Here is a 222,530-nt window from a genome sequence, read left to right on the forward strand (position 1 = left end):
GGTGGTCTTTGGCGAGGGCGTCAAAGGGGTGTGGCCACGGGTCAGGGGCTCAGGGCCGGGTCGGTTGTGCTGGGCTTGCCGTTCTCTATGTGGCCGGCGAAGTGTCGTAGGAAGGACTTGTCGGTCGCGCAGGTCACGGAGAGGTCGTACCAGGACTTGGTCCGGCCCAGGTCGGTGTTGTGGATGGCTCGGCCGCCGGGCGGGATCGTGTAGTTCGCCGAACGTCCGCCGTAGGCGTTGGAGACCGTGAGGCGGCAGGGGGACTTGCCGTTGTTGACCAGGAGGAGCTTCAACATGCCGCGGTTGTCGCGGACGGTCGCCTCCACTCCGGTACCGGCCGCTCCCTTGAACCGCCGCAGGAACCCGTTCGGGCCGTGCACCGAGAAGTCGTAGGCTCCGTCGGCCTTCCACGAGTCCGACAGCTTCTTGCCTTCATGGACCGTGTAGGTCCATGGGCCGTCGGTCCGGGTGCCGGAGGTCACGTGGAAACAGATGCCCGCTTGGGTCCCGGCAGAGAAGTCGATGACGAGCTTGCCGCCGCGGAGCCTGCCGTCCACCACGGGTGCGTAGGGCAGAGGCCGCGCGGGACGGACGCCCCGCTCCTGCTCGGGCAGGGCAGGAGTCTTCGGCGGGGTGGGGACGTAGTCGTTGTGCCGTTCGTGGTCCTTGGGCGCGTATCCGCTGGTGTCGGGAAGGGGCACCGGCCGCTCGTTCGGACGCGCGAAGTCGAACGCTGACGTGAGGTCCCCGCACACCGCGCGGCGCCAGGGCGAGATGTTGGGTTCGCGCACGCCGAAGCGCCGCTCCATGAACTGGATGATCGAGGTGTGGTCGAACACCTGCGAACAGGCCCAGCCGCCCTTGCTCCACGGTGAGACGGCGAACATCGGGACCCGCTGGCCCAGCCCGTACGGGCCGGCGACGTATTTGGCCGACCCCGGGTAGATCTCGTTGGTGGGCTCGGCGGTGGACAGGCCCTTCGCGCGCGAGGACGGGGGGACGGGCGGCACGACGTGGTCGAAGAACCCGTCGTTCTCGTCGTAGGTGACGAGCAGGACGGTCTTGCTCCACACCTCCGGCTTAGCGGTCAGCGCGTCCAGCACCTTCGCGATGTACCAGGCGCCGTAGTTGACGGGCCAGTTCGGGTGCTCGCTGAACGCCTCAGGGGAGGCGATCCACGAGATCTGCGGGAGTCTGCCGCCCAGCACGTCCGCCTTCAGAATGCGGAACAGGTCGTCCCCGGCCTTGGCGTTGGTTCCGGTTCGGGCCTTTTCGTAGAGAGCGTCGCCCGGCTTGGCGTTCCTGTACTTGTTGAAGTAGAGCAGCGAGTTGTCGCCGTAGTTTCCGATGTACGGGTCGTTCGTCCAGCCCCAGGATCCGGCCGCGTCCAGGCCCTCCCCCTCGTCCTGGTAGACCTTCCAGGAAACCCCGGCCTTCTCTAGCCGCTCTGGGTACGTGGTCCAGTCGTAGCCGAGCTCGTCGTTCGCCAGGACGGGCCCGCCGCCGGCACCGTCGTTACCGGTGTACCCCGTCCACATGTAGTAGCGGTTCGGGTCGGTGTTGCCGATGAAGGAGCAGTGGTACGCGTCGCACACGGTGAACGCGTCAGCGAGCGCGTAGTGGAACGGGATGTCCTCACGCGTCAGGTAGGCCATCGTCGTCGCCGTCTTGGCGGGGATCCACTGGTCGTACTTGCCGTCGTTCCAGGCCTTGTGCCCCCCGTTCCAGTCGTGGTTGAGGCCCTGGATGAACTCCATTCCGAGGTCGTCCACATCGGGACGGAACGGCAGGACGTCCTTGGTGCCGTCCGACTGGTGCCACACCGTCTTGCCATTCGGAAGCGTCACCGGGCGCGTGTCACCGAAGCCCCGCACCCCGCGCAAGGAGCCGAAGTAGTGGTCGAACGAACGGTTCTCCTGCATCAGCACGACGATGTGCTCGACGTCGCGGATGGTGCCGGTGCGGTTGTGGGCCGGGATGGCAGCCGCTCTTGCGATGCTGTTCGGCAACGCGGTGAACGCTGCGGTTCCACCTGCCAGCTGTAGAAAGCGCCGCCGGTTGAACTCCGTCATGGCTGGGGTGCCTCCCTAAGGGGCGGTGCAGTGAGGGGGGCACTAGATCAGCAGGCGTCTGCGAACTCCCAGCGACGCGTGCGGGAAGCGGCCAGTAACGCCGCACGAAGGCGGTCACCGCACCAGTCAGCGGCTGGTGGGGAGGGTCCTCCGGTGGAGGGTCCACACGGCCGCGAGGAACGCGGCGACGCCCAGCACCGCGAGGAGGAGCAGGTCGCGCCAGGCGCTCACGGTGAAGGCGGGCACGTAGGACGACAGGTCGGGAGAGCCGGCGAAGCGCTCATCGAGATCAAGGAGCGAGCCGAGGGCCTGGAACGCGTGACGGTTCGCCAGGACCTGGCCGAACGCGCGGCCCGGCGCCGCCATGTCCGTCACCGGGACCACCGCTCCGGCGAACAGCACCTGCGGGAAGCAGAGCATCGGCAGCGCCAGACACGCCTGGGCGGCGTTCCGCACGGCCGCCGAGACCAGCAGGCCGAGCGCGAGCGCCGAGGTGGCCTCCATGAGGATCACGCCGAACAGCGCCGCGTACACCCGCGCGTCGGCGGGCGGCAGCCGGTCGAGCATCCGCAGGACGCCGAGCAGCAGCACGTCGACGACCGCGAGCAGCGGCACCAGCATGGTGATCTTGGACGCGAGGTAGGCGGTGACGCTCAGTCCCGCGAACCGCTCGCGCCGGAAGACGCCGAACTCCCCGACGATCTGGAGCAGGCCGTAGGTGAGGCCGAAGAAGAAGCCGTCGAAGGCGAGCCAGAAGACGATCTGCACCGGCGCGGCCCCGTGACCGCGGGGGGCGAACCCGCCCGGTTCGAACAGGACCGCCATCATCGAGGTCACCAGCACCGGTGAGCCGAGCAGGACGGCGAGGGTGAGCCGGTTGCGGACCATGACCTCGGCGTTGCGCCGGGTCAGGTGCCACCACTGGCGGATCGGGCCCGGCCGGTGCCGCGAAGGCACGCCCGGCGCCGCGGAGCCCGTGGGTGCTGTGGACGCCTCCGGGGCCGTGGGCTCGCGGTGGCCCGCCGCGCCGTCGAGCAGCACATAGACGTCGGCCAGGTCTGTGACGCCGAACTGCCGTTTGGCCTCCTCCGGCGAGCCGCTGAACGCCAGGGTGCCGCCGGGGGCCATCAGCACCACCCGATCGCACAGATCCGCGTCCTCCGGCCGGTGCGTGGAGAGGACGACGGTGACGCCCCCGCCCGACAGGGCGCGGAGCAGCCTCAGGACCTCGACGGACGTCACCGGGTCCAATCCGGACGTGGGCTCGTCCAGGAAGCAGACCCGCGGCCGGGCCAGCATCTCCACCGCGATGCTGGCCCGCTTGCGCTGCCCTCCCGAGAGGGCGCTCACGGGCACGGAAGCGCGTTCCGCCAGGTCGAGGCCGTGCAGGATCTCGTCGACCCGGCGCGTGATCGCCGCCTCCGGCGTCCCGGCCGGGAGCCTGAGCCGGGCGGCGTACGCGAGCGTGCGCCGCAACGGCAGCTCGGTGTGGATGATGTCGTCCTGCGGCACGAAGCCGACCGCGCCGCCCGCCGCCGGGTCGGCGCCGTCGTGCCGGACCCCGCCCGCCGACGGCGCGGCCAGCCCGGCCAGCGTCTCGAGCAGCGTGGTCTTTCCGGCGCCGCTGCCGCCGAGCACCGCGACGAGCTCGCCCGGCTCGATCACCAGCGAGACCTCGTCCATGATGCGCCTGCCGCCCGCGTCCCGGCTCAGGCCCTCCGCCTCGATCCTGGCGCCGGCCTCGCTCCCGGCGCGCGCCTCGATCCCGTTGGTGTCCGTCGACGGCGGCCTCGTCGCCGTCCCTTCCGTCCGCATGGCCTTCTCCTCGCGACGTCGTGAACCATCGGCCGACCACAACGCTCGCGCGAGGACCTTCCGCGGCCCTTCCCCGCGACCTTCCCGGGCCGGAGCCATCGGGGAAGGTCCGGGGAAGGCGCCCTTCGTAGCTTCCTCACGTCGCCCCGAACGGCAGCACAGTCCGCGGCGCCGCCGCGGCACGGGCGGGACGACAGAAGGAGAAGCACAATGGCCACCACGCTCAGCCGCGCGCCGCGCAACGGCGTCGACGTTCCGGCCCTGTTCGCGACCCTGGACGCGGTCAAGGGCAAGCCCGAGCTGGCCCGGTTCCAGTTCCGCGCGACCAACCGCTGGATCACCGGCACGCACAACCGCAGCACCATCAAGGGCTTCTACGGCGCGGGCCAGGAGGACACCACCCGGACCGAGGAGTTCGCGTACGACGCGGACCACCCGGCGGTGCTCGTCGGCGGCGGCAAGGCCCCCACCCCGGTGGAGTTCCTGCTGCACGCGCTGGCCGCGTGCCTCACCGCGGGCCTGGCCAACATCGCCGCCGCGCGCGGCATCACCCTCACCGAGGTCGAGTCGACCGTCGAGGGCGACATCGACCTGCTCGGCATCCTGGGCCTGTCGCAGGACGTCCGCAACGGCTACCAGGGCATCCGGGTCGGCTTCAGGATCTCCGGGGACGCCTCCGACGAGGTCCTGCGCGGGCTCGTCGAGCAGTCGCGGGCCCGGTCGGCCGTGTACGACGTGATCAGCAACGGCGTCCCGGTCGAGATCGACGTCGCCACCGACTGAGCCGGCGTCCGCCCGCCGGCACCGCGCCCAGCGGGCCGGCACGGGTCACAGGGCCGGTGCCGCGCTCACCGAGCCGGTGCCGGCTCGCCCCCCGCCCCATCCACTCTTCGATCGGCAGCGCCGGACCGCCGGCGCACGGGGAGCCCATCGTGTACAGCCACGGCAAAGGCCGCACCGACACGGACCTCATCGACATCGGTCACATCGACACCGTCGTCATCGGCGCCGGGCACGCGGGCCTGGCGATGAGCCGCCACCTCGCCGATCGCGGCGTCGACCACGTGGTGGTCGAGCGCGGGAGGATCGCCGAACGCTGGCGGAGCGCGCGCTGGGACTCGTGCCGGCTCCTCACCCCGAACCGGCTGACGCGGCTGCCCGGCCGGGCGTACCAGGGCGCCGACCCGGACGGTTTCATGACCGCCGCGGGCCTGGCCTCCTACCTGGAGGACTACGCCCGCTCGTTCGCCGCGCCGGTCGTGGAGTCGACCGCGGTGACCGAGGTCCGGCAGCTCCCCGGTGGGGACGGCGGATACGTCGTCCGCACGGACCGCGGCAGTTGGACGGCGGCGAACCTGGTGATCGCCACGGGCTACCACGCCCACGCGCAGGTGCCCGGGTGCGCCGCCGGGCTGCCGCCGGACCTCGTGCAGGTCACCGCGGCCGGGTACCGGAGCCCCGCGCACCTGCCCGAGGGCGGCGTGCTGGTCGTCGGCGCCTCGGCGTCCGGCGTGCAGATCGCCGACGAACTGCGCCGGGCGGGGCGGCAGATCACGCTCGCGGTCGGCGCGCACAGCCGGCTGCCCCGCCGCTACCGCGGCCGGGACATCTTCTGGTGGCTGGAGCGCACGGGGTCGCTGGACCGGGTGATCGACGACCTGCCCGACCCGGCGCGCGCGCTGCGAGAGCCGTCCCTGCAGCTCAGCGGCTCCGACCGGGCCGTGGACCTCGGAGCACTGCGGGACCGCGGAGTCCGGGTGGCGGGGCGGCTGGCGGCGGTGGAGGGCGGGGTCGTCCGGTTCGCCGACGACCTGGGCGCCACCACCGCGGCGGCCGAGGCGCGCCTGCGCAGGGTCCTCGCCGGGATCGACGACCATGTGGCCGGCTCGCCGGTACCGGACGCCGAGCCCGTCCCGCCCGTGCTGCTGGAGTCCGGGCCGCGCACCCTCGACCTGCGGCGCGCCGCCGTCTCCACGGTCGTGTGGGCCACCGGCATGCGGCCCCGCTACCCGTGGCTGAAGGTCCCCGTGCTGGACGGGACCGGCCGGATCCGGCACCGGCGGGGCGTGACCGCCGCCCCCGGCCTGTACGCGATCGGGCTGCGGTTCCAGTACCGGCGCGATTCCACGTTCATCGGCGGCGCCCGGCACGACGCCGCCTACCTCGCCGACCACATCGCCGTCCGGCGTGCCGCACGGCCGCGACGGACGCCGCACTGACGAACGGAACACGATGATGCCTGCCTCGACCCCGCACCACCGGCCGGACCGGCGCGCCTCCCACGCCGTCGATCCGCATGGCGCTCCCCGCCCGCAAGCCCCTTCCGGCGAGTACGACGCCGTCGTGGTCGGCGCGCGCTGCGCCGGCGCGGCCACCGCGATGCTGCTGGCCCGCCGCGGACTGCGCGTCCTCGTGCTGGAACGGGCCCGGCGCGGCACCGACACGCTGTCCACCCACGCGCTGATGCGGGGCGGCGCCACGCTCCTGCACCGCTGGGGGCTGCTCGACCGGATCGCCGCCGCGGGCACGCCCCCCGTCCGCCGGACCCGGTTCCACTACCCCGGCGAGACGGTCACCGTGTCGATCAAGCCCGCCGCCGGGGTGGACGCGCTGTACGCGCCCCGGCGGACCCTGCTGGACTCGATGCTCGTGGACGCGGCCGTCGCGGCGGGCGCGGAGGTGCGGTTCGGAGTGGCCGTCACCGACCTGGTCCGCGACTCCGGCGGGCGGGTCACCGGGGTGGTGGGCCGGGCCCGCTCCGGCGATCCGGTGCGGGTCCGCGCGCGGCTGACCGTCGGCGCCGACGGAGCGCGTTCCCTGGTGGCCCGGCGGGCCGGCGCGCGGACGGAGCACGTCGGCACCGGGGCCGGCGCGATCGTCTACGGATACTGGACGGGGCTGCCGACCGACGGGTACGAGTGGTTCTACCGGCCGGGCGGCAGCGCCGGGCTCATCCCCACCGACGACGGACGCGTGTGCCTGTTCACCGGCGTCCCGGCCGACCGGTTCGCCCGGGAGGTCGCCGGGGATCTGCGCCGCGGCTACCGGCGGCTCGCCGCGGAGATCGCCGGTCAGGCCGGCGACCGGCTGGCCGCCGCCGAGGCGCCCCGCCGGCTGCACGCCTTCCCGGGCCGTGCCGGCTTCCTGCGCGGCGCGTGGGGCCCGGGCTGGGCGCTGGTCGGCGATGCCGGCGGCTTCCTCGATCCCCTGAGCACGCACGGCATGACCGACGCGCTGCGCGACGCGCACCTGCTGGAGCAGGCGGTGGCGGAGATGCTGCGCGGGGCCGCCGAGCACGAGGCGCTCGCCAGGTACCAGTTCCGCCGCGACCGGCTCTGCGGGCCGATCTTCAAGGTGGCGGACCGGCTGGCCGGATACCGCTGGGACGTCGCCGAGGTCCAGGGGCTGCTGCGGGAGATGAGCTCGGCGATCAGCAAGGAGACCGAGGCCCTGTCAGAGGCCCTGTCAGAGGCCCTGTCAGAGGCCCTGTCACCTGCGGGAACGATGTCCGAACAGCGGCAAATAATCACTAATGCGCATTATGGTGAGTGGAGGTCGGCGACATGAGCGGCCATGGATCGGCAGGTGGTCGATGGTGAAGCGGGCCGGGCGCGAGGCCGTCGAGGTCGCGCTGCTGGGCCGGTTCGAGGTCCGGGTCGCGGGAGACCCGGTCCCCGCCGCTGCCTGGAGCCGGCGCCACGCCGCGGCGCTGGTGAAGATGCTGTCGCTCGCGCCCCGCCGCCGGATGCACCGCGAGCAGGTCATGGACGCGCTCTGGCCGGACGTGCCCGTGCACGAGGCGGCGCCCCGCCTGCACAAGGCGGCGCACTTCGCCCGCCGCGTCCTCGGTACCGGCAGCCTGGTGCTGCGCGCCGAATCGGTCATGCTCTTCCCGGACGTCGAGATCGACATCGACGTGCTCCGCTTCCAGGAACTCGCCGCCAAGGCCCTCCAGGAGGGCGACCAGGCCGCGGCGTCCGAGGCGGCGGACGCGTACCGGGGCCCGCTCCTGCCCGAAGACCCCTACGAACCATGGGCGGACGAGCCGCGGGATCGCCTCCACTCCGAATACCTCCGGATGCTGCGCCAGGCCCGGCGGTGGGCCGAGCTAGCCGAGCAGGACCCGGCCGACACCGAGGCCCACCTGGAGCTGATGCGCCGGCACGCCGGCCTCGGGGACCGCCGCGCGGCACTGCGCCAGTTCGAGCGCATGGACCGGGCGCTCCACCGGGAACTGGGCGTGGGGCCGAGCGACGAGGCCATCGCACTGCGCAACTCGCTCGTGGAGACCGCCGGCCCGCCGGGCGGCCCCGCCCCGTCCGCGCGGACCGCCCTGGTCGGCCGCGCGGCGTCCACGGCGACCCTCGAAGGCCTGCTGGCGGAGGCCGGCCGGGACCGCGGCCTCGGCCGCACGGTGTTCATCTCGGGCGCGCCCGGCATGGGCAAGTCGACGCTCGCCGAGTGGATGCGCGGACGGGCCGCCGCCAGCGGCTGGCGGGTCGGGCACGGCGTCGCCGCCCCGATCGAGGGCGCCTGGGCGTACGCGCCGGTGCTGGAGGCCCTCGCCGACCTGTGCCGGCACCACCCCACCCTGCTGGACGGCCTGGACGACCGGTGCCGGGAGGACATCGACCGGGCGCTGTCGGGCCGCGTGCTCGACTGGGACGGCGACGGCAGCCACCAGCGGCTGTTCGTGGCCGTGGCCGAGCTGGTCCGGCTCGCCGCGGCGGGCACCGGCGTCCTGCTGACGGTCGACGACGTGCACGAGGCCGACGACGCCAGCCTGCGGCTGCTCCACTACCTGTCCCGCAGCTGCCTGTCCGAGCGCCTGATCCTGGTGCTGACGCATCGCCGGCAGCCGATCACCGAGGCCTTCGAGAACGTCCGGGCGAGCCTGCTGGGCCGGACGGCCGCCATCGAGGTGGCCCTGGCGCCACTCGACCGCGCCGAGACCGCCGAGCTGGTGGCCGCCTGCCGCCCGGACGCGCCCGGCGGGCTCGTCGAGCACATCTGGGACGTCTCCGGCGGGGTGCCGTTCCCGATCGTCGAGCTGGCGCGGACCGCCGGACTCTCCCGGGACGGCGGCGCGGAGGGCGAGCCCATGCCGGGCGACGCCGTGCTGGCGGTGCTGTCCCCCCGGCTGCGCACCGCCCTCGAACCCGTCGCGACGGCGGGATCGACGTTCGACACCGACGAGTTCATCGCGCTGTGCGGCCTGCCGGACGAGGACGAGGCGTTCGACTGCCTCGACGCCGCACTGGCGGCCCTGGTGGTCGAGCGGACCCTCGGCGGCTACCGGTTCCGGCACCGGCTGATCCGCGACGCGCTGCTCGCCGGGATCCCGCCGCACCGCGAGCGGGCGCTGCACCGGGCCTGCGCGCGGCGGCTCGCGGCGATGGGGTCCTCGCCGGCCCGCGTCGGCCACCATCTGCTGGCCGCGGGCGAGCACCGGGCCGCGGTGCCGTACGTCCTGCGGGCGGCCGAGACCCAGGCGGCCGTGGGGGCCTACCGCGACGCGCTGTCCCTGGTGGACTCGGTGCGCTCGGTGGCGGAGGGAGCGGACCTGGCCAGGGTCCTGGCGCTGCGGGCCGAGCTGCTGGGCGCGGTCGGCGACCCGGCCGCGATCTCCGCGTTCCGGCAGGCCGTCGCGGCGGCTCCCGAGGCCGCGCGGCGGCCGCTGCGCGCCCGGATGGCCCTGACGGCCGTCTACCTCCACGACCTCGACACCGCGGGCGCGGTGCTGGCCGGGCTGGAGGCCCCGGCCGCCGACGGCGAGCAGACGGGCGGGGACGGCCGCGACCAGCGCGACGCGAACGCCACGATCATGCTGATCAAGGGCTACCTGGCCTACTTCGGCGGCGACCTGGACGCCGCGTGGGAGGCGGTGTCGACGGCCGACCGGCTGAGCGCGGCCGACAGCGCCGGCTGGCGGCAGCTCGACATGATCGCCCTGAAGGGGCTCATCACGCACAACCGCGGCGAGTGGGACCAGCTGATGCGGCTGGAGCTGATGCGCACCCGCCAGGACCCCGGGCTGACCACGGCCGTCTTCGACTCGCACCTGTGCGTGGTCGAGTTCCTGCTCTACGGCCCGACCCCCTACTCGGAAGTGATCGAGTTCGCCCGGACCCTCCGCACGACCGCGGAGCGGGCCGGCGCGCTGCGCGCGGTGGCCTTCGCCGGCACGGTGATCGGCGAGGCCGCGCTGCTGCACGGCGACCTGGGCCTCGCGCTTTGCGAGCTGACCGACGCGGTGGACCTGCATCGCGAGCTCGGCGCCACGATGGGCGAGGCGCACTCGCTGCAGCGGCTGGCCGAGGTCCGCCTCGCCCTCGGCGACCGCGCCGAGGCCGGCCGCCTGCTCCGCCGGGCCCTGCCGCTCGCCCGCTGGGCACCGCTCGCGATGCACCTGCTCCAGCGCGTCTACGGCACGATGGTGGCGGCCGAGGAGGACCCCGAGGCGGCGCGCGCGGTCGTCGACGCCGCGGAGGCGTCCCTGGCCCACACCGACTTCTGCCCGTTCTGTGCCGTCATGTTCGAGGTCCCCTCCGCGATCGCGTGCACCCGCGCCGGCGACCTCGCCGAGGCGCGCCGCCACCTGGAGCGGGCCGAGCTGTCCGCGGCGATGTGGGAGGGCACGGCCTGGCAGGCGGCGATGCTGGAGGCGCGAGCCCACCTGGCCCGCGCCGAAGGGGCCGCGGACGAGGCGGCCGAACTGCTGTCGCGGGCCGCCGCGATGTTCGAGGAGGCGTCGCAGCCCCTGGACGCCGCCCGATGCCGCGCCGGCATCCCCGAAGCGGTCTGACCGCCTCGGCACCCCCGCCGTCGACGTCGATGAAGGTCGCGGCTGGCAGTGGCCGTCATGCCATATAAGGAATGGACCCGGCGCCGAGAGCGCGCGGAGCCGTTCGTCGCGGTGGTCGGAGGGTGGCGCGCTGGGGCGAGCGTCAGCGCCCGGTGGACTTTGCACATATCCGAGTAAGGGCGCATCGCAGCGGGTTGGTAACTCTGCGTCACGGGTACGCACGGCTGGTGACGATCGGGCTTGAACGCGGCCCGTGCGGAGGTTGCGGCGATGAGTCCGGGAGCCAGGTCACCGCCGCGGGACACTGGGGGGTTGGGATGGGACGGGATCCTGCACGCGTCTCTCGGCGCGGGGCGCTCAAGCTGGCGGGGGTGGGGGCACTTGGCGCGACGGCGGCCGCACGCGTCCCCGGAGGCGGGGATCAAGGGACCGCGGCGCAGCCGGAGCCCCCCACGATCTTTCTCGAGCCGACCAGGAAGCTCTCGGGCACGTTGTCGATCCTCCAGCGGAGGCATTACGTGCCCCGCTACGACAGGTGGTTCGACGCCTTCGCCAAGGAGTGGGGGAGGCGCGTGGGAGTGGACGTGCGAGTCGAGCACGTCGTCCCGGAGAGTCTCGTGTCGCGCACGCAGGCGTTGATCGAGGCGGGGACCGGCCAGGACCTCATCGAGTGGATCAGCCCTCCCGCGCAGCTCGAACCGTACCTCGTCGACATGGGCGACCTCCAGGCGGAAGCGGTCAGACGCTTCGGCCTCGAACAGCCCCTCTGCAGGAAGGCCGCCTACAACCCCTCCACGCGGAAGTACTACGGCTACACCCACGCCTGGGCCCCCTGCCAGGGCAACTACCGCAAGAGCCTGTGGCGGCAGGTGGGAATGGGCGACGGACCGTCGACCTGGGACGAACTGCGTGAGGGCGGCAGGGCGATCAAACGGAAGCTCAACGTCCCCGTGGGCATCGGCATGTCCAACGAGCTGGATTCCAACATCTCGGTCCGGGCGCTCATGTGGTCGTACGGCGCGTCGGTGCAGAACGAGCTCGAGCAGGTGGTGATCAACTCACCCGAGACGGTCGCCGCCGTCACCGCCATGGTGCGGCTCTACCGGGAGGCGATGACCCCGGAGGTGTTCTCCTGGAACCAGCTCTCCAATAACCAAGGGCTCATAGCCGGACGACTCTCCTACATCGCCAACCCCGTCTCGGCGTTCCGCACCGCGCAGGCCGAGGCCCCCAGGATCGCCGACGACATCTTCTTCAAGCGACCGCTCAGGGGCCCGACGGGTCTGGGCCTCAGCGGCCCGCAGCCGGTCTTCGTCTACTTCGTCCCCAGGTTCTCCAGGAATGTCGACGCCGCCAAGGAGTTCCTTCTCAACCTGTCGGCCAACGACGCGAGCAGCACCTACCAGTCCGAGCTGTACAACCTGCCGGCGTTTCCGGCCGTGGTGCCGCAACTGGACCGCTGGTTGTCAGACGACCCGTTCGGGGCACGGCCGTCCGACAAGCTCAAACTGCTGCAGGACGCGGCGACATGGACCGCGAACATCGGCTACCCGGGACCGTCCAACCCCGCCATCGGCGAGGTGTTCACCCGATCGATCCTGCCGCGGATGATGGCGCGCGCCGCCCAGGGAAGGCAGACGCCCAAGCAGTCGGTGGCCCTGGCCGAAGCCGAGATCAAGCCGATCTTCGAAAAATGGGGCTCCCGCGGCCTCCTCTGCAACTGCTGAGAACAACAGCGACCCCGACGTCACCAGGGCGCTCGGCCACAGTGCGGAGGCGGCGCGCGCGACTGACGCGTTGATTCCGGCGCGCGGGACGAGGTCGGCCCAGCGCTCGCGGCAGTTGGCGATAGTCCTGACGACATTGACGGCGACCTGCTCACTGTTTTCGGGGGGTCCGTTCGGCGAGGCGACGTCTCAGACCCGTTCGCATGCGCGCTGACGCACCAGGCAATGCGGCCAGGTGATGCAACTCGTCCGGTTGCAGTTCCTGCCGGGTGGCGAGTGCGAGCACAGCCGCGTATGGCCGAGTCGTGGATGACAGCAATCGGGCTTCGATCTCGGCCATCACTCTGAGCAGCACCTCGCGATCAGCGTTGGGGTGCTCGGCAAGGAGCCGCAAGAGCAGACCGTCGTTCCAAGCGCTGTCCCGCTTTGAGGACAGGTCGGCTAGGACGTCCACAGGTGTGCGGGGGTTGGACGCCATTGCCTGCCAGACGAATGGGTACGGACACCGGGCGAGATGGAGGAACGTCTGCATGTCGGTGTGCAGAGCGCTCGCCGCGTCGAGGTAGTCCGCAGGCGTGCGGAAGCGCGGGGGTACTTCGTCATGTTCGCCCATGCCCACCTCGGACAATCTACGCTCGAACGCCTCTTGCTCCACCTCGGGCTGTCCGGGGCGTCGGGGTTGGAGGGGTAACGCGGGTGGGTGCGGGGCGGATTAGCTGTTATGGCGCGATTTCATGGTTCGATCACGGTTTCGGCCCTGCCGCGTCAATGGTTTGAGACGTTCGTTGCCGACCTGTACGAAGTGCTCGAGACGGCTCGTGTGGTCGATGGCGCAGTCGTCACCGAAATCGGCGAGATCGAAGGGGTCCGACTCGTCAAAGGGCGGCATCTGGCGACCGGCGCGCGGTACCGGCTGGAGGGGGACGGCGAAGCAGACGACGACTCGACGAGCGAGCTGGTCGTTTCGCGGTGGAGCCGCCGCCGCGAGACCAGCGTTGAATTCACCAGTTCGGACGGCGACGGCACCGCCTCCGGTGTGCTGCGCTTTGACAGCGCCACGCGGCCGAGGAATTTCACCATGGCAGGGAGGTACCAGGGTTCGGGACGGCTGCGGCAGATGTCGTGGAAGGGCAGCGCCGATATCGAACGGTGGTGGGAGCAAGTGAGCGAGGCCGGCGCGAAGCGGGCCAAGCCGCAGTTGACCGCGAGGCTGTCGCATTCGCTTGTCTCGCTGAAACTCGCGATCGCTGCGGAGCCGGCGGATGACGGTCGCTGGTCGATCGATGTGACCCTGGTGGTCCGCGGACGCTCGTGGGCCCGGCCGGTGGGCGCGCTGGCCTCTCTGTTCGGAGGCTTCGCCCTGCGGCGGCTCTTCAAGCGCGGCCTCGATGACGTCCGGCGCGGGTGGGAGGACAACGTGCCCGCCCTGGTCAGGGAGGATCCGCTCTACGCGGTGGGGAAGGTGCTCATCCCACCCTGAGCGCCGAGCACGTGCTCGCTTCTCGTGCACCGCGGGTGAGCGGGACCCATATCGTTGGGATCATGGCTCTCCTCTCGTCCATGGAATCCGCCGTCTGGGACGCACCGCTCCGCGAGCAGTTCGAGGTGTTCCTCGATGAGCACCGGGCCGCGTTGCACGACTGCCTGGACGGGCTGACCGAGGAGCAGGCGCGACGCCCGCTGGTCGCCTCGAAGACCACGCTGCTGGGGCTGGTCAAGCACGCGACGTTCGTCGAGAAGGTCTGGTTCGACGAGGCGATCAAGTGCAGGTCCCGCAGCGAGATCGGCATCCCGGACACGCCCGACGAGTCGTTCGATCTCGACGACGGCGACACGATCGCGTCCGTCCAGCGGGCCCATCGGGAGGCCTGCGCGGCGTCTCGCCAGGCCGCGGCGGACCAGGCCCTGGACGATCTCGTGCTCGGCAACCGGCGCGGGCCGCTGCCGCTGCGCTGGGTCTACCTTCACATGCTGCGCGAACTGGCCCAGCACTGCGGCCACGCGGACATCCTTCGCGAACAACTGCTCCAGGCCTAGGTTCCGGACGGGAAGACCGCAAGCGGCGGGAAAGCCGCGCTCACTCAGCGCATTGCAGCAATTACCCGTTGAACATTGGTCGCCCCATCACATTTCCCGTGGCGCACTGACACCGGACCTTGCCCGGCGTTGCTCCGCATAGTTCCCAGGGACTAGCCGAACTGGTGCCCTGGCTTCTGTCGTCACCGCATGCCGAAGGGCTTAGCTCTTTGCTAAAGCCCCTATCGAATCCGCCCTGTCCGTGGGTTCGCGGAGATGATGGAAATGACAGCCAATCCCCCGCGCGGCGAATTCCCCGCGCGCCGGCCTCGCCGCCTGGCCGGTGCCCTCCGAATCCTCACGGTGACGGCCGTCGCCTCCGGTGCCCTGTTGGCCGTTCAGGCCCAGGCGCAGGCGACGCCGTTCCCCGAGACCCGGCTGGCCGACAACGCCACCCACACATACTGCATCCGCGGCGGCGGCTGGACGACCGCACGCAGGACGTCCGTGGTCTGGGGCATGAACCGCCTGGCCAACACCACCGACATGGGCGCCAAGTCCGAGAGCTGCACCCTCAGGACGGACGTCGTCTGGCTGACCAAGAATCTGGAGGCGGGCGTGCGCGGCCAGACGAAATGCACGCGGCTCATCGGTCCCAAGTGCGACAGCGCCACCATCTGGATGGACTTCCCCGAACTCGCCAAGGGGACCGACGACTGGTACGACTACCGCAAGACGGCCGTGCATGAGATCGGGCACACCATCGGCTTCGGCCACCACGCCAGCAGCTCGCACAAGTGCGCCATGATCAGCGGTGAGGTCCCGAGCCGCTCGATCGTCTGGCGCAGCTACACCGCCCATGACCGCAGCCACATCAACGCGAGCTACTGAGCCGAGGGGACACCAATATGAAGACGAACATCGTCGTCATGTCCGTCGCCGCGATCAGTCTCGCGCTCACGGCGACCGCGTGCTCCGGCGGCGAATCCGACGCCGGGTCCGCCGCCGCCGGTGGTGCGGGCGACTCGGGCTCGGTGCGCACGCTGACCGGTCTGGCCGCTCAGAACCGCGACGTCGACTACGACCCGCTGACGTCGCCGGCGGACGCCAGGAAGAAGGCCGACCTCATCGTCACGGGGACGCTGACGAAGGTGGAGGACGGCATCCGGCTCGCCGGCGATCCCACCCAGGCGAAGGACGACTACGTCACCTTCGTCCTCAACGTCCACAAGGTGCTGGACGGGAAGAAGGGCGGGGTGACGGGCGGCAAGGTCTACGTCTCGGTCTTCACCGGCGGCGCGGCCCCGGCCGCCAAGCTGGCCGCGCTCAATCCGCAGGCGAAGGTCGTGGCGGTTCTCGACGACATCACCAACTGGCAGCCCTCCCCCGATGAGACCGTCGTCCGTCCGGCGAACATCCCGGCGGGCGCACGTCTGTACGCGCCCTACACCGACGGTCTGTGGCTCCAGGGCCGCAGCGACACCAGGATGTTCGGCGTCGGCGTCGAGGCCGCCGACCTGCCCGCCGGCTGGCGGCATGCCAAGACCGTCGACCAGTTCTCGGCCGCCCTCGACGGCAGCTGATCGGGATACCCCGCCGCGGGCATTGGCCGCCAACAGCCAAGGCCCGGCGCAGCGGACCGCGGTAGCGCCGCCCTCCTGGCTTCCCGAGAGCAGGAGGGCGGACGTCCGCGCCGGCGACGGCTTCCTACCCGAGGCCGCCGTCCCCCGCGTCACCCTTCACTTGATCGCCATCGCGTTCGGCGGTGATCCGACGCCGCCGACCAGGTTGAGCGGTTTGGCGGTCAGCATGAACTCGTAGGTCCGGTCGGCGTGGCAGTCCTCGGCCAGCGCCTCCAGGTTCCACAGCTCACCGAGGAACAGGCCCAGCAGGGCGATCAGCGGACGGTGCATCATCCCGTTGTGGACGACGCCGCGTTCGGGGAGCGGCTCGTCCGGGTCGACCAGGCCCGAGTGCGGGTTGACCGGGTGCGCCTCGACGCCCAGGTCGTCGGAGGCGACCATCGCGAAGCGGTGGTCCCAGAGCCACCCGATCATCTCCTGCGACTGGATGAGGCCGGGGTGCCGGATCTTGGACCGGAAGGCGTGCCGGTCCTCCTCGCCGACCTCGTTGAGCCAGTACTGGGCCCAGCCGACCCTGAGCAGGAGCACGTCCCCGGGCCGGAACTCCACGCCCTGCGCCGCGGCCGCGGAGTCCAGGTCGGCCGGAGTGATCATGTAGTTGCCGGCCGGGTCGAGCGGGGTGCCGCGGTCGGCGAAGTGCCGGGCCACGTCGAGCAGCACGCCGCGGGCGACGATGCCGCGCTGCGCGACCGTCTGGATGCCCAGGGCCGGCGTCTCCTCGGCGATGTCCTCGTCGGGCACGCCTCCGTAGAACCCGTACCGCGGGTGGCGGATGTGCCGGAGCCCGTCGATCTGGGACGTCGACTGCAGGTAGAACGAGTCGAGCCAGTCGTCCCGGTGGTTCGGGTTGTTGGAGAAGATGTGGTGCACGGTCTTCGGTCTGGTCCCGGCCGGCGGCGGGACGAAGGTGTTCAGCGGGTAGTCGAGGTTGAACACGGTGCCGCGGCGGACGAGCCCGACCGCGTCCCGCACCTGGTCAGGGCCGATGAAGTTGAGCGTGCCGAGCTGGTCGTGCTCGCCGAAGACCTCCCAGGACGAGCCCGGTGGCGCGTCCTCGCGTTCGAGCAGCTCCCGGTACGCGGGGATGCCGTCCCGTGGACTCATCCGAGCGCTCTCCTCTCCGTGTCCGATCTCGCCGGCGGCGGGTCGCCCCCGGCCTTGTCCAGTTCGGGCAGCACGGCGCTCCCGACCAGCGTCAGCGTCCGCCGGGCCACCTCCGGCGGCGTCCCGTACGGGGCGACGCGGAGCTGGACGGACGTGACCCCGGACGCGGCGTACCGCCGGAGCGCCGCAACGATGTCGGCCGGTGACCCGACCAGCGGGAGCCGGGGGGCTTCCGGGCCGTCCAGGCCCATCCACGCGCGACGGCTCGTGTAGTAGTCGAGGACGGGCGCGAAGTACTCGGCCGCCGTCTCCCGGGCGCGGTCGGCATCCTCGTCCACCAGGCACAGCCGGGTGACCGCCACCTCGCCCGGCGCTGCGCCGCGCGCGTCCCGGTACTCGGCGGCCCGCGCGGCCAGGAGATCGTCGCCGTAGTTGGTGGCCGCGTAGTAGCCGTCGCCGATGGTCGCGGCCCTGACCGCCCCCGCGGACGTGCGCCCGCCGAGCAGGATCGGCGGGCCTCCCGGCCGCGCGGGCGGCGGCATGACCGGCGCCGGTCCTTCCGTTCCGGGTGCGGCCGACCAGGTCCCCCGCAGCGAGGCGACCAGGGCGGCGAGCCACTCCGCCGGGCGGCGGCCGTCCGTGCCGCCGCCGACCCGCTCCGCCAGATCGGCGTTGCCGAGGGCGAGGCCGAGGGTCAGCCGGCCGGAGCACAACTGGTCGAGCAGCGCCGCCTCGTAGGCGAGCCGCCGGGGCTCGTACGCGCGGGCCAGCAGCACCGCCGTGCCGAGCGGCAGGTCCGTGCGCCCGGCCAGGTGCGCGAGGACGACCAGCACGGCCGGGAGGTGGAACACCTCGGGCCGGACGTGGTAGCTCTCCCCCAGCCAGGCCGAGGTGAGCCCGTTCTCCTCGGCCGCCTCCAGCAGGCGCGCGGCGCGGTCGACCTGGGGGCGGGTCGCCTGTGCCGACCCCAGGTCGAGCGCCGCACCGAGCCTCATGCCGGTTCCATGTCAGGCCGCCTTCTTCGCGGCGGCGCGGATCTCGTCGTGGGGAAAGGCATTGATCTTCGCTATCAGGTCGTTGGTGTAGATGTCGGTGGCCGGGAACTCCTTGCCGATCAGGCCGGCGGCGGTCATGAACTTCACGGTGGCGGTGACCGAGGCGGGGTCCATCCGGCCCCAGCCGTCGCCGTCGCCGGGCCCGGCCTTCTGGCCGTCCAGCCGGACCTTGAGGACCTTGACCTGCCCGGCCAGCAGCCGGTCCTCCGGAACCGAGGCCGCTCCCTTGGCCTCGGGGTGCAGCTTCCACAGGTCGCCGACCGCGGCCTCGGGATCGGCCTGCGCGAAGACCACGCCCTTGGCGAACGCCCTGCCGAACCGGACGAGCAGGTCCTCCTTCTTCTTCAGGTCGGGCCGCTTCACCGCGAGCCCGCCGCCGAACAGGTTCTCCGTGCCGGGCACCGGCAGCGGCTTCAGCTTCACACCGGAGTTCTCGACGATCTGGTACTGGGTGTCCCAGAGCGCCAGCGCGTCGACCTTGCCGCTCTTGATCGCGGTGACCTGCTCGGCGCCGGCGCCGATCGGCAGCAGCTTGATCGACTCCGGGTCGAGGCCCTGCGTCTTCATCGCCGTCCGGGCGAACGTCCCTCCGGAGCTGGCCACGGCGGTGACGCCGATCCGCTTGCCCTTCAGGTCGGCCACGGAGGCGATCGGGGAGTTCTCCGGGACCTTCAGGCTGTAGATCCAGCGCGTCCAGTACTGCGCGAAGTACGTCAGCCCGGTGTCCTTCGCGTGCCCGATCGAGACGGGTTCCGGTGTCATCAGCCCGACGTCGATCTGGCCGGAGATCACCTGCTGGGCGACCTGGGTCCCGGACGGGAACAGCTGCACGTCGACGTCCAGGCCCTCCTTGGCGAAGTAGCCTCTGGCCTCGGAGACGGCGAGGGTGGCGTATCCGGCGTTCCAGCTCGGTGAGCCGATGCCCAGCCTGATCCGGTCACGCCCGTCGGACGACTTGCCGCCGGACGAGCCGCCGCACCCGGCCAGCGCGAGCGCCGCGACGGCCAGCGCCACCACCGGCGCGAGCCGGCCGTGTCGGTTGAGTTTCACTAGGTCCCCCTAGCTGTGGGGTGGGGTGGAGGGAGGCGGGGGACTGCACACCGTTCACTAGGCGGCCTTCGCCGCGCCGTTCACTTCGCGGCCTTCGCCGCACGGTTCACTTCGCGGCCTTCGCCGCACGGTTCACTTCGCGGCCTTCGCCGCACGGTTCACTTCGCGGCCTTCGCCGCACCGCGGACCTCGGCGAAGGAGAACTTGTTGATCTCGGGGATCAGGTCGTTGGTGAAGATCTCGGTCGCCGGGAACGTCTTCTTGATCAGCCCGGCCTGCTGCATGTAGGACACCGTGGCGGTGACGGCCTTCTCGTCCATCTCGCCCCACCGGTCCTTGCCGGGCTCCACGCCCTGGCCGTCCAGGCGGACCTTCAGGACCTTGACCTGGTCGGACAGCACGGTGTCCTCGGGCGCGGACGCCGGGCCCTTGCTCTCGGGATGCAGCGTCCACAGGTCGCGGACGGCGGCGCCCGGGTTCGCCTGCGCGAAGACCATCGCCTTCGCCATGGCCCTGCCGAAGCGGGTCAGGACGTCCCGCCTCTTCTGGACGACGTCGGCCTTGACCGCGAAGCCGCCGCCGAACAGCCCGTCGGTCGAGGCGATCGGGATCGGGGTGAGGTCGATCCCGGCGTTCTTCACGAGCTGGTACTGGGTGTCCCAGAGGCCGAGCGCGTCGACCTTGCCGCTCTTGATCGCGTTGATCTGCTCGGCTCCCGAGCCGATCGGGATGAACTTCACCGTGCCGGCGTCCAGCCCCTCCATCTTCATGGCGGTGCGCACGAACGTCGTGCCGGAGCTGGCCACGGCGGTGACGCCGACGCGCTTGCCGGGCAGGTCCCGGACGCTCCGCACGCTCGAACCGGCGGGGACCTGGATGTTGGAGATCCACTTGGGGTAGTACCCGGCGAAGTAGACCAGCTTGGTGCCCTTCTCCAGCCCGATGCCCACCGGCTCCGCGGTCATCAGCCCGATGTCGGACTGCCCGGCGATGACCTGCTGCGCGACCTGGGTCCCGGAGGCGAACGTGGAGACCTTCACGTCCACCTTCTCCGTGGCGAAGTACTTGCGCGCCTCGGCGACCGCCAGCGTCGCGAACCCGGCGTTCCAGCTCGGGGTCGCGATCGCCACCTTGAGCACGGTCCGGCCGTCGGCCGTGACCTCCGGGTCGGACGACCCGCAGGAGACGGCGGTGAAGGCGGCCAGGACGACCGCGGTGAGGCTCCAGAGGGACTTCGGTTTCATGTCCCGTCCTTCCCGATCACGCAGGGGTGGGGTAGTCGTCGGAGTTCAGGACCAGGCCCGGCCGGGCGGAGAAGTCGGCTCGCGGCGGGCAGAAGATGTCGATCAGCTGGTTGCGGCCGGACCCGACGGACTGGGTGGTGTGCACCGCCGTCGGCGGGATCACCGCGACCGACGGGCTGCCGCAGGCTTGGTGCTCGTCGGGCAGCCACTCGCTCATCCGGCGCGTCCAGGGCGTGCGGATGTGGTGGACGAAGTCGCCCTCGACCGCGAGGGAGCACTGCTCGAAGTCGTCGTGCTGGTGCGGGGACAGGGACTCGGGGTCGCGGACGCCGGTCCGCGGGTTCAGGAAGTTCACCATGAACGTGCTGCACCGGAAGATGCGTCCGAACCGCTCGGGGTCGACGGGCACCTCCGACAGGGGGTACGCGCGGATGCGGTGGCCGCCGGGAGGGTCGGGCCAGGGCTCGAAGGACGCGACCTTGGGGTCGGGCTGCTCGTATGAATCCTGGTTGACGGCGGTCCGCGCGAGGGACTCGGCGGACGCCACGGTGAACAGCCGCACGAGGTCGCAGTCGGCGTCCGCCACGACCGAGGACCGGCCGGGCGGCATGACGATCACGGCCTGGCCCGTCACCGACCGCTCGTCGCCGGGGGTCCGCACGGTCGCCGCGCACCCTTCGTGGGGCAGGACGACGACGTACTCGTCGCTCTGGTCCTCGCGGGTGAGCTCGTCGCCCGCGACGGCGCTGGAGTAGGCGACGACGAAGTTCTGCCCGCGGGCCGTCCACGTCCGCGTACCGGCATCGGACCGCGCGCTCGGCTCGAGGTCGGGGAACTCGACGTACTCCGCGGCGGCCCTGCTCTTGCTCGCTTGCTGCGCTTGCACTGGAGACTCCTGTCTCTGGTCGTCCGCCTGTTCAGTCGTCCAGACCGAGCAGGCGGGCCGGGTTGACGCAGGTGATCTGCCGCAGGTCCGACTCGCTCAGCCCGAGGTCCAGCAGCGCCGACCCGACCCGGATGAAGGCGTCGACGGGGAGGGGGCGGTTGGCCTGGCCGAGGTCGGAGGCGAGGACGGTGTGCTCGGGCCCGATCTTCTCGATCCAGGTGAGCAGGTCCTTGGGGTCCCACTTGCGGTACCCCTCGGGGTCGTACATCCCGACCTCGTGCTCGACGTAGGCGCCGCCGCGCACCAGTTCGAGGCACTGCTCCGGCTCGGCGCCGATGACGAAGTTCGGATGGTTGATGACCATGCGGGTGACGCCGCGGCGCCGGCCCTCGTCGAACAGCTGGGCGATCGTCTCCGGCGGGAGGTGGCCGCCGCTGAGGATCGCGCCGCTCTCGGCGATGAGGTCGAGGACCTCGTGCACCTCGGGGAGGAGGCCGCCGGCGTCGTCGTGGACGTCCACCCGGTCGGACGGGACGTCCACGGTCGCCGTGGGGAACCCGCCGCCCTCGGGATGGCATTCGATGTGCCGGCCGGAGGAGAAGGTCGGGAACCAGACGGCCTTCCCGCCCATGCGCAGGCACATCGCCACGGCATAAGGGTTGATGCCTCCGACCTGGCTGTTGAGCGCGATGCCGCCGAACATCCGGGTGCTGCTCCTGGCCAGGCGGTCCCCCATCGCCAGCAGGTCCATCACCGTGTTGTGGTGGTGCGACTTGACGACGATCGCGCGCATCTCGATTCGCTCGCCGTCGACCGCGGCGTCCGCGTGGTCGAAGCGCCGGGGGAACGGGTTCGGCCCCGAATGGCAGTGCAGGTCGATCGTTCCGCGCAGCACGGTGGTGATCGCGCTAGGTCCGGGCATCGGCAACCTCCTAGTTGTTCGCGATGCAGACTAGATGCCCACTTCGTGAACGTCAATGCTCGACCTGCGAATCCGTGGCGCGGCGGCGGCGGTGAGCACTCTCTTCTCATGTCGATCGCACAGAATCCCGCCTTCAGCGGGCCGATCTGATCAAGTTGCGAGCGATACAGCGACGGGCCGGCCGACCTGCGATCACTCTTGCGTGGCCCAGGTCACTTTGCTATCCTCGACGCTCACACGGATGGTGAACAACGAGTTCACATGACGACCAAAGCGCCGGAGCGCCAAGCCGAGGGAGACGTGCATGACGGAGCAGGGCCAGTCCGATATCCAGGCAGTGAGCCGGATGGCCCAGATACTCGCCCTGTTCGGCCCGGACTCACCGGAGCTGTCGGTGTCGGAGGCGACGGAGCGGCTGCGCCTCAACCGGACCACGGTGCACCGGTATCTCACGTCGATGACCGCGGCCGGGCTCCTCGAGCGCGGCAGCCGCCCGGCGAGCTACATACCCGGCCGGCTGATGATCCAGCTCGGCGCCTTCGCCATCGGGCAGCGCCGCATCATCCAGCTCGCCCCCGCCCACCTCCGCGAGCTGACCGGGCGGACGGGCGTCACGTCCGTGCTGTCGCTGTGGGGGCCGTCCGGCCCGGTGGTGTCGCTGGTCGAAGAGGACTCCGCCCACGGCACGCTCGTCACGGTGCGCGTCGGTTCGCAGCTCGCGCTCGACACCGCCCAGGCCATCGCCTTCCTGGCCCACCTTCCCGACCAGCTCCAGGTCGACCGGCTGCTGGCCTCCCTGCCGCTGGCCCAGCGCACCGGCCTGGTCGAGCGCATCACCGCCGCCCGGGAGATCGGGCTGAGCATCTACCCGGCCAACCAGCGCGGCATCAGCGTCATCGCGGCGCCCGTGTTCGCCGACTCGGGCGTGTGCGCCACCATCGCGGCGATCGGCACCGACCGGATGCTGCCCACGGCCCCCGACTCGCCGACGGCCGTCGCCGTCCGGGAGACCGCCATGGCCCTGACCAAGGAGATGGGCGGAACGCGGCCGCCCGCCCCGAGCGACCCGAGCGACCAGCCGAACGATTAGGACGGAACATGCCCACCCCCTCGCACCCGCCGACCGTCACCGACGTCGCGGTCGAACTCCGCCACATCACCATGCGCTACCAGGCCAAGCGCGGCAGGACCGTGCTCGCGCTGGACGATGTCAGCCTGACCGTCCCCGAAGGGCAGTTCGTCTCGATCGTCGGCCCGAGCGGATGCGGCAAGAGCACCCTGCTCAAGATCATCCTGGGGCTCACCCGGCAGAGCGAGGGGGAGGTGGCCTTCGGCCCGGCGCGCAGCCACGAGAACCTGCTGGGCATGGTCTTCCAGCAGCCCCTGCTGCTGCCGTGGCGCACCGTCGCGAAGAACATGACGATCTCCCACGACGTGGGGCCCCGCCGCCCGCGCGCCGACCTCGACAAGCGCGTGGCCGAGCACCTGGACATGCTCGGGCTCCGCGACTTCGCCGACCAGTACCCCCGCGAGCTGTCCGGAGGCATGCAGCAGCGGGTCGGCATCGGCCGGGCGCTCCTCCACGATCCGCGGATCCTGCTGATGGACGAGCCGTTCGGCGCCCTGGACGCGATGACCCGCGACCAGATGGGGCTCGACCTGCTCGACATCTGGGAGCGGGACCGCAAGACCGTCCTCTTCGTCACCCACAGCATCCCCGAGGCCGTCCTCCTGTCCGACCGGGTCGTCGTCATGACGCCGCGGCCGGGCCGCATCGCCGAGGTCATCGACGTCGACCTGGCCCGTCCCCGGCGGCTGGAGGACATCAACACTCCGGAGTTCGGCGAGATCGCCTCCCGCATCCGCGTCCTCCTCAACTCCGAGCACAGCGCGCACTAGGAGCGATCATGAAGCTTGGCAACACGCGGGCGGCCGAACAGGCGCCGGACACGGCGGACGCCGGCGGGGGCGGCGCACCCGCGCTCCGACCGGCGGGAAGGTCGGCGCCCCGGCGCCAGGTCCCCGGGTTCGTGCTCAGCTGGGGGCTGTTCTTCATCATCGTCGCCCTCTGGCAGCTGGTCGTCCGCGCCTTCGACGTGTCGATCGTGCTCGTGCCGGCGCCGTCCGACGTCGTGCGCTCGCTGGTGGACGGCCTGGGAAGCGGGTTCCTGCTGGAGCACATGTGGGTCACGCTCAAGGAGATCCTCATCGGCTTCGGCCTGGCGATCGTCCTGGCGCTGGCGTCGGCGGGGCTGATCACCCAGTTCCGCGTCGTCGACAAGGCCTTCCTGCCCATCCTCGTGCTGATCCAGACCATCCCCAAGGTCGCCATGGCGCCGCTGCTGCTGATGTGGTTCGGCATCGGGATGACGTCCAAGGTCCTGACGATCGCGCTGATCGCCTACTTCCCGCTGCTCGTCAACTCCATCCTCGGACTGCGCTCGGCCGAGCCCGAGCAGATCGAGATGCTGAGGTCGTTCGGCGCGAGCGAGTTCCAGATCATGCGCCGGCTGCGGCTTCCCTCGGCGCTGCCGCACATCTTCGCGGGGCTCGACGTGGCGGTGATCCTCTCCGTCACGGGCGCCGTCGTCGCCGAGTTCGTCGGCGCCACCGCGGGCCTCGGCTACACGATCCAGGCCACCAACTTCAACATGGACGTGGCCCGGACGTTCGCCGTGGTGGTGATGCTGTCGGTCATCGGCATGAGCCTGCACGCGGTCGTCGTCACGGCCAACCGGTGGCTGGTGTTCTGGGCGCCGTCCAGGAAGGACCACGCACGTGATCTCTGACCCCCCGGAGCTGTTCGCGGCGGACCGCGGCGTCCCGCTCGGAAGCTGGATCAAGATGACCGGTTCGGAGAGCGTCGAGATCGCCGCCTACGCCGGCTTCGACTTCGTCGTGATCGACCTTGAGCACTCCATGCTGAGCATGTCCGACGCGTACCGGCACATCGTCGTCGCGGCGGGCCACGGGCTGGTCCCGCTCGTCCGCATCCCCTCGCACGACCACGGCATCGTGCAGCGGGTGCTGGACGCCGGCGCAGGCGGCGTCCTCGTCCCCCATGTCGACACGGTCGAGCAGGCCGAGGCGGTCGTGCGCATGGTCAGGTTCCCGGGCGACGGCACGCGCGGCTCCGGCGGGACGAGCCGCGCCGGGGGCTGGGGGCTCCGCCCCCGTCAGGACTACCTGCGCTTCGGCAACGAAAAGGCCCTGTGCGTGCCGCAACTGGAGAGCGAGGAGGCCCTGCGCAACGCGCCCGGCATCCTCGCCGTCGAGGGCGTGGACGCCGTCCTCATCGGCGCGGCCGACCTCGCCCTGTCGATGGGGGTAGGGGCCGGCGACCCCCGGCACACCGACCTGGTGCGATCCGGCCTGAACGCGGCCCGTGCCGCGGGCCGACCGTGCGGGACGGCAGTGGGAAGCGCGACCGCGGCCGCCGAGGCGATCACGCAGGGCTTCGGCTTCGTGGTGGCCGGAAACGACACCACCCTCCTGGCCAGGGCGGCCACGACCCTCGTCCAAGAGGTCCGAGGACTACCCGCCTGAGCAAGACGGCGGAATTCGAGTTCCCCGCCCTGACCCGCTTCGTACGACCCGGAAGGCCGGAACCGATCACGGTTCCGGCCTTCTGACGGCAACCACCTCAGCGGGGCACTTCTCCCATCCGATTCCGGTGCGCCGCGCGTCCGGCCCTTACGGTCGGGACGTGACTCGTGAAAGCGGGCAGCCCCTCGTTCTGCTTGACGCTTCTTCGCCTATGGCCGAGGGTTGCCGTCCTGGGGTTAAATAGCCGTAGTATCCAATAGGCTTGATCAAGTTGCGCCAAGCGAAGGGTTTCCTTTGAAGGGGTCATGGCCTTGGGGCGTTGGTATTGGTCCCCTCGTCGTTGTGCTCTTTCTCGGCCTGGCCTTCCTGTTCGTGCTCACGACGCAGCGACGCTTCCGACGAGCGCGTCGGCAGATGGAGCAAGGGCCCTCGGCGCAGCGGACCGAGGTCTTCACGGCGACCGCTCCGCCGCAGCAGTCGCCGGCGCCGACCGTGGCCATGGGGGAGTCCGGTGCCGCCACCTTGTCGGCGGGGCGGTTCACGCCGCTGGAAGAACTCGGCCGCGGCGGCATGGGCGTGGTCTGGCGGGCCAGGGACGGCGTGCTGGGACGGCAGGTGGCGATCAAGCAGCTGCTCCCGCCGTCCGGAGGCTCTCCCACCGCCCAGGAGACCATGCGGGCCCGCATGCTGCGCGAGGCCAGGGCCGCCGCGCAGCTCGCGCACCGGAACGCGGTGACCGTCCATGACGTCCTTCTGGACCAGGGTTCGGTTCTCATCGTGATGGAGCTGGTCAAGGCCGTGTCGCTCGACAAGAAGGTGGAGTCCGAGGGGCCGCTGCCTCCCGGACGGGTCGCCGCGATGGGTCTTGAAATGCTCGATGTGCTGGCGGAAGCACATGAACTCGGAATCATCCATCGCGACATCAAGCCCGCGAACGTCCTTGTCCAGAAGGACGGATCGATAAAGCTCGCCGATTTCGGGATCGCGCGGTTCGAAGGTGATCCGACGCTTACCGAGGCGGGCGCCGTCATCGGCACCCCGTCCTACATGGCCCCGGAGCAGATCCGGGGGCTCGAGAGTTCACCTGCCACCGATTTGTGGGGGCTCGGTGTCACGCTCTTCTACGCCGTCGAAGGACGGCCCGCTTTTGGTAGGCCGAGCCCGACAGCGGCAATGGCCGCCGTCCTGACCGAGCCGCCGCTCACTCCGCAGCGTGCGGGGTCTCCGCTGGGCCCGCTGCTGATGAGTCTGCTCGCGAAGGATCCCGCCGACAGGCCCGCAGCAACGCAACTACGGTCCGAGTTGTCGCAGCTCACGCGCATCTGACGCGTCGTTGCTCCAGCAACGGTGGCGATGAGCCGTCGGCCCGCAGGTCACGAGCAGGTTTATGGGAGTGGGGCGTAGAGGGAGTTGACGGCGGGTTGGCCGGTGTAGTTGGGGCCGGCTTGGTCGTCGGCTCCCAGGTACCGGTACGGGAGGCGTACCTGTCCGTTTCCTCGGCGGGAGATCCGGTGGCGGGCTGAGTCGTAGGCGAAGCCCTGTGCGCGCAGTTCGGCGGTGAGCCGGCGGCCGGCGGGTGCTCCGTCCGCACGGCGGACCGAGCGGGCGTCGAAGTTGGCGGCGAAGAGTCCGTCGCCGGTGAGCCAGGACGCGACGCGGCTCAGGGCGTCGAGCTTGTCGCCCACGTAGTGCAGGCCGTGCACGCACGTGATCAGGTCGAAGCGGCCGCCCGGGACCCACTCGGTCACCGACCCGCTGATCAGGCGCACCATCGCGGGCAGGGGGCCCGCGACGAAGTGGTCCACGAGGTCGAGCCCGATGATCTCCACCTGTCCGGCCGGGCCGCGGTCGGTCAGGAGCCTGGCGGCCTCGACCGGTGCCCGTCCGCTGCCGCAGCAGAGGTCCAGCCACCGGACGGGCGCCGATGCCCTTGTGCGGGCGCCTATCTCGGCCATGACGTCGATGCCTAGTTCTCTGCCATAGCCGTTGGAACCGCTGAGCGACCGTTCGCGGTTCATCGTGCAGTTCGCCACGACCGACGATCTCGCCAGCGCGGAGTCATCGAGCAGCCGCGTCACACCGGCATTGTGGCCCATTTCCGCACGAAGAGCGGCATGACGCCGGTCGTGGTCGGGCGCGCGCGTTCCGGCTGGGCCGTTCAGGCTCATGGCCATGCTCGTTCGGCGCGGCGCCATCGCTGCGGGGTGACGCCGTAGCGGTTTCGGAAGCGGCGGACGAGGTAGGTGGCGTCCCGCAGGCCGGTCCGGGCGGCCACGGCGTCGAGCGGCAGGTCGGTCTCGCGCAGCATGCGCCTGACTTCGATCATGCGCCGTTCGGTGATCCATTCCAGGAGCGGGCGGCCCGTGCGCCTGCGGAGCACGGTCGTGAGGTGGCCGGGCGTGTAGCCGAGCGCGCGGGCGACGTCCGCGGCGGAGACCGGTTCGCGGAACGTCGCCTCGATCTCGGCGAAGACCTGCTCGACGAGCGGTTCCGGCGGGGCCGGGGCGGCGGGAGCAAGTCGCGCGGCCGCGACCAGGAGCCGGGTGAGCGTGGCGGCGATGGCCTCGCGGGCACCGAGACGGCCCGGGTCGGCGAGTTCCCCGGCCAGGTCCGCCAGCAGCGCCGACCAGGTCGCCCGGTCGGTTTCGGGGACCCGGCCCTGGCCCGCGCCGGGGGCGAACAGGGCGAGCAGGGGGTGGTGCGTCCACGCCAGCGGGGAGACCGAGGCCAGGGCGGGGACGGCGTCCGGGGTGAACGCGACCGCCCACGCGCGGCTGCCGGCGAGTTCGGTGATGCTCGTGACGCCGATGACCTGCCCCGGCGACAGGGCGTGGACCTCGCCGGCGCGAAGCGGCCTTTCGGCGCCGTCGATGACGACCGAGCCCACGCCGTCCTCGATGTAGACCAGGACGAGGAAGTCGTGGGCGTGCCGGTGGTCCGGCGGCAGGTCGGCGTGGGCGGTCCCGGTGTCGAAGCGGGTCACCGAGACGGGAGGCAGGCCGGGACGCTGCTGGTAGCGGTAGACGGGCGTGCCGTCGAGCCGCACCGTGCGCAGCCGCGACGGGAAGCCCAGCGAGGCACCGTCCGAAGAATGTCCCACGATGCCCAACGTATGTCCTGCTCGGCGACCGCGGAATGTCCAAGACTCGAAGGTGACGGCACCGGGTCTGGCGCGGGCTCGCCGCGGGCAGACCTCTACCGAACGCACAAGGGGCACCCATGGACGTACGCATCCTCGACAAGCGGACCCCCGAGGAGCGGGACCGCCCGTTCCTGCCGGGCGCGGGCAAGACCTGGCTCCTACCGTTCTATGACGTCTTCTCCAGGGTGGCGGGCGTCCGCGCGCTGCACGAGCGCGCGGCCGGCCTCGCCGGCGTCGCGCCCGGCCAGGCGGTGGCCGACGTCGGCTGCGGCACCGGCAACCTGTCGTTCGCCGTGCTCGCGGCCCAGCCGGCCGCGCGGGTGACCGGCCTCGACCCCGACGGAGACGCCCTGCGCAGGGCCGCGCGGAAGGCGCGCCGCCGCGGCGTCGATCTCACCCTCGTGCAGGGATACGCCGACCGGATCCCCGCGGAGGACGCGTCGCTCGATCATGTGGTCTCGGCACTGGCCCTGCACCACCTCGATGACGACGGCCGGACGGCGTTCGCGCGTGAGGCGCTGCGTGCCCTTCGTCCGGGAGCAAGGGTCACCATCGCCGACTTCGGCGGCCCCTCGTCCGAGGGTGAGCACGCCGGCCACTCCGCGCACGGCCACGGTCCCCGCCTGGGCCACGTCCTTCGGCACCTGCCCGGCCTCAAGCGTTCCCGGACGGCGCACAGCCCGGTCGTGTCCCGCGACCGTGGCAACGGCGTCGTCGCGCTGCTCGCCGAGGCCGGGTTCGACGACGCCCGGGAGGTCGCGCACGCCGACCTGAGGTTCGGCCGGGTCACCTTCGTGCAGGCGACCCGCCCCTTGGACTGAGAACCTGACGGCAGGGCGGGTTCCGGAACGGTCAGGAATCGAGAAGCGCCGGCCGTGGAGCCGCGCCTAGCGTGACCGGCATGACTTCCATCGACTACGTCACCCTTGAGGTGGCCGACCCCACCGCCGCCAAGTCCTTCTACACCGAAGCCCTCGGACTGGACTCGCAGGTCCGCCTGCAAGCATCGGAGCCGCCGTCCACCGGGTTCCGCGGGTTCACGCTGTCGCTCACCGTGTCCCAGCCGGGCAACGTCGACCTGCTCATCCAGGCCGCCCTGGACGCCGGCGGCTCGGTGCTGAAGCCGGTCGCGAAGTCGCTCTGGGGCTACGGCGGAACCGTCCAGGCCCCGGACGGTTCGATCTGGAAGGTCGCGACGTCCAAGAAGAAGGACAAGGCCCCGGCCACCCGGGAGTTCGACGCCACGGTGCTGCTGCTGGGAGTCGAGGACGTGGCCGCGAGCAAGCGGTTCTACCTCGACCGCGGCCTCACCGTGGGGAAGAGCTTCGGCAGCAAGTACGTCGAGTTCGACTCCGGGTCGAGCCCCATCAAGCTGGCGCTCTACAAGCGCCGTGCCCTCGCCAAGGACGCCGGCGTCCCCGAAGAGGGCACGGGCTCGCACCGCATCGTGATCGGCGGTGACGCCGGCTCCTTCACCGACCCGGACGGGTTCGTGTGGGAGACCCCGTCGCCCTGAGCCGAAGAAGGCCGCGCCCGTCGCGGCCCAGGTACGCGCCGACATCGACGGAAGGAATCCCCCATGTGCTACCCAGGATGGGCGAGCGCGCAGATCGAGGCGCAGCGCCTCAGCGACCTGGCGCGGCTCCGCCGCGTTCGGGACCGGATCGACCGGGAGTACGCGCAACCGCTGGACGTCGAGGCGCTCGCGCGCGGCGTCCACATGTCTGCCGGGCACCTCAGCCGCCAGTTCCGCCGCGCGTACGGCGAGTCGCCGTACTCCTACCTGATGACGCGGCGCATCGAGCGCGCGATGGCGCTGCTGCGTCGCGGCGACCTCAGCGTGACCGACGTGTGCTTCGCGGTCGGCTGCTCGTCCCTGGGCACCTTCAGCACCCGCTTCACCGAGCTGGTCGGTGTGCCGCCCAGCGTCTACCGGCGGCAGGCGGCGAACGGGGCGGAGGGGATGCCGGCGTGCGTCGCGAAAGGGGTGACGCGACCGGTCAGGAATCGAGAAGCGCGGGTCGCGGAGCCGCAACTAGCGTGATCGGCATGGACATCACCGTTCACGCGAGCTTCCTTCCGCACGACGACCCGGAGGCCTCGCTGGCCTTCTACCGCGACGATCTGGACTTCGAGGTCCGCAACGACGTCGGCAAGGGCAAGATGCGCTGGATCACCGTCGGGCCGAAGGGCCAGCCCGACACGTCCATCCTGCTGGCGCCGCCGGCCGTCGGCCCCGAGTTCACCGACGAGGAGCGGCGCCTCATCGCCGAGATGATGGCCAAGGGCACCTACGGCTTTATCCTGCTGGCCACCGGGAATCTCGACGCCGCCTTCGAGAAGGTACAAGCCGGCGGAGCCGAGGTCGTCCAGGAGCCGACCGATCAGCCGTACGGGATCCGCGACTGCGCCTTCCGCGACCCCGCGGGCAACCTGGTCCGCATCCAGCAGCGGCCCTGAGCCGTCCGGCGCACCACGTCCGTCTGCGGCGAGCAGGCCGTCCCGGTCGAGCGGCCGACGGGCCTCCGCGCGGCGGCGCGGGCGCCCGTCAAAACACCCCGGGGCCTCATGGCCCGGGGCGTTTCGACGACGCCGGAACCCCGCTGGTCCCGCGGGCTCCACGCCTGGCGCTCTGTCGGCCGGGCTAGGCTCCCACGGCCGTGAGCCCGCGCTCGTAGTCGCCGAGCCACCGCTTGATGCTGTCGCCGACGGCGAGCATGTCGAGGCGGTAGTGCTCGACCAGCACGCTGCCCTGGGCCATCAGGTCGCGGTGCGCCTGATCGTCGAGCAGCTCGAACACCTGGGTCACCTCTCCCTTGATGATGACGAAGCCGCTTTCGATCTCGGAGTCGCCGCTGCCGAGCATGAAGGGCTCGAAGTAGGTGAGCTTCCCGTCCTTGACGAGGCCGCTGTAGTGCTCGACGGACTTCTGGAAGAGGGCCATCGCGTCCTTCTCGCGTCCCTGCCGCGGCGCGCCCCACCTGATCAGAATCCCGGTTTCCATGAACGTCTCCCCCCGGTTCGCTCGCTTTGGCCGCGTGGAGCCGGTTGCCCCGCGACCACGTCTCCTTCCACCAGAACACACCCCCGGGCCCGGCGGGCTAGGGCCGAAGGTCCCCCGTCCGCGCCCCCCTCACGGAGCCCGCTCACCGCCCGCGGGCGGACGGCTTCGGGTTCGGGCTCAGGGCGCTTCGGCGCTGAGGGTGCGTGCCACGGAGCGGCGGGCCGCCATGCGCGCGGGCAGGGCGGTGAGCGCCGCCGTGGCCAGGAGCGACACGAGCGCCGCGGCGCACAGCCACCAGGCGGGCGGCGCGCTCAGCTCACCGGCCGCGAGGACGCCCAAGGGGATGCCGATGACGGTGCCGGGCAGGGTCGGCAGGAGTTGCGCGGTGGACAGTCCGGCCGTGACCTGCCCGGGGGTGGCGCCGAGGGCGCGCGCGACGGCCATGGTGCGGCGGGTCTCCAGCGCGGTGGTCCAGGCGATCGTGATGATGTTCACCGCGGCGAGCACGGCCAGCGCGACGGTGACGGCGAGCAGTGCGTGGCGTCCTTGCTCGACCTTCACGTTGCCCAGCTTGGAGGATCCCAGGCCGTAGTCGTAGACGGGCTGGGCGTAGAGCATCAGCATGCCCGTCGCACCGATCATCGTGATCGCGATGCTCCAGGCGTGCAGGACGGCGCGGCCGGGACGGCGGGCGATCAGGCGCAGTCCCAGCAGCAGCGGGGTCGGCAGCAGCGCCGACACCCTGTTCAGCCGGGCCCGGCGCTCGGGCCGGCGGGCGGTGCCGGCGAGCGCGGTGACGGTCTCCGTGCGCAGAGCCCGCACGGTCGGGGCGAGAGTGGTCAGGACCGCCACGGCCAGGGCGACGACGGTCGTGAGCAGGACGGTGTCGGCGCTCGGGCCGGCGGCGGCGGTGAGCAGGCTCCCCGAGGGGTTGACGACGGCGGGCGCGGCCAGCCGGGCGATCACCAGGCCCAGCGCGTCCGCGAGCAGGGCCAGCGTCAGGTACTCGGCGAACAGGACGGCGGCGACCAGGCCGGGAGTGGCGCCGACGGCCTTGAGCAGCCCGACGCGGCGGGTCTGCTCGGCGGCACGTCCTGCAGCCAGCGTGGCCACGCCGGCGATCGCCAGGAGGCTGAGCAGCCAGCTGCCGACGACCAGGACCGGCTGGCTGTCCTTGAGCAGGACCCCGTCCTGCTCGGCCATGAACTGCCAGGTGAAGAAGTTGGTCGGGTACTCGTCGCTGTAGGGGCGGCGGGAGACCACGAACTCCCGGGCGGCGGCGGGGTCCCGCAGCTTCAGGTAGAGCAGGGAGGTCACCGGGAGGTCGGCGGCCGCCAGCACCCGGGCGTCGGTCCGGCTCACCCAGACCAGGCCGTTGGCGTCGCTCGGCCCGCCGCCCGGCCCGTTCATCGCCGCCCACGGGTAGACGGTGTGCGCCGAGGTCACGGCGATCCCGGCGACGGGAAGCGAGCGGCCGGCGACCGTGACGCGGTCGCCGACCCGGACGCCCAGTGCGGCCGCGAAGCCGCGCTCGACCACGACGCCTCCCGGGCGGACCCAGCCGCCCGAGGTCACCAGCGGGCGATCGATCGGGCCCGGGGCCGCGTCGGCGCCCTGCGCCACCGCGCGCGACGTCAGGCCGTGCGCCGTCAGCGCCGTGTAGTACTGGCGGTACGGCCCGCTGTGGCCGGCGACCCCGGGAGCACGCTCCAGCGCCGCCATGGCCGAAGCCGCGGTCCGCCCGGTGCCAGGGGTGAGCGCTACGACGTCCGGTCCGGCCGTGGCCGCGCGGGTCTGGCGGAAGAGCGTGTCGGTCGCCTGTCCCAGTGACAGCCCCAGGGCCAGCGTGGCGGTGGCAGCGGTGATCGAGACGAGGAGCATCGCGGCCTGGACGGGATGCCGGCGTACGTCGGCCGTCACGAGGCGGAACACCAGCACCATCCGGCCCATCGCGCTCAGCCCCCAGCCCGGTTCAGGTCGTCGAGTCCCCCGCCGCCGCGCCCTGCCGACTCGGGAGGCGCCACCGCTAACGGTTAGCCATAGATTGTCGCGATCTTCCGAGATCGTCAATCGGGACCGTCGCACTCGCCCGCGACCGCGCGGACGGAAGCCCTCATGGCACCGGCGCCGATTCCAATTAGTTCGTTGACGAATAATTCGTCAGTGAATTACCTTGATGCCATGCCAGAACCCCTGACCCCCCGCGAGGTCTTTCTGAAGCTCGTGCACGGCGTGTGCGAGGAGCGCTGGGAAGAGGTGCTCGACCTCTACGCCGAGCAGACGCACGTGGAGCACCCGTTCCACCCACTCGAGGCGCCCCCGCTGCGGTCCCGCGAGGAGCTGCGCGAGCACTTCGGCTTCAACGCCCCGCCCGGTGCCCACACGGGGCACACACTGCGCCGCCGGCCGACCGGCATCACCGTCCACGAGACCGCGGATCCCGAGGTCATCGTGGCCGAGTTCCAGTACGAGGGGACCGTGGTGGAGACCGGCGAGCCGTTCGCGTTCCCGGGGGTCTTCGTCCTGCGGGTCCGCGACGGGAAGATCGTCGAGTCCCGCGACTACCTCGACCACCTGCGCTCCGCCCGGGCCCGCGGCCAGCTCGGCGAGGTCCTCGACGCCGTCCGGCAGCACCACACGCCTGACAGCTGAGGCCCTGCCCGGCACCGTCCTGGACGCGCGCGGTCACCGCCCACGCCCCGGCGGTGGAGCGGTGCGCGCTCGCCAACTGGCCTGACGGGCGCGACCTCCTGCGGCCCCTGCTCAGGCGCGGCTATGAGGAGAGGGCGCCGTGCACGATCGAGTGCGCGATGCTCCGTACGAATTCCGCGCTCACGTACTCGGGGGGCGCGGTGACGAGGGTGAACAGCGCGCCGCCGTACAGCGCGATCAGAGTGGGGATCTTCTCGGTCGGGATGGCGAGGTCGAGCTCGGCATGATGGCCGGCGGTGAAGCGCACCGACGCGTCCTGCAACCCCGCGAGGGCCGCGGCCAGGGCCGGCCGCCGTGTCGCCTCCAGCTGGAGTTCGAAGATCGCGAGATAGCGGGTGCGGTGCGCGGTGGCCGCCGCGAGCAGTGACTCCGTCAGCAGCTCGGTGATTCCGGCGCCGCTCGCCCTTTCGGGGCGGGCGGCGTCGTCCATGTCGGCGTGGTGCAGCTCGACGACGCGTTCCGCGGTGGCCACGAGGAGCGCTTCGCGGCTGGGGAAGTAGTTCGAGGCCGTTCCCTGGGGCACCCCGGCGGCCTTCTCGACCGCGCGATGGGTCACGCCATGCGCACCGGACGCCGCGAGCAGGTCGATGGCGGCATCGGTGAGGTCTCGGCGCCGTCCGGGGTTGGTCCGCGGCACCCCGTCATCGTATGGCAGTCTTCGTACTAGTACGATCGTAGTGGTAAGGAGCGAGTCCGTGCGCGTAGTCGTGGGGGGAGCCGGTCTGGGCGGCGTCTCGGCCGCCGTCGGCCTGTGTCGGGCCGGGCACGAGGTGGTGCTGTACGAGCGCGGCGCCGAACTCCGGGAGGCGGGCACCGGCGTCGTGATCATGCCGAACGGCGTCCGCGCGCTCGACGCGCTGGGGCTGGGCGACGCCGTCCGCTCCGGCCGCGGCGAGGAGACGCCCGCCGCCACCGGCGGGCTGCGGGACTGGCGGGGGCGGCCGCTGCTGGTCACGGACGCGGGAGAGGCCCGGCGGACGGTCGGAGCCCCGGCCGTCGTGGGCCGCACGGAACTGCACCAGGCGCTGCGGGCCCCGCTGCCACCCGAGTCCGTGCGCACGGGGACCGCGATCGAGCGGCTGGACCCCGCCGAGAGCGGCGTCGCGGTGATCAGCGACGGCGAGCGGGTGGACGCGGCGGACGCGGTGATCGTGGCCGACGGCATCGGCAGCACGCTGCGCGTCCGGCTCTTCCCCGGCCACCCCGGCCTGCGGCGGGTCGGCCGCCTGGACCTGCGCGGAACGCTGCCCGCACCCGCCGGCCTCGACGTCACCGACCTCCTGGCCGGCGTCCTCGTCGACCGGCGCACCGGGTCGATGTTCGGCCTGTTCCCGCTGAGGGACGGCGGCCTGTACTGGTTCACCGACTCCGCATTGCACGGAACCCCGCCCGCCCCAGACGAGGCACGCCGGCAGATGCTGTCCCTGATGGCCGACTGGCATCCGGCGGTCCCGGCCCTGATCGAGGCCACCCCGCCCGCCGACGTCTACGTCGACGCGATCGCCTGCCTCGCCAGACCGCTCCCCACCTACGCCCTCGGCCGGATCGCCCTCCTCGGCGACGCCGCGCACGCCATGACCCCCGACCTCGGTCAGGGCGCCAGCCAGGCCTTCGAGGACGCCGCCGCGATCACCCGCCATCTGGAGGACGCCGGACCGTCGCAGGTCGCCGAGCGCCTGCGCCGCTACGACGCCGAACGCCGCCCCCGCGCCAACCGCCTCATGGCGCAAGCGTCCCGGCAGTCGTGGCTGACCTCGAGGACCGGCGCCACCGCCTGGCTCCGGGACGCCGCCCTCCGCGCGATCCCCGACCGCCTCGCCACCCGCCAACTGGCCGCCCTCTGGCAGGCCTGACGCGAACGCCGTCTCCGCGTCATGCCGCCGGGTCCCGTCTTGCGAGGACGAGGGCGGCAACGGCGGCGGCCAAGCCGATCGTGACGAGTTGGGCGATGGTTCCGGTGGCGAGGTGGGTGGTGCCGGACGGGTCGAACAGGTGCGTCCAGGCCTGCCAGTAGTGCACGGGGAGGACGACCGTCACGGCGTGGAGCGCGGATTGGCCGTCGAGGATGGTCGCCATGACGACGAAGGCGATGGCGGTACCGAGGGCTTCGGCGCCGCGGGGCAGGAGCAGGCCGAGCGCGAGGGCGATCGCGGCGATGCTCAGCATGCAGAGGACGGTGTAGCCGCCGGCGGCCAGGACGCGGGCGATGGCGTCGCAGGTGGTGAGGGCAGGCGCGTCGATGATGTGGAAGGGATGCCAGCCGAAGAGCGCGAGGCCGCTCAGCAGGCCGGCCACCAGCACGCACGCGGTGGCGGCCACGGTGACGATCGCGACGGCGGCGAGCTTTCCGGCGAGCAGCCGTGAGCGGGTGACCGGGGCGACGTAGAGGTAGCGCAGTGTCCCCCAGTCTCGGTCGGCGGATCCGATGGCCGTGGCCAGAAGCGCGACCACGATGGGAAGCAGCAGGGGGGCGATGAACTGGAGGCTCGCCATGGCGTGGTTGAGGGCGGAGTAAGGGGCCGCGCCGAACAGGCCGCCCTGGGTGCCGTTGCGGTGCCCGGCATGGGACGCGGTCGCGAGCGCGGCCATGACGGGGACGGCGGCCAGGCAGGCGAGCGCCACGAGGGTGCGGACGCGGAGCAGTTGGCTGGTCAGTTCAACGCGCAGCATGCCCGTCGCCTCCTTGGGTGATGGTGAGGAACGCCTCTTCCAGGGACCGGCTCGCCCGGTGCACGCCGGCGACGCCGATACCGGCCGTGACCAGGGCGTGGACGAGATCGCGTGAGGGGACCCCGGGGGCGGCGACGGTGACTTCGCCGCCCTGGGCCGTGACGGTGGCGACGCCCGCCATCTCGCCGAGGACGGCGGCCGCCCGCTCGCCGTCGTCGACCTGGACGAGATAGGCGCCGGTATCGTCCAGCAGGTCGGCGAGGGGCCCGGCGGTGACCAGGCGGCCGCGGTTCATGACGACGACGTGGGTCGCCAGTTGCTGCACCTCGGCAAGCTGGTGGCTGGAGAGCAGCACCGCCGCTCCCCGTCCGGCCAGTGCCCGCAGGTGTTCGCGCAGAGCCCGCACCTCGGCGGGGTCCAGCCCGTTGGCGGGCTCGTCGAGGATCAGCACGTCGGGCGCCCGCATGAGCGCCTGCGCCAGCATCAGCCGCTGCTTCATCCCCATCGAGTAGCCCTTGGCCCTGCGGTCGATCGCCGGGCCGAGTCCGGCGAGGTCGAGCGCGGCGTCCAGCGCGGGCGGCGGCCAGGCGCGCCGGGTCGCCGACCACAGCAGCTTCAGGTTGGCGAGGCCGGACAGGTGGGGCACGAACGCCGGGCCGTCGATGAGCACGCCGGTGCGGCGGAGCACCGCGGCGCCGAGGCCGACCGGCCGCCCGAGGATCGTCGCGCCGCCGGCGTCCGGGGCGGACAGGCCGACCAGCATCCGCATCACGGAGGTCTTCCCCGCGCCGTTCGGGCCGAGCAGGCCGCAGATCTGGCCGGCCTCCACGGTGAGGCCGAGGCCGCTGACGGCCTGCGTGCGCCCGTACCGTTTGGACAGTCCACGGGCGCAGATCATCGGTGTCGCGGGGGTGGCGGAGGTTCTCATCACGGGCCTTCCAGGTCGGGGACGCGCCGGTCGCCTAGTACGCGGCGCGTAGTACGCCACGAGTAGTACGCGGAACATAATACGTAATGCGTAGCATCGTGGCGCGTACTACGATCGGAGCCATGCACGGCAACGACGCGCAGATGCTGGTGCTCACCGTCCTCGCGAACGGTCCGCTGCACGGTTACGCGATCAACACGGCGATCGAGCGGCTCACCGGCCGTCGGCTCGGCCCGGGCAGCCTCTACGGCGCGCTGACCCGGCTGGAGGCGAAGAACCTCATCGAGCCGCTGCCCGAGGAAGGCCGGCAGCGCACGCTCCGCCTGACCCCCGAAGGCCGGACCACGCTGGAGCAGGAGTTGCGGGCGATGGCGCACATCGCCGCGGTCGGCCTGCGCGACCTCGGGGTGGGGACGGCATGAGGCTCGCGCCGCTGCTGCTCAGCCTGTATCCCCATCCCGTCCGCGCGCGCTGGGGCCCCGATCTGGAGGCCGAGATCCGGGAGGCCCGCTGGCGGAGCCTGCCCGACACCCTGGCCGGCATCGCCGGCCTGTGGCTGCACCCGGTCGTCTGGCCGGGCGCGTCGCCGCGCCGGCGCAGGCTGCGGATGACGACCATGGCCGTGGCGGTCGCCCTCGCCTGCTGGTTCGCCTCGCTGGCCACCGCCGAACTGGGTGGACGGTCCGCGCAGGCCGCGGGGCACTCCCCGCTGATGTCGGCCGGGATGGCCCTGCTCCTCGCGGGCCTGGCACTCCTCGCCCCGTTCCCCGTCTTCCGCGCGCTCACGGCCACGTGCCGGATCGCCGTGTCCCGCCTCGCGGTACCGGCAGCGCTCGGGGCGGGCGCCGTCATCGCCGTCCGCGCCGGGGCCGCGAGCGAGCCGCACATCGTGCAGGCCGTCGTGCTCTCCTGCTGGTGGACGGCCCTGGCCCTGGGCGCCGTCCAGTCCTGCCGGACGATCGCCGCCGCCGGGCCGCACGTCGTCCCGCCGAGTGCCGGTCGTCTTCGCCTGGGCACGGCGTTCCTGACCGCGGGCGCGACGGCCAACGCCACCGCCCTTCTGGGCTTCTCACTGAACGACGGTCCCGACCCGGCGGCGACCGCGACCGGCCTCGGACTGCTCGGCCTGCTGACCACCCTCGTCCTGGTCCTCCGCGACACCCACCACCTGCCCACCCCCAAGTGACCACTCTTGGCCGTATGCACCAAGCGGGCCCGTTTTCCCCACACGCCGCAGCAGAGGCTGGAGTTCGGGGCGATCGGCGGGGCGGGTGGTACGGTGACGCCGTGACCAGTTGATCTTGCCCGGCCTGCTGCTGTCGGGCGGTGGCGGGAGTAGGCCATGCGGACCAAGGGCCGGGGAGCGCCTGACGCGGAGTCGCCCTGGGACGAGATCGTCCCGATGCTCTGGATGGGCGGGCACTACTACCGGGATCCGGCCGGTGTCCGGACGCCGGCCGTGGTCGGTCGCGAGTTCGATCTCGTGATCAGTCTGTACGTGCGCGAAGGGCACGGTCCGGACGCCGGGGTCGAGCACCGCCGTGTCGAGGTTCCGGACGGGCCGCTGACCGCCGAGCAGATCGAGGCGGTCTGCCGTGCGGCGGAGTCGGTCGCGGAGTCGGTCCGGCAAGGAAGGCGCGTGCTGGTCCGCTGCCATTCCGGCTACAACCGTTCCGGCCTTGTCATCGCCCATGCCCTCACGCTTCTGGGCCACAGCACCGACGATGCCGTCTTCCTGCTTCGGTATCGGCGGTCGAAATGGGCGCTGAACAACTCCCTGTTCGTGGACTACCTGAACACCGGACTCGACGTGGCGCGGCTGCTCACAGGCCTCGGCTCGACGTGAGGGCGGGCTGAGGCGCCGCATCGCTCGCAAGCGGGTTTCCTTCGACGGCGGGCGATGATTTCGGGCGGTGGCGGAGGTCCGCACTCGGGCAGGACACGCAGACCAGACCTCACACCAGGATGGCCGACATGACCGAGGTAACGCCGGAGACGGGCAAGCCGACACGCGCGGAGCTGTGGGGGCTCGTTCATGAGGAGCGGGCGGCGCTGGCGGCCGACCTCGCCGTTCTGCCCGAGGCACGGTGGGCGACACCGTCGCTGTGCGACGGGTTGTCGGTCCGCGAGGTCCTCGCGCACCTCACCGCGGGGGCGAGCCTGGGGCCGGTGCGATGGATGGCGGGGGTGATCCGCTGCCGCTTCGACTTCGACAAGCAGGTGGCGATGCGGCTGAACGAGCAGTTGGGGGCGTCCCCCGCCGAGACCCTGGAGAGGTTCGGACGCGCCGTCACCAGCACCACCAAGCCGCCGCTGCCGGTCATGGCGATGCTCGGGGAGACGATCGTGCACGGCGAGGACATCCGGCGGCCGCTCGGCATCCGCCGGGAGCACCCGATCACGATGCTCACCCCGCTGGCCGAGTACTACGCCGACTCCGACCAGGTCGTCCTGGCCAAGGGCCGGATCGAGGGGCTGCGGCTCGCCGCGACCGACGGGCCCTTCACCGCCGGCTCCGGGTCCCCGGTGTCCGGCTCCACGCTGGCGCTGATCATGGCGATGACCGGACGCGCGGACTACTGCGACGAGCTCAGCGGGGACGGGGTGGCGACCCTGCGCGAACGCGGCGCCAAGGCGTGAGGGCCTCGGACGGTGCGGGGACGTAGGGTTGGGGGGTGTTTTCGGAGCGAGGGCCGTCCTTGTGGGAGCTCGCGGTCCAGGCGTTGTCGTCGGTGGAGCGCGGATATGACCTGCTCGCTCCCAAGTTCGACCACACGCCCTTCCGCACGCCCGACCACGTCCTGGACGCCACCGCCGGCGCCCTGCGGCCGTTCGGTCCGTTCGGTCAGGGGCTGGACGTGTGCTGCGGAACCGGCGCGGGCATGCGGGTCCTCGGGCCCCTGTGCGATGGGCGGGTCACCGGGGTCGACTTCAGCTCGGGGATGCTCGAGCAGGCGCGGCGAGCACATCCGGATGCCGGGTGGGTGCGGGCCGACGTCCGCGACCTGCCCTTCCGGGAGGCCTTCGACCTCGCGGTCACCTTCGGGGCGCTCGGGCACGTGCTCCCGAGCGAGCGGCCGGCGCTCTTCGGCGGGGTGTACCGCGCCCTGCGGCCCGGTGGGCTGTTCGCCTTCCCTGTCGGTGCGCCGCCGCCCATCGCGTCCCTCCAGTATTGGGCGCTGCTCGGGTTCGACGTGGTCATGCGTGTCCGGAACGCCGTCTGGCGTCCCCCGTTCGTCATGTACTACCGGACGTGTCCGTTGCACGCGCTCCGCAGCGACCTGGCGGCCGCCGGGTTCACCGTGACGACCGTCCCCCTGACGGCCTTGGGCACGCGCGAGGACGGCACTCCGCGGGGGCGGCTCGTCCTGGCACGCAAACCCGGCGGCTGAAACCCCACTCAGACGGGGTGGGACGGCAGATCCCTGTGGTGGCGGAGAGGGCCCGTCAGGAGGATCAGGCCCGTGAGGGCCAGGCCGCCCGTGCTGATCCACATGGCGGGGCGGACGCCCAAGGCGGTGCCCAGGGCGCCGCCCAGGAGGGCGCCGAGCGGGATGGTGCCGTAGCTGACCAGTTGCATGGTCACCGTGATCCGGCCGAGCAGGGCGCGCGGGCTGTAGGTCTGGCGGAAGCTGCCCTTGATGACGTTGCCCGCCGCGACTCCAGCCGCGATGACGAACCCGCCGGCGACGGTCAGCAGCAGTCCGGCTCCCGGTGCGGTGAGGGGGATCAGCAGGCCGAACGGCGCCGCGCCGATCTCGGCGGCGAGCAGGGTGCGCGCCGAACCGAAGCGCCGGGACGGGACGGGGGCCGCGGCGGCGCCGGCGACGGCGCCCAGGCTCGCCGCGGCGGCGAGGGCCCCCACCATGCCCGGGGTGACGCCCACCTCGCGGACCAGGAACACGACCAGGATCGACTGGTATCCGAACAGGCAGACGTTGCTGGCGGCCGAGAACAGCGTCAGCACCCGGAGGTAGGGATCGCCGGCCACGAACCGGAGGCCCTCGGCGATCTCCTCGCGCAGCGACCCGCGCCGCACGCGGGCGGGGCGGGACTCGCGGGTCCGGACGGCCAGGAGGCACAGGGTCGAGACGAGGTAGCTCGCCGCGTCGATGAGCAGCGCGTTCACCGCGCCCGCGAGCTGGGTGACCAGGCCTGCCACGCCAGGGCCGCCCACCTGGGCGGCGGCCTCGGTCGCCTGCACCTTGGCGTTGCCCTCGGCCAGTTCGTCACGCTCCAGCAGGGACGGCAGGTAGACCTGGTAGGCCGTCTGGAAGAACACGCCCGTGCACCCGGCGCCCAGTGCGACGGCCGACAGCTGGGCGATCGTCAGCCGGTCGAGCCAGGCGGCCACCGGGACGCTGAGGAAGAGCAGCAGGGCCGTCACGTCGCACGCCAGCATCACCGGCCGGCGGGGAAGGCGGTCCACCCAGGCGCCCGCCGGGAGGCCGATGAGCAGCCAGGGCAGCCAGGCCGCGGCCGAGAGCAGCGCCACCTGGAAGGTGCCCGCGTCGAGGACGGCGACCGCGACCAGCGGAAGCGCCACGCCGGTGACGCTGCTGCCCAGCTTGCCGGTGGCCTGGCCGGTCCAGAGCAGCCGGAAGTCGCGGCGCCGGCGCAGGCCGCGGGGCGCCGGGGCGAGGACGGTCACGGCTCCGCCGGGACCCCGTGGGCGAACAGGAAGACCGGCTCGCGGTCCTGCCCGTCGTCGGGGACGTCCCGCCGCTCCCACCGGTCGAGCACGGCGAGGATCTCCTGCTCGAGCTCGCCCAGCTCGGCGGGGGTCAGGTGCAGCCACTTGTCGACGGAGAAGGCCGCGCCGTTCCACGCCGCCCGCTGCTCCCGGACGGCGTGCCAGGCGCGGACCAGGCCGATCTGGCGGTCGAGGCCGAGCGAGACCGCCGCGTCGGCCACCGCCTGACGGGACGGGTCGTCGTCGAAGTCGCCCGTCACCCAGCGGAGCTCGGGCGCGGCGAGCCGCCACCAGCGTTCGCGGCGGTCCCGGGCGAGTTCCGGCGCCTCCGCGATCAGGCCCGCGGCGGCGAGCACCTTCACGTGGTGGCTGATGTTGGCCACGGCCTGGTCGGTCCGGTCGGCGAGGACGCTCGCTGTGGACGGCCCGTAGACCTTGAGCACGTCCATGAGGCGCCGGCGGAGCGGATGCGACATCGCGGCCAGCACCCGGGAGTCGGTCACCTTGGGCACGTCGTCCGAATCGATCACGCGCTCATCCTCACATGCGCAAAGCCTCTTGCACAACAACTCTTGCACAATGACCACTGCACGAATTGGGCCGGTGGTGGCCTCGCCGATGGTGAGCGGAGGAGGCGGACAGGGGAAAACTGTCAGCAGATGGTCGGATTTGGGGGATGTTATGCCGGTTCGCGTGGGCGGAATCGAGTTGTTCGCGGGTCCGACGTCGCTGGGCGGGCCCGACGATCTCGACGCGGTGGTCCGGGAGTTCATCGGCGGGGCGCGGCACACGCTGCGCATAGCGGTCCAGGAGCTGGACTCCCGGGGGATCGCGGAGGCGGTCCTGACGGCTCGGGCGGCCGGGGTGCGGGTGCAGATCATCCTGGAGGGGGACTACCTGCGGGAGGAGCGGCCCCTCGCGGACCCGTGGGCGGCGGCGGGGCCCAACGAGGAGAACCGGCTCATCTACGCGGCGCTGCTGCGGGCGGGGGTCGACCTCGTCACCGACCTGAACCCGGCGATCTTCCACCAGAAGTTCATCGTGCGGGACGAGGGGGAGTCGACGGCGGCGGTGCTGACCGGGTCGGCGAACTTCACGCTCACCGATACCGGCACCAACCCTGCGGGGGCCGGCAGCGGAGGCAAGGCGGGCAACAACCTCAACCACGTGGTGGTGCTGCGGGGGCAGCGGGCCTCCTCCCTCTACCTGGAGGAGTTCCTGCGGATGCGGTCGGGGACGTTCGGGGCCCTGCACGAGCGGGCCGAGGCGCGTCCGGCGGAGTTCCGGCTGGGCGGGGTCCGCGTGAAGCCGCTGTTCGCACCCCGGCACGGGCCCGAGATGGAGATCATGAAGCAGATGCTCAAGGCGTCGGCGAGCGTGGACTTCGCGATGTTCACCTTCGCCCGCTCGTCCGGCATCGACGACACCATGATCCGGCTCGCCCCGTCGCTGCGGATCCGCGGGGTTCTGGACCACGGGCAGGGCGTCCAGGCGTGGGCCGCGACCGAGCCGCTGAAGGCCGCCGGGGTGAAGCTGTTCGCGAACAGGCCGGGCACCGGGGTGCGGAAGGTGCACCACAAGCTGATGGTCGTGGACGAGCGGCTGGTGATCGCCGGAAGCTTCAACTACACCGCGCCCGCGACGACGCTGAACGACGAGAACATCGTCGTCCTGGGCGACCTGGAGGAGACCCGCGAGGACGCCGAGGCGGGTCAGCGGGCCATCGCCGGCTACGCGCTCAGGGAGATCGAGCGCATCGTCGCCGAGCTCGCGCAGCCCGCGTAGGCGGCTTGGTCATCCACGGGCACGCCCATCCCACGTTTGCCTCAAGGGGCGTTCAAATGCCTCGGCGACCCGGTTCCCCATGATCCGACAAAGGGGACTTCACAGCATGAACTCGCAGCTCGATCAGGAGGTCCCATGACGACGAGAATGACCCACGGGGGTCGGGCGACCCCGAGCCGCCAGGACTACCAGATCTCCGGATGGCTCGCCTTCGCGGGGATCCTCTCCCTCGTGGTGGGCGCCTTCAACGTCATCGACGGGGTGGTGGCCCTGTTCAAGGACGACTACTACGTCGCGAACTCCGGCCAGATCCTGGTGTTCGACTTCACCGCGTGGGGGGTGTTCTGGCTCACTCTCGGCGCCCTGCAGATCATCATCGGTTTCGGGGTCCTGGCCGGGCAGATGTGGGCGCGGGTGATCGGCATCGTCTTCGCCTTCCTCGCCGCCCTCGGGCACCTGGCGTTCCTGGCCGCGTTCCCGATCTGGTCGGTGCTGACCATCGCGCTGTGCGTCCTGATGATGTACGCGCTCATCGCCCCCGCCCCCGGCGCGAGAGCGGACTGACGCCCCGGCGGGGCGCCGGGGGCGGAATACGAGGTCATCGAGTCCGCGGCCCGGCCGCACATACCCGGGTCGCGCACGGGCGGTGACGCCGGGTGGCACCGGCGCCGACCCCGCGGCCGTGGAGGCAGATGAGAACCGCGCTGGCGGACCGGCTGGGGGGCCGCGGCAAGGCTCACGTCGTCGTGCTGATGGCCTGCGTCATGGCGCTGAACGCGGCGGACGCCGGGGTGATCGGGGCGATCGTCCACGAACTGCGGCAGTCCCTGCACGTCACCAACACGCAGGTCGGGGTGCTGACGGCCGCGCCGGCGGCGGTCGGCGCGGTCGCGACGGTGCCGGTGGGGCAGCTCACCGACCGGGTGCGGCGGGTGCCGCTGCTGGCGGGAAGCGTGGTGCTGTGGAGCCTCGCGATGGTCGTCGGCGGGCTGGCGGACTCGTTCGAGTCGCTGCTGGCGTCGCGGGTGGCGCTGGGCGCCGTGACGGCGACGGCGGGGCCCACGGTGGCGTCGCTGATCGGGGACCTGTTCCCGCCGGAGGAACGGGCCGCGACGTACGGGCGCGTCCTCGCCGGCGAGCTGGTCGGGGTCGGGTTCGGGCTCCTCGCCGGCGGCAACATCGCCGCGTTCCTGAGCTGGCGGGTGGCGTTCTGGTTCGTCGCGGCGCTGGGGTTCGTCCTCGCCGCGCTGCTGTGGTGGATGCTGGCCGAGCCGGAGCGCGGCGCGCAGGCGCCCTCCGGCGGACGCGGCGGAGAGGAGCTCGCGCAGCGGCAGGTGCAGGCGGCCGGCGTGGAGCCGGACCCGAGGAACGTCCTCACCACCGACCCCGAGCGCCTGACGCTGCTCCAGGCGGCCCGGCACGTGCTCACCATCCGGACGAACGTGATCATCATCCTGGCGTCCGCGGCCGGCTACTTCTTCTTCTCCGGGCTGCGCACGTTCGGGATGGTGTTCGTGCTGGACCGGTACGCGGTCGGGCGGGGCGGCCTGTCGGCGTTCCTGCTGGCCCTCGGCGTGGCCGCGTTCGCCGGGGTGCTCGTCGGCGGACGGCTGTCCGACCGGCTCCTGCGCGGCGGCGCGCTGAACGCACGGGTCGACGTGCCGACCGTGGCGTTCGCCGTGGCGGCGCTGCTCTTCCTGCCCGGCCTGCTCACCGAGCAGGCACTGATCGCGCTGCCGCTGTTCGCGCTCGGCGCCGCCGCGCTGGCCGCGGCCAACCCCCCGCTGGACGCGGTGCGGCTGGACGTCGTCCACTTCCGGCTGTGGGGGCGCGCGGAGGCCATCCGGACGATCGTGCGCATGTCCGGGGAGGCGGCGGCACCGGTGCTGTTCGGCTGGCTGTCGGGTGTGCTCGGGGACGGCGGGGAGGCGGCGGTCGGCCTGGACCGGGTGTTCCTGCTGGCGCTGCTGCCGCTGGCGGCCAACGGCCTGCTGCTGCTCTGGGCGCGGAGCGCCTATCCGCGGGACGTGGCGTCTGCGCTGGAGTCCGAACGCCGCTTCGGAGCGGGCCCCTGACCCGGCCTGCCCTGATTCGCCCGCCTCGCCGCTACTCGTCCTCCGGCGGGTTGTTCAGGATGCGGTAGCGGTCGAGGATGCGTTCGAGCTCGCGGCGGTCGCGCTTGGTGGGGCGGCCCGCGCCGCGATCCCGGCGGCCGACCGGGATGAGCGCCTCGCGCGGCGGCGGGGGCGGGCTCTTGTCGATCAGGCACTCCTGGGCGGCGGGCGCGCCGACCCGCTTGCGGACGATCTTCTGCACGACGACGATCCGCTCCCGCCCGTCATGGCGGAGCCGGACGACGTCGCCGGGCTTGACCGCGGTGGACGGCTTGGCGCGCTCGTCGTTCACGCGGACATGCCCCGCCCGGCACGCGGTCGTCGCCATCGAGCGGGTCTTCAGCAGCCGAACGGACCAGATCCACAGATCGACCCGCACGGACCCCTCATCGCCCATGCGTCCATGATGTCACTGTGTCCATGATGTCACTTGGGCGCCGGGGCTCGCTGCGTGCTGATCCACGCGTCGGCGCGCTCCCAGTTCTCGTAGAGCCAGCGGACGCGGGCGTCGCGGTCGCCGGGGATGTCCTCGGCGGGGACGCGCCACCAGCGGGCGCGGACGGGGCCGGTCAGCGGGACGCGCCGCCAGATGTCCCCGGCGGTGGCCATGTGGTCGAGCCCGCAGTGCGCGACGAACACCACGTCGGCGGTGGGGGCGGATTCGAGCGCGGCCAGCACGCCGCCGGGGCGCGGCGGCATGACGTTGCGCATCGCGGCGGCGCGGGTCGCCTCCTCGGCGCGCTTCATCCGGCTCAGCCGGCGGATCGCGCGGCGGCGGCGCTCCGGCGAGAAGTTGCCGCCCTCGGGGAAGATCAGCAGCGCCTCGCGTCCGCCGAGGCCCTCGGCGAGTCGGCCGACGGCGTCGGCGGCGCCGCCCGGGGTGACGAACACGTTCGGCACCCGGTTGGCGACGATGTCGATGCAGGGGTCCAGCTGGAGCATCGCCTTCATGACCACGCGGGGGCGGCGCCGGTACTCGCTCAGCAGGTGGTGGACGATCAGGAGCGCGTCGCCCGGTCCCGCGTGCCGGCTGAGCACGATCAGGGGGCGGTCGCCGCCGGAGCCGTCCCACGTGCCGTCCACCTCGACGTCCAGGCCGAGCCGCCGCTGCGCCGACGCGTAGAGGGCGCCGACATAGCGGCCGATGATGTCGTAGTTCCGGTCGTCGCGGGCGCGGCCGCGGACCCACAGCCATCCGCACTCCAGGACGGCCGACGTCTCCCGGGTCCCCCACGTGAGGGTGAAGAACAGCAGGCGCAGGGCCCGCTTCCGCTCGCGTCCGGCCAGATACGCCACCGCATAGGCGACCGGGAACAGCACCACGACCAGGAGGGTCAGGAGGAACAGCAGCGGCGTGCACACCAGGCGGCGCACGATTCGGGGTGGCAGCATCTCACGCTCGTTCTTTCAGATACTCCAACGATGCCTGATAGGCGCGTTCGATGTGACCCCGGATTCCGGACGCGTTCCTGTAGCGGACCTGGGTGAGGTCGACTCCGGCCTTCTGCGACCTGGCCCCGGCGGGCATGACGTGGACGGTCAGGCCCTCCGGGAGGGTCGCCATCTCCTCGAAGAACCGGTGCCGGCGCGCGATCTCGAACGCGACGAGGCCGACCTCCCAGGGCCAGCGCGGGGGCGCGAGGTCGCGTTCGATCCGCCCGACGTGCAGGACGTAGATCTCGGTGGCGCCGAGCATGACGGCCCGGCTCACCGGGATGCTGTGGACGAGCCCGCCGTCGTAGTAGTGCCGCTCCCCGATCCGGACGGGCGGCAGCAGCCCCGGCGCGGCCGACGACGCGAGCACCGCCGGGACCAGCGGGCCCTCGGTGAACCAGTGCGCCATCGCGGTCTCGATCCCCGCGGCGACGCACTGGAACGGGATCTCCAGCTCCTCGAACGACGGGACGGGGAGCAGCTCGTCCAGCATGCGGCGCAGCGGCTCGTTCGAGTGCAGGTGGGTACCGGACCGGGCCAGCCGCCACAGCCGGGAGATGAAGGGTGAGCCGAACACCTCGCGGACGGACTCGTCCGACCACAGGCTGGTGAGCCGCTCGACCGCCGCGTCCGGTCCGGCCGCGACGAGCACGCCGTTGAGCGCGCCGATGGACGTCCCGACGACGAGGTCGGGGCGCACGCCGGTCTCCCGCAGCGCCCGGAGCATGCCGACCTCGTGCGCGCCGAGCACGCCTCCGCCCCCGAGGACGAACGCCACCCGCGGCTCCCGTTCCACCCGCTCTCCCTTCGCGCTCCGCCAGTCGGGCGCTGGAAGCAGCCTCACCCGTGGGAAACGGGATAAACGGGCCGGGGAGCACGGTGGCCGTGACCTGCGGGTCCGTGACCCGCACGGCTGCCCGAGGGGGCCGGCCGCCCTGGGGGTGGGGCGGGCGACCGGCCCCCGGCGGGACGTCCGTCAGCCGCGGACGCGGGTCTTCAGGCCGTAGCCGTAGGGGAACAGCGGCCGGTAGTCCCGGTCGCCGACGTTGATCGGCTCCTGGCCCTCGCCGGTGGGCCAGGTCACCGACAGCCTGCCGGTGAACGGGCGCTTGCCGAACAGGACGTCCGCGACGCCGGCGCCCTCGCTGCCCGGCAGCCAGGACATGACGAACGCGTCCGTCTTCGGCAGCTGGTCGGTGACGATCTGCGGGCGTCCGGCGACGTCCAGGACGACGCAGGTCCTGATCGCCGAGCAGACCTTGTCGATCGCGGCCTTGTCCGCGTCGGACAGGTTCAGCGTGTGGCCGTTGCCGACGTCGCCGACGCCCTCCGCGTAGGGCGTCTCGCCGACCACCACGATGCCGACGTCACTGCCGGCGGTGGGCGCCGAGGCGTCCTCGCTGTAGGTGACGTGGGACGAGTTCTGCTTGATGCCGTCCAGGATCGTCGTGCCCGGGATGATGTCGCCGGACGAGCCCTGCCACGTGACCGTCCAGCCGCCGGCCTGGTTGCCGATGTCGTCGGCGTTGGTCCCGGCCACGTAGATCCGCTGGTTCTTCCTCAGCGGCAGCGCGTTCCCGGAGTTCTTCAGCAGGACCTGCGACTTGGCGACGGCCTCGCGAGCGACCGCGCGGTGCTCGGGCGACCCGATCGTCTTGGCGTTGCTCCGGTCGGTGTAGGGGCGCTCGAACAGGCCGAGCTCGAACTTCGCCTTCAGGATCCGGCCGACCGCGTCGTCGATCCGCGCCATCGGCACGCGGCCCGCCTGCACCTCCGCGAGCAGCGTCTGGACGAACTGCGGCGCGCTGTAGGGCTCCATGAACATGTCCATGCCGGCGTTCACGGACGTGCGGACCTGCGTGGCGTAGTCGCCCGGGATCTGGTGGATGGCCTCCCAGTCGCTGATGAGGAAGCCGTCGAACCCGATCTTCTGCTTGAGGACGTCGGTCAGCAGCTCCTTGCTCGCGCTCATCTTGACCGGGTTGCCGACGCCGTCCTCCTTCCAGTCCACGCTGGAGAACGACGGCATGATGCTGCCGACGCCGTACTTCTTGACCGCCACGACGTAGGGGGCGAGGTCGACCGCGGCGAAGTGCTTGCGGTCGGTGACGGTGACGCCCTGGTCGATCGTGTACGTCCCGCTGGTGGACGACCCGAACTTCGTGTCGCCGTCGCCCGCGTAGTGCTTGGCGGACGCCAGGACGTGCCGGTTCGTGGCCAGGTCGCTCTTGCGCCGTCCCTGGAAGCCCTCCAGGCCGGTCTCCATCTGGATGACGAGCCGCGGGTCCTCGCCGAAGCTCTCGTACGCGCGTCCCCACCGCAGGTCGCGGGTGACGCAGACGCAGGGGGCGAATGCCCACTGGGGTCCGGTCGCCCTCGTCTCCATGGCCGTGATCTGCTCCTCCCGGCGGACGAGGCCGGGGTCGCGGGTCGCGCCCATCGCGATGTTGTGCGGGAAGACGGTGGCGCCGACGAGGTTGTTGTGGCCGTGCACCGAGTCGATCCCGTACAGCAGCGGGATCTTCAGGCGGGTGGCGAGCGCCTTGGACTGGTAGGCGTCGACCATGTCCGCCCAGCCCGCGGGGGTGTTGTCGGCGGGCACCGATCCGCCGCCGGACAGCACCGACCCGAGGGCCAGCTTCGTGATCTGGTCGCGGTCGCCGTCGACGGCGCCGCGCTCGGCCTGCGTCATCTGGCCGACCTTCTCCTGCAGCGTCATGCGGCCGAGCAGGTCCTGCACCCGCTGCGCGACGGGGAGCCGCGGGTTCAGGTAGGGGGCCCGCTGGGGCGCCTCGGCCAGCGCGGGCTGCGCCGCCACGGCCGACGGCAGGGCGGCGACGGTCGCGAGCGCGACCAGTGATCGCCCGATCCGGGTGGCGATGACACGTCTGTGGGAGTGTGGCAACTCGTCCCTCCTGGGTCGCTCCGAAGGACGCCGCGCGGCCCGGCGGACCGCGCGCGGCCGGACGCCGGGGTCATGGCTCGCCCGGACGGCCATGACCCCTGCGCCGGCGACGTCATCTGGAACCTCCCCCGGCGCCCGGCCGGCTGTCAATGGATCTTCACAGCACCGGCCGCCGCCTTGTGGAAATCATGGAAGAGGGCTTGACGGGTACTAAATTCACAAGTTGAATCATGGGCCGAACTAAGCCGCTCGCACGGGTGGGCCCGCACATCCCCCGCCCACCCGGCCACCGCGTCCCGAGAAGTGGACGCAGGCATCGAGAAGCGGGCGGACGCCCCTGAAGGCTCCGCCACACCACCCCCGCTGACCACACCCGGCCACCGGCGGCCTCGCGGCACGCGCCGGGACGGGCGCCCCGTCGGCCGGCGGGTGAGAATCGGCCGACGGGGCGCGCCGTCATCCGGGGTGGCTCAGGATCGGGTCACGCGGACGGGCTGCCGCCCTCACCTCGCTCCTCCAGGTGGGGGCCGCGCGCGCCGTCGTCACGCGTGACCTCGATGCGCTCCTTGCGGAGCTCGCCGCGCACCGTCTGCTCGTCCTGCACCTGCTCGGTGCGGAGCCGGACGCGCTCGACCGGCACGGTCTCCTTGGTGATGACCGCGCGCTCCTCGTAAAGGATGATCTCCTGGTCGGCCTCGGAGATGGTCACCTTCGGGTCCGGGCCGCCGCCCGTGATGGGCTCCCGGTCGATCCGGATCTCCTCGTGCGAGACCGGGATCGTCTGCTCGACCATCTCGGTCTCGATCCACTTGCGCACCCGGACGCGGCCGGCCTCGTGCCGCTCGGTGCCGATGCGCATCTGCTCCTCGGAGCGGGTGATCTCGGTCATCGGCGCTTCCGCGCCCTCGCGCGCCGACTGGGGCGGCATGGTCCGCCCGGGGGCCCGCTCGCCGGCCGCACCGCGCTTGCCGCGCTCGGGGTGGACGGCCATACCCGCAGGACCCGTCGGCCCTGGGGGGTTCGCACTGCCGGCGGCCTCGGCACGGCCTCCGGTCTCCGCAGCGCCGGTTCCGGCCGTGCCCGCGGTCTCGGCGGCGCCCTTCGGCGGGGCGGTGCCCGCGGGGCGGGTGGTCTCACTCGTCTCGGTGGTGCCGGCCGTGCGCGCGCTCTCGGTCGTCTCGGACGTGCCCGTCTCCCCGCCGGTGCGGCGGCCGGCCGGGGGACGCACGCCGTAGTGCCTGTACAGGTCCACGATCTGCGCATGCGAAAGGTGCTCGTCGGCATCGACGTTCGGCGCGCCCTTGATGGTCTCCTTGTCGTAGGGGACCTGCAGAGTGTCCTGGCCCTTGCGGCCCCCGGACAGCGGGACGAAGCTCTCACGCATTCCGAACCAGCCAGTGTGCACGGTCACCCACTCCGGGGCCCCGGAGTCGTCGTTGAGGTAGACCTGCTTGACCGTGCCGACCTTCGTCCCATGGGTGTCGGTCACGCTCATGCCCATGAGCTCCCGCACCTGTGTCTGCGTCTGCACGTTGAGCACCTCCGCTTCCGTGAACGCTCCCGGACGGCGGGGGGCAGGGGGGAGGCGGTGCCCGCCACTCGGTAGCAGTGTTCTATTTGATCCCGAGTTGCCGCATTACCTGCTGCTTTTCCGGATAGGGTCGCTATAAACGTGTTTGCAGAGTTATGGGGAACGATTTACCAAGTTCTTGCCGCGCACGCCAGCGTCCCTCGCAGCCCGCTTTCTCCGCATATATCCGGAAGCGCCCAATTCCCGAATGACGCCTTTGTCGATATGGTGATCATTTTATCCGATTGCGGTTTTTATCACCCCGCTCCGCGCGAAGACTCCGAGCAACGCTTCCACACATTCGGAGAACCGATATGCGCGACATTTCACGAGCGGTGCGGCGGCCATGGACGGGGCCCGTCGCGGTTGCGGCCGCGGCGTCCGCCGTCCTGGCGTGCACGTCGTTCACGGAGGCCGGGGCCGCGCCGGTCCGGCGCCCGCCCACCTGGTGCAGGCCCGGCGGGATGCTCACGGCCCGCACGATGCCGCAGAAGATCAAGATCGCCGACTGCGACCTGCGCGGCCGGACGGTGCGCGGCGCGAACGGGCTCGCGGCGGTCGTCCCGTCCGACGGGACGTCCCTGGTGGCGCACACGCTGCGCACCGACGGCGGCGCCGAGCTGCGCATCGAGGTGGACGACCGGGCGGGTGAGATCAGCATCGGCACGCACGCCGGGCGGGAGCCGGCGGGCAGGCCCCGCCGATTCCGGGCGCCGTCGGACGGATGCAAGGACGACGCGTACCGTCCCGAACCCAGCAAGTGGCCGAAGGGCACCGCCGTCCGGTGGAACTACTACGCGGGCGCGGCCAGGCTGCCGAGGAAGCCCATCGCCGACGGCGTCGCCAACATGGCCGGCGCCCGGACCGACTGCACGGGCGCGGGCCGCTTCACGCCGCCGCCCGCCGTGACCGAACGTTACGCGGGGGAGACCAACCGGCGGCCGAACGTGACGGGCGGCGCCACCTGCGGGACCCGGGACGGGGTCAACACGTTCGGCTGGCTGGCCATGCCGAACGCGGACACCCCCGTCCTCGCGGCGACCTGCGCGTGGTTCAACGGCCCGACGACGGTCGAGACGGACATGGCGGTCCAGGCGCAGGGCAAGCGGTGGTGGACGGGCGGGAGCTGCCCGGCGGGGAACTACTCCGCCGAGGGGGTCGCGACCCATGAGGCGGGCCACGTCTTCGGCCTCGCCCACGTCGAGGGCACCGAGCACGCCGGGCTCGCGATGACGCCGTTCCTCAGGTCCTGCGACGACGGGCCCACCACCCTCGGCAAGGGCGACTACGAGGGGCTGATCGCGCTCTACGGCAGGCGCTGAGCCGAGCGGCGGCGCGCCGGCCCGGCCTCCGGCCGCGGACGAGCGCGCCGCGGAGGTCAGCGCCCGGAGTCGATCTTGCCGACGACGACGAGGCGGTGCCGGTCGGAGCCCTTCGGCGTGCAGGTGATGAGCGTGACGTACTTGCCGTGGGGCTCGCTGGCCCGCTTGAACGGCACCGCTTCCAGGGCGCGCCGGTCCCTCGGGTCGATGACGCGCTTGGCCCGCACCCTGTACACGTAGGACGCGCGGCCCACGCGCAGGACGATCCGGTCACCGCGCCGCATCCTGTCGAGCCGGTTGAACGGGTGCAGCCAGGTCGTGCGGTGGCCGAGCAGGACGGTGTTGCCCTCCTTCCCGGGCAGCGCCGTCCCCGGATAGTGGCCGACGCCGCGCCGCAGCACCGCCGCGCCGACGCCCTGCCTGACGCTCGTCTTCAGCCGCATCCGCCTGATCCGGATCTGCGCGATCACCGCCCCGGCCCGCGGCCGCGCCGCGGCGACCACCGCCGAACCGGCGACCGCCGCACGGCCGGAGCCCGCCACCGGAGCGGCATGCGCCCCGGGAACGCCGAGGACGGGCACAGCGCAGCCCGCGACGAGAGCCGCCGCGCACAAGGCCCTTCGGTCGAGCATGATTCCCTCTCCATCAATCGAGACCGCCCCCGGCATCAGGCCTGTCCCGCCAGCAGGGCCGCGCCGCCATCGCGGTCACGCCGGCACCGCGTCGGGTCGCACCGGGGCATGTCGGCTGCCGGGGTCGTGTCGGCTGTCGGGTCGTGTCGGCGTGGGAAGGGGCGACACGTCTGCCGCCCCTTCTCCGCCGTTCATCGGCCGCGGGTCGTCACCCAGGCCGACGCGTGCTCAGTGCGTGAGTTGAGAGCCGAGGGTGGCGGGCGCGTCCTGGCCCACGGGCGCCGTCGATCCGGTCTGGCCGGGCTGCGCCTCCCCGCCGGGCAGCTTCACGGCACCCGTGATCTTGTTCAGGAGCCTCTTCAGTGCGGGCAGAGGGGCCGCGCTGCGCTGGTTCGGCGCAGTGCCGGCACCGCGGTGGTTCGGAGCGGCGTCGGCGATGCGCTGGTTCGGGGCGGCGTTCGCCGTGCGGGAGCCATCCGCGCGCAGTGTCGAGGGCAGCTTCTTGTGCTTGCCCGCCGGACGGTGCTTGTGCTTGCACGGCTTCTTCTTCGGAGCGTGGCAGCAGTGCGGGTGCCCCTTGTGCCCGTGCTCCTCGTGTCCGTGCTCCCTCACGATGCCCGCCCCGCCCTTGCACTCCGCCTCCGCGAAGCCGAACAGCGAGAGGGCGTTGCCGCACGCGTTGATCGGCATGCTGATCGGCGCGAACACCTGGTTTCCGTTGAGCAGCCCGAAGTTGCCGGCGGTGGTCATGTTCACGCTGCGGACGTCGCCGTGCCCATGGCCGTGCCCGTGACCGTGCTTGTCGCAGTGCTTGTGCCCGTGCTCGTGGCAGTGCTTGTGCTCGTGGCAGTGCTTGTGCTCGTGGCAGTGCTTGTACCCGTGCTCGTGACCGTGCTTGTCGCAGTGCTTGTGCCCGTGGCCGTGCTTCTTGCAGTGCTCGTGGCATTCCTTGTGCCCGTGCTCGTGGCCGTGCTCGTGCCCGTGCTTGTGGCCGTGCTTGTGGTCGCCCTCCTTGATGAACGCGCCGCCCTTGCACTTGGCGCGGGCGATCCCGCCGATCGCGAGGGCGTTGCCGCACACGTTGATCGGCATGCTGATCGGCGCGAACACCTGGTTGCCGTTCAGCAGCCCGAAGTTGCCGGTGCTCGTCATGTTGACGCTGCGGACGTCGTGCGAGCCGCCGTGTGCGCCGCCGTACGCGCCCTCGACGGCGATGGCCGGGACCGAGGTGGTGAAGGCGGCTCCGACGGCGAGGGCGCTCGCGGCCACCAGGGCGGCGCGGCCGGTGTTCCTGGACCAGATGCGCATGATGTATTGCTCCTGTCGGTTCGTTGCGAATCGTTGATCGGTGGTGATCGCTGCGCGGCACCGTGCGGGTGGGCGCAGCCCTGGCAGCGGCCATGCGCGGCCGTGCCGTCCGGGAAAGATCTGCGTTGCGGGAAAGATCTGCGTTCCGGGAAAGATCCCGTTCCGGGAGAGATCTGCGTTCTGGAAAGATCCAGGTGAGGGCGGGCGGCGTGCGTCGCGCACGCGGCCGCCGGGAGCCGGCCGTTCACGGCCGGGCGGGGTCCCTAGTCGGGGACGATGGACGGGCCGCCGGGCGCGGCCACGTCGCTCAGCGCCGTGCGGCGGAAGGTCCCCGTGTCCGCGGCGGACGGCGCCGCCGGGTACCGGTTGTTCAGCAGGTCGGCGACCGGGGCGAACTGGTGCCCGCCCGGCGAGCCGCCGCCGCGCGAACCGTCCGGACCGGACGGCAGCGCCGGGTCGGGCGACGGGGAGCGGTGGTCGCCCCCGCAGTCGGGGCAGAGGTCGGCGCGCTCTTGCGCCGGCACGCCCGCGGTCGCCGTGAGCGGGACGCGGGCGTACCGGGCGTGCGCCTTCGCGGCGTGCGCCGCCTTGTCCCGCGCCTGCTCGGCATCGGGCTGGGCAGCCTCGGGCCCCGGCTGCGCTTCGGGCGCCTGCTGGGCGTCGGACGGGAGACCGCCGTGCAGAAGGGGCTGCCGCTCCGTCGCCGGGTCGACGATGCCCGCGAGGACGGGATGGCCCTGAAGAAGACCGCCCACCTGCGGTGCACCCGCCTCGTCGACCACGTTCACCACATGGCGTACGGCCCGGTCCTTACCGTCGAGCACGTCCTGCTGCCGCGCCCGGAGGTACCGGACGGGGTGGCCGCCGATCTCCCCCACACCGCCGGAGACGGCGCCGGGAACGGCACCACGGACGGCGCCGGAGACGGCACCGATCGGACTCTCGACGTTCCGGACCCGCCCGGGAGTGACGTCCGGGGCGCCGTGACCCGGGGCGCCATGACCCGGAGCGTCGGGGGCGGCGGCGGGTCGATCGGTCTGCTCGGCACGCTCGGCGGCGAACGCGGAATGGGTCAGCGCGGAGAGCACGAGCCAGCCGGCGAACGCGAAGCCCGCGATGGCCGCCAGCCGCGCCAGAAAGGGAAGGAGGGCGTGCCGCGGCCGACCCTGCGGGCGATTGACCCCGCGGTGGATCGGCACTGAATGCACAGCCGTTTCCCCTCGTCGCCGCGACCTGTCAAGGCCTGTTTTCTGGGCCCGGTCGTCCCGGACGGCATGAACGTAGCACCGCGATGGAGGCGATCAAGGAGCCATTGCTTCGGCTTCCGCCGTGTCTCCCCATCATTTACCCTGACATTGATCCGCCTTTTGTCGCGGCCGGTTTCCGGGGCCCTGTCGTTCGTTTTGCCAGGCTCTTTCTTTTTGTGGGGACGCAGGCGCTCACCTCGGGGATCCGGTGCCCTGGCGGCACCGCCAGGCCCCGCCCGCTCGCCGGACGTCCGGGAGAAGCATGGTGGACGGTATCCGTGCGCTACATTCAGTGAACGGACGGTCACTCCCGCACCATCCCCACCGAGGAGCCTGCGATGATCGATCCCTCGTCCGCGATGGCGCGCCTGCTGCCCGCGCGGTCCCACCGCCCCCGCCGCGAGACCCGCCGGTTCGTCACCCGCGCCGACGCCGACCTCATCCTGCTCTCCGGCGTTTCCACCGGTCAGAGCGCGCCGCCGAGGCGCGGCCGGTCGGGCGCGTGGACGCTGTACTCGCGCCTGGAGTGGTCCGTGGCCGTCGCCAAGGCCGAGCGCGCCCGCCGCCGGGCGCGCCCGCCGTGGACGTAGGGCGCCCGGCCGTTTCCGGAAGACCGAAAGCCGGCGGGCGCCCTGGGCGCGCCCGCCGGCCGGAGGAGGATTCTTCTACCGCTGGGAGGCGCCCGGCTCCAGCAGCCCGGTCGGCCGGCCCACCGGGACGCGCACGCGCGGCGTCCGCCGGACGATGTGGTGCGCGATCCGCCGCGCGGCGAAGTCGGAGCCGTGCACGAACCGCATGACCGGCCCGAAGGTGTACGCGGCGGCGAGGCCGGCGAAGTAGAGCCCGGGCGTCGAGGCCTCGAAGTCCCGGCTGAGCACCGGCGCGCCGAGCCGGGTCGCGATGCGGCCGCGCAGCTCCGGCGAGAGCAGGGCGAGCCGCTCCAGGTCGGGGACGAACCCGGTGGCGGCGATGACGTGCTCCACCTCCGTGACGAGGCGGCGCCCGTCGTGGTCGGTCGTGGTGAGGGCGATGCCGTCGTCCTGCTCTACGGCCTTGGCGAGGCGGCGGCCGGTCGAGACGCGGATCCGCTCGTCCAGCCGGTCGCGCAGCCACCAGGCGCCCGCCGGCGGGAGCGTCTCGCGGACGATCCGCTGCCGGGTCCGCTCCGGCAGGTACCGGACGAGCCCCGGCCGCTCGGCCCACACCCACGTCCGGTAGCCGGTGCCGAGCCCGGACCTCGGGCCCTCCAGCAGCCTGGAGCGCAGCGGCCGGTTCTCCTCGGGGACGGTGTTCCAGTCCAGGACGCGCCGCCGGGCGATCAGGTGCGGCCGCGCTCCCGCGTCGGCCAGCAGCACCGCCGTCTCCAGCGCGGACTGACCGGCGCCGACGACCGCGACCTCCTTGCCCGCGAACAGGCCGAGGTCGCTGTGGGCGCTGCTGTGCGAGACGAGCCAGGACGGCATCCCCGCCAGCTGGTCGGGGAGGTGCGCGAACGGCCCGACGCCGACGGCCACGACCACCGCGCGCGCCGCGATCGTCTCGCCCGACGAGAGCGTGACGCGGTAGCCGCCCGCCCCCCGCTGCTCGACGTTCACGACCTGCGCGTCCTCGGTGCCCGAGACGGCCTCGGCGGCGAACCAGCGCCCGTACTCCACGAACGTCTCCAGCGGGATCGGGTGCCCGACCCGCCAGCCCGGATGGCGGTCGGTGAACCGCATGCCCGCCTGCGGCGCCCCGAGGCTGGATGCGGCCGGCTCGGACTTGAGGTACATGCCGAGCGGCATGTTCTCGTCCCAGAACCGCATCGGCTCACCGATGACCCGGACGTCCAGCCCGATGTTCTGCAGGTAGGCGGCGGTCGACAGGCCGTAGGGCCCGGCGCCCGCGATGACGACGTCGCTGGCCGAGTCGCTCATGTTCCATTCCCCCCGTGTGTTCGTGTGTTACCTGGTGCGGAGCCGCTCGACCGCGCGGAGCGCGCTGCGCCGTCCCATGGCGAGGAAGGGCGGCAGGTCGTCACCGGCGAACCAGGCGAACTCGTCGGCCTCCCGCAGCGGCCGGAGGGCCTCCCGCAACGACCAGAGCCGCCCCCGCGCCCTGCTCCCGAAAGACGCCTCCGCCCCGGCATGCGACTGCGCTCCAAAACCAGGCGGCGCTTCAAAGCTCACCGCTGTCCCAGAATTCGCCGCAGCTCCAGGACTCTCCGACGCTCCGGGACTCGGTGGTATTCGAAGACTCGTTGGCGCCTCTGTGCTTGCCGGTGTTTCAAAGCTCGCCGGTGTTACGTGACCCGCTGGTTCTCCGGGGCTCGGCGGCGTGCCGGGGCTTGCCAGAGATACACGGCCCGCCTGTCCTCCGGGGCTCGACGAGACTCCGGGGCTCGACGGCGTTCCAAGGCTCGCCGGTGCTGCAGCGCTTGCCGGCGTTACGTGACCCGCTGGTTCTCCGGGGCTCGGCGGCGTGCCAGGGCTTGCCAGAGATACACGGCCCGCCTGTCCTCCGGGGCTCGACGAGACTCCGGGGCTCGACGGCGTTCCAAGGCTCGCCGGTGCTGCAGCGCTTGCCGGCGTTACGTGACCCGCTGGTTCTCCGGGGCTCGGCGGCGTGCCAGGGCTTGCCAGAGATACACGGCCCGCCTGTCCTCCGGGGCTCGACGAGACTCCAAGGCTCGCCGGTGTTCCAAGGCTCGCCGGTGTTCCAAGGCTCGCCGGTGTTGCAGGGCTTGCCGGTGTTGCAGCGCTTGCCGGTGTTGCAAGGCCCGCTGGCGCTTCAGGGCTCGGCGGCACCCCAAGGCTCGGCGGGGGTTCCGGGCGTGGGCGGCGGGTCGAGTGGGCGAGGTAGTGGTTTTCGACTAGCAGGTTGCGGCCGTGGGCGGGGCGCGGAGGCGGGATGGGGCGGCCTGACTTGTGCAGGTGCATGGCGCGGGCGAGATCGAGGCCGTCCAGGTCGGTGAAGAGACGGAACTGCGCCCCGATCCGGGGGTTGAAGTCCAGCAGGTGGTACTCGCCGGTGCGCGCGTCGAGACGGAAGTCGAGGTCGACGAGGCCGCGGCAGCCGAGCAGCCGGACGATCCGGACCGCGAGGCGTTCGAGGTCGGGGCTCTCCACCCACTCCCCCGCGACCGTGTGGCCGGCCTGCGGAGGGTGTGCGAGGTGCTTGCGCCCGGCCCCGCCGAACAGGCAGTCGCCGTTCTCGTCGAAGTAGCCCTGGAAGAACCAGTCTCCGCCGGCGGGCGGGATGCGCCGCTGCAGGATCAGCGGGCCCGCTCCGCCGCTCGCGCCACCGTTCGGGCCCCCGGCCGCGGCGCCGTCCGCATACCTGTTCGGGGTGCGGTCGCGGGTGGCGGCGAAAAGGCGGTGCAGTTCGCCGAGGGTGGGCACCAGCGTGGTGCTGCGCATGCCGGGGCGCAGCCGCCACGGGCGCGCCCACTTGGCGATCAGCGGCAGCCCGAACGCGGCGGCGGCCTCGTCGACGTCGGCGGCCGACTCCGGCATCAGGCTCGGCGGGCACGGGACGCCGTGCCGCCGGCACGCCTCCAGCAGCCGCGCCTTGTCGGCGACGCCGCGGGGCGCGGCGGGATCCTGGCGGGGGAAGACGAAGTGGGCGTCCAGCCCGTCCGCGTGCTCGGCGGTGAAGATCGCCCCCGCGTCGTCCATGGGGACGAGCAGCGCGGGGCGGCCGATCCGCTCGCCGATGGCCCGCAGGTGGGCCAGCAGATCGTCCGGCCGCTCTACGGGCGGCCCCCAGGGGTGCCCCCGGAACAGGTAGCGGGAGCGGGACGACGGGTTGGCGCGCCCCTCCAGGACGGCGTGCACGGGGACGCCGCCCCGGCCGAGGCTGCGGATCACCGCGAGCGTCCCGTGGTGGAAGAGGTTGCGGTCGGTGCGCAGCAGCAGAACGGGAAGGCCAGGGTCGAGGCGCACGGTGGCGAGGCGCGCGGTGTCGGGGCGGCCGGTGCGGGGCCGGGCCGTCCGCAGCGCGGTGCCGAAGAACATTAGCTCAGCCCCATTCCCTCTTATCGCAGCGCACGGCATCCTTTCCGTAAATTTTCGCGCGTTCCGCCCGACCGGCTTTTTCGCGGCGGGCTTCCGAGGGAATACGATACGCATGCGAGCAGCGGATATCCATTCAGCGGGACGGCCGTTCGAGCCCCGGCGGAAAAGGTCGCCGTTCTGGTGTCCACTCCCTCCTATTCTGGCAGCATCCGTGGTTTTGTTCGCGCTCATGGTGTCGGCGCTGTCGACATGGCAGCAGCCGCGGGCGGTTCACCGATGGGCGGCCCATGTGCCGCTCGGCGCGTTTCTCGGTTCGGGCCCGGAGGGGGTCGACAGGGTTGCCCGCTTCGAGCGCTGGCTCGGCTCGACCGTGACGGTCGGGCGCACGTACCTGCCGGGCCACCAGTGGGAGGACATCGAGGGACCGCAGCGGATCCTGGAGCCGTGGGCGCACTGGAAGGCCGCCGACCAGCGCCGCATGCTGGTCGTCAACGTCCCGATGATGGCGCCGAACGAAGGCTGGCTCCCGGCGGAGGCGCTGGCCGGCCTGCTGCGCGGCGGCGCGGCGGGCACGTTCGACCACCACTACCGGACGCTCGCCGAGCGGCTCGTCTCCCTGCACGCGGGAGACTCGGTCATCGTCCTCGGCTGGGAGATGAACGGCGATTCGTACTCCGGGCGGTGCGCCCCGGATCCGTCCGCGTGGAAGGAGTACTGGAGGAGGATCGTCGGCGCCATGCGCGCGGTTCCCGGCGCGCGCTTCCGCTTCGATTTCGCGCCGGCGCGGGGGCGGGACGCGATCCCGTGGACGGACTGCTATCCGGGGGACGACGTCGTCGACATCATCGGATCGGACAGTTACGACCAACCCCAAGGAAAGTCGTTCCAGGATTACGTGAACGAGCCGTACGGGCTGCGCCGGCAGGCGGAGTTCGCGGCCGCGCACGGGAAGCGGATCTCATTCCCGGAATGGGGCCTCTTTCGCAATTCTGACAACCCCGCCTTCATTCGGGGAATGCACGACTGGATCATGTCGCACGACGTCGTCTACCAGACGATCACGGACTACTGCCCGCACGGGGTCTGGTCGTGCGGCGGCAACCCGCGCTCCTCCGCCGCCTACCGGGAGCTGTTCGGCGGCGTGACCGCCCCGCCGCCCTCGGGCAACGGGCCGTTCACCCCCACTCCGGCCACCTCCGCCCCAGCCGCCTCGGCCGCTCCGAGTTCGGCACCGTCCGCGCCTCCGGTGCCCTCGCCCGAAGCGCCCCCCATCAAGCCGGCCGTCGAACCCTCCGCCAAACCGTCCGCCAAACCGCCGGCCAAGCCGTCCGCCAAGCCGCCGTCCAAGCCCTCGGTCAAGCCGCCCTCCAGGCCGTCCGCCAAGCCGGCGAAGCCGCGCAGACCGCCGTGGAAGGGGCCGCCCGCCACCGCGCGCGCGTCCACCAGGGCCGCGTCCACCAGGGCCTCCGCCGGGGTCTCCCCGAGCCCGGCCACGTCGCGGGTGACGGCCGCGAGGAGGGCCACCGTCCGGCCGATGTCATAGGCGGCGGACGCGGCGGCCGCCGCGCGCCCCTCCCGCTCGGCGATCCCGGGTGACAGCAGCCGCCCGGCCATCTCTTCGGCGAGCGCGGCGGGGTCGTCCGCGGGCACCAGCGCGCCCAGCCCCGGACGGACGACCTCGGTGATGCCCGGGATGTCCGACCCGACGAGGGGGCGCCCGGTGGCGATCGCCTCCAGCGCGGTCAGCGGCAGGCCCTCCCACCGGGACGGCAGGACGACGAGGTCGGACGCCGAGAGCCAGTCGCGCGGGTCCTCCACGGCCGGGACGAACCGGACCCCGGCCACGCGCTCGCGGCGCAGCCGCTCCAGGTCCTCGCCGTCCCCGACGATGGCGAGCCGGGCGGCCGGGCAGCGCGCGGTGACGCCGGGCCACGCCGCGACCAGGACGTCCTGCCCCTTCTGCCGGGTCAGCCGCCCGATGCAGACCGCGAGCGGCGCGGCGGGCGGCAGGCCGAGCCGGATGCGGGCGGCGAGGCGGGCGGCGCCGTCGGCGGGCCTGAACCGGCGCCGGTCGACGCCGTTGCGGACGAGCCGGTACGGGCCGCGCACGCCCGCCCGCATCCCCTCGCGCAACTCGCCGATCCCGACGCAGACCAGGGCGTCGCTCCACCGCGCGCCGAGGCGCTCCCACAGGCGGCTGAGTGCGTCCTGCCGCCCGGTGGCGGCGAGCCACGACCAGCCGTGCGGCTGGAAGATCGTCGGCGTGCCGAGGGGGCGCCGCAGCAGCCGGCCGGCGAGGCCCGCCTTCGAGGAGTGCAGGTGGACGACGTCCGGCGCGAAGCCCTTCACCAGGCGGCGCAGGCTGAGCGCCTCCAGGATCGTGCGGGGTCCCGGGGCGCGCCCGGCGTTCCAGCTGAGCCAGGGCACCCCCGCCGCCATGCACCGCTCGGGTAGGTCGCCGCCCGGCGGGCAGGCGACCGCCACCTCCCAGCCGCGCCGGCGCTGGTCGCCCGCCGCCTGCCCGACGTAGACGGCGACCCCGCCCGCGTTCGGCTGGCTGACGTGCAGGATCCGCAGCGGGTCAGTATCCCGCGGGTCAGTGTCCCGCGGGTCAGTGTCCCGCGAGTCAGTCATGGAGGAGCCAGGGCGAGCCCTCGGCCCGGCCGCGGGTCCCGGCGCGGCCGGAGGCACCGGCGAGGCCGCGCGCTCCCAGCCCCCCGCGCCGCCGCTCCGCCAGGTGCGCGCGCGTCCGGGCGAGGCCGGCGTAGGCGGCGGCCGGGGCGGACCGCCCGAGGATGATCCGCTCGTTCCGGACGGGCGTCGGCCGCCATTTCAGCTTGTACGGTTCGTCCCCGCGCAGGAGGCTGACGCCCTGCCGCCGCCGGTCGCGGGCGAGGGCGAGGTTCTCGCGCAGCATCATCAGGGAGACGTCCACGCAGGACCGCAGGTCCGGGAGCGCCCCGTACAGGTAGGCGCCGACATGGCGATGGCCGATCAGGACGAGGTCGCTGGCGACCAGCCGGCCGTCCCACCGGTACTGCACGACGGCGGCGCGCCCGTCGCGGACCATCCCGGCGGCGGCCTCGGCGAGGTGGCGGCGGAACCGCTCGCGGGTGTGCTCGGGGTTGATCGGGCGGCCCCGCCACTGCCGGGCGTGCAGGTCGAGCAGCGCGTGGACGGCGTCCGGGACCTGGTCCGCGGGGACGTGCTCGGCCGTGATGCCGCGAACGTCGATCTTGCGGAGCTTCGCGCGCATCTTCCCGGCGGTGCGGCCCGGGAGCCCGTCCAGGACGGCGTCGATGCCCCCGCCGACGCCCCCGCCGGCGCTCCCGCCGCCGCCACCGCCGGTGCCGGCCGTCGACAGTTCGAGGCAGACCGAGGACGGCGTTCGCCACGCCCGGCGCGGCCACTGCGCCGCGACCAGGTGCGCCGCCGAGCCGGGGCGGACCTCCCGCAGGTCGAGCGCGCACCATCCGCGCTCGTCCAGCAGGGCCCGGACGAGGTGCCGGACGGCGCCGTCCGCGTGGACGGGGTCGAGGAGGAAGTCGGTGAAGTCGCTCTGGTCCGCGGCGATCGGGACGAGCACCGGGAACCCGTGCCGGGCACCCGCCGCCAGCGGCGCCGCCGCGACGAGCCGGCCGCGGTGCCGGACCGTGACGAGGCGGAGCCGCCCGCGCGTCCCGTACCAGCCCCACCACGCCTTGATCCACTCGTGGGTCTGGAAGGGCGTCGCGGACGGGCTCCGGTCGTAGAGGTCGCGCAGGTCGTCCGCCAGCGCGACGAGGGCCTGCTCGTGGCGGTGAACCTCGGCCGACCACTCGGTGGAGGCGCTCCAGGACGAGGCGGCGAGCCGGGAGGGTGCGGTCACGGTCACGGTCCCACCTCCACACGGCCGGCGGGGACGGGGTCGGGGAGGGCGGCGGTGGTGGTGGCGCGGCCCTTCTCCCTGCGGCCGGGGCGTCCGCGCCGCCCGCTCATGACGGCGGCGGTGAGCCCGGCGAGCAGGACCCCCGACGCGGTGCCGACGGCGACGCCGAGCGGCAGGTTCGGCGACGACGGTTCGACGGGCGGCTCGGCGAGCGTCATCAGCGCGACGCGGACGCCGGTGTCGGTGCGGTGGGACGTCCCGTACCGGACGAGCGCGTCGGCCGCGGCGTTGGCGAACGCGGCGGCCTCGCGGGCCGTCCCGCCGACGCCCGCGAGCTTGATCAGCGGCGTGTCCGGCGAGGTGGACGCCTGGATGTGCGCGCGGGTGGACCCGCCCGCGTCCGGCAGCGGGAGCGAGGAGTAGGCGAGGGTCTCCGGGAGCGGCGCGAGCCGCCCGAACGCCTGCGCGAAGCTGACCGCGGCCGGGCCGGACTGGCCCTCCCCGTCGTCCACGACCATGACGAACGCCGTCGCGGTGTAGGTCGTGGGCGCGAACACGGCGTAGCCCAGCCCGCCGAGCAACCCGGCGAGCACGAAGGCGACGGGCAGGCCGAAGCGCCGCGCCGCCGCGGCGATCCGCCCGCGCAGCCGCCGCGTGGCCGGGGTGGACCGGCCCGCCCGCCTGGTCGGCCTCGGCGGCCTCCTCCTGGCGTCACGTCGCTGCATCTTGAGCCCTTTCTCGTGTCGGTGCGGCCCCGCGGTCCAACCGCTCGGGGCGGTAGAGCCGGGCGAGCTCGGCGGCCTGCTCGGCGATGGCGTAGCGGGCGACGGCCGGCGGCACCCGCGTACGGTCGCGGGGTGCCCGCAGGACGCGCCCGAGTTCGGCGCTCCAGATCCCGGGGTCGGAGGGGAGGCGGCGGGCGTCGGGGGCGTCGGCGGGCGGGAGGGCGTCGATGGCCGGGCACGCGGTGTAGCGGACGGGCAGCCCGGCGGCCAGCCCCTCCAGGACGCCGAGCCCGAACGTTTCCTGGACGGACGGCGCGGCGAGCACGTCCATGGCGGCGAGGGCGCCCGCGACGTCCGCGGTCGCCCCGGCGAAGACGACGCGCTCGGCGATGCCGAGGTCGCGCGCCGACCGGGCGAGCTCCTCCCGCAGCGGGCCCGCGCCGACCAGCAGCAGCCGGACGCCGTCCGATCCCGCGCCGTCCATCCGAGCGCCGTCCATCCGAGCGCCGTCCATCCGAGCGCCGTCCATCCGAGCGCCGTCCATCCGAGCGCCGTTCAACCTCGCGACGGCCTCGATCAGCAGGTCGAACCGCTTGCCCGGGACGAGCCGCCCGACGCCGCCGACGACGGGCTCGTCCGGGCCGATCCCGAAGCGGCGGCGCACCGCGGCGCGCCGGGCGGGGTCGAACGCGAACGCGGCGGCGTCGACGCCGTTCGGGATCACGACGATCCGGCCGGGCCGCACGCCCCAGGCGCACAGCCGGGCGGCCACGGCGGGCGACACCGCGACGGTCGCGGAGCCCAGCCGCTCGGTCGCCCGGTACAGGGCCCGGACGCCGCGCGTGGCGGCCCGCCCTTCGATGCGGCCGTCGCCGAGCGAGTGCTCGGTGGCGATGATGCGGGGCGTCCCGGCCATGCTCATCCCGGCCAGGCGCGCGGCGATCCTGCCGTAGACGCACGCCCGGTAGAGATGGGTGTGGACGACGTCGTACCGTCCCCGGCGGATCAGCCGGACCAGCCGCGGCAGCGCCCCGAGGTCCCGGTTGCCGCGCATCCCGATCTCGTGGACGGGCACGCCCGAGCGGCGGATCTCCGCTCCGACGGCGCCGGCCCGGGTGAGGGTAGCGACCTCGCAGGACACCGGCAGGTGGCGCAGCAGCATCGCGAGCTGGCGTTCCGCACCGCCGTACTCCAGCCCGGTGATGACGTGCAGGACCCGGGTCACACGCGGCCCCTCCGCCGCAGCTCGTGGAGGACGAGCTTGGCGCGCAGCCGCAGCGGGCCGTCCCGGTCGCCGACGTAGGTGCGCGGCAGCGCATGCCGTGCCGGCTCCTCGGGCCGGATGTCGCACGCGTAGTCGTACCCGGCGGCGCGCACGGCCTCGACCTCGCGGGCGGTGGCGTGCCCGTACGGGTAGGCGAAGCCGGTGACCGGGGCCTCGACGAGGTCCTCCAGGACGGCGCGGCTCTCCTCCAGCTCCTCGCGCAGCTCGGTGCCGTCCGCTTCGGGAAGCGAGACGTGGTGGCGGCCGTGCGAGGCGATCTCCATGCCGACGCCCGCCACGGCACGGATCTGCTCGGCCGTCATGAGCGGCTTGCGCGGACCGTCGTCCCACGCGTTGTAGGTGCCGATCCGCCCGGTCACGACGAACACCGTCGCGCCGAACCCGTACCGCACCAGCGCCGGGACGGCACGGGTCGCGAAGTCGGCGTACCCGTCGTCGAAGGTGAGCCCGACCAGGCCGCGCGACCGGCCGGCGGCGTGCGCCTCCAGCAGCTCGCGCATGGAGACACCGCGCAGGCCGTGCGCCCGCAGCCACGCCATCTGCCGCCCGAACCGCGCCGGCGACACCGTCACCAGGTGCGGGTCCTCATCGAAGTGGTCGACCGAGTGGTACATCAGCACCGGCGGAGCGTGCCGGACGGTCTGTCCCGTCCGCGCCGGCCTCGGCGGACGCCCCGGCCCGGCCGGACTCGGCGGCTCCGTCGGGCTCGCCGGCCCGGGCAGAACCCCCGGCTCGGGCATGCTCCCCGATTCCGTCAGGCTTCCCGTTTCCGGCAGGCTCTCCGGCTCCGTCAGGCTTCCCGGACCCGTCAAGCTTCCCGGCCCCGTGAGAGAAGTCGGTTCTGTCGGCTTGCTCACTGCTCTCCCCCGATTCGATGCGACCGCGCCGAAGGCGCGCCCCGAGCGCGCCAAGCGGCCCTGAAGCGATCCACGCCCCTGAAGCGATCCGCGCCCGTGAACCGATCCGCAGCCCCGAACCGGCCCGCGCCCTCCAACCGGCCCGCGCCCTTGAGGCGGTCCGCGCCCCCGAAGCGATCCGCAGCCCCGAACCGGCCCGCGCCCTCCAACCGATCCGCGCTCTTGAGGCGATGCGTGCCCTTGAGGCGATGCGTGCCCTTGAGGCGATGCGTGCCCTTGAGGCGATCCGCGACTGTGAAGCGATCCATGGGGCGACGAGGCCGGGGACCGCCAGGACGGCGAAGGCGGCGAAGGCGGCGGCCACCGCGAGTCCGCCTGCCGCCAGGTCGGCGATCGGCGGCGCGTCCACGGTCGCGGCGGCGAGCAGGCCCGCCGCGCAGGCCGCCGCGGCGGCGAGCGCGAGCCCGGCCACGTCGGCGGCGATCCGGCGCAGCGGGATCGGCGCGACCCCGCGCCGCAGCCCGGCGAGGAGCAGGACGGCGGCGAGGGTGATCCCGGTGGCGTTCGCGGCGGCCAGCGCGAGGGTGCCGGCGGACGCGGCGAACGCGGCGCCGATCGCCGCCGTGACGGCCAGCCCCGCGCCGAGCACGGCCGCCGGGCTCCAGGTCGGCCGCCTGCGCGCGAAGAACGCGCGGGCGGCGAGGCCGACCGCCGTCTGCCCCCACAGGCCGAGCGCGTACACGCGCAGGATGGCCGCGGTGCTCGCGGTGTCCGCGGACGTGAACTCACCGCGCTCGAACAGCACCCGGATGACGGCCGGCGCGAGCGCCACGAGGAACGCGGTCGCGGCCAGCACCATCGCGCTCGCGACGGCCAGGTCCTGGCGGATGCGGCGGGCGACCTGCGCGGTGTCCCCGTCCGCCGACGCGCGGGCGAGCCTCGGGAACGTCACCGTCACGATCAGCAGCGACAGCACCATCGGCACCTGCGCGACCTTCTGCGCGTAGTTGAGGTGCGAGATCGACCCGGCGGCGAGCCCGGCCCCGAGGAAGCGCTCCACGAACACCTGCGACTGCCGCGTCACCGTGTAGACGACGATCGGGGCGATGGCCGCGAGTCCGAGCCGCACGTCCACGCTCCCGGACGGCACCGCGGCCTGTCCCCCGGGCGCCTCCCGCAAACAGCGGACGAACGCCGGGGCCTGCACCGCGACCATCAGGACGCTGCCGCAGGCGACGCCGATCGCCGCGCTGGTGATGCCGACGGCGCCGGACAGGCCCGCGATCAGCGCGAGGATGCCGGTGTTGTAGGCGAGGTAGATGGCGGCGGGCGGCCCGAACCTGTGGTGGGCGCGCAGCGTCGCGCTCATGAAGCCCGCGAGGCCGAACGTCACGACGGTGACCGCGGTCAGCCGGACGCACCGGACGGCGGGCCCCTGCTCGGCCAGCCCGGGCGCGAGGACGTCCACCACGGCGGGCGCCGCGACGGCGAGCGCGCCGGTGACCACCGACAGGCCGAGCACCATGCGGGGCAGCGTCGTGCCGACGAGGGGGCGCAGGCCGTCCCCTCGGGCGAGCAGCCGCGTGACGACCGGGACCATGAGCAGCGCCATGGCGTCCTCGATCAGCAGCGGCGAGACGGTCTCGGGGATCGTCCAGGCGACGAGGAACGCGTCGGTGCTGCCGCTGGCGCCGAACAGATCCGCCATCACGAGGTCGCGCAGGAACCCGAGGCCCGTCCCGGCCGCGATGAGCACCCCCGACACCGCCGCGGCCCGCCCCACGGAACCCGCAGCGGACTGCCCGCCGGCACCAGCGGGCCGCTCGGATCCAGGGCCGCCCTCACCGCGTCCGGTCATGGAGCCTCCCGCCGGAGAGGTCGACCGTTCCGAGCGCGTAGGCCGCGGTGAAGCCGAGGATGACGCCGACGAGGGCGCATGTCGGTCCGCCGAGGTCCGCGTAGAGGAAGTTGACCAGCAGGAAGGCCATGAGCGCGACGCTCGCGAGCCAGAACGGGTCGCGGACGTCGCGGCGCGTCCACAGCCCGGCGACGATCATGGCGAGCAGCACGGCGAACCCGGCGAGCCCCACCACGCCCTGCTCGGACAGGAACAGCAGGTACTCATTGTGCGGCGACAGGAGCGGCTGCCGGACGTACCCGTTGACGGGGTCGTCGGTCTCGCTGCCGGACGACAGCTCGATCGTGGCGTAGGTGTCGCGGTAGGCCGGGAAGTTCTTCACGCCGACGCCGGTGACCGGGTGGTCCTCCCAGATCCGGACGGCCGCCGCCCACAGGTTGTAGCGGTCGTCCACGGACTGGTCCGGGTCGCTGACCGAGCCGACCGTCGACTTGGCGCGCTCGACGACGGCCTGCGAACCGCCGCCCCCCGCCCCGAGCAGGACGAGCATCAGGGCCCCGCAGCAGGTCAGCACCTTGACGGCCGTCCACCGGTCGAAGAGCACCAGGACCAGGACGGCGGCGGTGCCGAGCGCGATCCACGTCCCGCGGCTGAGCGCGAACGCCAGCGCGGCGGCCAGCACCGCGATCCCGGCGAGCGCGGACGGCACGGCCGCGGGACCGTGCCGGGGCGCCGTCAGCGCGAACGCGGTGAGCACCAGGAACGCGAACCCGACGACGATCGACATGGCCATCACGTCGAGCGCGCCGAACGTGCCGACCGCGCGGATGTTCTGGCCGCCCATCGACGCGCCGTTCCCCGTGAGCGTCTGCCAGATCCCGTACACCGCCTCCACGAGGCCGAGGCCGAGCACCGACCAGCAGACGACGCCGAGGTCGCGCCGGTCGCGGACCAGCACGACCACGGCGAGCGGCACCAGCACGAAGACCTGGAGGTCGCGGACGAACCCGACGAGGCTCGTGCCGATGTCGGCCGAGTGCACGGTGCTGATCCCGAGCGCCGCGATCAGCGGCCCGACCGCCAGCGCCGCCCGGCCGGGCAGGCGCGCCCGGCCCGTGGCCAGCATCCCGGCAGCGACGAGCACGAGCACGGCGCCGGCGACGTCCCCGAGCGTGACCTGCGCGCCGGCGCCGAACGGCTGCGCGCCGGGCGGGATCCCGACGCAGGCCACGGTCGCCGCGATCAGCAGGCTCGGGCGCCTCGGCAGCCGCCTCGCGAGGAGCAGCGCGGCGGCGGGCGGAGCACCGGCGGTCCACACCGCGCCGGCGGTTCGCGGACCGCCTGCCGTCTGCGCACCAACCGCACCCTGTGCAGCCTCCGCGGCCTGTCCGGCACCCGCGCCCCGGCCGGCACCCGCAGCCTGCTCGGCATCCGCGCCCTGCTCGGCACCCGCGGCCTGCTCGACACCCGCCGTCCGCTCGCTACCTACCGTCTGCTCGGCACCCGCGGCCTGCTCGACACCCGCCGTCCGCTCGCCACCTACCGCCTGCTCGGCACCCGCGGCCTCCTCGGCACCCGCCGTCCGCTCGCCACCTACCGCCTGCTCGGCACCCGCGGCCTGCTCGGCACCTGCCGTCCGCTCGCCACCTGCGGTCTGCGCGGCGCCCTCGGTTCGGGCCGTCATGCGGGGTCCCGGAAGAGGACCGTCCGGGCCGTCAGCAGCAGGATCCGCAGATCGCCGGTGAACGACCAGTGGTCGATGTAGTGGTTGTCGAGCCTCGCCCGCAGCTCGATGGACGTGTCGCCCCGGAACCCGTGGATCTGGGCCCAGCCCGTCATCCCGGCCGGGACGCGGTGCCGCAGCATGTAGCCGGGGCAGGTGCGGGAGAACTGCTCCACGAAGTGCGGCCGCTCCGGGCGCGGCCCCACGAGGCTCATCTCGCCGCGGAGGACGTTCCACAGCTGCGGCAGCTCGTCCAGCGACGTGTCGCGCAGGAACCGGCCGACGCGTCCCACCCGCTCGTCGTCCTTGACGGTCCAGCGGGTGTCGGCCTCCTTCTCGTCCGCGGGCTTCAGCGTCCGGAACTTCAGCAGGACGAACTCCTCGCCGCCGAGCCCGATCCGCCGCTGCCGGAACAGCACCCCGGGGCCGCCCTCGATCCGGACGGCGACCGCGCACGCCACGAGCACCGGCAGCGCGAGCACCAGGGCGAGGGACGCCACGACGACGTCCAGCATCCGCTTGGCGCAGCGGGCGAACGGGGTGCGCAGGCCCCACTCGACCCGCGCGCACGGCAGCCCGGCGAGGTACTCGCGCCGCGCCGGCACCACCGGGACGACGTCCGACGGCGGCTGGACGAGCAGCGTCTCGCACGGCAGGGCGAACGACATGCGCAGAACCGCGTCCAGCCGGTCGGGCGGCACGTCCTCGGCGACGACGACCAGCGTCTCGACGCCGTGCTCCTCGACGAGCGACGGGAGGTCGGTGTCCGCCCCGAGGACGGGCACCGCGCCCGGGGGGCCGCCCGGAGTGTCGTCCGGCTCTCCCGCGGACACCTGCCCCGCCACCGCGAGCCCGAGGTCACCGCGTTCGCGCAGGACGTCGAGCACGTGGGCGGCGGTTCCGCCCGTCCCGACGACCAGGGCCGGACGGGCCCTGGAGCGGCGGCCCCGGTAGCCGCGGACCGCCGAGTTGACGAATCCCCGCGCGCCGAGTTGGACCGTTCCGCACAGGGCCGCCGTCCACAGCCAGGCCGGGCCGTCCGAGCGCAGCAGCGCGGCGATCCCGCAGACGAGCAGCGTGCGGAACAGGAGCGCGGGCGCGTCGGTGAGCAGGGACGGCGCGCGGCGCGCCCGGTACAGCCCGCCCGCGCCGTTGAGCACGACGACCGCAGCGGCGGCCAGGCCCGGCAGGGGGCCGCCCCCGGTGAGGAACACGGCGGCGGCCATCGTCCAGCCGTCCAGCACGGCGAGGCACACCGGGCACAGCCAGGCCGGCAGCCGCGTCCCGCGCGCGGCGACCGGGCGGGCGCCCGCCGAAACGGGTTCCGGAGGGGCCGCGCCGGAGTCGACGGAGAAACTCAGCCCCTGGGCTCTCATCGCGGTCCCCTTCATGGACAAGACACCTTGCGGGGCCGTCGCAGGCGGCCAGTGATCAGCATCGCACCTGGTCAGAGCACAAATCGCCGCTTTTAACCGGGGCCGCCGCAGTCTTGGAGAGAAGATCAACGGGCTGGACGGAGAAGATCGACTCGACCTCCGCTCGGCCCCCGCGGCGGCGATGGCCCGAGAAAGATCATGCGAAGTGGCCACCGGATGCGAACCTTCGCGGGACCATGGACGTCTACAAGTGAGTCGGACGCCGAAACCGGCCGTCCGCGCCCTTCTAGGGGCGGGACGGGAATAAACGGCCGTTCCGGGATCTTGTTGCCGTCCCGCATCGCGCGGGATCCGGCGGGCTGTTGAGGGAGAACGGTGCGAGGTAAGGCGTTGGTGGTGGCGCTCGTCCTGGGCCTGGCGACCGCGTGCGGCGGGAGCAGCGGCGGTGGCGGCGAGGGCGGCGGCGGAACGACCACGAAGGGCGACGACGGCGCGCCCCAGGTGACGATCACTCCGGCGGACGGCAGCGGCAAGGCCCGCCCCGACCAGGGCGTGACGGTGACCGCGGCGGGCGGCAAGCTCGGCGACGTCTCCGTGAAGCTGAAGGGGGCCGACGTCCCCGGCGCCCTCTCCGCCGACAAGACCAAGTGGCGCTCCACGTGGACCTTGCAGCCGGGCGCCAGCTACCAGGTCTCGGCGACGGCGACGTCCGACAAGGGCAAGTCCACCACCGCGAAGAGCGTGTTCCGCACGACCCGCGCGACCGCCCTGACCCGCGTCAACAACGTCGTGCCGAGCCAGAACGAGACGGTCGGCACCGGGATGCCGGTCTTCGTCCAGTTCAACAAGGCCGTCCCGGAGAAGGCAAAGCCCGCCATCGAGCGCGCCATCGAGATCTCCTCGACCACTCCCACCGAGGGCGCGTGGCGCTGGCTGAGCGCGGGCGAGTCCTTCAACGGCCTGCCCTCCGTCGTCTTCCGCCCGAAGCACCCGTGGAAGCCGCACCAGACCGTCACGGTCAAGGTCCACTACGCGGGCCTGAAGATCGGCGCCAACGTCTTCGGCGACCGCGACGTCACCCAGACCTTCAAGGTCGGCGACTCCCACGTCATCAACATCAACGCCAAGACGCACCGCCTCGTCGTGAAGAAGAACGGCCGCGTCGTCCGCAACTGGGGCGTCAGCCTCGGCAGCGGCGGCGACGTCCAGCGCGACGGCGTCGACCACCTGCTCACCACCAGCGGCGTCCACCTGACCATGGACCACGTCCGCCTGGAGCGCATGCGCCCGCCCGGCAAGAAGAAGGGCGACCCCGGCTGGTACGACGAGAAGGTTCCGTGGGCGACCCGCATCTCCAACAGCGGCGAGTACATTCACCAGAACATGGACGACCCGTCCTGCCTCGGTAACCGCAACTGCAGCCACGGCTGCGTCCGCTCCCCCGCGAACGACGCGCAGTGGTTCTTCCACTGGTCCTACCGGGGCGACCTCGTCACCATCACCGGCACCAAGCGCAGCCTCCAGTGGACGAACGGCTGGGGCTACTGGCAGCTCCCCTTCTCCCAGTGGGCCAGCGGCAGCGCCCTCGGCAAGCCCATCACCACGACCCAGGCCTGACCACGTCCCGAGCCTGACCACGTCCCGAACCTGACCACGTCCCACGCCCCACCTCCCGCGGCCACTACTCTTCGTGACCAACAGGTCGCGGGGGGTGCCCGGGTGGCAGCGAAGATCATCCTTCATATCGGCGTGCAGAAGTCGGGCACGACGTTCCTGCAGCATGTGCTGCAAGCCAACGCCGAGGCGCTCGCCAGCGAGGGCGTCCGCTACCCCGTCAGCCTTGACTGGGCCCGGGGGCGGCGGACGGTCGCCAACCACGAATGGGCGAGCTACGGACTGCTGGGCACGGAGTTCCCCTGGGTGTCGCGGGACCGCGCGTCCGAGGAGACCCTCTCCTGGCAGACCCTGCTGGACGGCGTGCGGTCGACGTCCGGCACGGTGCTGCTGTCGGCCGAGGCGCTCTCCGTCATCCGCAAGCCCGCGATCCACCGCCTCTTGGACGCGCTCGCCGTCGAAGACGTCGAGGTGGTGGTCACGGCCCGAGGCCTGGGCCGGTCGCTGCCCTCCCTCTGGCAACAGCACATCCGCAACGGCCGGACGGTGAGTTTCGGCACCTACCTGGCCGGTCTGGCAGCCCAACGTGAGAAGAGCCGGGACCAAATCGAGACGGACCCGTCCGCGCACCTATGGCGGGCGTTCGGCCTTGGCGGCCTCGCCCGACGCTGGTCGGACGCGGGAGCCGCCCGCGTCCGCGTCGTCACCACCCCCGGCACACCCCCGCGCCTTCTGTGGCAGCGTTTCGCGGAGGCGATCGGCCTCCCCGCCTTCGCCGAGTCCGCCGGCCTGCCCGCCGAGCGGGCCCACACCGGCCTGACCGCACCGGAGACGCAGGTGCTCTCGGCACTCAACGCGGCCATCCGGCAGACCACCTGGAGCGGCCAGAACGCCGACTGGGTCCGGAAGATCATCATCGGCCGCTTCCAGGCCCGCGCCGAACGCGGCGGCAAGGTCGTCACCCCACCCGAATGGCGGACCCGCCTCGCGCAGTGGAGCGAGGAAGACCTCGCCGCCCTCCGGGACTCTCCCGCGCACATCGTCGGTGACCTGGACGAGCTGCGCTACGACCCGTCCTCGGAAACAACACGCTCGCCGACCCCAGAGGAAACCGCCCGGGCCGGCGCGGAAGCAGCGATCGCCCTGGCGGAGGCCGCCCTCCAGGAAACCCTGGTCCAACGCAACATCCGCCGCCTACGCCACCGCCTCACCACGTAGCCGCCTCACCACGTAGCCGCCTCACCACGTAGCCGCCTCACCACGTAGCCGCCTCACCACGTAGCCGCCTCACCACGTGGCCGCCTCACCACGTAGCCGCCTCACCACGTGGCCGGAAACAACCGCCCCTTCAGCACCGAGTCGACCCGCTCCCCGGCGGCCTTGGCGTCCCCGCACGGAAAGAGAACCCGCCCCCGCCGGACGTCCTGGTAGACCCACGTTCCACCAACGACCCGCGCCCGCACGACCACGCCCACGTCTTCGGCGACCCCACTGGCGTACACCCAGAGCAGCGGCGTAGGGAACTCGCGCCCGTACAACTTCACGCACCGCCACCCCCGCACCCCGACCGCGAGCGCAAGCAGATCCAGATACCGGACGGCTTTCCGCCGCCCCCGCCACCGCCTCAGCACGGGACCCTCGCCCACACCCACTTGCCGGTCTCGCCCTCGGCCACCCCGCACGCCGCCGCCAGCGCCTGGACGAGCGGCAAACCCCACCCGCCCGTCCCGTCGTCGTACCCGTCCTCCAGCGCCCGAGCGTCCGCCCCGAAATCCTCAGGCCCCATCACCGGCCGCGTCACTGGCCGCTCCGCAGACGAGTCCCAGACGGCCACCAGAACGCCCCCCGCCTCACGCGAGCACCTGACCCGGATCTCCCGCTCCCCCGCAGCCCGCACGGCGTTGGTGACAAGCTCCGCGACGATCAACAGAACGCTGTCAGCGACCCCCTCCAAGCCCCATTCCACAAGCCGCATCCCGACCACCGTCCGCACCATCCCCGGCACCGTCCGATCAGCCAGACAAGAAATGTCCACCTCGCCCGCATCCACGGCTTCTACCGCCATTTTCGCCACCCTCCTTCCACGATATTCCGAGGACAACGGTGCGATCGCCAAGTTATTTTGGCCACACTTTCAATTACACCGAATACAAAAGATCTTCAGGAGCGCCCGAGATGGAGAGCCACGACGCGCTCGACCCACGGTCGTCCCTTTGGGACCTCGTAGCCGTTCAGCTGCGACTTCTTCGCCTGAACCACGGCTGGACATGCCAGCAGGTGGGAGACGTGGCGAACGCCTCCCGGTCACATGTTTCAAATTGGGAGGCCGGCCGCAGACGTCCCAACCAAGCCAACCTCGCGCCGCTGGACGAGGCATGGGACACGGCAGGCCTCCTCACCTCCCTCGCCGAACATGCCAAGGACGGCCACGACCGCCCACGCGTAGGCGCCTTCTTGGAGTACGAGCGCGCCGCTACGTCCATCAAGGCCTACACGTCCGACGTCGTATTCGGTCTGCTCCAGAGCGAGGGCTATGCTCGCGCACTGTTCCAGAGGGGCGGCGTGGTGGAGGACGTCGAAAGAGCCGTCACTGATCGCTTGGAGCGACAACAACGCCTTTACAAGGCGAACCCGCCTCATCTGTGGGTGGTACTCGCCCAGCCTGTCCTGTGGTGGCAGGTCGGCAGCCCGGACGTGATGGCCGAACAACTCGCCCACCTGCTCCGTATGGCGGAACTCGACCACGTCAGCCTGCGAGTTCTCCCCGTCTCAGCAGGATGGCCAGGTGTGAGCGGTTCGCTCAGCCTCATGGCCACACGAGACGCAGAAGTCGCGTACTTAGAGTCTGGACGCATGGGACGTCTGGTCGATCGCCAGCCGGAAATAAGGGAGTTCGGCGTAAGCTATGACAAGATCGGAGCGCTTGCGCTCCCCGAGGATCAGTCAGCAACGCTGATCAAGCACATGTTGGGGTTGATTCAGTGATCACATGGCGCAAATCCACTCACAGCGATGAGACCGGTGGCCAGTGCGTAGAACTCGCCGCGCTCCCCCACGCGATCGCCATCCGCGACAGCAAAGCCCCAAAGAGCGGCTACCTCGCCCTCACCCCTCACGCGTTCGCCGACCTCCTCGCCCGCGCCAAACAAGACGAACTGCCGCACTGACCCGCGCGCCCGCGGCTCGTGTCAGAGTGAAGCAACTCGCCGCTCGGAGCGTTGCCGCTGTCCGTCGAGGATCCCGTGCCATCAACGCCAAGACACTGGACTCACTGATGAACGTTACGTGGCGCAGATCCACTCGGTCGGAAGATCACGGCAACTGCGTCGAGGTGGCCTCGCTCCCCCACGCGATCGGCATCAGAGACAGCAAAGCCCCGGACACAGGCCCTGTCACACTCACCCCCACGCCTCTGCCGACCTACTCGCCCGCATCGGCGCTGCGGCGGCACCTGTGGAGCTGTCCCGGGCGCTGCTCAGGTGACGATGGAGAACATCTGATGGCGAATCCTCCCGTATGACGCAAGAGCAGTCGGAGCACTCAGGGCACTTCCGAGCAGTGCGTGGAACTTGCTCGTCTTCCTGACGCCATAGGCATCAGAAACAGCAAGGCCCCCGAGAGCGGCCACATAGCCCTCACGGCGCGCGCCTTCGCCGACCTACTCGCCCGCGCCATGCAGCACGGGCTGCCGCGCTGACCGACCACCTTCGGGCAGGACGGCTTGAAAGTCGCTCCCTCGAAGTGATCGACATCGGAGGCCCGGATCGGTCTGTGCGCCCATCCACGGCATCGCCAAGATCAAACGGCCCCTCCAGACCTTCGGGCGCCGCTCCACGCGAGCCGTCCTCCTGACCACGTGACGTCAGGGATCCGGGTCGGCAGCCGACTTCGGATCGTCCTGGGACGGAAGCGCGAAGACCTCGTCGCCGCGGAGACAGTCGCTTCTGGGGTCGGGCGCCAGGGGAGCCGGTTCGTTGATCACGATCTGCGCGCGCCATCCACCGACCGCCAGGCCGTCTGCGGCGTGGCCGAGAAGCCGGGTGTCGGCCAGGTCGCCGAGCAGGCCGGCATTCTCGAGGATGACGAACAGCGCGTCTGCCGCCCCGGTCACCATGCCGGCGGCTTCGGCGGCACTCGCGTCCGGATTGAGTTGGCGGTAGATGCGGCGCGCGGCCGTCAGGAGACCGTCGGCATCCGTCACGGTGAAGTCGCGCCGCAGCCGCAGGGACAGAGCCATCCCGTCGGCAAGCGGATCGTCTCCCACCACGCTGTCATCGCCAGGCATGCGCACACGGTAGGGGATTGCCAAGCTCGACGAGCCCGTCCGACCGTTCGACCACCGTGCTGGCGGAAGGCGGGATGGTGTCGATGTTCGGGTAGCGGGTGAGCCCTTGCCCATCGGGGAGAACGCCGAGGCCCACGCACATCTCGCCGTCCGCGAACGCGTCGAAATCCCGGGCCCGCCTCGTACGGCCTGCCGTTCCTCGGCGAGCTTGGCCGCCGGTAACGCGGTCTTCTCCACCGGCGCGTCCAACTTCTCGCACGCGTGCCGCACCCGAGCCGTCTAACCCGAGAGTGACAGTAATCAGTCCTCCATCGACGAGCTCGTCGATAGTCAGTTCGATATACTCTGCGCATGCGTTCGATCACGGAGAGACATCTCAGTGAGGCGTCCACCCAGGAACTGGTGGACGCCGCCGCCGCGATCGCCGCCGAACTGGCCCAACGCCCCGCACCCGAATCACCTGCGGCGTGCATGCGGCTCGCCGAGACGCTAGCGGCCGCCTCCGACGCCCACGAAAGCGCGCTGGCCGGGTTCATCGCCCGCGTCGACATAGCAGGCGAGACACGCCGCTGGGGGCTGCCGTCGACCCAGGCGTGGCTGCGGTCCCGGCTGGGCATGCGCGACTCGCGCGCCAAAGAGCGTCTCACCCTGGCCCGCCAACTCCACCGCCTCCCCACCGTGACCGCGCTGCTTGCCGCGGGCGAGTTGTCCTACGGGTACGCCTCCACGGTGGCCGACGCCGTCGTCCGCCTGGACGATGAGGACAGCGCCAGGGCCGAGACGCTGCTGCTGGACATGGTCGGGCAGGGGTTCTCTGCCGGGAAGGTCGCGGCGTTCGGGCGGCGGATCCGTGATGTGATCGCCGAACGCGACGGACACGAGACGGCCCCCGAGGATGCGCAACGCGGGTATGAGCGGTCCTGGGTCACCAGCACCCGTTCCCTGGACGGCGGCCGCTACATCAGAGGCTGGCTCAACCCTGAGGACGCCGCGATCTGGGACGGCACCCTGGGCCCCCTGGCCAAGCCGGGCGGACCCGACGATCACCGCGACCTGGCCGAACGCACCGCAGCCGCGCTGAGCAGCGTGCTGTCGGGTGGACACAGAGCCACCAAGGTCACCGTCATCTGCGATCTCGAAACCCTCACCGGCGGCCATGCTCCTGCCCGCCTCACGGATGGAACCCCCATCCCTGCGCCGCAGGCCCGCCGCATCGCTATGTCAGCCGGGGTCTCACCCCTGCTGCTGGGGAACGGCCACGCGCCGCTGTACCTGGGGCACCGGGTGCGGTTCGCCACCGCCGCCCAGCGCCAAGTCCTGGAAACGCTGTACCCCACCTGCGCGGTACAAGGGTGCGAGGTGCCCGGGACACTGTGCGAAGTCGACCACGTCAACGGATGGGCACTCGGAAACAGCCCCACCGACATCGACAAACTCGCCCTGTGCTGCGGATGGCACAACCGCTACAAACACACCCACCCCCAACAAATCCACACCACCCAAGACCCCGCCACCGGCCACTACACCTACCAACTCCTCCCACCACCCGACACACCGGCAGCCAGCCCACGAACAACCGACCCACCCGCCATCCTCAACTGGGCCGCTTAAGCCCGCGAGTCGGCGGACGCGAAGTCATGCGCGAGCAGGTCGCCCACTAATCCGGCTTTCGGAACACCCAAGCGTGATCTTGCGGATCGTCCCGAACGTCGCGGGAGCGAACGAGGGCTTGGATGGTCCGTTCAAGGCCTCAAGGTCGAGGAAGGGGAGATCGGTTTCCTTGAGGCGCCGAACGGGGGCCGACTGGAGTTGGACGCCGAGGAGGTCATGGGCCTCCGCAACAGGTTCGGCCACATCGGTGCCGCAGCGCTACCCGTGGAGATGTCCCGGGCGCTACTCAAGGACACAATGAGAACATCTGATGGCGAATCCCCCGTATGGCGCAAGAGCAGTCGGAGCACTCAGGGCACTTCCGAGCAGTGCGTGGAACTCGCCCACCTCCACCAAGTGATCGCCATCCGAGACGGCAAGGACGCTGGCCACATCACGCTCGCCTCCGATGCCTTCGCCGACATCCTCGCCCGCGCCAAGCCCGACGAACTGGCTCTCTGAACCGGTGCCGCAGCCTGCCTTACTAGCAGCCGAAATGAGCTTCCCCCGGTTCCACGGACACCCGATCTGAGTTGACCTTGATTAACTTGGGAAGGAAGTGTCGCGTGCCACCACCTCATCCGCCCGAGTTCCGGCGTCGCGCCGTCGAGCTGGCCCGGACCGGCGACAAGTCGGTCACCGCGCTGGCCAAGAGTCTGGGCATCAGCCAGTCGTGCCTGAGCAACTGGATCCGTCAGGCAGCCATCGACGAAGGCGATCTCGACGGCCTGAGCGCCGGCGAGCACAAAGAGCTGGTCGAGCTGCGCCGAAAGGCCCGGCAACTGGAGTTGGAGAACGAGATCCTCAAGCGGGCGGCGGCGTACTTCGCCCGCGAGAACATGCTCCCAAAATAAGGTACTCGCTGGTCCGTGGGCTCGCCTAGAACGAAATCCCCGTCGCGGTGGCATGCCGAGTGTCAGGAGTTTCCCGGTCCGGTTACACCGACTGGCTCGGCAGGCCCGCCTCGATTCGCGAGCAACGCAACACCGAGCTGGTGAAAATCATCAAAGAGATCCATGAAGAATCACGCCGAAGCTACGGCTCGCCGCGGGTGCACGCCGAAATGACGCTCGAACGAGGCGAACAGGTGAACCGCAAACGAGTGGAACGACTCATGCGGGAGGCCGGGATCCAGGGGGTCTACCGGCGGAAGGGCCGCCGGAACCGGGTCAACGAGCCCACCGAGGAGGACCTGGTGAAGCGGGCCTTCGACGTCCAGGCGCCCGACGTGCTGTGGGCCACCGACATCACCGAGCATCCGACCCGCGGGGGGGAAGTTGTACTGCGCGGCCGTACTGGATTGCTTCTCCCGCCGCATCATCGGCCATTCCATCGACATCCGCCAGACCACCGAACTCGTGGTCGATGCGATGGCCGCCGCAGTCGCCCGCAGAAAGCCCGCAAAAGACGCCACGATCCTGCACTCAGACCACGGCACGCAGTTCACGTCCTGGACCTTCGGGGAGCGACTCCGGGCCGCAGGTCTCCTCGGCTCGATGGGCACGGTCGGCGACTGCTACGACAACGCCATGATCGAGTCGTTCTGGGGCTCGATGCAACTCGAACTCCTCGACACCAGAAAATGGCAAACAAGAGCCGAACTCGCAGCCGCGGTGTTTGAATGGATCGAGTGCTGGTATAACCCATTCAGAAGACATTCCGCCTCGGAATGCTAAGTCCGGTGGACTACGAGGAGCGACACCGAGCCTCGATCACGACCACCTGACCCATCTCACCCGAGCTGTCCGTGCTGCGGGGGGAACCTCAAAACACGTCACTGCCATCGGCGCCGATGAAATGATCACATGGCGTAAGTCAACTCACGGCGACGAGGCCGGCGGCCAGTGCGTCGAGCTGGCCGCGCTTACTCGTGCGGTCGCCATTCGCGACAGCAAGGCTCCCGACGCAGGCCACCTCGCGCTCGCCCCCGATGCCTTCGCCGACTTCCTCGCCCACGCCAAGCAGGACTCTCTGCCACGCTGACCTGGGCACCCTTGCAGCAGCGGTATCGGCGGCAATTCGCACTGGGCAGCCGAACGCGGTGCGCCTTCAGCGGATGCGTGGAGCGTCCTGGGCGCCTTCGCTGTCCGTCGACCACGGTGACGTGGACATCGGCCCCGCCGGTCTTCCACACCAGACGCCCGCGATCAAGCCAGAGGTACTGAGCTATAGGCTGACCTCCGCAAACTTCGCCTATCAGGATCGATCGGGGTGGCAGTACCGCAATGCCGACTCACGAGTGGACCATGGCCGATGAGGGATACGGCTCCCGTCCGCGCCCGAGGCGGAAGACCTTCCTGGTCCTGGCCGCGGGTCTGTCAGGGGTCCTGGGGCTCCTCGCCGTGCTCTACCTGGTCGGTGGGCTGGACGGCAGCACCCCGTCCCTTGGCCCGAAGAACTACAGCGCCCACGTCGAATGCCAGGTGGACACGGCCGGATCGCAGGGCACGGTAACGATCAGCGGCACGATCACAGGCGACGCGACGCGCTACTCGGTCACCGTCGAGGTCATAGACGCAGCCTCTCACCAGCAGATCGGCCTCCAGACCTTCGAGGTTCGCGGCACGAACGCCTTCGAAGGGACCACCGCGGCGCAAGCTCCGATCGGACCCGCCGGCATCGAATGCAAGATCACCAAGGTCGCGTAGGACGCCATCTCACTCAGCCCGGCCACCGCACGTCCCACAGCCGGTTTCGCGGCCGAGGCACCGCCACCGATGCGGCGGGCTCTTGGGAAGATCCCGAGAGGAGGCGACGCCGGCGTGAGCGACGCACAAGATGATCTCGTGATCCGGCCGGACTTCCGGACAGGCCTGATCGTTCTGGTCGTCGTCGCGGTGGCCGGCGCGGGCATCGTCGCCGCAATCCTGATCGGCGACGCCCCGGCCGTGTTCGCCCTGGTCATGGGCGGCCTGTTCGCCGTGCTGATCCCCCTGGCGATCGGGGCCCTCCTCAGCGCTCGGATCACCCTGACGGCTCACGAGCTCGTCGTCCAAGGGCTGTTCGGCCGGAAACGCGAGCCACGCTCGCGCGTCGCGGAGGTGGTGCGCGCGAGCATCATCGCGCCTCGCGGAGGGGTCGGTGAGAGCCTGTTCGTGCTCGACGCGCAACGCGCCCTGCTCTCCAGAGTGCAGGGCAGCCTCTACTCGCGCGGGGGCCTCACCCGGTTGGCGGACGCGCTGGGCGTGCCATGCAGCGGGCCCGACCGTCCCGTCAGCGCCGACGAGTTCGCCAAGACGTACCCGGGCCTTGTGTCGTGGGTCGAGCAGCATCCCTACCGGCTCGCATTCGCGGTCGCCGGCGTCATGTGCGTCACAGGCATGGCAGTGGCGCTCGTTTCGCTCGCGACGGCGTCCTGACCGCCCGGAGCCTGCCGCCCGGCCCGAGGCGAAGCGGGGCCGGTCGCGATCACCGGCCCCTGCGCCGGGGGTTCAGGTCACCGCCGGGGGGCGGTCGGCGATGGAGACCTTCAGCTGCGCCGAGTTGGTCAGGATGCTCCCGACCGGAGCTTCGGCCTGTTCGGCGTTGGTGACGACGCTGCGCCGGCCGAGGTACTCGTAGGTCTTGTCATCGAAGATGTACTCCTCGCGGATACCCCCACCGAGCGGGTTCAGCGTGACGGCGATGCCGGTCCTGCCTGCCGCGTCCACCGCGCGGCCGACGGTGGTGACGCCGTGGATGGACGCCGCCGCCCGGAACAGCGCGGCACGCTGCGCGCGGGGCATGTAGGCCTCGGTGAGCATGCCGCCGACGTTCTGCCACGCGTCGGCGTCGGCGCGAGGGCCGGTGCCCAGGCCCATGTACAGGTGCTGGTACATCTTGGCCGGATCGGCCGGCAGGCGGCTCAGGTGGACGTAGTCGTTGCGCAGATTCTCGGCGCGGTCGTCGAAGTCGGCGGCCTTGGACATCGAGCTGCGTCCCACGGCCTGGCGGGCCTCGCCCGGGATGGGCCAACCCGGCCACGGCCTGGGCTCCAGCTGCCTTTCCCATAGGACGCCGTGTGTGGCGTCGCCGTCCACGGGCAGCCAGATCTTTCGTCTCTCCCGCCTCAGGTACCGGACCTGCCGACCGTCGGACTCACTCTCTACCGTGTCCATGGTCTGCGACTCGAAGACCAGGAACTGGCCGGGTCGGGGGTGCAGCTCCGGGGACTTGGCCGCGTGGTCGGCGGCCCGCTCGAGCACCTGCACCGACGCCACCGGCATCGTGTGGACGACCGGCGGGGTGACCGGCTCCTCGCCTGTGCCGACCGCGATGACCCCGGCAGCGGCGGCGGCGACGCCCAGCCCCGCCGCCAGACCGATCCGCAGCCGCACGGCCCGGCGAGGGCGGTCGAAAACACGCTGTCCGGTGGAACGCCCCGGGTTCGGGGCCGCGTCCCGCATGACGCTCAGCAGCCTGTGCTCCTCGGCCCGCACGTCGGTCAGGTCGAGCTCGGGGACATCCGAGCGGAACCGCTCAAGCTCGGTCATCTCATTCATGGACGGGTTCCTCACTGACGTAGATCACGGGATCGGTCGCACCGAGGTGCCTGCGCAGCCTGTGCCTGGCCCGGTTGATGCGGGACCGCACCGTCCCGACGCGAACGTTCAGCGCCTGCGCGGCCTCCGCGTAGCTGAGATCGCCCCAGGCGACCAGCAGCAGCGCGTCGCGGTGCCCTCTCGGCAGCGCGGCCAGCGCACTCGCCAGCGCCCTGCCGGAAGCCCCCGCACTGAGCCGCTCGTCACTGCGCTCCGTGAACGGCTCCATCACCGGGTCGGTGCCCATCCGCTCCAGGACGCGCAGCTGCCGGACCTCCGCCCGCACGTGCCGGCCCATCAGATTGGTGGCGATCCCGTACAACCAGGGCCGCGCGTTAGGGCGGGACAGGTCGTACCGTTCGCGCTGCCGGAACGCCGCCAGGAACGTCTCGGCCACCACGTCTTCGGCGGCGTCGGCGCCCAGCCGGCGGATCACGTACCGCTTGATGTCCGGGGCGTACCGGCGGAACACCTCGGCGAACGCCTCAGGCTCCCGGCGGGACCGCTCGATGACGGAGGCATCGTCGGCGCCCTCTTCACTCGCAGTGCTCATACACGGCCTCTCGGCTCCGGATCGGGACACCCGTTGTTGCCGAGCCGCCCGCGTCCGGTTCCCGTCCTTCATGGGGAGCCCCGCATCAGGGCGGGGGCCGCAGGATGATCAGCGCGTGGAGAGGCTCAATCCGCTGGTGAACGCACCTGGCGCGGCGAACGGCGAACCCGCTCGCACCGCACCGCACCGTCCCGGGCTACCCCGCGCCCGGGCTACCCCGCGGCCTCGGGAGCCCGCTGAAGCCTGACCTGGCGTCCGGTCTCGGTGAAGCCGAGCGAACGGTAGATCCGGATCGCCTCGGCTTCGGGATCGGCGACGATCACCAGCGTTTCGGCCCCTCTGCTCATGGCGTCCGCTCCGGCGAAGTGGACGAGTGCGGAGGCCAGGCCGCGTCGGCGGAAGGCAGGATGGGTCTCGACGTGCTGGTAGCGGGCGAGCCCTTGACCGTCGAGGAAGACGCCGAGGCCCGCGCGCATCTCGCCGTCCACGAACGCGCCGAACCAGGTGGCGTCGCCTGCCTCGCACAGCCGCCGCTCCTCGGCGAGTTTCGCCGCCAGGAACGCCTTGTTCTCCGCCGACGCCTCCGACTCGTCGCACGCGTGCCGCAGCCGCGCCGCCTGATCCCAGTCGTCCGCGGTCAGCGTCCGCAACTCGGCTCGCACCGGACGTGCGGGGCGCAGGAGTGAGGAGGCGGTGAGGACCGTGTCGGTCTCGACAGTGATTCCGAGCCGCTCCCATCCTGCGCGCGGGACCGTCTCTCCCTCGGTCCCGTCCACACCGATCGCCAGATGGGCCGCCTCAGGGAACTCCGCGGCGAACAGGCCAGGAGCATCCGGGAGCATGCGGGGGGAGACGAGCACGAAGTTGCCCCACCAGAAGTTCGGGTTGGCGGGCGTCCGGACCACCAGGTGGGACGGGTGATCGATGATGACGGAGCCGGCCAGCCGACGAAGCAGTAGATCCGTGCGATAAGCGAGAGAGCGAACTTGCACCAGGCGAGCCTAAACCGACACCAGGGCACGCGCGTCTTTGCCAGTAGGCCCGGTGGTGGACCCTCTCGTGCAGGGGCCCGACTCGGGCAAGGGGCCGGGGCCGTTGCGATAGGGGGCCATGGTGAAGCAAGCCCGGGTGGACGGTGCCGGGGCGTCGACGGCGAGGGCGGCGGGCGCCCTGTGGGCACGGCGCGGGAGGGGGCGGGCTCCGGACGGGGACACGAGCGGGAAGGCGAAGCGCGGAACGGCATGGACGAGGGGCTGGATGCTCGCCGCGCTCGCGGCAGGGACCGCCGGGCTGCTGGCGTTCCATCGGGCGGTGCCCAACTCGATCGGCCGACTGGGCAGCCTTCTGGAGACATTCCTGCCCTGGCTGGGGCTGGTGGCCGTGGTGCTGTTCGGCTTGGCGCTGCTGCGTCGTTCGGCCACCGCGCTGGTGGCCCTGCTCTTGCCGACGGCGGCGTGGGCGTACCTCTTCGGCGGACTGCTGCTGCCGGGGGCCGATCCTGGCTCTCGTGCCCTGGTCGTCGTCCAGCACAACGTCAGCGACGAGAACACTGACCCGGCGGCCACGGGCCGCGCGCTGGTCGCCGCGGCGCCCGATCTCGTCGCAGTGGAGGAACTGACGCCCTCAGCGCTGCCCGTCTATGAGAAGACCTTCGCCTCAGCCCTCCCGTACCACTCGGTCCAGGGCACCGTCGGACTCTGGTCGAAGCATCCGCTGGCCGACAGCCGGTCGCTGGACATCAAACCGGAGGGGATCACGGAGCCCTGGAACCGGGGGTTGCGGGCCACGGTGCGCACGCCGCACGGCGAGATCGCCGTGTACGTCGCACACCTCCCCTCGGTTCGCATCCGGCCGAGCGGCCTGGCCTCCTCCTGGCGCGACGAGAGCGCCACCCGGCTGGGCAAGGCCGTCGCCTCCGAGGAACTGGAAACCGTGGTCCTCCTGGGAGATCTCAACGGCACCGTCGACGATCGTGGGCTGGCTCCGCTCACCACGCGGATGAACGTGGCGGAGCGGGGCCTGGCCTTCAGCTTCCCCGCGGCCTTTCCGCTGGCCAGGATCGACCAGGTGATGGCGCGATCGGCGACCGTGACCCACGTCCGCACCCTGCCCGCCACCGGCAGTGACCACCTGCCGGTCGCCGCCCAGGTCGCACTGACGCCTTCCCCCGCGCCGTGAAGCCGAGCGGGGGTGGGCGGTTTAGGACGCAGGACGGCCCGGACGATGCGGTCGAGCGGCGTGGCGAGCGGCGTGGCGAGCGGCGTGGCGAGCGGCGTGGCGAGCGGCGTGGCGAGCGGCGTGGCGAGCGGCGTGGCGAGCGGCGGCTCAGCGGGGGACGGTGACGACGATCTTGCCGATCTGGGTGTTCGACTCCAGGTGGCGGTGTGCCTCGGCCACCTCGGACAGGGGGAAGGTGCGGTCGATGACGGGACGGAACGCGCCCGAGCGCAGGCCGGAGGTCACGAACGCGGCGGCGCGGCGGAGGCGCTCGGGGTCCTTGGCCGTCTCCAGCATCGTGTAGGTGCGCATGTTCAGCGCCGGCATGCCGAGGTCGATGCCCGGATAGGGGGTCGGCTCGCCGCTCAGCGCCCCGTAGACCAGGAGCGTCCCGCCGGGTGCGACCAGGCGGGCCAGGTCCGTCACGCCGGGGCCCGCGACCGCGTCGAGGACGAACTCGGCGCCCCGGCCGCCGGTCGCCGCGAGCACCCGTCCGGCCACGTCGTCCGACTCGGTGACGATCACCTCGGCCGCGCCCTCCTTGAGCAGCGCCTCCTTCTTGGCGGCCGTGCGGGTCAGGGCGATCGGGGTCGCCCCGACGCGGTCGGCGACATGGATGGCGGCCAGCCCGACGCTGCTGGACGCCGCGTTCAGCACGACCGTGTCGCCGGGCCGCATGCCGCCGACCTCGACAAGCGCCCCATAAGCCGTCAGGTACGGCATCCACACCGCGGCGCCTTCGACCGCGCCGAGGCCCTCGGGACGGTGCAGCACGGCCGCGGCCGGCACGATCGCCTGCTCGGCGTAGACGCCGTACTCGTTCTGCGAGAACCCAGGCACCGTGCTGACCAGGTCTCCCGGCCGGAACCCGGTGACGTCCTCGCCGACCGCCTCCACCACGCCCGCGGCCTCGGTGCCGAGCCTGGCCGGGAACGCCTTCACCGGCTCGATGTAGTGGCCGGTCCGGAACAGCACCTCGGCCCTGTTGAGGCCGATCGCCTCAACGCGGATCCGCAGCTCGCCCGGGCCGGGCTCGCCGACCTCGACGTCCTCAAGCCTCATCACCTCGGGTCCGCCGAGCTCGTGGAACATCACCGTCATGGCCATCGTGTGGGCCCTTCCTCGTAGCAGGTGGGCCTACTCAAACCCGTAAGTACGATGTTTGTCAAACTTTGATGGCTGTCGAAGTTCGATGCCTGCCAAATTCGATGCCTGCCAAATTCAATGTTCGTCGTACTATGGACTCCATGGAGGCCGACCGCATCCCGACGCACCCCGACGTCCGGACGATCCCGTTGCAGCAGGTTCTCGAAGCCCTGGTCGATCCGGTCAGGCGGAGCATCGTCACGAAGCTCTGCGAGGCGTCCACCGACATCCGCTGCGGCGCGTTCGACCTGACCGTGAGCAACTCCACGGCCACGCACCACTTCCGGATCCTGCGCGAGGCGGGGCTCATCCGGCAGTACTACGTCGGCACCTCGCGCATGAACGCCCTCCGGCGCGACGAGATGAACGAGGTCTTCCCCGGTCTGCTGGACGCCATCGTCACCGCCGACCGCATGTCCCCCCAGCCTGCCTAGCCCCCGCCGCGCGGAAAAAAGGAGGCGGTGAGGAAGTCAGGCGGCGAGGAAGTCAGGCCGCAAGACGGGTGCCTCGGCGCCAGACGGCTCGGGTGTTGAGGGTGTCGGAGATCGTGGTGGTGGGATCGCCGTCGACGAGGAGGAGGTCGGCGCGTAGGCCCTCGGCGATGCGTCCGCGGTCATCGAGGCCGAAGCGGCGGGCGGGGACAGAGGTTGCCGCGCGCAGAGCCTGGACAGGGCTGAGCCCGGCACGGACCAGGTGCTGCAACTCGTGGTGGAGGCTCGCGCCGTGTGCGAGCCCGCCCAGGAAGGGCAGCGGAACGGCGGCGTCGGTACCGGCCAGCAGGTCCACGCCCGCGTCGCTGAGGGCCCTGACGGCGGCGAGGACGTCTTCGATCTTGCCCTGGGGGTAGTGGCCGTAGCTGGAGCGCAGCGTCTTGTCCCAGTCGGCGTCCAGGCGCGAGGCGACACGGGGGTCGTCGGCGAGGTCGCCGCCGGTGATCCCCATCATGGAGGCGTTCAGGACGACGCAGGGGACGACGAAGACCCCCGCGTCCTTGACCAGGTCGATGACTTCCTCGGTGTGAGGCTGGTCCATGAACAGGTGGGCCAGACCGTCGATACCCGCCTCGACGGCCATGCGGGTGGCGTCCACGGTCAGGGTGTGGGCGATCGTGAGCATGCCGCGCCTCTTGGCCTCGGCCACGCCGGCGTCCAAGGTGGCCTGGTCGAGCATCGGCAGGCCGGGGTGCCCTTCCACGCTGCCGTCGTCGACCATGAACTTGATGTAGTCCGAGCCGCGTTCGATCAGCTGCGGGATGAACGCGACGGCTTCCTCGGGGGTCGTGGAGAAGGGCATGAGCGGAGGCCGTCCGGTCGGTTTCGCCCCTGGGGGCGGCCCGGGGCGGAAGCCCTCCGGGAACAGCTCGCTGGGGTGGCCGCCCGGCGGCGTGATGCCGAACCCGGAGGAACGCACATCGGCGACGGTGTCGTCCTCGCTGATTTGCGCTCGGTTGTCGCGCGTGTGGAGGCCCTGCATCTCCAGCTCGGTCGTCACGCCGAACCGCAGCGCCAGGGCCAGCGCCTCCCGGTTGGTGTGGACGTGGGCGTCGATCAGGCCCGGCAGGAGCGTCGCCCCGCCGCCGTCGACGATCTCGGCCCCCTCGGGAGGGTCGCCTCCGAGGCGGGTGATGCGCCCGTCCTCGACGAGCACGGTGGTCACGCCCAGCGCCTTCTCGCCATCGAAGACCTGGGCACCGGTGATAGCGGTCGGGGCTGCGGTCACGGTCACGGCTTACCTCACTCCAGAGTACGATCGCCTCAATGCATAGCACTTGCTATGCAAATGCATAGCATCATGCATATGCATGCTGACTGCAACTCGCTAGGATGGGCGCATGACCCACTCCCCTCCGGCTCCAGGAACTGACGACGGCGACCTTCTCGATCAGGTCGGGCCGGCACTGTCGCAGCTGCGGCGGCGCACCTCCGGCGGGCGGGCCGACCTCACGCGCAACCTCGTCCTGAACGTGGTCGCGAACGCGGCCGGGGAGATGACGGTCGGCGGACTCGCCGCCGAGATGGGGGTCACCCAGCCCGTCGCCAGCCGCACCGTCGCCGGCTGCATCGCCGACGGGGTCCTGCGGAGGACCGCGTCCCAGGCCGACAGCCGGCGCACCGTCCTGGAACTCACGGACGCCGGAGAAGCCGAACGCCGACGCTTCGCCTCCGAACAGCGCGAGACCTTCGAAGCCATCACCGCGCACTGGGAACCGGCCGAGCGCGTCCAGTTCGCCCGGTCTCTGGTCCGCTACAGCCAGGACGCCAACACCTGGTCCGCCCGCCAGCGCCACCGAAGCCAGAACAGCACGAGCACCGGCTCCGACGACTGACCGTCCCGCAACAGCGCAGGCCGGGACGCAACTCCGCCATCGCGCCGAAGGCCGTGCTCCTAACGCGGTCCGCCTCGCTCGCACGTTCGTCGCCCGGCTCGGACGGGCTGGACAGGACGAACTCCCCGTAAGTCCGGTCATGGACACCGACCATGCGCATGTCACGGTCTGATCAAACGGAACGGGAGGGCAACGGCATTCACTCGCCGGCAGAAGTGCCGGTAGAGCCCGCCTTAGGTCCAGGGGCCCTGTCGGCCGGTCATTGACGCTGTTAGTTTCGCTGACTGCACAGGTCATCGCCGCCCGCGCTTCACCCGACCGAGTGAGAGGCGTTTCCCTCACGCGATCACCACGTAGGCGGCCAGGAGTTCCCGATCCCGGAGGACTTCACGACCGGATCGGCTCAGAGCGATTTCTGCGTTCTGGAGAGGAAGCATGGGTCATCGCATGTCCGCGAAAGGGCGCGCCGTTCGTTATGTCGCGGTTCCGGCCGCCCTGGCTCTCGTGCTCTCGGGATGTGCTGGAGACGACAAGCCGGAATCCCGGAAACCGGCATCGCCGACGAGCAGGGAAACGTCCAGCGGGGCGGGGGCCTCGGTGCCGCTGGCGCACAAGGACGGACCCGGGCACGTCGATCTGCTGGCGCTGAGCCGGACGGCGGCCCGCACCGTCACCGCCCGATTCAAGATCGTCAACGACGGCCGGAACCCGATCGATCTGACGACCAGCCTCGGTGAGACCGGGCACGCGCTGGACCCGGGCCTGGGGGATCCCCTGGCCGCCAGCGGGATCGCGCTGGTGGACGCCCGGAACGACAAGGTCTACTACCCCGCGCAGGCGCCCGAGCAGGAGCACAAGTGCCTCTGCACCTGGCTGTTTCGCAACTCCGTGAAGGTGGGCGGGTCCATCGACGTCTATGCGACGTTCCCGGCCCCGCCCGCCGGCGTGGACCGGGTGACGATCGTGTTCCCGCTCGCCGTCCCGTTCCAGGACGTCCCCATCACCGACGACCCGGTGGCGCCGCTCCAGGGCCAGGTCGACCCGGCCAAGGTCAAGTTGGGCAAGCCCAGGGTCTTCGGGCTGCGCACTCTGACCGAAGGCACCGAGCAGTCGGTCGCCGACGATCCGAACGCCCGGTCGGTACGGCTCTCCGCCGACGTCCTGTTCGCCGTCGACAAGGCCGATCTGACGCCGCGGGCCGACCAACTCCTGCGGCAGGTGGCCCAGCAGATCGACGCGTCGAAGGGCAGCACGGTCAAGGTCGACGGCTATGCGGACTCGACCGGGAACGACGCGATCAACCAGCCGCTCTCGGAGCGGCGCGCCAAGGCCGTCGCCGACCGGCTGAAGGGCCTCGTCACCCGGCAGGGAGTGACCTACCAGTCCGCCGGGCACGGATCGCAGGATCCCGTGGCGTCCAATGACACCGAGGATGGGCGGCGCAAGAACCGCCGGGTCACGGCGACGTTCGCCCGCCCCTCGGCGCCGGCGCCTTCCGCCGCGGGCGGCAGCCCTTACCGGCGGGGTTCCTCCGCCGTGCTGGGCTCGGCGAACTTCCAGGCGGCCGAGGCCCAGGGGCTCAAGGTCGAGGTCGACAGCCTGCACCGGGACGCGTCCGGGCTGACCATCCTGGTGTGGACGCTCCGGAACACCGGCCACGGCAACCCGAACTTCGGGATGAAGCTGGAGAAGTCGGCCCTTCGCCACGGAGCGGACCCCCGGCCGCTGCGGCTCGCTTCCACCGGCGGAGTGATGCTCTTCGACCCCGCCACCCAAGCCCGTTACGAGCCCCTGACCGTCGAGCCCTTCCCCTGCGTGTGCAGCAATCTGCTCGGCGATGACGCGATACACGTCCTCGGCCCTGGCCAGAGTCTCGTCCTCTGGGACGCCTACAAGCCGCCCGCCAACGCCGCGAACCTCGAAATGCAGGTGCCGTGGGAGCAGGCCGCCGACGCCGCCGTGAAGGGCCTGACGATCAGGTAGCCGCGGCCGCCCGGTCGGGAGGATCCGAGCGGGCCCAGGTGGTGAAGGCTTCGATTCCGTTGATGACCGCTTCGAACCGGAGGGAGTGGAACAGGTCGAACGAGTGCTGAGCGCCGGGAAGCTCGGCGTACACGACCGGGTTCACCGAGACGCTGCGCAGCCGGTCGACGAAGAGCCGAGTGTCCTCGACGGGGACCAGGCTGTCGGCGGTGCCGTGGGCGACGAAGAACGGCGGCGCGTCCGGGCGGAGGTACGACACGGGCGACGAAGGCGAGTCCACTTCGCCGTCGAGGCCGCCGTGGTACCCGTACAGGGAGATCGCCCCGGAGACCGAGGTGTCGGCGGTCTCGAAGCCGGGCTGGAACGCGGGGTCGCACGGCGTCAGGGCGGCCATGGACGCCAGGTGGCCGCCGGCGGAGCTGCCCGCCACGAACAGCGTCGACGGATCGGCGCCGTACTCGTCGCCGTGCTCCCTCATCCAGGCGATGACCTTCTTGGCGTCGACCAGGTGGTCGGGGAAGTCCGCGTCCGGACGGAGCCGGTAGTTCGCGCTCACGCACACCCAGCCCTGGCCTGCCAGGCGGTAGAGCAGGGGGCGCGCCTCCTTGTCCTTGCGTCCGCCGACGAACCCTCCGCCGTGGAAGTAGACGAGCACCGGGCCGCCGTGGGGACGCGAGCGGTGCCGGTAGACGTCCAGGCGGTTCCGCTCGCCCGCGGGGCCGTAGGCGATGTCCGCCACCCGTTCGACGTCGCGCCGCCGGACGAAGAACGGCCGGAACACGATACGGGCGAGAGGGAGACCGCACGGCGGGCCGGGGACCTCGCCCAACGCCTCGACCAGCGCGTTCTCCACGGCCTTGCCCGCCAGCAGCCCGCGCCGGGCGACGATCGCGAGCCCGGCCGAGGTGAGGACGGCTGCCCCGCACACCGTCCACGCGGCGGGGGACGCGAGATCACCCTGGGCGGCCGCGAGCAGGGTCGACGCAAGGAGCCAGGCGAGGCCGACGAACGGGAGCTCGTTGATCGCCAGGCTGAGCCGGAAGCTCAGCCTGCCGAGGACCCAGGGACCGCGCAGCGGCGCCACCGCGGACCATGTGGGGATCGCCGCGACACCGACCGCGAGAACGTACCCGACAGGGGCGTTCATGACGCTGAACGAGAGGCGACCGCGCGGGCGGCGCCCCTTCCCGCGCGGGCGGACAGGATTCCGGTGACCACGGCGGCTCCTTCGTGAGGACGACGCGACCAGCGTCCCGCCGCGTCCCCACCCCCGCATCGGCCGCGCGACGGCAACACCCCCGACCCCGGTCGGCGCCCCCACCGACCTAGGTAGGAGACCTGCAAGCAGGCGTCCGCCTAACTCGATGTGGGGCCCGGCCGGGCGGGTTGGTTGCAGCGGACGGGCTCGGCGGTCGGGCGTCGGGTGGTCAGCCGCCGGCGGCGATGCAGAACGGGTGGCCTGCCGGGTCGGTGAGGACGGTCCAATCGCCTCCGCCGGGCTGGGTGTCCGGGCGGGTCGCGCCGAGGGCGAGGAGCTCCTTCACCGCGGTCTCGACGTCCGAGACGGAGAAGTCCAGGTGCGTCTGCTTGGCGGGGCCGGGCCACACGGGAGGCTGGTAGCCCTCGATCCGCTGGAGCGCGAGTTGCGGCGCGGACCCGTTGCCGAGGTAGACGACGTCGTCGTCGCCGTAGGTCACCTCCCACCCGGTGGCCTTCCGGTAGAACTCGGCCAGCGCGGTGGGGTCGGCGCAGTCGAGGATGACCGCACCGAGCTTGTTGAGGACGGACATGGGGACCCCCTGTTGTCGAACATGGCTGGAACACGACGGCCGAGTGCTTCCTCAGCACCCCGCCTGCGACCAGCCTGCTGGCACCGGCGGGCCCAGGGCTTGAAGATCTTTGCGCCCCTGGACGCCCGTCAGGCGCGGGTCCCAGGTCGGCGACGACGGCTGCGGGCGGAAAGCCCGTTCAAGCGCGGCCGAGCTCGATGACCAGGCCGTCGTGCGCCGTTTCGAAGGGGACGTCGCGGCCCAGCATGTCGTCCGACATATGGGTCAGGATCACGCGCCTGGCGGTCAGCCGGTCGCGGTGGGCCGCGAGGTCGGCCAGGCGCAGGTGGTACGGGACGGCCTTGTCGCGGTAGTAGGCCTCCGCGATGAGCAGGTCGGCGCCCGCCGAAGCCTCGATGAGCGCGTCCGTCCACGCGGTGTCGCCCGTGCAGGCGATGGCGCGTCCGGCGGCGTCCAGCCGCAGGGCCAGCGGCGGGGCGCCGCTCGGGTGGTCGACCTCCCACGCGGTGACGCCGAAGCCGGCGACGGTCGCGGTCTCCCCCGGCGCCAGTTCGACGACCTCGACGGCGAAGCGGCGGCGCGCGGTCGACGAGCCCGGGAACATCACCTCCATCGCCGCGGCCAGGCGGCGTCCGGTCCCCGGCGGTCCGGCCACGGTCAGCGCGCCGGTGCGCCCGGAGAACTGGCCGTCGAGGACGAGGAACGGCAGCCCTCCGAAGTGGTCGCCGTGCAGGTGGGTGACGAAGACGGCGGCCACCTCGCCGGGGTCGAGCCCCTGCCGTTTGAGCGCGGTCAGCGACGTGGCGCCGCAGTCCAGCAGGACGGGCGGCAGGCCCGGGGCACGGACGTGCACGCAGGCCTGGCACCGTCCGCCGCTGCCGAACGCGTCGCCGGACCCGGCGAACGTCACGGTGATCGGGTCGTCCACGTCCCCAGTGAAGCAAGCGCCCGGGAGGGACGCGAGCCCCCTCCGCCGGGGCTGGGCTTTTCCTACCGATACGTAGCTATTCGCGGGGGGAGGTGCGGAAGAGGGCGGTTCACTAGGATGCTCGGGTGCGCGAAGATCAAGAGGTCCAGGACGACGTCGTGCTGACGGCGCCGATCCGGTTGCCGGGCGGCGCGCCGGCGGCCGCGGACGAGCCCGTGGAGCGCGCCACGAGCACCGATCCCGCGCCGGTCCGGGCGTTCCGGCAGGACGTGGAGCGGCTGTCCGGGCTGGTCGCGCAGCTCGTCGAGGCCGCGGGCGCGCTCGGCGTCCGGCTGGACGGCGAGGTCGGCGAGGTGCTCGGCAGCGCGGAGAAGGCGTTCGCCGAGGCGCGGGAGGCGCGGCGGGAGGCCGCCCAGGCGGACATCCTCGCGAGCGAGGCCGAGGCCCGCGCCGAGGCGGCCCGCCAGGAGGCCGTCGAGGCGCAGGAGGAACTCCGCAAGGGGCTCGCCGCCGCCAAGGCCAGCGTCACGGCGGCGCAGGAGAGCGAGGCCAACGCGTGGAAGGAGGCCGGCGCCCACCAGCAGGCCCGTGCCACCTCCGCCAACGAGGCCGCGAGCGCCGAGGGGCTGCGCAAGCGCGCCGAGGCGGCGTGGAGCACCGAGCACCAGGCGCGCATCGATGCCGAGCGCGAGCGCGACGACCTGGCCACGCGGCTGAGCACCGACCAGGCGGCGCTGGCCACGGCCAGGAGCGAGCTGGTCGACTCGCGCGCCGAGCTGGTGGAGCTGCGCGCCAAGCTGGAGGCCGCGGCCGAGGCCGAGCGGCGGCTGCGCGCGGAGCTGAGCGTCGTGCAGGGCGAGGTCGCGGGGCTCACCGTGGAGCGCGACGCCGCGACCGCGCGGGCCGACGAGTTGGCCGCGCGGGTCGAGCGCGCCGAGAAGCTCGCCGACACGGCCGACGCCCGGATCGAAGCCGAGCGGGTGCGCGCCGACCGGGCCGAGGAGCGCGCGGACGCCGCCGAGATCCGCATCGACCGCGACGCCGCGACCGTGCGGGCGTTGCAGGACACGCTGCGCGCGGCGCTGGACCTCCCGTCCATGGAGGACCTCGACGACGGCCGCGGCGTGCAGGTCGGCGACGTCGGGGCGGTCACCGTCCAGCCCGGCGGCCTCGTCGGCGTCGACCAGGTCCCGGAGCTGATGGACGGGGAGCTGGCCGGACGGTTCGCCCGCGCGATCCTGGCCGTGCGCGTCCACCAGGCGACCCGGCGGGCCGTGGCAGAGCCGCAGAACGAGCCGGACGAGGCGTCCGCCGAGGAGTAGCCCCTTACTCGGCAGGTCGCTGGGCCGGGGCCCGGCGGCGCAGGATGAGCCACCGTCCCGCCAGGCCGACGGCGAACATGATCACTCCGGCCGCCACCGACGGCCAGGGCAGCGCGGCCACCAGGACGAGGCATCCGGCGGCGCCGAGCAGGTTGAGCGGGCGCGGCCGGCGGCGGTCGGCCGCGGGCTGGGTGAACGCGGACGCGTTGGCGATGGCGTAGTAGACCAGGACGCCGAACGAGGAGAAGCCGATCACTCCGCGCAGGTCGGCGGTGGCGACCAGCGCGCTCACCACGACCGCCACGGCGATCTCGGCGTGGTGCGGGACCTGGTAGCGGGGGTGGACGGCGGCGAGCCGCTCCGGCAGGTCGCGGTGGCGGGCCATGGCCAGGGCGGTGCGTCCGATACCGGCGATCAGCGCCAGCAGCGCGCCGAGGGCCGCCAGTGCCGCACCGATCCGCACAACGGGTGCCAGGCCGCCGGCGCCGGCGGCGTCGACGGCGGTGGCCAGCGGGGCGGTCGAGGCGGCGAGCCGGTCAGGACCGGCGGCCAGCAGCGCCGCGACCCCGACGACCAGGTAGACCGCCACGGCGATGAACAGGGCGAGGGGGATCGCGCGGGGAATGGTGCGGCGCGGGTCGCGGACCTCCTCCCCCATGGTGGCGATGCGGGCGTAGCCGGCGAAGGCGAAGAACAGCAGCCCGGCGGCCTGCAGGATGCCGTAGGCGCCGCCGCTGCCGAGGGACGACCAGCCGCCCAGCCGCCCGGTGCCGGCGTGCCCGCCCGCCGCGATCCCCGCGACCACGACCACCAGTGCGGTCAGGCTCGTGGCGACGAGCACGCGGGTGAGCAGGGCGGTCCTGGTCACCCCGCGGTAGTTGAGCGCGGCCAGGCAGACCACGGCCGCGACGGCGACCGCGCGCTGCGCCCACCAGGGCCCGGGGACCGCGTAGGACGCGAAGGTCAGCGCCATGGCCGCGCACGAGGCCGTCTTGCCGACCACGAACCCCCACCCGGCGGCGAACCCCCACCAGTGGCCCAGCCGCTCGCGGCCGTAGATGTAGGTGCCGCCGGAGGCCGGGTAGGCCGCCGCCAGTTGCGCGGAGGCGACCGCGTTGCAGTACGCGATGACCGCGGCGATCACCAGGCCGACGAGCAGCCCCGTCCCGGCGGCGCGCGCGGCCGGGCCGAACGCGGCGAACACGCCCGCCCCGATCATGGAGCCGAGCCCGATCAGCACCGCGTCCCCGGTGCCGAGGCGGCGCGCCAGGCCACCGCCGCCGGGCGACGGCGCCGCCCCGGACGGCCCCTGGGCTCCTCCGGGACGTGGTTCAGACGCCATCGCCGGGCCTCCCGCCACTATTGCATCAAACTAGTTTGATGTATCGTCCCGAGTGTGGTGTCACCGAGTCAAGCCGCCCGCGGGCGGGGCGAGCCGGATCACGGTCCGCCGGCCCCGGGGCAGGCCGTGCCGGAGTTCCTGCGCCTGGCCGCGCACCCGCTGCGCTGGGGGCTGCTGACCGCACTCGCCGGCGGCGACCTGCGGGTCCGTGAACTCATGGCGCGGGTCGACGCGCCGCAGAACCTGGTGTCCTACCACCTGCGGCTGCTGCGCGAGGGCGGCCTGGTCACCGCCGTCCGCAGCACCTTCGACGGACGCGACAGCTACTACCGCCTCGATCTGGACAGGTGCGCGCAGTCCCTCGCCAGAACCGGCGCCGCCCTCCATCCGGCCCTGAACCCCGCCGTGCTCCCCGTCCTGCATCCGGGCCTGGATCCCGCCCTGCTCCCCGGCCTGCATCCGGGCCTGCGTCCGGCATTGGATCCCGCCTTACATCCGGCCCCGGATCCGGAGCAGGGCCAGATCGGGGCACGGCCCGCGGACCCGGACGACCGGCCCCGCCACGGTGTGCTGTTCGTCTGCACGGGCAACAGCACCCGCTCACCGATCGCCGAAGCGCTACTGCGCCACCACACCGCCGGACGGGTGACCACGATCAGCGCGGGCACCCGTCCCAAGCCCGCCCTGCATCCCCGCGCGGTGGAGGTAATGCGCGAGCGGTACGGCATCGACATCGCCGGCCGGCTGCCCCGCCATCTGGACACCCTGCGCGGCCACCGGTTCGACTACGTGGTCACCCTGTGCGACAAGGCCCGGGAAGCCTGCCCCGAGTTCGGCGATCGCACGCGCCGCATCCACTGGAGCACCCCCGACCCCGCCACGGCCGCCCCGGCCGGTCCGAACGACCCGGCCGGCGCGGAGCGTCAGGCCGAGGAGGCGGCGTTCGTCCGAGCGGCCGCCGAAATCGACACGCGCGTCCGCTACCTGCTGCCCGTCCTCTTCCTAGCATCGGAGGCTCAACCATGACGGAGCCCGCCCAGTACGCCAGCGTCCGCTACCTCGTCGACGACGTCCAGGCGGCCGTCGACTTCTACACCGCCCACCTCGGGTTCACCCTCAACTTCAGCGCCGCCCCGGCCTTCGCCGACGTGGTGCGCGGACCGCTGCGGCTGCTGCTCTCCGGCCCCGCCAGCTCCGGCGCCCGCGCCACCCCGGCCGACGCCGCCGGCGCGGGCCGCAACCGCATCCACCTGGTCGTCGACGACCTGGACGCCGAGACCGCCCGCCTGCGCTCGGAAGGCGTCGAGTTCCTCGGCGACGTCGTCAGCGGCCCGGGCGGAAGCCAGATCCTGCTCACCGACCCCGCCGGCAACCTCATCGAGCTGTTCCAGCCCGCTGCCGCCGCCCGCTAGAGAGACCGCTCGCTGGGCAAGCCGCTGGACGAGCCCGCGGAAGCGGCCGCCATGGAGATCTGCGGCGCAACCGGCTCGCGGACGGCCGTCCGCCGCTTTCCAAGAACCGCTTCCCGGCGGACCCGGGCGGCTTCGGTGCGATGCGGAGAACCGGCGCCGTCGTCGCACCGTGACCCGGCGGCGACCGATCGCAACCCCCCGGCCGGGAACGGCCGCCCGACGGCCGAATGCGGCCGGAAAAGAAGGGGCGAAGATGTGTTCCTTCGGGAAAATCCTCCTACGAACGGGGAGGGATTTCCTTGGACGCATTCTGGTCGATGATTCGCGCCGAGGAGCGGCGGGAGTTGTGGCGGGCGGGCCGAGTCCGTGTTTTCCCGGATGGGGCGCCGATGTATGTCGAGGGGCGACGGTCGGAAAAGGTGATGGTCCTTTTCGAGGCGCACGTCCGGATCACTCGCAGGGCGGGGAACGGCGAGAAGTGGCTCGCCTGCCGGGGCCCCGGCGACATCGTCGGGGAGATGGCACTGGTGCTGAACACACCGCATTCGGCGAACGTCGTCACCGTGCGCGGCGGGCGGGTCCTGGAGCTGTCGTACCAGGCGTTCGACATGGCGACGCGGCGGAGCGACGCCGTGCAGCGGGCCCTGCTGCGGGTGATGGCCGAGCGGCTGCGCAGCTCCGACGAGGAGCGCAGCGCCGCCGAGCAGCACGTGCTTCCACGGGTCGCGCGGCTGCTGAGCGGGCCCGGAACGGACGAGCGGCCGGCCGCGCCGCTCCGGTTCCAGCATGAGATCGCCGACCTGCTCGGCGTCTCCCGCGCCTCGGTGGTGCGGGCGCTGTCGACGCTCAGGGCGAGCGGCGTCGTCTCGACGCGGCACGGCTCCATCACCGTCCTCGACCCGGCGGGGCTGACCCGGTTCCTGCCGGACTGATGGCGCACATGCGCCTTACTCGCAGGTACCTTTCGGCCTGCTTTTCCGCTCATTGGGCGATCGGCGCCCCCCGGCAGGTCCACTCGCCGTCCCGGCTGAGCTGGGACGACGAGGAAAAGAAGATCGTCTATTTCCTCCGGTTCCGATCCGCGCGGTCGCGTTCCCCATTCCGGCGCGTTGACCCGCGGCACTCGCTTCCCCGAAATTGGCCCGAACAGATGGCCGATGACCGCCGCCGCGGTCCCGTCACCGAGGGGATTTCCAATGAACTGGTCCGTGTGGGAGGTCTTCTCCGTCATCTCCGGCCTCATCATGGCGGTCGCGGGGGTCGTGATGCCCGACACCTCCTTCCGCGAGCGGCTGTCCATCAGCGGAGTCGGCATCGGATTCGTGGTCTACGGGTTCTACGTCGCCAACCAGACGTCCGGCACCTTCGAGTTCCCGATCGTCATCTTCTTCGTCCCGGTCGTCGCGCTCGTCTACGTGGGGATCCAGGCCTACGAGTGGTGGACGAAGAGCGACGCGGAAGAGACCACCCGCGACTGACCATCCGTCACGGCTCAGGAGGTGCTTTCCGTGCACGCGAACGAACTGGCGACGACGGCGGTCGAGGTCCTCGCCGATGAACTGCCCGGCATCGCCGACGGCGCCGCCCGCGCGCGGGGCGACGCCGCGCTCGCCGACCTGTACGACCTGGTCCGGCAGCGACTCGTCCGGGACGGGCGGCACTCCGCCTTCGCGGCCTACACCATGAACCCGCGCAACAACGCGCTCGTCCAGGACGTGCTGCGGCAGGCGGCCGAGACCGACGCCGCCTTCGCCGCGGCCCTGCTGGACGCCGTCCGGCGCGCGCACGGCTCCGCTCCGGCCCCGTCCCGGTCGAGCGGCGTCAGCACGGGCGACATCGGGAGCGTCACCGGATCGATCACCGCGGCGGGCCGCGACATCAACGACAACAGCGAGAAGAAGACGACCGTCAACACGGGCGGGGTGGTGCTGCTGGTCGCGGGAGCCGTCGCGGCGCTGTTCGTGTTCGTGTTCGTCATCAAGGCGGCCACGGCGGACGCCATCACCGCCGACTCGACCTGTGCGGAGTTCCTCGACGCGGACGCCGAGACCCAGCAGCACGCGATCATCAAGATCGCGCGGGAGAAGGGTGTCAGCGGCGCGGGCAGCCCGCTGGCGCCACTCTCGATCCGCTACGACTGCAGCAGCGCCCCGGACGCGAAGGTCGGCGACATCATCGCCCGGTCCAAGGGCTTCTGATCCGGTCCCGGGGGGGAATGGGCCCCGCGGCCTGGGGAGGTCGCGGGGCCCGAAGGGTCAGGCTTTGCCGGCGCGGCCGGGGGTCCTGTTCTTGAGCGGGAGTTCCACGAGGCGGACGCAGAGCATCGTCAGGGCGAAACCGGCCGCGCACTCCGCCAGGAGGAAGGAGAGCTCCTGGACATCGCTGAACTCTCCCTCCACACGGAGCTGGCTCACGCGGTCGAGGAGCGGCAGGCCCGCCATCGCCAGGAGCGCGCAGGCCCGGCGGCCCTGGCCGGACCTCGACAGGATGGCGCAGACGAGTACGGCGATGACCAGAGCGGCACCGAGTTGGAGGTCGCTCCAGACCCCCGAGAAGTCGTAGAGCCGGTCGTAGTTCAAGTGCAGGACGTCGAAGTCTCCTTGGAGGAGGAGGGTGAACAGCGGCTGCGACGAGACCGCGACCAGGACGCCCGCCATGACCGCGATCCCGGCGACGCGGGCGCGCCCGAGCAGGCGGGCACCGTGCCGAGGACCGGGGGACGCGACGAGCGACGCGGTGGCCAGCAGCGCGAGCGGCAGCGGGACGCCCGCCACGGAGGACGCCACGAAGGCGTATGGGGCTTCCGGGAAGTTCGCGGCCCAGACGGCCAGGACGACCTGGGCCGCGGTCACCGTACAGGCGGTGGTGGCGGCGTGGCGGCGGGCTCCGCGCCAGGCCATGACCGCGATACCTGCCCAGGCCAGCCAGAACGGCGCGGTGCCGAAGAGGACGGGGAGCAGGCCCCACAGGGTGGCGCCATCGTACATCTGCAGGCCGACCTGCATCGCCGTCTGCGGGATGTTGACGGCGAACCGCACCCCGTCGGCCAGCAGCATGATCATCGAGACGAGACCGGCGACGGCGAGCGCTCCCGGCCACGGCGACCCGTTGGCGTCGCCTGCGGCGCGGCGGAGCCGGATCCGGACCGCGCCCCGGACCAGGTCGGCGGCGTCGGCGAGGGACGGCCGTGTCTGGTCCGGCTTGGCCGCGGACAGCAGCACGTCCAGCATCTCCTCCCCGTGCTCGGCGCGGTGTCCGGCCGGGTACCAGGCGAGGAGGCGGCGGTAGCGGAGTTCGAGTGCGCTCACCGGAGCCCCCCGAAGGCCGGGGTCGTGCCGCCGCGGAGGCTCGGGAAGGCGGCCAGCCGGCGGGCGGCGATCCGCGTCCGCTGCTGGAGGGCCTCGACCTCCGCGGCGAGCGCGGCGGCGCCGTCCTCGGTGAGCCGGTAGTAGCGGCGCAGCCGGCCGTCCACGACCTCCTCCCGGTCGGGCGCGATGAGCTCCTCGGCCTGCAGCCGGTCCAGTGCCGCGTAGAGCGTGCCGGCGCGCAGCCGGGTCCGCCCGTCGGAGATCTGCTCGACGTCGGACATGATCCCGTAGCCGTGCTGCGGGCCGTCCGCGAGCGCGGTCAGGATCAGGAACGTCGGCTCCTGCATCGATTTGGGCATGCCATCGTTATATATCGATCATCTGACCATGTGCAAGCGCACCGCATCAGCACCGGTCACCTGAGCGCGGCGGGGGCGGTGGGCGGGACGGCAGGGCTCTCGGGCAGGACGCGGTCGACGCGCTCGTAGGGGCGGCCCGGCTCGGGGCGGGGGTCCTTCTGCCCCCGGTTCGGCCAGAACGCCATGGCGCGTTCGGCCTGGGCGGTGATGGTGAGGGACGGGTTGACGCCGAGGTTCGCGGTGACCGCCGAACCGTCCACGATGTGCAGGCCCGGGTGGCCGTGGACGCGGTGGTAGGGGTCGACGACGCCGGTCTCGGGCGTCTCACCGATGACGCAGCCGCCGATGAAGTGCGCGGTCGTCGGGATGTTGAACAGGTCGAACCACGTCCCGCCGGGGGTGGCGTCGAGTTCCTCCGCGAGCATCCGGACGGCCTTGTGGGCGACGGGTATCCAGGTGGGGTTGGGCTCGCCGTCGCCCTGGCGCGCGACGAGCCTGCGGCGCCCGAGGCGGCCGCGCTTCTCGCCGATGGTGATGGAGTTGTCGGCGGTCTGCATGACCAGGGCGATGACGGTCCGCTTGGCCCAGTCCTTGAGGGACAGCCCGCGCAGGATGACGGTCGGGTGCCGGGCGGCCTGGCTGAGGAACTTCAGCCAGCGGGGCGCGCCGCCGCCGTCGACCAGCAGGGTCCGGATGACGCCCATGGCGTTGTTGCCCGCGCCGTAGCGGGTGGGCTCGATGTGAGTCCTGTCGTCCGGATGGAACGACGAGGTGATGGCGAGGCCGGTGCTGTGGTCGACGTCCTTCTTGCGGTGCCAGACGGTCATGCGCTCGACGCCGAGGAGCGCCTCGGAGTTGGTGCGGGTGAGCTCGCCGAGGCGGGGCGACAGGTGCGGGAGGCGGCCGGCGGCGCGCATCCGGTGCAGGAGGCGCTGCGTCCCGTACGTCCCGGCGGCGAGGACGACGTGCTCGGCGGTCAGCGTCCGGCGGCGCTTGCGGACCGGCCCGGTGCGTTCGGTGGTCACCTCGTAGCCGCCGGCCTCCAGGGGCGCCAGGGCGGTGACGGTCGTGTCGGGTATCACCCGCACGCCCGCCTTCTCCGCGAGGTAGAGATAGTTCTTGGTCAGCATGTTCTTCGCGCCGACCTTGCAGCCGATCATGCAGGAGCCGCAGCCGGTGCAGGTGGTCCGGCGGGGCCCGGCGCCGCCGAAGTAGGGGTCGTCGGCGTCCTCTCCCGGCCGCTCGCCGAAGAACACGCCGACCGGCGTCGGATGGTAGGTGTCGCCGACGCCCATCCGGTCCGCGACGCGCTTCATCGCCTCGTCCGCGGGCGTGACGAGCGGGTTCACGGTCACGCCGAGCATGCGGCGGGCCTGGTCGTAGAACGGCGCGAGCTCGTCCTGCCAGTCGGTGATGTGGCCCCACTGGCGGTCCTTGAAGAACGGCTCGGGCGGGACGTAGAGGGTGTTGGCGTAGACGAGGGACCCGCCGCCGATGCCCGCCCCGGCCAGGACGAGCACGCCGGCCTTGCCGCCCACCAGGTGGACGCGCTGGATCCCGCGCATCCCGAGGCGCGGCGCCCACACGTACTTGCGCAGCCGCCAGGAGGTCTTGGGCAGCGTGTCCTCGTCGAAGCGGCGCCCGGCCTCGATCACCGCGACCCGGTAGCCCTTCTCGGCCAGCCGCAGGGCCGACACGCTGCCGCCGAACCCCGAGCCCACCACGATCACGTCGAAGTCGTAGCCGTCACCGGACATCCCGCTCTCACGGGACACAGCGCCATTACGGGACACAGCGCCATCAGGGGACACGGCGCACACCACCTTCGTCGGGGGGAACGAAGGGGCCGAGTGTGCCCCTCCGAAGCGTCGCGCACCATGCACGCATCGCAACGATTCACGGCGGTATTTGTCACCGGGGTGACAAAGCGCGGCACGGCGGACGGCGGCCCGCCCCGCGCTCGCCGCCGACCGCCCGCGCGGCTCCCTCCCAACGTGGCCCGGCCTTCGCGCGGCCCGATATCGTCGAGGCCCCATTCCGCTGGAGGGACCCCTGTGAACCGACTTCATCTGGCGGCTCTGCTGCTCGTCCCGGCGCTGGCCCTCACCGCGTGCGGAGGCGACGGCGGCAAACCGAAGCCGACGGCTCCGGCGCAGGCCGATGCCACGGCCTCGGCCCCCGACGACTCCTCCGGCGCGGGCGACTCGGCCAAGGGCGGCTCGGCGAAGGCCCCGGCGGGGGCTCCGACGTCCGCGCCGCCGAAGGCCGTGAACGCGTTCGTCGCCTGCATGCGCAAGCAGGGCGTGAAGGTGCCGAAGGACACGACCGGTTGGCGGCCCGACCCTCAGGACGGCCGGACGCAGAAGGCGCTCATGGCCTGCATGAAGTCCGCCGGTGCGCCGACGCCGTCATCCTGACGCGACGCGATGTTCTAATTTGCACTGCCTCGTTCTAATTTGCACTACCTCGCCAGGTGGCGTTTCCCCGGGCCGTCCGGCGCGGACGCCACCTCGACCTCCTAGGCTCGACTCCCGTGACCGAGGACCCGTCAGCGAGCTTCGCCCGTGCCAGGGCGGCTGCGGGTGTCCTGTTCTTCGACGACCATGACCGCGTCCTCCTGGTCGACCCGTCCTACAAGGACTACCGCGACATCCCCGGCGGCTACGTCGAGCACGGCGAAACGCCCCGCCAGGCGGCGGAACGCGAGGTCGCCGAGGAACTCGGGATCCACCCGGAGATCGGCCGGCTGCTGGTCGCCGACTGGGCGCCCGGCGAGGCCGAAGGCGAAAAGATCCTCTTCGTGTTCGACGGCGGCTCCCTCACCGCGGGCCGGCTCGACGCCATCCGCCTCGACCCGAGCGAACTGGCCGGCTACCGCTTCCACGACATCGCCCGGATCCACGACCTGACCATCCCGCGCCTCGCCCGCCGCCTCGTCCACGCCCACGCCGCCCACCGGGACGCCACCACCCGCTACCTGGAACACGGCGAGCCGATCTAGAGCGTTCGGTCACCCCATCCCTGGGCGGGCACCCGGACCGTCCCGCATCGCCCGCCGGTCTACGAGCTCTTGCGCGCCTCCCAAGTCGGCGAACCTATTAGAAATTTCTTGTATTTTTAGAACTTGTGTCCAAAGATGCAGGTGACCGGGGCGCGCGCCCTGGCCCACGTGGCTCGACCGCTCGCATTCCGATTGCCTCGAAGAAGGAGCCACCCGCCAAAGGGGTCCCAAGCTCATGAACGACACCACCAGCACTGCGATGGACGGCCTCTTCCTCTACGACAGGTCTGGGCGGCGCTACCCGGTCAGCGACCGGCGATGGCGCGGTGAGGACGGCTCGCCCCTCATGCTCAGCCCGGTGCCCGGGCCCGCACCCGACCGGATCGACACGAGCGAGCGCTCCCTTTGGCGCTACCAGGCCGCGATCCCGGTCTCCCCCCGGCACCGGGTGAGCCTCGGAGAAGGCTTCACCCCCATGCCGCCGCTGGACTGGGACGGGATGCGCGTCCACTTCAAGCTCGAATGGTTCAACCCCACCTCCAGCTTCAAGGACCGCGGGGTCGCGGTGATGGTCTCCCACCTGCGCGGGCAGGGAGAGACGCACATCCTCGAGGACAGCTCCGGCAACGGCGGCTCCTCGGTCGCCGCCTATGCGGCCGCCGCAGGGATGAAAGCGAAGATCATCGTTCCCGCGGCGACGTCGGCCGCCAAGATCTTGCAGGCACGCGCGTACGGCGCCCGGATCGAACTCGTCGCCGGCACCCGCGAACAGGTGTCCGACGAGGCGATCTGGCAGTCCGAGCAGATCCCCTATGCCAGCCACAACTGGCACCCGTTCTTTCTGCAGGGCACTAAGACGGTCGCCTACGAGATGTGGGAGTCGCTCGGGTTCAGGGCACCGGACAACGTCGTGCTCGTGGCCGGTGCGGGCAGCAACGTCCTCGGCTGCGACATCGCGTTCAGGGAACTGCTCGAAGGTGGCCGCATCGACCGGCTCCCCAGGCTTCTGGTCGGCCAGCCGGAGCATTGGGCCACCATCGCGGACACGGTGAACGGGATCGATCCACGGAGCCGAGGACCGCGGGTTCCGACGATCGCGGAAGGAGCCTCCATCGCCGCGCCCGTCCGGCTCCCGGAGGCCGTCGAGGCGATCCACCGCTCGGGCGGGGCGGCGGTGGCGGTCACCGAGGACCAGATCCGCACGGCCGTGCGCAAGCTCGCCTCGCGCGGGCTGTACGCCGAGCCGACCAGCGGCGTCGCCGCGGCGGCCCTCGACCGCTTCTCGGCAGACGGCGCCATCGGCCCCGGCGAGACCACCGTCGTCGTCCTCACCGGCTCCGGACTCAAGTCCGCGGAGAAAATGGCCGCTGTCTTCGACATCGACCGCGCCCCGGACGGAGAGAGCCACCCGTGACCCCCGACGACCCCGACGAGCACCTTCTCGCCGAAGCCGAGAAGATCGCGATCGCGATCGGACGCATGTTCCCCGGCCTGTGCGAGGTGGTCCTCCACGACCTGCGCCGGCCGGAGCACGCGATCCGCGCCATCGAGAACAACCTGTCGGGCCGCCAGGTGGGAGACTCCGCCACCGAGCTGGGACTCCGCCGGATCGCGGACCCGGACTACCCGAGCGTGATCCAGAACTACCCCAACCAGTTCCCGGACGGCCGTCCGGTCAAGAGCACGTCCATCGGGATCAAGAACGCCCAGGGCCGCTACGTCGCGGCGCTCTGCCTGAACCTCGACGTGTCGAACCTCTCCCCCCTGACGCTCGTCCTGGCCAACCTGGTGGCGACCGAGGTCGAGCATCGGGAAGAGGCATTGGAGACCCTGCAGAACCGCACGGCGCGGGAGTTGCGCGAGTTCATCGAGAAGTTCGCCGCCGAACGTGCCGCCACCCCGCGCTCACTCGGCCGTACCGCCAAGAAGGATCTCGTCCGGCAACTGCACCGCGACGGCTACTTCGCCACCAGGGGCTCCACCGAGGCCATCGCCGACCTGCTGGGGATCTCCCGGAGCACCGTCTACAACTACGCCAAGCAGCCCTGACCCCGCCCGACCGCCGCATGGAAAGAGCGTCCCCCGTCCGAAGGCCGCGTGACCAGATCCGGTGAACGTTCGTGGTCACCGCGACAGGGGGCGGGAAACGCGCCAGGACCGTCGGACGCGATGGTCCGACGGTCCTGTTCGGCCGGTTCACTGTTCGGCCGGTTCACTTGTGCGGCCGGTTCACTGTCAGGCCTTGTTGAAGGTGTGCTTGGCCCAGAGGTAGGAGACGACGCCGATCCCGGCGCACCAGGCGGTGGCGATGGCGGCGCTGTCGCCGATCGGGGTGCCGAGGAGGAGGCCGCGGACGGTCTCCATGATCGGCGTGAAGGGCTGGTACTCGGCGAACCAGCGCAGGACGGTCGGCATGGAGTCGGTCGGGACGAACCCGCTGCCGAGGAAGGGCAGGAACACCAGGGGCATCGGGGCGTTGCTGGCGGCCTCCGGGGTCGGGGACTTCATGCCCAGGGCGACCGCGAGCCAGGTGATCGCCACGATGAACAGGGTGAGCAGACCGGTGGCGGCCAGCCATTCGAGGGGTGTCGCGTTGGGGCGGAACCCGATGGCGAGGGCGACGCCGACGACGACGGCCAGGCCGATGAGCTGCTGGATGACGCTGCCGACGACGTGCCCGGTGAGGACGGAGGCGCGGGAGATCCGCATGGTCCGGAAGCGGGCGATGATGCCCTCGGTCATGTCGGTGGCGACCATGACGGCGGTTCCGGTCGCGGCCGTGGCCGCCGCCATCAGCAGGATGCCGGGCACGACGTAGTTGACGTATTCGTCGCGGCCGCCTCCGAGCCCGTCGCCGAGCGTGCCGCCGAAGACGTACACGAACAGGAACAGGATGATGACGGGCGTGACGACCAGCTGCACGGTCATGGCCGGGTAGCGGAGCAGTCGCTTGAGCTGGCGCCGGACCATGGTGGACGAGTCGCGCGCGGCGAGGGCGAGGGCGCTCATCGGAGGGCCTCCTTGTTCTGGTCGGCCGGGTTCTGGTCGGCCTGCCGGCCGGTGAGGGTGAGGAAGACGTCGTCGAGGTCGGGGGTGTGCACCGACATCTCGTCGACCTCGATCGAGTGCTCGTCCAGGACGGCGAGCACGTCCCGGATCACCCGGACGCTGCCGTCGCCCGGCACCTGCAAGGTGAGCGCCTCAGGGTCGGGGGTGCCGACGCCGAGGGCGAGCAGGGCGGCGTCGAGACGGCCCGGGTCGGCGAATCTCAGCAGGATGTGGCCGCCGGGGATGCGCCGCTTGAGCTCATCGGCCGTTCCCTCGGCGATCAGCTGCCCGTGGTCGAGGAGGGCGATGCGGTCGGCGAGTTCGTCGGCCTCCTCCAGGTACTGGGTGGTGAGGAAGATGGTGACGCCGTCCCGGACGAGGTCGCGGACGATGCCCCACATGGCGCGGCGGCTGCGCGGGTCGAGGCCGGTGGTGGGCTCGTCCAGGAAGATCAGGCGCGGGTCCCCGACCAGGGTCATCGCCAGGTCGAGCCGCCGCTGCATGCCGCCGGAGTAGGTGGACGCCGGCTTGCGCGCCGCGTCCACCAGGTCGAACTTCTCCAGCAGTTCCGCGGCCTTCCGCTTGCCCTCGCGCTTCGGCAGGTGCCTGAGGTCGGCCATGAGGAGCAGGTTCTCCTCGCCGGTCAGCAGCTTGTCGACCGCCGAGTACTGCCCGGTGACCCCGATCGCGCCGCGCACGTCGTCGGCCTGGCGGACCAGGTCGAACCCCGCGACCCGGACCTCCCCGGCGTCGGCACGGATCAGGGTGGAGAGGATCTGGACGGCGGTGGTCTTGCCCGCGCCGTTCGGGCCGAGCAGGGAGAAGATCGTTCCTTCGGGGACGGCCAGGTCGATGCCGTCCAGGACGACCTTCTCGCCCTTCTTGTCGCGGTAGGACTTGCGGAGCCCTTCCGCCGCGATGGCCAGGGTGGTCATGGTGCTTGCTCCTCGGGGGGCCGGAGGGTCAGAACCGCAGGTCAGAGGCTGCGGGCGGCGATGTCGCCGTGCATGGTGGTGGCGTGGAGGTCGAGTTCGGCGGTGCCGTCGTTCTTGAGGGCGTTGGTGATGCGGCCGTGGCCGGTGCCGGCGTCCAGGGAGGCCGAGACCCCTGCGGCGGCGGCGACCGAGATGTCGCCGGACTGGGTGCGGAGGACGACCTTGCCGCTCACGGCCTCGGCGATCCGGATGTCGCCCCGCTGGGTGCTGATCTCCGCGGGCCCGCCCAGCCGTCCGACCTCCACGTCGCCGTCGGTGGCGGTGAGGCGGACGCTCGCGGCCTCGTCCAGCTTGATCGACCGGTAGGCGCCCTCGAAGGCGACGTCGCCCAACCGTCCGACGGCCCGGAACTCGGCGGCGGCCGCCTTACCCTCGACCTGGGAACCGGCGGGCAGCTGGACCGTCACCTCGATGGATCCGGAGGAGCCGAGGTACTGGTTCTTCGCCGGGACCTCGATCCGCAGGACGCCGTCGCCGTACTCGACCCTGGTCTGCTCCGCCGCCTTCACGTCGCGGCCCTTGGCGGCGTCCGCGGGCAGGACCTCGACCACGGTGTCGGCCCGGTCGGCGGCGATGAACTGGACGCGCCCGGCGGGGACGTCGAGGACGGCGGAGATCGGGGCGGGGGTGTCGAACTTCTGCATCGTGCTCTCCTTGCGGCTCGTCATTTCCAACGATGGAAAAGCTACGTTGCTTTCCAGAACTAGGCAACAAGGGCTTTGCATTGGAACAGCATCTATGCAGATCAGAGCCATAGAATCATTGCAACGAGCTTGAATCTAACGCAACGGCCCGCCTGGCTCGCGTTGCAATGTCGTGAGTGTGAACGCTATGGTCGAGGCGTCAGGGAACACCGGCAGCGCCATCGCCCCGCGCGGGCATCGAAGGGGGTCGTGATGCCCGGAGGCAGGCTCACCCAGCAGGAGCGCCAGCAGATCGCGGCGGGGCTGGCCGACGGCCTCGCCTACGCCGAGATCGCCCGCCGCCTCGACCGCCCGACCTCCACGGTCACCCGCGAGGTGATGCGCAACGGCGGACCCGCCGGCTACCGGGCCGACCTGGCCCACCACGCCACCCAGCGCCGCACCCGGCGGCGCCCCCAGGCCTCGTCCCGGGGGACGCGGGCGGTGCCGCAGCCCTATGGACGCGACAACGCGGCCGTGCAGGAATTCCAGGAGGCCCTCACGACCGTCATCCTGACGTCGGGCCTGCCCTCGATGGCGGCCCGGGTGCTGGGCTGCCTCTACACCGCCGACGACAGCCTCACCGCCTCCGAACTCGCCGAGCGCCTCCAGGTCAGCCCGGCGTCCATCTCCAAGGCGGTCACGCTCCTCACCGGCCTGGACCTCGTCCGCCGGGAGAGCGAAGGCCGCCGCGAGCGCTACGTCGTCGACAACGACCTCTGGTACCAGTCGATGATCCGCAGCGTCCGGGACAACGACCGCTTCAGCGAGACCGCACGGCAGGGCGTCGCCGTCCTCGGCCGCGACACCCCGGCCGGCAACCGCCTGGAGAACGCCGCCCGCTTCCTCGACTTCGTCAGCGAGAGCCTGACCCGCGCGATGGAGCAGGCCCGCGACGTCCTCTACACCAAGCCCGAAACGCCCCCGTCCGCCACCGCCCCGAGTCCAGACCACGAGTAGAAGCCGTCCCGAAGGCCCGGCGAACACGACTTCCCGCCGGATGAACGGGGGCTCGCACCCGAGGCGGCTCCCGATGGGCTGAATCCGGCGACGCATCGGCGCGCCCCCGGGGCAGGATCGGTCGCATGAAGAACGCCGCGGACAGGCAGATACCCGGCTACCTCGACCAAGTCGGACCCGGGTTCCGGGAGTGGATCAGGACGCTCTGCCCCGACCACGCCCCGCCGCGCTAGAGCGGCCGGGCTCAAGCGTCCGGTCCCAGGGGCACCGCACGACCGGAGGCTTCACCCGGACGTGAGGGAGAGCGACCTCGGCCGGTGTCGCAGATCACACGAGCGGCCTGTCAGACGGACGGGGCCGCCGGTGTCTTGTGTGCGTCAGGAAGCCCGCGGACGATCCGCGCGGCACTCCCCTCCACGAGTGAGGACGAAGTCATGGCGACCACCAAGGCGCCCCCGCCGACCGCATCGCGCCGCTGGGCCGCGCTGCTGTTCATCGGCCTGGCCCAGCTAATGATCATTCTGGACGGCACCGTGGTGAACATCGCGCTGCCCTCGATCCAGCGCGACCTGCAGATCTCCGACGGCGACCGGCAGTGGATCATCACCGCGTACACGCTGGCGTTCGGCAGCCTGCTGCTGCTCGGCGGCCGGATCGCCGACTACACCGGCCGCAAGCGGGTCTTCCTGATCGCCCTGCTCGGTTTCGCCGGCGCGTCGGCGCTCGGCGGCGCGGCGTCCGACTTCGAACTGCTGCTGGCCGCCCGCGCCCTCCAGGGCGGGTTCGGCGCACTGCTCGGTCCGTCCGCGCTGTCGCTGCTCACCGTGACGTTCAGCGAGCCGAAGGAGCGCGCCAAGGCGTTCGGCATCTGGGGCGCCATCGCCGCCGCGGGCGGCGCGATCGGGCTGCTGGCCGGCGGAGCGCTGACCGACTACCTGGACTGGCGCTGGTGCCTGTACATCAACATCCCGATCGCGGCGGTCGCGGCGGTCGGCGGATTCGCCATCCTCACCGAGTCGCGGCGCCCGGGCCGGGCCCGCTTCGACGTCCCCGGCGTGCTGGCGGTCACCGGCGGCCTGGTCGCGATCGTCTACGGCACCAGCCGCGCCGAGTCCGACGGCTGGGACTCGGCGAAGGTCATCGGCCTGCTGGCGGCCGGCGCGGCGCTGCTCGCCGTGTTCGCCCTCATCGAGAGCCGCGTGGCGCAGCCGCTGCTGCCGCTGCGCGTCGTCGCCCACCGCACCCGCGGCGGCGCCTACCTCGCCGTCGGCATGGCCGTCATCGGCATGTTCGGGGCGTTCCTCTTCCTGACCTACTTCATGCAGGTCGTCAAGGGGTACTCCCCGATCAGGACGGGCGTGGGCTTCCTGCCGATGACCACGGCGGTGCTGGTGTCGGCCGGCGGGCTCACCACCCGGATGCTGCCCCGCGTCCCGCCGCGTGCGCTGATCGTCCCCGGCATGCTCATCAGCGCCTGCGGCATGCTCTGGACGCTCACCCTGGACCCCGGCACCTCCTACACGTCCGGCGTGCTGGTCGCGCAGCTCCTGCTCGGCTTCGGAGCGGGCATGATCATGCCCGTGGCCCTCAACTACGCCACCCACGGCGTCGAGCAGGGCGACTCCGGCATCGCCTCGGCGAGCGTCAACACCGCGCAGCAGATCGGCGGCTCGATCGGCATCGCGCTGCTCAACACCATCGCCACCAGCGCCACCGCGGACTACCTGGCCACGCACGCCCGGCACGGCATCAGCCCGGACGTCGCCAAGCGGGCACTGGTGGAGGGCTTCGGGGCGGCCGGCGCCTGGTCCGCGGGGATCATGATCGTCGGTGCGCTGATCGTCGGCATCCTGATGAACACCCCGCGCCCCGAGCACCAGCCCGTCGCCGAGGACGGGACTGTCGCCGACGACCAGCCCGTTCCCGAGGACGCGGGAGCGCCGGACCTGTCGGCAGGAACCCCCGCTCACAGCGTCTGACCAGCCGGAACCACGACCGCCGACCGGCCGCCTCAGACCACGGGCAGAAGCCCGAGGACCATGAGCCCGGCCGTCGGCGGCCCGGCCGCGGCGATGGTGGGGGGCTGCGGTGAGGCCGTCGATGGAAGCGAGGCCGGGGGTGGGCGCACCACCGGGGCGGCGCACCTCGTCCCGCCGGACGCACCCGGAGTTTCGGCGGCACTGCCGAGACGTCCCCGGGCGCAGGGGCTCATCCGGGGTCTGCGGTGGGGGGACGGCCGCGGAGGTAGGTCAGGACGGCGAGGACCCTGCGGTGCGTGTCGTCGGTCTGGGGCAGGTCGAGCTTGGCCAGGATGCTGCGGACGTGCTTGCCCACGGTCGCGTCGGTGACGACCAGCCGCCGGGCGATGGCGGCGTTGGAGTGCCCTTCGGCGATCAGGGCGAGCACCTCGTGCTCGCGCGGGGACAGCGCCGCGAGCGGGTCCCGGCGGCGGCCGAGGAGCTGCCGGATGACCTTGGGGTCCACGACCGTCCCGCCGTCGAGCACCTGGCGCAGCGCGGCGACGAAGTCGGCGACGTCCACCACCCGGTCCTTGAGCAGATAGCCGACCCGGCGGCCGTCGCCGGAGTCCAGCAGGTCGGCGGCGTAGCTCAGCTCGACGTACTGGCTGAGCGCCACCACCGCGAGACCCGGGTCGGCGCGGCGCAGCCGCACGGCGGCGCGCAGGCCCTCGTCGGAGAAGTCCGGCGGCATCCGGATGTCGGTGACGACGAGGTCGGGCCGGTGCTCGGCGACGGCCGCGAGCAGGGCCTCGGCGTCGTCGACGGCGGCGACGACGCCGAAGCCGAACCTGGCCAGCAGCCCGGCCAGCCCCTCCCGGAGCAGGACGCCGTCCTCGGCGAGGACTACCCGGACGGCGGTCGGATCGGTTCGCAAGGGAGCTCCACACGGACGAGGGTCGGGCCCCCGGCGGGGCTCGACACGAGAAGTCTGCCGTCGATGACCGCCACCCGGTCGGCGAGGCCGGTCAGCCCGGTGCCCCGGGCCGGGTCGGCGCCGCCCGCGCCGTCGTCGGTGACCTCCACGGTGAGGACGCCGCCGGTTACGCGCGCGACCACCGCGGCCCGGTCGGCGCCGCTGTGCTTGGCGGCGTTGGTGAGCGCCTCGGCGGCGGCGAAGTAGGCCGTGCTCTCGACCTGGCGGGGCGGCCGCCCGGGCAGGTCGGCCTCGACGGTGACCGCGAGCGGGGACCGGTCGGCCAGCTCGCCCAGCGCCGCCGCCAGGCCCCGGTCGGTGAGGACGCGGGGATGGATGCCGTGGACGAGTTCCCGCAGCTCGGTCATGAGCCGTTTGGCCTCGTCATGGGCGTCCGCGACGCTGTCGGCCGCCGGGGACCCGGGCGGCAGGTCCACGCGGGCGATCCCGAGCTTCAGGGTGAGTGAGAGCAGCCGCTGCTGGGCGCCGTCATGCAGGTCGCGCTCGATGCGGCGGCGCTCCGCCTCGAACGCGTCGACCAGCCGGGCCCGGGAGCGCGCCACCTCGACCAGCTCGGCCTGGAGCCGTTCCCCGGAGCCGTGGCGCAGCAGCGCCCGCGCGAGCGCGCCCTGCGCGGCGGCGGCCAGGGACAGCAGGTACGGGACGGCGGGCAGGAGCACCAGCCCCGCGACCGCATAGGGCAGCGCGTCCGCCGGAGTGGCGAGCCGCACCGGACCGAGCACCATCGGGCCGTCGCCGCCGAGCAGGATCAGCGGGGCGGCCACGGCGCCGAACTGGAAGGCCAGCACGGACATCAGCGCCGCGTACAGGACGGGAACGGCGGCGGACAGCAGCAGGAAGTAGCCGAGCGCGCGCCAGGTGACCGGCTCTGTGTAGCGAGTGCGGAACCACGGCAGAACGCCATGCTCGGGCGGCCGCCGATGCCCGGGGCCCGCCGGACGGACGTCCACCAGCCGGAGCCGTCGCCGTTCCAGCCCGGTCAGCGGGATGGTCGCCGCCGGACCGAGCCCGGCGATCAGCAGGAGGCCGATGGCGGCCGGCAGCGCCCGCTCGCCGAGGGCGGCGTCCGAGGTGGCGGCCAGGAGCAGCGGCATGCCGAGCAGTACCAGCGGCAGGCCTGCCGCGACCACGACCGGCACGGTCGAGAGCAGGTAGCCGGCGGCGCGCCAGGGCCAGGCCGTCAGGAGGAACCCGCGGCGTCCCATCGCGGCCAGCAGAGTGGGCGGCGGGGCGGGCGGAGGAGTGGCCGACCGGGTGGCCGACGGGGTGGCCGACGGGGTGGGCGGCGGGTCGTTCGGCACAGGCGTACGGTAACCGACCCCGCCGCCTGCCCGGCCCGGACGAACGCCGAGGTAGTGCCAGCCATACCTCCAAGTTGGTGGACCACCGTGATGCGCTCGGCGGGGCCCCGGCGGTGGGATCGAAGCATGATACGAAAGCTTCCCGCCCGGGTCGCCGCGCCCCTTGCCGGCCTCACCGCCGCTGCCCTGGTCGGCGGGCTCGGATACGTCTGGCCCCGTCCCGCTCCCGCCGCGGCACAGCCTGTGTCATACGGGCCTGCGTCCCAGCGGGCGGCGTCCTTCAAGACCACGGGCTGGTCGCAGAGCTGGGGCGCGGCGATGCAGCGTCCGATCGCCGGCGGCGAGGACGAGGGGCCGAACTGGTCGGTGGAAGGCTTCGGCGACCATTCGCTGCGCCAGGTCGTCCGGCTGAGTGCGGGCGGGACGAAGGTGCGGATCCGGCTGTCCAACCGGTACGGGACCCGGCCGCTGCGGGTCGCCGGTGCGGCCGTCGCCCGGTCGGCGGGCGGCGCCCAGGCGTGGCCGGGAACCACGGTGCCGCTGAGCTTCGCCGGGGCACGGTCCGCCACCGTGACACCGGGCGGCGAGATCGCCAGCGATCCGGTGCCGCTGGCCACCGCGCCGCTGGAGAAGCTCGCGGTCACGCTGCGGTTCCCCGGCTCGACGGGACCCGCGACGTTCCACCGCTTCACCACCCAGCCCGCCTACCGCGCCTCCGGCGACCACCTGTCCGACGTGGGCGCCGACGCCTACACCACCTCGACCGACGCGCTGTACTACCTGACCGGCGTAGAGATCACCAACGGCAACAACAGAACCGGCGGGGGCACGGTGGTCGCCTTCGGGGACTCGCTCATCGACGGGGTCGGAGCCGCGCCCGGTGCCGACGCGCGGCTGCCGGACGCGCTGGCCGAGCGCCTCGCCGCCGCCCGCAGCCCGCTCGCCGTCGTGAACGCGGGCATCGGCGGGAACCGGCTGCGCTACGACTCGGCATGCGCCGGGGAGAAGGCCACCGCCCGGTTCGCCCGCGACGTCCTGGACCGTCCCGGCGTGCGAGCGGTGATCGTCCACCTGGGTGCCAACGACATCCGCGTCACCCCCGGCGACCCGTGCCTGCGACCGGGCGGGCCGGCGACCGCCGCGCAGGTCATCGACGCCCAGCGGCGACTGGTCCGCGCCGCCCGCGCCCGCGGCCTGACCGTCATCGGGACGACCATCCTGCCGATGAAGGGCGCCCTGTTCCCGGTGTGGACGCCGCAGGTGGAGAAGGAGCGCGACGCAGTCAACCACTGGATCCGGACCAGCGGCGCATACGACGCCGTCCTGGACGCCGACCGCATCATGTCCGACCCCGCCGACCCGGACCGTCCCCGCCTCTCGTACGTGTACCAGGACGGACTGCACCCCAACGACGCGGGCTACCAGGCTCTGGCGCGCGGCATCGACCTGCGGGTCCTGCGATGACGGCTCCCGCCCTCGCGCATCCCGCCGTCCCGGTCGCGCCGGTGCAGCTGCACCAGGTGAGCAGGCATTACGGGACGGGCGAGGCGCGGGTGCAGGCGCTGGCCGACGTCAGCGTGACCTTCCCCGCCGGTTCGTGGACCGCCGTGATGGGCCCCTCGGGCTCAGGAAAGTCGACCTTGCTGCACTGCGCCGCGGGCCTGGACCGGGTGACGTCCGGGCGCGTCCTGCTCGCCGGGCAGGACGTCACCCATGCCACCGACGCGACGCTGACCGGGCTGCGGCGCCGCGCCGTGGGGTTCGTCTTCCAGAACTTCAACCTGATCGGCGCGCTCACCGCCGAGCAGAACGTCGCACTTCCGCTGAAGCTCGCGGGTGCCCGGCCGTCGCGCCAGGTCGTGCGGGCCGCCCTCGCCGAAGTGGGCCTGGCCGACCGCGCGCGGCACCGTCCGCGCGAGCTGTCGGGCGGGCAGCAGCAGCGGGTGGCGATCGCGCGCGCGATGGCGACGCGGCCTTCGGTGCTGTTCGCGGACGAGCCCACCGGGGCCCTGGACACCGGCTCGGCCCGCACCGTCCTGCGGCTGCTGCGCCGCATGGTCGACACCGCCGGGCAGACCGTCGTGATGGTCACCCACGACCCGGTCGCGGCGGCGAGCGCCGACGCGGTCGTGTTCCTGTCGGACGGGCGGATCGCCGACCGGCTGGCGCGTCCGTCCGCCGCGCAGGTCGCCGAACGGCTCACACGGTTGGAGGGCTGACGCGTGCTGCGCATCTCCTCCGGCACCGTCCGGGACCGCTGGCCGCTGTTCGCCGGGGCCCTGCTGACCGTCTCGCTGGGCGTGGCGCTGGTGCAGTCGTCGGTGCTCGTGCTGGTCTCGACGGGCGAGCCGAAGATCCCGCCGGGCGCGTCCGGACGGACGGCCGAGCAGATCCGGGAGGGGTACGTCGGGGCCGCCACACTGCTCGGCATGGCCACGCCGCTGGCGATGTTCCTGGCGGTGTTCATCGTGGGCTCGACGTTCGCCTTCGCCGTGGAGCAGCGGCGCAAGGACCTGGCCCTGCTGCGCATGCTCGGCGGAAGCCGTCCCCAACTGGTGAGGCTGCTTCTGGGCGAAGCGTTCCTGCTGGGGCTGGTCGGGAGCTTCTTCGGCATTCTGCTGGGCGTGCCGGGCACGTGGGCGCAGGCCCGGTTGCTGATCTGGATCGGGCTGCTTCCGCGTGACTTCTCCGCGCACTGGTCCCCCGGGGTCCTGCTGCTGTCGCCGAGCGTGGGGATCGGCGTCGCGGTCTTCGGGGTCCTGTCGGCGTCCTACCGGGCGGCCCGGGTCCGTCCGCTGGACGCGTTGCGGGACGCCCCGCGCGCGGCCCGGGTGATGACCGTCGGCCGCTGGCTGTCCGGGGTGTCGTCGCTCGCGCTGACGGTCGCGCTGGTCACGGCCGGGCACGGCGCGGACCTGCTCGGTGCCCTGCTGATCGCCATGGCCGTGTCGGTCTTCGGGTCGATCGCGCTCAGCGCGCTGAGCCCCCTCGCCGTCCCGCTGGTCGGCCGGATGCTCGGGACGGTGCTGCGCGCCGGCGTGCTCGGGGAACTGGCGCAGGCGAACCTGCGCGACGCGGTACGGCGCAGCGCCTCGACGGCCGCGCCGCTCATCGTCCTGGTCGGCCTGCTGGTCGGCCTGACCGGCGCGCTGAACTCGCTGGCCCGGGCCACCGGCGCGGACCTCGAACGGACCACCGCCGCCGACCTGGTGGTCACCTCGAACGGGGCGGCCGCCGCCCGGATCCCGCAGGTCCCGGGCGTCGCACTGGCGTCCCCGCAGAGCCAGGTGGAGATGTCGGTGACGTCCCGGCACCGCGTGGAAGGCCGTTCCTACCGGCAGACCCATCACTCGGGGATCACCGCCGTGGACGCCGCCGCGTACCGTCGCACCCACCGCCTCACCCTCCGCTCCGGTTCCCTGGACGCGCTGCACGGCCGCACCATCGCGATCGGCCCCCGGCTGGCCGCCGAAGGCGTCCGCAGCGGCACCGTCACGGCACGGATCGGCTCGCGCAAGGTCAAGCTCCGCACGGTCGCGCGCCTGCCGGAAGTCCTGGAGAACGGCAGCGACAACTTCCTGGTGCCGCGCGACCTCGTCCCCGCCGAGATGCTCGCGGAAGCGCCCACCGAGACCTTGGTGCAGGTCACCCCCGGCATGTCACCGGCTGAGGTCGCCGCACGCATCCTCGCCGCCGAGGGCGGCGAGGTGCGCACCCTTCACCAGTGGGCCGACGCCAGGGTGGCGGACCAGCAGCGCGGCACCATGGGGATCATGGCCGTCCTGATGGGCATGTCCGGCCTGTACGCGGCCATCGCGGTCATCAACGCCGTCGTGATCGCCGCCGCCGAACGCCGCACCGAGTTCGCCGTCGCCCGCGCCACCGGCCTGACCCGCGCCCAGGTCGTCCGGATGGCCGCCATCGAGTCGGCCGCCGTCACGTTCATCGGCTTGTCCTTGGGGGCTTTGGTCGCGGCAGGGGCTTTGGCGGGCTTCTTCCCAGAGACCCAAGGCGTCCGCATCCTCTCCGTCCCCTGGACCCTCCTAGCCCTGCTGACCACGGCTTCCCTTCTCGTCACCCCCGCGACCGCCGCCCTGACCGCCCTCGCCGCTACAAGACCGTCCCCCACGGCTCTGGTCGCCGCCCGCGAATAGAGCCTCGTTGAGCCCCGACGCAGGTGAAAAAGGGTTTGAGCGAGACGACGCTCCGTTGCTACCTTCGCGGTCGACCGTGAAGAAGTCGCAAGGAGGTGAGGACCCGTGAACACAGTCACCCATGGGTGCTCCCTCAGCCTGTCACGGTCCGGCGACTGACGTCCGGAGTCGCCAGGAGCGCCTGAGATCGAGGCTCTCCTGGAAGGAGACTCCGATGGACGCAAAGCCTTCTACATCCGGCCTGAGCGATAACGCCGTGCTGACCACGCGCGTCGCGGACAGGCACTGGCATGCACTGGACGACGACCTGGTGGTCGGTCGCGGATATGCCGAACACCGGCCCGACGGACGCCTGTTCGTCAGCATCGACGCCTGGCAAGACGCCATCTTCGACCAACTCGCCGAGGCGATGCTGGCGGAACTGCCGGCGCCGCTCTACACGGTGGTCGATGAAGCCGACGTCGAACTGACGGCTCGCTGGCAGCGGGCCGGTTTCACCACCCTGCGCCGCGAGTGGGAGTACGTCGTGCCGACCGACCCGCAGGTCACCGGGCTCGACAAAGTCCTGCCGCCTCCGGGCGTCACGATCGTGCCCGCCGGTCAGGCGGACGAGAACCTGCTGCGGGAGGTGGACCGCGCCATCCGCGACGAAGTCGAGTCGACCGTCGGATGGTCGCAGTCGATGCCCGCGGAGGTGCTCCCCCACCCGGGCGACGACACCATCGTCGACCCGTCGAAGTACGCGGCGGCCGCGGCGCCCGGCCGCTACCTGGGCCTGATCCGGGTGGTGACCGTGCGCCGCCCGCGCATCGGGCTGATCGCGGTCCGTGCCGACGAGCAGCGCCGCGGCATCGCGCGGGCACTGCTGGCCCACGCGCTGGGCAAACTGCACGACTCCGGGTTCACCACCGCCTGGGCCGAGGCCCACGAGTCCAACCGAGCAGCCGTAGCGCTCTTGGAGGACATCGGGGCCCGGCAGGTGGGCAGCAACCTGGAGCTGGTGCGATGAGGAACAAACACGGCATAGAAGTCGAGGGCAAGGTCGTCGAGTGCCTCCGCAGCGCCATGTTCACCGTGGAGCTGCAAAACGGCCACCGGGTGCTCGCGCACATCAGCGGCAAGATGCGCAAGAACTTCATCAAGATCTACCTGGAAGACCGGGTCCTGGTGGAGCTCACGCCATACGACGTAACCCGCGCCCGCATCGTCTTCCGCTACCGCAACTAGCGGTCGGCACCGTCCCTTGTAGCTGATCCCGGAGGTGTGTATTGCTGTGGAGGGCAGGGCATGCGCTCTGCCCTCCACGCCATGTCAAGCGGACTCGGTCGGGAGGCCCGCCTCCACCCAGTCCTGGATGCCCTCGCGGTACTTGCGGACGTTGGTGTAGCCGAGAGCGGTGAGTCGATCGGCGACCTGTCCGCTGTTGGCGCACGCCGGGTTGGAGCAGTAGGTGACGATCGCGGCGCCGCGGTCGGGCAGCAGGGTCGGCGCCTGGGCGTCGACATCGGCCAGGACCAGTTCGAGCGCACCGGGCAGGTGCTGCTTGGCGTAGTACTCGCCGCCCAGGGTGTCGAGGACGGTCACGGAGCCCGCGTCGATCGCTGCCTTCAGCTCGTCGCGGGTGATGAGTGCGGTCATGCCAGTACCCCTCACAAATTAGGACTACGGTCCGGTTAGCCATGGGACGTTACCGGACTGTGGTCCGCTTGCAAAGTCCAGTGGAAACCCGGCGTTGAGCCCGCCCGTCCGGCGAGGCGGGGGAAGCGCGGTCGCACCCCAGGGGGTCGGGTGCGGCCACTCGCCGGACGGGCGGGGGTTCTAGAGGACGAGCCGCGCCCAGACGACCTTGCCGCGACCGCCGTTGACGTGCCGGTATCCGCAGCCGCCGGTCGCCAGGAGCCGCACCACCATCAGGCCCCGGCCGCCCTCGGCCTCGGGATCGGCCGTCGGCACGACCGGCGGAGCGTGCGACGGATCCCACACCCGGAACTCGATGGCACCGTCCAAGAGCGTGACCCACGCCTGGATCTCGTGCCCCTCGACGGCGTGCACCACGGCGTTGGTCGCCAACTCGGACATGATCGTGCGCCCCACGTAGTCATGCCGCGCCAGCCCCCACGCCTCACACGCCTGCGTCACAAGCGAACGCGTCAGATACACGCTCTCGGGATACGCGCGCCAGCGGAGAGCGAATTCGTTTGGCGCCTTTGACGGAAGCTTGTCCCAATTGCCCTGAATGACATTCACACCGGGCCACCTTTCGCCGACTGGGCTCTGGCGAAAGACTGCCGCCTCCCGATACGGTAAATACCATTCAATCAACCAACCTGTACTTTAAGGATCTTGAATGACCTCGGCGAACGAGCTTGATCCGGATAACAACCACTGGCACTGGCTCGCCTCTGACCTGCGAATATGGCGCACGGAGCGGAACATGACACAGGAAGCCCTGGGCGACCTTCTCGGCGTGACGAAATCCCATGTTTCGAACTGGGAATCGGGTCGCGAAAATATGCCCATGAAGCACGCCGAAACTTTGGACCTGCTTTGGCGCGCTCGCGGGCATTTCGCCCGACTTCGACGCTTAGCTGAGCGAACACACGACCCCGGCTGGTGGTCCCAGTACACCCCGCTGGAGGAAAAAGCATCCCGCGTGAGCTACTGGGCGCTCGCGATCATTCCCGGACTACTCCAGACGGAGGATTACGCCCGAGCCCTGCTCGAAGACGGCCAGATCATCGAGGACGTCGAGGCAGCCGTCGCCGCACGCATGGCCAGGCAAGTGATCCTCGAACGCGAAAAGCCCCCTGAACTGCGCGTCCTGCTCAACGAGGCGGCACTGGAACAACCGGTTGGCGGGGCGGAGGTTATGCGTCAACAACTCGCCCATCTGGTGACCCTCAGCCACAGGCGAAACGTCATCCTTCGCACTGTGCCACGCGAGGTCGGCGGGCATATCGGCCTGGACGGCTCGTTCACCCTCCTGAACGGAGCAAACTGGTCCGCGGCCTACATGGAAGCCAACACAGGTGGCAGACTGACGCACGACCCCACGATGCTTGACGACTTCGTAAGGCGCTACGACCTCATAGGCTCGGAAGCCTTGTCCGCATCTGCCTCACGGAGTCATGTCGCACGGATTATGGAGGCCATGAAGTGATCGAATGGCGGAAGGCCAGCCGGAGCAACGCGTCCGGGAACGAATGCGTGGAGGTGGCCGCCCTCCCGCAGGGACGCGGCATCAGGGACAGCAAGGCACCCGACACCGGACACCTCACCCTCTCCCCCGCGAGCTTCGCCCAACTCGTCACCCGCGTGAAGCGCGGAGACCTGGACCTCTAACCCGCCGGACAACACGGACGGCCCCGCCTTCGATCTATGGCGAAACCCGAATCGACGCGAGGGCGGGGCCGGTCCTGGGCCCTGACGCTGGGCACCAGGACACCCGCTCTCGCAGGCGTGCCGCTCCTGGCAGTCTGTGTCGTTCCGGCCACCTGTGTCTGCGCGTAGGGCACTCCGACTCGCCTGCCTGGCGCGGCCGTTTCTCCTTCTCTCTGTCCGCCCCTCACTCATGGACTCGACGGGTAGCCTCATCGAGGTGCCCGTAGCGACGGGATGTGGCGGCGCTGGTGGCCGGTGGCCAAGGCGTGGCGAGCCGTTGGCTTATGGATGTGACGCATGGACTTGCTGCCTGAGGACGACTTCACCATCAGGCTTACGCGTGATCAGGCTTTGGTGCTCTCCGACTGGCTCGACCGCATGGAGGGCAGCAAGGAGTTCGCCAAGCTGGTGAACGAAGACCGAGCCGTGTGGTCACCGATCCACCGGATCTCCGGAACGCTGGACAAGTCGCTGGTGGAAATCTTCATGCCCGACTACACGGCCCGTCTCGAGGCCGCCCGAGAGCGGCTCAAGGACACCCTCGGCGACCTTGGCCATCCACCGGCGGAACCCTAGAGCCCATGTCGCGCCTGCTGGAGTTGTCCGCGATCTCAGGTGCGGGTGCCGGGGCGGTCGACGATCTTCTGGGTCACTTCCGCGTACCACGACAGGACGGTGCCCGGCTTCGTCGTGTACGGCTTGCCGTCATCGCCCTTATAGGTGTGCGGGTACACGACGTCCTCGCGAGAGCCCAGGTAGGCGTAGGTGGTGGGGTCGAGGATGATGCTGGTCTGTTCGCCCACGTCGTTGGTGCGGGCGAAGGCGACGCCTGGGCGGCCGGCGGCGTCCCGTACGTTCTTCCGCAGCGTCACGCCCTCGACCTTGGGCAGTGCACGGTAGACGGCCGCTCGCAGCTTGGGCGGCGACGGGTCGCGGAGGATGTCGTCCATGGTTTCGAAGACGTCCTCGGCGGACGTCTCGCCGACCTGGGTCGGATACCGGGCCGTGGACAGGCGATGCAGGAGTGCGCCGGGCGCCGTGGGCAGCGTGTCGTAGTTGCCGAGGTTGAACAGCGGTCCATTCGTGTGGTTCTTCAGGTCGTACGGGGCGGCGGGGAATACGCGCAGTTTGCCGCCGAAATAGTGGGCCCGGCCGCCACCGTCGACACGGTGCCAGTCCTCGAACGTTATCCGGGAATTGACGTCGACGCCCTTCCACCAAGTGCTCATGTCGAAGCCGCCCGCGCTTACCGCACGCGTGTAGACCCACTGCTTGGGACCGGGTTTGCGGTACGGCTGCCGCTCGGCGGCATGGGCGGCGCGTGAGCCCAGTTCGACCGCGCTGGCCAGCCGGACGTCAGGGAACGGCTTGACGTCCGGGGTGGGAAGCGCCGTTGAGGCATGTGTCGGACGTGGCGGCCCGTCGGAATCGTGCAGGATGACCACGCCCGCCACGGCGCTCGCTGCCAGGATCGCCCCGGTCGACAGGACCCATGGTGTGAACCGTCCAAAGGCAGGGCGTCTGATCCGGCCCCGGATGGTCCCGCCTGCGGGCCGGGGGGCGGGGCCGTCGGCGGCGGCCAGCGCGCGCAGGCCGCGCCGCACCGACTCCTCGGCTTCGGCGGACATCGGCGGAACGGTCTTGCGGAACTCCCGCACCTTCGTGAGTTCGTCCATCAGTGCTCCTCTCCGATCGAATCCACGTCGCCGAGCGCCCCGCGGATCTTGCGGCGGGCCCGGTTGAGGCGGGAGCGGACGGTGCCGACGGGAACGTCCAGCGCCGCCGCGACCTCCTCGTAGCTGAGTTCGGCCCAGGCGACCAGCAGCAGCACGTCGCGGTCGCGGCGGTGGAGCGCCGCGATCACCCCGGCCAGGCGGCGGTCCTCGACCTGCGCGTCCACCCGCCGGACGACGGTCTCCGCGAGCGGCTCGGGGAGCGGGTCGAGTCCCGTGCGCCGGAGTGCCCGGTACATGCGTTCCTCGGTGCGCCGGTGCCGCGCGATGAGGTTGGTCTCGATCCCGTACAGCCAAGGCCGCGCCACCGGCTGCGCCAGGTCGTAGGAGGCGCGCTGCCGGAACGCGACGAAAAATGTCTCGGCGACGATGTCCTCAGCCGTCTGCCAGCCGAGCCGTCGCGCCGCGTACTGCTGGATCTGGCTGCCGTACCGTTCGAACAGCACCGAAAAGGTCTCCGGTTCGGTCAGCGAGTGCCGGATCACCTCCGCGTCGCTCAGGACCCGCGCCGTTCGCTGATCGGCGGCGGCGCCGGTCACGGGGTGGGCCCATCTCGATGCGTCATGGCGTCCCTTCGTGTGGTTGCGATGGGTTGTTGCCCGAATTCGCCAAACGAGTTCACGCGCTTATTCGCCCTGCTCCGGTACATGCGAGTCCTTCTGCGTCTATCTGCGTCCATCCGCCGTCGCGGCCGAGCCGACATCGGGGCGGCGCGGCGGGTCCGGTTGGCGTGTTCGGTGCTGGACGTCGCCCCACATCGCTGGTTGGTCGGCAGGCGCTGTTCGGGCTGGTTCCAGAAAGTTCTGGGATTTCGTGGCCGGGGATGTCGAGAGGGGAGGGGTGGCTCCGTCCCAGGGGCACGGGCGGCCGCGAACGGGGCGCTCGACGACGCGAGCCAAGGAGCGATGACCATGGAGCAGCACGAGATCGACGAGATCCTCAGCCGGCCGTTCAGCCAGGAGCTGCTGGCCCGCGATCTGACCCGCCTGGCCTATGTCGCCGAGGACGGCACGCCCCGCAACGTGCCGATCGCGTTTACCTGGAACGGCTCGCAGATCGTCCTGTGCACCAGCAAGAACGCCCCGAAACTGCGCCACCTGCGGCAGCGTCCCGAGGTCGCGCTGACGATCGACACCGAGGTGCACCCGCCGAAGATCCTGCTCATCCGGGGACGCGCCGAGCTCGACGTCGTCGACGGCATCCCGGACGAGTACCTCCAGATGAACGGCAGCTACGAGATGACGCCCGAGCAGCGCGTCGAGTGGGAGGCCGAGGTCCGCTCGCTCTACGACGGCATGGTCCGGATCGTCGTCACCCCGATCTGGGTGAAGCTCATCGACTTCGAGACCACGCTCCCCAGCGCGGTCGAGGAGCTGGTCCGGGAGCGGGCCGAACGCCAGAACGCCTGATTCGCCCGCATGGACTCAGGGTCGACTCATCCCCTTGGTTCAGACAGAGCTGGCCGCCAGCAGCAGCCCGGCCGAACTGGTCAGCAGGACTGGGCAGATCTTGAACCAGACGACCGGCGTGCGGGCGCCGGTGAGAGTCGTCAGTGCCGCGAGGACGAGGAGCGCCCCCGCGATGACACGGTAGGTCCAGTCGGCGGCGGACGTCCCGCCGCCGACCGCCGTGACCACGATGACCAGCACGGCGAACGACCACATGGACACGGCCTCGGCCAGCCACTCCTGGGTCAGCACCCTTCGGTTGTCCTCACTGATCTCACCGAACCCGGCGACGACCGCCCTGGTGGGAATCGCATGCGAGATCCCCCACAGACCGACCAGGCCTGCGGCGAGGTAGGCGAGAGCCTCCTCCATGCCACCACCGTCCATAGCCACCCGTCCCGGCCTGGTCGAGAGCCCTTCGCACCGGACACCTGACAGAGGAAGGCGGTCGGTATCGAGTCTTGTCGGCTGACAGGTCCCGTGCTTCCGATCCGGTCAGCCCATGCGGTCGGACCAGCAGGCCGCGACCGCATAAGGACCGGTGGATGTGTTACTGGAGACCACCTTGCCGTTCACGCTGATGCGACAGGTGACCGAGCCTCGCTCACCTGTGTTCTGAACGTCGAGCGAAACCACGTCAAAGCCGCTGATCTTCCGGGACGCCGTCTGGCGCCACGGCAGTGACCGGCCGTTGGCCTGCCCGGAGTCCTGGCCGAACGAATAGGCGATGTCTGCGCGGGCCGCACCGCCGGAGCCTTCGGCCTCCAGCACGACGCGGGTCTGCTTCTCCGCCGTCTCGTTGGCGAATACGACCAGGAAGATGACGACGACCGCCCCGATCACGATGCCGAGATAGCCGAGGACCAGGCCCGCGATCGCCATGCCCCTGCCGCTCTGGCCGGACCTCTTGATCTGGGAGAGCGACACGTGCCCGAAGATGACCGCCAGGATGCTGCCGAGCCAGCCCAGCCAAGTGATGCCGAGGATCAACGAGACGATGGCCAGGGCGTTGGTGCTTCCCGGCTGCGGCTGCCCACGAGGCGCCCCAGGCGGTGGCCCTCCGGGCGGCGGCGGACCTCCCGGAGGCGGCGCCCCAGGAGGCGGCCCCTCAGAGGGCGGCCCTCCGGGTGGAGGAGCTCCGCGGTCTCCGTACCCACCGCCCGGCACGGACATGACGACCTCCCAGGAACGACCTTCCCCGGTCAGCTACCCAAGGTGATCATCCATTACACTCCGCGCAATCGGCGCCTCCGCCGTCGGCGTCCGCGCGCCGGGTTCGGGTGGGACGTCCATCAGCCTGCGAGCCCTGAGCGTCCGGGCGAGAACGAACACGGCGACGGCCGCCGCCGCGACGCAGACGATGGCCTCCGCGGTGGTGTGAGCGCCGGTCCGCCCCGGCTCCGAGACGCGCAGCAGCAGCGTCTGCGCCACCGCGCCGGCCGGCACCGCCAGACCCGCGAACATCCCGATCAGGCCTTTCCGGACGACCTGCGACCCGATGGCGCCGAGTAGCGGTCCGAGGACGAGGCTCGCGATCGACCACACGACCATCTCGACCAGATGGCTCGACAGTGGCTCGCGGCGCAGCGGGGCGTCCGCGCAGAAGTACCCCACCGATGCGCCCAGGAGGGCCAGCGCGCCGCAGGCCGCCCCGATCGGTGCCGCGCGCTCGGCGCCGCGTCTGGCCACACCGCGTACCAGCCCGTCAGGACGGCCGGCGCGGCCCATGACCACCCGGCGTCGAAGAGGATGCTCGACACCTTCAGCGCCGGGACGAAAGGGGAGTCGGCGAGCCCGCGGCCGAACGTCCCGTACTCCGACGAGAGATCGTTGACGAGGGAGGTCCCAGCCCCGAAGAGCGCCCCGGACGCTGTGGCGACGATGGCGACATACAAGGCTGGCTTTTCCGGCATGCCGCGCATTCTGCCAATCGACGATGAGGGCGGCCGACGGGAAAGCCGCGACGGCCGGGCGCCTTAGACGGGTGCCTGTCGGTACGTCCGGTCACCCAGGTGTGCTTTGGTCTGCTGCCGTTTGTAGGCGGAGGTCGTTGGCGACTGCGAGGGCCAGTGCGATGCCGTCTGCGGCGCGGGCGCCGTGTTGCCAGGCTTCGGTGTAGGCCGCCGGGTCCAGGCTCTCGCGCACCCGGGTCTCGGTGCGGGTGTGGTGAAGGTGGAAGGGGCGGAGTCCGGTGAGCGCGGCGCCGGTCACCTGGCGCTGGCGGCGCGCGGCCCCCAGCAGGCGGGCGGCGTGATGGTGGTTCCCTAGGACGCTCGCCGTCCAGGCGAGCGTCTCGACGCCCCAAGCAGGGCCCCAGCGGTCGTTCATGGCCCGTTGCCGCAGGAGGGCGTCGCAGAGTGGTGTGAGCGCAGTCGCCGGGTCGCCGTGCAGGAGGGCGGTGAGGCCCGTGGCCCATTGGGCCCAGGTGCGCGCCCACTCGGCTCCGGAGGCGTCGGCCTCGGCTACATAGGTTTCGCATGCGGACACGGCGGTGCTCTGGTGCCCGAGGAACGCGGCCGCCATCGCCCAGAACATGGTGGCCATGTGGGCGTCGCCGATGTGGCCCGCGTCCCGCAGGCCCTCGCGGGCGCGGGCCAACCGCTCGATGCAGGCGGGGTCACCGTGCGCCAGCAGCATCTGGACGCCCTCGACATAGGCCACGGGGGGAGCCTGCGCGCCCAGGTCGCGGCACTCGTTCATGAACGTCTCGGCGGCCGCCTGGTCCCCCTGGATGGACGCGATGAAGGCCTTCATGACCGTCACCATGATCGTCTCTTCGCGGACGCCGGGGCCGAGACCGGCCGCGAGGCTTTCGAGCCAGTGGCGCGCCTCGCCCAGCGTTCCGCTGAAGAACCAGGACCGGGTGCGCGTGAGGTCGGCGGCGATGTCCGCGCCGGTCCGGACCCGGTCCGGGCGGTTGACGCAGAACCCCAGGGCGGCGCGGAAGTTGGGCACCTCCGTGCGCAGCCGGTCCAGCCATTCGACTTCTCGCGGGCTGCACCAGTCGGCGGCGGCGCCCGCCGCGAGGGAGTGGTAGTGGTCGCTGTGGCGTATGCGGTACCCGGCGGCGTCGCCGTCCCTCCGGAGCCGGTCGAGCCCGTACTGGCGGATGGTCTCCAGCAGCCGGTAGCGCGCGGAGCGGCCGTCGCCGTCGACCACCACGACGGACTTGTGGATGAGGCCGGTGATCAGGTCGAGCACGTCGGCCCGGGCGATGCCGTCGCCCGCGCACACGGCCTCGGCCGCCCGGAGGTCGAAACTGCCGGCGAAGACCGACAGCCGGGGCCACAGCCGGCGCTCCCCTGGCGTGCACAGGTTGTAGCTCAGGTCCATGACACCGCGCAGCGTGCGGCGGTAGCGGTCCGTCGCGGGCGACTGGGGGACGGACAGCAGCCGGAAGCGGTCCTCCAGGCGTTCGAGGATCTCCTCGACGGTGAGGGACGTCAGGCGGACCGCCGCCAGTTCGATGGCCAGCGGGATGCCGTCCAGGCGCCGGCAGAGTTCGGCGGCGGAACCGCCGTCCCGCAAGGGAGCGGCACACGCCGCCGCCCGGTCGCTCAGCAGGCGGACGGCCTCGCACGCGCCTCCGTCACCGCCGGGCCGGAGCGTCAGGCCGGAGACGAGCAGGACGTGCTCGCCCGGTACGCCCAGCCGCTCACGGCTGGTGGCGAGCACCCGGAGGCTCGGCGCCGCGCACAGCAACCGCTGGACGAGCCGCGCCACGGCGTCGACCAGATGCTCGCAGTTGTCGAGCACGAGCAGCAGGTGCCGATCGCGCACGTGGTCGGCCAGGGCGTCCATCGCGGACCGCACGGACTGGTCGCGGAGCCCCAGCGCCTCGGCGACGGCGCGCGCCACCAGCGTCGAGTCCGTCAGCGCGGCCAGGTCGGCCAGCCATACCCCGTCGGGGAAGTGCGGCCTCATCTGCCCGGCGGCGCGCAGGGCCATCCTCGTCTTGCCGACTCCGCCGACTCCGGTCAGGGTGACCAGGCGCGACGCGCGCAGCAGGCGGCGCGTCTCGGCCAACTCCATCTCCCGGCCGACGAAGGACGTCGTCTCGGCGGGCAGATGCCCCTCTCCGGCCGGCGAGCCGCGGCGGGTCGCGGTGAGCTCGGGGGCGGAGGCGAGGATCCGCCGGTGCAGCGTCCGGAGTTCGTCCCCGGGATCGATCCCCAGTTCGTCGGCGAGGAGGCGGGCGACCTCGCGATAGCGCTCCAGCGCCTCTCCCTGCCGACCGCACTGGTAGAGGGCCAGCATCTGCTGCGCCCAGAAGCGCTCCCGGAAGGGGTGGCGGCCGGTCAGCCTCCGCAGCTCCGGCAGTACGTCGGCGGGACGTCCGCACCGCATGACCGCGTCGATCCACAGCTCCTGCGCGGCGAGATGCCGCTCGCACAGCGCCGGGACGACGTCCTGGAACCGTTCCGCGGGCAGGTCGGCCAAGGGTTCGCCCCTCCAGAGCGCCAGCGCCTCGCCGAGCAGCTCCGCGGCGCTGTCGGGGTCGCCTGCGGACGACGCGGCGGCCCCCTGCCGGACGAGGGCGTCGAACCGGCGCGCGTCCACGCCCTCGGGCGGCACCTTGAGCACGTAACCGCGACGATCGGTGACCACGATGCCCGGGCCGAGCGTCCGGCGGAGCCGCAGGACGTAGTTCTGGACGGCGTTCCGCGCACCCTGGGGCGGGTCGTCGCCCCACAGCCGGAACGCGAGGGCGTCCACCGAGACGATCCGGCCCGCGTCGACGAGCAGCGCCGCAAGAAGGACGCGGTGCTGACCGGCGCGGATCGGCACGCGCACGCCGTCGCGCACGGCCTCGAGAGGCCCCAAGATCCCGAACTCGTACCGGGGGTTCACCATGCCAAGATATAACAATGCGTTAGTAAACGCATACTCTCCGCATCGACCCGCAGATCAGGGGCCAGAGTGACCACGACGTGACCGGGACGACAGCGCAGGTCGGGATGGTGGAGCGCAAGACGCCGGAGGCGAACCGCCGACGGCGCGACGCTCCCCTCGCTGCGGCGGCGCAACCGCCCGCAGCCGACGAACCCTCGAAGGGATCCTTACTCATGACCCGCATACCCACCGCCCTGCCCGCACGTACGGCTCGCGTGCTGGCCATGGGGTCGGCGCTCCTCGCCCTCACCGCGGCAAGCGTCGCCGTGGCGGGCGCGGCGGACGCGGCGCCCCGAGACGCCGCGGCCCCGTCCGGCACCACCGCGGCCCTCAAGGTGCGCCAGACCTACCAGAACGACGCGACCAAGCGTTGCCTGGACGACCACGGAGGCATGGGGAACCTGCGCACGTTCCCCTGCAACAACTCCAACTTCCAGAAGTGGGAGGTCTTCGTCGTGGGCGACGCCCGCGTCCTGAAGAACGTCGCCACCGCGCGTTGCCTCGACGACCACGGGGACATGGGGAACCTGCGCACCTTCCCCTGCAACAACTCCAACTTCCAGAAGTGGCGCATCGCCCCGTACGAGGGAGGCGCCATCCAGATCAAGAGCGTGGCGACCGACCGGTGCCTGGACGACCACGGGGACGAGAGCCACCTGCGCACCTGGCCCTGCAACTGGCAGCACTACCAAGCCTGGCGCTGATCGGGGGCCGTCAGGCTGACGTGGCGGTGCGGCCCGACCTGGCCGCACCGCCTCGGCCGAGGTCGCCCGCCGCCGGATTGCCGGTGCTGGGGACTAGGAGCGCCGGGCCGTCGAGGGTCCGGCGCTCCTGGTCGTTCTGGATGGCAGAGACGGGTCCGAGGGGTCTCAGAGGCGGGTCATGGTGGACTGGTATCCGCCGCCGCCCGGGTAGACCCATTCGCCGGTGACGGTTGCGCCGTCGGCGCTGAAGGTGCCTTCGAAGTAGGCGGGGCCGCCCCGGACGCCGCCCCAGATGGTCAGCTTGCCGCCGGTCAGCTCGTCGCCGGTCAGCTCGTAGACGTAGTCGAAGGTGTTGCCGAGCGAGTCGTAGTACCGCGACACCACCTCCTCGCCGGTGGGCTCGCCGAACGGGCGGAGCTTGCCGATCACTTCCATGCCGGTGACGGGCTCGCCGGACTGGATGAGGTCGACGTGCTGGAGCAGGAAGTGGCGGCCCGGCATCCACTCGTAGCGCACCGTCCCTTCGGCTCCCCCGGTGACCTTCCAGGTGCCGACCAGGCGATCAAGGGCCTGCACCTCGGCGCTCGGCTGCGCGGCCTCGTTCGTGGCGGGCTCGCTCGTGGTGGGCTCGGACATCGCGTCCTCCTCTGTGTAGGTGGTCGCGGGTACCTCGGAGCGACTCGGTCGGTTCTGACAGCGCTCATCTGTGACCTAGGTCACTTTCTGATGGTGTCGAGATCCTGGACGCGGGTCCGAGGTAGCGGCGAGACCCGTCGACAGAGGAGGAATCCATGGCCGCCGCCATCGCCCCGTCGTCCCGCGCTGTTCCCGATGGATCCGGAGAACGGCTTTCCGGCCGGCACCCCGGAGGGGCCCGTCGCCCGGATGTCCTGGCACGGTGTCGCGCATTCGGTCGCGGCTGCCGTCGCCTTCACCGCGCTGGCCATCGCGGCCGTCATGATGACCGTCTGCTGCGTGCGCCGGCGGGCCGTGTGGCCGGCCGTGCTGAACGGCGCCGTGGCGCTCGTCCTGCTGGTGCCGATGTCACCGGACCACATGAGCCTGCAGATCGCGCTCAACGGCCTGGTCGCCTTCAGTTGGACGACCGCCGTCGCGGTGTCCGTGCACCGCCCGTCATACCCGGCTTGACCTGGTTAGACGGCTGGAACCCGGTCCCGCACACTGGTGAGGCAAGGAGAGGATCGCCATGAAATACCTGCTGCTCAGCTACACCCCGGCCGCCGCCTGGGACGCCGCGACCGCCGACACCCCGTCGGAGGAGGCGCTCGCCGCGTTCGCCGCGTACCAGGAGTTCCAGCGGGAACTGACCGAGACCGGCGAGTTCGTCGCCGGCGAGGGCCTCGGCCATCCGGTGGTGAGCACCACGGTCCGCAGGGGACCGGGCGGCGTGGTCGCGACCGACGGGCCGTTCGCCGAGCTCAAGGAGGTCCTGGCCAGCTTCGCCGTGGTCGACGTGACCGGCCGGGAGCGCGCCGTGGAGATCGCCTCGCGGATCGTCGAGGTGCTCGGCGAGCCGATCGAGATCCGGCCGATCATGGGGGAGGAGTTCACGGCGTGAACGGCGAGGTCGAGCATCTGCTGCGCACGGAGGCGCCGCAGGTGCTCGGCGCCCTGGTGCGGCGCTTCGGCCGCTTCGACATCGCCGAGGACGCCGTCCAGGAGGCGCTGCTGGCCGCGGGCCGGGACTGGTCCGCCCACGGCGTGCCGAGCGATCCGCGGAGCCGGCTGATCAGGATCGGCTACCGGCGGATGGTCGACCTGCTCCGCTCCGACCAGGCCCGGCGCCGGCGCGAGACCGAAGCCGGGATGGCGGAGCTGGCCATGCGGGAACCGTCCCGCCAGGCCGGTCCCCCGCAGGAGATGGACGACAGCCTCACCCTGCTGATGCTGTGCTGCCACCCCGCGCTGAGCACCACGTCCCAGGTCGCGCTGACCCTGCGTGCGGTCGGCGGCCTGACGACCGCCGAGGTCGCGCACGCCCTCGGCACGTCCGAGGCCACCATGGGCACGCGGATCAGCCGCGCCAAACAGCAGCTCGCCCGTGCCGGCGCCCGCTTCACCCCGCCGACCGACGCCGACCGGGACGCTCGGACGGCCGCCGTGATGCAGGTGCTCTACCTCGTCTTCAACGAGGGCTACACGGCCACGGCGGGTCGCGAGCTCGCCCGCGTCGACCTGACCCGGGAGGCGATCCGGCTGGCCCGCATGCTCCGCGCCTCGCTCCCGGACGACGCCGAGGCGACCGGCCTGCTGGCGTTGATGCTGCTCACCGACTCACGGCGGGACGCGCGCACCGGCGCCGACCACGAACTCGTGCCGCTGGACGAGCAGGACCGCGCGCGGTGGGACCCCGAGCTGATCCGCGAGGGCACCGAGCTGATCGACAGCGTCTGGAACCGCGGTGCGGCGGGCCCGTACCGGCTTCAGGCGGCCATCGCGTCCGTGCACGCGGCGGCGGCGTCGCCGCAGGAGACCGACTGGCCGCAGATCGCGATGCTGTACCTCTGGCTCGAACGGCTCGTCCCCACCGCGCCCGTCCGGCTCAGCCGCGTGGTGGCGGTCGCCCAAGCGTACGGACCGGCCCGAGGGCTGGCCCTTCTGGACGATCTCAACAGCCGGCACCACCTGGACCGGGAGCCCCTGACCCGGCAACGTGAACGTGCGGTACGCGCCCACCTCCTCCAGATGACCGGCGACACCGCCACCGCAGCCGACCTGTACCGCCAGGCGGCCGCCCTGACCGGCAACCAGGTCGAACAGCGCTACCTGCTCGCCAAAGCCGACCGCCTCGCCTGACCCCGGATGATGAACGGAAGCGGGCCACTGCCGTCGCGCTCGGTCGGTGTCCCGTATGAGGCAGGACGTCCGCCGTCGCAGGACCGTGGCCAGTGCGCTGCGGCCAGTCGTCCAGGTAGTGCGACGCGGCAGACGCTGCGCGGCAAGGTCGCGGTGGTGAGCGGATGACCACCCAGGACGTGGAGGCGATCACGCCACAGACGCTCATCCGGTCGGTGGTTCGCTGAACGCCCGGCCCTCGTTGAAGGCGGCTGTGGGCTCCCCGCCGCCCCTCTGCATCGAGATATCGTGGTCCGTCGGTTTGATTGACGAGGGGATGGGCGCATGGCGGCGGTGGCGGAGTTGGGTGCCGAGGAGCTGATCGAGGCGTTCAAGGCCCTCGGGAATCCCGCGCGATTGCAGATCATGCAGTGGCTCAAGGACCCCGAGAGGCACTTCGGCGATTGGGAGCCGATCGCGGACCGCCAGGCGGTCGGCGTGTGCGTCACGCACATCCAGGCGAAGGCGGGGCTCGCCCAGTCGACCGTGTCCAGCTACATGAGCACGCTCGAACGGGCCGGGCTGGTGCGTTCCACCCGGGTGGGCAAGTGGACCCACTACCGGCGCGACGAGGAGCGGGTGGCGCGACTGGCGGAGGCGCTCGCCATCACCGTTTGATTGACGAATCGCGATATGTCGATATGATTTCCTCATGTCGACTCCTGATGCCGCGCCCAGTGCCCTGATCGTCCACGCGCACCCCGAACCCGCCTCGTTCACCTCCGCCCAGATGGCGACCGCGGCGCAGGCCCTGTGCGACGCCGGATACCGGGTCGACGTCCTCGACCTCTACGCCGACGCATGGGCCCCGACGCTCGTCCGCGATGAGTTCGCAGGGGTGGAAGGCCACTTCAAGCCGCAGGCCGAGCAGATGCGCGCGGTCAGGGACGGGACGCTCGACGCGGCCGTCCAGGCGCACCTTGACCGGTTGCTCGCCGCCGACCTGCTGGTGTTGTCGTTCCCGATGTGGTGGTTCTCGCTGCCCGCCATCCTCAAGGGATGGGTGGACCGGGTCTTCGTGATGGGCGCGGTCTTCGGCGGGGACCACGGGCTCTTCGAGGACGCGGCGCTCGTCGGAAAGCGGGCGATGCTGCTGTTCACGACCGGCGGGTCCAGGGAGTCGTTCCGGCCTGGCGGCGCCTTCGGCCCGATGGACGACTTCCTGTTCCACATCCACCGCGGAATGCTGGAGTTCGTCGGCTACCAGGTGCTCGACCCGGTGGTCACCTACGGCGCGGCCCACATGAACGACCAGGAACGGGCGGCGGCGTTGGACGTGGTCAGAGAGTCCGTCAAGCGTGTCGCGACGGATTCCCGGTCACGCGACGTCTCATTGGTGTGAGTCGACCTCAGCGGTGAACTGCAGGACGCGTTCGTTGACGCGGTCGGCGCATTGGCCGGAGATGGCGTGCGTCGCTTCGGGCCACAGTTCCGCCTGGACGTGCGGGATCAATCGGCGGGCTCGTTCCTGGGCGGTCGCGGGATCGTGGATGACGCTGCGGCCGGCGACGACGGCGAGGACCGGCATGGGCAGCGAACGGAGTGAGTCGTCCTTGAACAGGGCGGGTTGCGGTGTCGCCTTGCGGTACCCGCGCATCGCCGCGTCGATGACCCGGCCGACCGGCTCCGCGAGCGGGTCGGTGCCCTGGCCGTCGATGTAACGCAGGAAGCGTGGCGTCGCCCACCGGGACAAACCCGGGATCAGGGTGGGCACCGTGCGCAGGATCAGGCCGAGCGGCATGCGGGCGAGCGTGTTGATGGGATCGAGCAGCGTCGCCGAAGCCACCCGCTGAGGACGCCGGACGGCCAGGTTGCAGGCCGTCCAGCCGCCCATGGAGACACCGACCAGATGGGCGCGGGCCAGGCCGAGGCCCTCCAGCGTCTGGTCAAGCCAAGCGGCCTGGTCGTCGGCGTTCCGTATGGGAGCCGTCTGGACGCCGGCCCCGGCTTCGCCCAGGAGGTCGACGGAGAAGACGGTGCGGCGCTGGGCGAGCGGCTCGATGTTGGGCTCCCAGGAGACCGTCGTCCCGTTGGTGCCGTGCAGGAGGACGAGCGGCACGCCGGGCGCGGACCCGAACCGGTACACGCGGACCTCACCGAACGCCGTACCGACGTCGTGGACCCCGGCCGGTTCCGGCAGGAGCCGCATTCCTTCCGAGTAGGCCTCGCGGAAGCGCCGCTCCGCGTCCGGAGACAGGAACCGGCCGACCCGCTCGGACATGGCACCCCTCCGCGACCACCGAAATGAGATCGCCCAGCGTATCCGTCCCGTGACGGACGGCGTTCCGGCCCGCTCCCGGTCCCGCGATCGTCGCGCCGTGACCGGATGCGTGTGGACACCGCGATCACTTCAGCACGCGGAACCGGAGGTCGGTGAGCCCGCCCGTCTCGCCGAGTTCGGTGCGTTCAAGGTCTACTCGGAGCGTTGGGTCGGAGACCAGGCGCACGCCGTCGCCGAGCAGGACGGGGGCCAAGTGCACGAGGATCTCGTCGAGCAGTCCGGCCTTCAGGCATTGGCGGGCGACGTCCGCGCCGAAGACCACGACGTCGCGTCCGTCGGCCGCCTCGCGCGCCGCGGCGAGGCCCGTTTCGATCGCACCGGCCAGGAACGTGATCGACGGATCGGCGGCCTCCGGCGCGGACCGGTGCGTCATGACGAACACCGGCCCGCGCCAGGCCCCGCCGTAGACGCCGTCGAGCCCGTTGTAGCGCTCCATCGCCACGTCGTACCAGTTGCGTCCGGCCAGCAGGGCTCCGGTCGTGCGGACCACCTCCCGCGCCGAGGCGGGCATCCGATCCGCGTGCCCGGAGACGAAGTCCATCGACTCACCCGGTCCGGTGATGAATCCGTCGAGCGACATCGTGATGTGCCAGCGCACGAGACCTGTCATCGCTGCTCCTGGGCTCGCATGGATGGTCTGGATGTGTCCGTCCGGAACGATCCCACATGCCCCGGACACTCTCGTGCGGATGGAGCCGGACGCATGGTGCTGAGGGGAGGTGGTCTGTGCGATGTGTGGCGCGCGATGGCCACGGCCGCTGTCCGCGGCGTCATGTGCGAGCGCCGACAACAGGAGGCGCGCGCCCGGGCGGCCTCCGACCGGTGCGCACGCCTCCGCGCCTCCGCATGCCTCAGCGGGTGCCGAAGTTCTGCGTCCAGTAGGGGGTTCCGGCCTTGAGCGTGACGCCCACGCCGATGTTCTTGAACTTGCAGTTCAGGATGTTGGCCCGATGGCCGGAGCTGTTCATCCACGCCGACATCACGGCGGCGGGGGTCCGCTGGCCGTAGGCGATGTTCTCGCCGTAGGTGGACCAGCGGTAGCCGGCGGCGGTGATCCGGTCGCCGGGGTTCTTGCCGCTGGGGTTGGTGTGGTCGAAGAAGTTGCGGGCGACCATGTCGTTCGAGTGGCCCTGCGCGGCGGCCTGGAGCCGGGAGTCGACCGTCAGTGCGCCGCATCCGTTCTTGGCGCGCTCGGCGTTGGTCAGGGAGACGACCTGCTGGGCGAGCGTGCCGCCGCCGCTGCCGCCGCCGGGTGCCGTGGAACGGGGCACCTGCGTGGTCGGCCGCTTCTTCTTCGGCGGACGCTTCGTGGTGTGCTTCGCGGGCTTCTTCGCCACGGTCGAGCGCTTGGCCGTCTTGGCGGCCTTGGGCTTGGCGGCCGTCACGTTCGTCTTGGCGGGGGACGGCGAGGCGGGCGCGGGTGCCGCGTGGTCGGCGACCGGGCGGGAGTCGGCCGGGCCCTCGGAAGAGCCGGTGAGGCCGTAGGCGATCCCGCCGGTCAGGGCGAGCACGCTCGCGCTCGCTCCGATGGCGGCCCACCACCGCCCGCTCGGACGCGACGCCCGTCCGCTCGGACGCGGCGCCTGTTCGCTCGGACGCGGCGCCCGTCCGTAGCTCCCGCGGCGCGTCCGGGGGCTCCGTCTCGACCCCGTGTTGTTCCTCTCGCTCACGTAAGCCTGCCTTCATGGGTTCCAGGTGAATTGCCGGACACCTGGGAGACCCTCGGGCCCTGTACGGATAACAGAAACCGCGTCCGGAATCTGAAGATCAGGCTTCACCTGGGAGGACGTGCGAGCGGCTCGGGTCGGTCGTCAGGAGATGCGAGCGTCGTAGTTCTCGCGGTTCGCCTGGACCTCGTCCATGTGCGTCTGCGCCCAGCTTCGGAGCCCGCGCGTCATGTTGTGCAGCGAGAGTCCGAGGTCGGTCAGCTCGTAGGAGACGGTGACGGGGACCGTCGGCGTCACGGTACGGGTCAGCAGACCATCGCGCTCAAGCGACCGCAGCGTCTGGGTCAGCATCTTCTGGCTGACCCCGGCCAGAAGACGAGAGATCTCGGAGTAGCGCATCGCCTTCGGAGCGTCCGCGTGTGCTGCACCGGCCTGGCCGGCGCCGTCGTCGCCGCCCAGCGCACACAGGATCAGGACCACCCATTTGTTCGAGATCCGGTCGAGCAGCTTCCGGCTGGGGCATGCCGCCAGGAACGCGTTGTACTCGACCTTGGCCTGATCCCTCTTCTGTGCCGCCTTCATCGTCGTCACTGATGGCACCTCTCACCGACGGGTGGGTTACGCACTCCAGAGTGCCTACTTCCTGATGGGAAGTAGCTCTCCAATACTGATGCAGGTGGCGCCGCCGACGCCACCCCCTTCAAGTGCGCGACGAAAGGCAACAGGATGAGCACCCCTTCCCTCTCTCTTCCCGGCGGTACCTGGACTCTGGGCGACCTGACCGTCACCCGGTTCGGCTACGGCGCCATGCAACTGGCCGGTCCATGGGTCATGGGGCCGCCCGCCGATCGCGATGCCGCCCTGGCCGTTCTGCGCGAAGCGGTCGACCTCGGCATCACTCACATCGACACCAGCGCCGCTTACGGACCGCGGGTCACCAACCAGTTGATCCACCAGGCGCTGCACCCGTATCCCGAGTCGCTGCACATCGCGACCAAGGTGGGCGCGACCCGCGACGAACAGGGCGGCTGGCCTCCGGCCCGGCGCCCCGAGGACCTGCGGCGCCAGGTCCACGACAACCTGGAGTCCCTCGGGCTCGACGTGCTCGACCTGGTCAACCTCCGGCTCGGCAACGCCGAAGGCCCCCGGCCCGGCTCGCTCGCCGAGGCGTTCGGAACGCTGGTCGAACTCCAGCAGGAGGGCCTGATCCGCCATCTCGGGGTCAGCAACGCCACCGAGGAGCAGGTCACCGAGGCGCAGAGCATCGCGCCGATCGTGTGCGTGCAGAACATGTACAACCTCGCCCACCGCCACGACGACGAGCTCATCGACCGGCTCGCCACTGACGGCGTCGCGTACGTGCCCTTCTTCCCCCTCGGGGGCTTCACCCCGCTCCAGTCCTCGGCGCTCTCGGCGGTCGCCGCCCGGTCGGAGGCGACGCCGATGTCCGTCGCACTGGCCTGGCTGCTGCGGCGATCAGCGAACATCCTGCTCATCCCCGGCACCTCGTCGACGGCGCACCTGCGCGAGAACGTCGCGGGCGCGGGACTCTCCCTCTCCCATGACGACCTGACCGAGCTGGACGGCATCGGGCTCGGGTCGACTCCCACGGACTGAGCCGGACCGCCGCCCCGTAGGGCACCAGGACAGCGCTGGGAGGGCCCATTGCTGGAGGCGTAGGTGCCGGACGCCGGCGCGCGTTCCGGAACGCATCTGGTTTTCGTCCGCTGGAGCGCACAATGCGAGTAGGAGAGGGGCGGTGCGACGGATGGAGCGTGAGCACTACGGCCGCCTTTTGCGGCTCGCTTACCTAGTTCTGGACGACGGGAACGATCCGCTCGGGCAGGCTCGCCGGGCCGTCGCCAGGGCCGTCCGTGGACGGCGTGGCGAGTACCCGACCATGCGGGCCCGGCTCGTGACGATTCTGCTCGACGACCCGCCCACCGGACGGCTCCCTGGGCATCGGCCCCTCTTCGAGCCCGCGCGGACGCCGCGAGGGCCGGTCCGGGAGGCCTTACTGGAACTGGCGCCGCGCGAGCGGCTCCTCTATCTGCTGCGTCGGGACGGCCTCACCGCTCCCGAAGTCGTCGCGGAGCTGGGCGACCAGCACCCGGTCGACTTCCAGGACGTCGACCGGGCCACCGCCCTCGTCGGCGAGCTGACCGGGCTGGACGAGGAGGCGCAGCGCGACGAGATCGAGGCGTTCGAGCCCGACCTCGTGCGGCTTCGGCCGCCGCTCGCCGGCCCGGCCGTCCGGCATGCCGCCGTGGCGGGCGTGCTCGCGGCGGCGTTGCTGCTGGTCACCGGGGCCGTCATCGCACGGCCGGGCGGTTCCGTCGAGCCCGGCAGGGTCGACCCGGGGGCGTGGCGGGTGTCCGGTACGCCGACCATCTACGAGTGGCCCGCTCACGGCGGGCTGCTCCATGACGAGGGGCTGCTGCGCCGGGCAGCCGACGCGTGGCAGGACGACCGCCGTGATCCCCCGGTCGGCCGCGTCGTCGTCCTGTACGCCGGGACGGTGGACGGCGCGGCCCTGGTGGTGCTGCGCGACTCGCCCGGCCCTCGGGACACCCCCAGCGTGGCGCAGTACTTCGAGCGGCGGTTGTCGCGCGGTGTGGAGTCCGTCCGCAAGCTGGAGACGGACGCGGGGCAGCTCATCATGCTGGGCATGACGTGGCGTTACCTCGTCCCGCCATGGCTGCGGGACGTGCGCGCGGCGGTGCCGTCTGGGCGGGCTCCGGACTGGCGGCCGGTGGCGGTCCGGGACGGGCTGAGCGATCGGCTGCCGTGGCACTGGTTCATGCCGCGCTGCCAGAACTACGTGGTGTTCCAGATGGCGTTCGGGTCGCGGACGGTCACGCAGTTCGCCTCGAACGACCCGCGGTCCTCGGCGCCTCGGGTGCGGTTCCGGGATCCGGCGGAGGAGGCGAGACGGTCCGGGTGGGCGGCGCTGCACGCGGTCGCGTGCGGAGGTGCCGCGACGCTGAGCGAATCCGGCGACCTGCGGCTCGGCCGGTTGTGGAGCGGCGGGCTGCCCGACGGGGGCGGCCGGGCGACGCTGCTGACGGTGGACGCGTCCTCGCCGTGGGGCGCCCCGGGCGGCTCGGTGCTGATGTCCGACAGCGGGCGCGCGATGTCCGGGAGGGGCGGGACGAACAGCGACTACTCCTCGCCCGCCGGGACGACGGCCGCCGCCGTGTGGTGGCGGTCGCCGCGTCGCTGGTACCTGGTGGCCGCGGCGGGCTCCGGCGTCACGCGGCTGAAGGCGGTCGGCGAGCTGGGCTCCCACGAGGACACGGCGGACGGGACGCCCCTGCTCGTGGTGCCGGGCCCGCGCGGCGGAGCTTCGGCCCGGCTGCCGGTGGTGCAGGTCGTGGCGTACGAGTCGGACGGAGACCGCACGGTCATCAACCCCTCGTGACAAGACGTCATGCGCACCGCATTAGGAGCGGTCACCCTGGCCTTCGGCACGGTGGCGGCCCTCGCCGTCCCCGCGAACGCCGCCGCGGTCACCCAGCTCACCGTGAGCATCGCCCCCGACATCAGCACGGGCCCCGCCGCCAAGTCCGTGACGCTGGAGTGCGAGCCGACCGGCGGCACCCACCCGGACGCCGAGGCGGCCTGCGCCGACCTCATCAAGGCCGGCGGCGACTTCCGGAAGATCCCCCGGGTGCCGGGGGCCACCTGCCCGCAGTACTACGACCCGGTCACCGCCAGCGTGGTGGGCCGGTGGCGCGGAATGTTCATCTCCACCAGCGCGCGCTACATCAACGCCGCCTGCGCGAACGTCGAGACCGGCGGCCACGTCTTCCACTTCTGACCCGCGTCCGCTCCCCTGCTCCCCGCTCTCGTCTTGGCGAACCCGCCGTCCGGGACTTGGGCCTGCTCCCCGCGTCCCGGACCTCGGTGTTTCGAGGTCGGCGGTGTCATTTGAGGTTGGCGGTGAGGGTGCCATCGGCGCCGAACAGCTCCTCGCGCCAGCGTTCCAGCAGGTCCGTGCTGTCGAAGTCGTCCGGGTGGAAGCCGGGCTTGTTGTAGGCGCGCAGCCGCCGGATGACCTCGCGCTTCAGGAACGGCGAGTGCCGCAGCGCGGCGAGGCTGCGGAGCAGACGGCCGGGACGGTAGGTCGCGGGGTCGCCCAGCAGCGAGATGAACGTGCCGGTGACCACGAGGAACAGGAACCCCGCGCTGATGACCCGCATCGTCCGGATCCGGGTGCGCTCGGTGCCGCCGACCTGCCGGAAGACGTCGAACGCGACGGCCTTGTGCTCCGACTCCTCCAGCGCGTGCCACAGCAGGATCGACCGGACGCTGGTGTCGCCGAGCAGCCTCTGCGCGCGGGGGTCGGAGAGCAGGCACTCGGCCATGGTCGCGGTGTAGTGCTCCAGCCCGGCGGTGAAGCCGAGGCGGACGATCGGCGGCAGGAACCGGTCGGCCAGGCGGAGGTCCCGCTTGACGACGGCGGAGATCCGGTGGGTGGGGTAGCCCATCTCGCGGAGCGTCCGGTTGAGGTGGTCGTGTTCGCGCCCGTGGACGACCTCCTGCCCGATGAAGCCGCGCACCTGCGCGGCGAGTTCGGGGTCGGTGACGCGGTCGCGGTAGTGCCGCACCGAGCGGACGAAGAAGTCCTCGCCCGGCGGGAACGTCGCCGACAGCAGGGCCACGAGGTGGCTCATGACCAGGTCGCCGTCGACGTAGTGGTGGCGCAGGGACCCCTTCGGGTGGTCGAAGGCGACGCGGCGGGTCTGGATGGCGCGCTCTGTCATGCGGACCTCTCCTCGGACGCGGGGGATGTGTCGGGTGCCGAGTAGGCGTAGTCGTCCAGCGGGAACGTGCGTGCGGCGTGCGCGGCCTGCGCGGCGCTCGTCGGCCGCAGGTAGGGCGTGTCGCCGTGGTGGTCGAAGTAGTAGCTGTTGGCGGTGGCGCAGCCGTTGGTCGCCCACAGCGAGCCGGCGAGCCGGTCGCGCATGCGGTTCGTCCAGCGCTCGGTCGGTTCGGGACGGACCTCCACCGAGACCGCGCCCCGGCGGCGGGCCTCCTGGATCACGCGGACGACGTGGGCCGAGGTCGTCTCGACGAGCTGGTGCCAGGTGCCGCCGACCCAGCCGTACGGGCCGAACATCATGAAGTGGTTGGGGAGGCCTGGGATGCTGATGCCCTCGTAGGACGCGAGCCGGTTCTCCGCGTAGAAGGTCGCGAGGTCGAAGCCGCCGCGGCCGCGGACCGGCGTCCGGCGGTAGACCTCGGGGTCGCTGGCCAGGCGGAACCCCGTCGCGAGGACGATCGCGTCCACGTCGCGCTCACGGCCGTCCACGGTGCGGACGCCCGTGGCGGTGACCCGGTCGATGGCGTCGGTGACCAGCGCGACGTCGGGCCGGTTGAAGGTCCTGAGGTAGGTGTTGGAGACGGAGGGGCGCTTGCAGCCGAGTCCGTAGCCGGGCGTGAGCCTCCGGCGCGTCTCGGGGTCTTTGACCTGCGTCCGGTACCAGAGCGAACGGGCGAGCCGCGCGCCGCCGTGCGCGAGGTAGGGCTTCCTGCCGTGCCCGACGACCAGGTCGACGAGGACCATCTCGACGCCCCGCGTGGCCGCCCGGCGCACGGCGTCCTGGACGCGCGGGGCGCGCCGGAACAGCCGGCGGACCGGGCGCGGGACGGGCCCGTCCAGCTTCGGACCCACCCAGATGGGGGTGCGCTGGTAGACGTCGAGGCGCGCGGTCCGCGGCGCGATCTCCGGGATGATCTGGACGGCGCTCGCGCCCGTCCCGATGACCGCGACCCGCTTGCCGGCCAGGTCGTAGCCGTGGTCCCAGGCGGACGAGCGCAGCACCGTGCCCGTGAAGTCGTCGAGGCCCGCGATGCCGGGCGGCTTGGGATCGACGAACGCGCCGATCGCGCTGACCACGAAGCGCGCCGTCACCTCCCCGCCGGGCGTGCGCAGCCGCCAGAGCGCGGCGTCCTCGTCCCAAACGCGCTCGGTGACCTCGGTGCGCAGGCGGACGTGGCGGCGCATGCCGTACCGGTCGGCGAGCCCGTCGATGTACTCCCTGACCTCGGAGCCGGGCGCGAACACCCGGCTCCAGCGCGGGTTGAGGGCGAAGCTGAACTGGTAGGCCTGCGCGGGCACGTCCACACCGATGCCGGGGTAGACGTTGTCGCGCCACGTTCCGCCTATGTCCCCGGCGCGCTCCAGGATGACGAAGTCATCGATGCCGGCGCGCCGGAGCGCGATCCCCATCCCGATCCCGCTCAGCCCGGCCCCGATGATCGCGACCTCGGCGTCCGGCGCGGGGGCGGCGTTAGGCGCGGACGCGGGCAGAGCGTCAGGCACGGGGTCCGGCATGGGGGGCACCTCCCGCTATTGGAGCACGCGTCGAATATACCTCCGCAAGTCCACCGCGCCAGGTGTCGTCAGGTACACCCCCGGCCCGGGTTCTGGGCCCAGTGCCGCCGGGCGGGGCGGACGGAAGTCTTGATCACGTCAAGCGGACGACCTTCCAGGAGGAATCCATGCCACGCGCTTTCGCTCCCCGCCGGGCCATCACCGCCTCGCTCGTCTCGGCCACGGCCCTGGCGGCCGGAACCGCCCTGGTCGCCGGGACGGCCCTCGTCGCCGCGCCGGCCGCCGACGCCGCCCCGTCCCGCGGCCCGCACGGGCTCGACCGGAAGGTGCAGGACGCCGCCGACCGGCTCGTGGCCGACGGCGCGCCCGGCGTTATCGTGATGACGCGGCGCGGCGGGCGGGTCTCGCACGTGACCGCCGGGGTGTCGGACAAGGCGACCGGCGCCCCGATGGACCACCGGCTGCTCTTCCGGGCCGGGAGCGTGACCAAGTCGTTCACCTCGACGGTCGTCCTCCAGCTCGCCGCCGAGCACCGGTTGTCCCTGGACGACAGCGTGGACGAGTGGCTGCCGGGCCTCGTGACCGGCAACGGCAACGACGGCACGAAGATCACCATTCGGCAGCTGCTCGCGCAGACCAGCGGACTCAACGACTACACGCACGATCCGCGGGTGATGACCGACCCCACGCGGGCCTGGCGGCCCGAGGAGCTCATCGCGATCGCGATGGAGAAGCCGCCGCAGTACGCGCCCGGGACGAGCTGGAACTACGCCAACACCAACTACATGCTGGCCGGAATGATCATCGAGAGGGCGACCGGGCGGACGGTGGGCACCGAGTTCGAGCGTCGCCTCTTCGGGCCGCTGCGGCTGCGGCACACGTACTACCCGACGACCGAGACCTCCTTCCCCGGCCGCTACGTGCACGGGTACTACTACGACTTCGGGGACGTGAGCACGCAGGTCAGCCCGTCCAGCGCGCGGACGTCCGGGGGGCTCGTCAGCACGGTCGACGACGTGGCCCGGTTCAACCGCGCCCTGTTCACCGGCAGGCTGCTGCCCGCGGAGCAGATGCGCGAGATGCGGACCGTCCGGCCGGTCAACGACGACGGCGTCGTGGAGGACTACGGACTCGGCGTCGCCCGCATCAAGTTCTCCTGCGGTTACGCGTGGGGCCACGACGGCGGCTTCCCCGGGTACCGGACGTGGACCTACACCAGCGCGGACGGGCGCAGCCAGGCGGTCATCACCTACAACGAGTCCAAGCTGGAGTACGACAAGACCTTCCGGGCCGACCTCGCCAAGGCCGCCGACACCGCCTTCTGCGCCTGACTCGCCTTCTGCACCTCACCCCGCCTTCTGCACCTCAGCCCGCCTTCTGCCCCTGAGCCCGCTTCCTGTGCCTGATTCCGGTTCCTTGGGCGGCCGCTCCTCGGCAGGCCGCCCAAGGAACCGTCTTCGGTGCGGGTGTCCGGTTATAGGCAGGTGAGCAGCGGCGGCCGGGTTTTGTGCCCCCGCCCTACAGCCGAAGGGGGTGTGACGTGCGTACGGTCAGGACGTCCCGCTGCACAGCCGGGCAGACGGAGGTGTGCGATGAACTCGAGGGTGTACCGATGAACGCAAGGGCGCGCCGATGAAGAGAGCCCTCGCATCCGGCGTTCCCGCCGACCGCCCCGTGCGCATCCCGCCGCGGCTCGCCGAACGGGCCGAGTCCGCCCAGCGGGCCGAGCTGGACGAACGTCGGAGGCGGCTGCTGCGTCTCCTCCTCACCGCCCCTCAGCCAGGCCTCGGTGCTCTCGCGGTGGCGGCCGAGCGGGCCCGGTGGCCGCTGCCGGACGAGGTCACGCTGGTCGCCGTCGAGCCGGGCGCCCACCGCGTCTGGACGGCGCTGGACGAGGACGTCCTCGCCGAGGCGGAGGGGCCGGAACCGCACCTGCTCCTGCCGGGGCCGTTCACGTCCGAGCGCCGCGCCATGCTGGACGAGGCGCTCCCGGGCCGTCGGGTCGCGGTCGGCCTCGCCATGCCGCTAGCCCAGGCCCCGGACTCGCTGCGCTGGGCGCGGCGGGCTCTCGGACTCGCGCTCGACGGCGTCCTCGACGGGCCGGTGACGCTGTGCGAGGAGAACCTCGTGGCGCTGTGGCTGCTGTCCGATCCGGCGCTGGTCGAGCAGCTGACCCGGCGGCGCCTCGGCGTCCTGGACGGCATGCCCCCGGGCCGGCGGAACCGCCTGACCGAGACGCTGCGGACGTGGCTCGTCACCCGCGGCACCGCGGCCGAGATCGCCGAGCAGTTGGACATCCACCCCCAGACCGTCCGGTACCGGATGCGCAGGATCGAGCAGACCCTCGGGGACGCGCTGGCCGATCCGGAGGCCCGGTTCGGCATCGAGATCGCGCTCCGCGCCGCCCACCTCGAGTCGCGCCGTCCCGCCCCGGCCGCGTTCCGTCCCGCGGCGGGGCATCGCGCGCATCCCGACCCGCGCGGCCTGCGACCTTTGAAATGATCTGTGGGTGACCGTCACGAAGCGGACCCCCGTCCGCCTGCTCGGCGCCGCGGGCGCCGCCCTCGGGTCGCTCGCCCTCGGCGCGTGCGGCTCCGCCGCCGTCCCCGGCGCGAGGTCCGCCGGAGCGCCCGCCACGGAACCCGCCGCCGCGACGACGGCGCCTCCCGGCATGCCCTCGGCGCTGCCGCCGCGCCCGTCGCCGCCCCCGCCGGTCTGCACGGCCGAGGGGATCGCCGTCTCGATGAACGAGCCGGACGCCGCGATGGGCCTGCGCGCGGCGCGGATCGAGCTGCGCAACTGCGGCAGCCGCCCGTACCGGCTGAACGGCTACCCGTCCCTGCGCGTCCTCGACGAGCACCGGCAGCCGTTCGACGTGGCCGTCGTGCGCGGCACGCGGCAGGTCAAGGACGCCGGACCGAAGCCGCTGACGATCCGTCCGGGCCGCAAGGCCGCGTTCGTGGTCGTCTGGCGCAACACGGTCACCGAGACGACCACGGTGGCGGTGGCCGGGAAGTACCTCGAAGTCCGACCGGCGCCGGGGCGGCCCGTCGTGATCGTCCCGGCCTACGGGCCGATCGACCTCGGCAGCACGGGACGCCTGGAGGAGACCGCCTGGCGCCTCTCGACCGCCTGACTCAGCGGGGCGGCGCCCCGACCTTGCCGATGCCGAGCGTGTTCTGCGCGGGCATCAGCCCTGTCTCCAGCACCTTCACCAGGACCGGCATCGTGAGCTGCCCCAGCCGGTCGGCCTTGGCCGCGCCGAGCGTCCGCCACGGCTCGTAGGCGAGGTCGTCGGTCGTCCGCTCGACGTCGTCGCGCAGCTCGCGTCCCCGGGCGGTCGCGGCGCCGTCCGCGTCGACGAGGCCGCGGGACGCGAGGCGGTCGCGGGCGGCGGCCCACTCATCGCCGGTCCAGCCGCGGCTCGCGAACGTCTCCACGGACGCGGCCCCGACGGCGGCGAAGGACACCAGCGCCTCGACCGGGTCGAGCCCGTGGGCGAGCAGCGCGGCCACGTGCCCGTCCCCACGCTGCTCGCGCAGGACGCCGATGGCGTGCCACAGCACGAGATGCGGCTCGTCCGGCCAGGGAAGGTCGGCGTTGGCGGCGGCGATCGGGCGTCCGGCGGTGCTCGCGGCCTCGGCGGCGGCGCGGGCCAGCTCGGCGGCCTCGGCGAGGTCCGCGCCGCCGATGCCGTCGATGCCGTCGCCGAGCAGCGCCCGGTACATGCGGTCGACGGCGCGCATGCGGGCCTCCAGAACGCGGCCGGGCGGGGCAACCGCCCAGGCGGCGGGGACGTGCTCGGCCACCATGCGCGGGCTGAAGCTGTAGAAGGCGGCCGACACCGCGTGCGCACCCGCGGCACCGAGCGGTGCGGCGCGCCATGCGAAGTAGCTCGGCCAGCGGGTCCGCACGTCGTAGCCGAGCGCCTCCGCCTCGGTGAAGACCTCCGGCGAGTACCAGAACAGGGCGTGCAGGGGTTCGAGCTGGTGCCACATCCGCCGTGCGAGGCCGGGGTCGTCCGCCATCACGCGGTCCTCTCTCTCGGAGTCGTCACCCCCACTGTATCTTGACATTGACTAGATTGACATTGCCCGGCTCGGCATCGCCCCCATGGACGCCGGTCGGACGGACACCGCTCGCGTAGGCACCGCTTGGACAGGCGCCGCCCGGATTGGTACTGGTACTGGTCGGATTGACGCTGTCCTGCTCGGTGCCGCCTGGATCGACATCGCTCGGTCGGGCGCCGCCCGGCTCGCTCTCCCGGTTCCGCGCGGGGTCCGGTGTGACCGGCCATCCCCTGGGTGGCGCGCTGAGCCGGGACGGGGGCGTCCCGCCCGGCCGGGACCCGGGTACCGGCGACACGGGAAGCGACGGGGGGTGTGACCTGGTCGGCAGGACCGGCGGCACTTCGCGCGGCTCGCCGGAATCGCGGGAGGCCCACCCCCAGGACGTCCGGTCCCGAGACGCCTGGTCGCGGGAGTCCCGGGCCCGGAACGACCGGTCGCGGGGCGTCTGGTCCCGGGACGCCTGAGCGCGGGACGCCTGGCCGCGGGACGCCTGAGCGCTGGAGGCCCACTCCCGGGACGTTTGGCCGCGGGGCGTCCGGTCGCGGGGCGTCCGGTCGCCGGCCGTCTCGTGGTGGGAGGTCTGGTCCGGGGAGGTGGACGCGGTCCGGCGCTCGTGGCGGGGGAACGCCAGCAGCGCCAGCACGGCCAGCCCGACGCCCGCGGCCCGGAGCCAGAACGGTCCGGACTCGCGCGGCCACGGCTCCGCGTACAGCAGCGTGGCCGACAGCAGCAGGTGCGTCTTCGCGGTGACCGTGACGACGGTGACGATGACGGTGAGGCGGCAGCGCTGGAGGCCGATCGACAGCAGTCCGACGCCGAGCACGCCCGCGAGCAGGAACAGGTAGGGGTGCGGTGAGAGCGGCACGTCCGCCCCCCGGCCCGCGGCGAGCATCATCGCCATGCCCTCGCCGAAGACCTCCGTGGCGCCGAGCAGGACGCCCGCGCCGAGCCCGTAGGCGATGCCCGTCAGCGGCCGCGCGTGCCGGCCGCCGACCGGGCGGTCGCGGACGCTGAACATCCACAGCGGGACGGCCAGCGACGGCACGAACACCAGCGCGGCCTTCCAGAGCGGCAGCGCGGCGGCGGCCTCGCCGGCGCGGTCCGGCGCCTCCCCGCCGTGGCCCGGCAGCACCGACAGCGCCGCGGTGACCATCGCGGCGACGGTGATGAGGACGGCGAGCCACTCGCGCGTGGTGGGCCGCTCGCCGAACCCGCTCATCCCGACGGCCAGCAGCAGGACGAGCCCGAGCCCGTAGGCGGGCAGCGTCGCCGCGACGGGCAGGCTGACCAGCGCGGTGGCCGAGAGCCCGAAGCCCGCCATGAGCACCAGGAGCCCGGCGAGCCAGCGCGGGCTGCGCGCCAACCGTCCGGCGGTGTGCAGGGGGTGCCGGCCCGAGACCGGGCTCACCCGCCCCATGGCCGTCTTGAAAAGGACGTACGCGACGATGTAGACGGCCTGCGCTGCGCAGGCGAGGAAGACCGCGTGCATGGCGCACCTCCCAGGGGTGGAGCCCCAGGGTGACATGGGGAAGGTCTGCGGTGATCCTCCCTGGACGACGGAGAAGTAGCGGGTTTTGTACGCCCGGGTGAGTAGTGCCCAACGCGATGGAGATGTTTTTCATGATGTGGGGCTGGAGCGGCGACTCCTGCCGTAGGCTCCGCCACCTAAGGTCGCCCTGTCCCGGAAAGGCCAAGATCAATGCGTCCATTGCGTTGCCCGGTCACTAAGCGCAGGTGAATGATTGCTGTGCGCTTCCTAAACCGAGTTGGTGATGCAGTGACCGAGGGGATGGAACGGCTCGGTGAACCGATCGGCTTCACCGGGGAGGGCGACGGCGGCCGGCGGGCCCGCTGCGCCGTCCGCGAGCGCGCCGCGAAGGTCCTCGCGGACGAGGCGCTCCTCGACGACGTCGAGCTGATGACCGCCGAGGGCGTGGCCAACGCCATCCTGCACGGATCCGGGCTCATCAGCGTGACGATCGCGACCGACGGCAGGCGGCTCCGCGTCGAGGTGTCCGACGACGGCCCCGCCGCGGCCGACCCGAGCGAGCCGCCCCGCCTCGACCACGGCCGCGGCCTCACCGTCATCGACGCGCTCGCCGACGAGTGGGCCCTGGAGCAGTCCCCCCGCCGCACCCGCCTCTGGTTCGTAGTCGACACCCACCGCCCCGCCGCCGACATATGACCCGCCCCCGCACCTGACACCCGCCCCGCCCGCTGACGTGCCCTCCGCCCACCGGCGTGTGACTCCGCCACCGGCGTGCGATCACCCGCTGATGTGCGGCCCCGCACAACAGCGCATCGCCCGCCGCTGACGTGTGGCCCACCCACCGGCGGTTGACCCCGCCTGACGTGCGACCGCGCCCGTCGGCGTGTGCCCCCGCACTGACGTGTGCCCCGCCCCCGGGCTGGCGCCGCTGCCCTTCGGCGTGTGGCCCGCCACCGACGTGCGGACTTGCCAGTCGGCATGCGACTCCGCCCGCTGGCGTGCGACCCCGCCACTGACGTGCGTCCCCGCGCGAGACGCCGCCACTGACGTGTGAACCTGCCCGTCGGCGGGTGACTGCGACCGCCGCGGGTTGTGGCCTGTTAGGTGGGGAGGGCGCGGCGTAGGACCTTGCCGGTGGGGTTGCGGGGTAGGGCTTCCAGGAAGTGGACGTCGCGTGGGACCGCGAAGCGGGCCAGGTGGTCGCGGACGTGGGTGCGGACGGTGTCGGCGTCCAGGGTCTCGCCCTCGCGCAGGACGACGAAGGCGGCGGCGCGCTGGCCGAACTCCTCGTCCGGGACGCCGACCACCGCGACCTCCCGCACCTGCGGCAGCTTCTCCAGCACCTCCTCGATCGCGCCGGGGAAGACGTTCTCGCCGCCCGAGACGATCATGTCGTCGTCGCGGCCGTGCACGAACAGCCGGCCGCGGTCGTCGAGGTGGCCGACGTCGCCGAGGCTCATGAGGCCGTCCCGCATCTCCTTGGCGTCGCCGCTGGTGTAGCCGGCGAACAGCAGCTCGTTCGCGGCGAAGATCCGGCCCGTGGTGCCGGGCGGGACGGGGTCGCCCGCCTCGTCCAGGACCGCGACCCGCGTCCCCGGCGGCGGCGTGCCCGCAGTGTCGGGGCAGGCGCGCAGGTCGGCGGGCGTGGCGATGGTCACCCAGGACGCCTCCGTCGACCCGTACAGGTTGTAGAGGACGTCGCCGAACTCGTCCATGAAGGCCGTGGCGAGCGTCGCGGGCAGCGCGGAGCCGCTGACGGCCGCGATCCGCATCGAGGACGTGTCGTACTTGCGGCGGACGGCCTCCGGCACGTCCAGGACGCGCTGAAGCATGACCGGGACGGCGACCAGGGCGCTCGTGCGGGTGAGGTCGATCGTGCGGAGCGTCTGCTCCGGGTCGAACCGGGTCCGCAGGATGATCGTGGCGCGGAGCGAGATGGCGACCTGGAGCATCGCGTAGCCCCAGGTGTGGAACAGCGGTGCCTCGATGAACATCCGCTCGTGCACCCGGTAGGGGATGCGGGACAGGATCGACGTCAGCGGCGACAGGCCGGGACGCGAGTGCCGGTCGGCGCCCTTGGGGCGGCCGGTCGTGCCGGAGCTGAGCACGATCGTCCGGCCCGCCCTGGCCGGGGGCTCGATCGGCGCGGCGGGCGAGGTGACGATGAGGTTCTCCAGCTCCGAGGCCGTCCCGCCCGCGGTGATGACGCGCACGGTCTTCGGCACCGCCGCGATGAAGCCGGTGAACTCCGCGTCGGCGATCACGACTTCGACCTCCTGCTGCCGCAGCACGGTCACGAGCTGCTCGGTGCTCATGCCCGTGTTCAGCAGGACGAGGTCGGAGCCGCGCTTGCTGCACGCGACCAGCGCCTCCACCATGCCGCGGTGGTTGCGGCACAGGACGGCGACGCGGGGGGCGGCCGCGGCGCCGGAGTCCCCGAGGGCGGCGGCGAGCCGGTCGGTGCGGGCGTCGACCTCGCCGTAGGTCAGCTCCCCGGCGTCGTCGACGATCGCGACGGCGCCGGGGTCGCGGGCGGCGGCGGAGGCGAGCGTCCCGCCGAGCAGGGTTCCCCAGCGGTGCAGGGCGCCGAGCTGGCGGGCGACCTTCAGCGGCGGGCCGGGGCGCCACAGCCCGCTGCGGGCGAACATGCCGCCCGCCCGCGCGACCGACACCACCCGCCCGACCGGCGTCACCCGCGAGACCGGATCCTTCCGGTCGGCCGGCTCATTCTGGTCGGCCGGCGCCGTGCGGCGTCCGGACTCCGATCGTCCGCTCATCTGCCGCCTCCGGGGTACGGGGTTCGGTTACACCGACCGTACGGATGGCGGCTTTCGTCCTCTGCTGACTTGACCCAGCTCTTCGGCCGGGCTTTTGTCAGGAACCTGACAAGGCGCGGCCCTCGGCGGCGACCACGGGGACGTCCTGCTCAGCGGGTTCGGCCGGGGCCGAGAGGTCGAGGCTGTCGCGCAGGGTCACCGGCTTGAGGAACGCCGCCGCGACGATGCCGACGACCGCGATGGCCGCCGAGATCAGGAAGATGTGGCCGGTCGCGTCGCCGTAGGCGGCCCGGACGACCTCCTGGACGGGCGCGGGCAGCGCACGGACGTCGAGGGTGCCCGCGTCGCCGCCGCCCGAGCCCGGGTTCACCCCGAGCCTGCGCAGCCCGTCGGCGATCCGGTCCGCGACCTGGTTGGCGAGGACCGCGCCGAGCACCGAGACGCCGACCGTCCCGCCGAGGGAGCGGAAGAACGTGACCGTCCCGCTCGCGGCGCCGATCTCGTGCAGGTGCACCGAGTTCTGCACGACGAGGACGAGGTTCTGCATCGTCATGCCGACCCCGGCGCCGACCAGGAACATCGCGGCGCCGATGAAGACGAGCGAGGTCTGGTGGTCGATTGTGGCCAGCAGGCCGAACCCGGCGGTCAGCACGAGCGTCCCGACGAGGATGTAGGGCTTGACCTTGCCGGTCCTGCTGGCGAGGCGCCCGGCCACGGTGGACGCGCCGAACACGCCGAGCATCATCGGGAACGTCAGCAGGCCCGCCTTGGTCGGGCTGTAGCCGCGCCCGATCTGGAAGTACTGGCCGAGGAAGACGGCGCCGCCGAACATCGCCATGCCGACGGCGAGGCTGGCGGTGATCGCGAGCGCGGTGTTGCGGCGCGCCACGATGTCCAGCGGGACGATCGGCTCCGCCGCGCGGGACTCGACCCGCATCGCGACCGCGAGCAGCACGACGCCGGAGCCCGCCATCGCGCCCGTCTGCCACGACAGCCAGGCGAAGTTCTCGCCGACGAAGGTGACCCAGATCAGCAGCACGCTGACCCCGGCGGCGACGAGCGTCGCGCCCAGGTAGTCGATCTTCACGTCCGGGCGCCGGACGACCGGGAGCCGCAGGGTCTTCTGCAGCAGCCCGAACGCCACGACCGCGAACGGCACGCCGATGAAGAAGCACCAGCGCCAGCCGAGCGCGGAGTCGACGATGAGCCCGCCGAGCAGCGGCCCGCCGACCGTGGCGACGGCCATCACGCCGCCGAGGTAGCCGTAGTAGCGGCCGCGGTCCCGGGGGCTGATCATCGCCGCCATGATGATCTGGACGAGGATCTGCAGCGCGCCGACGCCGAGGCCCTGCACCGCGCGGAACGCGATGAGCTGCCCGGTGCTCTGCGCGAACCCGGAGGCGACCGACGCGAGGATGAAGATGGTGACGCCCGCCTGGAGCAGCACCTTCTTGTCGTAGAGGTCGGCCAGCTTGCCCCAGATCGGGGTGCTGGCGGTCGAGACCAGCAGCGTCGCGGTGACGACCCAGGTGTACTGCGACTGGCTGCCCTTGAGCGCGCCGATGATCTGCGGCAGCGCGGTGGACACGACGGTGCTGCTCAGCATCGCCACGAACAGCACCAGCAGCAGGCCGCTGAGCGCTTCGAGGATCTGGCGGTGCGACATCGGGGCCGATCTCGCTGGGACCTGCTCGGTCAAGGAACGCCTCCGGGTGAAGTGGGAACGAGGGGGTCAACCCTCGGCCCGGGCACTTTATTCCCACTGGGCAAATTTACGCGCTGGGCATCTTTTTGCCCGATAGGCTGGGGCGACCATGGAGACCACCGGCGGGCTGCGCGAGCGCAAGAAGGAGGCGACGCGCCGCGCCCTGCACGAGGCCGCGGTGCGCCTCGCCGTCGAGCACGGCCTCGACGAGGTCACCGTCGAGGCCATCGCCGACGCGGCGGGCGTCTCCCGGCGCACCTTCTCCAACTACTTCGCCGGCAAGGAGGACGCCCTCCTCTACGGCGACGAGCAGCGGATGCGCGCCATCCTGGAGACCTTCGCGTCCCGCCCTCCGGACGAGTCGTCCTGGACGGCGCTGCGGACCTCGATGAACGCCCTGTACGCGGACGCCGGCGAGCTCGACCCCCGCTGGGCCGCGCAGACGCGCCTCGCCCGCAAGCACCCGTCCGTCCTCGGCCGGCAGCTCGCCCACTACGCCGAGTTCGAACGCTCCCTGGCCGACCTGATCGCGTCCCGCGACGGCCTGCCCCCGCTGCGCGCCCGCGTCATGGCCGGCGCGTTCATGACCACGCTGCGCATCGCGGCCCAGACCTGGATCGAGGAGCAGTCCGTCCGCTCCCTCGCCGAGGTCGCGGGCGAGACCCTCACCGAGATGGGCCGCGAGTTCCGCTGAGCCCCGCCCGTCAGGGGCGGGGGATGTTGCGCAGGTTGCTGCGCGCCAGGTCGAGCATCCTGCCGACGCCGCCGGTGAGGACGGTCTTGCCGGCCGACAGCGCGAAGCCCTTCACCTGCTGCGGCGTGATGTGCGGCGGGATGGACAGGGCGTTCGGGTCGGTGACGACGTCCACCAGGTAGGGGCCGGGCGCGGCGAGCGCGTGCTCCATCACGGTGCGGACGTCGGACGGGCGCTCCACCCGCGCCGACTCGATGCCGGCCGCCTCGGCGATAGCGGCGTAGTCGACGGGCTCGTGGTCGGTCTCGTAGGACGGCAGGCCGTCCACCATCATCTCCAGCTTCACCATGCCGAGCGACGCGTTGTCGAACAGGATGATCTTCACAGGGACGCGGTGCAGCTTCACCGTGAGCAGCTCGCCGAGCAGCATGCCGAGGCCGCCGTCGCCGGAGATGGAGACGACCTGGCGTCCGGGCGCGCCGAACTGGGCGCCGATGGCGTGCGGGAGCGCGTTGGCCATGGAGCCGTGCACGAACGAGCCCATCACGCGCCGCCGCCCGTTGGGGGTGATGTAGCGGGCGGCCCAGACATTGCACATCCCGGTGTCCACGGTGAAGATCGCGTCGTCGTCGGCGAGGTCGTCCAGGACACCGGCCACGTATTCGGGATGGATCGGGATGTGCCGGTCGATGTCGCGCGTGTAGGCGGAGACGACGTTCTCCAGCGCCCGTGCGTGCCGGTGCAGCATCTCGTCCAGGTAGGACTGGTCGCGCTTCTGCTCGACCTTGTCCAGGACGAGCCGGATCGTCTCCCCGACGTCCCCGTGGACCGCGAGGTCGAGCGGGGTGCGGCGCCCCGGCTTGGACGGGTCGTCGTCCACCTGGATCGTGTTCTTTCCCGGCAGGAACGGGTCGTACGGGAAGTCGGTGCCGAGCAGGAGGACGAGGTCGGCCTCCTGCATCGCCTCGTAGCAGGCGCCGTAGCCGAGCAGGCCGCTCATGCCCACGTCGAACGGGTTGTCGTACTGGATCCACTCCTTGCCGCGCAGCGCGTGGCCGACCGGGGAGAGCAGCCGGTGCGCCAGCTCGATCACCTCGGCGTGCGCGTCCCGGACGCCCGAGCCGCAGAACAGCATCACCTTCCGCGCCCGGTTCAGCGCGCCGGCGAGCTGCTCCACCTGGTCGGACGGCGGCCGGACGACCCCCTTGCGGACGAGGAAGTCGTGCTCGCCGGTGGGTGCGGCCGTGTCGCGGCCCGCGACGTCCCCGGGCAGCGTCAGCACGGAGACGCCGCCGAGCCCGATCGCGTGCTGGATCGCCGTCCGCAGGATGCGCGGCATCTGCTCCGGGGTGACGATCGGCTCGCAGAAATGGCTGCAGTCGACGAACAGCCGCTCGGGGTGCGTCTCCTGGAAGTACCCGCTGCCGATCTGCACGCTGGGGATCTGCGACGCCAGCGCGAGCACCGGTGCGCCCGACCGGTGCGCGTCGTAGAGGCCCTGGATGAGGTGGGTGTTGCCGGGACCGCAGCTGCCCGCGCACACGGCGAGCCGTCCCGTCGTCTGCGCCTCGGCCGCCGCCGCGAAAGCGCCCGCCTCCTCGTTGCGGACGTGCACCCAGTCGATGCCGCGCGTCCGCCGCACGGCGTCCACGACCGGGTTGAGGCTGTCGCCCACCACCCCGTAGACCCGCCGGACACCGGCCTGCCGCAGCACCTCGATGAACTGGTCGGCGACGGTCGCCATGCGCCTCTCCCCCCGCTGAGTCCGCGCTACGTCTCCCCCGCTCTGCAATGCCCGATGGCTCCCCGCCGACACCGGACCCGTCCAACACCGGGACGATCCACACGGCACCACGGCTGACACCCGCGCCCCACAGGGGTTAAATAGTCAATCTGTAAACTAGTTCGACGGGACGGCGGCGGATGAGCGCGGATGACGCGGCGGAGCTGGACTTCTGGTCGTTCGTCGAGCTCGCGGGGCGGCGGCTCTCGGAGGAGTTCGGGTTCCGGCACCGGCTGGCGACGCGGCTGCTGCTGACGCTGAACCGCGCCTCGGCGATCGTCACCTACGACCTGGAGTCCACGGTGCACCGGCCGCGCGGCCACTCCTGGTCGGCGTTCCGGCTGCTGTTCGTGACCTGGCTCGCCGGGCCGCTGGAGCCCGGCCGGGCCGCCACGCTGGCCGGGATGAGCAGGGCCGCGGTGTCCAACCTGAGCAAGACGCTCGTCGCGGACGGGATGCTGGCGCGCACCCCGGGCGAGCGGGACGGCCGGTCGGTGATCCTGTCGCTGACCGAGCGGGGCGAGCGGGCCATGCTGGAGATCTTCGCCGGGCAGAACGAGCGCGAGCGGCAGTGGGCGGACGTCCTGACCGAGACCGAGCAGCGGATGCTCATCATGCTGCTGGACAAGCTCATCGCGGGCCGGGGGTCGTTCGACGTCCGCGAGCGGAGCTGATTAGGGCCTTCCCCTCGGAGGGAGAACAGCCTTAGGGTCGACGGAAAGTAGTTAATGCGTTAATCATCGGAGGCGATGGAGCATGGCCCACTACCGCCGGGTCGGCCACGTGCCGCCGAAACGCCACACCCAGCACCGCCACAGCGGCGAAGGGAGCGGCGAGGAGCGGCTGTACTTCGAGGAGCTGATGGGCGAGGAGGGCTTCTCCTCCGACTCGTCCCTGCTGTACCACCGGGAGATCCCGTCCGCGATCGTCGACTCACGGGCCTGGGACGTCCCCGACCAGACCACGACGCCCAACCATCCGCTCCGCCCCCGCCACCTCAAGCTGCACGAGCTGTTCCCCAAGGAGGCGTGGTCCGAGACCGACGTCGTCACCGGCCGTCGGGTCATCCTCGGCAACGGCGACGTCCGGCTGTCCTACGTCGTGGCCGCCGCCGACTCGCCGCTGTACCGCAACTCGACCGGCGACGAGATCGTGTACATCGAGTCCGGCACCGCCACCGTCGAGACGATCTTCGGGACGGTGCGGGCGGAGCAGGGCGACTACGTCGTCATCCCGACCTCGACCACGCACCGGTGGCTGCCGACCGGCGACCAGCCGCTGCGCGCGTACGCGATCGAGGCCACCGGCCATGTCGCGCCGCCCAAGCGCTACCTGTCGCGCTATGGGCAGTTCCTGGAGAGCGCCCCGTACTGCGAGCGCGACCTGCACGGCCCCGGCGAGCCCCTCCAGGCCGAGGGCACCGACGTCGACGTCCTGGTCAAGCACCGGACCTCGCGCGGCATCACCGGCACCCGCCTGACCTACGCGCGCCACCCGTTCGACGTCGTCGGCTGGGACGGCTGCCTGTACCCCTTCACGTTCAGCGTGCACGACTTCGAGCCGATCACCGGCCGCGTCCACCAGCCGCCGCCCGTCCACCAGGTGTTCGAGGGCCACAACTTCGTGGTCTGCAACTTCGTGCCGCGCAAGGTGGACTACCACCCCCTGTCGATCCCGGTGCCCTACTACCACTCCAACGTCGACTCCGACGAGATCATGTTCTACTGCGGCGGCGACTACGAGGCGCGCAAGGGCTCCGGCATCGGGCAGGGCTCGGTGTCGGTGCACCCGGGCGGCCTCGCGCACGGCCCGCAGCCCGGCGCGTACGAGCGCAGCATCGGCGTCGAGTTCTTCGACGAGCTGGCCGTCATGGTCGACACCTTCCGCCCGCTCGAACTCGGCGAGGGCGGCCTGGCCTGCGAGGACGAGGCGTACGCCTGGACGTGGGCGGGGCGGCGATGAGCAGCCCGTCCGCGATCCCGTCGTTCGCGGCCGGCCTGTGCGACGACGCGGCCGTCTTCCCGCCGGGGCTCGCGCCGCTCAGCGACGCCGTCCCGGCGCACCGCGGCCACCTGGCCGCCCCGTACGCCGGCCTCGTCGGTCCGCTCGTGCTGCCCGCCACCGCGCTCGACGCGCTGTACCCGCTGCTCGACGGCGAGCCGCTCGATGTGTCGATCACCGCGCCGAGCGGCCCGTGCGAGGCCGCCAAGGCGGTGGGCGTCGCCGCCGACCTGGCCGTCGACCTGCGCGGGCTGGAGGTCGCCGTCCCGCCCGGGATGGGCCCGGAGGAGTTCTTCCGCGTGCTCGGCCGCCCGGAGGTGCCCGTGTACGTCGAGATCCCGCGCGACGAGCGGCGCCCCGCGTTCATCGAGGCCGTCGCCGCGCGCGGCGACCGCGCGAAGTTCCGCACCGGCGGTGTGAAGGCCCACCTGTACCCGAGCCCGGACGAGCTGGCCGCCGCGGTCACCGCGGTCGTGGACGCGGGCGTCCCGTTCAAGGCGACGGCGGGGCTGCACCATCCCGTCCGCAACACCGACCCGGAGACCGGGTTCCACCAGCACGGCTTCCTGAACCTGCTGCTCGCGACCGACGCCGCCCTGGACGGCCGCCCGGCAGCGGACCTCGCCGCCATCCTGGCCGACCGCGACGCCCCGGCGGTCGCCGCCCGCGTGGCCGGGCTCGGCGCGGCGCGCACGGCGGCGGTCCGCGCCCGCTTCCTGTCCTTCGGGACGTGCAGCATCACCGACCCCCTGACCGAACTCGCGGACCTCGGGCTGCTCGGGTCCGCACTCCTGGAGACGACCCGATGACCCGCATCGCGATCCCCGAGGACTCCCCCTTCGGGCTCGCCAACCTCCCGTACGGCGTGTTCTCGACCCCGGGCACGGCGCCCCGCGTGGGCGTCCGCGTGGCCGACTCCGTCGTGGACCTCGCCGCCGGCCTCGGCGACGACGTCTTCGCCGCGCCGTCGCTGAACCCGTTCATGGCGCAGGGCCACGCGCGCTGGGTCGAGGTCCGCGAGCGGGTCCTCGACCTGGTGTCGGAGGACGTCCCGGACGATGCCGTCCACCCCCTCGACGCGGTGACGCTCCACATGCCGTTCGAGGTCGCCGACTACGTGGACTTCTACGCCTCCGAGCACCACGCCTCCAACCTCGGCCGGCTGTTCCGCCCCGACTCCGAGCCGCTCATGCCGAACTGGAAGCACCTGCCGGTCGGGTACCACGGCCGCGCCGGGACGGTCGTCCCGTCCGGGACGGACATCGTGCGGCCGAGCGGGCAGCGCAAGGGCGAGTCCGCGCCCACCTTCGGGGAGAGCCGCCGCCTGGACATCGAGGCCGAGGTCGGCTTCGTGGTCGGCACCGGCTCGGCGCTGGGCGAGCCGGTGAGCGCGGACGACTTCGACGAGCGCGTGTTCGGCGTCGTCCTGGTCAACGACTGGTCGGCCCGCGACATCCAGGCGTGGGAGTACGTCCCGCTCGGCCCGTTCCTGGGGAAGAGCTTCGCGACCTCGGTGTCCCACTGGGTCGTCCCGCTCCTGGCCCTGGAGGCGGCCCGCGTCGCCACGCCGCCGCAGGACCCCGAGCCGCTCCCCTACCTGCGCGAGAAGAACCCGTGGGGCCTGGACCTCGACCTCGCCGTCTCCTGGAACGGGCAGGTCGTCTCCCGTCCGCCCTACCGGGAGATGTACTGGTCGCCCGCCCAGATGCTCGCGCACATGACGGTGAACGGCGCCTCGTCCCGCACCGGCGACCTGTTCGCCTCCGGGACGGTCTCGGGCCCGGCCAAGGACCAGCGCGGCGCGTTCATCGAGCTCACCTGGGGCGGCAAGGAGCCCGTGACGGTCAACGGCGGGCCGCGCACCTTCCTCGAGGACGGCGACGAGGTCTCGATCACGGCCACGGCCCCCGGGCCCTCCGGCACCCGCATCGGCTTCGGAGACGTGACGGGCCGCATCCTCCCCGCCCGCTGACCTGCCCGCCGCCCGCCCCCGCGTGTGGCGGGCGGTGAGGGGGGCGCCATGAACCGGGCCGCGTCCCCGTGCGTCCGATCGGCGGATCGGTTACCGGAAGGACGCGCATGACCGCCCTCATCGTCTTCGTTCTCCTCACGGCGGTCGTGCTGTTCGTCCTCGGATGCATGGACCAGCGGACCCTCTACTGGAAGAACCGCGCCTGGCAGTACCGGAACCCGGAGGCCGTCGAGCCGTCCGGCGCCGCGTTCGCGGCCGCCCGCGCCGGATCGTTCGCGGGCGCCGTCGCGCTGCTCATCACCGCGGGCGTCCTGTACGGCGCCGACAACGCGCGGACCTACTCCACCGCGCAGGTCGACTCGGTCGCCTCCGCCGCCGCCTCCCGGCTGGACGAGGGCCCGTCCTCGGGGCTCGGCTCGTCGGTCGGCACCACGTCCGACGTCTACGACGCCGTCAACGACGCCGGGCACGGCAACGTGCACATCCGTTCGGCGGGCGGCGACAAGTACGAGCTGACGAATCGCAAGGGCAAGAACCCCGTGTGCCTTACCGTCACGGTCGACAACGCACTGGACCTGGGCGGGGGCGAACCCTGGAGCCACTCGGTCTCCACGTCCGTCCACGACGGCCCCTGCTGACTCATGACCCGTGGAAACACGGGCCTTTGAAAGCGCCGCCTCTGAAAGCACGGCCTTGAAACACGCCACCGCCCGCGGAGTACCATTCCGCGGGCGGTGGCGTGTTTCCGGAGAAATGGTCCGCGGATGCCGGATAAACGGCCCCGCCAAGACACGCCAATGTGTCGTCAGCGTACCCGGCCGATTACCGAAAGCATGTGCGGACGGTTTGGGGGCACCCGATGGTCAGGCGCTCGCGCGCTCGCCGAAGAGCGCCTTGACGAACCTGAAGAGCATGAGCACCGGCAGGACGAACGCGTAGAAGAACATGAAGTACTCGCCGCCGTCGAAGATGAACCCCAGGTACACGGAGTAGCCGAGGAACCCCAAGCCGAACGCGAGGTTGAGCAGCCTTTCGCCGACGGTCTGGCCGCCCCCGATGGCCGCCATCGCGAGCATGGCGATGCCGGACACCAGCAGGAACACCACGTACCAGGAGAACGCGGCGTCGGCCCCGAAGTCGATATTCATGACATCCCTCTGAATGTGCGTGACAAAGTCGGATGATCATAGCGGGGCGCCGCCGGGGCGGTGCATCCTTATTTCTGGCCTGGATAGGCCACCGCCGGTTCCCGCGGGCGGCTCCCTCGGCATTTCACGGACAGTTCCCGAACGGATGCGGGATCAGGTGTCCGCAAACGCGGCGTAAGGACCTGCCGGCGTGACTACACGGGAAGGTCGGCGAGGAAGGCGAGGATCGCCTTGTTGACCTCGTCGGGCGCTTCCATCTGCACGAAGTGGCCTGCGCCTTCGATGATGTGGACGTCCCGGAGGCCCGGAACGTGCGCCTCCAGCTGCTTCAGCGCGTCGGATCCCATCATCTGGAGGACGGGGTCGCGCTCGCCCGTGAGGAACATCGTGGGGACGGTGACGGGCTCGTCCGGACGGCTCTGCTTCTCGTTCCAGACGTGGTCGTAGGCCCGGTACCAGTTGAGGCCGCCTGTGAAGCCCGTCCGGCGGAACTCGGCGGCGTAGTAGGCGAACTCGTCCTGGGACAGCCACGGCCAGGGCAGCGGCGGGGCTTCAGGGAGCACATCGAGGTACCCGTTGCCTTCGCTCGGGTGCTGCCAGATGTCGAGGTACCGGTAGCCGCCGCTGAGCGCCCAGAAGACGTTCGCCAGGAAGCGCTCCGGCTCGGCCCCCAGTTCCTCGTCCGCAGGCCCCTCCTCCTGGAAGTAGTGCACATGGACGAAGTGCCGTTCGGCCATCCGCGCGTAGAGCTCGGTGGGCGGGCGCTTCGAGACGGGCATGCGCGGAACGCTGAGCTGGATCAGCGCCTTGACCCGTCCCGGGGCCCACTGGGGCAGGTCCCAGACGAGAGCGGCGCCGAAGTCGTGGCCCGCGAAGACGGCCTCGCCGATGTCCAGGGCGTCCAGGACCCCGACGAGATCCGCGACGGTGTGCCGCCGGTCGTAGTCCCGCGGCGAGGGCGGGCGGCCGCTGCGCCCGTATCCGCGCATGTCGAGGGCGATGGCGCGGTATCCCGCCGCGGCCAGCGCCGGGAGCTGCCGCCGCCAGCTGTACCAGAGGCCCGGGAAGCCGTGGCACATCACCACCGGGACGCCGGCGCCCTGCTCGACCACGTGAAGAGGCACGTCGCCCGCGTCCAGCATGTGGTGGCGGACGTCCATGCGGCCGCCGTCCTCGCCGAGGCTCATACCGGCACCTCCCTCCGGTACGACGATCCTGAGGCGTCCCGGGCGGCGGGGCGGCCCGGTCTCCCGTTCAGCGGGACTCCGGTTGGACGGGCCGTCCGCCCACCGGCGAAGGTCGAGCCACCATGACGCAGCCACCGAGCCCCGACCTCGCCGCGCGCGTCGCCCGGCTGGAGGCCATCGAGGAGATCAAGGCCCTCAAGCACCGCTACCTGCGGGCCTGCGACGCCAAGGACCCGGAGGGCTTCCGCGCCTGCTTCGTCGCCTCGGGCGCCTCGCTCGACTACGGGCGGCTCGGCGCGTTCGACGACGCGGACGGCATGGTCAGGGTCTTCGAGTCGATCGCGCTGCGGAAGGTCGACGGCAGGAACGCGATCCTCGACATGCACCATGCGATGCACCCCGACATCACCGTGCACGACGAGACGCACGCGTCGGGGCGCTGGACGCTCAAGTTCCGCCAGGTGAACCTGGAGAACGGCACCGAGTCGGTGAGCACCGGCGAGTACGACGACGAGTACGTGGTCGAGGACGGCCGCTGGAAGATCGCGAAAAGCCACTTCCACCGCCAGTGGGGGATCACCCGCCCGCTCGACGCCGCGTGCCGCGTCGACCAGTGAGCGGGCGGGCGCGCCCCTGCCGGGTCGTCAGACCGCGTGGACGGGCGGGGGCGGGGTCCAGCGCGCCTTGCCCGCGGGCAGCCCGAAGTCGGACCTGAGCTCCTCGGGAATGGCGTAGTGCATCACGCGGCCCCGCGTCAGTGAGGACAGCTCCAGCAGGCTGACCAGGCGGCCGAGCCGGTCGGAGATCTGCTCGGCCCAGGGGCCGCGGTCCTCGAACCACTCCAGGGCCCCCAGCAGCGCGGGCGCGAGCCCGATGACCTGGTCGAACCGCGTGCGGGGGACCTCCAGCCAGTCGGCCGCGGTGTCGCCGACGAGGTAGCGGATGAGGGCGGGCACGACCGGGTCCAGCAGCGTCCCGGGCACGACCTGCTCGTACATCTCGATCAGCTGCCGGGTGAGATGCGCCCCCTCGGGCGAGGGGCCCATGTGGCGCAGCATGTACCGGTCGGAGAACTCCCTCGCCGCCTCCAGGTCCGGAGGGATGGCGTCGGGCTCGATGCCCAGGATGACGCCCACGACGCGCCAGGCGTAGTAGTAGGCCTCCGCGCCTTCGGCGGTGATGTGGATGCCCATGCGGTGCAGGGCGTCCAGCACCTGGATGCTGAACATCATCAGCGCGCCGAGCATGTCCTCCTGGCAGATCGGGACGGGCTCGGGCCAGCGCCCCTCCTGCTTGAGGTGGCGGCGGATGGAGGCGTGCAGCAGCCGGACCTTCTGCGCCGCCGGGAGGAACCGGCCGCCCGCCTGGAAGGCGTCGGGTCGCATGAGGTAGACGGTGAACTGCCCGGTCTCGGCCATGCGGCGCGAGGGGTAGGCCAGCGAATGGGTCGCCGACAGCAGCCTGGCCCCGTTCGGGATGACGTAGCAGGCGGGCATCGCCGCGAACGACAGGGCGGTGGAGATGTGGACGTCGTTGTCGATGAAGAACTGCCGGGCCTGCTCCATGACCGCCCAGTCGACCCAGTCCGGCGGGGTGGAGGTCGCCTCCAGGTAGGTGCGCGCCGCGTCGGGAAGGCCGTCCGGCAGCTCCTGGCCGGAGGTGGTGAACCAGCGCATGAGGGTGTTGAACCTGCCCACGTCGCCGGCGCTGAACAGGGCCTCCACGGTCGCGTCGGCGAGCGGGTCGCCGGCCAGCCGCAGAGCGTCCATGTACTCGTCGGTGTATTCGGCCTTGTGGTGGGCGCTGCGGTCAGTCATCGGAGGTCACCTCGCAGATCAGTCGGGTCAGGGCGTCGGCGGCCTCCGGGGGCGGCCGGGTGCCGGCAAGGGCCGCTCGCGCGGCGTCCGCGCGTTCGTCGATCATCTGCCGGACGCGGTGCGGTGCCTTGCAGCGCAGCATGATCTCCCGGATCTCCGCCGCGCCGTCCGGAGTGAGCGGCCCTTCCTGCAGGTCACGCAGGCGCCGGCGATCGAGCTCGCAGGCCCCGGCCAGGGTCAGCGCCAGCAGGGCGGTGGGCTTGCGGCCGGCCAGGTCGTCCAGGAGCGATTTGCCGGTCCGGGCCGGGTCGCCGAACACGCCCCGCAGGTCGTCGCGCAGTTGGAACGCCTCTCCGAGCGGACGGGCGTAGGCGGCCAGCGCGTCCAGCGTCGCCGCGGTCGCGCCGCCCAGCATCGCGCCGATCTGCAGGGGCCGCTCGACGGTGTAGGAGCCGGTCTTGAACCGCACGATCGTCAGCGACCGGCCCACGTCGGGCTCGGCCCCGGTCCGCAGGAGCTCCAGGCACTCGCCCGCCACCAGTTCCCGGCCCATCGCCGTCCACAGCGGCAGGACCCGTCCCAGGAAGGACCGGGGCAGGCCCGAGGCGTGGAACATCTGCCCGGCCCACACCACCAGCAGGTCGCCTACCATGATGGCGAGGGCCTCGCCGAGCCGCTCCTGAGCGCTCGGCCCGCCGCGCCGCAGCGGGCTGCAATCGATGACGTCGTCATGGACGATCGCGGCGGCGTGCACCAGTTCCAGCGCCGCCGCCGCGCGGACCACAGCGTCGGTGTCAGGCTGGCCCGCGGCACGCCAGCCCCAGTAGCAGAACGCCGGGCGGACGCGCTTGCCCCCGGTCACCGAGAGCCGCAACTGGTCGGCGACCGGCGACAGTTCGGGGTCCAGGGCCAGTAACTCGGAGATCTCGCCATCGACGAACTCCTCCAGCGCCCGGTCGACCCGGGCCCGAAGGTCAGCCATCCCCGGACCGCTCGGCAGTGTCTCCACCCCGCGCGGCGACCCGGCGGGCCAGGATCTCCATGTGCGCCTGCGGGGCGGCGCCGCCGCGCCGCAACGCCAGTTCGCCGCGTGCCCGGAGCTCCTGGCGGACCTCGCCGAGACCGGGCAGCCACTTGGTCAGGTCCCGCATCCCCGTCAGGACCACGTCGGCGACCCCTGCCGCGAGGCAGAGGACCTCGTCCCGTGATCCGGCTCTTCCGGCATCCCGCTCCATCGTCACCTTCCGCTCCCTCGATGTCACAGCAAGTGATAGCAGGAGAGGGGCCGACATCCGCTGAAACGGGCCGTTAGAACCACCTCGCGGCCGCTCAACGCGAAACTCACCGTTGATGGTGTTGCCTGACGCCGCTTCCGTACGGCAGACCATCGGGCCGCCGGGCCGGGCGGGTCGGCCGCACCGGTACCGATCGGCCGTCCGGCCTCGTGCGACTCGGCGGCGCCCCCGGCCACCCGGCTGCGGAAGGACGGCGGCACAGCCCGCGGCGGAGCGGCGACAGTGGCCACGGCGGGGGGGCGGCAGATCGGCGGCACGGATAGAGTCGCAGCTGATGAGCAGCATGGACCCGGTGAGCAGCATGGAACCGATCTTCCGGACGGCCTCGGCGGAGGACGTCCCGGCACTCGTGGCGCTCGTGGAGAGCGCCTACCGCGGCGACTCCAGCCGCGCAGGGTGGACCACCGAGGCCGACATCCTCGACGGCCAGCGCACCGACCCGGACGCCGTCGCGGCCGTGGTGGGCGACCCGACATCGGTGATGCTGGTGGCCGAGGTGGGGGGCGCCCTCACCGCCTGCTGCCAACTGGAGGACCGCGGCGGGCACGCCTACTTCGGCATGTTCGCCGTCAGCCCGTCCCAGCAGGGCGGCGGGCTCGGCCGCCGGGTCCTCACCGAGGCCGAGCGGCTGGCGCGCGAGCGGTGGGGCGCGGCCGAGATGCACATGACGGTGATCAGCGTGCGCGAGGATCTGATCGCCTGGTACGTCAGGCGCGGCTACGTCCGGACCGGCAAGACGAGCCCGTTCCCGTACGGCGATGAGCGCTTCGGCCTCCCCAAGCGCGACGACCTGGAGTTCGAACTCCTGGTGAAGAAGCTCCGCTGACACCTGGCGGCGGGACCGCGTCCCGCCGCCAGTCGCCTCCCGGGCATGGCGTTCGAGCCGGTCAACCGCGTGCGCCAGGCCCGGCGCGGCTTGGACCCGCCAGCGCGAGCAACCAGCCCTCTGGCGGCGGCACCGCGGCCTGCCACGCGGGCGACGGCGCGCTGCCTTCTTGCTGGATTGAGGGTTGAGCGTTCGTGTACATGGGGTTCGACGGCGAAAGTCTCACTGGGCTGCTCAATGACAGAATTCAAGGGTGTCGATCATTGGGAGGCGGGTGCGTGAAGTTCGTTCTTGAAGTGGACATGGGTGAGGGCGCCGTCGCCAAGGACGCCGTCGGCGAGTTGGGGCGGATCCTGCGGTACTGGGGCGGGAACGTCCGGCACTACGAGTTGAAGCCCGGTGACGGGTCCGCCGTCTACGACTCGGACTACCGCGAGGTGGGGCGCTGGGAGATCGCCGAGACGCCCGCATAGCGACCGACCCGCAGAAGTGAGCACGGGAAACGCCCGGCCGGAAGCATTCCGGCCGGGCGTTTCGCGGGGAGCCCCAGGGTCAGATCAGACGGGCTTTCTTGTGGGGGGCCGCCCCCCGGGGTCAGACGATGTTCTTCGGGCGGTAGGCCTTGTACTGGCTGCCGCTGGACAGCCCGTACGTGCGGGTGCGGTGGTCGGTGCCGTAGCCGCCGCGCTGCTCGTACGCCCAGTAGGCGGTGTGCTTGCTGCTGGTCCACTTCTCGAAGATGACGACGTGCCGGGTGGTGTTGCTCCCGATCGCGTCGATGATGAGGTCGCCCTTCTTCAGCGACGACATCGAGATCCGCTTGCTGTAGGTGGACGACGCCAGGCCGACCGTGTTGGGGCCGGGCTTGGGCAGCCGCAGCGTCATGGACGCGTAGCCGGAGCAGTCGGTGCGGTAGCCGCCGTGCGTCTTCGACTGGCTGTAGGGGACGCGGCTGCTGGTGTGCGGGTGCCAGGTCTTGGCGCGGGCGATGACCTGGTCACGGGTGACCTTCGGGACGGCGGCCGCCGCGACCTTGCCGTCCGCCGCCTGCAGCTGGACGCCCCGGGCGGGTGCCTGGTGCGCGGCCGGGGTGGACACGCCGTAGAGGCCGAAGGCGGTTCCGCCGGCGAGCGCCAGGGAGCTGACGCCGAGAAGAACGGCTCGAGGGGAAGCCATTGACAATCCTCCGTGAATTGCTTGGGAATTGCGCCCCGTCGGGCGCCGAGTTCGGGGGGTGCCGATCGACCCGGCAAACGATAGGGACCCCGGCACGCCATTCGGCAAGCCCGTTGGAAAGGTTGGGACACTGGGACGGGCAGGACGGCTCCCACCTGCGTGAACGCCGTCCCTGGAAGGGGATTCGCGGGACAGCGGGACAACTTGCAAAGGACCAAGTGATCACGTTCAGTGCCGATCGAGAGACACACGGTGATCACATTCGGTTCTTGTCCCGCCCTCCCGGGAACTGGGCATAATGGCCAGCCCGGCCCGAGGGAGATGCCATATGAGCCGAAGACGAACGCCGACTCCGCTGCCCGACGGCACTCCGGAGGCGGTGCGGATCCTGCTCACCGAACTGCGCGCCCTGAAGGAGGAGTCGGGGCTCGATCTGCGTGCGCTGGAGCGCAGAACGCATGCGAGCCGCTCGTCCTGGGGCCGGTGGCTCAGCGGCGAGACGTGGATCCCGGCCGACGCCGTCACCTCGCTCGCGGACCTTTGCGGCGCCGACGCGCGCCGCCTTTCGGTCCTGTGGGAGGTGGCGGACGAGGCCAGGCGCTCGGCCCCGGCCGCGGCGGAATCCGCGTCCGAAAACCGCCCGGTGTCTCCGTCCGAAACCCCCGCCGCCACGGCACCCGACGAACCGAACCACGCGGAGTCCACCGACCGCGCAGAGCCCGCCGAGCATGCAGAGCCCGACCGTGCAGAGCTCGTCGGCGTCCCCGGGGTCGGCGGCGAGTTGGGACCTGCCGAACCGGGTGCCGGGGAGCTGTCAGGGGGCGGTCGGACGCGCTCGCGGCGGCTGCTCTTCCTCGGCGCCGTCGCGGGTTGCACGCTCGTCGCCGGGAGCGCCGGAGTGGCCCTCGGGGCGGCGCTCCAGACGCCGCCGGTGGCCGGGGCCGCGCGTGAGCGGCCGTCCGGGACGGCCCGGCCGGCCGCCAAGGGGATCAGCCGCCACGAAGTCCTCGTGCGGGCCCAAGCCTGGCACCCGCACGGCGCCAAGCGGGTGCCCTACGACCAGAACGCCGGCTACCACGGCTACCGGACCGACGGCTCGGGCTACGCGTCCATGGCGCTCGGACTGCCGAAGCCCGGCCCCAACTCGGCGCTCCTCGAGGCGTCCTACTGCCGGCGGATCCCGATGGCGTCGCTGCTCCCCGGCGATCTCGTCATCAAGGCCAGCGGCGGCGCCGACGTGCGCGAAGTACTGGTCTTCGAGCAGTGGACGGGCCCCGACCGCCGCGCCTACTGGGCCTACCAGCAGCGCCGCGGCTACGGGACCGACCACCTGGTGCGCCGCGACGGCCTCGCGTCCGGAAGCGACCACCACGGCTGCCGCCCCCTCAACGTCCAGGACGATCCGGTCGGCTGAACCCGCCGAGCCGGGCCGTGCCGCCGCGGGCGGTCAGGAGCGTGCGGGGACGAGGCGGAAGGCCACGAAGGCGGGCGACTCCTCCAGTTTCGCGTGGTCTTCGGGGTAGCGGTGGGCCATCTCGGGGACGGGACGCGGCTCCACGAGCTCCTCGATGAGGAACCCGGCCGCGCGGAACTCGGCGCAGATCGCCGTCAGGGGACGCCGCCACGCCCGGATCGGCCAGTCGCGCTCGGGGCTCAGCGACTCCTCCACCGGTTCTTCGGCGAAGTAGGAGCCGCCCAGTCGGAGCCATCCCGCCATGGGGTGCTCCGTGGAGAGGACGAGGGCGCCGCCCTTGCCCAGGATGCGGCGCAGTTCCTTCAGCAGCGCGACGCGGTCGTCGAAGTAGTGCAGGGCCAGCGCCAACACGACGAGGTCGACCGAGGCGTCGGGCATCCAGGTCAGCGGCGTGGACAGGTCGTGGACGCGCAGGTCGGCGCGGCCTCCGGTGCGTTCGAGGGCCATGCCGACGAAGGTGGGGCTGACGTCGCAGCCGGCGACGCGGGCGCCGCGGTCCAGCAGTTCGCGGGTGTAGAGGCCGGGGCCGCAGGCGGCGTCGAAGACGGTGAGGCCGGCCACGTCCCCCGCGAGGCCGAGCACGGCGGGACGGTCGTAGAGGGCGTTGTAGGCGCTGTCCTCGGCATGGATGGCGTACTCGTGGGCGAAGCGCTCGTACATGCCCTCGATCGTGCCAGAAGGATCAACCGCTCGTGTCAGGGGCGCGTCCGGTCTCTGTCAGGTCCTCGGGGACCTCGGGCAGGACGGAGGTGAGGTAGTCGCGGGCCGCCGCCGACGTTCCGACGTCGCGGCCCGCCTTCTCGGACAGGAACCAGCGGTGTTCGAGCACCTCGTGGAACAGTTCGACGTCGTCCAGGCGGTCGCGCAGGTCGGGCGGGACCGCGGTGACGACCGGCTCGTACACCTCGGCGAGCCAGCGGTTCGACGCCACCACCTCGGGGACCGGGCCGCCGTGGACGCGCTCCAGGTGCCCGCGGAAGGCGGCGATGTCGTTGAGGAGGCGGCGGGCCTGGTTCTCCTGGGCGTCCAGCCCGGTGCGGGCCATGAGGATGCGGCGGTGGTGCCCTGGCTCGGCCACGCGGGTCCGGACGCGCAGCCGTGCGCCGGACGGCCCGGCGTCCACCAGCTCCACCTCGTCCACGTCGAAGCCGAGCGAGTTGATGCGGCGCAGGCGCTCGGCGATGCGGAAGCGCTGCTCGTCGGGACGCAGCACCTCCTCGCGGGTCAGCTCGTCCCACAGCCCCCGGTAGCGGCGGACGGTGTCGTCCGCGACGTCGATGGGGTCGACCTCCTCGGGGAGCGTCCCCGCGGCGGCCAGGTCGAACAGCTCACCGGCGATCCGCTCGCGGGCCAGGGAGAGGTCGTAGCCGCGCTGCCCCTCGCTGAGGGACGGGTGCAGTTCCGCGGTCTCCGCGTCCACCAGGTAGGCGGCGAACGCTCCGGCGTCCATGCGGAACAGGACGTTGGACAGCGAGCAGTCGCCCCACATGAAACCCGCCAGGTGCAGCCGGACGAGGAGCTCCACCAGGGCGTCCAGGAGACGGTCGGTGGGATGCCCGTACCGCGCGTTGGCGAACAGCGCGCGGTAGGACGAGGAGAAATCGAGGAAGCGCGTCACGAGGATCGCGTCCAGGCCGGGACGGTCCACGACCACGCCGACGACCTCCACCGCGGGCAGGCCCAGCTCGCGGAGCCGCCGAAGGAGCCGGTACTCGCGGCGGGCCAGCCGCGCGTCCAGCTCCTTCATCGCGTAGACGGCCCCGCCCTCGGCCACGAACCGGACCGTGTGCCGGGACAGGCCGCGCTGCCTGATCTCCACCAGCCGCTGATCGTCCCAGTCGCCGAGCGGCTCGGCCCACGGGAGGTCCAGCAGGCCGGCCGCCGACTCGCCGGGCGGGGTGAAGACGAAGTGCATCGGCTCAGGGGCCCGCGACGGACGTCCCGGACGCGCCCTCGGCCGCCGGTTCGCGCTGCGCCTCCCGGTGGGCGGCGCGCGACTCCTCCGCGAGGCGGTCGAGCTGCGCGACGCGCTCCTCGTCGCGGGTGAGGTTCTCGCCGGTGGACGGGTCGAACAGGTGCACCCGCGTCGTGTCGATCCACAGCTCCGCCTCGCGTCCCGGCGCGATCAGGCTGGCCGCGTCCAGCGCCACGACCGCCTGGGTCCGCAACTGGTCGCCGTCGAGCTCCCGGGACAGGTCGCGCAACTGGGCGGTGAGGTCCGCGGGCGCCTCGTACGGGACGTAGGCGTACAGCTCGTTGCCGAGCCATTCGGTCACGTCCACCCGGACCCGGACGAGGCTGCCGCGCGCCTGCTTCTCCTCGCCGACGAGCGAGGCGTCCTCGAAGTGCTCCGGGCGGATCCCGACGAGCACGACCGAGCGGTCGCCGATCGCGGCGGCCTTGCGCGCGTCGCGCAGCTCGAACCGCCCGAGCGGCGTCTCCAGGAAGACGCCGTCCGCGGCGCGGTCCACGGACGCGGGCAGGAAGTTCATCGAAGGCGAGCCGATGAACCCGGCGACGAACAGGTTGACCGGCTCCTCGTACAGCTCGCGCGGGCTCCCGACCTGCTGGAGGACGCCCTTGCGCAGCACCGCGACCCGGTCGCCGAGCGTCATCGCCTCCGTCTGGTCGTGCGTGACGTACACGGTGGTGACGCCGAGGCGCCGCTGGAGCCGGGAGATCTCGGTGCGCATCTGCCCGCGCAGCTTGGCGTCCAGGTTCGACAGCGGCTCGTCGAACAGGAACGCGTCCGCCTGCCGGACGATCGCGCGGCCCATCGCGACCCGCTGCCGCTGCCCGCCGGACAGGTTCGCGGGCTTGCGGTCGAGGTGCTCGGTCAGCTCCAGCAGGTCGGCGGTCTCCTTCACCCGCCGCTGCACCTCGTCGTCGGCGACCTTGGCGAGGCGGAGCGGGAAGGCGATGTTCTCGAACACGCTGAGGTGCGGGTAGAGCGCGTAGTTCTGGAACACCATCGACAGGTTCCGCTCCCGCGGCGCGACCTTGTTGACGACCCGGTCGCCGATGACCATCTCGCCGGACGTGATGTCCTCCAGCCCGACGATCATCCGCAGCAGCGTGGACTTGCCGCAGCCGGACGGCCCGACCAGGATCATGAACTCGCCGTCCCGCACGTCCAGGGAGACGTCGTTCACGGCCGGGAAACCGTCGCCGTACCGCTTGACGATGTTCTTCATGGTGATGGCGGCCATGGTTTCCTCTCAGCCTTTGACGGCGCCGGACGTCAGCCCGGCCACGATGCGGCGCTGGAACGCCAGGACGATGATCACGACCGGGACCGTGACGACGACGGCGGCGGCGCAGATGGCGGTGGTGGGCTGCTCGAAGTAGGACTCGCCGGTGAAGAACGCCAGCGCCGCCGGGACGGGACGGGCCCGGTCGGTGGAGGTCAGCGAGATCCCGAAGACGAAGTCGTTCCAGCAGAAGAAGAAGGTCAGGATCGCGGCGGTGAACACGCCGGGCGCGGCCAGCGGGACGATCACCTTGCGGAACGCCTGCCAGCTGGTGGCCCCGTCCACCTGCGCCGCCTGCTCCATCTCCCAGGGGATCTCGCGGAAGAACGCCGACAGCGTCCAGATCGCGAGCGGCAGCGCGAACGAGATGTAGGGGATGATCAGGCCGGGCCAGGTGTCGTAGAGCCCGATGTTGCGCCACAGGTCGAACAGCGGCCCGACCAGCGACACCACCGGGAACATCGCGATGGCGAGCGCGAACGACAGGATCAGCCGCTTGCCGGGGAACTCCAGCCGCGCGATGGCGTAGGCCACCAGGGTCGCGAACACCACCCCGACGAACGTGGCGATCAGCGAGATGCCGATCGAGTTGATCAGTGCCGAGGTGAACAGGTCGGTCTTGAAGACCGTCTCGTAGTTGTCCCACGTCCATGTCTTCGGGAAGAAGCCCTGGACGTTGCCGATCTCGCTGGGCTGCTTGAACGACAGCATCACGATCCACACGATCGGGAACGCCGTCCACACCAGGATCAGCAGCGAGGCGACGATCCACAGCCACTTCGAGCGCGCCGACTCCATCAGCGGTCACCTCGCACCTGGGAGAGGTCCACCCGGAACCCCTTGATGAACACGGCCGCGATCAGCACCACCGACAGGAACAGCAGCACCCCGACCGCGTTGCCGAGGCCGAGTTCGGTCCGGGTGATGATCTGCTGGTAGGTCAGGAACGACAGCACCTGGGTCTTCTCCTGGCCGGACGTCATGATGAAGACGTTGTCGAAGATCCGCCACGCGTCGAGCGTCCGGAACAGCACCGCGACGAGGATCGCGGCCTTCATGTTCGGGATCGTGACCCGTTTCAGCCGCTGCCACGCCGTCGCGCCGTCCACCGTGGCGGCCTCGCCGAGGTCGGCCGGGACCTGCGCCAGCCCGGCGAGCAGCAGCAGCGACACGAACGGCGTCGTCTTCCAGATCTCCGACAGGACGATCACGAAGAGCGCCGCCCAGCGGTCGGAGAACCAGGCGAAGTCGCCGAGCCCGAACCAGGAGTTGACGAACCCCGACTGGACGTCGAAGGCGTACTTCCAGGCGAACGCGGAGATGACCGTGACGATCCCGTAGGGCAGCAGGATCGCGGTCCGCACCGTCCGCCGCCCGAAGACGGCGCGGTGCATCACCATCGCGAGCGCGAACCCGATCACCAGCTCCACCCCCACCGTGGCCACGGTGATGATCAGGGTGGTGAGCACCGTCTGCCAGAACAGGGCGTCCGACAGGGCGGTCGCGTAGTTGCCGAGGCCGACGAAGCGCCGGTCGTCCGGCGCGGTGATCCGGTAGCTGAACAGCGACTCGTACACGGCATTGATCAGCGGGTATGCGGTGACCAGAAGCATCACCACCACGGCGGGCAGCGAGAGCAGCAGCCCGAGCCTGCGCTCCGCGCGGCCGCGGTCGGAGATCTCCGCGCGGGCGGGAGCGGGGGCGCCGGCGGACCGGTCGAGCTTCGGTGCCGTTTCTGCGGACGTCATCCGGACACCTTCCTTTCAGGGCCTTCCCTCACAGCAGCGCCTCGCCGCCGAGGACCGCCCGGGCGAACTCCGCGGACCGGCGCGGCGTCGTCGCGGGGTTCACCGACGCGGGCGGATGCCAGCGGTTCTGGATGGCGCCGGAGATGTCGGCGTAGTAGGGGGTGGCCGGACGGGGCGCGGCCGAGGCGATGGAGTCCCGCATCAGCGGGGCCATCGGGAACTCCTTGAGGATGTCGGGATCGTCGAAGATCGCCGGGCGTGCGGCGACGTTGCCCTCGTCGAGCATGTACCGCTCCATGTTCGCCGGCGAGGTGATGCACCGGGTCGCCTCGACCGCGAGGTCCTGGTGCTCGCTGTAGGCGCCGACGCCGATCTCGATCCCTCCGAACGGCGGCCGGCTCGGCTGCTGCGGGTCGACCGCCGGGTAGCGCGCCCAGCCGAGGTCGCCGACGATGTCCTTGCCGATCGCGCCGGCGTCGGCGTCGCCCTTCTCGGCGCGCCAGACGTAACCCCAGTTGAGCAGGAAGCCGCCGCGCGCGCCGTTGATCGTCGCCCGGGACTGCTCCTCGATGTCGGTGGACAGCGTCGGGCTCGCGGCGGAGGACCGGGCGAGCTTCCGGATGATCGACGCCGCCTGCCCGCCGGCCGGCGAGTCGATGTCGATGCTCGCGTCGTCGCCCTTCTCGGCACCGCTGATGATCCGGCCCCCGGCCGAGGCGATCAGGGCGTTGATCCACACCATGTAGCCCTCGTACCGGTTGCCCTGCACGCCGATCGTCGTGTTCGTGCGGACGGCCGCGTCGATGAGCTTGTCCCAGGTGAAGCCGGGCGCGTTCGGGTCGATGCCCGCCTTCTTCGCCACCGACTTGCGGTACCAGAGCAGCTGCGTGTTGGCCCAGAAGGGCGCCGCGTAGAGCTTGCCCTCCCACATCGAGCTCTGCACGGCGGGCGCGAACACGCCCTCGGTCAGCGGCGCGGCCTCGCTCCTGGTGAACGGGCGCAGGAACTTGGCGTTGGCGGCCTCCGCCACGAACACGGGGTCGAGGCTCATGAGGTCGAGCCCGGAGTCCTTGGCCGCCAGCCGCCTGATCAGCTGCTCGCGCTGCTGCGTCGCGTCGCTCGGCAGCAGGGACGTCTCGATCCGGTACCGTCCGCCCGCGGCCTGCGTGCAGGACTTCGCGATGGCCGCCTGCCCGCCGTTGTCGGGGTTGATGTACCAGGTGAGCTTCGGCGCGCCGCCGCCGTCCCCGCAGGCGGTCAGCCCGCCGGCCAGCAGCGCCAGCGCCATCGCGGCCCTCGGCCATGCGGCTCGATGCTTGTGCCCTGCCGATCGCCGCCGCGGTCCTGCCGATCGCCCCCGCGGCCATGCCGATCGTGCCCGCTCCGCGGGACCGTGCCGTCCGGCCACCCTCGTCCGGTGCCGGGCGGGTTCCGCCTCGCTCTCCGCTCGATCGACTCGCTCGACCATGGGGCCTCCCGAAACCCCCACCGGGTTGCGGGCACTTCGCCGGGCCGCCCCCTCGGCGGGATTGGCCCCCCATTCGACCACCGGATTACGTGAGTGTCGAGATCCGGAGAGTAATCGAAAGGCAAAGGATCTTGATCAGGGGATGGCGCGGCCATGGTCCGGGCGTGAAGGTCGGCGCGCGGAATTCAGGGCCTGAAGGCCGACTCGTTAAGAGCGATACATGAAGGTCAGGGGCGTGAAGATCCGGGGTAGGAAGGCGGAGGGCGGGAAGGCGGGGTGTGAAGTAGGCGTGCATGAAGAAGGCGCGGAGAGAGCGCGGACCCCGACCGACCCGCGCGCCCTCCGCGCCTTCGCCTGTGTGGACGGTTGGTCCTGTGGGCGGGTTTGGCGCGCCGGCGGCTCAGTAACCGCCGCCCGACCCGTAACCGCCGCCTCCGCCGCCGCCGTCACCGGTGCCGGAGCCCGACCCCGTGCCGGCCGCCTTCTTTCCGGTCGGGGTGGTGGCCCACCAGACCCCGCCGACGCCCTGGCCCTTCGTGTCGCCGGGCTGCTTGTCCTGCTCGTAGTAGTACATGGGCCAGCCGTCGATGGTGAGCTGGCATTTGCCGTCGTCCTTGCGCTCGATGAAATTGACGACCTTCTTGGAGACGCCTTCGAGCTTGAGGTGCTTCCAGCCGTTGAAGACGGCCGGCGGCCATGCCTTCTTGCACGAGCCGAAGCAGTTGGTCGTCGGCGGCTTGTTCTTGTCCTTGTCGTAGCGGTAGAGCGTCATGCCCTTGCCGTCGGTCAGGATCAGGCCGAGTTTCGGGTCCCGCTTGGCCTTGACGACCGTCCAGCCCTTCCAGCGGTTGCCGTTCGCCTGCTTGAGCGGGGCCGCCTTCTTGCCGGTCGGCGCCGCGGCGTACCAGGTGCCGCCCACCCCCTGGCCCCTCGTGTCGCCGGGGCTGAGGTCCTTGGCGAACCGGTAGAGCGGCCACCCGCCGAGCGTGACCTGCCACTTGCCGTCCGGGCGCTTGACCTTGCCGACCAGCGACTGCTGGACGCCCTTGACCTCGGTGTCGCCCTGGCCCGCCCACACGGGCGGCCATGCCTTGGCGCAGGCGCCCGCGCAGGTCGACGCGGGCGGGCGGGCGGTGTCGTTGTCGAAGCGGTAGAGGGTCATGCCCTTGCCGTCGGTGACGACCCTGCCGAGCTTGGTGACGCTGGCGACCTCCAGCACCGTCGGCTCGGGGGCCGGCGACTCGGACGGTTCGGCCGACGGCTTCGCCTGTGCCTGGGAGCCCGCGGCGTTCTGCTTCCCCCCGGCCTTCTCCTGCCCGCACGCGGTCAGCACAAGTCCCGACGCCGTGAGGGCGGCCGCAGCGGGGATCGCCCAACGTGGGAATTTCATGTCGTGTCCTCCAGGTCGTTCTGGGCCCCGGCTCCGGTTCCAGGTCCCGCACGTCGATCGAGGTGGAGCCGCCGCTCTCCCGGATCGAGGAGCAATACGGTGAACCCCACGTAACGGGTTCAACCCCCGGGAACCGGACGCCCGCGCGTCGAGTCACATGCATGCGCCGTTGCAAGCGGGGCGGGAACGAGGAAGGCTGCGGTGACCACCGGAAACGACTCAGCGGCCCCGGTCGACCTGACGAAGGACCGCCCCGCCGAACCGGGCACGACGAGGCCGGGTCCGGCGTGGATCGTCGTCCCCGCCCGCGTGCTGGCGCTGATCGTCGTGATCCCGTTGCGGTTCGGCTGGGACCTGGCCGTGCTGACGGCCCGCGGCGTCCGGGCCGCGTGGAACGCTCTCATGCGTGCCCCGGGCCGGTTCGCCCGCCTGCTCGGCCGGCTGCTGCGGGGCGCCTGGCTCGCGCTGTACCGGTGGCTGCTCACCCCTGCCGGACGGCTCCTGGCCGCAATCGGCCGCGGGGTCGCCGCGCTGGTCGGCCTCCTCGTCGTCCGGCCGCTGCGCTGGTTCGCCGTCGTCGTGGTCCTCGGCTTCCTGCGGTGGTTCGGGCGCGGGACGGGACGGCTGGCCCGGTGGATCCACCGGGTCCTGATCGCGCCGATCGGCCGGCTCCTCTCCCTGATCGGACGCGGCCTCGGGGGACTGCTCGCGTTCCTGCTGCTCCGTCCGCTGCAGGCGCTCGGCCGAGGGCTCATGTGGCTCCTCGGCATCCTCGGGCGCGGCTTCGGGCTGCTCTTCAAGGGCATCGGCCTGCTGCTGGGCGTCCTCGTGGTCCTGCCGGCCGTGCTGCTGTGGCGGTACGTCCTGCGGCCGCCGCTGCTCGGCATCGCCTGGCTGGCCCGCACCCTCTGGGCCGGTCTCACCTGGCTCGGCCGCGGCACCCTCACCGTCCTGGGCGCGCTCGGCGGCGTGCTCGCATCCGGCTGGCGCGCCTTCGCCGCGGCCGTGGTGTGGTCATGGCGGCTGATCGGGCGCTTCCTGGCCTGGCTCGGACACGTCCTGATCGTCGTGCCCGCGCGGACCGTGTGGCGCCACCTGCTGGCACCGGTCGTCGCCGGGGCCGTGGGGGCGTGGCGCCTCGCCGCCCGGATCCTCCGATGGCTCTGGCGGACGCTGGTCGTCGTCCCGGTGCGGGTCCTGGTCGTCACCCCGGCACGCTGGACACGGACGAACGTTCTACGCCCGATAGGCCACGGCGTCCGCTCGACTTGGCGGATCACAATCCGCGACCCGCTCCGCGCCACCCGACGCACAATGCGAGAGGCGGCCCGAGACGCACGCCTCCAACTACGCCGAACCTTCAGAGGGCGCTGAGTTGACTGCAGTGCTCTCCTCCTTCGGGCCTTGGAGGCCCTCCATCGTCGGGCACTGCGGCGATCGCTGGCATCGCTCCGGCTCGCCTTGCGGCTCGCTGCGCGATCAGATTCTTGCTTCGCTCGAATCTGCCTTCGGACGCGATCGCAGCCATTCAGGTTGTTGCGGGGTTGCGCTGCAAGGCGAACTGTTCAGGGGCCTCCGTACGACTCAACTCCTCGTCCCGGTACGAACGAACCGCGCCGGTCCCGGGTGGGGCCGGCGCGGTCTGGTCGCTACTCGTTGTCGGAGGTGCGCTGCTCGTTGCGCTCGCGCATCTTGCGGAGCAGTTCCTTCTTCTTCTCGGCCGCGGTTCGGGCGTCGCCGCCGGCCGCCTGCGCCTTTCCGCCGCGCAGTTCTCCGCGCGACAGGTTCCTGCGCTGGCCGCCTACGCCGAGCATGCCGTTCCGGCCCCGGCTCTTGGACATGAGGTTCTCCCGTTCGGCTGGGTGTGGTCTTCGTTCGCACCCAGGTCCGGCCGCGCGGGAGCGTGCAGCTCAGACGCGGATCGCGTCCCGGCCGGACCCGCCGGCGGGACGGTCGCGGTAGACACGCTGCGGAGTGGGCCACCAGGCGGTGGCCTCGGCATTGACCAGCATGCGGTCAGGGTAGGCAGCGGCTCGGCGGGCCCTCAACCGAATTCCCGGCGGCATGGCTGGGATACTGGTCGGCGATGTATCGACTCCTGTTCTCACTGGTCATCTCCCGGGTCCCAGCGGAGACCGTCCACCATCTGACCTTGCGGGCGCTGCACGCGATCCAGGCGGTGCCCGGCGCGGTGCCGCTGCTGCGGCGGCTGCTCGCGCCCCGCGACCCCGCGCTGGCGGTCCGCGCGTTCGGGCTCGACTTCCCGAGCCCGCTGGGGCTGGCCGCCGGGTTCGACAAGGACGCCGTCGCCTTCGCGGCGCTCGGCGCGTTCGGGTTCGGCCATGTCGAGATCGGGACGGTGACCGGGCGCCCGCAGCCCGGCAACCCGCGCCCGCGGCTGTTCCGGCTCGTTCCTGACCGGGCGGTCATCAACCGGATGGGCTTCAACAACGCGGGCTCCGAGGCCGCCGCGCGGCGGCTCGCCCGGCGGGCGCCGGGGACCGTCGTCGGCGCCAACATCGGCAAGACGAAGGTCGTCCCGGAGGCCTCGGCGGCCGCCGACTACGTCGCGAGCACCGAGCGGCTCGCCCCGCACGCCGACTACCTCGTCGTCAACGTCAGCTCCCCCAACACGCCCGGCCTGCGGAACCTCCAGGCCGTGGAGCACCTGCGGCCGCTGCTGACGGCCGTGCGGGAGGCCGCCGACCGCTCGTCCGCGCGCCGCGTCCCGCTGCTGGTGAAGATCGCGCCGGACCTGGCGGACGACGACGTCGACGCCGTGGCCGACCTCGCCCTCGAACTCGGCCTCGACGGCATCATCGCGACCAACACCACCATCGGCCGCGACGCCCTGCTCAGCCCGCCCGCGCTGGTCAAGGAGACCGGCGGGCTGTCGGGCGCGCCGCTGCGGGAGCGGTCCCTGGAGGTCCTGCGCCGGCTGCGGTCGCGTACGGGCGGGCGGCTCACGCTGGTCTCGGTCGGCGGCGTCGAGACGGCCGACGACGTGTGGGAGCGCGTCCGGGCGGGCGCGACCCTCGTCCAGGGGTACACCGGGATGATCTACGGTGGTCCGCTCTGGGCGCACCGCGTCAACCGCGACCTGGCGCGCCGCCTGCGCGGCAGCGCCTTCCGCACCCTCGACGACGCGCGAGGCTGACCTCCGGCGGGCCGGCCCTGCCCCGGCGACCCGGCCGGTGTTCGCGTACGCGCACTAGACGAAGAAGCCGTCGGCGATCAGTTCCGGCAGGACGGCGTCGGCGTGCGCGCGGACCTCGCCCGCGTCCATTCCGGTGAGCTGCGCGATGGCGTCCAGGAGCCGGTCGAGGGGCAGGGTGCCGTCGCAAACCCCGGCGAGGGCGGCCTCGACCGTCCCGACACCGGCGGCGCGGCGGAGCCGCCGCGCCTGCCGCAGCACGATCCGCTCCGGGTCCTCGGCGCCGGGCGGGCCGATCTGCTCCTGGACGAGACCTGGCGCCGCCGCGAGCAGTCGTCCACAGGCTGTGGAAAACTCGTCGGCCTTCGCGAGGCCGTCCAGTACCTCGTGCGCGTACGCGCCGACGGGCTGCTCGACGGCGTGCCGGAGCTCCTCGATCCGGACGGCCGGACGCTCACTGCGCCGCAACGTGATCCAGCCGAACCCGATCCCGGTGACGTTCTCCCGCTCGAAGTGATCGAGCCACGCCTCGTACCGGGCGCGGTACTCGGGCGTGCCCGCCTCGCAGGAGTCCCGCAGCCACAACTCGGCGTACTCCGCCGGATCCTGGACGTCGCGCTGGACGATCCACGCGTCGCAGCCGTCCATCCACGCGCCGACGCGCTCCTCCCACGGGACCCCTTCGACATGCAGCCAGTTGGCCAGGAGCTGGCAATATCCGCCGTCGTTCAGGTACCGCGAGGCGCTCCGGACGAGCCGCCGACAGAAGTCGTCACCCGCCATCCCCGACTCGCGGTAGGCGAACCGCCGGTCGCCGGGCGGCGCGACGACGAACGGCGGATTCGACACGATCAGGTCGAACCGGCGGCCCTCGACCGGCTCCAGCAGCGACCCGCGCAGCAGTTCCGCGCCGTCCACGCCGGACAGCGCGAAGCTCATCGCGGCCAGTTCCAGCGACCGCGGATTCACGTCCGTCGCGGTGATGCGCGCGCCCGGGGAGCGCCCCGCCACGTGCACCGCCTGGACGCCGCAACCCGTGCCCAGATCGAGCACGTTGTCCACAGGCCTGTGGACAACCAGCTGCGCCAGGTTCGCCGACGCGCCGCCCGTGCCCACGACATGATCGTCCGCCGGGACGCGTCCATCGCCGGGCCGGACCTTCAGATCGGAGACGGCGTAACCGGCGTGCCCGTCACCGTCCACGGCCTCCAGCGGCTCGACGCGCAGCAGCGCCCGCACCTGCCCGCCGGACGCCTCCGCGAGCCCCGCCGCTGTGAGATCGTCCACGGCGACGGCGCCCTCGGGAACGGGCACCTGGAGCCAGAACAGCCGAGTCAGGACCTCGACCGGCGACCCGCCGGCCGTCGCCCGCAACGCGGGCACGATCTCGTCACGCGCCAGCGCCCCGCCCGCGACCGGCCCGAGCGCCTCACGCACCCCCGCCACGGTGTAGCCGGCCCCGAGCAGCAGTTCACGCACACGACGAAGATCACGCATCCGCCCATCCTGCCCGCTGAGCGCGCACCACACGTCCCGGATCGCCGGTCACCCCCGACCTGGACACCCCGCGAACCCACCAGCGCGGACGGACCAGGCTCTAACCGCAACTGACAACGACCGAAAGGTTGCGATCGCGTCCGAAGGCAGGTTCAAGCGAAGCAAGAACCTGATCGCGCAGCGAGCCGCAAGGCGAGCCGGAGCGATGCCAGCGATCGCCCGCATTTCTCGACGATGGAGGGCCGCCAAGGCCCGAAGGAGGAGAGAAATGCAATGTCACTGCATATACGTCTGGAAGCCCTTGGCCAGAGACTCGGCGATACGCTGCCGGAACGAGGCGCTGGACAGCTTCTCCGCGTCGTCCGCGTTCTGCATGTTGCCGCACTCGATGAAGACCTTCGGCACGGTCGACATGTTGAGGCCGCCGAGGTCGTCGCGCCGGTCGATGGCATTCTTGCCGAGGTAGTTGGAGTACGGGATGCCGGTGCCCTCGTGGTAGGCGTTCCGGAGCGCCTCGCCCAGCTCGGCGGAGTCGGACACCATGTCGGCGTTCCGGCCGATGGACAGCGGCTCGATGATGTGGAAGCCGTGGCCGGACGGGGACGCCCCGTCGGCGTGGATGGACAGCGCGGCGTCGGCCTTGAGCCGGTTGCCGACCGCGGCACGGTCGGTCACGCAGGGGCCGACGCCCTTGTCGTCCTTGCGGGTCAGCGTGACCTTCGCGCCCCGGGAGCGCAGGAGGTCGGCGAGCCGCTTCGACACGTCCCAGGTGAAGGCGTGCTCCGCGTAGCCGGCCTTGGTCTCGGTGCCGGTCGTGTCGCACGCCTTGCTGCCGTTGCCGATCTTCACCTGCCGGTTGATCGCCGACGGGTTGGCGGCGTTCCCGCCGTTGTGCCCCGGATCGATGACGATCACCTTGCCGTCCAGCGCCGCCGGGTCCCCCTTGGCGGACGCGGGCGACTCGCCGCCCTTCGACCCGCCCGGGGACGCCGCCCCGGCGGTCGGCGGCCCGGCCGCCTCACCGCCGCCGGACGTCCCGGAGGAACCGTTGCACGCGACGAGCGCGCCCAGGCACAGCGCGATACCGGCGACCGCGGGGCCGCCTCGATTGATCCGCACAGGCCGATTCCTCCGTGATGACTTCGTTACCGACCCTGACAGTCTGCACACCCGCGCAGGTTCGTCAAACGGAGTCGGCGGAATCGGGGGGGTCAGCCGCGCAGCGGGTCCTCCTTGCCCAGCAGGGCCGCGAGGGCGCGCGCCTCGTCCGCGTCCAGGCCGAGGACCACGCGGGGACGGCCCCACGGGTGGTCGATCGAATGGGCGACGTAGCTGGCGACGGACTCCGACACCTGCTCGGCGAGGCCGCGCGCGTGCCGCCACTCCGACCACGCGCGTTCCAATTCGCTCGCCGCGCGCTGCGCGCACGACACCAGTTCCGGATCACGCACGAGCATTACCCCCTGGCTGGACAGACCCTTGACCCGACCGCCGGCGGACCGCCCCGGAGGCCTACCGCGAGGCCGCCCGGGACCGCCCGCCGACGGTGAAGTCCCATTAACCACCTGGCCGCGGGCCCCGTCCCCGCGAATGCGGCAGCCTTGGCCGGCCCCTTACCCGCCACGCACCGGTTCGAGAAACGATCGACCGTCCCCGTACCCCCGCCATACCGGCCCAGCGCCCTAGCCGCCAACGCCACGCCGCGAAGAACCCCGGCTTCACGCCCCACAGCGCCACGCCCACAGCCCCGCGGCTTAAGAAGAGTGCCCGATTACGGGAGCACGATCCTCGCGTCACAGCCACGCCCTCACGAAGCACGCCCTCACGTTCCACGGCGCCACCGCGTTCCGGCGCCCAGCGCCAGGACGTGACGTGACGGCCGCCGGCCTCACGGCGGCCGGCGTCGCGGCGCACGGCGGCACGACCTGGGGAGAATGCCGAGCTGCGTGGGCACGGTCAACGTGTCACAGCCACGCCCTCACGAAGCACGACCACGGCGCACGGCCGACGGCCTCACATCCCACGGCGTCGCGGGGCGCGGCGGTGCCGCGGCGCGGGGGCTGCGAGCACGGCGTCGTGACGTCACGGCCGACGGCGTTACGGGGCGCGGTGTTGCCGAGCGCGGCGTCGCGGCCAGGGCATTGCCGACGAGGGCTGCCCTGTTCTGCAGCGCCGAGGAGCTTGGGAGCGCCTGGCCGCGGAGCACGTCCGCGAGCCGGGGGTGTGGGCCACGCGTCGTGTGCCAGGGCGGCGGGTGGTGCGGGAGCGAGGGGAGGGCGGGAGACGTCCCTGGGGCGGCGTGGGGGCGGGGTCACGGGGTGGGAGCGGGTCCCGTCGTCGAGCGGACCACCAGGTGCGGGACGACCAGCTTCTGGCGCGCGGAGCGGGACGGGTCGCCGATGCGGGCGGTGAGCATCTCGGCGGCCACCCGGCCCATGTCGCGGCGCGGCTGGTCGACGCTGGTCAGCGAGATGTGCCGGATCGCCGCGAGGTGGGTGTTGTCGTACCCGACGATGGACAGGTCCGCGGGGACCCGCATGCCGAGCTCGTCGGCGGCCGACAGCGCCCCGGTCGCGACCAGGTCGTTGGGAGCGAAGATCGCGGTCGGCCGGGCGTCGCGGCGCAGCAGGGAGCCCGCGGCCCGGTAGCCGCCGTCCTCGGTGAAGTCGCCGGCCTCCACGACGATCTCGTCGTCGAGGCCGTGGCGCCGCATCGCCTTCTCGTAGCCGGCGCGGCGGTAGCGCGCGGTCGTGGAGCGCGCCCCCTCGATGTGCGCGATCCGCCGGTGGCCGAGCTGGACGAGGTGGTCGACGGCGAGGCTCGCACCGAGCTCGTCGTCGTCCACCACGATGTCGACGCCGTGGACGTCGCGCTCGCCGACGACCACCACGGGGACGCTGGCGGCGGCCTCCTTGAGCGACTCGGGGACGACGCTGAGCAGGACCAGCCCGTCCACCCGCATCTCCAGGAACGCCTCGACCGCCTCGGCCTCGAACATCGGGTCCCAGCGGCCGCTGCCGACCAGCATCCGCAGCCCCGCGCCGTGCAGGCTCTCCTGGAGGCCGTCGAGGAACTCGGCGAAGAACGGGTTGTGCAGGTCGGCGACGATGGCGCCGATCAGCCGGGTGCGCCCCTCGACCAGGCTGCGCGCCACGGCGTTCGGGCGGTAGCCGAGCTCCCGGGCGGCCTGCAGGACGGCCTGCCTCCGGCGTTCGCTCACGTGCGGTGACCCCCGCATGACCAGCGAGACAAGCGATTTGGACACACCGGCGCGTTCGGCGACATTGCGGATCGTCGGTTTCGGCGCGGGCACCGTCCTGCCCTCGTCGCGCGGTGCGGGAGAGGGCTCGGTGCGCGGGCGTGGCACCGAACCCCTCCCCTGCATGTCGTGCGGGGGGTTTGCTTCATCAGCTGACATGGCACTCCGTCCAGGGGGACCTGCAGGACCTGCCGCGGCGCCGCGCCGGTGGGGGATTCGGCGCGCCGCCCTCCGCTCAGGAGGAGATGCCATGATGCCGCGCCTTCCCCCCATACCGCCGCAACAGTGAGTAACGGGCATCCGACAATGGTGGTTCGGGCCTGTGGTGTTCCGGATCACAGCGGGCCCGGAACGATCATGCCCCCGTTCCCGGCGCCCGGGGACGGGAACCGGTGAGGAGACCGCCACCGGCGCGCTCGGTGTTGCGCCCTCCGCGCGCCGTGCTCGGATACCCTGCCCAGGTGGGAGATCGTGCGGTGACCGGTGAGAAGGCGCGAGGCCGGCCGAGCGGCGGGCGCGGGCGTCGCCGGCTCAGCGTGGACGAACGGCGGGACGAGCTGATCGAGGCCGCCCTGCAGCTGTTCAGCACGCGCTCGCCCGAGGACGTCTCGATCGACGACGTCGCGGCGAAGGCGGGCGCCTCCCGGGCGCTGGTCTACCACTACTTCGGCGGCAAGAACGAGCTGTACATCGCCGCGCTCGGCAGTGCCGCCAAGCAGCTGTCGGTGCTGCTCGAACCGCCCACCGAGGGCAAGCCGCTCGAACGGCTGCGGATCTCGCTGAAGCGCTACTTCGACTTCGTGGAGAGCCACGCGGCCGGGTACACGGCGCTGCTGCGCGGCGGGCCCGCTGACCGCTCGGGCGAGGCCGGCGAGATCGTCGACGGGATCCGCCGCCTGCTGCTGGACCGGATCCTGCACTCGCTGGACATCGACGTTCCGCCGCCGATCCTGCGCATCACGCTGCGCTGCTGGATGGCGACCGTGGAGACCGCCGGCCTCGACTGGCTGGAGAACGGCGACGTGGCCCGCGCAGATCTGGAGCGGCTGCTGGTCGACCAGCTCGTGGTCATCATGCACGTCTCCGGCCGGCACGACCCGGGCACGGGCGCCCTGTTCGACCGCCTGGCCCAAGAAGAGATGAGCCAGTAGCCGGCCGGCGATGAACCAGTAGCCGTCCGACCTGGGGTTATCGCCCTGACGTGCACGGAGTTTCGGACATCCAACTCGGCCGCGTCCACAACCGGACACAACCCCCAGATAGGTAGCGCGTTAGCCACGCTCCGCAGGCCGGGCGCGCTTGCCCGGGCCGACGCCGCGTCGTCCTCGGGGGTGGGCGCTCGGGGCGCCCGTTCCGAGGACGACGCGGGATTGGCGTCTGGGACACACGGTTCTCGGATGACCGTGGTCCCGTGTCGGCCAGGAGGCCACCGATCGGGGCCCCGCACGAATCCCGGCGCGAGGTCCGTTCGGGGGCCTCCTGGCCGCCCCCCTCTTGTGCCGTGTGCGTCCGGAGGGCTCCCCAGGAGCCCGGCCGGTCGGAGTCTCTACTCCGAGCGCTGCTGCGGTATTCCCGCGAGCAGTGCCCGCACCTCCGCCTCGCGGTAACGGCGATGCCCGCCGAGCGTGCGGATCGACGTGAGCTTTCCCGCTTTCGCCCAGCGCGTGACGGTCTTGGGGTCGACGCGGAACATCGTCGCCACCTCCGCCGGCGTCAGCAGGGGCTCGGCCTCTGGCGTACGTGCTGACATGTTTGCGGCCTCTCCTCCGTGGACCGATGACAGCGATCCTGCGATTGATCTCGCGTGGTCACTGATGTCCCCTATGGCCCGAAAGAGCCACTATGACATCACAACGTGTAACCTTGCCACCACTCAGCGCAACAAGCAAGTTCCTGGCGGTAGTTGCGTGCAAACATCCCCGCGGGAGCAAGGTGCCGTGCGTCTCGGGTGGCCACTGGGTCACGCTGCGTGATTCTAGCGACACGTATAGTCGTATCGCGCGCAGATTCGGGAAATTTGTTTTAGTTCGCGGCCTCGAGCGCCCGTACAGGGCGCCAGCGGGCGAGGAGACGCTTGTACATCGCGACGGTCAGCTCGACCTCACCGCGCTCCATCCCGGTGAGGGCCACGGCCATCTCCGCGACCGACTCGTCCGTCCGGAGCGTCGCGTCGTCCAGCAGGTGGACGAGCCCGCCGTAGTCGAGCTCCACGAGCGCGCGGGGGTGGAACTCGCCGAGCCAGCGGCCGAGGGTCTCCAGCCGGCCCGCCGACAGGAGGTAGACCTCATCCGTGCCGTCGCCGAGGTTCTCGCGCACCACCGGGAGCGCGGCCGCCACCCGGCGGCGCGCCTCCCCCATCGACGTGACGTAGACGAGGGTCCGCGCGGGCGCGGCCGTCGCCGAACCGTGGCCCGCCGCCTCGTCGGCCGCGTCGTCCGCCCGGTACCCGGTGCCCGGCGTGCCGAGCATCAGGCACCGCTCGCCGCGCGCGAACGGGACGAACCAGTCCAGCGGGACGTGCCAGGTGCTCGTCAGGATGTGCGGGCGCAGGGAGCGGCCGCCCTTCTTCCACTGCTCGAAATCGCCCCTCACCCGTTCGGACACGGGCGGCGGGACGAAGGCCGCGGCCACGCCCGCCGCGTGCTCGTCCCTGAAGCGCTCGAAGGCCAGCCACGACCGCAGCCGCGTCCCCCAGGGGCATACGTAGATCATGTCCTCCAGGCGGCGCACGTAGGCGTCCCTGCTCTCCCGTTCCGGGACGACCTCAGGCGGCGAGCCCGTCAGCCTGAGCACGGCCTCCCGGTGCTCCACCCCCAGCGCGTGGATCCGCCTGGGACGCCGCCTGGAGTCGGCGTAGACCGTCCACAGGGTCCGCGCGGGCTCCGGGAAGGCGGTCACCGGTTCATAAACCCGTAGGTAGGCCGCGTACGGAAGCACCATCGCATCGTGACATGAGAATCGCATCGTGACATGAGATTCGGTCGGGCGTGGCGCCATCGCGCACCCTAGGCTGATCTTAGAGACAGAGAGGAGGGCACTACCGTGCCTAATGTCTTCGGGGCGCCCCACAAGGGCACCGAACCCCGACACGAGCAGGTCGTCTTCTGCCAGGACGAGGCCAGCGGCCTGCGCGCCATCATCGCCATCTACTCCACCGCGCTCGGCCCGTCCCTGGGAGGCACCCGCTTCTACCCGTACGGCTCCGAGGAGGAGGCCCTCGCGGACGTGCTGAACCTGTCCCGGGGCATGGCGTACAAGAACGCCCTGGCCGGGCTCGACCTCGGCGGCGGAAAGGCCGTCATCATCGGCGACCCCGCCACGGACAAGTCCGAGGCGATGCTGCGGGCCTACGGGCGGTTCGTGCAGTCGCTGAACGGCCGGTACTACACGGCCTGCGACGTGGGCACCTTCAGCGAGGACATGGACATCGTCGCGCGCGAGTGCCGTTTCGTCACCGGACGGACGGTCGCGCACGGCGGCGCGGGCGACTCCTCCATCCTCACGGCGTTCGGCGTGTTCCAGGGCATGCGGGCCGCGGCCGAGACCGTGTGGGGAGCGCCAACGCTGCGCGGCAAGCGAGTCGGTGTGGAGGGCGTCGGGAAGGTCGGGCACCGCCTGGTGGAGCACCTGCGCGAGGACGGCGCGGACGTCGTGATCTGCGATGTGGACGAGGCCGCCGTCGACCGCGTCCGGGCGCTGCACCCCGAGGTGGAGGTCGTCGCCGACGCCGACGCCATGGTCCGTACGGAGCTCGACGTGTACGCGCCGTGCGCACTGGGCGGCTCCCTGAACGACGACACGGTGCCCGTTCTGGCCGCCAGGATCGTCTGCGGCGCCGCGAACAACCAGCTCGCCCACTCGGGCGTGGAGAAGCGCCTCGCCGACCGCGGCATCCTGTACGCGCCCGACTACGTGGTGAACTCCGGTGGCGTGATCCAGGTCGCGGACGAGATCGAGGGCTTCAACTTCGACCGCGCCAAGGCGCGCGCGGCCGGAATCTTCGACACCACCCGGAAGATCTTCGCGCTGGCCTCCGACGAGGGCGTCCCGCCGGCGGTGGCCGCCGACCGCCTCGCGGAGCGCCGGATGTCCGAGGTCGGCCGGCTCCGGAGCATCCTCCTCTGAAATCCAGGGCAGACCAGGTGAGCTCCAGGAGGGCGCGGTCTGGAGGGTGGACTTCCTAGACCTGTTTAGACCGTTGCAAAACCGTTGTGAGGGCCGCCGTGGGGCGGCGTACGACCGTCCCACGGTGGCCTTCGCACGTTGACGTGACCACCGGATACACTGTTGTTATCAGCAACCGGAGCGCCGCCACGTACCGTCGATGTACCGAGCCAGGCGCAAAACGGGTACGGTTGTACCCGTGACTGACGCATGGCTCATCAGGCACCGGTTCGTGTGGTACACGCGCGCGTTGATGGGCCCACGAAAGCCCTGACCATCGAGGGGGTCGAGCCAATGGGTCGCGGCCGAGCCAAGGCCAAGCAGGTGAAGGTTGCCCGGCAGCTCAAGTACAGCACCGGCAACACGGACCTCGACCGCCTTAAGGATGAACTAGGAGTCAGCGACTCCGGCGAAGACTCCTATGACGAGCTCGCCGAGAAGTACGCCGACTACGCCGACGACTACGGCACGGAGCCCCGCAAGGACGGCACCTCCGGTTGACCGGCAGACAGCACGCCACCGCCCGCACCGCCGGGCGGTGGCGTTTGTCATGGCCTCGGAGCGCCCGGGGCTCCTGATCTCGCCGGTCGGTGATCGCGCCGCTCGGCGATCTCGCTGAGTCGTCCATGAGCTCCCCAGGACCGCCGCACCACCCCCGAGTGGCCGGGCAGGTCCGAGAGTCGCTCAGCGTTCCGCTCAGGGCCGTCCACGTACCCCGGAGCCCGCCGGGCGACGGCAGGCCCCGAGGCCAGCGCCCCGGGGTCAGCGCAGGGTCGCGTTGCCGGTGCCTTCGGTGATCTCGCCGAGCGTCCAGGACGGCACTCCGCGGGACGCCAGCAGCCGGAGCGCCTCGTCGGCGCGGTCAGGCGCGACGATCGCGGCCATGCCGACGCCGAGGTTGAACGTCTTGTCCATCTCGGCCTGCGGCACCTCGCCGTGCGCCTGGAGGAGGCGGAACACCGCCGGGACCTCCCAGGACGAGCGGCTCAGCACGGCGTCCACCCCCGGTGGGAGCGACCGGGCCAGGTTCGCCGCCAAGCCGCCGCCGGTGATGTGAGCGAACGCCCGCACTCCGCCGGCCTCGGCCAGGGCCAGGCAGTCCTTGGCGTAGATGCGCGTCGGGGTGAGGAGCTCCTCCCCCAGCGGACGGTCGAGCTCCGGCGACCGGGTCTCCAGCGTCAGGTCGGTCGTCGCCAGGATGTGCCGGACGAGGGAGTACCCGTTCGAGTGGATACCGGACGATGCCATGGCGAGCACGACGTCACCCGCCTCCACGCGCTCCGGCCCCAGGATCCGGTCGGCCTCCACGACGCCCGTCCCAGCGCCCGCCACGTCGAACTCGTCCGCCTCCAGCAGGCCGGGGTGCTCGGCGGTCTCGCCGCCGACGAGGGCGCACCCGGCCAGGGCGCACGCGTCCGCGATCCCGCCGACGATGTCGGCGACGCGCTCCGGCACGACCTTGCCGCAGGCGATGTAGTCGGTCATGAACAGCGGTTCGGCGCCGCACACGGCGAGGTCGTCGATGACCATGCCGACCAGGTCGTGCCCGATCGTGTCGTAGACGCCGAGGCGCCGCGCCAGGTCGACCTTGGTGCCGACGCCGTCCGTGGACGTCGCGAGCAGGGGCCGCTTGTAGCGCAGCAGCGCCGAGGCGTCGAAGAGCCCGGCGAACCCGCTGACGTCGTCGACGACCTCGGGGCGCCGCGACCGGGCCACCCGGGACTTCATCAGCTCGACGGCGCGCTCGCCCGCCGCGATGTCGACGCCTGCGGCCTCGTAGGAGGTCGTCGGGCGGTCCGTCATCGAGTGGCCTCCAGCAGGTGCTTGCCGCGGGCGTCCTGCTCCACCGGGATGGGGTACTGGCCGTCGAAGCACGCCCGGCACAGGTTGTCCTTCGCGATGTGCGAGGCGGAGATGAGCTCGTCCAGGGAGATGTAGCCGAGCGAGTCGGCGCCGATGGAGTCGCGGATCTCCTCCACCGACAGGTTTCCCGCGATGAGCTCGGCGCGGGTGGCGAAGTCGATGCCGTAGAAGCACGGCCAGGCGACGGGCGGGCTGGAGATCCGCACGTGGACCTCGGCGGCGCCCGCGTCCCGCAGCATCCCCACGATGGCGCGCTGGGTGTTGCCGCGCACGATCGAGTCGTCCACCACGACCAGCCGCTTGCCCTCGATCGCCTCGCGCAGCGGGTTCAGCTTCAGCCGGATGCCGAGCTGGCGGATCGTCTGGGACGGCTGGATGAACGTCCGGCCGACGTAGGAGTTCTTCACCAGGCCCTGGCCGTAGGGGATGCCGGACGCCTCGGCGTAGCCGATCGCGGCCGGGGTGCCCGACTCCGGCGTCGGGATGACCATGTCGGCCTCGACGGGGTGCTCGCGCGCCAGCCGGCGCCCGACCTCGACGCGGGTGGCCTGCACGCTGCGCCCGGCGATCGTCGTGTCGGGCCGCGCCAGGTACACGTACTCGAACAGGCAGCCCTTCGGGCGCGGCTCGGCGAACCGCTCGGACCGCACGCCGTCACCGTCGATCGCGACCATCTCGCCCGGCTCGATCTCCCGGACGAACCGGGCGCCGACGATGTCGAGCGCGGCCGTCTCGGACGCGACCACCCAGCCGCGGTCCTCCAGGGCGCCGAGCACGAGCGGGCGGATGCCCTCGGGGTCGCGGGCCGCGTACAGCGTCCCCTCGTCCATGAAGACCAGGGAGAACGCGCCGCGCGCCGCCGGGAGGATCTCCCGCGCCGCCTCCAGCGCACCGCCCGTGTCCCCCATGGAGGGACCACCCCCCGGAGCGCCTCCGGCGCCGGTCAGGTCACCTGTGGGGGGACGACCCCCCACACCCCCCGGAGCGCCTCCGGCGCCGGTCAGGTCATGCGTGGCTAGAAGCGCCGTCAGGACCTCGGTGTCGGTCGTGGCGGTCAGCACGCCGGGCGCCAGCCGCGCGGCCAGTTCCGGCGTGTTGATCAGGTTGCCGTTGTGGACGAGCGCCAGCCCGCCCTCGTCGGTGGACCGGAACGTGGGCTGCGCGTTCTCCCACGTGGGCGAGCCGGTCGTGGAGTAGCGGCAGTGGCCGACGGCGATGTGTCCGCGCAACGTGTTCAGCACCGACTCGTCGAAGACCTGGGCGACGAGGCCCATGTCCTTGAACACGACGATGCGGGAGCCGTCGCTGACAGCGATGCCCGCCGACTCCTGCCCACGGTGCTGGAGCGCGTACAGGCCGTAGTACGTGAGCTTGCTCACTTCGGCTCTGGCCGCCTGTTCGGCGGGAACCCAGACGCCGAAGACCCCGCAGGCGTCCTGCGGAGCGCGGTCGGAGGGATCGAGGTCGTGGCTCAAACGTCCGTCACGGAGAGGCACGTTCGCCAGTCTAGATGCCCGGTTCACCTGCTCCGATCGGTGGCATCTCCTTAACGGACCTTTACTCCCCGGAACCACGGGCCCCACGCGGTTCCGGGAATCTGGGGACGACACGTGGAGGAACGCAATGACGCTGCCCGGGTACCGGACCTACTCGCCCCCTGCCCCGCCTGTGCGGAGCACTCTGGCCCGGACCTCCCAGGTGCTCGGAATCGTCGGTCTGGTCGGGCTCACCGCGTGCTTCGCGGGCATGGTCCCGGCGCTCGTGGGGCTCGTCCTGGGGACGATGTCCCTCGTCCGGCGCGACCCGGACCGGCGTCCCGCCCTCGTGGGGGTGGTCTGCTCCGCGGTCGCCCTCCTCCTCGGCGCCGGGACGCTCGTCTGGCTGCTCGCCAAGGCGGCCCAGTGCGGGGACCAGGCGCGGTACCCGGACGACCTGGCGCGGCGCGGCTGCGTCGAACGCGAGTTCCCGTTCGCCCGCGCCACCCCTTAGCCGCCGGGTTGGTCGGCCAGGGCGCGGACGGCCTCCTGGCCGAGCGGGGAGGCGTACAAGCGGAGGTCGTCGAGGAGGCCGCCGAAGCCGGGCTTGGTGGGCTCCCTGCCCAGGTAGACGGGCCCGGCCGGGGTGACGACGGGGTGTTCCAACGCGACGGCCGCGTCGTGCGCGCCGTCGACGTAGAGGGTCATGCCCCGGGTGTCCACGACGAAGGCGATGTGCGCCCATTGCCCCACGGTCAGCCTGGCCGTGCTGTCGACGTAGTCCGGGCCCTTGACGGTGAACAACTGGACGCGCAGCCTCATCGCGTCCGGGTACAGCCAGAGGCCGAGCCCCCGCGCGTCGTTCTCGGCCACGGGCTTGTAGAGGAGGCTGCGCCACTCGCCGGTGGGCTCCTCGTCGACCCGGACGAAGAAGGCCAGGCTGAACCCGAAGATCTGGCTGAGGACGAGCTGCGGCGCCGCGGGGATCACCGCCCGGTCGTGCCCGCGGAGGGCCAGCGCCTCCCCGTCCCGTCCGGGGACGATCTCGGCGTTCTCCGCCAGCTCGGCCGCGGGGGCGGCGCCGGCGGTGTCGGCGGCCCGGCGCCCGTCCACGGTGCCGGCGTCGAACGTCCAGTGCGCGATCAACACGGGATCACCTCCGGTAAGGCGCGCGTTACCCGCGCACGCTATGCGCGCGCTCACCGTCCAGTCGAGAGGCGACGTCCGGTCAAGGAGAACCCGCCGGGCGGGGCGGACCGTCAGTCGAGGGGCAGGGGGAGGTAGGGCGTCAGGTCCGCGCGCGCGCCGCTCGCCCGTACCCGTCCGTTCGCCGCCGCGTCTTCCCAGGTGGAGCGGCCGGTGGCCAGCGCGATCCACGTGGCGGCGTCCATCTCCACCACATTCGGCGGCGTACCACGGGTATGGTGCGGGCCGTCGATGCACTGAACGGCGGCGTGCGGGGGGACCCTGACCTCCACCGAACGGCCGGGCGCCAGCTCGGCGAGCCGATCGAGCAGGTACCGTACCGCTCCCCTGACCACCGGCCGGCTCGGCTCGGCGCCCCCCGCCTCGATGCCGGCGAGGACCGTGTCCAGAGCCGCGCGGCGCAGCTCGGCGGGCTCGTCCGCGCCGGTGTAGGGCGCCAGGCCGAGCGCGGCGCGCTCCTCGTTGAGGACGGCGGGGGAAAGCGGTGTTCGGCGCATCGCGCACGACGCTACCGGGTCCGCCGGGGTATCGCGCAGACGGTAGAAAGGACCCGGTGCCAGGCATGGGGGCGCAGAGGACGGGGAGGCCGGGGACGCCGTCCCCGGATGAGACGGAGGTTCGTCAGATGCCCGAGGCGCTGCCCCTGCAGCCGGGTGACCCGGGAAGGCTCGGCTCGTTCGAGATCACGGGACGGCTCGGCGTGGGCGAGCAGGGTGCGGTCTTCCTCGGCAGGGACCCGGCCGGCCGGCCCGTCGCCGTGAAGGTCCTGCACGTGCGGCTGAGCGGCGAGCCCGTCGCGCGGTCGCGGTTCGCCGACGCGTTCTCCGCGGCCCGGAAGGTGACCGGCTTCTGCACGGCGGCGATCCTGCACGCCGACATGGAGGGCGACCGTCCCTACGTGGTGAGCGAGTGGGTGGACGGACCGTCCCTCCAGCAGCTCGTGGACGAGGAGGGCGTGCGCGGCCCCGTCGTCGTCGAACGCGTGGCCGTCGGCATGGCGGTCGCTCTGGCCGCCGTCCACCGCGCGGGCGCCGTCCACCACGGCCTGAAGCCCGGGAACGTGCTCCTCGGCCGGGACGGTCCCCGGATGAGCGATGTCGGCATCGCCCACGCCATGGAGGCCGTGAACGTGGCCTTCCGCGGGAGCATGACCGAGGACCCCGCCTACAAGTCCCCTGAGCAGTTGAGCGGCATGGGCATCGGCCCTGCCGCGGACGTGTTCGCGTGGGCGTCGACCGTCCTGTTCGCCGCCACGGGCAAGCCGCCGTTCGGCGAGGGGTCGCCGTCCGAGGTGATGCAGCGGATCGTCTACGACGAGGCCGACGTGTCGGGCGTGCCCGACTCCCTGCGCGAGACGGTCGCGGCCGCTCTGGCCAAGGACCCGGCCGAGCGTCCGATGGCCAAGACGATCCTCGAACGGCTGCTGGGCCAGGGCAGCGCGCTCGCGGGGCGCCTGCCGGCCTCGATGGTGGAGGAGGGGCGCGCCCTCGCGACGGGCGTGATGATCCACCACGACGTGCCGCCGGTCGTGCCGCCGCCGCGTCCTCCCATGGCGGCTCCCGGTGGGCCCATGGGAGCCGCCGCTCCGCCGCCCGGGTTCACGCCCGGGCCTGCCGCACCTCCTGGGCCGCTTTCGGGACCGCCACCGGGCCCCCCTGCCGGTGCGCCTTCGGGGCCCCCTGCCGGTGCGCCTTCGGGGCCGTTCTCGGGAGCGCCGTCCGGTGCGCCTTCGGGGCCTCCGCCGGAATCGGCGTCACCATCGCTGCCGCTGCTGGGCAAGCTCGCGCGCTCGCGCCGCTCACGCCCCGAGCCCGTGCGGGAGCCCGAGCCGCCCGCGGCCGAGCTGGATCCGGCCGCGTTCGAGGTGACGACGGCCTTCAACGCGATCGGCCTGGACCGGCCCGAGCGGCAGACCCCGGCGGGCGGACGCGACCACGCGGAGCAGACCACGAGGTTCGATGCTCTGCGTCCCGACCCGACTGCGACGTTCGACGCCGTCGGTCCCGATCCGACGGCCACGTTCGACGCCGTCGACCTGCCCGCCCATCCGAACCCCACAGAGCCGAACCCCCTCATTCCGGGGCTGGGGCAAGGGCGCGAGAGCCACGGGCACCGCTCCCCGGCGAACCGGTCGCCCCTGTCGCTCATCGCGAAGATGCGGCGACCCGGCAACCACGTCCTCGGCCTGGCACTGTCGCTGGCCATCGGCGTCGGCGTCGGCATCGCCATCATCGTCCTGGTGCTCTGGCCCCAGTTGAAGTCCGACGACGACTCGCCGTCCGACAGCACCAACTCATCCGCCAACCGCCCCGTGACCACGATTCCGCAATCGTTCGCGGGGACCTGGACGGGGACGGTGGTCAACACCAACCGGAACGCCTCCTTCCCCGTGCAGATCACCTTCGAGGCCGGCGGGACGACCGGGCGCGCCCTGTACCCGCGGGAGAACTGCGTCGGCACCCTGCGGCTCACCAGGGGGACGGAGAGCGCCCTGAGGATGAACCTGGACATCGGCAAGCCGTGCACGTCCGGGATCGTCCAGGTGACCCGTCAGCCTGACGGGACGCTCCAGTACACGTGGACGCGGCCCGGAACGAACCTCGGCTACGGCGGGCGGCTCACCAAGGCCTGATCCGGCCGTGCCGCCTCGGGCAATACGCCCAATTTGTCGTCTCATATCAGGACAGTTCCGCTAGGGTTTCCCCTCGATCGAGACCACCGATCATGGGCGGGACGCCTCGCGCGCTCCCCGGCATAAGGAGGAGCCTTGCGGGCTGTCCACCGAAGGCTGCTGCTCGTCGGCACGGTCGCGGCGTGCCTCGGCGGCGCCGCGGCGTTCCCGGTTCTCGCCGACGACTCCGCGTCCCTGGTGAAGGTGACCGCGGCGGAAGGCACCCCGGTGCCCGGCAGGTACATCGTCACGCTGAAGGCCGGAGCGTCCACCGACACGGCCGCCAAGAGCGTCAAGGCCGCGGGCGTCCAGCGCTTCGACGGCGTCCTGAACGCCTTCGCCGCGCGGCTGAACGGCGACCAGCTCAACAAGCTGCGCCGCGACCACCGCGTCGCGGCCATCGAGCAGGACCAGGTCGTCAAGGCCAGCACCACCCAGCGCGCACCGCTGCCCTGGGGGCTCGACCGCATCGACCAGCGGTCGGCGAAGCTGTCCAAGACCTACACCTACAAGTCGTCCGGCAAGGGCGTGAACGCCTACATCATCGACACCGGCCTGGACGTCGGGCACAAGGAGTTCGGCGGCCGCGCCTCGATCGCGTGGGCGGCGCCCTTCAACGGCGACGGACGCGACTGCAACGGCCACGGCACCCACGTCGCGGGCATCATCGGCTCCAAGACCTACGGCGCCGCCAAGTCGGTCAAGCTGCGGGCGCTGCGCGTCCTCGACTGCAACGGCGAGGGCTCGATGTCGGACGTCGTCGCCGCCGTCAACTGGCTGCGCACCCACGCCGCCAAGCCGGCCGTGGCGAACATGTCGCTCGGCGGCCCCAAGTCCTCGGCGCTCAACACCGCCGTGATGAACCTGTCCAAGTCGGGGGTGTTCACCTCCGTCGCCGCCGGCAACGAGAACGCCGACGCGTGCAACACCTCGCCGGCCGGTGCGGGCTGGGTCATGGCGGTCGGCGCCACCACCAAGTACGACAACCGCGCCTCGTTCTCCAACTGGGGCAAGTGCGTCGACATCAACGCCCCGGGCTACGGCATCTACTCCACCTGGCCGGGCGGGGGCCACAAGGCGCTCAGCGGAACGTCCATGGCCGCCCCCTACGTCAGCGGTGTCGCCGCCCTGTACCTCTCCACGCACCCCAAGGCCACCTTCCCGACGGTGCAGAAGGTGCTGAACGACAACTCCACCCACACCCTCAAGAACCTGCGCTCGCAGCCCAACCGGCTCCTCTGGAAGGGCAAGCTGTGAGTCCCGTCACGTAGGATTGCCCGGCTCCCCAGCAAGGGGGCCGGGCATCTCGCGCCTTCGCCCCGTCCCACTGTTCGCAGGGGTTTACTCTTGGCGAGGCACACGGCTCTTTAACGTCCATTGACCTTCGGCCATGACGAGAGGAGAACACGTGGAGACCCCCGCCTCCACCCGTCGGCACGCTGACCGCCGCCGCGGCCGGCGACACACCGCCGCGGCTCTCGTGGCCCTCGCCACCGCGCTGCCCCTGCTCGCCGCCGCGACACCGTCCGCGGCCGCCCCGCCGGCGTCCCTCCCCCTCGACCCGGGCGACAGCGGCAAGTTCGCGAAGCTGAACCGCCAGATCGAGCAGCTCGACAAGGAGTACGGCGGCGACCTCGCCAAGCTGAAGGACGCCGAGTACGCCGCGAAGAAGGCGCTGGACAAGTCCAACGACCTGCAGCGCGACCTCCAGGAGGCCCGCAGCGTCGTCGCGCAGCTCGCCGCGTCCCAGTACATGACGAACGGCGAGGACCCCACCGTCACCTTCCTCGCCGACGCGAACCCCTCCGACCTGCTCAGCAACGCCACCCTGGTCAGCCACCTCGCCCAGAACAAGGCGGGCAAGGTCGCCCAGATCCAGAAGCTCGTCGACGACCAGATGAAGGCCCGCAAGCAGGCCCAGCAGAAGATGGTCGAGCTGAACAAGGAGATCAAGGACCTGAAGCGGCGCAAGTCGCAGATCCAGTCCCTGGTCAAGAAGTACAAGCCCGAGTCCCCGAGTGTCGGCATGGGCGGCGTCACCCCGCGCATGCTCAAGGTGAAGAACACCATCGACCTGGAGACGGGCCCCTTCCCGACCATCGGCTGCGTCCGCCACACCGGCGACCCCCAGGACCACGGCACTGGCCACGCCTGCGACTTCATGGTCACCACGGGCGGCGTCATGGCCACCGGCAGCGCCCAGGCCCTGGGCGACCGCACCGCCTCCTACGCCATCGCCCACGCAAGCGCCCTGGGCATCAAATACATCATCTGGCGCCAACGCATCTACGACCTCCGCAGCCCCGGCTGGCGCTCCATGGAAAACCGAGGCGGCGTAACCGCCAACCACTACGACCACGTCCACATCTCGGTCTTCTAGACGTCCCGGCTCCGATTAGGCCCGCAATCATGGGTCCATGAGCACTTGGGCCTACATACGGGGCTGGCTGGAGTTCCACGGGCAGAAAGCCGAAGCCGAGCGCATCATCCGCCGGGGGGACTCCGCGGGATGGGCCTTCCCGGAAGGCGGCTGGCTCGACGCAGCCTGCTACGCCCGAGCCGTTCGTTCGCAGTACTGCGACGAAGTCCTCGACCAGGTCCGGGAGATCACCGCCCTCCCCGCCGACGACGAGGACAACGACCGTGTATGCGGGCTCTTTCTCGTCTTTCACGAGGAGGGGCACCAGACCGAATGGCAGATCAGAGACGGCCAAGTCCAGGTCGCCCCGGCACCACCCCGCTATGACTACCTATGGCAGTAGCGGCGTCGTTTCAAGATCGTGGGCCGATATCGTCCAGACTGGTCACTCATTCGGATTGTCAGAGCGTCCTAGTACGGTGCCTTTGTTGGAGACCGGTCTGAGCACCCATCAGGGTCCGCGGCTCAGGGAGGGTGGGTATGGAACCACTCCCGGATACGTCTCGGAGTAGGCAGAATCCCGTGACCCCACCCTCCTCCCGGCCGCTCCTGCCGTCATGCCGGTCAGGCTCAGGGCACATCGAGGGCACATGACGTTCTGACCGGCCCCGAGACGTTGAGAGCCACCGAGCGGCCGACACCGATGTCATGGCGGCAAAGGTGCTACGGCAGATCGACGACGCCTCACGGTTGCCGCGCGCCCCCGCCCGGCGGAAAGATCAGTACCCTCACCCCATGCCTGAACATTCCGGATTCCTCTGCTCATGCTGCGGGCAGCGCCACGACGGGCTGCCCATGAGCTTCGCCGCACCGGCTCCCGACTTCTGGACACCGGAACTGGCCGAGGATCCGGAGAGCGAACTGACCTCCGAGACCTGCGTGATCAAAGGCCAGGCGTTCTTCGTCCACGGGCTGATCGAGATTCCGGTGACCGATACCGGCGAGGTCTTCAGCTGGGGCGTGTGGGTCTCGCTCAGCCAGGACAACTTCACCCGCGCGCTGCGGCTCTGGAACACCCCGGGCAGGGAGAACGAGCCTCCCTACTTCGGATGGCTGTCCACCGGTTTGACGCTCTACTCGCCCACGACCATCGAACTGAAAACGAACCTGCACACACGCTCGATCGGTGAGCGTCCGTTCATCGAGCTCGAACCCACCGATCACCCACTGGCAGTCGAACAGCGCATGGGCATCGCGCACGCCCGCGTCCAGCACATCGCGGAACTCATGCTCCACCCCGAACAACAGCCCTAACGCCACTAAGTCGAAGATGCGGCGGACGCCGCAGCCGAGGTTTTCGCGGTGGTGCGCGTCGGCCTTGCAGTGGCCGACTGTGAGGCCCTTGCACGCCCGGCCGCGCATCGCTGCGTGGCCGCGCTTGTTGGGCCTAGGATCGGCCTGGTCGTGTCAGAAGCCGCCGTGCGAGTTGGGTTCCCACATGTTAAAAAAGGCCGGCCTTCCAGTCATCGTCGTCGCCTTGGGCGTCGCCGGTTGTACAGCGAAGAGCCGGGAGAACACCGCAGCGGCCACACCGAAGTCCACACCTCCTGCCACGACTCCGGCGGGGGCGCGCGCGTGCCCTACTGACAACGGCGACCAGAGCATTCCCACGACCGCGCCGAGACAGGTGTACTGGAAGCGTTTCAAGGGCGTTGCAGTGCCGTTCTCGCCTTCGGTGGGACCACTGGACGTCCAGGGCGACATCGCACGCTGCTACGAGCACACCCCGCGCGGAGCCCTGTTCGCCGCTGTGCAGATCAGCGTACGGCTCGACCGGTCAACACGATGGCGAAAGATTTTGGAGCAGCAGGTCGTGGCGGGGAGAGGCAAGGCGGCCTACGCGCGGGTGCGTACCGCCGGTCAGCCCGTACCGGCCGGGAAAGCAGCGCAGATCACGGGCTTCCGAATCGTCTCCTATACGCCTCAGACAGCGGTGGTCGGCACGGTGTCGCGGGACCCTGGGCGCGGTGGCCGCACTGCCAGGACCACGACCGTGAAGTGGCAGGGCGAATGGAAGCTCGCGCCCACCCCAGATGGATCCACAGGCTCATCACCCCAGAACGTGGACTCGCTTTCCGGGTTCGTCTTCTGGGGCGGTTTCTGACGCCAAAGCTCCGGGAGCGAGGGGCCAGCCACGGGGACGGATGCGCACTTGGTCTTCTCGCCGCCTCCGGAGAGACCACTGCGCGTGCCCGGGCGGTCGGCGTACGGGCCTGGGAGAGCAGGGGCCGACCTAGGGGTCGGACTTCTTGTCTCTCCTGGTAGTCAGTACCCGCCATGCGAGCGACCCCAGCAAGACCAACACCGCGAGAACGAGTTCCTCGGCCGATGCCGGCTCAAAAGGGACATCAAAAAAGGCGATCTCAACTGCGATGCCAGCGAATACCAGCCCGACAGCGAACCCGACCAGGGTCTCGGCGAGCTTCTTGCCGCGCTGAGCGGGCCACGACCTCAATAGCTCCCACATGCCGCGGCCGATCAACACCACCCCGATCAAGCCGATCAGACCGACTTGCAGATCAGGCCACATGGCACGACCCCCTTGATCTCCTCGTCATCATTCCGCTTGCGGATCGGCACGACAAGAGATCGGAACGACCACGGGGCGGACGCGGGTTCTCAGAGCTCCAGGACGGTCGGCCATTCGCTTTGACGCCCGTATGCCAGGACACGGCGCAGCCCCTCGCGAAACCGCTGGATGTGCGCATCCTCGACGTCCAATGCCACCTCGATCTCGGCGTCGTTCAGCCGTAGCGCTTCGAGGTTGGCAGGGTCTACGACGATTCGTAGGACGCGGTCTTTCAGCACTGCCTCTCTGACACCGCCGTAGGCCGTGCCCTGGCCCGGCGTGACCAGGCAGTAGGAGTCCATACCGGTGGCGATGTCCTGGTCCTCGGGTTCGTAGAGGCTGCACATGAAGGTCAGCTGGCGGCCGCTGCCGTCCTCATGTTCGGCCACTCCGGCTATGAAGCACTCATCGTCTTCGTAGGTTTCCGCTCCGACAGCGCGAGCGGTGAACGTGAACGCCATGAGAGGAGCTTAGGCGTCTTGATGTGGGGCGGGTCCCCGCTCATTGTGTTCCACCAAGCCCATGGTGAATGCGAACGTCTCTACGAACTCTCGGTACGCCGGGTCCGTCTCGGTCGCCGCCAGGGTGGCCAGTTCGTCAGCGAGGCGCCTCTTATCCGCGTCGGATAGCCGGCCCAGGAGGTAGCCGGCGTGCTCCTGCTGTTCGAGTGCCGTGTCGTCGTCCACGCTCGACTCATCGCAGGTCTCGAAGAACCATGAGTACGCGACCACTGCCTTGAGCAACTGCGTGACCAGTTGGGGGGACTCACTCATTCCCCTATCCCAGCAGGCACGTCCGACATGGCGTCACGGCTGGGCTGGAAGGGAGCGGGCTCGCGGCGGTCCGGGGTGGCCGGGGTGCGGCGCACTAGGCTCCTGGTATGAGTGAAAAGAGAGGGCTTCCGCGGTATCGGGTGCTTACCGGGCCGGACGACGAGACGTTCTGCTGGCGGGTCAGTGAGGCGCTTGACCTGGGGTACGAGCTGCACGGCTCGCCGTCGGTCACGTTCAACGGGGACCGGGTCATCGTCGCTCAGGCCCTCATTCGTCGCCAGAGCTAGGGGCGGCTCGCCCTGTCCCCGCGAAGAATACGAAAAGGGCGCCCCCGGGGTGGGGGCGCCCTTCGCGTCTGGCGTTAGTCGGCGTAGCTGGGGAGCATGCGCTCGTGGGACTCGCGGAGTTCGGAGAGGCCGATGCTGAACAGCTCCTGCTGGTCGCCTTCGGGGCCGCGACCGGTGACGTGGAGGGCGTCGCCGCCCGCCACGCCGAGCTGGGAGACCGGGACGCCCGCCGACTCGCACAGGGCCGCCAGACGGCCCTCCGCGCCCGGACGGACGACGACCATGGCGCGGGCCACCGACTCGCTGAACAACGCGACGAACGGGTCGCCCTGCAGGGTGATGCGGGCGCCGAGGCCGCCGCGCAGGCACGACTCCACCAGCGTCTGCGAGAGACCGCCGTCGGAGAGGTCGTGCACGGCGTTGACCAGGCCGTCGCGGACGGCGGCGACCAGCACCGACGCCAGGGCCGCCTCGGCCTTCAGGTCGACCAGCGGCGGCAGGCCGCCCAGGTGGCCGTAGACCACGTGGGCCCATTCCGAGCCGCCGAACTCCTCGCGCGTCTCGCCGAGCAGGGCGATCGTGGCGCCGTCGGTGGCCAGCGACATGTTGACCCGGCGGCGGACGTCGTCGTGGACGCCGAGGACGCCGATGACCGGGGTCGGGTTGATCGGCGTGTCGCCCGTCTGGTTGTAGAAGCTGACGTTGCCGCCCGTCACCGGGATGCCGAGGTACTGGCAGGCGTCGGCGAGGCCCTCGACGGCGCGGGCGAACTGCCACATGACGCCCGGGTCCTCCGGGGAGCCGAAGTTCAGGCAGTTGGTGACGGCCAGGGGCCGCGCGCCGGTCGCGGCGACGTTGCGGAACGCCTCCGACAGTGCGAGCTGCGCGCCCGCGTAGGGGTCGAGCCGGGTGTAGCGGCCGTTGCCGTCCAGGGACAGCGCGATGCCCAGGCCCGACTCGTCGTCGATGCGGACCACGCCGGCGTTCTCGGGCATCGCCATGACGGTGTTGCCCAGGACGTACCGGTCGTACTGCGACGTCACCCACGTCTTGCCGGCGAGGTTCGGCGACCCGGCCAGCCACAGGACGGTCCGGCGGAGCTCGTCGCCGTTGGACGGACGGGTCAACCGGCCCGGCGTGTCGGACTGCAGGGCGCCGAGGTCGTGCGGGGGCGCCAGCGGGCGGTTGTAGACCGGGCCCTCGTCGGCGGCGGTGACCGGCGGGATGTCGACGATCGTCTCGCCCCGCCACGTCATGACCAGCCGGCGCGTGTCGGTGACCGTCCCGATCACGGTGGCCGGGATCTCCCAGCGCGCGCAGATCTCCATGAAGCGCTCGACCTTGGCGGGCTCCACCACCGCCATCATGCGCTCCTGCGACTCGCTCATGAGGATCTCCTCGGGGCGGAGCGTCTCGTCGCGGAGCGGGACGGCGTCGAGGTCGACGTGCATGCCGCCGGTGCCGGCCGCGGCCAGCTCCGTCGTCGCGCACGACACCCCGGCGGCGCCGAGGTCCTGGATGCCGACCACGAGGTCCTCGCGGAACAGCTCCAGGCAGCACTCGATGAGCAGCTTCTCCATGAACGGGTCGCCCACCTGGACCGACGGCCGCTTCTGGTGCGACTCCTCGTCGAAGGTGGCCGAGGCAAGGACGGACGCGCCGCCGATGCCGTCCGGGCCGGTCAGGGCGCCGAACAGGATCACCTTGTTGCCGGGACCGGGGGCCACCGCGCGCTTGATGTCCTCGTGCTTCATCACGCCGACGCACAGGGCGTTCACGAGCGGGTTCTGCTCGTAGCAGGCGTCGAAGACGGTCTCGCCGCCGATGTTGGGCAGGCCGAGCGAGTTGCCGTAGCCGCCCACGCCGGCGACGACGCCGGGCAGGACGCGCTGGGTGTCAGGGGCGTCGGCCGGGCCGAAGCGGAGCGAGTCCATGACGGCGATGGGGCGCGCCCCCATCGACATGATGTCGCGGACGATCCCGCCGACGCCGGTAGCGGCGCCCTGGTACGGCTCGACGTAGGACGGGTGGTTGTGCGACTCCACCTTGAAGGTGACCGCCCAGCCCTGGCCGATGTCCACGACACCGGCGTTCTCCCCCATGCCGACTAGGAGCTTGTCGGTCTTCGGGGCCTTGTCGCCGAACTGGCGCAGGTGCACCTTGGAGCTCTTGTAGGAGCAGTGCTCGCTCCACATGACGGAGTAGATCGCCAGCTCGGCCGACGTGGGTCGGCGTCCCAGGATGTGGCGGACGCGCTGGTACTCCTCCTCGTTCATCCCCAGCTCGGCGTACGGCTGCGGACGCTCGGGAGACGCGGCGGCGATGGCGACCGTGTCCGTGCCCTGGTCGTAGTGCGCGGGCGCCGCGATCGCCGGCTGCGGACCGGTGCTCCGACCGATGGCGGGCTGCGGGCCGGTGCCCGGGCCGACGGCGGGCTGGGGGCCCGTGCCGTGGCCGACGGCGGGCTGCGGACCCGTGCCGCGCCCGATCGCCGGCTGCGGGCCGGTGCCGGAACCGACGACGGGCTGAGGGCCCGATCCGGGGACGATCCTCGGCAGCGGGCCCGTCCCGGGGCGGACGGCGGGCAGGGGGCCCGTGCCGCGTCCGATCGCGGGCAGGGGGCCCGTGCCGTGCCCGAGGGCGGGCTGCGGGCCGGTGCCCGGGCCGACGGCGGGCTGAGGGCCCGTGCCGCGTCCGACGGTGGGCTGAGGGCCGGTTCCGTGCCCCAGGGCGGGCTGCGGGCCCGTACCGGGGCCTACGGCGGGCTGAGGGCCCGTTCCCCGGCCTACGGGAGGCTGAGGGCCGGTGGTGGGGCCTTGGGCCAGCGGGCCCGAGTTCAGGTCGATGAGGGGCTGCGGGCCGGTGCCCGGGCGAACGGCCGGCTGCGGGCCGGTGCCGTACCCCACGGCGGGCTGGGGGCCCGTACCGGAACCGACGGCGGGCTGCGGGCCGGTGCCATGGCCCACGGCGGGCTGCGGGCCCGTGCCGTGGCCGACCGGCGGCTGCGGGCCTGTGCCGGAACCAACGGTCGGCTGCGGGCCGGTGCCCGTGCCCCGGGCCGGCGGCGGGGCCGCGAAGGCGCTCAGGTCGGGCACGGTGAGTGACGGGTCCGCAACGGTGGACGTCGGGTCGCCGGCAGAGCGCTCCTCTTCCAGGGCCCGCGCGAACTCCGGGTCGGACTCCCCCTGGGACGCCGGAGGAGCCGGGAGCGGCCCCTCCTCGTTCAGCACGGGGATGGGCCCGGTGAAGGGCCCGGGGACCGGTTCGGCGGGCGGGTCCTGGGGGGCGGGCGGGTCCTCTTCGAGGATGGCCTTGAAACCCTCCGTCACCGCCGGGTTGACGGGCTGGAGCTCCGGGTCGTCCGCGTCGGACTTGAGCTCGCCGAGCCACTCCATCGAGGGCTCGTCCTCGTCTCGGGTGCCCCGTCCGGAAGCGTGGGGCCGTTGCTCACTCATGCGTTGACCAGTCTGTTGACGATCGAGGTGAAGAACCCGAGCCCGTCGGTGGACGGCCCGGTCAGCGACTCGACGGCGTGCTCGGGGTGGGGCATGAGGCCGACCACGTTGCCGGCCTCGTTGCAGATCCCGGCGATGTCGTCGAGGGAGCCGTTCGGGTTCAGGTCGAGGTAGCGGGCGACGATGCGGCCGGAGTCGGCCAGTTCGATCAGCGTCTCCCGGTCGGCGGTGTAGCGGCCGTCCCGGTTCTTCACCGGGATCACCAGTTCCTGGCCCTCGGTGTACTCACCGGTCCAGGCGGTGGAGGCGTTCTCGACGCGCAGCCGCTGGTCGCGGCAGACGAAGTGCAGGCCCGCGTTCGGGAGCAGCGCGCCGGGCAGCAGGTGCGTCTCGCACAGCACCTGGAAGCCGTTGCAGATGCCGAGGACCGGCAGGCCGTCGCCGGCGGCGGCCACGACCTCGGTCATCAGCGGCGCGAACCGGGCGATCGCGCCGGCCCGCAGGTAGTCCCCGTAGGAGAAGCCCCCGGGCAGGACGACGGCGTCGACCCCCTGGAGGTCGTGGTCGCCGTGCCAGAGGGCGACCGGCTCGGCGCCGGCCAGCCGCACCGCGCGTGCGGCGTCCTTGTCGTCAAGGGAACCTGGGAAGGTGATGATCCCAACCCGGGCAGCGTCCATCTGTTCTGTTCCTCCGAAATGAGGTGCGGCCGAGACGGTCGGGGATCTCCTCCGCCGATCAACCCCGATGCGCGTCGCATTCCCCCGCGCGCACGTCCCAATCTACCCGGCGTTGGGAATGAGGTTGCGGTCGAGGCGCCGTACGCGGGCCCCGTCGCTCCAGGTCAGCCGCTTCCGCAGGTGAACGACGGTGCCCCGGTCGGGCGTGGAGTCGATGTCCAGGTCGTCCACCAGCGCGCGCATGATGCCGATCCCGCGTCCCGACTCGCTCAGCACGCCCGGCTCCTGCGGGGCGGCCCGGAGCCCGCGGCCCCAGTCCACGATCTTGAGCAGGCAGGTGCCGCCGGCCACGTGCCCGGTCACCTCGTAGTCGCCGTTCGCGCGGGCGTGCTTGACGACGTTCGTACACGCCTCGGAGATGGCGACCAGCAGGTCGTCGACGCAGTCCTCGGAGACGCCCAGCCCCCGCAGGGCCTCCCCCGTCACCCGCCGGACCACCGGGATGCTCAGCGCGTCGCGCGGCAACGCGAGCGAGAACCTCATATCCACCCGGACACCTCGTGTCATGCTCCGGGCGTCCCGACCGTGCCCCCGGTCCCGGAGCGTGCTCGACGACTCAACGCAGCTAACACTTCCCCGGTGGAATCTTCCGTAATCGCCACAGTCACGGGCCCGTTACTTGGAACGCACCATGTCGCACCCGGGAACGGGCGGCGTCACGGGCCGGCTTCGGGCGCCCCCCGTGTCAAGGCCGCGCGGCGACGCCGGTCACAGACCGTGAACCCCCTAGAGAACGCGAACCTCGTAGTTCTCGATCACCGGGTTCGCCAGCAGCGTCTCGGCGATCTTGGCGACCTGCTCCAGGGCCGCCTCGTCGGCGTCCCCCTCCAGCTCGACCTCGAACCGCTTGCCCTGCCGCACCGCCACGACCCCGTCGAACCCCATCTGCGGCAGTTTGCGGGCGATCGCCTGCCCCTGCGGGTCGAGGATCTCCGGCTTGAGCATGACGTCCACGACGACACGCGCCACGGTCGCCCCCTCACTGATCTGCGCTTTTGCTTACGATCCTGAAGCGTACGGCACCATGGCCCATCACGAGCCATCAGCACCCCCCGGAGCCAGCCGATGAACATCGAGGACCTGACGCCCGTGGAGCGCCGCCTGTGGGAGGCGTTCCCCAAGGGCGAATCCGTCGACCTGTCGTCCGGCGACCAGGCGCTCGACGACGTCACACGCGCCGACCAGTGGGGACACGACCGGGCGGTCAGGGCCGAGGTCCTCGTGGCGCTGCTCGTCGGCGCGGTGGAGGCCGAGCCCGGGCAGGTCGCCGCCGTGCGGCTCGGCGGCGCCCGCATCACCGGCTCGCTGAACCTCGGGCACGCGGAGGTCGGCGTCCCGCTGGCGCTCACCGGCTGCGACTTCGACGAGGCCCCGCACCTGTACTGGGCGAGCATGAACAGCGTCCACCTGATGCGCTGCCGGCTGCCCGGCCTGATCGCCTCCGGCACCCGGGTGGACGGCCACCTGTGGCTGGAGGGCAGCCGCATCAACGGCGGCCTGTGGCTGGACGGGGCGAACATCACCGGCATCCTGAACATGTCGGGCGTGCACCTGTCCAACCCGGGCGGGGACGCGATGCTCGCCGACCGCCTCTCGGTCGAGGCGAACGTCTACTGCGACCAGGGGTTCACCGCCAACGGCGAGGTCCGGCTGCCGGGGGCCCGGGTCGGCGGCCAGCTGATCTTCCGCGGCGCCCGGCTGTACAACCCGTCCGGCGCCGCCCTGTACGCCAGCCGCCTGGACGTGGCCGCCAACGTGTTCTGCGACGGAGGGTTCAGCGCCGAGGGCGAGATCCGGCTCCGCGGCGGCCGCGTCGGCGGCTACCTGTCGTTCGTCGGCGCCCGCCTGTCCGCCCCCAAGCGGACTGCCCTGAACGCCGACGACCTGAGCGTGGAGACCGACATCTACTGCTCCGACGGGTTCACCGCCGTCGGCGCCGTCAGCTTCTCGGGGGCCCGCGTCACCGGGCAGCTCAGCCTGCGCGACGCCCGCCTGCTCCACGACGAGGGGACGGCGCTCGGCCTGCAGCGCCTCCAGGCGGAGGAGCTGCTGCTCCGCACGGCCGAGCCGATCAAGGGGACGGCGGACCTGTCCTACGCCCGCATCAACCTGCTGCGCGACGACGCGGCGTCCTGGCCGGAGCGCCTCCAGCTCGACGGCCTCCAGTACGAGACGCTCGAACCTCCGCTCACCGCCCGCGAGCGGCTGGCATGGCTGCGCCGCGACACCGACGGCTATGCTCCGCAGCCCTACGAGCGCCTCGCCCAGACCTACCGCTCCCTCGGCCTGGACGCCGACGGCCGTTCGGTCCTGCTCGCCAAGGCCCGGGACCGGCGCAAGACCCAGGGGCTCCCCCGCAAGGTCGTCGGCTGGCTCCAGGACGTCCTGGTCGGCTACGGCTACCGCCCGTTCCGCGCCGCGAGCTGGCTGGTCGGCCTCCTGGCCTTCGGGACGATCTTCTTCTCCATCAACAAGCCGGAGGTCCTGGACACCGGCCACAAACCACACTTCAACGCGTTCTTCTACACGCTCGACCTCCTCCTGCCCATCGGGAGCCTCGGCCAGGAGGTGGAGTTCGCCCCGAAGGGCACCGACCAGTGGATCGCGAACCTCATCGTCGCCGCGGGCCTGGTCCTCGGTCTGACGGTGGCGGCCGGCGCCACCCGGGCCCTTTCCCGCGAATAACCCCCGTTCCCTGCAAATCCCTACGAACGTGGATGTGGGGTGCGTCACGTCCGGATCACGGGGTAGGGCCCGGGGTACGACCTCCGGTGGAGGACTCGCATCGCGGTGGCGGGACTTGCGTCGCAGGGTGTGATGTCTGCCACGATGGCATTGCGGCTTTTGTCCCTTACCGGGGGCTGGGCCGTTGGCATCGGCCGGACGCGCGGCGACCCCGCGTGACGGCCCCGAACGAGGAGTGTCATCGATGACGATCGACTCCGTGCGCGGCGCGCCCGACACCCCGAAGGTCGCCGAGCCCGAACTCGTCCAGCTGCTCACCCCCGAGGGCGAGCGGGTCGAGCACCCGGACTACCCCCTGGACCTCAGCGCCGAGGACGTGCGCGGCCTGTACCGCGATCTGGTGATCGTGCGGCGGATCGACCAGGAGGCCGTGGCGCTCACCCGGCAGGGCGAGCTCGGCCTCTGGGCTTCGCTGCTCGGGCAGGAGGCCGCGCAGATCGGCTCCGGGCGGGCTGCGACCGCCAACGACATGGTGTTCCCCACGTACCGGGAGCACGGCGTCGCCTGGTGCCGGGACGTGGAGCCGCTGAAGCTGCTCGGCATGTTCCGGGGCATCAACCACGGCGGGTGGGACCCGAAGGAGCACGGCTTCCACCTGTACACCGTCGTGATCGGCAGCCAGACGCTGCACGCGACCGGGTACGCGATGGGCATCCAGCGGGACGGCGTGCTCGGCACCCCGTCGGCGGGCGCCACGATCGCCTACTTCGGGGACGGCGCCACGTCCCAGGGCGACGTGAACGAATCCTTCGTGTTCGCCTCGGTGTTCAACGCGCCGATCGTGTTCTTCTGCCAGAACAACCAGTGGGCCATCTCCGAGCCCCTCGAACGGCAGTCGCGGATCCCGCTCTACAAGCGGGCGCAGGGATTCGGCTTCCCGGGCGTCCGCGTGGACGGCAACGACGTGTTCGCCTGCCTCGCCGTCACCAGGAAGGCCCTGGAGAACGCGAGGACGGGCCAGGGCCCCACCCTCGTCGAGGCGTACACCTACCGGATGGGCGCCCACACCACGACCGACGACCCCACGCGCTACCGGCTGAAGGCCGAGGAGGAGGCGTGGAAGCTCAAGGACCCCATCGAGCGCGTCAAAGCGTACCTGGTGCGGGGCGACATGGCGGACGCGGGGTTCTTCCAGAAGGTGGAGGACGAGGCCAAGCAGATCACCAGGGAGCTGCGTGAGGCGTGCCTGGCGCTGCCCGACCCGGGACCGCTGTCGATGTTCGACCACGTGTACGGGGACGAGCACCCGCTGATGACCGAGGAGCAGGAGCAGTTCGCCGCCTACCTCGCGTCGTTCGAGGAGGAGTCGAAGTGAGCACCCTGACACTCGGCAAGGCCCTCAACGTGGGCCTGCGCAAGGCCATGGAGAACGACCCGAAGGTCCTCGTCATGGGCGAGGACGTCGGCAAGCTCGGCGGCGTCTTCCGCATCACCGACGGGCTCCAGAAGGACTTCGGGGAGGAGCGGGTCATCGACACCCCGCTCGCCGAGTCCGGCATCGTCGGGACCGCGATCGGGCTGGCGCTGCGGGGCTACCGGCCCGTGGTGGAGATCCAGTTCGACGGGTTCGTGTTCCCCGCCGCCGACCAGATCATCACGCAGCTCGCGAAGATGCGGATGCGCTCGCTCGGCGCGCTGGAGCTGCCGGTCGTCATCCGGATCCCGTGCGGCGGCGGCATCGGCGCGGTGGAGCACCACTCCGAGTCGCCGGAGGCGTACTTCACGCACACCGGCGGCCTGCGCGTCGTGGCGTGCTCGAACCCGGTGGACGCCTACTCGATGATCCAGCAGTCGATCGCCTCCCCCGACCCGGTGATCTTCTTCGAGCCGAAGCGCCGGTACTGGGACAAGGCGGAGGTCGACACCGACTCCACCGACTGGACGCCGCTGCACCGGGCGACGGTCGTCCGGCCGGGCGAGCACGTGACGCTGCTGGCCTACGGACCGTCGGTGAAGACGTGCCTGGAGGCCGCCGCGGCCGCCGCGGAGGAGGGGCGGTCCCTGGAGGTCATCGACCTTCGCTCGCTGAACCCGCTCGACATCGGCGCGGTGACGGACTCGGTGAACCGGACGGGGCGCTGCGTCGTCGTCCACGAGGCGCCGGTGTTCAACGGGTACGGCGCCGAGCTGGCCGCCCGGATCACCGAGAAGTGCTTCTACCGGCTGGAGTCGCCGGTGCTGCGCGTCGGCGGGTTCTCCACCCCGTACCCGCCGTCCCGCATCGAGGACCATTACCTGCCCGACCTCGACCGCATCCTGGACGCGGTCGACCGGACCTTCGCGTGGTGACGCCGGTGAGCCAGCCCAAACTGTTCAAACTGCCGGATGTGGGCGAGGGCCTGACGGAGGCCGAGATCGTCAAGTGGCACGTCCAGCCCGGCGACACCGTCGAGGTGAACCAGACGATCGTCGAGATCGAGACGGCGAAGGCGATCGTGGAGCTGCCCTGCCCGTTCGAGGGCGTGGTGACCGAGCTGATGGTCACCGAGGGGCAGACCGTGGACGTCGGGGTCCCGATCATCGCGGTGGACGCGGGGGGCGAGGGCGGCGTGGCGACGCCGGTGTCCGAGCCCCCGGCGCAGGCGGCCGCGCTCCGCGAGGAGGGCGTCCCCACGGCCAACGATCCCGGCACGGTGTTGCCGCAGGAGCAGCCGAAGCGCACGCCCGTCCTCGTCGGCTACGGCGTGAAGGAGGGGACGACCAGGCGCCGTCCCCGCAAGGGGGCCAACGGTGCCGCGCCAGCGGCGTCCGCGGCTCCGCCCGCCCCAGCCCCGGCACCGGCACCGGCACCCGCGCCCGCCCCGCAGGCGCCGCCGGCGCCCGGCCCGAGTCCTTCGGGGAACGGGCTGCCGCTGGCCAAGCCGCCCGTCAGGAAGATGGCCAAGGACCTCGGGCTGGACCTCGCCTCCATCACGGGCTCCGGCCCGCAGGGCTCGATCACGCGCGAGGACGTCCTCGCCGCGCAGGCCGGGGCCCAGGCTCCCGCCGGCGCGCCGACCGTCCAGGCGGGCCCGCGCGAGGAGCGGATCCCCGTCAAGGGCGTCCGCAAGGCGACCGCCGCGGCGGTGTCCGGTTCGGCGTTCACCGCTCCGCACGTCACCGAGTTCCTCCAGGTGGACGTGACGCGGACGATGGAGACCGTCAAGCGGCTCCGCGAACTGCCCGAGTTCGCGGACGTGAAGGTGTCGCCCCTGCTGCTGGTGGCGCGCGCGCTGCTCACGGCTGTGGCGCGCAACCCGATGGTGAACTCCACGTGGGTGGACGGCCCGAACGGCGCGGAGATCGTCCTCAAGCGCTACGTGAACCTGGGGATCGCGGCGGCCACCGATCGCGGCCTCATCGTCCCCAAGATCAAGGATGCGCAGGACCTCGACCTGCCGGGCCTCGCGCGGGCTCTGAACGAGCTGGCGGCGAAGGCGCGCGCGGGCAAGGCGTCCCCCGCCGACCTGTCCGACGGGACGATCACGATCACGAACGTCGGCGTGTTCGGCGTGGACTCCGGGACCCCGATCATCACCCCGGGCGAATCCGCGATCCTGGCGTTCGGCCAGGTCCGGGACATGCCGTGGGTGCACGAGGGCGAGCTCGCGATCCGCAAGGTGACCACGCTGGCGCTCTCGTTCGACCACCGCATCGTGGACGGCGAACTGGGCTCCCGCGTTCTGCGCGACGTCGGGGACATGCTCGAGGACCCGATCCGCATGCTCGCCTGGAGCCGCTGACGGCTTCGGCAGTTCCGTGGGGGCCGGCTTCGGCCGGCCCCCACGTCTGTCTGGGCCACCGTCCGCTTTGCGCCTGGGGTGGCCGGTCTGAGCCCCCAGAAGCCGTCGGACGCGCGCTGCGGCAGGGGCCGAGCCGGGCCAACGGAAGCGCGCATTGATGACATCGCGGCTGTATTGGTGACATCGCGACTGTATTAGCGACATCGCGACTATATCGCCAAATTCACGCGCGACGGCTTGCGCACCTTCCTCGGGGCGAGCACCGGCGAATACCAGTCCTCTCGAACTCGAATACCATCAATACCGAGGACGCTAGATCATTTTACGTCCAGAGCGACGCACCCTCGGGTAGGCGCGAAGTGCAACTGCGCAGCTCTGACGTTCCGCGTTCAAGGCCGCATATGGCGTCCCTCCTGGCCGATATCGCAGTGCCGTTGCGTTGACAGCCAATGATTCATGCACTCGACGCCAATGACACTCAGCCGAGCGACTGCGATTGTCGGTGAGTGAAGACACCTCGTAGGCCTGCACCCGGAAAAGGCTCAGGCCCGAGGAACGCCACCCATCAGATCCGCCGTGTACGCCGCGACAGCGCTGCCCGGCAAGATCAGCAGAAGGAGAGACTCATGGCGATCAGTGAATCGCGCAGGCCGACCGCGCGCGCCACGAACGCTCTGGAGCGTGCGAGGTCACCGATCATCAGGAAGGCCGTCATGCTGGGGTCCGCCCTCGCGCTCGCGTCGGGCATGATGGCCGCGCCGGCTCAGGCCGCCGCCGCCCACGCCGACGCGACGGCCACCGCCACCACGGCCTCCAGCAGCGTCCGGAAGGGGGCCTGGCACTTCTGGAAGAGCTACTGGACCGAGGCCAAGTGCGTGGCCGCCGGTAAGCGGGTTCTGGCTTCGAACCCTGCTCGCTACAAGGCAGCCTTGTGCGACCCCGGGTACGGCACCGACGGCCGCCTGAAGTGGCATCTGTACATCTACATCTGACGGCCTGGAAGAGGACGGGGTCCGCGTCGCCTGAGTCCCGGTCAGGAGACGGGGACCTTGTCGACCTTGCCGAAGGGGCCCGCGTTGAAGGTCACGGACGTGACGTTGCCAGGCGGGGCGGGCAGGTAGACGAAGCCTCGAACGGGCTCGTTGACCGCCGTGCGGAAGACGGCCCGTCCAGGATCGACATAGTTGGTGGGACGTCCAGGCGTCGGAGGGCCGACACGGACGGCGCGGTAGACGTCCTTCTTGCCCGGCACCTGGATCGAGAACGAACCGAACACCCCGCCCGGATAGCTCGGATTCGGGTAGGACGCGTCCGGCGGCGTGGTGCCCGGCCCCTCGTTCACGATGTCGAACACGGCGACGATGTAGGCGCCGTCCCGGTAGAAGGGTTTGACCTCAAGGCGCCTCTTGGCTGAGCCAAAGGGAGCCGTGCGGGACACCACCTTCTGGCCGTCCTGCGCACGGAAGGCGGCCGGTGAGCCGGAACCCGGCGCGGTCGACTTGAGCTGGTAGGTGAGGTCGACGCCGTCGCCGTCCTGCCGCCCGTTGGACGTGTAGGTGAATCCGGTGCCGAGCCTGGTCTTCATCTCGTTCAGCAGCGCCTGGGCCCGGTCTCCGGACACCTTCGCGTCATTGGCGTTCGCCACGAACGTCAGGGCCCCGGCCGCCTGCGACTTGATCTGTTGGGCGACCCCGTCCAGGACCGCCTTGGCACCGCTCTTCAGCTTGCCTGAATTCGCCTCGAACAGGGCATCGCTCCGCAGGCTGACCGTGACGCTCGATCCGCTGGACGCGACGGTCCGGTCCTCCCCCTCGACGATGTCGTACAGGTCGACGGGGTTGCCACTTGGCGCGCTCGTCGGGGGCGACGGCGACACGGTGCCGGAAGGGGACGTCGTGGGGGACGGGGAGGTCGTGATCGGGGACGGGGCTCCCGCCATGAACGGCTCCGCCCCGACCTCCGGCTCGGCCCCGACCGACGGAGAAGACGACGCCGAGGGAGACGACGGGGACGACGGAGCCGACCCGCTCGGCGGCGCGGACGAAGCGGACGGCGTCCCGGACGCGGACGGCGTCGCCGACGCGGCCGTCACCGGGATGCCGCTGAACTCGCCGGCCGTCCCGGGCGTGATCGCGGTGACCTTCTGGACGGCAGCCGGGAGGGGCGGATACTCGGCGGCCATCTCGCGGGACGTGCCGGGCGTGAAGCCGGAGCCGCTGGTGGTGCCGGTCGGCTTGTAGAGCCGGCGCCCGGCCGTGTCGATGAGCGCGATTTCGAACGGGACCGACTTCACCGACGAGTCCAGCGACGTCACGCTGTAGCGCAGCACCGACTTGGCGGCCTGCCGCTCGACGCCCTTGATGTCCACGCGCGCGTGCAGGCCGTCCGCGCCGCCGAACCAGCCCTCCTTGGAGAACTCGCCCGCCGGCTGGACGACGGGGCGGGCGCCGCCCGCGCGCACGGTCGGCGGGGCGACCTTCTCGGCCCGGTCGGCATCGGCGCATCCGGCGACGAGGAGCAGGCCGGCAAGAGAGACGGCGAGGGGCAGCGCACGCATCGGTCATCCGGTCGGGAGGGGACGGGCGAGGGACCCGGGCAACAGTAGTCAACCGCGACAGCCCCCGCCATAACGCCGGCGAGGGGCACCGCTCGGAAGGCCTCCGCCCCGGAGCCGATCCCGGGAACGGTCGCTACATGGACGCGGTGGAGGACGGGCCGGGGGCCCGCAGGACGCGGTCGATCAACGTGTGCAGGTGGGAGCGGAACCGCTCGATCGTCTCGGGGGTGAGGGTGCTGCGGTAGCCCTGCGGCAGCGGAGCGATGTCGCGCCAGGGCGCGGGCTGATCACCGTGGTCGGGTACGCCGTAGGTGACGAACCCGGTCATCGACCACACCAGGGTCCACAGCATGTAGTCCACGTCGATGTCGGGGGCCAGCAGCGGCCGCGCCGCGTCGGCGACCAGGTTGGTCAGCGGTCGCTCGTAGCTCAACTCCAGATCGGCGCTGGCGGCGGCGTCTCCCAGCCACCGATGCAGCCACAGGCGGGCGATGTGGGGATGTGACAGATGGAAGTCCAGGTAGATGTCCGCCAGATCGTGCAGCCCCTGTGCCGACAGGGGCAAGGACGCGGACGCCTCCTCGAGCATCGACCGCTCCGCCATGTGGGCCCGTTCCATCACGGAGTGGTACAGCGCCGTCGTGCCCCCGGTCAGGTCCACGACGGTGGCGGTGTCCACTCCGGCGGCCGCGGCGATCATGCCGGCGGTCGTGCCGTCGAAACCCAGCTCGGCGAACAACCGGGTCGCGGTCTGGGTGATCTGCTCCCGGACAGAGTCCTCGTCCACGACGATCACTCTAGGTGCCGCTTCCACCCCGGAACGCGATCGGCAGGTGAAGGCGGCTTCAGGATTCAGTGCCGCGCAGAGGGGCGCGGCCATGGCCGGGGGGCGCGAGCACCGCGGGGGGGTCGGCCACCTGACAGCGCTGTGGCCCCGCCCGGGCGGGCGGGGCCACAGCGGTCGCTCTGGTGCTAGAACGCGTCTTCGGGGAGGTCCATCACGTCCAGGGTGGTGGACTCGGTGACGGCGCGGTCCGAGGCGAGGCGGGGCAGGACGGTCTGGCAGAAGAACTGCGCGGCCGCGACCTTGCCGGTGTAGAACGCCTTGTCGGAGCCGGACACGTCCCCGCCGCCGAGCGCGTTCAGGGCGACCTCGGCCTGGCGGCACAGCAGCCAGCCGACGATCAGGTCGCCGAGGCCGAGGAGCAGGCGCGAGGAGTTCAGCCCGACCTTGTACAGCTCCTTCGGGTTCTCCATCGAGGAGAGCGCCCAGCCGACCATCGGGTCGAGGATGCCCTGCACGTCGTCGAGGGCCCGGCCCAGCAGCGCGCGCTCGTTCTTGAGGCGGCCGTTGCCGGCCTCGGACTCGGCGAACTCCCGGATCTGGCCGACGAGCACCTTCAGCGCCTCGCCGTTGTCCCGCAGGATCTTGCGGAAGAACAGGTCCTGGCCCTGGATCGCGGTGGTGCCCTCGTACAGGGTGTCGATCTTGGAGTCGCGGATGTACTGCTCGATCGGGTACTCCTGCAGGAAGCCGGACCCGCCGAGCGTCTGGAGCGACTCCGCGCCGAGCAGCGCGTAGGCCCGCTCGGAGCCGAAGCCCTTGACGATCGGCAGCAGGAGGTCGTTGACCTTCTCGGCCGTCTCGTCCTTGCGGCCCTCGAACTCCGCGACCTGCACGGCGTCCTGGTAGGACGCGGTGAGCAGCACGAGCGCGCGCATGCCCTCGGCGTAGGCCTTCTGGGTCATGAGGCTGCGCCGGACGTCCGGGTGGTGGGTGATCGTCACCCGCGGAGCGGTCTTGTCCGTCATCTGCGTCATGTCCGCACCCTGCACGCGCTCCTTGGCGTACTCCAGCGCGTTCAGGTAGCCGGTCGAGAGGGTGGCGATGGCCTTGGTGCCGACCATCATCCGGGCGTACTCGATGACGAGGAACATCTGCCGGATGCCCTGGTGGACGTCGCCGACCAGGTAGCCGATCGCCGGGTGCTTCTCGCCGAGGGTCAGCTCGCAGGTCGTGGAGACCTTGAGGCCCATCTTCTTCTCGACGTTGGTCACGTAGGCGCCGTTGCGCTCGCCGAGCTCACCGGTCTCCACGTCCACCAGGTACTTGGGGACGAGGAACATCGACAGGCCCTTGGTGCCCGGTCCGGCGCCCTCGGGGCGGGCCAGCACCAGGTGGAAGATGTTCTCGGCCATGTCGTGCTCGGCCGAGGTGATGAAGCGCTTGACGCCCTCGATGTGCCAGGTGCCGTCCGGCTGCTGGACGGCCTTGGCGCGCCCGGCGCCGACGTCGGAGCCGGCGTCCGGCTCGGTCAGCACCATCGTGGCGCCCCACTGCCGCTCGAGCGCCAGCTCGGCGAACTTCTTCTGCTCGGGCGTGCCGATGTGCCAGAGGATCTGCGCGAAACCGGGGCCGGAGGCGAACATGTAGACGGCCGGGTTGGCGCCCAGCACCTGCTCCGCGACGGCCCAGGTGAGCGAGCGCGGAGCGCCGCTGCCGCCGAACTCGGGGGCGAGGTCGAGCCGGTACCACTCGGCGTCCATCCACGCCTTGTACGACTTCTTGAAGCCCTCCGGCATCGCCACGGCGCCCGTGGCCGGGTCGAACACCGGCGGGTTGCGGTCGGCGTCCTCGAAGGAGGCGGCGAGCGGGCCCTCGGCCAGCCTGTTCACCTCGTCGAGGATGCTGCGCACCGTGTCCTCGTCCAGTTCGGCGTACGGGCCGCTGCCGAGGAGGTCCTGGCGCCTGAACACCTCGAAGAGGTTGAACTCCAGGTCCCGGAGGTTGCTCTTGTAGTGCCCCATTCGAGACTCCGTCTGGTTCCGGCGGCGACCGGCGGCCCCGCTGCGTACTGGTCAGTAACTCAACATCATGCTACCCGCTGGTAACCACTGACAACCACCCCATTCGGGCGGTTTCGGGGGAGGCAGGCCACATCGATACCACGCGTCCGCCCGCCGCGTGACCGAAGTCACCGAGCGGCCCCGAAACCGCACCCTCATACGGCCCGCGCGCGAGGGGTGGCAAGATCGAGCGGGCGCGAATTCACCGCGGTGCACGAGGAGGTGCGCATTGAAGCAGGATGAGGCGGCCGCTCCCAGGCTGACCGTCATCGGGACCGGGTACCTCGGTGCCACGCACGCGATCTGCATGGCCGTGCTGGGCTACGAGGTCCTCGGCGTGGACGTCGACCGGCGCAAGATCGAGCGGCTGGCGTCCGGCGAGGTTCCGATCTTCGAGCCGGGGCTGCCGGAGCTGCTCACGAAGGCGCTCGACTCGGGCCGGCTCCGGTTCACCACCTCCTTCGCGGAGGCCGGCGAGTTCGGGGACGTCCACTTCATCTGCGTGGGGACGCCCCAGAAGGCCGACTCGGACGCCGCCGACCTGACCTACGTCGACGCCGCCGTCCGCTCCCTCGCGCCGCACCTGCGCCGCAGGTCGCTCGTGGTCGGCAAGTCCACCGTGCCGGTCGGGACGGCCGCGCGCCTCACCGGCCTCGTGCAGGAGCTGGCGCCCGCCGGGGCCGACGTCGAGCTGGCGTGGAACCCCGAGTTCCTCCGCGAGGGCTTCGCCGTGGACGACACCCTGCGCCCCGACCGGCTGGTGTTCGGCGTCGCGTCCGACTGGGCGCACGAGCGGCTGCGGGCCGCGTTCAAGCCGGTCCTCGACCTCGGCACGCCGGTGATTCGGACGGACCTCGCGACCGCCGAGCTGGTCAAGGTCGCGGCCAACTCCTTCCTCGCCACCAAGATCTCCTACATCAACGCGATGGCCGAGGTCTGCGAGGCGGTCGGCGCCGACGTCAAGGACCTCGCCGACTCGCTCGCGCTGGACGACCGGATCGGCGGCAAGTTCCTGCGCCCCGGGCTCGGGTTCGGCGGCGGCTGCCTGCCCAAGGACATCCGGGCGTTCGCGCACCGCGCGGAGGAGATCGGCGTCGGCCAGGCCGTGGCGTTCCTGCGCGAGGTGGACGACATCAACCGGCGGCGCCGGGCCCGCACCGTCGACCTCGTCCGGGAGCTGCTCGGCGGCGACTTCGCCGGGAAGCGCGTCGCCGCGTGGGGCGCCGCGTTCAAGCCGAACTCCGACGACATCCGGGACGCGCCCGCGCTGGACGTGGCGCGCACGATCCACGGCCTGGGCGGGGACGTCCGCGTCTACGACCCGGTCGCCCTCGACAACGCCCGCCGCGCGTTCCCCGAGCTGACCTACGGCGAGAGCGCGTTCGACGTGGCGCGGGACGCCGACGTCGTCGTCCTGCTGACCGAGTGGTCGGACTTCCGGGAGGTCGAGCCGGAGGCGCTGGCCGGGGTCGTCCGGCACAAACGGGTCGTGGACGGACGGCACGCGCTCGACGCCGCCCGCTGGCGCGCGGCCGGCTGGGAGTACCGCGCCCTCGGCCGCTCCTAGCGGGGAACACCCCGCGCCAGGGGGCCGTTGACGTCATCGAGGGCCCCGCTGAGGCGAGCGGTCTCTCCCGGACGAGGTGCACCGTACCCGGCAGGCGAA

220 protein-coding genes, 3 pseudogenes and 1 riboswitch (1 of these 224 running past the window's edge) are annotated in these 222,530 nt (G+C 71.7%); of the genes and pseudogenes, 112 read left to right on the forward strand and 111 right to left on the reverse strand.

Annotated elements, in window-relative coordinates; translation table 11 throughout:
- Positions 1-41: 41 nt before the first annotated feature.
- Positions 42-2,072 carry a phosphocholine-specific phospholipase C gene (locus K4S16_RS18285; RefSeq protein ID WP_149260202.1) on the reverse strand — a complete coding sequence of 677 codons (2,031 nt, stop codon included), beginning with the start codon at positions 2,070-2,072 and terminating at the stop codon, positions 42-44.
- A 126-nt stretch (positions 2,073-2,198) separates the two neighbouring features.
- Entirely contained in the window at positions 2,199-3,887 is a 1,689-nt protein-coding gene (locus tag K4S16_RS18290; protein ID WP_149260203.1) for an ATP-binding cassette domain-containing protein, read from the reverse strand.
- A gap of 210 nt (positions 3,888-4,097) precedes the next feature.
- Between K4S16_RS18290 and K4S16_RS18295 the strand changes: the two genes are divergently transcribed.
- The 5 genes from K4S16_RS18295 to K4S16_RS18315 all read left to right on the forward strand — a co-directional run bounded on the left by K4S16_RS18295 (position 4,098) and on the right by K4S16_RS18315 (position 12,419).
- Entirely contained in the window at positions 4,098-4,670 is a 573-nt protein-coding gene (locus tag K4S16_RS18295) for an OsmC family protein (protein ID WP_149260204.1), read from the forward strand.
- Between the two features lie 149 nt (positions 4,671-4,819).
- Entirely contained in the window at positions 4,820-6,106 is a 1,287-nt protein-coding gene (locus tag K4S16_RS18300; protein WP_200841956.1) for an NAD(P)/FAD-dependent oxidoreductase, read from the forward strand.
- 16 nt (positions 6,107-6,122) lie between these two features.
- Complete coding sequence (locus K4S16_RS18305) at positions 6,123-7,454, forward strand: NAD(P)/FAD-dependent oxidoreductase (protein WP_149260205.1); 1,332 nt, start codon at positions 6,123-6,125, stop codon at positions 7,452-7,454.
- A gap of 25 nt (positions 7,455-7,479) precedes the next feature.
- Positions 7,480-10,692 (forward strand): AAA family ATPase, encoded by a 3,213-nt coding sequence (locus tag K4S16_RS18310; protein ID WP_149260206.1) that lies wholly within the window; start codon positions 7,480-7,482, stop codon positions 10,690-10,692.
- Between the two features lie 518 nt (positions 10,693-11,210).
- Entirely contained in the window at positions 11,211-12,419 is a 1,209-nt protein-coding gene (locus K4S16_RS18315; RefSeq protein WP_160160946.1) for an extracellular solute-binding protein, read from the forward strand.
- A 151-nt stretch (positions 12,420-12,570) separates the two neighbouring features.
- Here K4S16_RS18315 and K4S16_RS18320 read toward each other — a convergent pair whose 3' ends face one another.
- Positions 12,571-13,038: a hypothetical protein gene (locus K4S16_RS18320; protein WP_200841957.1), complete on the reverse strand. Its 468-nt coding sequence runs from the start codon at positions 13,036-13,038 to the stop codon at positions 12,571-12,573.
- A 102-nt stretch (positions 13,039-13,140) separates the two neighbouring features.
- On the opposite strand from K4S16_RS18320, the gene K4S16_RS18325 reads away from it, so the two are divergent.
- The 4 genes from K4S16_RS18325 (at position 13,141) to K4S16_RS18340 (ending at position 16,018) form a co-directional block, all read left to right on the forward strand.
- Positions 13,141-13,899: a hypothetical protein gene (locus K4S16_RS18325; protein ID WP_149260208.1), complete on the forward strand. Its 759-nt coding sequence runs from the start codon at positions 13,141-13,143 to the stop codon at positions 13,897-13,899.
- 62 nt (positions 13,900-13,961) lie between these two features.
- On the forward strand, positions 13,962-14,456 hold the full coding sequence (locus tag K4S16_RS18330; RefSeq protein ID WP_149260209.1) for a DinB family protein: 495 nt from the start codon (positions 13,962-13,964) through the stop codon (positions 14,454-14,456).
- Between the two features lie 369 nt (positions 14,457-14,825).
- On the forward strand, positions 14,826-15,326 hold the full coding sequence (locus K4S16_RS18335; RefSeq protein WP_149260210.1) for a hypothetical protein: 501 nt from the start codon (positions 14,826-14,828) through the stop codon (positions 15,324-15,326).
- A gap of 17 nt (positions 15,327-15,343) precedes the next feature.
- Positions 15,344-16,018, forward strand: a complete 675-nt coding sequence (locus K4S16_RS18340; protein WP_149260211.1) for a hypothetical protein — start codon at positions 15,344-15,346, stop codon at positions 16,016-16,018.
- Between the two features lie 156 nt (positions 16,019-16,174).
- Here K4S16_RS18340 and K4S16_RS18345 read toward each other — a convergent pair whose 3' ends face one another.
- From K4S16_RS18345 to K4S16_RS18370, 6 genes are all read right to left on the reverse strand, one after another.
- Positions 16,175-17,182, reverse strand: coding sequence for a cyclase family protein (locus K4S16_RS18345; protein ID WP_149260212.1), 1,008 nt, complete (start codon positions 17,180-17,182; stop codon positions 16,175-16,177).
- Complete coding sequence (locus K4S16_RS18350; RefSeq protein ID WP_149260213.1) at positions 17,179-18,177, reverse strand: LLM class flavin-dependent oxidoreductase; 999 nt, start codon at positions 18,175-18,177, stop codon at positions 17,179-17,181. The genes K4S16_RS18345 and K4S16_RS18350 overlap by 4 nt, the downstream gene beginning before the upstream one ends.
- A 12-nt stretch (positions 18,178-18,189) precedes the next feature.
- A complete protein-coding gene (locus tag K4S16_RS18355; RefSeq protein ID WP_200841958.1) occupies positions 18,190-19,287 on the reverse strand; it encodes an ABC transporter substrate-binding protein in 1,098 nt (365 codons plus the stop codon).
- A 158-nt stretch (positions 19,288-19,445) separates the two neighbouring features.
- The gene (locus K4S16_RS18360; RefSeq protein ID WP_149260214.1) at positions 19,446-20,531 is read right to left on the reverse strand and encodes an ABC transporter substrate-binding protein; all 1,086 of its coding nucleotides are present in this window, start codon (positions 20,529-20,531) and stop codon (positions 19,446-19,448) included.
- 16 nt (positions 20,532-20,547) lie between these two features.
- Positions 20,548-21,417 (reverse strand): hypothetical protein, encoded by an 870-nt coding sequence (locus K4S16_RS18365; RefSeq protein WP_149260215.1) that lies wholly within the window; start codon positions 21,415-21,417, stop codon positions 20,548-20,550.
- 31 nt (positions 21,418-21,448) lie between these two features.
- A complete protein-coding gene (locus tag K4S16_RS18370; RefSeq protein WP_149260216.1) occupies positions 21,449-22,339 on the reverse strand; it encodes a DUF6282 family protein in 891 nt (296 codons plus the stop codon).
- A 304-nt stretch (positions 22,340-22,643) separates the two neighbouring features.
- Between K4S16_RS18370 and K4S16_RS18375 the strand changes: the two genes are divergently transcribed.
- The 5 genes from K4S16_RS18375 to K4S16_RS18395 all read left to right on the forward strand — a co-directional run bounded on the left by K4S16_RS18375 (position 22,644) and on the right by K4S16_RS18395 (position 27,211).
- The gene (locus tag K4S16_RS18375) at positions 22,644-23,429 is read left to right on the forward strand and encodes an IclR family transcriptional regulator (RefSeq protein WP_149260217.1); all 786 of its coding nucleotides are present in this window, start codon (positions 22,644-22,646) and stop codon (positions 23,427-23,429) included.
- A gap of 8 nt (positions 23,430-23,437) precedes the next feature.
- On the forward strand, positions 23,438-24,238 hold the full coding sequence (locus tag K4S16_RS18380; protein WP_149260218.1) for an ABC transporter ATP-binding protein: 801 nt from the start codon (positions 23,438-23,440) through the stop codon (positions 24,236-24,238).
- 8 nt (positions 24,239-24,246) lie between these two features.
- Positions 24,247-25,128 carry an ABC transporter permease gene (locus K4S16_RS18385; RefSeq protein ID WP_149260219.1) on the forward strand — a complete coding sequence of 294 codons (882 nt, stop codon included), beginning with the start codon at positions 24,247-24,249 and terminating at the stop codon, positions 25,126-25,128.
- On the forward strand, positions 25,118-25,885 hold the full coding sequence (locus K4S16_RS18390) for an HpcH/HpaI aldolase/citrate lyase family protein (protein WP_200841959.1): 768 nt from the start codon (positions 25,118-25,120) through the stop codon (positions 25,883-25,885). The genes K4S16_RS18385 and K4S16_RS18390 overlap by 11 nt, the downstream gene beginning before the upstream one ends.
- A 342-nt stretch (positions 25,886-26,227) precedes the next feature.
- Complete coding sequence (locus K4S16_RS18395) at positions 26,228-27,211, forward strand: serine/threonine-protein kinase (RefSeq protein WP_149260220.1); 984 nt, start codon at positions 26,228-26,230, stop codon at positions 27,209-27,211.
- A gap of 59 nt (positions 27,212-27,270) precedes the next feature.
- Here K4S16_RS18395 and K4S16_RS18400 read toward each other — a convergent pair whose 3' ends face one another.
- Positions 27,271-27,963: a trans-aconitate 2-methyltransferase gene (locus tag K4S16_RS18400; protein ID WP_200841960.1), complete on the reverse strand. Its 693-nt coding sequence runs from the start codon at positions 27,961-27,963 to the stop codon at positions 27,271-27,273.
- 86 nt (positions 27,964-28,049) lie between these two features.
- Positions 28,050-28,985: an AraC family transcriptional regulator gene (locus K4S16_RS18405; protein WP_200841961.1), complete on the reverse strand. Its 936-nt coding sequence runs from the start codon at positions 28,983-28,985 to the stop codon at positions 28,050-28,052.
- A gap of 119 nt (positions 28,986-29,104) precedes the next feature.
- On the opposite strand from K4S16_RS18405, the gene K4S16_RS18410 reads away from it, so the two are divergent.
- The 4 genes from K4S16_RS18410 to K4S16_RS18425 all read left to right on the forward strand — a co-directional run bounded on the left by K4S16_RS18410 (position 29,105) and on the right by K4S16_RS18425 (position 31,487).
- Positions 29,105-29,848, forward strand: coding sequence for a class I SAM-dependent methyltransferase (locus K4S16_RS18410; RefSeq protein WP_149260222.1), 744 nt, complete (start codon positions 29,105-29,107; stop codon positions 29,846-29,848).
- A gap of 80 nt (positions 29,849-29,928) precedes the next feature.
- On the forward strand, positions 29,929-30,543 hold the full coding sequence (locus K4S16_RS18415; RefSeq protein WP_149260223.1) for a glyoxalase: 615 nt from the start codon (positions 29,929-29,931) through the stop codon (positions 30,541-30,543).
- A gap of 63 nt (positions 30,544-30,606) precedes the next feature.
- Positions 30,607-31,071, forward strand: a complete 465-nt coding sequence (locus K4S16_RS18420) for a helix-turn-helix transcriptional regulator (RefSeq protein ID WP_149260224.1) — start codon at positions 30,607-30,609, stop codon at positions 31,069-31,071.
- Positions 31,072-31,076: 5 nt separating this feature from the next.
- Positions 31,077-31,487, forward strand: coding sequence for a VOC family protein (locus K4S16_RS18425; protein WP_149260225.1), 411 nt, complete (start codon positions 31,077-31,079; stop codon positions 31,485-31,487).
- Between the two features lie 184 nt (positions 31,488-31,671).
- Here K4S16_RS18425 and K4S16_RS18430 read toward each other — a convergent pair whose 3' ends face one another.
- Both K4S16_RS18430 and K4S16_RS46490 read right to left on the reverse strand, forming a co-directional pair.
- The gene (locus K4S16_RS18430; protein ID WP_149260226.1) at positions 31,672-32,031 is read right to left on the reverse strand and encodes a hypothetical protein; all 360 of its coding nucleotides are present in this window, start codon (positions 32,029-32,031) and stop codon (positions 31,672-31,674) included.
- A gap of 177 nt (positions 32,032-32,208) precedes the next feature.
- Positions 32,209-33,972: an FtsX-like permease family protein gene (locus K4S16_RS46490; RefSeq protein WP_268843257.1), complete on the reverse strand. Its 1,764-nt coding sequence runs from the start codon at positions 33,970-33,972 to the stop codon at positions 32,209-32,211.
- Positions 33,973-34,212: 240 nt separating this feature from the next.
- Here K4S16_RS46490 and K4S16_RS18440 point away from each other — a divergent pair, with 240 nt between their 5' ends.
- Entirely contained in the window at positions 34,213-34,683 is a 471-nt protein-coding gene (locus K4S16_RS18440) for a nuclear transport factor 2 family protein (protein ID WP_149260228.1), read from the forward strand.
- A gap of 121 nt (positions 34,684-34,804) precedes the next feature.
- Here K4S16_RS18440 and K4S16_RS18445 read toward each other — a convergent pair whose 3' ends face one another.
- Positions 34,805-35,380: a TetR/AcrR family transcriptional regulator gene (locus tag K4S16_RS18445; protein ID WP_149260229.1), complete on the reverse strand. Its 576-nt coding sequence runs from the start codon at positions 35,378-35,380 to the stop codon at positions 34,805-34,807.
- A 58-nt stretch (positions 35,381-35,438) separates the two neighbouring features.
- On the opposite strand from K4S16_RS18445, the gene K4S16_RS18450 reads away from it, so the two are divergent.
- Positions 35,439-36,596 carry an FAD-dependent monooxygenase gene (locus K4S16_RS18450; protein ID WP_160160947.1) on the forward strand — a complete coding sequence of 386 codons (1,158 nt, stop codon included), beginning with the start codon at positions 35,439-35,441 and terminating at the stop codon, positions 36,594-36,596.
- A gap of 19 nt (positions 36,597-36,615) precedes the next feature.
- Here K4S16_RS18450 and K4S16_RS18455 read toward each other — a convergent pair whose 3' ends face one another.
- Together K4S16_RS18455 and K4S16_RS18460 are read right to left on the reverse strand one after the other, a co-directional pair.
- Positions 36,616-37,413 (reverse strand): ABC transporter permease, encoded by a 798-nt coding sequence (locus K4S16_RS18455; protein ID WP_149260231.1) that lies wholly within the window; start codon positions 37,411-37,413, stop codon positions 36,616-36,618.
- Positions 37,400-38,341 (reverse strand): ABC transporter ATP-binding protein, encoded by a 942-nt coding sequence (locus tag K4S16_RS18460; protein ID WP_160160948.1) that lies wholly within the window; start codon positions 38,339-38,341, stop codon positions 37,400-37,402. The genes K4S16_RS18455 and K4S16_RS18460 overlap by 14 nt, the downstream gene beginning before the upstream one ends.
- Positions 38,342-38,463: 122 nt before the next feature.
- On the opposite strand from K4S16_RS18460, the gene K4S16_RS18465 reads away from it, so the two are divergent.
- The 5 genes from K4S16_RS18465 (at position 38,464) to K4S16_RS18485 (ending at position 41,733) form a co-directional block, all read left to right on the forward strand.
- Complete coding sequence (locus K4S16_RS18465) at positions 38,464-38,763, forward strand: PadR family transcriptional regulator (protein WP_149260233.1); 300 nt, start codon at positions 38,464-38,466, stop codon at positions 38,761-38,763.
- Positions 38,760-39,527, forward strand: a complete 768-nt coding sequence (locus K4S16_RS18470; RefSeq protein WP_149260234.1) for a hypothetical protein — start codon at positions 38,760-38,762, stop codon at positions 39,525-39,527. The genes K4S16_RS18465 and K4S16_RS18470 overlap by 4 nt, the downstream gene beginning before the upstream one ends.
- Positions 39,528-39,683: 156 nt before the next feature.
- Positions 39,684-40,187: a dual specificity protein phosphatase family protein gene (locus K4S16_RS18475; RefSeq protein WP_149260235.1), complete on the forward strand. Its 504-nt coding sequence runs from the start codon at positions 39,684-39,686 to the stop codon at positions 40,185-40,187.
- Between the two features lie 128 nt (positions 40,188-40,315).
- Positions 40,316-40,981, forward strand: coding sequence for a maleylpyruvate isomerase family mycothiol-dependent enzyme (locus K4S16_RS18480; RefSeq protein WP_200841962.1), 666 nt, complete (start codon positions 40,316-40,318; stop codon positions 40,979-40,981).
- Positions 40,982-41,016: 35 nt separating this feature from the next.
- Complete coding sequence (locus K4S16_RS18485) at positions 41,017-41,733, forward strand: class I SAM-dependent methyltransferase (RefSeq protein ID WP_149260237.1); 717 nt, start codon at positions 41,017-41,019, stop codon at positions 41,731-41,733.
- A gap of 8 nt (positions 41,734-41,741) precedes the next feature.
- Here the strand turns inward: K4S16_RS18485 and K4S16_RS18490 are convergent, their stop codons facing one another.
- Entirely contained in the window at positions 41,742-42,992 is a 1,251-nt protein-coding gene (locus tag K4S16_RS18490; RefSeq protein ID WP_149260238.1) for an MFS transporter, read from the reverse strand.
- Positions 42,989-43,564 (reverse strand): helix-turn-helix transcriptional regulator, encoded by a 576-nt coding sequence (locus K4S16_RS18495; protein WP_200841963.1) that lies wholly within the window; start codon positions 43,562-43,564, stop codon positions 42,989-42,991. Before K4S16_RS18495 ends, K4S16_RS18490 begins: the two co-directional genes overlap by 4 nt.
- 163 nt (positions 43,565-43,727) lie before the next feature.
- Here K4S16_RS18495 and K4S16_RS18500 point away from each other — a divergent pair, with 163 nt between their 5' ends.
- The 3 genes from K4S16_RS18500 to K4S16_RS18510 all read left to right on the forward strand — a co-directional run bounded on the left by K4S16_RS18500 (position 43,728) and on the right by K4S16_RS18510 (position 46,894).
- A complete protein-coding gene (locus K4S16_RS18500; RefSeq protein ID WP_160160949.1) occupies positions 43,728-44,819 on the forward strand; it encodes a phosphatidylserine/phosphatidylglycerophosphate/cardiolipin synthase family protein in 1,092 nt (363 codons plus the stop codon).
- Between the two features lie 135 nt (positions 44,820-44,954).
- Positions 44,955-45,383 (forward strand): hypothetical protein, encoded by a 429-nt coding sequence (locus K4S16_RS18505; protein ID WP_149260240.1) that lies wholly within the window; start codon positions 44,955-44,957, stop codon positions 45,381-45,383.
- 128 nt (positions 45,384-45,511) lie between these two features.
- On the forward strand, positions 45,512-46,894 hold the full coding sequence (locus tag K4S16_RS18510; protein WP_149260241.1) for an MFS transporter: 1,383 nt from the start codon (positions 45,512-45,514) through the stop codon (positions 46,892-46,894).
- A gap of 31 nt (positions 46,895-46,925) precedes the next feature.
- On the opposite strand, the gene K4S16_RS18515 is transcribed toward K4S16_RS18510, so the two are convergent.
- From K4S16_RS18515 to K4S16_RS18535, 5 genes are all read right to left on the reverse strand, one after another.
- Entirely contained in the window at positions 46,926-47,330 is a 405-nt protein-coding gene (locus tag K4S16_RS18515; protein WP_149260242.1) for an RNA-binding S4 domain-containing protein, read from the reverse strand.
- A gap of 29 nt (positions 47,331-47,359) precedes the next feature.
- Positions 47,360-48,325, reverse strand: coding sequence for a 1-acyl-sn-glycerol-3-phosphate acyltransferase (locus K4S16_RS18520; RefSeq protein WP_149260243.1), 966 nt, complete (start codon positions 48,323-48,325; stop codon positions 47,360-47,362).
- A gap of 1 nt (position 48,326) precedes the next feature.
- Positions 48,327-49,163 carry a patatin-like phospholipase family protein gene (locus K4S16_RS18525; protein ID WP_235036905.1) on the reverse strand — a complete coding sequence of 279 codons (837 nt, stop codon included), beginning with the start codon at positions 49,161-49,163 and terminating at the stop codon, positions 48,327-48,329.
- 180 nt (positions 49,164-49,343) lie between these two features.
- Complete coding sequence (locus K4S16_RS18530; protein WP_235036906.1) at positions 49,344-51,272, reverse strand: glycoside hydrolase family 3 N-terminal domain-containing protein; 1,929 nt, start codon at positions 51,270-51,272, stop codon at positions 49,344-49,346.
- Positions 51,273-51,753: 481 nt separating this feature from the next.
- On the reverse strand, positions 51,754-52,803 hold the full coding sequence (locus tag K4S16_RS18535; protein ID WP_149260245.1) for a DUF2382 domain-containing protein: 1,050 nt from the start codon (positions 52,801-52,803) through the stop codon (positions 51,754-51,756).
- A 353-nt stretch (positions 52,804-53,156) separates the two neighbouring features.
- Here K4S16_RS18535 and K4S16_RS18540 point away from each other — a divergent pair, with 353 nt between their 5' ends.
- Positions 53,157-54,164: a matrixin family metalloprotease gene (locus K4S16_RS18540; protein ID WP_149260246.1), complete on the forward strand. Its 1,008-nt coding sequence runs from the start codon at positions 53,157-53,159 to the stop codon at positions 54,162-54,164.
- A gap of 56 nt (positions 54,165-54,220) precedes the next feature.
- Here K4S16_RS18540 and K4S16_RS18545 read toward each other — a convergent pair whose 3' ends face one another.
- The 3 genes from K4S16_RS18545 to K4S16_RS18555 all read right to left on the reverse strand — a co-directional run bounded on the left by K4S16_RS18545 (position 54,221) and on the right by K4S16_RS18555 (position 57,312).
- On the reverse strand, positions 54,221-54,796 hold the full coding sequence (locus K4S16_RS18545) for a class E sortase (RefSeq protein WP_149260247.1): 576 nt from the start codon (positions 54,794-54,796) through the stop codon (positions 54,221-54,223).
- Positions 54,797-55,024: 228 nt separating this feature from the next.
- Entirely contained in the window at positions 55,025-56,104 is a 1,080-nt protein-coding gene (locus tag K4S16_RS18550; protein WP_200841964.1) for a chaplin, read from the reverse strand.
- A 263-nt stretch (positions 56,105-56,367) separates the two neighbouring features.
- Positions 56,368-57,312: a hypothetical protein gene (locus K4S16_RS18555; RefSeq protein ID WP_149260248.1), complete on the reverse strand. Its 945-nt coding sequence runs from the start codon at positions 57,310-57,312 to the stop codon at positions 56,368-56,370.
- Between the two features lie 377 nt (positions 57,313-57,689).
- On the opposite strand from K4S16_RS18555, the gene K4S16_RS18560 reads away from it, so the two are divergent.
- A complete protein-coding gene (locus K4S16_RS18560; RefSeq protein ID WP_149260249.1) occupies positions 57,690-57,941 on the forward strand; it encodes a hypothetical protein in 252 nt (83 codons plus the stop codon).
- A 75-nt stretch (positions 57,942-58,016) separates the two neighbouring features.
- On the opposite strand, the gene K4S16_RS18565 is transcribed toward K4S16_RS18560, so the two are convergent.
- The 3 genes from K4S16_RS18565 to K4S16_RS45085 form a co-directional block, all read right to left on the reverse strand.
- Positions 58,017-59,267 (reverse strand): NAD(P)-binding domain-containing protein, encoded by a 1,251-nt coding sequence (locus K4S16_RS18565; RefSeq protein ID WP_149260250.1) that lies wholly within the window; start codon positions 59,265-59,267, stop codon positions 58,017-58,019.
- A gap of 27 nt (positions 59,268-59,294) precedes the next feature.
- Positions 59,295-61,346: a hypothetical protein gene (locus tag K4S16_RS18570; RefSeq protein WP_149260251.1), complete on the reverse strand. Its 2,052-nt coding sequence runs from the start codon at positions 61,344-61,346 to the stop codon at positions 59,295-59,297.
- A 585-nt stretch (positions 61,347-61,931) separates the two neighbouring features.
- A complete protein-coding gene (locus K4S16_RS45085) occupies positions 61,932-62,084 on the reverse strand; it encodes a hypothetical protein (RefSeq protein ID WP_200842022.1) in 153 nt (50 codons plus the stop codon).
- Between K4S16_RS45085 and K4S16_RS46935 the strand changes: the two are divergent.
- A pseudogene (locus tag K4S16_RS46935) lies at positions 62,083-62,181 on the forward strand (hypothetical protein); the annotation flags it as partial. The gene K4S16_RS45085 and the pseudogene K4S16_RS46935 overlap by 2 nt on opposite strands.
- Before the next feature lie 284 nt (positions 62,182-62,465).
- Here K4S16_RS46935 and K4S16_RS18580 read toward each other — a convergent pair.
- Genes K4S16_RS18580 through K4S16_RS18615 form a run of 8 tightly spaced genes read right to left on the reverse strand, consistent with a single transcriptional unit; the run spans position 62,466 to position 73,038 of the window.
- Entirely contained in the window at positions 62,466-63,980 is a 1,515-nt protein-coding gene (locus K4S16_RS18580) for a glycosyltransferase (RefSeq protein WP_200841965.1), read from the reverse strand.
- Positions 63,973-65,220 carry a GNAT family N-acetyltransferase gene (locus K4S16_RS18585; RefSeq protein ID WP_149260252.1) on the reverse strand — a complete coding sequence of 416 codons (1,248 nt, stop codon included), beginning with the start codon at positions 65,218-65,220 and terminating at the stop codon, positions 63,973-63,975. Before K4S16_RS18585 ends, K4S16_RS18580 begins: the two co-directional genes overlap by 8 nt.
- On the reverse strand, positions 65,217-65,939 hold the full coding sequence (locus K4S16_RS18590) for a hypothetical protein (RefSeq protein WP_149260253.1): 723 nt from the start codon (positions 65,937-65,939) through the stop codon (positions 65,217-65,219). The genes K4S16_RS18585 and K4S16_RS18590 overlap by 4 nt, the downstream gene beginning before the upstream one ends.
- A complete protein-coding gene (locus tag K4S16_RS18595; protein WP_235036907.1) occupies positions 65,926-67,164 on the reverse strand; it encodes a glycosyltransferase in 1,239 nt (412 codons plus the stop codon). The genes K4S16_RS18590 and K4S16_RS18595 overlap by 14 nt, the downstream gene beginning before the upstream one ends.
- A complete protein-coding gene (locus tag K4S16_RS18600) occupies positions 67,161-67,838 on the reverse strand; it encodes a polysaccharide deacetylase family protein (protein ID WP_149260719.1) in 678 nt (225 codons plus the stop codon). The genes K4S16_RS18595 and K4S16_RS18600 overlap by 4 nt, the downstream gene beginning before the upstream one ends.
- Positions 67,810-69,939, reverse strand: coding sequence for a lipid II flippase MurJ (locus K4S16_RS18605; RefSeq protein ID WP_149260254.1), 2,130 nt, complete (start codon positions 69,937-69,939; stop codon positions 67,810-67,812). Before K4S16_RS18605 ends, K4S16_RS18600 begins: the two co-directional genes overlap by 29 nt.
- A complete protein-coding gene (locus tag K4S16_RS18610) occupies positions 69,923-71,623 on the reverse strand; it encodes an O-antigen ligase (protein WP_149260255.1) in 1,701 nt (566 codons plus the stop codon). Before K4S16_RS18610 ends, K4S16_RS18605 begins: the two co-directional genes overlap by 17 nt.
- Entirely contained in the window at positions 71,620-73,038 is a 1,419-nt protein-coding gene (locus tag K4S16_RS18615; RefSeq protein WP_160160950.1) for a sugar transferase, read from the reverse strand. Before K4S16_RS18615 ends, K4S16_RS18610 begins: the two co-directional genes overlap by 4 nt.
- A 375-nt stretch (positions 73,039-73,413) precedes the next feature.
- Here K4S16_RS18615 and K4S16_RS18620 point away from each other — a divergent pair, with 375 nt between their 5' ends.
- Entirely contained in the window at positions 73,414-74,655 is a 1,242-nt protein-coding gene (locus tag K4S16_RS18620) for an Ig-like domain-containing protein (protein WP_235036908.1), read from the forward strand.
- 102 nt (positions 74,656-74,757) lie between these two features.
- Entirely contained in the window at positions 74,758-75,870 is a 1,113-nt protein-coding gene (locus K4S16_RS18625; RefSeq protein ID WP_149260257.1) for a hypothetical protein, read from the forward strand.
- 101 nt (positions 75,871-75,971) lie between these two features.
- On the opposite strand, the gene K4S16_RS18630 is transcribed toward K4S16_RS18625, so the two are convergent.
- Both K4S16_RS18630 and K4S16_RS18635 read right to left on the reverse strand, forming a co-directional pair.
- The gene (locus K4S16_RS18630; RefSeq protein WP_149260258.1) at positions 75,972-76,196 is read right to left on the reverse strand and encodes a hypothetical protein; all 225 of its coding nucleotides are present in this window, start codon (positions 76,194-76,196) and stop codon (positions 75,972-75,974) included.
- Between the two features lie 80 nt (positions 76,197-76,276).
- The gene (locus tag K4S16_RS18635; protein WP_149260259.1) at positions 76,277-76,717 is read right to left on the reverse strand and encodes an ATP-binding protein; all 441 of its coding nucleotides are present in this window, start codon (positions 76,715-76,717) and stop codon (positions 76,277-76,279) included.
- Positions 76,718-76,827: 110 nt separating this feature from the next.
- On the opposite strand from K4S16_RS18635, the gene K4S16_RS18640 reads away from it, so the two are divergent.
- The 4 genes and pseudogenes from K4S16_RS18640 to K4S16_RS18655 all read left to right on the forward strand — a co-directional run.
- Positions 76,828-77,637 carry a helix-turn-helix transcriptional regulator gene (locus K4S16_RS18640; protein WP_149260260.1) on the forward strand — a complete coding sequence of 270 codons (810 nt, stop codon included), beginning with the start codon at positions 76,828-76,830 and terminating at the stop codon, positions 77,635-77,637.
- Entirely contained in the window at positions 77,634-77,819 is a 186-nt protein-coding gene (locus tag K4S16_RS18645) for a DUF397 domain-containing protein (protein ID WP_149260261.1), read from the forward strand. Before K4S16_RS18640 ends, K4S16_RS18645 begins: the two co-directional genes overlap by 4 nt.
- A gap of 107 nt (positions 77,820-77,926) precedes the next feature.
- Positions 77,927-78,172 carry a DUF397 domain-containing protein gene (locus K4S16_RS18650; protein ID WP_149260721.1) on the forward strand — a complete coding sequence of 82 codons (246 nt, stop codon included), beginning with the start codon at positions 77,927-77,929 and terminating at the stop codon, positions 78,170-78,172.
- 12 nt (positions 78,173-78,184) lie between these two features.
- Positions 78,185-78,349 (forward strand): annotated as a pseudogene (locus K4S16_RS18655) (DUF397 domain-containing protein); the annotation flags it as partial.
- Positions 78,350-78,514: 165 nt separating this feature from the next.
- On the opposite strand, the gene K4S16_RS18660 reads toward K4S16_RS18655, so the two are convergent.
- Entirely contained in the window at positions 78,515-78,937 is a 423-nt protein-coding gene (locus K4S16_RS18660) for a hypothetical protein (RefSeq protein WP_149260263.1), read from the reverse strand.
- 351 nt (positions 78,938-79,288) lie between these two features.
- Between K4S16_RS18660 and K4S16_RS18665 the strand changes: the two genes are divergently transcribed.
- From K4S16_RS18665 to K4S16_RS18700, 8 genes and pseudogenes are all read left to right on the forward strand, one after another.
- Complete coding sequence (locus K4S16_RS18665) at positions 79,289-80,548, forward strand: HNH endonuclease signature motif containing protein (protein ID WP_149260264.1); 1,260 nt, start codon at positions 79,289-79,291, stop codon at positions 80,546-80,548.
- Positions 80,549-80,845: 297 nt separating this feature from the next.
- The gene (locus K4S16_RS18670; protein WP_149260722.1) at positions 80,846-81,049 is read left to right on the forward strand and encodes a DUF397 domain-containing protein; all 204 of its coding nucleotides are present in this window, start codon (positions 80,846-80,848) and stop codon (positions 81,047-81,049) included.
- A gap of 104 nt (positions 81,050-81,153) precedes the next feature.
- On the forward strand, positions 81,154-81,441 hold the full coding sequence (locus tag K4S16_RS18675; RefSeq protein WP_160160951.1) for a transposase: 288 nt from the start codon (positions 81,154-81,156) through the stop codon (positions 81,439-81,441).
- Positions 81,442-81,581: 140 nt separating this feature from the next.
- Positions 81,582-81,728, forward strand: a pseudogene (locus K4S16_RS46940) (IS3 family transposase); the annotation flags it as partial.
- 136 nt (positions 81,729-81,864) lie between these two features.
- Positions 81,865-82,263, forward strand: a complete 399-nt coding sequence (locus K4S16_RS18685) for a DDE-type integrase/transposase/recombinase (RefSeq protein ID WP_160160952.1) — start codon at positions 81,865-81,867, stop codon at positions 82,261-82,263.
- 121 nt (positions 82,264-82,384) lie between these two features.
- Entirely contained in the window at positions 82,385-82,570 is a 186-nt protein-coding gene (locus K4S16_RS18690; RefSeq protein ID WP_149260267.1) for a DUF397 domain-containing protein, read from the forward strand.
- Positions 82,571-82,833: 263 nt separating this feature from the next.
- Positions 82,834-83,235, forward strand: coding sequence for a hypothetical protein (locus K4S16_RS18695; RefSeq protein ID WP_149260268.1), 402 nt, complete (start codon positions 82,834-82,836; stop codon positions 83,233-83,235).
- 114 nt (positions 83,236-83,349) lie between these two features.
- The gene (locus tag K4S16_RS18700) at positions 83,350-83,946 is read left to right on the forward strand and encodes a hypothetical protein (protein ID WP_149260269.1); all 597 of its coding nucleotides are present in this window, start codon (positions 83,350-83,352) and stop codon (positions 83,944-83,946) included.
- 72 nt (positions 83,947-84,018) lie between these two features.
- Here K4S16_RS18700 and K4S16_RS18705 read toward each other — a convergent pair whose 3' ends face one another.
- From K4S16_RS18705 to K4S16_RS18715, 3 genes are all read right to left on the reverse strand, one after another.
- Positions 84,019-85,068 (reverse strand): CU044_5270 family protein, encoded by a 1,050-nt coding sequence (locus K4S16_RS18705; protein WP_235036909.1) that lies wholly within the window; start codon positions 85,066-85,068, stop codon positions 84,019-84,021.
- On the reverse strand, positions 85,061-85,660 hold the full coding sequence (locus K4S16_RS18710) for an RNA polymerase sigma factor (RefSeq protein ID WP_149260270.1): 600 nt from the start codon (positions 85,658-85,660) through the stop codon (positions 85,061-85,063). The genes K4S16_RS18705 and K4S16_RS18710 overlap by 8 nt, the downstream gene beginning before the upstream one ends.
- Before the next feature lie 212 nt (positions 85,661-85,872).
- Positions 85,873-86,652, reverse strand: a complete 780-nt coding sequence (locus tag K4S16_RS18715) for a GNAT family N-acetyltransferase (protein WP_149260271.1) — start codon at positions 86,650-86,652, stop codon at positions 85,873-85,875.
- 265 nt (positions 86,653-86,917) lie between these two features.
- Here K4S16_RS18715 and K4S16_RS18720 point away from each other — a divergent pair, with 265 nt between their 5' ends.
- A complete protein-coding gene (locus tag K4S16_RS18720) occupies positions 86,918-87,838 on the forward strand; it encodes an endonuclease/exonuclease/phosphatase family protein (RefSeq protein ID WP_149260272.1) in 921 nt (306 codons plus the stop codon).
- A 147-nt stretch (positions 87,839-87,985) separates the two neighbouring features.
- On the opposite strand, the gene K4S16_RS18725 is transcribed toward K4S16_RS18720, so the two are convergent.
- Complete coding sequence (locus tag K4S16_RS18725) at positions 87,986-88,984, reverse strand: zinc-dependent alcohol dehydrogenase family protein (RefSeq protein ID WP_149260273.1); 999 nt, start codon at positions 88,982-88,984, stop codon at positions 87,986-87,988.
- 140 nt (positions 88,985-89,124) lie between these two features.
- On the opposite strand from K4S16_RS18725, the gene K4S16_RS18730 reads away from it, so the two are divergent.
- On the forward strand, positions 89,125-89,457 hold the full coding sequence (locus tag K4S16_RS18730; RefSeq protein ID WP_200841966.1) for a helix-turn-helix transcriptional regulator: 333 nt from the start codon (positions 89,125-89,127) through the stop codon (positions 89,455-89,457).
- Positions 89,458-89,509: 52 nt separating this feature from the next.
- On the opposite strand, the gene K4S16_RS18735 is transcribed toward K4S16_RS18730, so the two are convergent.
- On the reverse strand, positions 89,510-90,748 hold the full coding sequence (locus K4S16_RS18735) for an amidohydrolase family protein (RefSeq protein ID WP_235036910.1): 1,239 nt from the start codon (positions 90,746-90,748) through the stop codon (positions 89,510-89,512).
- Positions 90,749-90,854: 106 nt separating this feature from the next.
- On the opposite strand from K4S16_RS18735, the gene K4S16_RS18740 reads away from it, so the two are divergent.
- Positions 90,855-91,349: a MarR family winged helix-turn-helix transcriptional regulator gene (locus tag K4S16_RS18740; RefSeq protein ID WP_149260275.1), complete on the forward strand. Its 495-nt coding sequence runs from the start codon at positions 90,855-90,857 to the stop codon at positions 91,347-91,349.
- Between the two features lie 597 nt (positions 91,350-91,946).
- Positions 91,947-93,332 (forward strand): OmpA family protein, encoded by a 1,386-nt coding sequence (locus K4S16_RS18745; protein ID WP_305790871.1) that lies wholly within the window; start codon positions 91,947-91,949, stop codon positions 93,330-93,332.
- On the opposite strand, the gene K4S16_RS18750 is transcribed toward K4S16_RS18745, so the two are convergent.
- The 3 genes from K4S16_RS18750 to K4S16_RS18760 all read right to left on the reverse strand — a co-directional run bounded on the left by K4S16_RS18750 (position 93,325) and on the right by K4S16_RS18760 (position 96,050).
- Positions 93,325-94,479: an alpha/beta hydrolase gene (locus K4S16_RS18750; RefSeq protein ID WP_149260277.1), complete on the reverse strand. Its 1,155-nt coding sequence runs from the start codon at positions 94,477-94,479 to the stop codon at positions 93,325-93,327. The two genes, K4S16_RS18745 and K4S16_RS18750, sit on opposite strands and share 8 nt — an antisense overlap.
- A 280-nt stretch (positions 94,480-94,759) precedes the next feature.
- Entirely contained in the window at positions 94,760-95,122 is a 363-nt protein-coding gene (locus K4S16_RS18755; protein WP_149260278.1) for a VOC family protein, read from the reverse strand.
- A gap of 178 nt (positions 95,123-95,300) precedes the next feature.
- Entirely contained in the window at positions 95,301-96,050 is a 750-nt protein-coding gene (locus K4S16_RS18760) for an MBL fold metallo-hydrolase (RefSeq protein WP_200841967.1), read from the reverse strand.
- 125 nt (positions 96,051-96,175) lie between these two features.
- On the opposite strand from K4S16_RS18760, the gene K4S16_RS18765 reads away from it, so the two are divergent.
- Entirely contained in the window at positions 96,176-97,372 is a 1,197-nt protein-coding gene (locus K4S16_RS18765) for a hypothetical protein (RefSeq protein ID WP_149260279.1), read from the forward strand.
- Positions 97,373-97,376: 4 nt separating this feature from the next.
- On the opposite strand, the gene K4S16_RS18770 is transcribed toward K4S16_RS18765, so the two are convergent.
- Positions 97,377-98,714, reverse strand: a complete 1,338-nt coding sequence (locus K4S16_RS18770; protein ID WP_149260280.1) for an APC family permease — start codon at positions 98,712-98,714, stop codon at positions 97,377-97,379.
- Positions 98,715-98,840: 126 nt separating this feature from the next.
- Here K4S16_RS18770 and K4S16_RS18775 point away from each other — a divergent pair, with 126 nt between their 5' ends.
- The 5 genes from K4S16_RS18775 to K4S16_RS44405 all read left to right on the forward strand — a co-directional run bounded on the left by K4S16_RS18775 (position 98,841) and on the right by K4S16_RS44405 (position 102,324).
- Positions 98,841-99,740 carry an ArsR family transcriptional regulator gene (locus tag K4S16_RS18775; RefSeq protein WP_149260281.1) on the forward strand — a complete coding sequence of 300 codons (900 nt, stop codon included), beginning with the start codon at positions 98,841-98,843 and terminating at the stop codon, positions 99,738-99,740.
- On the forward strand, positions 99,737-100,126 hold the full coding sequence (locus tag K4S16_RS18780; RefSeq protein ID WP_149260282.1) for a VOC family protein: 390 nt from the start codon (positions 99,737-99,739) through the stop codon (positions 100,124-100,126). Before K4S16_RS18775 ends, K4S16_RS18780 begins: the two co-directional genes overlap by 4 nt.
- A 317-nt stretch (positions 100,127-100,443) precedes the next feature.
- Positions 100,444-101,058, forward strand: a complete 615-nt coding sequence (locus K4S16_RS18785; protein WP_268843261.1) for a Crp/Fnr family transcriptional regulator — start codon at positions 100,444-100,446, stop codon at positions 101,056-101,058.
- A 264-nt stretch (positions 101,059-101,322) separates the two neighbouring features.
- On the forward strand, positions 101,323-101,604 hold the full coding sequence (locus K4S16_RS18790) for a hypothetical protein (RefSeq protein WP_149260284.1): 282 nt from the start codon (positions 101,323-101,325) through the stop codon (positions 101,602-101,604).
- Between the two features lie 30 nt (positions 101,605-101,634).
- Positions 101,635-102,324, forward strand: coding sequence for a hypothetical protein (locus K4S16_RS44405; protein ID WP_160160954.1), 690 nt, complete (start codon positions 101,635-101,637; stop codon positions 102,322-102,324).
- 57 nt (positions 102,325-102,381) lie between these two features.
- On the opposite strand, the gene K4S16_RS18800 is transcribed toward K4S16_RS44405, so the two are convergent.
- The 3 genes from K4S16_RS18800 to K4S16_RS18810 are packed head-to-tail and all read right to left on the reverse strand — an operon-like array spanning position 102,382 to position 105,550.
- A complete protein-coding gene (locus K4S16_RS18800) occupies positions 102,382-103,434 on the reverse strand; it encodes a hypothetical protein (protein ID WP_149260285.1) in 1,053 nt (350 codons plus the stop codon).
- Positions 103,431-103,793 (reverse strand): PadR family transcriptional regulator, encoded by a 363-nt coding sequence (locus K4S16_RS18805; protein WP_235036912.1) that lies wholly within the window; start codon positions 103,791-103,793, stop codon positions 103,431-103,433. The genes K4S16_RS18800 and K4S16_RS18805 overlap by 4 nt, the downstream gene beginning before the upstream one ends.
- 56 nt (positions 103,794-103,849) lie before the next feature.
- On the reverse strand, positions 103,850-105,550 hold the full coding sequence (locus K4S16_RS18810) for a GMC oxidoreductase (protein ID WP_149260727.1): 1,701 nt from the start codon (positions 105,548-105,550) through the stop codon (positions 103,850-103,852).
- Positions 105,551-105,847: 297 nt separating this feature from the next.
- Here K4S16_RS18810 and K4S16_RS18815 point away from each other — a divergent pair, with 297 nt between their 5' ends.
- The 4 genes from K4S16_RS18815 to K4S16_RS18830 all read left to right on the forward strand — a co-directional run bounded on the left by K4S16_RS18815 (position 105,848) and on the right by K4S16_RS18830 (position 108,843).
- Positions 105,848-106,210: a hypothetical protein gene (locus K4S16_RS18815; RefSeq protein ID WP_149260286.1), complete on the forward strand. Its 363-nt coding sequence runs from the start codon at positions 105,848-105,850 to the stop codon at positions 106,208-106,210.
- Positions 106,211-106,326: 116 nt separating this feature from the next.
- The gene (locus K4S16_RS18820; protein WP_149260287.1) at positions 106,327-106,794 is read left to right on the forward strand and encodes an NUDIX hydrolase; all 468 of its coding nucleotides are present in this window, start codon (positions 106,327-106,329) and stop codon (positions 106,792-106,794) included.
- 235 nt (positions 106,795-107,029) lie between these two features.
- Positions 107,030-108,208 carry a threonine synthase gene (locus K4S16_RS18825; RefSeq protein ID WP_149260288.1) on the forward strand — a complete coding sequence of 393 codons (1,179 nt, stop codon included), beginning with the start codon at positions 107,030-107,032 and terminating at the stop codon, positions 108,206-108,208.
- The gene (locus K4S16_RS18830) at positions 108,205-108,843 is read left to right on the forward strand and encodes a transcriptional regulator (protein ID WP_149260289.1); all 639 of its coding nucleotides are present in this window, start codon (positions 108,205-108,207) and stop codon (positions 108,841-108,843) included. The genes K4S16_RS18825 and K4S16_RS18830 overlap by 4 nt, the downstream gene beginning before the upstream one ends.
- 186 nt (positions 108,844-109,029) lie before the next feature.
- On the opposite strand, the gene K4S16_RS18835 is transcribed toward K4S16_RS18830, so the two are convergent.
- The 3 genes from K4S16_RS18835 to K4S16_RS18845 are packed head-to-tail and all read right to left on the reverse strand — an operon-like array spanning position 109,030 to position 111,481.
- Positions 109,030-109,803, reverse strand: a complete 774-nt coding sequence (locus K4S16_RS18835; protein WP_149260290.1) for an ABC transporter permease — start codon at positions 109,801-109,803, stop codon at positions 109,030-109,032.
- The gene (locus K4S16_RS18840; protein WP_149260291.1) at positions 109,800-110,777 is read right to left on the reverse strand and encodes an ATP-binding cassette domain-containing protein; all 978 of its coding nucleotides are present in this window, start codon (positions 110,775-110,777) and stop codon (positions 109,800-109,802) included. Before K4S16_RS18840 ends, K4S16_RS18835 begins: the two co-directional genes overlap by 4 nt.
- Before the next feature lie 41 nt (positions 110,778-110,818).
- On the reverse strand, positions 110,819-111,481 hold the full coding sequence (locus K4S16_RS18845) for a DUF4097 family beta strand repeat-containing protein (protein ID WP_149260292.1): 663 nt from the start codon (positions 111,479-111,481) through the stop codon (positions 110,819-110,821).
- 252 nt (positions 111,482-111,733) lie between these two features.
- On the opposite strand from K4S16_RS18845, the gene K4S16_RS18850 reads away from it, so the two are divergent.
- Positions 111,734-112,480, forward strand: coding sequence for a GbsR/MarR family transcriptional regulator (locus K4S16_RS18850; protein WP_149260293.1), 747 nt, complete (start codon positions 111,734-111,736; stop codon positions 112,478-112,480).
- Positions 112,481-112,914: 434 nt separating this feature from the next.
- Positions 112,915-114,459: an MFS transporter gene (locus tag K4S16_RS18855; protein ID WP_149260294.1), complete on the forward strand. Its 1,545-nt coding sequence runs from the start codon at positions 112,915-112,917 to the stop codon at positions 114,457-114,459.
- Between the two features lie 229 nt (positions 114,460-114,688).
- Here K4S16_RS18855 and K4S16_RS18860 read toward each other — a convergent pair whose 3' ends face one another.
- Positions 114,689-115,375: a response regulator transcription factor gene (locus K4S16_RS18860; protein WP_149260295.1), complete on the reverse strand. Its 687-nt coding sequence runs from the start codon at positions 115,373-115,375 to the stop codon at positions 114,689-114,691.
- Positions 115,345-116,736 carry a sensor domain-containing protein gene (locus K4S16_RS18865; RefSeq protein WP_235036913.1) on the reverse strand — a complete coding sequence of 464 codons (1,392 nt, stop codon included), beginning with the start codon at positions 116,734-116,736 and terminating at the stop codon, positions 115,345-115,347. Before K4S16_RS18865 ends, K4S16_RS18860 begins: the two co-directional genes overlap by 31 nt.
- A gap of 126 nt (positions 116,737-116,862) precedes the next feature.
- Between K4S16_RS18865 and K4S16_RS18870 the strand changes: the two genes are divergently transcribed.
- The 5 genes from K4S16_RS18870 to infA all read left to right on the forward strand — a co-directional run bounded on the left by K4S16_RS18870 (position 116,863) and on the right by infA (position 122,117).
- Complete coding sequence (locus K4S16_RS18870; protein ID WP_149260296.1) at positions 116,863-118,200, forward strand: GDSL-type esterase/lipase family protein; 1,338 nt, start codon at positions 116,863-116,865, stop codon at positions 118,198-118,200.
- Positions 118,197-118,955 carry an ABC transporter ATP-binding protein gene (locus K4S16_RS18875; protein ID WP_149260297.1) on the forward strand — a complete coding sequence of 253 codons (759 nt, stop codon included), beginning with the start codon at positions 118,197-118,199 and terminating at the stop codon, positions 118,953-118,955. Before K4S16_RS18870 ends, K4S16_RS18875 begins: the two co-directional genes overlap by 4 nt.
- A gap of 3 nt (positions 118,956-118,958) precedes the next feature.
- Positions 118,959-120,890, forward strand: a complete 1,932-nt coding sequence (locus K4S16_RS18880) for an FtsX-like permease family protein (protein ID WP_149260298.1) — start codon at positions 118,959-118,961, stop codon at positions 120,888-120,890.
- A gap of 214 nt (positions 120,891-121,104) precedes the next feature.
- A complete protein-coding gene (locus K4S16_RS18885; RefSeq protein ID WP_149260299.1) occupies positions 121,105-121,899 on the forward strand; it encodes an N-acetyltransferase in 795 nt (264 codons plus the stop codon).
- Positions 121,896-122,117 (forward strand): translation initiation factor IF-1, encoded by a 222-nt coding sequence (gene infA, locus K4S16_RS18890; RefSeq protein ID WP_149260300.1) that lies wholly within the window; start codon positions 121,896-121,898, stop codon positions 122,115-122,117. The genes K4S16_RS18885 and infA overlap by 4 nt, the downstream gene beginning before the upstream one ends.
- Positions 122,118-122,201: 84 nt before the next feature.
- On the opposite strand, the gene K4S16_RS18895 is transcribed toward infA, so the two are convergent.
- Both K4S16_RS18895 and K4S16_RS18900 read right to left on the reverse strand, forming a co-directional pair.
- Positions 122,202-122,528, reverse strand: a complete 327-nt coding sequence (locus K4S16_RS18895; RefSeq protein ID WP_149260301.1) for a rhodanese-like domain-containing protein — start codon at positions 122,526-122,528, stop codon at positions 122,202-122,204.
- 180 nt (positions 122,529-122,708) lie between these two features.
- Entirely contained in the window at positions 122,709-123,137 is a 429-nt protein-coding gene (locus tag K4S16_RS18900) for an ATP-binding protein (protein WP_268843258.1), read from the reverse strand.
- Between the two features lie 100 nt (positions 123,138-123,237).
- Between K4S16_RS18900 and K4S16_RS18905 the strand changes: the two genes are divergently transcribed.
- The 3 genes from K4S16_RS18905 (at position 123,238) to K4S16_RS18915 (ending at position 124,847) form a co-directional block, all read left to right on the forward strand.
- Positions 123,238-124,050 carry a helix-turn-helix transcriptional regulator gene (locus K4S16_RS18905; protein WP_149260303.1) on the forward strand — a complete coding sequence of 271 codons (813 nt, stop codon included), beginning with the start codon at positions 123,238-123,240 and terminating at the stop codon, positions 124,048-124,050.
- Entirely contained in the window at positions 124,047-124,232 is a 186-nt protein-coding gene (locus K4S16_RS18910) for a DUF397 domain-containing protein (protein WP_149260304.1), read from the forward strand. The genes K4S16_RS18905 and K4S16_RS18910 overlap by 4 nt, the downstream gene beginning before the upstream one ends.
- A gap of 336 nt (positions 124,233-124,568) precedes the next feature.
- A complete protein-coding gene (locus tag K4S16_RS18915) occupies positions 124,569-124,847 on the forward strand; it encodes a hypothetical protein (protein ID WP_149260305.1) in 279 nt (92 codons plus the stop codon).
- A gap of 35 nt (positions 124,848-124,882) precedes the next feature.
- Here K4S16_RS18915 and K4S16_RS18920 read toward each other — a convergent pair whose 3' ends face one another.
- Together K4S16_RS18920 and K4S16_RS18925 are read right to left on the reverse strand one after the other, a co-directional pair.
- On the reverse strand, positions 124,883-125,899 hold the full coding sequence (locus K4S16_RS18920) for a CU044_5270 family protein (RefSeq protein WP_149260306.1): 1,017 nt from the start codon (positions 125,897-125,899) through the stop codon (positions 124,883-124,885).
- Positions 125,900-125,946: 47 nt separating this feature from the next.
- On the reverse strand, positions 125,947-126,543 hold the full coding sequence (locus K4S16_RS18925) for an RNA polymerase sigma factor (RefSeq protein ID WP_200841969.1): 597 nt from the start codon (positions 126,541-126,543) through the stop codon (positions 125,947-125,949).
- A 372-nt stretch (positions 126,544-126,915) separates the two neighbouring features.
- Here K4S16_RS18925 and K4S16_RS18930 point away from each other — a divergent pair, with 372 nt between their 5' ends.
- Positions 126,916-127,413: a pyridoxamine 5'-phosphate oxidase family protein gene (locus K4S16_RS18930; protein ID WP_149260307.1), complete on the forward strand. Its 498-nt coding sequence runs from the start codon at positions 126,916-126,918 to the stop codon at positions 127,411-127,413.
- Positions 127,414-127,452: 39 nt separating this feature from the next.
- Here K4S16_RS18930 and K4S16_RS18935 read toward each other — a convergent pair whose 3' ends face one another.
- From K4S16_RS18935 to K4S16_RS18950, 4 genes are all read right to left on the reverse strand, one after another.
- A complete protein-coding gene (locus K4S16_RS18935; protein WP_149260308.1) occupies positions 127,453-127,824 on the reverse strand; it encodes a hypothetical protein in 372 nt (123 codons plus the stop codon).
- A 123-nt stretch (positions 127,825-127,947) separates the two neighbouring features.
- Positions 127,948-128,625 carry an MmpS family transport accessory protein gene (locus K4S16_RS18940; protein WP_149260309.1) on the reverse strand — a complete coding sequence of 226 codons (678 nt, stop codon included), beginning with the start codon at positions 128,623-128,625 and terminating at the stop codon, positions 127,948-127,950.
- A 33-nt stretch (positions 128,626-128,658) separates the two neighbouring features.
- Positions 128,659-129,141, reverse strand: coding sequence for a DUF6518 family protein (locus K4S16_RS18945; RefSeq protein ID WP_149260310.1), 483 nt, complete (start codon positions 129,139-129,141; stop codon positions 128,659-128,661).
- A gap of 315 nt (positions 129,142-129,456) precedes the next feature.
- On the reverse strand, positions 129,457-132,306 hold the full coding sequence (locus K4S16_RS18950; protein WP_149260311.1) for a BTAD domain-containing putative transcriptional regulator: 2,850 nt from the start codon (positions 132,304-132,306) through the stop codon (positions 129,457-129,459).
- 212 nt (positions 132,307-132,518) lie between these two features.
- Here K4S16_RS18950 and K4S16_RS18955 point away from each other — a divergent pair, with 212 nt between their 5' ends.
- Positions 132,519-133,049 (forward strand): RICIN domain-containing protein, encoded by a 531-nt coding sequence (locus K4S16_RS18955; RefSeq protein WP_160160956.1) that lies wholly within the window; start codon positions 132,519-132,521, stop codon positions 133,047-133,049.
- A gap of 165 nt (positions 133,050-133,214) precedes the next feature.
- Here K4S16_RS18955 and K4S16_RS18960 read toward each other — a convergent pair whose 3' ends face one another.
- Positions 133,215-133,685: a hypothetical protein gene (locus tag K4S16_RS18960; protein WP_149260313.1), complete on the reverse strand. Its 471-nt coding sequence runs from the start codon at positions 133,683-133,685 to the stop codon at positions 133,215-133,217.
- Positions 133,686-133,880: 195 nt separating this feature from the next.
- On the opposite strand from K4S16_RS18960, the gene K4S16_RS18965 reads away from it, so the two are divergent.
- From K4S16_RS18965 to K4S16_RS18985, 5 genes are all read left to right on the forward strand, one after another.
- Positions 133,881-134,198 (forward strand): hypothetical protein, encoded by a 318-nt coding sequence (locus K4S16_RS18965; protein ID WP_235036914.1) that lies wholly within the window; start codon positions 133,881-133,883, stop codon positions 134,196-134,198.
- Between the two features lie 58 nt (positions 134,199-134,256).
- Entirely contained in the window at positions 134,257-134,628 is a 372-nt protein-coding gene (locus K4S16_RS18970) for a YciI family protein (RefSeq protein ID WP_149260315.1), read from the forward strand.
- A complete protein-coding gene (locus tag K4S16_RS18975; RefSeq protein WP_149260316.1) occupies positions 134,625-135,866 on the forward strand; it encodes an RNA polymerase sigma factor in 1,242 nt (413 codons plus the stop codon). Before K4S16_RS18970 ends, K4S16_RS18975 begins: the two co-directional genes overlap by 4 nt.
- A gap of 324 nt (positions 135,867-136,190) precedes the next feature.
- Positions 136,191-136,523 carry a helix-turn-helix transcriptional regulator gene (locus K4S16_RS18980; protein WP_149260317.1) on the forward strand — a complete coding sequence of 111 codons (333 nt, stop codon included), beginning with the start codon at positions 136,191-136,193 and terminating at the stop codon, positions 136,521-136,523.
- A 34-nt stretch (positions 136,524-136,557) separates the two neighbouring features.
- Positions 136,558-137,247, forward strand: coding sequence for an NAD(P)H-dependent oxidoreductase (locus K4S16_RS18985; RefSeq protein ID WP_149260318.1), 690 nt, complete (start codon positions 136,558-136,560; stop codon positions 137,245-137,247).
- Here K4S16_RS18985 and K4S16_RS18990 read toward each other — a convergent pair.
- The 4 genes from K4S16_RS18990 to K4S16_RS19005 form a co-directional block, all read right to left on the reverse strand.
- A complete protein-coding gene (locus K4S16_RS18990; RefSeq protein WP_149260319.1) occupies positions 137,236-138,126 on the reverse strand; it encodes an alpha/beta fold hydrolase in 891 nt (296 codons plus the stop codon). The two genes, K4S16_RS18985 and K4S16_RS18990, sit on opposite strands and share 12 nt — an antisense overlap.
- Before the next feature lie 124 nt (positions 138,127-138,250).
- Complete coding sequence (locus K4S16_RS18995; RefSeq protein ID WP_149260320.1) at positions 138,251-138,796, reverse strand: dihydrofolate reductase family protein; 546 nt, start codon at positions 138,794-138,796, stop codon at positions 138,251-138,253.
- A 241-nt stretch (positions 138,797-139,037) separates the two neighbouring features.
- Positions 139,038-139,697, reverse strand: coding sequence for a CAP domain-containing protein (locus tag K4S16_RS19000; RefSeq protein WP_149260321.1), 660 nt, complete (start codon positions 139,695-139,697; stop codon positions 139,038-139,040).
- A gap of 300 nt (positions 139,698-139,997) precedes the next feature.
- Positions 139,998-140,444, reverse strand: a complete 447-nt coding sequence (locus K4S16_RS19005) for a helix-turn-helix domain-containing protein (RefSeq protein ID WP_149260322.1) — start codon at positions 140,442-140,444, stop codon at positions 139,998-140,000.
- 135 nt (positions 140,445-140,579) lie between these two features.
- On the opposite strand from K4S16_RS19005, the gene K4S16_RS19010 reads away from it, so the two are divergent.
- From K4S16_RS19010 to K4S16_RS19020, 3 genes are all read left to right on the forward strand, one after another.
- Positions 140,580-141,470 (forward strand): aldo/keto reductase family oxidoreductase, encoded by an 891-nt coding sequence (locus K4S16_RS19010; protein ID WP_149260323.1) that lies wholly within the window; start codon positions 140,580-140,582, stop codon positions 141,468-141,470.
- Between the two features lie 142 nt (positions 141,471-141,612).
- On the forward strand, positions 141,613-143,274 hold the full coding sequence (locus K4S16_RS19015) for a hypothetical protein (RefSeq protein ID WP_149260324.1): 1,662 nt from the start codon (positions 141,613-141,615) through the stop codon (positions 143,272-143,274).
- 9 nt (positions 143,275-143,283) lie between these two features.
- Positions 143,284-143,673, forward strand: coding sequence for an SSI family serine proteinase inhibitor (locus K4S16_RS19020; protein WP_149260325.1), 390 nt, complete (start codon positions 143,284-143,286; stop codon positions 143,671-143,673).
- A gap of 106 nt (positions 143,674-143,779) precedes the next feature.
- On the opposite strand, the gene K4S16_RS19025 is transcribed toward K4S16_RS19020, so the two are convergent.
- Complete coding sequence (locus tag K4S16_RS19025; RefSeq protein WP_149260326.1) at positions 143,780-144,619, reverse strand: metal-dependent hydrolase; 840 nt, start codon at positions 144,617-144,619, stop codon at positions 143,780-143,782.
- On the reverse strand, positions 144,616-146,193 hold the full coding sequence (locus tag K4S16_RS19030) for an NAD(P)/FAD-dependent oxidoreductase (RefSeq protein ID WP_149260327.1): 1,578 nt from the start codon (positions 146,191-146,193) through the stop codon (positions 144,616-144,618). The genes K4S16_RS19025 and K4S16_RS19030 overlap by 4 nt, the downstream gene beginning before the upstream one ends.
- 167 nt (positions 146,194-146,360) lie before the next feature.
- On the opposite strand from K4S16_RS19030, the gene K4S16_RS19035 reads away from it, so the two are divergent.
- From K4S16_RS19035 to K4S16_RS19045, 3 genes are all read left to right on the forward strand, one after another.
- Entirely contained in the window at positions 146,361-147,524 is a 1,164-nt protein-coding gene (locus tag K4S16_RS19035; protein ID WP_149260328.1) for a serine hydrolase, read from the forward strand.
- A 301-nt stretch (positions 147,525-147,825) separates the two neighbouring features.
- Positions 147,826-148,695 carry a helix-turn-helix domain-containing protein gene (locus K4S16_RS19040; RefSeq protein WP_149260329.1) on the forward strand — a complete coding sequence of 290 codons (870 nt, stop codon included), beginning with the start codon at positions 147,826-147,828 and terminating at the stop codon, positions 148,693-148,695.
- A 7-nt stretch (positions 148,696-148,702) separates the two neighbouring features.
- Positions 148,703-149,329, forward strand: a complete 627-nt coding sequence (locus tag K4S16_RS19045) for a DUF4232 domain-containing protein (protein ID WP_149260330.1) — start codon at positions 148,703-148,705, stop codon at positions 149,327-149,329.
- A 1-nt stretch (position 149,330) separates the two neighbouring features.
- On the opposite strand, the gene K4S16_RS19050 is transcribed toward K4S16_RS19045, so the two are convergent.
- Entirely contained in the window at positions 149,331-150,221 is an 891-nt protein-coding gene (locus K4S16_RS19050; RefSeq protein ID WP_149260331.1) for a hypothetical protein, read from the reverse strand.
- Between the two features lie 25 nt (positions 150,222-150,246).
- Positions 150,247-151,752 carry a hypothetical protein gene (locus tag K4S16_RS19055; RefSeq protein ID WP_149260332.1) on the reverse strand — a complete coding sequence of 502 codons (1,506 nt, stop codon included), beginning with the start codon at positions 151,750-151,752 and terminating at the stop codon, positions 150,247-150,249.
- A gap of 288 nt (positions 151,753-152,040) precedes the next feature.
- On the opposite strand from K4S16_RS19055, the gene K4S16_RS19060 reads away from it, so the two are divergent.
- Positions 152,041-152,448: an ATP-binding protein gene (locus K4S16_RS19060; protein ID WP_235036915.1), complete on the forward strand. Its 408-nt coding sequence runs from the start codon at positions 152,041-152,043 to the stop codon at positions 152,446-152,448.
- Between the two features lie 404 nt (positions 152,449-152,852).
- Here the strand turns inward: K4S16_RS19060 and K4S16_RS19065 are convergent, their stop codons facing one another.
- Entirely contained in the window at positions 152,853-154,529 is a 1,677-nt protein-coding gene (locus tag K4S16_RS19065) for an AMP-binding protein (RefSeq protein WP_149260333.1), read from the reverse strand.
- 97 nt (positions 154,530-154,626) lie between these two features.
- Positions 154,627-156,195 carry an MDR family MFS transporter gene (locus K4S16_RS19070; protein ID WP_149260334.1) on the reverse strand — a complete coding sequence of 523 codons (1,569 nt, stop codon included), beginning with the start codon at positions 156,193-156,195 and terminating at the stop codon, positions 154,627-154,629.
- A gap of 148 nt (positions 156,196-156,343) precedes the next feature.
- On the opposite strand from K4S16_RS19070, the gene K4S16_RS19075 reads away from it, so the two are divergent.
- Complete coding sequence (locus K4S16_RS19075) at positions 156,344-156,928, forward strand: TetR/AcrR family transcriptional regulator (protein WP_149260335.1); 585 nt, start codon at positions 156,344-156,346, stop codon at positions 156,926-156,928.
- 10 nt (positions 156,929-156,938) lie between these two features.
- On the opposite strand, the gene K4S16_RS19080 is transcribed toward K4S16_RS19075, so the two are convergent.
- Positions 156,939-158,672 carry a pyruvate dehydrogenase gene (locus tag K4S16_RS19080; RefSeq protein WP_149260336.1) on the reverse strand — a complete coding sequence of 578 codons (1,734 nt, stop codon included), beginning with the start codon at positions 158,670-158,672 and terminating at the stop codon, positions 156,939-156,941.
- 179 nt (positions 158,673-158,851) lie between these two features.
- Between K4S16_RS19080 and K4S16_RS19085 the strand changes: the two genes are divergently transcribed.
- The 5 genes from K4S16_RS19085 (at position 158,852) to K4S16_RS19105 (ending at position 163,322) form a co-directional block, all read left to right on the forward strand.
- Positions 158,852-159,385: a MarR family winged helix-turn-helix transcriptional regulator gene (locus tag K4S16_RS19085; protein ID WP_149260337.1), complete on the forward strand. Its 534-nt coding sequence runs from the start codon at positions 158,852-158,854 to the stop codon at positions 159,383-159,385.
- Between the two features lie 82 nt (positions 159,386-159,467).
- On the forward strand, positions 159,468-160,673 hold the full coding sequence (locus tag K4S16_RS19090) for a homogentisate 1,2-dioxygenase (RefSeq protein ID WP_149260338.1): 1,206 nt from the start codon (positions 159,468-159,470) through the stop codon (positions 160,671-160,673).
- Positions 160,670-161,521 (forward strand): hypothetical protein, encoded by an 852-nt coding sequence (locus K4S16_RS19095; RefSeq protein ID WP_149260339.1) that lies wholly within the window; start codon positions 160,670-160,672, stop codon positions 161,519-161,521. Before K4S16_RS19090 ends, K4S16_RS19095 begins: the two co-directional genes overlap by 4 nt.
- On the forward strand, positions 161,518-162,684 hold the full coding sequence (gene fahA, locus K4S16_RS19100) for a fumarylacetoacetase (RefSeq protein ID WP_149260340.1): 1,167 nt from the start codon (positions 161,518-161,520) through the stop codon (positions 162,682-162,684). The genes K4S16_RS19095 and fahA overlap by 4 nt, the downstream gene beginning before the upstream one ends.
- A gap of 107 nt (positions 162,685-162,791) precedes the next feature.
- A complete protein-coding gene (locus K4S16_RS19105; RefSeq protein WP_149260341.1) occupies positions 162,792-163,322 on the forward strand; it encodes a hypothetical protein in 531 nt (176 codons plus the stop codon).
- Positions 163,323-163,547: 225 nt separating this feature from the next.
- On the opposite strand, the gene K4S16_RS19110 is transcribed toward K4S16_RS19105, so the two are convergent.
- Together K4S16_RS19110 and K4S16_RS19115 are read right to left on the reverse strand one after the other, a co-directional pair.
- Positions 163,548-163,832 (reverse strand): hypothetical protein, encoded by a 285-nt coding sequence (locus K4S16_RS19110; protein ID WP_149260342.1) that lies wholly within the window; start codon positions 163,830-163,832, stop codon positions 163,548-163,550.
- Positions 163,833-164,026: 194 nt separating this feature from the next.
- The gene (locus tag K4S16_RS19115; RefSeq protein ID WP_200841971.1) at positions 164,027-165,019 is read right to left on the reverse strand and encodes an alpha/beta fold hydrolase; all 993 of its coding nucleotides are present in this window, start codon (positions 165,017-165,019) and stop codon (positions 164,027-164,029) included.
- 122 nt (positions 165,020-165,141) lie between these two features.
- Here K4S16_RS19115 and K4S16_RS19120 point away from each other — a divergent pair, with 122 nt between their 5' ends.
- On the forward strand, positions 165,142-165,636 hold the full coding sequence (locus K4S16_RS19120) for a nuclear transport factor 2 family protein (RefSeq protein ID WP_149260343.1): 495 nt from the start codon (positions 165,142-165,144) through the stop codon (positions 165,634-165,636).
- A gap of 27 nt (positions 165,637-165,663) precedes the next feature.
- Here K4S16_RS19120 and K4S16_RS19125 read toward each other — a convergent pair whose 3' ends face one another.
- Genes K4S16_RS19125 through K4S16_RS19135 form a run of 3 tightly spaced genes read right to left on the reverse strand, consistent with a single transcriptional unit; the run spans position 165,664 to position 168,077 of the window.
- Positions 165,664-166,836: an oxygenase MpaB family protein gene (locus tag K4S16_RS19125; protein ID WP_149260344.1), complete on the reverse strand. Its 1,173-nt coding sequence runs from the start codon at positions 166,834-166,836 to the stop codon at positions 165,664-165,666.
- Positions 166,829-167,818: a polyprenyl synthetase family protein gene (locus K4S16_RS19130; RefSeq protein ID WP_149260345.1), complete on the reverse strand. Its 990-nt coding sequence runs from the start codon at positions 167,816-167,818 to the stop codon at positions 166,829-166,831. Before K4S16_RS19130 ends, K4S16_RS19125 begins: the two co-directional genes overlap by 8 nt.
- Positions 167,811-168,077 (reverse strand): polyprenyl synthetase, encoded by a 267-nt coding sequence (locus K4S16_RS19135; RefSeq protein WP_149260346.1) that lies wholly within the window; start codon positions 168,075-168,077, stop codon positions 167,811-167,813. The genes K4S16_RS19130 and K4S16_RS19135 overlap by 8 nt, the downstream gene beginning before the upstream one ends.
- 328 nt (positions 168,078-168,405) lie before the next feature.
- Here K4S16_RS19135 and K4S16_RS19140 point away from each other — a divergent pair, with 328 nt between their 5' ends.
- Together K4S16_RS19140 and K4S16_RS19145 are read left to right on the forward strand one after the other, a co-directional pair.
- Positions 168,406-168,957, forward strand: a complete 552-nt coding sequence (locus tag K4S16_RS19140; protein ID WP_200841972.1) for a GNAT family N-acetyltransferase — start codon at positions 168,406-168,408, stop codon at positions 168,955-168,957.
- Between the two features lie 278 nt (positions 168,958-169,235).
- Positions 169,236-169,430 (forward strand): hypothetical protein, encoded by a 195-nt coding sequence (locus tag K4S16_RS19145; protein WP_149260347.1) that lies wholly within the window; start codon positions 169,236-169,238, stop codon positions 169,428-169,430.
- A 121-nt stretch (positions 169,431-169,551) separates the two neighbouring features.
- Here the strand turns inward: K4S16_RS19145 and K4S16_RS19150 are convergent, their stop codons facing one another.
- Positions 169,552-170,133 (reverse strand): hypothetical protein, encoded by a 582-nt coding sequence (locus K4S16_RS19150; protein ID WP_149260348.1) that lies wholly within the window; start codon positions 170,131-170,133, stop codon positions 169,552-169,554.
- Positions 170,134-170,461: 328 nt separating this feature from the next.
- Between K4S16_RS19150 and K4S16_RS19155 the strand changes: the two genes are divergently transcribed.
- Entirely contained in the window at positions 170,462-171,547 is a 1,086-nt protein-coding gene (locus tag K4S16_RS19155; protein WP_160160957.1) for a helix-turn-helix transcriptional regulator, read from the forward strand.
- Positions 171,548-171,580: 33 nt separating this feature from the next.
- Here K4S16_RS19155 and K4S16_RS19160 read toward each other — a convergent pair whose 3' ends face one another.
- From K4S16_RS19160 to K4S16_RS19190, 7 genes are all read right to left on the reverse strand, one after another.
- A complete protein-coding gene (locus tag K4S16_RS19160; protein WP_149260350.1) occupies positions 171,581-172,267 on the reverse strand; it encodes a class I SAM-dependent methyltransferase in 687 nt (228 codons plus the stop codon).
- A 22-nt stretch (positions 172,268-172,289) separates the two neighbouring features.
- Complete coding sequence (locus tag K4S16_RS19165; RefSeq protein WP_149260351.1) at positions 172,290-173,522, reverse strand: DUF4032 domain-containing protein; 1,233 nt, start codon at positions 173,520-173,522, stop codon at positions 172,290-172,292.
- A 4-nt stretch (positions 173,523-173,526) separates the two neighbouring features.
- Positions 173,527-174,816, reverse strand: coding sequence for an ABC transporter ATP-binding protein (locus K4S16_RS19170; RefSeq protein WP_149260352.1), 1,290 nt, complete (start codon positions 174,814-174,816; stop codon positions 173,527-173,529).
- Positions 174,817-174,825: 9 nt separating this feature from the next.
- Complete coding sequence (locus tag K4S16_RS19175) at positions 174,826-175,656, reverse strand: carbohydrate ABC transporter permease (RefSeq protein WP_149260353.1); 831 nt, start codon at positions 175,654-175,656, stop codon at positions 174,826-174,828.
- The gene (locus K4S16_RS19180; RefSeq protein WP_149260354.1) at positions 175,656-176,606 is read right to left on the reverse strand and encodes a carbohydrate ABC transporter permease; all 951 of its coding nucleotides are present in this window, start codon (positions 176,604-176,606) and stop codon (positions 175,656-175,658) included. The genes K4S16_RS19175 and K4S16_RS19180 overlap by 1 nt, the downstream gene beginning before the upstream one ends.
- A 28-nt stretch (positions 176,607-176,634) precedes the next feature.
- Positions 176,635-177,894, reverse strand: coding sequence for an extracellular solute-binding protein (locus tag K4S16_RS19185; RefSeq protein WP_200841973.1), 1,260 nt, complete (start codon positions 177,892-177,894; stop codon positions 176,635-176,637).
- A 580-nt stretch (positions 177,895-178,474) separates the two neighbouring features.
- Positions 178,475-179,464, reverse strand: coding sequence for a hypothetical protein (locus K4S16_RS19190; RefSeq protein ID WP_149260356.1), 990 nt, complete (start codon positions 179,462-179,464; stop codon positions 178,475-178,477).
- Between the two features lie 201 nt (positions 179,465-179,665).
- Here K4S16_RS19190 and K4S16_RS19195 point away from each other — a divergent pair, with 201 nt between their 5' ends.
- Positions 179,666-180,838 (forward strand): hypothetical protein, encoded by a 1,173-nt coding sequence (locus K4S16_RS19195; protein WP_149260357.1) that lies wholly within the window; start codon positions 179,666-179,668, stop codon positions 180,836-180,838.
- Positions 180,839-181,113: 275 nt separating this feature from the next.
- Here the strand turns inward: K4S16_RS19195 and K4S16_RS19200 are convergent, their stop codons facing one another.
- On the reverse strand, positions 181,114-181,305 hold the full coding sequence (locus K4S16_RS19200; protein ID WP_149260358.1) for a DUF6243 family protein: 192 nt from the start codon (positions 181,303-181,305) through the stop codon (positions 181,114-181,116).
- A 245-nt stretch (positions 181,306-181,550) separates the two neighbouring features.
- Between K4S16_RS19200 and K4S16_RS19205 the strand changes: the two genes are divergently transcribed.
- Entirely contained in the window at positions 181,551-182,621 is a 1,071-nt protein-coding gene (locus K4S16_RS19205; RefSeq protein WP_149260359.1) for a quinone-dependent dihydroorotate dehydrogenase, read from the forward strand.
- Between the two features lie 54 nt (positions 182,622-182,675).
- Here the strand turns inward: K4S16_RS19205 and K4S16_RS19210 are convergent, their stop codons facing one another.
- From K4S16_RS19210 to K4S16_RS19225, 4 genes are all read right to left on the reverse strand, one after another.
- Positions 182,676-184,115 carry a class I SAM-dependent methyltransferase gene (locus K4S16_RS19210; protein WP_149260360.1) on the reverse strand — a complete coding sequence of 480 codons (1,440 nt, stop codon included), beginning with the start codon at positions 184,113-184,115 and terminating at the stop codon, positions 182,676-182,678.
- A gap of 276 nt (positions 184,116-184,391) precedes the next feature.
- Positions 184,392-185,234 (reverse strand): N-acetylmuramoyl-L-alanine amidase, encoded by an 843-nt coding sequence (locus K4S16_RS19215; RefSeq protein ID WP_235036916.1) that lies wholly within the window; start codon positions 185,232-185,234, stop codon positions 184,392-184,394.
- A gap of 92 nt (positions 185,235-185,326) precedes the next feature.
- Positions 185,327-185,572 (reverse strand): hypothetical protein, encoded by a 246-nt coding sequence (locus K4S16_RS19220; RefSeq protein ID WP_235036917.1) that lies wholly within the window; start codon positions 185,570-185,572, stop codon positions 185,327-185,329.
- Between the two features lie 854 nt (positions 185,573-186,426).
- On the reverse strand, positions 186,427-187,500 hold the full coding sequence (locus tag K4S16_RS19225; RefSeq protein WP_375708336.1) for a LacI family DNA-binding transcriptional regulator: 1,074 nt from the start codon (positions 187,498-187,500) through the stop codon (positions 186,427-186,429).
- Between the two features lie 335 nt (positions 187,501-187,835).
- Between K4S16_RS19225 and K4S16_RS19230 the strand changes: the two genes are divergently transcribed.
- Complete coding sequence (locus K4S16_RS19230; RefSeq protein ID WP_149260361.1) at positions 187,836-188,525, forward strand: TetR/AcrR family transcriptional regulator; 690 nt, start codon at positions 187,836-187,838, stop codon at positions 188,523-188,525.
- A gap of 395 nt (positions 188,526-188,920) precedes the next feature.
- Here K4S16_RS19230 and bldC read toward each other — a convergent pair whose 3' ends face one another.
- Both bldC and K4S16_RS19240 read right to left on the reverse strand, forming a co-directional pair.
- The gene (gene bldC / locus K4S16_RS19235; protein ID WP_012850682.1) at positions 188,921-189,124 is read right to left on the reverse strand and encodes a developmental transcriptional regulator BldC; all 204 of its coding nucleotides are present in this window, start codon (positions 189,122-189,124) and stop codon (positions 188,921-188,923) included.
- A 272-nt stretch (positions 189,125-189,396) separates the two neighbouring features.
- Positions 189,397-190,272: a hypothetical protein gene (locus K4S16_RS19240; RefSeq protein WP_308800802.1), complete on the reverse strand. Its 876-nt coding sequence runs from the start codon at positions 190,270-190,272 to the stop codon at positions 189,397-189,399.
- Between the two features lie 144 nt (positions 190,273-190,416).
- Here K4S16_RS19240 and K4S16_RS19245 point away from each other — a divergent pair, with 144 nt between their 5' ends.
- Complete coding sequence (locus tag K4S16_RS19245; RefSeq protein ID WP_149260362.1) at positions 190,417-191,499, forward strand: Glu/Leu/Phe/Val dehydrogenase dimerization domain-containing protein; 1,083 nt, start codon at positions 190,417-190,419, stop codon at positions 191,497-191,499.
- A 333-nt stretch (positions 191,500-191,832) separates the two neighbouring features.
- Positions 191,833-192,039: a DUF3073 domain-containing protein gene (locus K4S16_RS19250; RefSeq protein ID WP_149260363.1), complete on the forward strand. Its 207-nt coding sequence runs from the start codon at positions 191,833-191,835 to the stop codon at positions 192,037-192,039.
- Between the two features lie 261 nt (positions 192,040-192,300).
- Here K4S16_RS19250 and purM read toward each other — a convergent pair whose 3' ends face one another.
- A complete protein-coding gene (purM, locus tag K4S16_RS19255; RefSeq protein ID WP_149260364.1) occupies positions 192,301-193,341 on the reverse strand; it encodes a phosphoribosylformylglycinamidine cyclo-ligase in 1,041 nt (346 codons plus the stop codon).
- Entirely contained in the window at positions 193,338-194,897 is a 1,560-nt protein-coding gene (gene purF, locus K4S16_RS19260; protein WP_149260365.1) for an amidophosphoribosyltransferase, read from the reverse strand. The genes purM and purF overlap by 4 nt, the downstream gene beginning before the upstream one ends.
- Before the next feature lie 127 nt (positions 194,898-195,024).
- On the opposite strand from purF, the gene K4S16_RS19265 reads away from it, so the two are divergent.
- The gene (locus K4S16_RS19265; RefSeq protein ID WP_149260366.1) at positions 195,025-195,390 is read left to right on the forward strand and encodes a hypothetical protein; all 366 of its coding nucleotides are present in this window, start codon (positions 195,025-195,027) and stop codon (positions 195,388-195,390) included.
- Here K4S16_RS19265 and K4S16_RS19270 read toward each other — a convergent pair.
- The gene (locus K4S16_RS19270) at positions 195,387-196,025 is read right to left on the reverse strand and encodes a LamG domain-containing protein (RefSeq protein WP_160160958.1); all 639 of its coding nucleotides are present in this window, start codon (positions 196,023-196,025) and stop codon (positions 195,387-195,389) included. The two genes, K4S16_RS19265 and K4S16_RS19270, sit on opposite strands and share 4 nt — an antisense overlap.
- Before the next feature lie 110 nt (positions 196,026-196,135).
- A complete protein-coding gene (locus K4S16_RS19275; RefSeq protein WP_149260368.1) occupies positions 196,136-196,579 on the reverse strand; it encodes a sterol carrier family protein in 444 nt (147 codons plus the stop codon).
- A gap of 128 nt (positions 196,580-196,707) precedes the next feature.
- Between K4S16_RS19275 and K4S16_RS19280 the strand changes: the two genes are divergently transcribed.
- The 6 genes from K4S16_RS19280 (at position 196,708) to K4S16_RS19305 (ending at position 203,276) form a co-directional block, all read left to right on the forward strand.
- A complete protein-coding gene (locus K4S16_RS19280) occupies positions 196,708-198,714 on the forward strand; it encodes a serine/threonine-protein kinase (RefSeq protein ID WP_160160959.1) in 2,007 nt (668 codons plus the stop codon).
- Positions 198,715-198,849: 135 nt separating this feature from the next.
- Positions 198,850-200,010 carry a S8 family peptidase gene (locus K4S16_RS19285; RefSeq protein ID WP_149260370.1) on the forward strand — a complete coding sequence of 387 codons (1,161 nt, stop codon included), beginning with the start codon at positions 198,850-198,852 and terminating at the stop codon, positions 200,008-200,010.
- A gap of 151 nt (positions 200,011-200,161) precedes the next feature.
- Positions 200,162-201,133 (forward strand): hypothetical protein, encoded by a 972-nt coding sequence (locus K4S16_RS19290; protein WP_149260371.1) that lies wholly within the window; start codon positions 200,162-200,164, stop codon positions 201,131-201,133.
- Positions 201,134-201,170: 37 nt separating this feature from the next.
- Positions 201,171-201,515, forward strand: coding sequence for a hypothetical protein (locus tag K4S16_RS19295; RefSeq protein ID WP_149260372.1), 345 nt, complete (start codon positions 201,171-201,173; stop codon positions 201,513-201,515).
- A 392-nt stretch (positions 201,516-201,907) separates the two neighbouring features.
- The gene (locus tag K4S16_RS19300) at positions 201,908-202,426 is read left to right on the forward strand and encodes a DUF2199 domain-containing protein (RefSeq protein WP_149260373.1); all 519 of its coding nucleotides are present in this window, start codon (positions 201,908-201,910) and stop codon (positions 202,424-202,426) included.
- Between the two features lie 184 nt (positions 202,427-202,610).
- On the forward strand, positions 202,611-203,276 hold the full coding sequence (locus K4S16_RS19305; RefSeq protein ID WP_149260374.1) for a hypothetical protein: 666 nt from the start codon (positions 202,611-202,613) through the stop codon (positions 203,274-203,276).
- A gap of 129 nt (positions 203,277-203,405) precedes the next feature.
- Here the strand turns inward: K4S16_RS19305 and K4S16_RS19310 are convergent, their stop codons facing one another.
- The 3 genes from K4S16_RS19310 to K4S16_RS19320 form a co-directional block, all read right to left on the reverse strand.
- The gene (locus K4S16_RS19310; RefSeq protein ID WP_149260375.1) at positions 203,406-203,702 is read right to left on the reverse strand and encodes a hypothetical protein; all 297 of its coding nucleotides are present in this window, start codon (positions 203,700-203,702) and stop codon (positions 203,406-203,408) included.
- An 89-nt stretch (positions 203,703-203,791) separates the two neighbouring features.
- Positions 203,792-204,202 carry an Imm10 family immunity protein gene (locus K4S16_RS19315; protein ID WP_149260376.1) on the reverse strand — a complete coding sequence of 137 codons (411 nt, stop codon included), beginning with the start codon at positions 204,200-204,202 and terminating at the stop codon, positions 203,792-203,794.
- 9 nt (positions 204,203-204,211) lie between these two features.
- On the reverse strand, positions 204,212-204,514 hold the full coding sequence (locus tag K4S16_RS19320) for a hypothetical protein (protein ID WP_149260377.1): 303 nt from the start codon (positions 204,512-204,514) through the stop codon (positions 204,212-204,214).
- Between the two features lie 107 nt (positions 204,515-204,621).
- On the opposite strand from K4S16_RS19320, the gene K4S16_RS19325 reads away from it, so the two are divergent.
- Complete coding sequence (locus K4S16_RS19325; protein WP_149260378.1) at positions 204,622-204,801, forward strand: DUF1737 domain-containing protein; 180 nt, start codon at positions 204,622-204,624, stop codon at positions 204,799-204,801.
- A 74-nt stretch (positions 204,802-204,875) separates the two neighbouring features.
- Here K4S16_RS19325 and purL read toward each other — a convergent pair whose 3' ends face one another.
- The 4 genes from purL to purS all read right to left on the reverse strand — a co-directional run bounded on the left by purL (position 204,876) and on the right by purS (position 209,962).
- Positions 204,876-208,256, reverse strand: a complete 3,381-nt coding sequence (gene purL, locus K4S16_RS19330) for a phosphoribosylformylglycinamidine synthase subunit PurL (protein ID WP_160160960.1) — start codon at positions 208,254-208,256, stop codon at positions 204,876-204,878.
- On the reverse strand, positions 208,253-208,933 hold the full coding sequence (gene purQ, locus K4S16_RS19335; RefSeq protein WP_149260379.1) for a phosphoribosylformylglycinamidine synthase subunit PurQ: 681 nt from the start codon (positions 208,931-208,933) through the stop codon (positions 208,253-208,255). Before purQ ends, purL begins: the two co-directional genes overlap by 4 nt.
- Positions 208,934-209,035: 102 nt before the next feature.
- Positions 209,036-209,476: an ATP-binding protein gene (locus K4S16_RS19340; RefSeq protein ID WP_235036918.1), complete on the reverse strand. Its 441-nt coding sequence runs from the start codon at positions 209,474-209,476 to the stop codon at positions 209,036-209,038.
- A gap of 243 nt (positions 209,477-209,719) precedes the next feature.
- Entirely contained in the window at positions 209,720-209,962 is a 243-nt protein-coding gene (purS, locus tag K4S16_RS19345; RefSeq protein ID WP_149260381.1) for a phosphoribosylformylglycinamidine synthase subunit PurS, read from the reverse strand.
- A 96-nt stretch (positions 209,963-210,058) separates the two neighbouring features.
- Here purS and K4S16_RS19350 point away from each other — a divergent pair, with 96 nt between their 5' ends.
- The 5 genes from K4S16_RS19350 (at position 210,059) to K4S16_RS19370 (ending at position 216,452) form a co-directional block, all read left to right on the forward strand.
- Positions 210,059-211,678 carry a hypothetical protein gene (locus tag K4S16_RS19350; protein ID WP_149260382.1) on the forward strand — a complete coding sequence of 540 codons (1,620 nt, stop codon included), beginning with the start codon at positions 210,059-210,061 and terminating at the stop codon, positions 211,676-211,678.
- Between the two features lie 244 nt (positions 211,679-211,922).
- Complete coding sequence (pdhA, locus tag K4S16_RS19355) at positions 211,923-213,053, forward strand: pyruvate dehydrogenase (acetyl-transferring) E1 component subunit alpha (protein WP_149260383.1); 1,131 nt, start codon at positions 211,923-211,925, stop codon at positions 213,051-213,053.
- Positions 213,050-214,027, forward strand: coding sequence for an alpha-ketoacid dehydrogenase subunit beta (locus K4S16_RS19360; protein WP_149260384.1), 978 nt, complete (start codon positions 213,050-213,052; stop codon positions 214,025-214,027). Before pdhA ends, K4S16_RS19360 begins: the two co-directional genes overlap by 4 nt.
- Positions 214,028-214,032: 5 nt before the next feature.
- A complete protein-coding gene (locus tag K4S16_RS19365) occupies positions 214,033-215,460 on the forward strand; it encodes a dihydrolipoamide acetyltransferase family protein (RefSeq protein ID WP_149260385.1) in 1,428 nt (475 codons plus the stop codon).
- Between the two features lie 626 nt (positions 215,461-216,086).
- The gene (locus tag K4S16_RS19370) at positions 216,087-216,452 is read left to right on the forward strand and encodes a hypothetical protein (RefSeq protein ID WP_149260386.1); all 366 of its coding nucleotides are present in this window, start codon (positions 216,087-216,089) and stop codon (positions 216,450-216,452) included.
- 41 nt (positions 216,453-216,493) lie between these two features.
- Here the strand turns inward: K4S16_RS19370 and K4S16_RS19375 are convergent, their stop codons facing one another.
- The 3 genes from K4S16_RS19375 to K4S16_RS19385 all read right to left on the reverse strand — a co-directional run bounded on the left by K4S16_RS19375 (position 216,494) and on the right by K4S16_RS19385 (position 220,825).
- Complete coding sequence (locus K4S16_RS19375; RefSeq protein ID WP_149260387.1) at positions 216,494-218,017, reverse strand: hypothetical protein; 1,524 nt, start codon at positions 218,015-218,017, stop codon at positions 216,494-216,496.
- Between the two features lie 133 nt (positions 218,018-218,150).
- On the reverse strand, positions 218,151-218,804 hold the full coding sequence (locus tag K4S16_RS19380; RefSeq protein ID WP_235036919.1) for a TetR/AcrR family transcriptional regulator: 654 nt from the start codon (positions 218,802-218,804) through the stop codon (positions 218,151-218,153).
- 185 nt (positions 218,805-218,989) lie between these two features.
- Entirely contained in the window at positions 218,990-220,825 is a 1,836-nt protein-coding gene (locus K4S16_RS19385; RefSeq protein ID WP_149260389.1) for an acyl-CoA dehydrogenase, read from the reverse strand.
- Positions 220,826-221,171: 346 nt separating this feature from the next.
- On the opposite strand from K4S16_RS19385, the gene K4S16_RS19390 reads away from it, so the two are divergent.
- Positions 221,172-222,431 carry a UDP-glucose/GDP-mannose dehydrogenase family protein gene (locus K4S16_RS19390; RefSeq protein ID WP_235036961.1) on the forward strand — a complete coding sequence of 420 codons (1,260 nt, stop codon included), beginning with the start codon at positions 221,172-221,174 and terminating at the stop codon, positions 222,429-222,431.
- 45 nt (positions 222,432-222,476) lie between these two features.
- Positions 222,477-222,530, forward strand: a riboswitch (guanidine-III (ykkC-III) riboswitch) (it continues 11 nt past the right edge of the window).

Source organism: Actinomadura sp. K4S16, assembly GCF_008327685.1.
Classification (GTDB): Bacteria; Actinomycetota; Actinomycetes; order Streptosporangiales; family Streptosporangiaceae; genus Spirillospora.

Bases quoted from the DNA above. Each gene is read 5' to 3' on its own strand.
- K4S16_RS18285 (WP_149260202.1), bottom strand. From the start codon at position 2,072: ATGACGGAGTTCAACCGGCGGCGCTTTCTACAGCTGGCAGGTGGAACC.
- K4S16_RS18290 (WP_149260203.1), bottom strand. From the start codon at position 3,887: ATGCGGACGGAAGGGACGGCGACGAGGCCGCCGTCGACGGACACCAAC.
- K4S16_RS18295 (WP_149260204.1), top strand. From the start codon at position 4,098: ATGGCCACCACGCTCAGCCGCGCGCCGCGCAACGGCGTCGACGTTCCG.
- K4S16_RS18305 (WP_149260205.1), top strand. From the start codon at position 6,123: ATGCCTGCCTCGACCCCGCACCACCGGCCGGACCGGCGCGCCTCCCAC.
- K4S16_RS18310 (WP_149260206.1), top strand. From the start codon at position 7,480: ATGGTGAAGCGGGCCGGGCGCGAGGCCGTCGAGGTCGCGCTGCTGGGC.
- K4S16_RS18325 (WP_149260208.1), top strand. From the start codon at position 13,141: ATGGCGCGATTTCATGGTTCGATCACGGTTTCGGCCCTGCCGCGTCAA.
- K4S16_RS18330 (WP_149260209.1), top strand. From the start codon at position 13,962: ATGGCTCTCCTCTCGTCCATGGAATCCGCCGTCTGGGACGCACCGCTC.
- K4S16_RS18340 (WP_149260211.1), top strand. From the start codon at position 15,344: ATGAAGACGAACATCGTCGTCATGTCCGTCGCCGCGATCAGTCTCGCG.
- K4S16_RS18345 (WP_149260212.1), bottom strand. From the start codon at position 17,182: ATGAGTCCACGGGACGGCATCCCCGCGTACCGGGAGCTGCTCGAACGC.
- K4S16_RS18350 (WP_149260213.1), bottom strand. From the start codon at position 18,177: ATGAGGCTCGGTGCGGCGCTCGACCTGGGGTCGGCACAGGCGACCCGC.
- K4S16_RS18360 (WP_149260214.1), bottom strand. From the start codon at position 20,531: ATGAAACCGAAGTCCCTCTGGAGCCTCACCGCGGTCGTCCTGGCCGCC.
- K4S16_RS18370 (WP_149260216.1), bottom strand. From the start codon at position 22,339: ATGCCCGGACCTAGCGCGATCACCACCGTGCTGCGCGGAACGATCGAC.
- K4S16_RS18375 (WP_149260217.1), top strand. From the start codon at position 22,644: ATGACGGAGCAGGGCCAGTCCGATATCCAGGCAGTGAGCCGGATGGCC.
- K4S16_RS18380 (WP_149260218.1), top strand. From the start codon at position 23,438: ATGCCCACCCCCTCGCACCCGCCGACCGTCACCGACGTCGCGGTCGAA.
- K4S16_RS18385 (WP_149260219.1), top strand. From the start codon at position 24,247: ATGAAGCTTGGCAACACGCGGGCGGCCGAACAGGCGCCGGACACGGCG.
- K4S16_RS18410 (WP_149260222.1), top strand. From the start codon at position 29,105: ATGGACGTACGCATCCTCGACAAGCGGACCCCCGAGGAGCGGGACCGC.
- K4S16_RS18415 (WP_149260223.1), top strand. From the start codon at position 29,929: ATGACTTCCATCGACTACGTCACCCTTGAGGTGGCCGACCCCACCGCC.
- K4S16_RS18420 (WP_149260224.1), top strand. From the start codon at position 30,607: ATGTGCTACCCAGGATGGGCGAGCGCGCAGATCGAGGCGCAGCGCCTC.
- K4S16_RS18425 (WP_149260225.1), top strand. From the start codon at position 31,077: ATGGACATCACCGTTCACGCGAGCTTCCTTCCGCACGACGACCCGGAG.
- K4S16_RS18430 (WP_149260226.1), bottom strand. From the start codon at position 32,031: ATGGAAACCGGGATTCTGATCAGGTGGGGCGCGCCGCGGCAGGGACGC.
- K4S16_RS46490 (WP_268843257.1), bottom strand. From the start codon at position 33,972: ATGGTGCTGGTGTTCCGCCTCGTGACGGCCGACGTACGCCGGCATCCC.
- K4S16_RS18440 (WP_149260228.1), top strand. From the start codon at position 34,213: ATGCCAGAACCCCTGACCCCCCGCGAGGTCTTTCTGAAGCTCGTGCAC.
- K4S16_RS18455 (WP_149260231.1), bottom strand. From the start codon at position 37,413: ATGCTGCGCGTTGAACTGACCAGCCAACTGCTCCGCGTCCGCACCCTC.
- K4S16_RS18460 (WP_160160948.1), bottom strand. From the start codon at position 38,341: ATGAGAACCTCCGCCACCCCCGCGACACCGATGATCTGCGCCCGTGGA.
- K4S16_RS18465 (WP_149260233.1), top strand. From the start codon at position 38,464: ATGCACGGCAACGACGCGCAGATGCTGGTGCTCACCGTCCTCGCGAAC.
- K4S16_RS18470 (WP_149260234.1), top strand. From the start codon at position 38,760: ATGAGGCTCGCGCCGCTGCTGCTCAGCCTGTATCCCCATCCCGTCCGC.
- K4S16_RS18475 (WP_149260235.1), top strand. From the start codon at position 39,684: ATGCGGACCAAGGGCCGGGGAGCGCCTGACGCGGAGTCGCCCTGGGAC.
- K4S16_RS18480 (WP_200841962.1), top strand. From the start codon at position 40,316: ATGACCGAGGTAACGCCGGAGACGGGCAAGCCGACACGCGCGGAGCTG.
- K4S16_RS18505 (WP_149260240.1), top strand. From the start codon at position 44,955: ATGACGACGAGAATGACCCACGGGGGTCGGGCGACCCCGAGCCGCCAG.
- K4S16_RS18510 (WP_149260241.1), top strand. From the start codon at position 45,512: ATGAGAACCGCGCTGGCGGACCGGCTGGGGGGCCGCGGCAAGGCTCAC.
- K4S16_RS18515 (WP_149260242.1), bottom strand. From the start codon at position 47,330: ATGGGCGATGAGGGGTCCGTGCGGGTCGATCTGTGGATCTGGTCCGTT.
- K4S16_RS18520 (WP_149260243.1), bottom strand. From the start codon at position 48,325: ATGCTGCCACCCCGAATCGTGCGCCGCCTGGTGTGCACGCCGCTGCTG.
- K4S16_RS18540 (WP_149260246.1), top strand. From the start codon at position 53,157: ATGCGCGACATTTCACGAGCGGTGCGGCGGCCATGGACGGGGCCCGTC.
- K4S16_RS18545 (WP_149260247.1), bottom strand. From the start codon at position 54,796: ATGCTCGACCGAAGGGCCTTGTGCGCGGCGGCTCTCGTCGCGGGCTGC.
- K4S16_RS18550 (WP_200841964.1), bottom strand. From the start codon at position 56,104: ATGCGCATCTGGTCCAGGAACACCGGCCGCGCCGCCCTGGTGGCCGCG.
- K4S16_RS18560 (WP_149260249.1), top strand. From the start codon at position 57,690: ATGATCGATCCCTCGTCCGCGATGGCGCGCCTGCTGCCCGCGCGGTCC.
- K4S16_RS18565 (WP_149260250.1), bottom strand. From the start codon at position 59,267: ATGAGCGACTCGGCCAGCGACGTCGTCATCGCGGGCGCCGGGCCCTAC.
- K4S16_RS18570 (WP_149260251.1), bottom strand. From the start codon at position 61,346: ATGTTCTTCGGCACCGCGCTGCGGACGGCCCGGCCCCGCACCGGCCGC.
- K4S16_RS45085 (WP_200842022.1), bottom strand. From the start codon at position 62,084: ATGGCGCCGACGATCCTCCTCCAGTACTCCTTCCACGCGGACGGATCC.
- K4S16_RS18580 (WP_200841965.1), bottom strand. From the start codon at position 63,980: ATGACTGACTCGCGGGACACTGACCCGCGGGACACTGACCCGCGGGAT.
- K4S16_RS18590 (WP_149260253.1), bottom strand. From the start codon at position 65,939: ATGCAGCGACGTGACGCCAGGAGGAGGCCGCCGAGGCCGACCAGGCGG.
- K4S16_RS18600 (WP_149260719.1), bottom strand. From the start codon at position 67,838: ATGTACCACTCGGTCGACCACTTCGATGAGGACCCGCACCTGGTGACG.
- K4S16_RS18605 (WP_149260254.1), bottom strand. From the start codon at position 69,939: ATGACCGGACGCGGTGAGGGCGGCCCTGGATCCGAGCGGCCCGCTGGT.
- K4S16_RS18610 (WP_149260255.1), bottom strand. From the start codon at position 71,623: ATGACGGCCCGAACCGAGGGCGCCGCGCAGACCGCAGGTGGCGAGCGG.
- K4S16_RS18615 (WP_160160950.1), bottom strand. From the start codon at position 73,038: ATGAGAGCCCAGGGGCTGAGTTTCTCCGTCGACTCCGGCGCGGCCCCT.
- K4S16_RS18635 (WP_149260259.1), bottom strand. From the start codon at position 76,717: ATGGCGGTAGAAGCCGTGGATGCGGGCGAGGTGGACATTTCTTGTCTG.
- K4S16_RS18640 (WP_149260260.1), top strand. From the start codon at position 76,828: ATGGAGAGCCACGACGCGCTCGACCCACGGTCGTCCCTTTGGGACCTC.
- K4S16_RS18650 (WP_149260721.1), top strand. From the start codon at position 77,927: ATGAACGTTACGTGGCGCAGATCCACTCGGTCGGAAGATCACGGCAAC.
- K4S16_RS18660 (WP_149260263.1), bottom strand. From the start codon at position 78,937: ATGCCTGGCGATGACAGCGTGGTGGGAGACGATCCGCTTGCCGACGGG.
- K4S16_RS18665 (WP_149260264.1), top strand. From the start codon at position 79,289: ATGCGTTCGATCACGGAGAGACATCTCAGTGAGGCGTCCACCCAGGAA.
- K4S16_RS18670 (WP_149260722.1), top strand. From the start codon at position 80,846: ATGAGAACATCTGATGGCGAATCCCCCGTATGGCGCAAGAGCAGTCGG.
- K4S16_RS18690 (WP_149260267.1), top strand. From the start codon at position 82,385: ATGATCACATGGCGTAAGTCAACTCACGGCGACGAGGCCGGCGGCCAG.
- K4S16_RS18695 (WP_149260268.1), top strand. From the start codon at position 82,834: ATGGCCGATGAGGGATACGGCTCCCGTCCGCGCCCGAGGCGGAAGACC.
- K4S16_RS18705 (WP_235036909.1), bottom strand. From the start codon at position 85,068: ATGAATGAGATGACCGAGCTTGAGCGGTTCCGCTCGGATGTCCCCGAG.
- K4S16_RS18710 (WP_149260270.1), bottom strand. From the start codon at position 85,660: ATGAGCACTGCGAGTGAAGAGGGCGCCGACGATGCCTCCGTCATCGAG.
- K4S16_RS18720 (WP_149260272.1), top strand. From the start codon at position 86,918: ATGCTCGCCGCGCTCGCGGCAGGGACCGCCGGGCTGCTGGCGTTCCAT.
- K4S16_RS18725 (WP_149260273.1), bottom strand. From the start codon at position 88,984: ATGGCCATGACGGTGATGTTCCACGAGCTCGGCGGACCCGAGGTGATG.
- K4S16_RS18730 (WP_200841966.1), top strand. From the start codon at position 89,125: ATGGAGGCCGACCGCATCCCGACGCACCCCGACGTCCGGACGATCCCG.
- K4S16_RS18740 (WP_149260275.1), top strand. From the start codon at position 90,855: ATGACCCACTCCCCTCCGGCTCCAGGAACTGACGACGGCGACCTTCTC.
- K4S16_RS18750 (WP_149260277.1), bottom strand. From the start codon at position 94,479: ATGAACGCCCCTGTCGGGTACGTTCTCGCGGTCGGTGTCGCGGCGATC.
- K4S16_RS18755 (WP_149260278.1), bottom strand. From the start codon at position 95,122: ATGTCCGTCCTCAACAAGCTCGGTGCGGTCATCCTCGACTGCGCCGAC.
- K4S16_RS18770 (WP_149260280.1), bottom strand. From the start codon at position 98,714: ATGGCGTCTGAACCACGTCCCGGAGGAGCCCAGGGGCCGTCCGGGGCG.
- K4S16_RS18780 (WP_149260282.1), top strand. From the start codon at position 99,737: ATGACGGAGCCCGCCCAGTACGCCAGCGTCCGCTACCTCGTCGACGAC.
- K4S16_RS18785 (WP_268843261.1), top strand. From the start codon at position 100,444: ATGATTCGCGCCGAGGAGCGGCGGGAGTTGTGGCGGGCGGGCCGAGTC.
- K4S16_RS18790 (WP_149260284.1), top strand. From the start codon at position 101,323: ATGAACTGGTCCGTGTGGGAGGTCTTCTCCGTCATCTCCGGCCTCATC.
- K4S16_RS18805 (WP_235036912.1), bottom strand. From the start codon at position 103,793: ATGCCCAAATCGATGCAGGAGCCGACGTTCCTGATCCTGACCGCGCTC.
- K4S16_RS18810 (WP_149260727.1), bottom strand. From the start codon at position 105,550: ATGTCCGGTGACGGCTACGACTTCGACGTGATCGTGGTGGGCTCGGGG.
- K4S16_RS18825 (WP_149260288.1), top strand. From the start codon at position 107,030: ATGAACGACACCACCAGCACTGCGATGGACGGCCTCTTCCTCTACGAC.
- K4S16_RS18835 (WP_149260290.1), bottom strand. From the start codon at position 109,803: ATGAGCGCCCTCGCCCTCGCCGCGCGCGACTCGTCCACCATGGTCCGG.
- K4S16_RS18840 (WP_149260291.1), bottom strand. From the start codon at position 110,777: ATGACCACCCTGGCCATCGCGGCGGAAGGGCTCCGCAAGTCCTACCGC.
- K4S16_RS18845 (WP_149260292.1), bottom strand. From the start codon at position 111,481: ATGCAGAAGTTCGACACCCCCGCCCCGATCTCCGCCGTCCTCGACGTC.
- K4S16_RS18850 (WP_149260293.1), top strand. From the start codon at position 111,734: ATGCCCGGAGGCAGGCTCACCCAGCAGGAGCGCCAGCAGATCGCGGCG.
- K4S16_RS18855 (WP_149260294.1), top strand. From the start codon at position 112,915: ATGGCGACCACCAAGGCGCCCCCGCCGACCGCATCGCGCCGCTGGGCC.
- K4S16_RS18870 (WP_149260296.1), top strand. From the start codon at position 116,863: ATGATACGAAAGCTTCCCGCCCGGGTCGCCGCGCCCCTTGCCGGCCTC.
- K4S16_RS18875 (WP_149260297.1), top strand. From the start codon at position 118,197: ATGACGGCTCCCGCCCTCGCGCATCCCGCCGTCCCGGTCGCGCCGGTG.
- K4S16_RS18885 (WP_149260299.1), top strand. From the start codon at position 121,105: ATGGACGCAAAGCCTTCTACATCCGGCCTGAGCGATAACGCCGTGCTG.
- infA (WP_149260300.1), top strand. From the start codon at position 121,896: ATGAGGAACAAACACGGCATAGAAGTCGAGGGCAAGGTCGTCGAGTGC.
- K4S16_RS18895 (WP_149260301.1), bottom strand. From the start codon at position 122,528: ATGACCGCACTCATCACCCGCGACGAGCTGAAGGCAGCGATCGACGCG.
- K4S16_RS18905 (WP_149260303.1), top strand. From the start codon at position 123,238: ATGACCTCGGCGAACGAGCTTGATCCGGATAACAACCACTGGCACTGG.
- K4S16_RS18915 (WP_149260305.1), top strand. From the start codon at position 124,569: ATGGACTTGCTGCCTGAGGACGACTTCACCATCAGGCTTACGCGTGAT.
- K4S16_RS18920 (WP_149260306.1), bottom strand. From the start codon at position 125,899: ATGTCCGCCGAAGCCGAGGAGTCGGTGCGGCGCGGCCTGCGCGCGCTG.
- K4S16_RS18930 (WP_149260307.1), top strand. From the start codon at position 126,916: ATGGAGCAGCACGAGATCGACGAGATCCTCAGCCGGCCGTTCAGCCAG.
- K4S16_RS18935 (WP_149260308.1), bottom strand. From the start codon at position 127,824: ATGGAGGAGGCTCTCGCCTACCTCGCCGCAGGCCTGGTCGGTCTGTGG.
- K4S16_RS18940 (WP_149260309.1), bottom strand. From the start codon at position 128,625: ATGTCCGTGCCGGGCGGTGGGTACGGAGACCGCGGAGCTCCTCCACCC.
- K4S16_RS18950 (WP_149260311.1), bottom strand. From the start codon at position 132,306: ATGGTGAACCCCCGGTACGAGTTCGGGATCTTGGGGCCTCTCGAGGCC.
- K4S16_RS18955 (WP_160160956.1), top strand. From the start codon at position 132,519: ATGACCCGCATACCCACCGCCCTGCCCGCACGTACGGCTCGCGTGCTG.
- K4S16_RS18960 (WP_149260313.1), bottom strand. From the start codon at position 133,685: ATGTCCGAGCCCACCACGAGCGAGCCCGCCACGAACGAGGCCGCGCAG.
- K4S16_RS18965 (WP_235036914.1), top strand. From the start codon at position 133,881: ATGGATCCGGAGAACGGCTTTCCGGCCGGCACCCCGGAGGGGCCCGTC.
- K4S16_RS18970 (WP_149260315.1), top strand. From the start codon at position 134,257: ATGAAATACCTGCTGCTCAGCTACACCCCGGCCGCCGCCTGGGACGCC.
- K4S16_RS18980 (WP_149260317.1), top strand. From the start codon at position 136,191: ATGGCGGCGGTGGCGGAGTTGGGTGCCGAGGAGCTGATCGAGGCGTTC.
- K4S16_RS18985 (WP_149260318.1), top strand. From the start codon at position 136,558: ATGTCGACTCCTGATGCCGCGCCCAGTGCCCTGATCGTCCACGCGCAC.
- K4S16_RS18990 (WP_149260319.1), bottom strand. From the start codon at position 138,126: ATGTCCGAGCGGGTCGGCCGGTTCCTGTCTCCGGACGCGGAGCGGCGC.
- K4S16_RS18995 (WP_149260320.1), bottom strand. From the start codon at position 138,796: ATGACAGGTCTCGTGCGCTGGCACATCACGATGTCGCTCGACGGATTC.
- K4S16_RS19010 (WP_149260323.1), top strand. From the start codon at position 140,580: ATGAGCACCCCTTCCCTCTCTCTTCCCGGCGGTACCTGGACTCTGGGC.
- K4S16_RS19020 (WP_149260325.1), top strand. From the start codon at position 143,284: ATGCGCACCGCATTAGGAGCGGTCACCCTGGCCTTCGGCACGGTGGCG.
- K4S16_RS19025 (WP_149260326.1), bottom strand. From the start codon at position 144,619: ATGACAGAGCGCGCCATCCAGACCCGCCGCGTCGCCTTCGACCACCCG.
- K4S16_RS19030 (WP_149260327.1), bottom strand. From the start codon at position 146,193: ATGCCGGACCCCGTGCCTGACGCTCTGCCCGCGTCCGCGCCTAACGCC.
- K4S16_RS19035 (WP_149260328.1), top strand. From the start codon at position 146,361: ATGCCACGCGCTTTCGCTCCCCGCCGGGCCATCACCGCCTCGCTCGTC.
- K4S16_RS19040 (WP_149260329.1), top strand. From the start codon at position 147,826: ATGAAGAGAGCCCTCGCATCCGGCGTTCCCGCCGACCGCCCCGTGCGC.
- K4S16_RS19050 (WP_149260331.1), bottom strand. From the start codon at position 150,221: ATGGCGGACGACCCCGGCCTCGCACGGCGGATGTGGCACCAGCTCGAA.
- K4S16_RS19055 (WP_149260332.1), bottom strand. From the start codon at position 151,752: ATGCACGCGGTCTTCCTCGCCTGCGCAGCGCAGGCCGTCTACATCGTC.
- K4S16_RS19065 (WP_149260333.1), bottom strand. From the start codon at position 154,529: ATGAGCGGACGATCGGAGTCCGGACGCCGCACGGCGCCGGCCGACCAG.
- K4S16_RS19070 (WP_149260334.1), bottom strand. From the start codon at position 156,195: ATGTCGCACCGCCAGATCCTCGAAGCGCTCAGCGGCCTGCTGCTGGTG.
- K4S16_RS19075 (WP_149260335.1), top strand. From the start codon at position 156,344: ATGGAGACCACCGGCGGGCTGCGCGAGCGCAAGAAGGAGGCGACGCGC.
- K4S16_RS19080 (WP_149260336.1), bottom strand. From the start codon at position 158,672: ATGGCGACCGTCGCCGACCAGTTCATCGAGGTGCTGCGGCAGGCCGGT.
- K4S16_RS19085 (WP_149260337.1), top strand. From the start codon at position 158,852: ATGAGCGCGGATGACGCGGCGGAGCTGGACTTCTGGTCGTTCGTCGAG.
- K4S16_RS19090 (WP_149260338.1), top strand. From the start codon at position 159,468: ATGGCCCACTACCGCCGGGTCGGCCACGTGCCGCCGAAACGCCACACC.
- K4S16_RS19095 (WP_149260339.1), top strand. From the start codon at position 160,670: ATGAGCAGCCCGTCCGCGATCCCGTCGTTCGCGGCCGGCCTGTGCGAC.
- fahA (WP_149260340.1), top strand. From the start codon at position 161,518: ATGACCCGCATCGCGATCCCCGAGGACTCCCCCTTCGGGCTCGCCAAC.
- K4S16_RS19105 (WP_149260341.1), top strand. From the start codon at position 162,792: ATGACCGCCCTCATCGTCTTCGTTCTCCTCACGGCGGTCGTGCTGTTC.
- K4S16_RS19110 (WP_149260342.1), bottom strand. From the start codon at position 163,832: ATGAATATCGACTTCGGGGCCGACGCCGCGTTCTCCTGGTACGTGGTG.
- K4S16_RS19115 (WP_200841971.1), bottom strand. From the start codon at position 165,019: ATGAGCCTCGGCGAGGACGGCGGCCGCATGGACGTCCGCCACCACATG.
- K4S16_RS19120 (WP_149260343.1), top strand. From the start codon at position 165,142: ATGACGCAGCCACCGAGCCCCGACCTCGCCGCGCGCGTCGCCCGGCTG.
- K4S16_RS19125 (WP_149260344.1), bottom strand. From the start codon at position 166,836: ATGACTGACCGCAGCGCCCACCACAAGGCCGAATACACCGACGAGTAC.
- K4S16_RS19130 (WP_149260345.1), bottom strand. From the start codon at position 167,818: ATGGCTGACCTTCGGGCCCGGGTCGACCGGGCGCTGGAGGAGTTCGTC.
- K4S16_RS19140 (WP_200841972.1), top strand. From the start codon at position 168,406: ATGAGCAGCATGGACCCGGTGAGCAGCATGGAACCGATCTTCCGGACG.
- K4S16_RS19150 (WP_149260348.1), bottom strand. From the start codon at position 170,133: ATGGCTTCCCCTCGAGCCGTTCTTCTCGGCGTCAGCTCCCTGGCGCTC.
- K4S16_RS19155 (WP_160160957.1), top strand. From the start codon at position 170,462: ATGAGCCGAAGACGAACGCCGACTCCGCTGCCCGACGGCACTCCGGAG.
- K4S16_RS19160 (WP_149260350.1), bottom strand. From the start codon at position 172,267: ATGTACGAGCGCTTCGCCCACGAGTACGCCATCCATGCCGAGGACAGC.
- K4S16_RS19165 (WP_149260351.1), bottom strand. From the start codon at position 173,522: ATGCACTTCGTCTTCACCCCGCCCGGCGAGTCGGCGGCCGGCCTGCTG.
- K4S16_RS19170 (WP_149260352.1), bottom strand. From the start codon at position 174,816: ATGGCCGCCATCACCATGAAGAACATCGTCAAGCGGTACGGCGACGGT.
- K4S16_RS19175 (WP_149260353.1), bottom strand. From the start codon at position 175,656: ATGGAGTCGGCGCGCTCGAAGTGGCTGTGGATCGTCGCCTCGCTGCTG.
- K4S16_RS19180 (WP_149260354.1), bottom strand. From the start codon at position 176,606: ATGACGTCCGCAGAAACGGCACCGAAGCTCGACCGGTCCGCCGGCGCC.
- K4S16_RS19185 (WP_200841973.1), bottom strand. From the start codon at position 177,894: ATGGCGCTGGCGCTGCTGGCCGGCGGGCTGACCGCCTGCGGGGACGGC.
- K4S16_RS19190 (WP_149260356.1), bottom strand. From the start codon at position 179,464: ATGAAATTCCCACGTTGGGCGATCCCCGCTGCGGCCGCCCTCACGGCG.
- K4S16_RS19200 (WP_149260358.1), bottom strand. From the start codon at position 181,305: ATGTCCAAGAGCCGGGGCCGGAACGGCATGCTCGGCGTAGGCGGCCAG.
- K4S16_RS19205 (WP_149260359.1), top strand. From the start codon at position 181,551: ATGTATCGACTCCTGTTCTCACTGGTCATCTCCCGGGTCCCAGCGGAG.
- K4S16_RS19210 (WP_149260360.1), bottom strand. From the start codon at position 184,115: ATGCGTGATCTTCGTCGTGTGCGTGAACTGCTGCTCGGGGCCGGCTAC.
- K4S16_RS19220 (WP_235036917.1), bottom strand. From the start codon at position 185,572: ATGCTCGTGCGTGATCCGGAACTGGTGTCGTGCGCGCAGCGCGCGGCG.
- K4S16_RS19225 (WP_375708336.1), bottom strand. From the start codon at position 187,500: ATGCAGGGGAGGGGTTCGGTGCCACGCCCGCGCACCGAGCCCTCTCCC.
- bldC (WP_012850682.1), bottom strand. From the start codon at position 189,124: ATGTCAGCACGTACGCCAGAGGCCGAGCCCCTGCTGACGCCGGCGGAG.
- K4S16_RS19250 (WP_149260363.1), top strand. From the start codon at position 191,833: ATGGGTCGCGGCCGAGCCAAGGCCAAGCAGGTGAAGGTTGCCCGGCAG.
- purM (WP_149260364.1), bottom strand. From the start codon at position 193,341: ATGACGGACCGCCCGACGACCTCCTACGAGGCCGCAGGCGTCGACATC.
- K4S16_RS19265 (WP_149260366.1), top strand. From the start codon at position 195,025: ATGACGCTGCCCGGGTACCGGACCTACTCGCCCCCTGCCCCGCCTGTG.
- K4S16_RS19275 (WP_149260368.1), bottom strand. From the start codon at position 196,579: ATGCGCCGAACACCGCTTTCCCCCGCCGTCCTCAACGAGGAGCGCGCC.
- K4S16_RS19280 (WP_160160959.1), top strand. From the start codon at position 196,708: ATGCCCGAGGCGCTGCCCCTGCAGCCGGGTGACCCGGGAAGGCTCGGC.
- K4S16_RS19295 (WP_149260372.1), top strand. From the start codon at position 201,171: ATGAGCACTTGGGCCTACATACGGGGCTGGCTGGAGTTCCACGGGCAG.
- K4S16_RS19300 (WP_149260373.1), top strand. From the start codon at position 201,908: ATGCCTGAACATTCCGGATTCCTCTGCTCATGCTGCGGGCAGCGCCAC.
- K4S16_RS19305 (WP_149260374.1), top strand. From the start codon at position 202,611: ATGTTAAAAAAGGCCGGCCTTCCAGTCATCGTCGTCGCCTTGGGCGTC.
- K4S16_RS19310 (WP_149260375.1), bottom strand. From the start codon at position 203,702: ATGTGGCCTGATCTGCAAGTCGGTCTGATCGGCTTGATCGGGGTGGTG.
- K4S16_RS19315 (WP_149260376.1), bottom strand. From the start codon at position 204,202: ATGGCGTTCACGTTCACCGCTCGCGCTGTCGGAGCGGAAACCTACGAA.
- K4S16_RS19320 (WP_149260377.1), bottom strand. From the start codon at position 204,514: ATGAGTGAGTCCCCCCAACTGGTCACGCAGTTGCTCAAGGCAGTGGTC.
- K4S16_RS19325 (WP_149260378.1), top strand. From the start codon at position 204,622: ATGAGTGAAAAGAGAGGGCTTCCGCGGTATCGGGTGCTTACCGGGCCG.
- purL (WP_160160960.1), bottom strand. From the start codon at position 208,256: ATGAGTGAGCAACGGCCCCACGCTTCCGGACGGGGCACCCGAGACGAG.
- purQ (WP_149260379.1), bottom strand. From the start codon at position 208,933: ATGGACGCTGCCCGGGTTGGGATCATCACCTTCCCAGGTTCCCTTGAC.
- K4S16_RS19340 (WP_235036918.1), bottom strand. From the start codon at position 209,476: ATGAGGTTCTCGCTCGCGTTGCCGCGCGACGCGCTGAGCATCCCGGTG.
- K4S16_RS19350 (WP_149260382.1), top strand. From the start codon at position 210,059: ATGAACATCGAGGACCTGACGCCCGTGGAGCGCCGCCTGTGGGAGGCG.
- pdhA (WP_149260383.1), top strand. From the start codon at position 211,923: ATGACGATCGACTCCGTGCGCGGCGCGCCCGACACCCCGAAGGTCGCC.
- K4S16_RS19370 (WP_149260386.1), top strand. From the start codon at position 216,087: ATGGCGATCAGTGAATCGCGCAGGCCGACCGCGCGCGCCACGAACGCT.
- K4S16_RS19375 (WP_149260387.1), bottom strand. From the start codon at position 218,017: ATGCGTGCGCTGCCCCTCGCCGTCTCTCTTGCCGGCCTGCTCCTCGTC.
- K4S16_RS19385 (WP_149260389.1), bottom strand. From the start codon at position 220,825: ATGGGGCACTACAAGAGCAACCTCCGGGACCTGGAGTTCAACCTCTTC.
- K4S16_RS19390 (WP_235036961.1), top strand. From the start codon at position 221,172: ATGGCCGTGCTGGGCTACGAGGTCCTCGGCGTGGACGTCGACCGGCGC.